Source organism: Staphylococcus sp. 191, from assembly GCF_011174885.1.
In the GTDB taxonomy this organism is placed as follows: Bacteria; Bacillota; Bacilli; order Staphylococcales; family Staphylococcaceae; genus Staphylococcus; species Staphylococcus coagulans.
This window is the reverse complement of record NZ_PNRJ01000004.1, coordinates 1-204,573: the sequence shown is the minus strand read 5'-3', so window position 1 is coordinate 204,573 and position 204,573 is coordinate 1. Positions and strand designations below refer to the sequence as shown.

Here is a 204,573-nt window from a genome sequence, read left to right as displayed (position 1 = left end):
GCATTAAACAACAAAATAACGTTGCTTAATGCGTTATCGTCTCGCCAACCGATGTTGACAAAGAACCATAAATTTGTTTTTTTGATTCGGTGTATGGTTTAATCACCGTTTCTTTTTTTGAATTAAAAACTTTAAAAATAACTTTATTTAATTAAATTTGAATAACAACGTTTCGTAGCTATTTGTTAATACAACGCTTCATTGCGATGGACTTTTACAAAATGATAAAATGGGAATATGTAAGGGTTTTTATAAAGGGGGGCTACAATTGAATTTTCGTCAAATCAGTGAGCAATCGTTCATGATTTATTTTAAATCCGAAATAAGTGAAGATGTCTTTGAAAATGTTAATTTTGTGGTTGATTATCTTCGTTCAAAAAAACATCCATATATACAAGAAGTTGTGCCGTCTTATCGAGCAATTTTAGTTTATTTTGATGGTATCCGTATTACTTTTGAAACATTAATTGAAGAACTTGAACTCAATCAACTGAATTATAATCATGAACATAACGCACAAGGGCAGCGTAGAATTATTAATTTACCTGTGCTATATGGAGGGAAATGGGGACCTGACATAGACGTCGTTGCTGCCCATAACCAATTGTCAATAGAGCAAGTAATTCAATATCATACTGAAGCATTTTATCTCGTTTATATGATTGGCTTTATGCCAGGCTTTCCGTTTTTAGGAGGATTGAACAAGAAGCTCCATACTCCGAGAAAAGAAGAGCCAAGAATTAAAATAAAAGCGGGATCAGTCGGTATTGCAAATAATCAAACAGGTCTGTATCCTTCAGATTCTCCCGGTGGGTGGCAAATTATAGGAAGAACACCTATTGATGTTTTTAATCCCCATAGGGATCCTAAAATATTGTATAAACCTGGAGATAAAATAAAATTTTATTCCATTAATGAGGAAAAATTCCTGCATGTACAAAAAAATGTACAAAAAAATCAGCTAGATTATGATGAATGGGTGATGATTGAAGATGTCGATTAAAATATTAAAGCCCGGATTATTTACCACAGTTCAAGATATGGGACGTTATAGTCATCAGTTTGAAGGGTATTCACCTGCTGGTGTATTAGATCGGCCGAGTTATGAAATATTAAATACTTTATTAGAAACGGAAAACCAACCCGCACTTGAAGTGACAATGATTGGACCTAAAATCAAGTTTTTAAGAAGAAATTTAATGGCATTAACAGGAGCACAATTTTCAGCTACTTTAAATAACGAACCTATTCCTCACCAAACAGTAATTAAGGTAGAAAAGGGCGACGTACTCGATGTAGGAAAAGTAGAAAAAGGAATGCGAGGCTATATCGGGTTTGCTGAAATATTAGATATCCCAAAAGTCGAAGGGAGCTATTCTACACATACTCGGACACGAATTGGTGGCTATAAAGGGCGTCAATTAAAGGAAAATGATATTTTGAAAACCATGCCAGGTCGTATAGATCTCAGTTTAATCGGGCGTTCAAGTGATTACTCTAGTTTTAATAAAGCAAGACACTTACCGATCGGCATCATGGATGGACCACAACTTGAATCTTTTACAAGACGAACAATTAAGGAGATTGAGCAATTTGAATTCAAAATTTCAGAAAGTTCAGACCGAATGGGCTATCGTTTAAAAGGGCAATCGATTCAACCCTTCCAAAGCGCCGATATTATTTCTGAACCTGTTGCATTAGGTAGTGTTCAAGTGCCTAAAGATGGCAATCCAATTATTTTATTAAATGACAGACAGACGGTTGGCGGGTACACAAAAATTGGTACTGTCATTGATTGTGACATCGTTGATATTGCACAAAAACAACCTGGAGAAACAATAAAATTTGAATGGATCACATTTAATGAAGCTAACGAAATTTTAGCAAGAAAGCGACGTAAGCTTGATGACGCAAAAGCTAAAATTCGTAAACAACCGCAACGTTTCTTAAAAAACATTCGACCTACACAGCAAAAAATTAAAACTGTTCTTAAAGGAGATCAATTACCATGGATTTAAAACAAATCGAACAAACATTAAACTTGTTAAATCATTACGGTGCGAAACACTTTAAATATAAAGATGATGATATTGAACTTGAATTGGACTTGTTTACTAATACTAACGGTCAATCAATTGAACAATTTGACGCTTCTCCATTACAAGTAGCTCAAAACACAAATGAGAATGTACAAAAGCAAGAAGAAAATGAATCAAAAGCGATTCGCTCACAAATGATAGGAACATTCTATTTGCAAGATGAAAAAGAATTAACTAAACCCGTTATTAAAGTTGGCGACAAAGTCAATAAAGGAGATATTATCGGCTACATTGAAGCGATGAAAGTTATGAATGAAGTTACTGCTGATGAGGATGGAGAAATCCAAGAAATTTTAATTGGCCACGGTGAGAATGTCGAATTTAATCAAGCAATTGTAACTTTAAAATAATGGGGGGTGAAAGCATGTATCGTGTATTAGTTGCAAATAGAGGAGAAATAGCGGTACGTATTATAAGAGCGCTTAGAGAAATGGGGATGGAGTCTGTCGCGATTTATGCCGTTGGTGATGAAGATAGTTTGCATGTGAAACTCGCTGATGACGCCGTCTGCATCGGGCAGCCTAATCCACTTGATAGTTATTTGCATATTCGTAAAATCTTGTCAGCCGCAGAAGTTACAAATGCAAATGCAATTCATCCGGGCTATGGCTTCTTATCTGAAAGCCCAGTTTTTGCTGAAAAAGTAGAAAGCGAAGGCCTCTATTTTATTGGCCCTACTAAAGAAACAATGAAATTAATGGGAGATAAAATTACTGCGAGACAAACCGTTGACCAAGCAGGCGTGCCAGTCATTCCTGGTTCAAAATCGTCTGTAGAAGATATTGAAGAAATTGAAAAACTTGCAGAAGAAATTGGTTATCCACTTGTTATTAAAGCGGCAAGTGGTGGAGGCGGTAAAGGTATTCGCATTGTTAAAGACGAATCTCAATTAGAACGCGCATTTAAAGAAGCCAAAAGCGAAGGTAATAAATATTTTAACGATGATCGTGTTTATGTTGAGGCATTTATCCCTGTAGCAAAACATGTTGAAGTTCAAGTTTTAGGTGATGGACAAGGACAATATATCCATTTAGGCGAGAGAGATTGCTCTGTACAAAGAAAAAACCAAAAACTGATTGAAGAATCGCCATGTAGCGCTTTAAGTGATGAAAAAAGAGAAAAGATTTGTAATGATGCTGTCAAAGTAGCTCAAGCTGCTCAATATAGAAGTGCAGGAACGATTGAGTTTCTCGTTACGGAGGATGCTTATTACTTTATTGAAATGAATGCACGTATTCAAGTCGAGCATACAGTGACTGAAATGCGTACGGATATTGATCTAGTTCGCCAACAATTATTAATAATGAAGAACGGTCAACTCGATTTAAATCAGGAAGATATTTCGTTTAAAGGCCATGTCATAGAAGCAAGAATTAACGCTGAAGATCCTGAAAAAGGGTTCCGTCCGACACCGGGTACAGTTCAACGCCTTCATTTCCCTCATGGCTTCAATATACGAGTTGACTCGCTTTTATACAGCGGTTATACTGTATCTTCATATTACGATTCACTTGTAGCTAAAGTCATAGTCAAAGGTGAATCTAGACAACATGCGATTGAAAAATTAAAAGTAACATTAGATGAACTCGTTATAGATGGTTTTAGTACGACTGCAGACTTTTTATATGCATTACTTTCGTATCCGCCATATTTTGAAGGAGATGCAAAAGAAGTAGATATTAAATTTTTAGACCGACATAACATATTTAAGGAGGCCACTGAAAATGAAAATTGATTTAAACTGTGATTTAGGTGAAAGCTTTGGTAATTACAAAATTGGTAACGATCAATCTGTCATACCTTTAATTACATCTGCAAATATTGCATGTGGTTTTCATGCGGGTGATGAAAATGTTATGGCTGAAACAGTTAAACTTGCCAAACAAAATCATGTAGGTATCGGTGCACATCCAGGTTTTCCTGACTTGCAGGGTTTTGGTCGTCGAAACTTAGACATGTCATTAAAGGAAATTTTTAATATGGTGGTCTATCAAGTTGGTGCCTTAAAAACTTTTTGCGACATTCAAGGCGTCAAACTTAATCATGTGAAACCACATGGGGCTTTATATCAAATGGCTTCTAGAAATGCAGACATCGCAAAGGCGATTGCTTCTGCAATCCATCAAATAGACCCAAAATTATATTTAATGGGGCTCTCAAATTCTATTTTGATTGAGGAGGGAAGAAAGCAAGGATTAAATGTGGCTTCTGAAGTTTTTGCCGATCGTAGATATGAGAATGACGGCCAATTAGTCAGTCGTAAAAAGGAAGGCGCCGTTATCGAAGATTCACATGAGGCTATTGAACAAGTTTTACAAATGGTTAAAGAAGGTACTGTTAAAACGATTTCAGGTGAAATAATAGATATCAAAGCAGATACTATTTGTGTCCACGGGGATGGTGCTCATGCACTGGATTTCGTTAAACAAATTCGATCGCATCTCTCAGATGAAAATGTTGATATCAATACATTAGGGGGTTAATAAATGAATAAAGATCCAAATCAAATTGAGAATAATGAAAGTTTTCAATTCACAAAAACACATAAGAGACTGTTGTTAGGCTCTGTATTTTTAATGGCTACTTCTGCAATTGGGCCTGCCTTTTTAACGCAAACTGCTGTATTTACACAACAATTTATGGCGAGTTTCGCTTTTGCAATATTGCTCTCTATCATTATAGATATCGGTGCACAAATTAATATTTGGCGTATCCTTGTTGTGACTGGTTATCGTGGCCAAGAAATTGCGAATGAAGTTATTAAAGGATTAGGAACTTTCATCTCAATATTAATTGCTATAGGGGGATTAGCATTTAATATTGGAAACATTGCTGGTGCTGGATTAGGACTTAATGCTATTTTTGGACTCGATGTTAGAGTAGGTTCAGCGGTTACAGCTGCCATCGCGATATTAGTGTTTATCTCAAAAAATGGTCAAAAGATTATGGACGTTGTGACAATGATATTAGGTGTCGTGATGATTGCGACTGTTGCATATGTCATGGTGCAGTCTCATCCGCCTTATCTTGATGCAGCAAAACATATGATTTTACCTGAAAATCCTTCGTCACTCGTATTACCTATCATTACATTGGTCGGGGGTACCGTTGGGGGATATATTACATTTGCTGGTGCGCATCGAATATTAGATGCAGGTATTAAAGGAGAAAATTATTTACCTTTTGTGAACCGTTCGGCAATAACAGGTATCCTCACAACAGGTGTGATGAGAGCGCTCTTGTTTTTAGCTGTTTTAGGTGTCGTGGTTACTGGTGTGACATTGAATCAAGATAATCCACCAGCTTCAGTTTTCGAACATGCAGTAGGACCGATTGGAAAAAATATTTTCGGTGTTGTTCTCTTTGCTGCTGCGATGTCATCTGTTATTGGATCTGCATATACAAGTACAACTTTCATAAAAACATTACATCATAAAATTAAAACTTATGATAACTATGTTGTTGTAGCCTTCATAGTTATTTCTACTTTGATATTCTTATTTATTGGTAAACCTGTAAAATTACTGATTATTGCAGGTGCACTTAATGGATTAATTCTTCCAATTGTATTGGGAACAATTTTGATTGCTTCAAAAAATAAACGAATCGTAGGTGACTATAAACACCCAACTTGGATGCTTATATTTGGGATTGTAGCAGTTGTCGTTACCATTTTTACAGGGTTTTTCTCTTTACAAGGTTTAGCAGCTTTATGGAATCAATAAGATTGGATTTAAAATCTGAGGTTATAAGAAAATGTTTCAAAATTAGGATACGATGATTTTAATACAATCTTTGCAAACAAGTGTTAACAGGATGACAAATGTCACCCTGTTTTTTTATATATTTATGTTCAAACAGTCCTACTCATCTTTGCCGGGGCGGGACGACGAAATCGTTTTGATTTCTGTCCCGCGTGATATGTTTTCAATCATCCATAAAAGCGCAGTAGATGAGTGGACGCTTCTTCGCTTTCAAGCTCGAACAGTCCTACTCATCCTTGCCGGGGCGGGACGACGAAATCGTTTTGATTTCTGTCCCGCTCCCATTTTTTTATTATGAAGTTGTAGGTCTAAGTGTGATAAAATAGCAAAGGTAAGGTATCGGATGTGTGAGGATAGTTAGGGTGTTGCATTTTATAGATGTGTATTTCTTGTTTTGAATTAATGGCACTTTACTAGATACAATGATGAGAATTGTGTAAACTATGCGACATCCTAAATTTATAAGCAACTTAAACTTTTATAATTAAAATTATACCTTTTATCGATTAAATAGTAATAATTCAACATGTGTAACAGGAGGAAATATTATGATTGGCATTATTGGTGCTATGGAAGAAGAAATAGAAATTTTAAAATCTAAGATGGTGGGGTTAGAAGAGATCAAAATCGCACACACTGTTTTCTATAAAGGCTTTTTAAATGACAAAGAGATTATTTTAACACAAAGCGGAATTGGTAAAGTCAATGTTGCTATCTCAACGGCATTATTAATCAACGAATTTAAACCATCGTATATTATAAATACTGGATCAGCAGGTGCACTTCAACCTGGCTTGTCATTAGGGGATGTTGTCATTAGTTCGGAGGTGGCATATCATGATGCTGATGCACGCGCTTTTGGTTATGAAATAGGGCAAATACCTGGCATGCCAGCAACGTACAAAGCGGATCAAGAATTATTTGAAAAAGTAGATAAAGTTTTAAAATCTTTAAGCCAAAATGGTAAAGAAGGCCTTATTGTATCGGGAGATAGCTTTATTGGTACCAACGCGCAACGTCAAACAATTTTAGCTTCATTCCCACATGCTTTAGCAGCTGAAATGGAAGCTGCAGCCATCGCTCAAACGTGTTTCCAATTTAATACGCCATTTATCATTACACGTGCAATATCTGATTTAGCAGATGAAGAAGCAGGAATGACTTTTGAAGCATTTTTAAAAGTAGCCTCACAGTCTTCAAGCAAAATGGTTAGTGAATTAGTCAAAGAATTATAAACAAAGCGCTTTTAAGAAGATATTGTGTTATAATACTACGAATGAAGTATTTTAAAATGGAGGATTATAATGGGTATTATCAAGCGATTATTTTTGCCTAACCAATATGTCAAATCAATTCATGAAATCGACTTTGACGAATTACACGCACTAAATATTAAAGGTGTCATTACAGATTTAGATAATACATTAGTAGGTTGGGATGAAGCAGATCCCACACCTAAAGTTCAGGAATGGTTTAAAGGCCTTGAAGATAGAAACATGAAAGTAACGATTGTTTCTAATAATAATGAAAAAAGAGTGAAATCTTTTTGCCAAAACTTAAATGTAGATTATATTTTTAAAGCTAAAAAACCACGTGGAAAATCTCTAAGACGTGCAACACATCAAATGGGGTTAGAGAAAGATACGGTCGTAGTCATTGGAGATCAAATGTTAACAGATGTATTTGGTGGGAATCGCAGTGGTTTATATACAATTATGGTTGTCCCAGTTAAAAATTCAGATGGATTTATCACTAAGTTTAACCGGCTATTAGAGAGACGCTTATTAAATCATTTCAAGCGAAAAGGTTATATTAAATGGGAGGAATCTTAATTGACTGAAACTTTAAAGTGTATCGGTTGTGGTGCAGTCCTACAATCGACTGACCCTCAAAAACCTGGTTACGTCCCAAAAGCAAGCATGGGAAAAGAAGACGTCATTTGTCGACGTTGTTTCCGCTTAAAGAACTACAATGAGGTTCAAGATGTCGGTATGGATAGTGATGATTTTCTTGAATTATTGAATAGCCTATCGAACAAACCTGGAATTGTAGTTAATTTAGTAGATGTGTTTGATTTTGAAGGTTCGTTTATTAATGCAATTAAAAGAATTGTAGGAAATAAAAAAATTATTTTAGCAGCGAATAAAGTTGATTTATTACCAAAACAAATTAATAAGCGTCGTGTAACGGAGTGGTTACGAAAATCTGCTAAAAATTATGGCTTATATCCTGAAGATGTATGTCTCATTTCTGCACATAAAGGGTTCGGTATTGATGAACTTCTCCAAACGATTGAAAAGCATCGTGACGGGCAAGATGTGTATATTGTTGGCACAACAAATGTCGGGAAATCGACATTGATTAATCGCTTAATAGAACAAAGCGTAGGAGAAAAAGATGTTGTCACAACATCTAAAGTACCAGGTACAACACTTGATATGATAGATATCCCAATTGATGATCAAAGTGACATGTATGATACACCAGGTATTATACAGGCACATCAAATGACACATTTTGTAACAACAAAAGAGCTCAATATCATTATGCCTAAAAAAGAAATTAAACAGCGCGTTTATCAACTCAATGAATTACAAAGCTTGTTTATTGGAGGGTTGGCTCGTGTCGATTATTTAAAAGGAGGAAAACGACCTCTAGTTTGTTATTTTTCTAACGAGCTTCACATCCACAGAACTAAGCTAGAAAAAGCTGATCAATTATGGAAAACTCAACTTGGTTCACTATTAACACCACCGTCCCAACCTCAAGACTTTGATTTTGAACAACTCAATACGATTCATTTGAATACAGGAAATGAGAAAAAAGACATCATGATTTCTGGTTTAGGCTTCGTTACCGTTGACGCTGGTGCAGAGTTAGATGTGACGGTTCCTAAAAATGTTGAAGTGACATTAAGACCTTCCATTATGTAAGGAGTGAGCATGTATGAAATTTGCAGTTATCGGGCATCCAATCGACCATTCTTTATCACCCATCATGCATCAGACAAATTTTAAAAGTTTAAATTTAAACGATCAATATGAAGCGCTTAATATTCCAGAACAGGATTTTCACCATATTAAAGATATCATTTCCGAAAGAGATTTAGATGGTTTTAATGTCACTATTCCTCATAAAGAGCGTATCATCTCTTTTTTAGATTCACTTACTGAAGAGGCGCAAGCAATTGGTGCAGTGAACACTGTTCAAATTATCAATAATCAGTGGATTGGGCACAATACTGATGGCCTCGGCTTTGTTAAAGGATTGCAATCAAAATATGGAGATTTAAGTGACGCACAAATCCTTATCTTAGGTGCAGGTGGGGCGAGTAAGGGAATCGCGTATGCATTAAAAAAAGTATGCAAACTTCCAATTACGGTTGCCAATAGGACAATGGCACGCTTTGACAGTTGGAAATTTGATGTGCTTAAGTATACTTTGAATGAGGTTCATCCTCTATTGGAGACATTTGATATTATTATTAATACAACGCCAGTAGGCATGCATCAATCTACTGATAGTATCATTACTTTTCAAAAATTAAAGCCTAGTGTACTTGTATGTGACATCATTTATAACCCTTTACAAACTTCATTTTTAAAGCAAGCTGCTCAAAAAGGGTATAGGATATACAATGGTTTGGATATGTTTGTTTTTCAAGGCGCAGAAAGTTTTAAGATTTGGACGGGCCTAGAAAGTAACATTTCAGAAATGAGACAAGCTGTACTAAAGAAATTAAATGACACGAATTAATAAGGAGGCTATTATGGCGTTAACAGGAAAACAAAAGAGATATTTAAGGAGTCAAGCACATCATGTTGACCCTACATTTCAAATTGGAAAATCAGGTATAAATGAAAATATGATTGTTCAAATTAAAGATATTCTTGAAAAACGAGAATTAATTAAAATTCATATTTTACAAAATAATTTAGAAGATAAGGCCACACTTGCAGAAACAATAGCAAATGAAACTCAAAGTGAATTGGTTCAACTGATTGGATCTATGATTGTTCTTTATAAGGAATCTAAAGAAAATAAAACGATTGAACTCCCTTAATATGAAAAAAATCGTTATTTATGGAGGACAGTTTAATCCAATTCACAGTGGTCACGAGATGGTTGCGAGCGAGGTGAATGACCAGATTAGACCGGATGCGTTTTATTTTATACCGAGTTACATGTCGCCTTTAAAGACACCGACCGGTTTAATCGATGTCAAACATCGTTTAAAAATGGTCGAACTTGTCATTCAAAATCTGGGATTTGGCACACTTCGTTTAGACGAAATACATCGTAAAGGAAAAAGTTACACTTACGATACATTAGTCGCAATTAAAAATGAAGAGCCAGACGCGCAACTCTATTTTGTAATTGGCACTGACCAATATGAACAATTAGACAAGTGGTATAAAATTGAGGAATTAAAGAAAATCGTTACTTTTATTGTTGTTAATAGAGGCTATCCAATCCAATCACAATCAGAATCTATCCAACCGATTGATATTCCTAATATCGAAATCAGCTCAACTGAAATTCGTGAACGTTGTAAGCAAGACAAAACGATTCATATGTGGGTACCGTTAAATGTCGAACAGTATATTTTTAAGGAGGGGTTATATGGATCAAGCGTTTGCAATTGAATTGGTTAAGCAAAAGTTACCTAAAAAAAGATTCGAACATTCAATGCGTGTTGCAGAAACAGCTGTTAAATTAGCAGATATTTATGAAGGGGATAAAGAAAAAGCGGAATTAGCAGGTATTTTACATGATTTTTGTAAATATGACGACCTCAGCTTTTTATATCAAAAAGTGACGCGCTATCAGTTAGATCACGAGCTTTTAGGTTATGGTTCTGAGATTTTACACGGTCCTGTTTGTGCGGCATTGATGAAACATCAATATGGTCTAAACGATAAAGAAATTTTATTAGCAATCTATAATCATACAACAGGTCGTAAAAAAATGACGAAAACTGAAAAACTAGTGTTTATCGCTGACTATATCGAACCTGGACGTAAAACACCCGGTGTAGATGAAATACGCGATATGGTCTATAATGGTGTAGGCTTAGATAGAACAATATATGAAATATCCAAACGTACAGTATTGTATCTTGTGAACAAAGATGTTAATGTTTTTCAATCAACTATTGATTGTCTTAATTATTACAATTTAAACGACTCTAATTAAAGGATGATTCAATGAACGTAAAAGACTTACTCATGTTAGCTGTTAAAGCTGCAGACGATAAAAAAGGCGAAGATATTATCTCACTTAATATGCATGGCATTTCTGATATTGTAGATTACTTTGTTGTTTGTCATGGAAACAATGAAAGACAAGTTCAAGCTATCGCAAGAGCTGTTAAAGAACAAGCGGAAGAACAAGGCGTTACAGTGAAACGTATAGAAGGTTTCAATGAAGGCCGATGGATTTTAATTGATTTAGCAGATGTTGTTGTTCATGTTTTCCATAAAGATGAACGCAGTTATTACAATTTAGAAAAACTTTATCAAGATGTAGAAATGATGGGATATAAAGAGGTTATGAGTTCATAATGCAATATGAGAATTTAAGTGTATTTTATGATCGATTAACTGATGATCAGCCTTATGATAAATGGCTTGCCATTATAAAGGATACGCTTCATGCCGCTCAAGCTCATTCCATCTTAGATATTGGTTGCGGGACTGGTAATTTAACACAGTTTTTACCACAACTAGCGACCGAGGTAGTAGGAATGGATTTAAGTCCTGAGATGATAGCACGTGCACAGCAAAAATCTGAACATGTAAACTGGATACAAGGAGATATGACAGCATTTAACTTAAATCGCCAATTTGATTTAGTGACGATTCTTTGTGACAGTTTAAATTACGTTGTAGAAGAAGCGGATGTAATGGCAACTTTTAATCATGTCTTCCATCATCTCAAACAACAAGGAAGTTTTATCTTTGATGTGCACAGTATTTATAAAATGGATACACAGTTCAACCAACAAGTTTATTTAGATGATCGTGAAGACTTAACGCTCGTATGGCAAACCGAAACTGGCGAATTACCTCATAGTGTTTGGCATGATTTAACATTTTTCATCCGAACAGAAGACGGTCAATATTTAAGAAGAGATGAATCACAGTTTCAACGGACGTTAGAAAAAGCCCAGTATATAGAAATGCTTAAAGCAGTTGGTTTTAAAGATATTGAAACATTTTATGATTTCGATTATAGTAATAAAAATAGTGAGAGTGATCGACTCTTTTTTATAGCAAAAAAATAGAAGTAAAACCATCCCTCTTTGCGTGTAAATAAACGCAAGGAGGTTTTTTATGCGATCTACACAACATGTTTTTGATTTGCTTAAGCACTATAAGATTCACTTATGTCTATGTATTTCTTCATTAATCATTATTCTTTGTTCTATATTCTTTTTTACGGGATTTGACAGCAAAGAATCAAAAGATGTTATATCTCTGCCACATCAAAGTGATTTGATAGAGTCAAGTGTTGGGAAAGATAAGCAATCCAAGCCAAATGAACAGACGATGCCTTCAACCGTCATAGTCGATATAAAAGGTGCAATAAAGCATGCGGGAACATACGAAATGAAACCTAACGCGCGTATAAAGGATTTATTGGATAAAGCTCAGCCACTTAAGAACGCAGATTTATCAACGGTTAATTTAGCCGAAAAGTTACGTGATCAAAAGATGATTTATATTCCAACTGTTAACGATAAACAACAAGTTGGGGCACATGCTGAATCATTAGGTAAAGAGCATGAGACTTCAGATTCAAATCAACTCATTAATTTAAATACAGCAGAAGAAAAAGACTTGACCCAAGTTCCTGGAATTGGACCTTCGAAAGCCCAAACAATCATTAAATATAGAGAAGAACACAATGGCTTTAATGCTGTTGATGAATTGAAAGAAATTAAAGGTATCGGTGATAAAACGTTTGAATAATGAAAAGACCCCAGCTTTTGACATTTTAGATGTATTTTTCAAGTCAAAGCGCCTCTTTTATTCAGTGTGTAGAGAAATCTGCACATCGTGACAGTACGACTGTCCAACAAAGAAATTGAATTGCTTGAAAACCCTAAAGCCTGCTTGACCACAACGTAGAGATAATCAAACTCAAGCGTGAAGGTTGCGAAACTGCAGAAAAAATAAGCAGGATGACATAAGGTTAAAACCTAAGTGTTTTTACAATGGGCAACTAGCAGCCAAGCCTAGAAATAGGAAGGTTCAACGACTATTCCTCTTGAGGGAAGTACACACAAGCGTGTGGAAGTGGTTTCGCCGTATTGGATAATGCCAACGGAAAAGATATAGTCTGTGCTTGTATGAAAATACAAGATGCACATAAAGGTGCTGACGGTGGTGTAGCGTCTACCGTTGAACAATCCAAACCTAAATAATCTCTCATAAAGTGTATGAGATCGAACCGTATAGAAACCGTTTTTATACTTTATCATTTTTGGTGAATTCATATGTAAAACCTATCTATATGCTGAAATCTCATTCAGATGTGTTATAACGGGTGATTATTGAGGTAAAACCAGAGAATCAAATCTTACTTTTCAGTCTGATTGTAGAATCTAACTAGTGAAATACTATAGAAAAAGTTATAATTTAATAAAGAATCATTGGAAATAACTTCGAGGAGTGGCTTAAATTGAAACGTATTCAATGGCATGACTATTTCATGGCACAATCACATTTACTTGCATTGAGATCAACTTGTACTCGATTATCAGTCGGTGCAACTATTATTAAAGACAATCGGATTATTGCTGGAGGCTATAATGGCTCAGTTTCAGGAGAAGTCCACTGTATTGATGAAGGTTGTTTGTTAGAAGATGGTCATTGTATTAGAACGATTCATGCAGAAATGAATGCAATATTGCAATGCGCCAAGCAAGGTGTCTCAACAGATGGGGCTACAATTTACGTGACGCATTTTCCATGCTTAAATTGCACAAAATCTATAATTCAAGCCGGAATCAAAACCGTTTATTATGCCGAAGATTACCATAATCATCCCTATGCAATCCAGTTATTAAAGCAATCTGGAATTAATTTTGAAAAGATCGACTTTAATGCTCAAACTATTGCTAATTATCTTCTTAATACAAAATGACCTATCTCTTATTATGCTATATTATTGGTCAAATCGCTTATCATCATTTAATGGCTGCGCTTTTTCTATTTTTCATTATATTAATTACTATGTATAGGAAAAGAAAAAACAAATTATTGATGGTGATCAGTTTTTTAATCGTATCGATAGGGTATGGAATTGAAAAAAAGCAACATGCGCCTTTAGAACATATTCAACCTTCCTATACTCAACAACCAAATGAGAAAAAGAACGTATTGATTCATTTTTCTTCTCTTCCTTTAATCAAGGAAGGATTACTTACGGCAAATATATCAGACTTTAATAAACAGTTAGTTTTAAAAGCGCCTTTTAAAACTAAAATCAACGTTCCAAATGCTAATTTCTTTCTGAACCATGCTTGTCCGGTGAAGGGAATATATCGTGATCCTCAACACCTTTCACAATTGGAAGTTCTTTTTGTTAAAAAAATTGATTTTAATAGATGTATAAGCATGCAACCCAAATTTAAAGACTATATCATGTATGCACGTAATAGTTTGATTGAACGCATTAGAGCGCATCATTTTATAGGCCAAGGTGAAATATTAGCAATTGCTACAGGCTCCACAGATGATATGTCTAGTGAAATCAAGGCACGAGCGAGAGACTTGGGTATATCACATTTATATGCGATTAGTGGGACACATGTGAGTATATTAATTGCGCTTTTTTATATGTTCACTAAGCGGTTACCCATTCCCATTTATGTGATTGAATCTCTATTACTTCTCTTTCTACCCTTATTCCTTATATTTGTTAATGCAAGCCCCAGTGCACAAAGAGCTGTATTAATGACAATGTTAATTTTAATACTTTCAAAATACTTTCATTTCACGTCGATACAAGCATTAGCATGTGTGTATATTTTCATGTCGTTTTTGAATATTCAATATCACAATCATCTAGGTTTTATCTATTCGTTTCTCATTAGTAGTGTTCTTATTTTGATGAAAGATCTTTTAAATAAGTATCAGTTCGTCTATTCGCTTATTTTAGCATCTGTGATTTCAATTGTTGCGGTTTTGCCAATCAACTATCTCCAATTTAATGAAATACAATGGCAGGGGATTATCAGCAATATTATCTTTATTCCACTATATAGTTTTGTCATCATCCCTTTCTCATTCATTGTAGGTCTATGTGCATTAATATATCCCTCTTTGTTATTCCTTTTTAAGCCTTTGTCGATGATTATTTTCACGATACAAAATTTCATTTTAAAAGGTTTACAACCGCTTACGCAGTATCATTTTCCCATTGCAGATTTTGGAGAAGTTGGGTTTTTAATGATTACAATCGTTACTTTTATTCTTCTTTACTTCCTTTCTAATGAAAAATATCTCTTGTTCTTTTTGACTGCTGTTTCTTTCCTATTTATAGCGACTCACTTACATCCAAATTATCCTAACCAAATGACGATTTTAGATGTTGGACAAGGCGATGCCATATTCTTCCAAAATAAAAATGGTAAAACACTCCTAATTGATACTGGCGGTTTAGCTGAACATGGGAGCATGAAAAAACAAAACTACAACATCACGGAAAAATCAACTTATCCGTTATTTAAAAAGAGGGGTATTCATCATGTTGATTATTTAATTATCACTCATGATCATAATGATCATTTAGGCGAACTTGCGCATATTTCAAAGTATATCAAAATCAAAAATATTATTATTAATCCTTCTCATTTTAACCAAGAAAAGTTGCAATGGATTCAAAATATTGCGAAAAGCCAACATACAAAATTACTGTCCTATAAAGACATTTCTTTTATCGATTTAGGCGCATTTAAATTTACTCTATTGGATACAAATATTGAAAACAGTGCTGACCCAAATGAACATTCAATCATTACTTTAGCATCGATTGATCAAACCCATATCTTACTAATGGGGGATGCTACAGAAAAAAATGAACTGAAGCTACTCGCTAATTATCGCTTACCGAAAATTCAAATCTTAAAGGTAGGACATCATGGAAGTCAAACGAGTTCATCAACATCCTTTATCAATGAAATACGACCTCAAATCGCACTGATATCAGCAGGTAGAAATAATGTCTATCATTTGCCACATCCAACTACTATTCAAAAGCTAAGGGCCATTCATGCAAAAGTATATAACACCGCTGATAATCATCATATAAATATCGAATTTAATGATAAAGGTAAGACATCGTATCAAATTCATACTGAGAAAGCTTCATAAATAGGAATCACCTTTACTTTTCATGATATAATGTATAAATACGATTGAGAAATAAGAGAGGAAGTATATGTATGTCAAACATTCACGTCATTCATGGGGAAGTCCCTGAGTTAATAGACCGCGAAACATATCAACTCACCGATCATTATCTTGATAATGAACCTAAGGATGATTTTAATTATGTAAAGTATAATTTATATGAGGTCAATATTCATACAATTATCGAAGAAGCTTTGACACTTCCGCTATTTTCAAATAAAAAAGTGATTGTTGTTCAAAATAGTTTCGTTTTTACAGGAGAAAAACCACCTAAAGATTACATTGCTCATACAGATGCGTTACAAGCATTTATAGAAAAATACGATGGGGAAGCTTTACTGATATTTCAAGTCCAATCAGCGAAATTAGATGAGAGAAAGAAGCTTGTAAAAACTTTAAAAAAGCATGCATCAATTAAAAAAATTGAACAAATGTCAGAACAAGAAATGTTGAATTGGATTAAAACGTATCTAAATACATCTTATAAGGAAATTAAACAAGATGCATTAGAGCACTTATTATCATTAACAGGCGTACAATATCGTGTTATAAAACAAGAGCTTGATAAGTTGCTATTATTTGTAGGAGAGCGCCCCGTCATAAATAAAGACGATATACAAATGATTGTTAATAGAAGTCTTGAGCAAAATGTTTTTCTATTAACCGAATATATTCAAAAAGGTCAAAAGGATAAGGCAATTCAACTCATTAAAGATTTAATTCAGCTTAAAGAAGAACCTATTAAATTATTAGCACTTATCACTAGTAATTATCGATTGTATTATCAAACCAAAATTTTGAGTCAAAAAGGTTATTCTGGGCAACAAATTGCTAAAACTGTTGGTGCACACCCTTATCGAGTTAAATTAGCACTCAACCAAGTTAAAAGATATCAATTAGAATCATTATTATCGATTATTGATCGATGCACTGAAACAGATTATAAACTTAAGTCTTCCTATATGGATAAAGTTTTAATTTTAGAATTATTTATACTTAGCTTGTAGCGTATGGCGATTAGTTCCGCGACACTCTCAAATAGTTATGTGCTACGGTGCGTTTTCTTCATTCAACTTTTTATGGCGAACCACATTACATTTTAAGTGTTTATTTAATCAACCGTTAATATTTTTCTAATGGTTGATTAAATGACTAAGATTTTGTTGCAAAAAAATAAGGTTGAGACATTGGTAAGTCTCAACCTATGAAAGTTATTAAATTAATGAAATTAGCAATAAATAACCACATTAATGCTTAATAAAAGCTTTTAATGATTAATGCTAGAGGGAACGAATGTCCCACACTCATAATCTATAACTTTCAAACAAATATTGAATTATTTTGCTGACATCAATTTAGATTTCATTCTATCAGCTTTGTTAGAATGAATTAAATTCTTTTGAGCAGCTTTATCAATACGTTTAATTGCATTGCTTACTAATTCTTGTTTATTATCGGCATTTGTCTCAATAGCTTTTTTAGCATTTTTGACTGCAGAACGCATATCATTCTTTTGAGAAATGTTTTTGCTTTCAGCTGTATGAGTTGTTCTCACACGTTTAATTGCAGATTTAATATTGGGCATGAAAGACACCTCCTATAATCATCTTGGTATCAAAATAATTTGATTACAACAAGATTCATTCTATCAAAACTCAAATCAATGTGCAACGATTAATTCAAGTGTAGCTGTATTTTTTGATAATTCAATAAAAACTCACGAAATATAAGGCCTATTCAGGATTGTTTAAGAAAATAGGTTATAATAGAAATATTAACATTAAACACCTCTAGACTCAGTTGCATTTATAACTTAAAAACGTTATTATAGCAAAGATGTAATCGTTAATTGACGGGTAATTTTATGAAAGTGAGTATGATGATATGGATAATCAAGAACGTTTAAATAGACGTAAATATATCAGGAATTTTTCGATCATAGCACATATAGATCACGGAAAATCCACTTTAGCAGATCGTATACTGGAAAATACGAAAACAGTAGAATCTCGCGAAATGCAAGCACAGCTATTAGATTCAATGGATTTAGAACGCGAACGTGGGATCACAATTAAATTAAATGCAGTTCGCTTAAAATATGAAGCCAATGATGGTGAAACTTATACTTTCCATCTTATTGATACACCAGGTCACGTCGACTTTACTTATGAAGTCTCTCGCTCTCTTGCTGCGTGTGAAGGTGCGATTTTAGTCGTTGACGCTGCTCAAGGAATAGAGGCACAAACATTAGCGAATGTATATTTAGCATTGGATAATGACTTAGAGCTTATTCCTGTTATTAATAAAATAGATTTACCTGCCGCAGAACCTGAACGCGTCAAACAAGAAGTAGAAGACGTCATCGGTTTAGATAAAGACGATGCAGTATTAGCAAGTGCAAAATCAAACATAGGTATAGATGAAATCTTAGAAAAAATTGTTGAAATGGTACCACCACCAGATGGTGACCCTAGTGCACCTTTAAAAGCTTTAATCTTCGACTCAGAGTATGATCCATATAGAGGGGTTATTTCATCTATTAGAGTCGTTGACGGTGTCGTTAAAGCAGGCGACCGCATTCAGATGATGGCGACAGGAAAAACATTCGAAGTGACTGAAGTCGGAATTAATACACCAAAAGAATTGCCTGTAGACGAATTAACAGTAGGCGATGTAGGTTATATTATTGCAAGCATTAAAAATGTAGACGATTCTCGAGTTGGGGATACTATCACACATGCGGAAAACCCTGCTGAGACACCATTAAAAGGGTATAAGAAAATGAATCCGATGGTTTATTGTGGCTTATTCCCAATTGATAATAAAGATTATAATGATTTACGTGAAGCATTAGAAAAATTACAACTTAATGATGCTTCTCTTGAATTTGAGCCCGAATCATCAAAGGCACTCGGTTTCGGTTATCGAACTGGATTTTTAGGTATGTTACACATGGAAATTATTCAAGAACGAATTGAACGAGAATTTGGAATTGAATTGATTGCGACAGCGCCTTCAGTTATTTACACTGTGGTATTGAGAAATGGTGATCAGCTACAAGTCGACAACCCAGCTCAAATGCCAGAGAGAGATCAAATTGATAAAATATATGAACCTTATGTAAGAGCAACAATGATGGTACCAAACGATTACGTAGGTGCAGTTATGGAATTATGTCAACGTAAACGTGGTCAATTTATCAACATGGATTATTTAGATGATATACGTGTAAATATTGTATACGAACTTCCACTATCTGAAGTCGTATTTGATTTCTTCGATCAACTCAAATCAAATACTAAAGGATACGCGTCATTTGATTATGAGTTTATCGAAAATAAAGAAAGTAACCTTGTTAAAATGGATATCCTTTTAAACGGAGATAAAGTTGATGCTTTAAGTTTTATCGTTCACCGTGATTTTGCATATGCACGAGGTAAAGTTTTAGTTGAAAAATTAAAAACGCTTATTCCGCGTCAACAATTTGAAGTGCCTGTTCAAGCTGCAATTGGACATAAAATTGTGGCGCGTACAAATATTAAGTCAATGGGTAAAAACGTGCTATCTAAATGTTATGGTGGCGACATTAGTCGTAAACGTAAATTATTAGAAAAACAAAAAGCAGGAAAAGCGAAAATGAAAGCAGTAGGTAATGTTGAAATACCTCAAGACGCTTTCTTAGCCGTATTAAAAATGGATGAAGAATAAAATTTTGTTATATGCTCCCCATACATTAAGGTGTTTAGGGGGCATATTTTATGGGGTGACATGATGATAGTGAAAAGTGCATATATTCATATTCCTTTTTGCGTTAAAATCTGTACTTATTGTGATTTCAATAAATATTTCATTCAAAATCAACCAGTTGATGCTTATTTACAATGCTTAAGAGAGGAAATAAAGCAATCAAATGCCTCTACATTAGAGACTTTGTTCGTGGGCGGAGGGACCCCTACAGCTTTGTCAGTAGAGCAACTCACATACCTATTAGAAACGATTCAACAACAATTTAAAATTTTAGGAGAATACACTTTTGAGGCTAACCCAGATGAATTAACGGCTGAAAAAGTAGCTTTACTCAAATCATATGGGGTAAATCGTTTGTCACTTGGTGTCCAAACGTTTGATGATGATTTACTCAAAACTTTAGGGCGTAGTCATCAAAAATCCGATATTTATCAAGCGGTTGAAAATGCAAGATATTATGACATTCCATCTATTAGTTTAGATTTGATGTATCATTTGCCGGGTCAAACTTTAAAACAATTTCAAACTAGTCTTGATGAAGCTTTATCTTTGAATATTGATCATTTATCAAGTTATGGACTTATTTTAGAACCTCAGACCCAATTTTATAACCAATATCGAAAAGGAAAGTTAAAGCTTCCTAATGAAGATATTGGTGCTGAAATGTATAATTTCTTGATGAATCGAATCAAAAAAAGTGAATTACACCAATATGAAATCTCTAATTTCGCAAAAGACAATCATGAATCTGCACATAATAAAGTTTATTGGAAAAATGAAAGTTATTATGGGTTTGGTGCTGGCGCAAGTGGCTATATTGACGGGATTAGATATACAAATGTAAATCCCGTTAATCATTATATTAAAAAAGTCAACCAAGGTTTGAAACCAAGGTTATCTGAAACAGAACCTACTGAACAAGAACAGATTGAAGAAGAAATGTTTTTAGGACTTAGAATGAACCAAGGTGTCAATAAAGATACATTCCAAATGAAGTATCAACGACGTTTAGAAGACGTATATTCTAAAGAAATTTTAAAATTGGAAAAACAAGGACTCATTGAAAATTCACCTACGGAAATAAAGCTTACAGATAAAGGTCGAATAGTAGGAAATGAAGTCTTTGAAGCATTTATACAGGTGTAAAATCTTTTTTTGATATTTGATGCTTTAACATTGACTTACTTTGACCAATTTGATAAATTATAGTTAGCACTTGAAACAAAAGAGTGCTAATGAGGTGAAAAACATGATTACACGAAGACAATTAAGCATTTTAAATGCGATTGTTGAAGATTATGTTGAATTAGGACAACCAATCGGTTCTAATACACTAATACGAAGACATAATGTTGATGTTAGTCCTGCGACAATTAGAAACGACATGAAGTCTTTAGAAGAAAATGATTTAATTAAAAAAACACATTTTTCTTCTGGGCGCGTGCCCTCTGAACAAGGGTTTAGGCTATATGCCAATCGATTGTTAGAGGCGTCATTAGATTCAGATGAGCAAAGTCATCTCAGTTTACATGAAATGTTTGTCAATCATCATTATGATATTTCATCTACATTAGATAACTTTGCAAAAGTGTTTTCAATTCAAACACATTACACAACTCTTGTAATAGGACCTGATCATTCAAAGTCCACTATTTTAGATGTACATTTAATGAAGGTAAACCCTCATCATTTAATTGTTGTACTGGTTTATAAAACTGGACATGTTAAACATTTACATGTTTCCACACAGCAAACCATTGATGATCAATCTATTATCAAAGTTTCAAATTATCTTTCTCAAAGTATTCATACATTTCTCAACGATGGCCAAAATCATCATTTTGAAATGTATCGTATGTTAGGCTTTGATGATAAAGAAATCAACTTAATCATGCATATTTATCAGTTAATTGAACAATACAATAAAGACGAATCATCTCATGTCTACTTAGGTGGCAAACATCAATTAATTGAAGGGTTAAATGAATCAAATGTAGCATCCATTCAACCTATCTTGAAGTATATTGAGTCTGAGCAGATTACAGAATTTATTCATAAAGTTTCTAATCATCCAATCAATATACGCATTGGTACTGAAATTGAGAACAATTTGCATGGTGTAGCCATTCTTACTAGCCCATATCAAATCGAAAAAGATTTGAATGGTTATATCGCCGTCATCGGTCCTACAGCAATGCGTTATCAAAACGTGATACAATTGCTTAGTCGAATATCATAAAATAGGCATACACGCATGCTTATACGTAATGGAGGTTTGAAAATGTCAGAGGAAAAAGACATTCGTGATAACGAAGAAAAAATTGAACCGGAACAGAATGGAAATGAAAATTTATCTTCTGAACCTGTAGAAGATGTTCAAACTGAAAATGAAAGTAGTTCAGAAAATAGCGAAGAGACTGAAACAGTAGATCCAAGAGATGAAGAAATTGAATCTTTAAAATCTAAGCTAGATGAAAAAGAAGAACAGTATCTTCGTTTGTATGCTGAATTTGAAAATTATAAACGACGTATTCAAAATGAAGCACAAATTCAAAAGAAATATCAAGCTCAAAGTGTACTTACTGATGTATTGCCTACATTAGATAATTTTGAGCGCGCTTTAAAAATAGAAGGTGATGACGAATCATTCAATTCACTTAAAAAAGGTGTAGAAATGGTTTATGATAGCCTTACTAAAGCACTTGAGGATAACGGATTAGAACGTATCAAAACAGAAGGCGAACAATTTGATCCGAACTATCATCAAGCTGTAATTCAAGATGATCATCCGGATTATGAATCTGGACAAATCACAGAAGAGTTACAACCAGGTTATAAATTGAATGACAGAGTATTACGTGCTTCAATGGTAAAAGTAAATCAATAATTTTGACTGAAAATACCATTTATGTAAAAATAACAATGTTTGAAATTTAGGAGGAATTAGACTATGAGTAAAGTTATTGGAATTGATTTAGGTACTACTAACTCTTGTGTATCAGTTTTAGAGGGAGACGAACCAAAAGTAATTCAAAACCCTGAAGGTGCGCGTACAACACCATCTGTAGTTGCTTTTAAAGGTGGAGAAACACAAGTCGGTGAAGTTGCTAAACGTCAAGCAATTACAAACCCAAATACAATTCAATCTATTAAACGTTACATGGGTACTGATCACAAAGAAAATATCGATGGCAAAGATTATACACCACAAGAAATTTCAGCAATGATTTTGCAAAATCTAAAAAGTACTGCTGAAAGCTATTTAGGCGAAAAAGTAGAAAAAGCTGTTATTACAGTACCTGCTTACTTCAATGATGCTGAACGTCAAGCAACTAAAGATGCTGGTAAAATTGCTGGATTAGAAGTTGAACGTATCATTAACGAGCCTACAGCTGCAGCATTAGCTTATGGTTTAGATAAAACAGAAAAAGATGAAAAAGTTTTAGTATTTGACTTAGGTGGCGGAACATTTGACGTTTCTATCTTAGAATTAGGTGACGGTGTGTTCGAAGTACTTGCTACTGCAGGTGACAATAAACTTGGTGGGGATGACTTTGACCAAGTCATTATTGATTATCTTGTTCAACAATTTAAATCTGAAAACGGTGTAGACTTATCTCAAGATAAAATGGCATTACAACGTTTAAAAGATGCAGCTGAAAAAGCGAAAAAAGATTTATCTGGGGTTTCTTCAACACAAATTTCACTTCCATTTATTTCTGCAGGAGAATCTGGACCATTACACTTAGAAACAACATTAACACGTGCTAAATTTGAAGAATTAGCAGATTCACTTGTTCAAAAAACAATGGGTCCAACACGTCAAGCAATGCAAGATGCTGGTCTTTCAAAAGCTGATATTGATGAAGTTATCTTAGTAGGTGGTTCTACACGTATCCCAGCAGTACAAGAAGCAATCAAAAAAGAAATTGGTAAAGAACCAAACAAAGGTGTTAACCCTGATGAAGTTGTAGCTATGGGTGCTGCAATTCAAGGCGGTGTAATTACTGGTGACGTTAAAGATGTTGTACTTCTAGACGTTACGCCACTTTCACTTGGTATTGAAATCATGGGTGGCCGTATGAACACTTTAATTGAACGTAATACAACAATTCCAACATCAAAATCTCAAGTCTATTCTACTGCCGCTGACAATCAACCCGCTGTAGACATTCATGTGTTACAAGGTGAACGTCCGATGGCATCTGATAATAAAACATTAGGTCGCTTCCAATTAACCGATATTCCACCAGCACCACGTGGCGTACCTCAAATCGAAGTTACTTTTGATATTGATAAAAACGGTATTGTAAACGTAACTGCTAAAGATTTAGGTACAAATAAAGAGCAAAACATTACAATCGAATCTTCTTCAGCGTTATCAGATGAAGAAATCGATCGTATGGTTAAAGATGCTGAACAAAATGCTGAAGCTGACAAAAAACGTCGTGAAGAAGTAGACTTAAGAAATGAAGCAGATCAACTTGTATTCCAAGTAGATAAAACATTAAAAGACTTAGGTGAAAACGTAAGCGAAGATGATAAAAAAGATGCTGAAGCGAAAAAAGACGAGCTTAAAACTGCTTTAGAGGGTAACGATATCGAAGACATTAAAGCGAAAAAAGAAGCTTTAGAACAAGTTGTACAACAACTCTCTATGAAAGTATATGAGCAAGCACAGCAACAAGCTCAAGCTAGTCAAGGCAATGCATCTCAACAAGGAAGCACAGTTGAAGACGGCGAATTTAAAGAAGTAAATGACGACGATCAATCACAAAAATAGGTCATGTCACTAAGTATATATTGACTGTAAAAAGTCGCTCAAAGGGGCTAGGACATTCAATCGTCCCAGCCCCTTTTTAATCATAATTTGCATATAAAGGAGAGATGGCATTGGCAAAAAGAGATTATTATGAAGTTCTTGGTGTAAGCAAAAGCGCAAGCAAGGATGAAATTAAAAAGGCTTACCGCAAATTGTCAAAAAAATATCATCCAGATATTAATAAAGAAGAGGGCGCAGATGCTAAGTTTAAAGAAATAAGTGAAGCTTATGAAGTACTTAGCGATGATAATAAACGCGCAAATTATGATCAATTTGGTCATTCTGGACCTCAAGGTGGATTTGGTCAAGGTTTTGGTGGCCAGGACTTTTCAGGATTTGGTGGCGGATTTGAAGATATATTTAGCTCATTTTTTGGTGGGGCTCAAAGACAGCGTGATCCAAACGCCCCACGTAAAGGTGACGACCTTCAATATACAATGACTATTTCTTTTGAGGAAGCTGTATTCGGTACGAAAAAAGAAATTTCTATCCGTAAAGAAGTTACTTGTCATACGTGTGGTGGGGAAGGTGCCAAACCAGGAACTAAAAAGAAAACTTGTTCATACTGTAAAGGTAAAGGCCATATAACAGTAGAGCAAAACACAATACTTGGACGTGTAAGAACTGAGAAAGTTTGTCCTGAATGTAATGGAACTGGCGAAGAATTTGAAGAACCATGTCCAACTTGTAAAGGTAAAGGAACAGAAATTAAAAACGTCAAACTTGAAGTGACTGTTCCAGAAGGTGTCGATAATGATCAACAAATTCGTTTAGCAGGTCAAGGTTCACCAGGTGAAAATGGTGGTCCTGCTGGTGATTTGTTTGTCGTATTCCGCGTTAAACCATCTGATAAGTTCCAACGTGAAGGCGATGACATTTTATATCACCATGATATTGGATTTGCACAAGCTGCATTAGGTGATGAAGTTAAAATCCCAACATTAAATGGGCATGTCATGTTAACCATTCCAGAAGGTACACAAACTGGTAAACAGTTCAGACTTAAAGGTAAAGGGATTAAAAATGTACATGGCTACGGATACGGTGATTTATTTGTAAATATCCGTGTACAAACGCCTACACGCTTAACTGAAAGACAACGTGAAATTTTAAAAGAATTTGCGAGTGAATCAGGAGGAAATATTACTGAACAGCCATCTAATTTTAAAGATAAAGCACGTCGCTTTTTCAAAGGAGATTAGTCAATGACATGGATTGAACTTTCTGTAACCGTAAACCAAGACGCAGAAGCCGTTGTTACTGAAATTCTTCAAGAAGCCGGTTCAAGTGGTGTTGCGATTGAAGATTCGGGAGAGCTTTTAAAAGAACGCGAAGATCAATTTGGAGAGATTTTTGAACTGAATCCAGAAGACTACCCTGAGAGACACATGATTATTAAAGCCTATTTTAATGATTTTCAATATGATGAAACCTTAAAAGAAAATATTAAATCCCAATTTACGCATGCGCCTTTAATTGATCAATCCATCCTAGCTTTAAGTGAAAAGACTATTCAGGAATCAGATTGGGAGAATGAGTGGAAAAACTATTTTCATCCGTTTCAAGCTTCAAATCGTTTCTATATAGTGCCGAGTTGGGAGTCAGTAGACCGTACATCTGATCATCTCTATATTGAGTTAGACCCAGGTATGGCATTTGGTACAGGTGATCACCCAACGACAAGTATGTGCTTAAGTGCTTTAGAGACAACAATACAACCTGAACATCGCGTTATAGATGTGGGCACAGGGTCTGGTGTTTTAAGTATCGCCTCTTATTTACTTGGTGCTAAAGCAATTAAAGCAATTGATTTAGATGAAATGGCTGTAAAAGTTGCACAAGAAAATTTCGAAAAAAATCATTGTCTTGACGCTATACAAACAGGCACAGGCAACTTATTGGTCAATGAAACAGAACAATATGACGTTATCATTGCTAATATATTGGCACATATTATCGAAAAAATGATTACAGACGCTTATGCGCGATTGAATCCTAACGGTTATTTCATTGCATCTGGTATTATTGAAGAAAAGCGTGATGAAATACAAGCGCAAATGAAAGCAGCTGGTTTTACAATTATTAACACTGAGTTACAAGAAGGTTGGGTTTGCATTATAGCGCGTAAGGAGATTTAATATGCAAAGATACTTTATTCATAAAAACGCTGAACTTCATCAGCGTTTTTTTATCACAGATAAAAATGATATACACCATATTAAAAATGTCATGCGTTTATCAATAGGCGATGAGATTATCGTTAATTTTTTAGATGCTCAAACGTTTCGCTGTAAAATTATAGCAATATCTGATAGCGACATTTCAATCGAATGTCAGGCACAAGTTGATATAGCGAGTGAATTGCCTATTTCTATCACTATTTGTAGTGGTCTTATTAAAGGCGATAAATATGAGTGGTTGTTACAAAAAGCGACTGAGCTTGGTGCAAGTGCATTCATCACAACTCAAATGGACCGATCTATTGTTAAATTAAATAAGCAAAAAGCCGATAAAAAAGTAGAACGTTGGAAAAAAATCGTTAAAGAAGCAGCTGAACAAAGCTATCGTCAAATCATCCCTGAAGTTAACTTTACCTCGAATTTAAAAGACATTTATGGTATGATAAATCAATATGATTGTGTGCTTATGGCTTATGAGGCATCTGCAAAAGAAAATGAACGGGCATTTTTTAAGACTAAGATTCAACAATTAAAGCCAGGTGCTCGTGTCTTAATGCTATTTGGTCCTGAAGGTGGCTTTTCTGATGAAGAGGTGGCAGCTTTTGAAAAAGTTGTAACTTGTATTGGTTTAGGCCCAAGAATTTTACGTGCTGAAACAGCACCATTATATGCATTAAGTGCCATAAGTTATGAAATAGAATTGATGGGGTGAGTATATGAGTACAGTTGCTTTTCACACATTAGGTTGTAAAGTAAATCACTACGAGACAGAAGCAATTTGGCAATTATTCAAAGAAGAAAACTATGAACGTGTTGATTTTGAACAAAATGCAGACGTTTTTGTAATTAATACATGTACTGTAACAAATACAGGCGATAAAAAAAGTAGACAAGTGATTCGTCGTGCCATTCGACGTAATCCAGAAGCTGTCGTGTGTGTGACAGGATGTTATGCACAAACTTCTTCTGCCGAAATTATGGAAATTCCCGGTGTTGACATTGTTGTAGGTACGCAAGACAGACATAAATTACTTGGTTATATAAACGAATATCAAAAAGAACGCCAACCTATTAATGGCGTAAGTAATATTATGAAAAATCGTACTTATGAAGAATTAGATGTCCCATATTTTACAGACCGCACACGTGCGTCTTTAAAAATTCAAGAAGGGTGCAATAATTTCTGTACTTTCTGTATCATACCATGGGCACGTGGCTTAATGCGTTCAAGAGACCCTAAAAAAGTAATTGAACAAGCAACACAGCTTGTTAATTCCGGTTATAAAGAAATTGTTTTAACCGGCATTCATACAGGAGGTTATGGACAAGACTTAAAAGATTATAACCTTGCACAATTGCTTAGAGATCTTGAAACTGTTGATGGCCTTGAACGTATCCGAATCTCATCTATAGAAGCAAGTCAGCTGACTGATGAAGTAATAGAAGTATTAAAACAGTCACATAAAGTGGTGAGACACTTGCACGTGCCACTTCAATCTGGTTCAGACAGTGTATTAAAACGTATGCGTCGTAAATATTCTATGTCTCATTTTTCTGAACGTATTCAAAAATTACACGAAGCACTACCAGGCTTAGCTGTAACAAGTGATGTTATTGTTGGTTTTCCAGGTGAAACGGAAGCAGAGTTTCAAGAAACTTATGATTTTATTGTTAATCATCATTTTTCTGAACTACATGTTTTCCCATATTCACCGAGAATTGGGACACCTGCAGCCCGTATGGACGATCAAATAGATGAAGAAATCAAAAACGAACGTGTTCATAAGTTAATCGAATTGAGTAATCAACTCGCAAAAACGTATGCTTCTCAATTTGAAAATGACGTATTAGAAGTAATCCCTGAAGAAAAAGGATCGCACGACAATGTATTGGTTGGTTATGCTGATAATTATATGAAAGTTGAATTTGAAGGAGATACTTCTTTAATTGGTCAAATTTGTAAGGTTAAAATTACAAAGGCCGGCTATCCTATAAATCAAGGTTCTTTAGTACGTGTGGTTACGCATGCTTCAAACGCTTCCGAACACGAGCATGTACTTATATAATTAAAGTAAGTTGTATCAAACTAACATTAATTTATAGATTTCCACAGATTATTAAAAACTTTAGTATATATCTTGTTCGTTTATACAGTTTTCAATGGACGTTATCCTTATCAAATAGCATGTTTCTATCCTTTTGTCTTCTATATCCTTTGTAATCGTATATTAAAAAAGATTTCGTTTATCTTTAAAAATGTAAATTTGAAGATTGACCGAAATAGAGATTTAATTTATACTATTGTGTATATGGTTCATAGCCATGTACTGATGAATAAAAGTTTTTTTGATATTTGGAGGGAGGGAAATACAGATGTCTAAAACAGTAGTCCGCAAAAACGAATCATTAGAAGATGCTTTACGTCGTTTTAAACGCTCAGTTTCTAAAAGCGGTACAATTCAAGAAGTTCGCAAACGCGAATTCTATGAAAAACCAAGCGTAAAACGTAAAAAGAAATCTGAAGCTGCTCGTAAACGTAAATTCAGATAATTTCATTGTGTTGAACTCCCTCAACGTTCAAATAATGATATATAAAAGCCTAGAACATCGTGTTCTAGGCTTTTTAACATTAAAAAATAAAAATGCATAACTACTACATGTCAGCTGTAATTTCATGTATACTACAAAGAAGAGAGTGAGGTGTATGAACAATTAAATTCGTCATACATAATTTGAATATGATTGATAAGGTAACAAATCAAAGCGGCTTTGAGCATATTGGCTCATGGTTAACCACACAAAGTATTTCGTTAGTACTAACCTGTCTAGTCTTTCTTGGTTTTTTATATCAACTTTATTCTCGAAAAATTAATTTTGCTGGTATTATTGCCTTGTTCGCTTTATTACTTATATTTTTAGGTTTTATCATAGAAGGTAGTTTATCTGTGATTACGATTATGTTATTTACAATTGGAGCAATTTTAGTAATCATAGAACTATTTGTTTTTGGTGCAGTTCTTGGTATCATAGGTATGATTTTAATCATTATCAGCTTGATTACGATGGGTAATGATTTGCCGATGATGCTGCTCAATGTTGTCGTTGCACTAATTTTGACATTAATTGAATGGGTGATTTTAGTGAAATTCTTTAAAAAGAGTATTTCTATCTTTGATAAGGTTGTTTTAAAAGATTCAACGAATAAAGAATCTGGCTATACTTCTCACAATGATCGATCAGACTTAGTGGGGAAGAAAGCCATTACGTATACCGATTTGAGACCTTCAGGAATTATTATATACAATCACGAGCGTATAGATGCTGTTTCAGAGGGCTCTTTTATCAATAAGGATTCTGAAGTCACAATTATTGAAGTCGAAGGTACGCGTGTTGTAGTAAGAGAAAACTAAATATAAAGGAGAGAATGCAATGTTAACAACTGGATTTATATCATTTATTATCATCGCTGCACTTATAATTGTCGCACTTATCATATTATTCTCATTTGTACCAGTAGGATTATGGATATCTGCACTTGCAGCCGGTGTGAAAGTCGGCATTGGAACTTTAGTTGGGATGCGCTTACGTCGTGTATCACCACGCAAAGTCATTGGTCCATTAATCAAAGCACATAAAGCCGGTTTACACCTTACAACGAACCAACTTGAATCACATTATCTAGCTGGAGGTAATGTAGACCGCGTTGTTGATGCCAACATTGCCGCTCAACGTGCTGACATCAATTTACCATTCGAACGTGGTGCTGCTATCGATTTAGCAGGGCGTGACGTTTTACAAGCGGTCCAAATGTCTGTAAACCCTAAAGTTATTGAAACACCATTTATCGCAGGTGTAGCAATGAACGGGATTGAAGTAAAAGCGAAAGCGCGTATTACAGTACGTGCAAATATTTCACGCTTAGTCGGTGGTGCTGGAGAAGACACAATTATTGCACGTGTCGGTGAAGGTATCGTTTCAACGATTGGTTCAAGTGAGCACCATACACAAGTTTTAGAAAATCCTGATAATATTTCTAAAACAGTGCTAAGTAAAGGTCTTGACTCTGGAACAGCATTTGAAATTTTATCAATTGATATCGCTGATGTTGATATTAGTAAAAATATCGGTGCAGACTTACAAACTGAACAAGCAATTGCAGATAAAAACATTGCGCAAGCAAAAGCAGAAGAACGCCGTGCGATGGCTGTTGCTCAAGAACAGGAAATGAAAGCACGCGTACAAGAAATGCATGCAAAAGTGGTAGAAGCGGAAGCAGAAGTTCCACTTGCATTAGCTGAAGCTTTACGTTCAGGAAATTTAGGTGTCAAAGATTATTACAACCTTAAAAATATAGAAGCTGATACAGGTATGAGAGAAGCGATTAATAAAAGCACTCAAAATAATGATAACTCTACATCAGAACATTAATTGAGGTGATTCTATGAGTATAGGAGTGATCATATTTATCATTTCTGTCGTTGTTTCAATCATTAGCGCAGTTAATGATAAAAGTCATGAGAAACGCCAAAATCGTAAGCCTCCTCAACAAAAACATATTAAACCCGAAAACACGAATCAAAAAAGCTTTTTAGATAAAGTACAAGAAAAGCTAGAAGAATTTGAAAAAGAATTTTCAGAACCTGAACACGTCCCTCAGCAAGAAAAGCAATATCAACCTTCACAACAACCTGTACCTAAAATGCAAGTTGAGCCAATAAAACCTAAAGTATCAGAACAAAAAAAGCAAGAAGATACGTCGAAGCAACTCAAAGAACTGTTACAATCTCAAATGGATGAAATCGACGCCCAACTTAATAAAGAGCGTCTTAAACAGTTTGAACGCATGGAACGTAAGGCAAAAGAAATTATTCAAGATGAGTATTTATCTAATCGTACTAAGCGAATGAAATTACAACAACTCACTGAGAGAAGAGAACCAGCCCCAGTTTTAAAAGGGGACTTAACCTTTTCAGAAAATGAGGTAGTAAACGGTTTGATTTGGTCGGAAGTTTTAACCAAACCTAAACAATTAAAATAAACTCACTCTAATAACCAAAGGGATTTTCCCTTTGGTTATTTTTATAAGTTCATTTTCTAATTGATATTATTACATTCATCGTTATTAGTTGGCCTTAATGGCCACAATGATAACAGTAATCTCCTGCTAACAAGCTGACAAGTTTATGTCATTTCATGTTAGATTTACGGTTGAAATAAAGCAAACATGATATAATAAACCTATAGCGATAAAAGAACAATTGCAACATACAATTTAAATTTGATACATTTGTAATAACAATACATGTAAAGGAGCTACTATATGCCTGGAATTATTCAGATTGACGATATCAATCAAGCACAAGCTTTATTAGGGAATAATGATGAACATATTAAACTAATTGAAGACGCGTTTGATGTTGTCATACATGCAAGAGGACAAGAAGTAGCAGTCAAAGGTGAAAAGCTGGATGCTGTTACTGAAGCGGAATCTGTACTCATCAACTTACTAAAAGTGATTGAGCAAGGTGCATCAGTTACAGTTAAAGATGTACAAGCGGCAATCAAAATGGCGAAAAATGGACAAATCGAACATCTTATTGATTTATACGAAGAAGAAATCACTAAAGATGCATTTGGAAAAACCATTCGTGCCAAAACGATGGGGCAACGTATGTATATTCATGCAATGAAAAAGAATGACTTAGTTTTTGGTATTGGTCCAGCCGGTACCGGGAAGACATTTTTAGCAGTTGTTTATGCCGCAAAAGCTTTGCGTGCTGGTCAAGTGAAAAGACTTGTACTTACTCGCCCAGCCGTAGAGGCAGGGGAATCCCTAGGCTTTTTACCCGGCGATTTAAAAGAAAAGGTGGATCCTTACCTTCGTCCTTTATATGATGGTCTGAATACAGTTCTTGGCGTTGAGCAAACCGCACGCTTTATCGAACGAGGTATTATTGAAATTGCACCTTTAGCTTATATGAGAGGGAGAACGTTAGATGATGCATTTGTCATATTAGATGAAGCGCAGAATACAACCCACGCTCAAATGAAGATGTTTTTAACACGACTTGGTTTCGGCTCAAAAATGGTTGTAACTGGAGATAAAACACAAATCGACTTACCTAAAGGCGTGAAAAGTGGCTTAATAGAGGCAGAACAACGACTTAAAAATATTAAAGGACTATCAATTCAACATTTAGATCAAGCTGATGTCGTCCGCCATCCTTTAGTTGGAAGAATAATCAGTCGATACGAGGAGGATTAATCCATGTTTACAATTGATTTTAGTGATCATACAGGACAAGTGAAAGCAGAATGGTATGAACAAATTAATGCGTTGTTAGATTACGCAAGAACTGAAGAAGGTATAAATGAAGAAGCTGAGCTATCAGTGACATTTTCAGATAAAGATGAAATTCAATCTATTAATCGTGATTATAGAGATAAAGACCGTGTCACAGATGTTATATCTTTTGCGTTTGAAGAACAAGAAGACATTTTTGAAGGCATGGATATGCCACGTATTTTAGGAGATATTATCATTTGTACTGATGTGGCACAAGAACAGGCGCAACAGTATAACCATTCATTTGAGCGTGAGTTAGGATTTTTAGCACTACATGGCTTTTTGCATTTATTAGGTTATGATCACATGACTGAAGAAGAGGAAAAAATTATGTTTAGCCGCCAAAAAGAAATACTAGAAGGCTTTGGTTTAACTAGGGATCAATGATGAATCGTTTTAAATACGCATTCCAAGGTGGTCTCACATTGTTGCGTAAAGATAGAAACTTTTTATACCATCTTATATTGGCGGTTTTAATTATAATTCTTGGAAGTTTCTTGTCGTTAAATCGAATCGAATGGATGTTAATCTTACTAGCAATATTTTTAGTTCTCATTACAGAAACGATTAATACAGCAATTGAGTACGCCGTAGATTTGACAACAGGTTCATTTCATATATTTGCAAAAAACGCAAAAGATATTTCAGCATTCAGTGTGTTGCTAGCATCTATTTTTGCTATAATTATTGGTTGTATGATTTTTATACCTAAATTGATATAAGAGGAGCTAAAAAACATGGCTTATACAGAAGAATACTACAAAGAAGTTAGAGCAGCGCAACAAAAAGCATATGCACCTTATAGTAAATTTAAAGTTGGTGCATATCTTATCACGAAAGATGGACATACATTCCATGGTGCAAACGTTGAAAATGCCGCTTATCCATCATCAATTTGTGCTGAGCGTTCAGCTTTAGTTGCTGCAATTTCTCAAGGTTATCGCCCTGGAGATTTTGAATCAATTACGATAACAGTGGATAGTCCTGAACTTGCTTCACCATGTGGTCCTTGCAGACAGGTGATGAAAGAATTATGTGATGATGATATGCCTGTGTATATGACGAATCAAACAGGAGAAGTAAGAACGTCTACTGTTGCTGAACTTTTACCTTATGGATTTTCTGGAAAGGATTTAAATAATGAATGAATATAAATCAGGATTTGTAACTATCATTGGCCGTCCCAATGTTGGTAAATCTACATTTGTTAATCGTGTCATTGGTCATAAAATTGCGATTATGTCAGACAAAGCACAAACGACACGAAATAAAATACAAGGGGTCATGACAGAAAAAGATGCACAAATCGTTTTTCTGGATACACCGGGTATTCACAAACCTAAACATAAGTTAGGGGACTACATGATGAAAGTGGCTAAAAATACACTTTCTGAAATTGATGCAGTAATGTTTATGGTCAATGTCAATGAAGAGATTGGTCGAGGCGATCAATATATCATGGAGATGTTAAAAACGGTAAAAACACCTGTTTTTTTAGTCTTAAATAAAATTGATTTAGTGCATCCTGATGCATTAATGCCAAAAATCGAACAATATCAAACTTATATGGATTTTGCGGAAATCGTACCTATTTCTGCGCTAGAAGGCCATAATGTCAAACATTTTCTAAATGTATTAAAATCTTATTTACCTGAAGGACCACAATATTATCCAGACGGTCAAATTTCAGATCACCCAGAACAATTTGTCGTGAGTGAACTCATTCGTGAAAAAATTCTACAAACAACTTCTGAAGAAATCCCTCATGCTATTGGCGTCAATGTTGAGCGTATGACCAAAGAATCTGAAGATCGTGTTCATATTGAGGCTACGATTTTTGTAGAGCGTGATTCACAGAAAGGGATTGTCATTGGAAAAGGCGGCAAAAAATTAAAGGAAATCGGCAAAAGAGCGCGGCTTGATATTGAACATCTACTCGGCTCAAAAGTATACCTTGATTTATGGGTGAAAGTCCAAAAAGATTGGCGAAACAAGGCTACATTTATTAAGCAAATGGGTTACGTTGAAGACGAATGATTTTGTAAATAGGGTGGTGGCGACATGTTAGTGAAACAAAAAGGCATCATCATTAAATCTGTAGATTATGGTGAATCTGATAAAATTATTACCATTTTAAATGAACATGGCGCTAAAGTTCCCCTTATGGTAAAGCGTGCCAAAAAAGTTAAATCAGGACTTCAAGCTACTACTCAACTTTTTGTACAAGGTTTGTTCATATACAACAAATGGAAAGGTATGGGAACGCTGACATCTATTGATGTAATTGATTTGAATTATGAATTGCGTCAAGATATTTATACTAATAGTTATGCCAGTCTTTGTCTAGAAGCGATTGATCGCTCAATGGAAGTAGATGAAGTCAATCGGAATATGTACGCATTACTTATTTTTGTATTTGAACGAATTCATAAAGGTGTCTCTCCACAGCTTGTAGCAAATATCGTGATGTTAAAATGTATGTCACGTTTTGGTTTTGATGTAAACTTGTCTCAATGTGTGGTAACAAGAGATACCCATCCAGGTCATTTTTCACATTATAGTTTTAAATTTAACGGCGTTTTATCCCAACAGGCTGCCCCTCAAGATGAACATGCATATCCATTATCAAATAAAACAATCTATCTTACTCAAGTCTTAAAAAATTTACCCTTGAATAAAATCAAAGAAATTCATATTCAAGATGCCATTATTGACGAAATGTCTCAATTTATTTTACTCCTGTATAAGGAGTATGCTGGCATGTATTTTAGAAGTCAAAGGCTCATTAATCAACTACATCGGCTTGAAATGAATCAAAATTTTGATCGATGAAAGGTTTGCTTATTCACTAATAAGTGTAGAGGCATAAAGAAAAATTTAACAATATAAAAATGGGAGTGAATCACATCAATGTGATCCACTCCATTTTCTTATTTAAAATTTAACTTTTTCTACTAAAAATGCATTTAATTCACTAATTGGCATACGAACTTGTTCCATTGTATCACGATCACGCACGGTTACTTGTTGATCTTCAAGTGAATCAAAGTCGAATGTAATACAGTAAGGTGTACCAATTTCATCTTGTCGACGATAACGTTTACCAATAGATTGAGATTCATCAAAATCTACTACAAAATCTTCACTAAGTTGTTCATAAACTTTAATTGCATCTGCAGAAAGTTTTTTACTTAATGGTAAAATTGCTGCTTTATATGGTGCAATGGCAGGGTGGAAGTGTAATACTGTACGTGCATCTTTACTTCCTTCAACACCTTCTTCATCATAAGCGTCACATAAAAACGCTAATGTTACACGATCGGCACCTAATGAAGGTTCAATACAGTAAGGGATATACTTTTCATTTGTTTCTGGATCATGATATCTAAAATCATCTCCAGAGTGTTCACTGTGTTGTTTTAAGTCGTAATCCGTACGACTAGCAATACCCCATAATTCGCCCCAACCGAACGGGAAACGATATTCGATATCTGTTGTAGCATTTGAGTAGTGAGATAATTCATCTTCATCGTGGTCACGTAATCGTGTGTTGTCTTTGTTAAGACCTAAATTAGTTAACCAATTCGCAGCAAATTCTTTCCAATAGTTTTGCCATTCGATTTCTGTACCAGGTTTACAGAAAAATTCTAATTCCATTTGTTCAAATTCACGTGTACGGAAAATAAAGTTTCCTGGTGTAATTTCATTACGGAAAGATTTACCAATTTGCCCAATACCAAATGGTAGTTTTTTACGCATTGAACGTTGTACGTTTTTATAGTTTACAAAAATACCTTGAGCTGTTTCAGGTCGTAAGAAGATTTCATTTGTTGAATCTTCAGTAACACCTTGGAATGTTTTAAACATTAAATTAAATTGTCGAATGTCTGTCCAATTCGCAGTACCACTTACAGGACAAGTGATGCCTTCTTCATCAATAATGCGTTTCATCTCATCAAAACTTAAACCATCTGCAATAAAGTTTTCATCACCTTTTTCGTTTAACATATAGTCTTCAATCAATTTGTCAGCACGATATCTTATTTTACTGTCTTTGTTATCGATCATTGGATCATTAAAGTTACCTAAATGTCCTGATGCTTCCCAAGTTTTAGGGTTCATTAAAATAGCAGCATCCAAACCTACATTATAAGGTGATTGCGTAATGAACTTTTTCCACCATGCTCTTTTAATATTGTTTTTCAATTCAACACCTAATGGACCGTAATCCCAAGTATTTGCTAAACCACCATAAATTTCACTACCAGGAAAAACAAATCCTCTGTGTTTGGCTAATTGTACAATAGTATCCATGTTTTTATCCATTTCAGTTTACACTCCTTAACAATAAAAAAGCCCCAAGCCAAAGAATCAACTTTGCCTTGGGACGAATTATAATAATAATCCGCGGTTCCACCCAAATTAGTGTCGCCACTCACTTTTATTCAATTCAAATCATACGCCAAATCAGTGTGTTAAGCTTCCACCATCCTTAACTCGCTTTATTATTAATTTTAAATTATACGAATTAGAAAGGCAAGCAAAATCATAATTGTATCACTTTCGAATACAAGTTATAATGAATATTGTACTAAAAATGCAAAGTCAATCTAATTTTGATTGCATGCCAACTCAAAGTTTATATGAGGGACTATGTTTTACTTCTATAAACTTTCAATATATCGTTTTCCATAATCGATGCAATATTAACAATTTAATGTTACTGGTTTGCCAACAGATAAAAATATAGTGCTAGTATGCAAAAAGGAGGCACTTCTGCTATTTAATTAGCATAACCGTTTTCGGTTTTAAATAGTTAGAGACTCATATAGAACTTAGTCAAAGACAAGCCCATATTGTAGAAATTGTTAAGTCTTCCGGACCAATTACAGGTGAAAAGATAGCAGAACAGTTAAATTTAACTCGTGCTACGCTGAGACCTGACTTAGCTATCTTAACGATGGCTGGATATTTAGAAGCAAGACCTAGAGTCGGTTACTTTTATTCTGGTAAGTCAGGATCACAACTTTTAACTGAACAATTAAAACAATATATCGTTAAAGATTACCAATCACATCCAGTGATTTTAAAAAGCGATGTGACAGTTTATGATGCGATTTGCTCGATATTTATTGAAGATGTAGGAACATTATTCATTGTTAATAATGAAAATGAACTCGTTGGTGTTTGTTCGAGAAAAGATTTACTTAGAGCTTCAATGGCAGGGCAAGACATACACACCATGCCAGTCAATATTATTATGACAAGAATGCCTAATATTGTCTTGCTCAATGAGAATGATTTAGTCTTGTATGCAGCACGACAAATGATAACGAAAGAAATAGACTCAATACCTATAGTACGAGCAAAAGAAAATGGCAAGTTTGAAGTGACAGGTCGTATTTCGAAAACCACAATCACTAAACTATTCGTATCGCTATTTGATCATTAGGAGGATAATCTATGAAAAATGTAAAAGTAATTGTTGCTTCAGATTCAGTGGGAGAGACTGCTGAACTAGTAGCTAAAGCATGTATTTCTCAATTTAAACATAGCGATCACTCATCTGACATATTACGCTATCCTTATATAGAAACAAAAGAAAATATCGACGAAATCATTGCCTTAGCAAGAGAAGTCGATTCTATCATTATATACACACTTGTGCGCCCTGATATCCGCAGTTATATGCAAGAATTAATAGAGCAATACGATCTCAAATCGGTTGATATTATGGGTCCTATGATTCAAGTGATGGAAAAAACATTTAACCAAAAATCATTAAACGAACCCGGAATTGTACATCAGCTTGACGAAGATTATTTCAAAAAAATAGAGGCTATGGAGTTTGCTGTTAAATATGACGATGGCAAAGATCCTAAAGGGTTACCTAAAGCAGATATTGTTTTAATTGGGGTATCACGCACTTCAAAAACACCTATTTCACAGTATTTAGCACATAAACGATACAAAGTGATGAATGTTCCTATCGTCCCTGAAGTGACACCACCTGATGCGTTATTTGAAATAGATCCGCAGAAGTGTATTGCGTTGAAAATAAGTGCTGAAAAATTAAATGCAATTCGTAAAGAAAGACTTAAACAGTTAGGATTATCTGATTCCGCACGTTATGCGACAGATCAACGTATTACAGAAGAACTTGAATACTTTAATCAAATAGTTGAAAAGATAGGCTGTCCAGTTTTAGATGTTTCTAATAAAGCGATTGAGGAAACTGCCAATAATATTATTCAAATCATTGAGCATAATAATTCCTTTTTTAATGGATAAATTGTATAATAATACAACTGTCTTTTAATCATTCACAAAATTATGATGCAGTAAATTGTAATATAAGGTGATGAAATGAGAATTCCACAAAGTACGATTGACGAAATTAAGACACAATCGGACATATTAGACATAGTGAGCGAATATGTCAAACTTGAAAAGAGGGGGCGCAATTATATCGGTTTGTGTCCTTTTCATGACGAAAAAACACCTTCTTTTACCGTTTCAGAGGACAAACAAATTTGCCACTGCTTTGGATGTAAAAAAGGAGGGAACGTGTTTCAATTTATCCAAGAAATTGAAAATGTTTCATTTACAGATGCTGTTAAAAAATTAGGCGCACGGGTCAATATTAAAGTAGATACCGGTGAGTCAAAAGAGTTAGAGCACATTGCATCAGATGATTTAACAATGATTCAAATGCATGAATCATTGCTTGATTATTATCACTATTTATTGAAAAAAACCGTTGAAGGCGAGAAAGCGCTCAAATATTTATATGATCGTGGCTTTACAGATGAAATCATAGACGAGCGTAAGATAGGATTCGCACCAAATTCATCACATTTTGCAACGAACTTTATGGAAAAAAAGGGCTATGATTTACAACTTGCGTATGAAGCAGGTATATTATCACGAAATGAAACAGAATTTAACTATTATGACCGTTTTCGTGATCGTATTATTTTTCCACTTGCCAATGCTCAAGGTCGTATTGTTGGCTATTCGGGTAGAACGTACACGGGTCAAGAACCTAAATATTTAAATAGTCCTGAATCTCCTATATTTCAAAAAAGAAAGATGCTTTATAATTTAGACAAAGCACGTAAAAGCATCCGTCAAAATGATGAAGTTATTTTACTCGAAGGATTTATGGATGTCATCAAGTCTGATAGCGCGGGCTTAAAAAATGTAGTTGCCAGTATGGGTACACAACTATCAAATGAGCATATTACGTTTCTAAAAAAACTGTGTGGTCATATTACAATTATGTATGATGGTGATAATGCTGGGATAAACGCAGCGTTAAAAACGGGTCAAACGCTGCTACAGCAACAATTTAATGTTTATGTCGTTCAATTGCCCACTAAAATGGACCCTGATGAGTATATATGTAAATTTGGTGCAGAAAAGTTCCGTGACTTTGTTAATAAAGAGAAAAAATCATTTGTAAGCTTTAAACTTCATCTTAACCAAAGCGAAATACAAAACAACGATTTATCTTATGAGAAATATTATAAAACTTTTATAGAAGATGCAGCACACATCAATTCAAAAATTTTAAGAAATAAAGTGATACAAGATGCTGCCCAAGTGTTTAAAATAAGTGCTGAGAGTCTAAATAAAGAAGTAGAACGAATAAATCCACAACAAAATGTTGCACCCAGACAAGTTCAGCATGAAACACCACAATACACAACACTTACTAAATATGAAAAAGCCGAGCGTGCACTTTTAAAACATTTTATCAGTGATAAAGAAGTATTTTTAAGCTTTTATCAAGATATTGAAGAAACAGACTTTACAAATCAACATTTTAAACGTATATTTAGTATTTTACGGGAGTTTTATTCAAATAATGATTCCTTTGTGATGAGTGACTTTATCACTTATGTTAATCAGGAAGAATTAAAAGAAGTGTTGATACATTTAGTAGATTATCCACTTAACCATGAACCGTTTGAAAATGAAATCACTGATTATATTAAGTTGATGACTGAACATCGATTTTCAGAATCGATTGAAACACTCCATGAAAAGTTGCGCGAAGCAACCCGAATCGGGGATACAGAATCTCAAAAATACTATTTAGAGATGATTGTCAATAAAAATAGAGCTAGATTGAAGAGTCAAGAATAATTTCGGGAGGCCTTTTTATGTCAGATAACCAGGTAAAAGTAATAAAAAAAGAAACCATTGATCCGACACTCACATTAGAAGATGTAAAAAAACAACTTATTGAAAAAGGTAAAAAAGAAGGTCATCTAAGCCATGAAGAGGTAGCAGATAAATTACAAAACTTTGATATGGATTCTGACCAAATGGATGAATTTTTCGATATGATTAATGATAATGACATCCAACTTGTAAATGAAAAAGATAGTTCAGATACAGATGATAAATTAAATCCTGGCGACCTGAGTGCACCACCAGGGGTTAAAATTAACGACCCTGTAAGAATGTACTTGAAAGAAATTGGTCGTGTGGATCTTTTGAGTGCACAAGAGGAAATAGAATTAGCGAAACGTATTGAGCAAGGTGACGAAGTGGCGAAAGCACGCTTAGCTGAAGCGAATTTGCGTCTTGTTGTAAGTATTGCAAAACGCTACGTCGGACGTGGCATGTTGTTTCTTGACTTAATTCAAGAAGGTAATATGGGTTTAATCAAAGCGGTAGAAAAATTCGATTTTAGTAAAGGATTCAAATTTTCTACGTATGCTACATGGTGGATTAGACAAGCGATTACACGTGCAATTGCCGACCAAGCGCGAACAATTCGTATTCCTGTTCATATGGTAGAGACAATCAATAAATTAATCCGCGTACAACGTCAATTATTACAAGACCTCGGTCGTGATCCAGCACCTGAAGAAATTGGTGAGGAAATGGATTTACCTCCTGAAAAAGTGCGTGAGATTTTAAAAATTGCACAGGAACCTGTGTCTTTAGAGACACCTATTGGTGAAGAAGATGACAGCCATTTAGGTGATTTCATAGAAGATCAAGAAGCTCAAAGCCCTTCTGATCATGCAGCGTATGAATTATTAAAGGAACAATTAGAAGATGTCCTTGATACTTTAACAGACCGTGAAGAAAATGTACTTCGTTTACGTTTTGGTCTTGATGATGGACGAACACGTACATTAGAAGAAGTCGGTAAAGTATTTGGTGTGACACGTGAACGAATTCGTCAAATTGAAGCTAAAGCTTTACGTAAACTTAGACACCCAAGTCGCAGTAAACGTTTGAAAGATTTCATGGACTAAGGCTAAAAGCACATATAACAATGGGATAGATGAATAAAGGCTTTATTTCAAATTCGACTAAAGTGCTTCATACGACTTAAAAAGAATTAATGCTTTAGTCAGCCTTGTTAAGGTGGGACTATGAAATTTAAATTCAGTTTAGATTTCTATCCCACTCTTTTTTTGTATCAACATCTAATTGATACGTCATTTTATTTAGCATTTTACATAGAGGAGGGATTACTATCATTCCAATAAATAAACGACTAAAAAAGGTCAGTGAATATGTTACCGGTGATGTCCTTGCTGATATTGGCTCAGATCACGCTTTTTTACCTATGTTTTGTATTGAAAATGGTTTGATAGATCATGCTATTGCAGGAGAAGTCATTAAAGGGCCATATCAATCTGCTGTTAAAAGTGTACAGCTTCACGGCTATCAATCTAAAATTGATGTACGCCTTGGAGATGGGTTAACTATTCTAACTGAGAACGACAAGATAGATACCGTGGCGATATGTGGCATGGGCGGACCATTGATTGCTCGAATTTTAAAACAAGGTGCCGCATACATTCAAAATCAACCGAGATTAGTTTTGCAGTCTAATATTCAAAGTCAGCCTATACGCGAATTTTTACAAAAAAATGGCTATCAAATTACTACAGAAACATTAATGAAAGAGCGTGCGCATATTTATGAAATCATTGTTGCGGATCCCGGTAAAATGCAGCTGTCTGAACGAGATTTAAAATTTGGTCCATTTTTACACCCATCTCCCAATGATTTATTTATTGAAAAGTGGGAAAGAGAGTTAGAGGCATTATCGGACATTAAGAAAAATCTCAATCCTGAAAAGCATAAACAACGTTGGAACGAGATAAACAATTTAGAAAGTGACATAAAAGAGGTGTTACCACAATGCAACTCAAAAAGCTTTTAGAAATTTTAAATAAAAATGTCCCATTCCATACTGCTGAATCATGGGATAATGTAGGTTTATTAATTGGCAATAAAGAGAGCGAAGTTACAGGTATCTTAACCACGCTTGATTGTACGGGTGAAATTGTCGATGAAGCTATAGAAAAGAATATAAACACCATCATTGCGCATCATCCTCTTATATTTAAAGGCATCAAACAAATTATTGATGATGATGCATATGGGTCAATTATATACCGCTTAATTCAAAATAACATCAATTTAATTGCATTGCATACCAATTTAGACGTTCATCCTGAAGGCGTAAATGCCATGCTTGCTGAAAAGATTGGTCTAAAAGATTTTGAACTTCTTAACAAAGAAAAAGAGCATTATTATAAAATTCAAATATATATTCCTGAAGAAAATGCTGAGGCTTTTAAAGATACTTTATCACAGCATGGTCTTGCCCAAGAGGGAGAATATGCGTACTGTTTCTTTAATACAAATGGAAAGGGGCAATTTAAGCCTTTAGAAAACGCAAATCCTCATATTGGTGAAGTTGGTAGAGTTGAGACGGTGCAAGAACAAAAAATTGAATTTATGGTTCAATCTCATCAACGTTCTCTAGCAGAAGCATTAATTCATCAATACCACCCGTACGAAACACCCGTCTATGATGTCATTCAAATGACACGAACATCTCATCATGGTCTGGGGATGATTGGAAATCTTGAACATAAAATGACGGTCAATTCCTTCGTCAATCAGGTTAAAAATGCTTTACAAATGCCAAGTGTAAGATTTATTGGAGATATTAACGCTTCAATTCAACGCGTTGCAATTATTGGTGGATCTGGAATGGGTAATGAGGTGCAAGCACAGCAATCTGGTGCGGACCTTTTTATAACAGGAGATATTAAACATCATGATGCATTAGATGCAAAAATAGCAGGTATCAATTTATTAGATATTAACCATTATAGTGAATATGTAATGAAAGAAGGGCTCGTTCATTTGTTAAGAAATTGGTTAGAGCCAGAACTGGAACATTCATTCAAAATTGAATCCTCCGCACACAATACCGATCCTTACGATTATTTATAAAAGATAGTGTAAAAATCTTATAAAATTCACAAACAAAAGCTGAAAAGTTAGCTAATGGTCAATTAAAATCTATTTTTACTAAAGCAAAAGTCGAAGCAATTGTATCAAATTGCTTCGACTTTTATATGTTATTCCATAATTTTAACAGGTTTAGCTTTTTTAATTTTAGGTAGAATTTTCTCAACAGGCACATTAGAGTGAGTTGTATGAGTTTCAGGATTCATTGAATCGTAATCTTTCAAGAAGTTAATCACTTCTTTTACAATTGGCGTTGGCGTCGAAGCCCCTGCAGTAACAGCTACAGTCTCAACACCTTCAAGCCATTCAAGTTTAAGTTGTGAAATGTCTGCAATTCGATAAGATTGCGTATGTGCGATATCTTTAGAAACTTGTGCAAGGCGATTAGAATTATTACTTTTTGGATCACCGACAACAATTAGTAGGTCAGCTGCACCAGCTTGCTCAGCAACTGCTTCTTGTCTCACTTGCGTCGCTTGACATATCTCTTTATGTTGTTCAATGTGTGGGAACTTCTCTTGTAAATCCTCCATTAAATGTAAAACATCCCATTGAGACATCGTTGTTTGGTTGGTTACAATCAAAGGATAATCATTGAGTGTATCTGGTAAAGTTTCTACATCTTCTTTCGTTTCAACAAGATAAACAATATCTGGTGCAACACCGACAGCACCTTCTGGCTCAGGATGACCTTTTTTACCAATATATATGACATGATAGCCACTTGCCTTTTTCTCTCTAATCAAAGCGTGTGTATTCTCAACATCTGGGCATGTGGCATCAATGCATGTTAGTCCCTTAGCTTTAGCACGTTTTTTCACTTCTGGTGAAACACCATGTGCAGTGAAAATAACAGTACCTTCTGAAATCTGTTCTAAAATCTCTAATCGATTTGGTCCGTCTAATGTGATAATACCATCCGTTTCAAAAGCATCCGTTACATGCTTGTTATGAACAATCATACCAAGTATATAGATAGGCCGTGGTAAATTAGGGTCAAGCGAAGCATTTCTAGCAATCACCATCGCATCGACAACACCATAACAATAACCACGAGGGGTAATCTTAATAATTTCCATTTTTATACACGAACCTCCTTCGATACATCATTATATCAGTAACACCGTACTTTTAAAATTAAAATACAAATAAAATCTAGATTTAGTCTCACAACTACAAATGTAAAAATCATATTTAAAAACATGCACTTTGCTTATTTTCATTAAACATGATTTCATTTATAATATAGAGACGAATCTTTAAGGAGGCCAAATCATGGCAAATCATCCATTTGACCAATTTCGTTTTGATTCAAACTTAATTGAAGCAATTAAATCATTAAATTTTAAACAACCCACTGAAATACAACAACGTGTGATTCCAAAAATAATGAAACGTGTAAATCTGATTGGTCAATCACAAACGGGTACAGGGAAATCTCATGCATTTCTTTTACCATTATTCCAACAAATTGATCCCACATACGAGGAACCACAAGCCATTATCGTTGCACCAACACGTGAGTTAGCAACGCAACTTTACCAAGCTGCGCAACACCTTAGTCAATTTAAAAAGAATGTAAAAGTAAGCTTATTTATTGGTGGAACTGATTTTGAAAAAGACAAACAAAAGACTACGGTTCAACCCCAATTAGTGATTGGTACACCAACGCGCATAAACGATCTCGCTAAATCGGGTGCGCTACATGTTCATTTAGCAAACTATTTAGTTGTAGATGAAGCTGATTTAATGATTGATTTAGGTCTCATCGAAGACGTGGATCAAATCGCGTCTAAACTTGATGAACAAGCAAAAATGGCTGTTTTTAGTGCAACAATTCCTAAGACATTATATCCATTTTTAAATAAATATTTAGAGCAACCAGAATTTATCGAAGTTAAGAGTGAATCGAAAAATAAAAAGAGTATTGAATTCTTCCTTATTCCTACAAAAGGTGCACAAAAGATAGATAAAACTGTTTCACTAATTGAACTTTTAAATCCATATCTCGCAATTATATTTTGTAATAGTAGAGACAGTGCGGATGCGCTCGCAAATGAGATACAGCAACAGGGTATTCAAGTTGGTATGATTCATGGTGGCTTGTCTCCACGCGAACGTAAACAACAAATGAAGCGAATCCGAAACTTAGATTATCAATATGTGATTGCAAGTGATTTAGCTTCAAGAGGAATCGACATTGAAGGGGTCAGTCACGTCATTAATTTTGATGTACCTAAAGACATTGACTTCTTTACACATCGTGTTGGCAGAACGGGACGTGGTAATTATAAGGGCATTGCAATTACACTTTATACACCTGAAGAAGAAGAACTGATTCATTTAATTGAACAAAAAGGATATCAGTTTGAAAATGTAGATATTAAAAATGGTGAATTAAAACCTATCAAAGCTCACAATACGAGAAAACTACGTCAAAAACAAGATGATCACATTACGCAACAAGTAAAACATAAAGTGAAACGTAATAATAAGAAAAAAGTTAAACCAGGGTATAAGAAAAAATATAAGCAAGAGCTTGAACAGATAAAACGCCAAGAAAAAAGACAGTTTAGCAGAAGTAAAAAACGACAAGCTAGAAAGAATAAAAGATAAAAAAGGACAGGATAATTATGTTAATAGGTTCTCACGTCTCAATGAGTGGTAAAAAAATGTTACAAGCATCCGCTGAAGAGGCACATCAACACGGGGCTTCAACATTTATGATTTATACTGGAGCACCCCAAAATACACGTCGCAAAGCGATAGAAGATCTTAATATCGAAAACGGTAAAGCAACAATGGAAAAATATGGTTTATCAAATATTGTTGTACATGCACCCTATATTATTAATATTGCTAATACGAACAAACCAGAAGTCTTTGAACTAGGTGTAAATTTCTTGCAGAATGAAATTGAGCGTACAGAGGCAATTGGAGCCAAAGATATCGTCTTACATCCAGGTGCGCATGTTGGTGCTGGTCCTGAAGTCGGTATTAAAAAAATTATTGAGGGACTTAATGAAGTCTTAACCAACCAAAACGATGTTAGAATTGCGCTTGAAACAATGGCTGGAAAAGGTTCAGAGGTGGGCCGAACTTTTGAAGAACTCGCTCAAATTATTGATGGTGTTACACACAATGAACGACTTTCTGTTTGCTTAGATACATGCCATATTCACGATGCAGGATATGATGTCGTTCATGATTTTGATGGTGTTTTAGACGAATTTGACCGTATTATAGGGGTAGACCGTATTAAAGTCGTCCATGTGAATGATAGTAAAAACCCAATTTCAGCTCATAAAGATCGACATGAAAACATTGGTTTTGGTCATATCGGATTTGATGCACTCAATTATGTCGTACATCATGATCAATTTAAGGATATTCCTAAAATTTTAGAAACGCCATACGTTGGGGAAGATAAGAAAAATAAAAAACCTCCTTATCGTTATGAAATAGAAGCTTTCAAAAACAACAAATTCGATCCTGAAATGAAAAATAAGATTATGTCAGTTTAATCTATAGCTCAGAATGATTTTTTGAACTGGCATATTGTGTCAGTTATCTAAATTCAAAAGTGCACTTGAGATATACAAGTTGCACAAATAGGGGTGAGCGCTAATTTTTTAGTCTCACTCCTTTAAATTTCGAATGAATTAGTACTAAATTTTTACATTATAAAAATCGCGTATTTAATGTTATAATAAATCGAAGTCGGAAAGATTACTATTTACATTGTATGCTTTAAATCAATATGGTGAAAATTGAGGTGAAAAGATGCCACAACCAGTCTTTGAATTAAAAGGAATAGACTTTTTTTATGACAATAAAAAAGTATTAGAAAATATCAACATTCGTATCAATAAAGGTGAATTTTTAGCAATTGTTGGACCTAATGGCGCGGGTAAGTCTACGTTGCTCAAATTAATTTTAGGTATTTTACCAATTCAAAAGGGCGAAATTCTTATTGATGGAGAGTCATATCACAAAAAATTGACGACCGATAAAATCAGTTATGTCTCACAAAAAGCGTCATCTGTTACATCTGGTTTTCCAGCTACTGTAAAAGAAGTCGTTTTGAGTGGTTTAACTCGTAAAAAGCGTCTTTTCAGATGGTTTAGCAACTCTGATGATCAGAAAGTAGATCAGGTCTTGAATCGATTGAATATATCGCAATTAAAACATAAAAATATTGCACAATTATCTGGAGGGCAACAGCAACGTGTATTAATTGCACGAGCACTTGTCTCTGAACCTTCTGTACTTGTATTAGATGAGCCAACTAATGGTATAGATGCGAAACATGTCGGTGAATTTTATGAGACGTTAGATCACCTCAAAAAAGAAGGCGTTACAATTATTTTAGTAACACACGATATTGGTGTTGTTGTTGATACAGCAACTGAAGTGGCTTGTTTAAATAAACATTTGCACTTCCATGGGGCAACAAGTGAATTCAAATCACTTGATGAAGTTGAAATTTCTAAAATTTATGGCCACCCCATTAAATTTGTAGACCATAAACATGATAGGGATTGTTGTGTATGATTGATGCATTATTGAATTTTGAATTTATCAGGTATTCTTTTATTAGTGGTATATTGATAGGGGTTATTGCTCCATTAATCGGTACGTTTATTGTTGTAAGACGTTTATCATTAATTGCAGATGCTTTAAGTCACGTGACTCTTGGTGGGATATCATTCGGCATGTACTTGTTAACTGTCTCATCAGTATTTGCATTTATAAATCCGATATGGACAGGTATTATTTTTGCAATTATTGGTGCGTTGTTAATTGAAAAACTTAGAACATCTTATAAAAACTATTCTGAAATCGCTATACCTATTATTATGAGTACAGGTATTGGATTAAGTGCGATATTTATATCTTTAGCCAAAGGCTTTAACCAGGAACTTTTAGGCCTTTTATTTGGTTCTATTAGTGCTGTATCGCTGAGTGATTTGTTTACAATTATTACAATTACGGTATTAGTGTTATTATATATCATGTTATTTTATAAAGAGCTATTTATACTCTCTTTTGATACAGAGTACAGCCAAGTTATCGGTATACCAAAGTGGATTCAATTTTTATTTATCGTTATTGTCGCTTTAGTGATATCTGCTTCTATGCGTGTTATTGGTGTATTGCTTGTTAGTGCGCTAATTACACTTCCTGTTGCAATTGCAATGCGTTGGACAAAAGGGTTTAAGCAATTTATATTCTTAAGTATCACGATTGGTGAGTTTTCTGTCATTATTGGGCTGGTTACTGCATTTTATTTAAATATCTCACCTGGTGGTATTATTGTTGTTATTTTAGTCATCATGTTAATGTTAACGCTATTTTATCAGTCCTTTGTAGTCAGAAAATTTAAAGGAGTGAATGTGAATGAAAACAAATGAAGCCATTCGTATATTGAAAAATAATGGGCATAAATATACGAACAAAAGAAGAGATATGATTGAGCTGTTTATTAATGAGGATAAATATATCAATGCTAAGACCATCCAACAACACATGAATGCGCACTATCCAGGTATATCTTTCGATACAATTTATAGAAACTTACACTTATTTAAAACTTTAGGCATCATCGAAGGAACAGAAATGGATGGAGAAATGAAGTTTCGTGCGGCATGCACTTCTCATCATCACCACCATTTTATTTGTAAAGTATGCGGAGATACAAAAGTCATTGATTTTTGTCCAATGTCTGAAATCAAAGCAAAACTACCAAATGTTGACATTGAAATGCATAAATTAGAAGTTTACGGTATGTGTGAAAAATGTAAGCAAAAAGGCTACCATCTTGTTTAATTAGAGAGATCTCTATTTACTTTAGTAAAAAATGAAATGTATTGTAAAAATAGTAAAAACCCGAACGTTTGCTTTCTTTGACGTTCGGGTTTTGATATTTGTTCAGCAAAATAGGGTAAACACGTGATGTCTAGTTTTGATTTGCAGTTGCTTCTTTTTTCTTGTTTTCTTCCCATTCAGCAGCAAGTTTATCAATTTCCATTTTTAATTCATCCACCATTGTTTCTTCAGGTACTTTTCTCACTGTTTTCCCTTTCATAAATAACAAGCCTTCTCCACGAGCGCCGGCAATACCAATATCTGCTTCTCTCGCTTCACCTGGACCGTTTACGGCACAACCCAGTACTGCTACTTTTAAAGGAACTTGAAGTTTCTCAATGTATTCTTCTACTTCATTTGCAATTGAAATTAAATCAATTTCGATACGACCACAAGTTGGACATGCAATCAAAGTTGCCGCATTGCTTGCTAAGCCAAAAGATTTTAATAAAGACTTAGCAACTTTAACTTCTTCAACTGGATCTGCTGAAAGTGAAATTCTCATTGTGTTACCAATACCAAGAGATAAAATTGCGCCTAAACCAGCAGAAGATTTAACTGTACCATTAAACAATGTACCACTTTCTGTAATACCAAGATGTAATGGGTAATCAAATGCTTGTGCAGCCTTTGTATAAGCTTCAATTGCGAGATTAACATCACTCGCTTTCATTGACACGATAATGTCATGAAAATCTAAATCCTCTAAAATTTTAATATGATGTAATGCACTTTCTACCATACCATCAGCAGTAGGGTAACCATATTTTTTTAGAATATGTTTTTCAAGAGAACCCGCATTAACACCAATTCGAATTGGGATTCCTTTTTCTTTACAAGCTTCCACAACAGCTTCTACTTTTTCACGTCTTCCGATATTACCTGGATTAATACGGATTTTGTCCGCACCATTTTCAATCGCAATCAATGCTAATTTATAATTAAAATGGATATCTACTACAAGAGGGATATTAATTTGTGCTTTAATATCTTTAATAGCGTACGCATCTTCTTCGTTTGGACATGCAACACGTACAATTTGACAACCTGCTTCCTCTAAGCGTTTAATTTCAGCCACTGTTGCCTCTACATCGTGAGTTTTCGTCGTTGTCATACTCTGAATAACAACTTCATCTGCACCACCAATTGTTAAATTACCGACTTTAACAGGGCGCGTATTTTTACGATGTGTAATTTCAGCCATAATAGGAACTCCTTTATGAATAGTTTTAACTTGAAAATGCACTTCTAAGAGGCGATTAATTCAACGTTATTTCATATTATACAATAAGCCCACCTGCATATTCAAAACAATTAGATTGAGAATGTCATAAATTTTTCATAAACATTGTAAAGTGAATATTTACCATTAGAGCATTGAAAATATGTTTCATGATAACAATTAATTAGTTCAATAACATTTTACAAATAAAAAGTGTCAAGCAATTTAAAAAACTTTATATATAGATAATTTGATGATTAAAATGTTTAAATCTGCTGAAATTGCGCTATAATAAAGTATGTAGTCAAAATGATATTCATCAATTTGTAAGCATATTAATTGTGACAAGATGATGAATGTTGATACAATTATCATGGAATCAAATTTAGGAGGATGATTAATTATGGCATTTGAACTACCAAAATTACCATATGACTATGATGCATTAGAACCACACATTGACAAAGAAACAATGGTGCTACATCATGACAAACATCATAATACGTATGTAACAAAGTTAAACGCAGCAGTTGAAGGTACAGATTTAGAAAATAAATCTATTGAAGATTTAATTGCTAATTTAGACAGTGTACCTGAAGATAAACGTACTGCAGTTCGTAATAATGGTGGTGGACACTTAAACCACTCATTTTTCTGGCAAATTATTTCACCTAACTCAGAAGAAAAAGGTGAAGTTGTAGATAAAATTAAAGAACAATGGGGTTCTTTAGATGCATTCAAAAAAGAATTTGCTGATAAAGCTGCAGGTCAATTTGGTTCGGGTTGGGCATGGTTAGTAGTGAATAATGGTCAATTAGAAATCGTAACGACTCCTAACCAAGATAGTCCACTTACTAATGGCCAAACTCCAATTTTAAACTTAGATGTATGGGAACATGCATATTACCTTAAATATCAAAATAAACGCCCAGATTATATCAATTCTTTCTGGAATGTTGTTAACTGGGAAAAAGTTGACGAATTATATCAAGCAGCGAAATAATATGCGATATAGAAGGGGGTTGAGGCTCATGGGCCATCAACCTCTTTTTTTTATTTTAGAATGGACCTCGATACATAGATCAGCGTCATTCACATTATATTTCGGCAAATAAGTATAAGGAGATAGGGTTGCTATATTTTTATACTTTTTACCACAAAACATTAGCCAAATGTATTTTTATCATATATTATTTTAAGAAGAACTATGGTGAATAGAGGTCGGTTGTTTTGTTAAAACGATTAAAAGAAAAAACAAATGATGAAAAGATGCGTCTACGAATGAACAAGCGCGTCAATTTTATTTTCGCAGTCATTATTTTTGCTTTCGTACTCATTGTCTTAAGGCTAGGTTATTTACAAATTGTTCAAGGTTCACAATATAATCAAATGATTCGTGAAAGCGAGAATGTGACAGTGAACGAGTCTGTGCCAAGAGGCCGTATTTTAGATCGTAATGGTAATGTCATCGTAGATAATGCGTCAAAAAAATCAATTACATATACTAGAGGTAAAAATACAAATCAAGATGAGATTATGGATACCGCTAAAAAGTTATCTCAATTAATTAAAATGGATACTTCTAAAATCACGGAACGCGATAAAAAAGATTTTTGGATTCAAAAGAATCCTAATCAAGCCAAAAAATTAATGAAAAAAGAACAACAATTATATGAGAACGGTGATATTTCTCAAGATGATTACGATAACACATTGCGCCATAAAATCAGTGATAAAGATTTAGACACTTTATCTAAAAAAGATCTTCAAGTGTTGGCTATTTATAGAGAGATGATGCAGGGCTCAACATTAAGTCCGAGAACAATTAAAAATGATAAGGTCACTGATGAAGAGTATGCCTCTGTATCACAAAAACTTTCAAATTTGCCTGGTATTAATACAGAAATGGATTGGGATCGTAAATATCCTTATGGAAAAACATTAAGAGGTATATTAGGAAGTGTTTCAACTCCTGAAGAAGGTCTGCCAAAAGAATTAACAGATGAATATTTATCTAAAGGTTATTCAAGAAATGACCGTGTTGGTAAAAGTTATTTAGAATTACAATATGAAAATATTTTAAGAGGTAAAAAGAAAGAAATGCGCTATACCACTGATAAATCTGGAGCCATCATTGATTCGGAAGTGGTAAACGAAGGTTCTCGCGGTGATGACTTAGTCTTAACGATAGATATTAAGTTACAACAAAAAGCGGAAGAATATTTAGAACAACAAATTAGAAAATTACGTTCAGAAGGCGCTAAAGATATGGATACGGCAATGATGGTTGTGCAAGACCCTAATAACGGTGATATTTTAGCCATGGTCGGTAAAAAAATTGATAAAGACGGTTCACTTACAGATTTTGATATCGGCACATTCACGACGCAATACGCTGTTGGTTCATCTGTTAAAGGGGCAACTTTATTAGCTGGCTATCAAAACAATGTCATCCATGTTGGTGAACAAATGATTGATGAACCTTTAACTTTTAAAGGCGGCTCTACAAAACGATCTTACTTCAACAAAGATGGTAGAAAATTAATCAATGATAAAGAAGCACTCATGCATTCATCCAACGTTTTTATGTTTAAAACGGCATTAAAACTGGCTGGCCTTGAGTACCAACCTAACATGGCCTTACCAACAGATGTAACAATTCCTGGACAAAAATTACGAAAAGGTTTAAACCAAGTCGGTCTAGGTGTGAAAACTGGTATTGATTTACCCAATGAAGTCACTGGACAAATTGAACCTTTAAAAAATAATCCAGGGAACTATCTTGATCTCGCAATTGGCCAATATGATACTTATTCACCATTACAGCTATCACAATATGTATCAACAATTGCAAATAATGGTTTTAGAATTCAGCCACATATTGGTAAAGAAATTCGAAAAGCAACAAAAAATGATGATTTAGGACCTGTCAAACATAAAATTAATGGTAGAGTTTTAAACCGCGTCAATAACAAGCCGGACGAAATAAAAGAAGTTCAAGACGGATTTGATATGGCCTTTAATAAAGTTGCTGGTACAGGTTACGCGAGTTTCAGCAAAACAAAAGTTCGTTCTGCAGGTAAAACGGGTACAGCCGAAGTTTTCCAAGATGGCGAACCACGCGTTAATTCTACTTATGTTGGTTATGCGCCTGAAGATGATCCGAAACTTGCATTCTCAATCGTTTATACCAACCAACCTGTTCCTGAACCATGGTTGAATGGTGGCGACTTAGGCCGAGATGTTATTAATTACTACTTTAAATAAAGATAAAGACTTGCTTTGTAATCTCAAATACTTTTATATTAGTTACGAAGTCAAAACAGCTCTAAGATGATGAAACAATCATCTTAGAGCTGTTTTATATCCATCATTTTTAGTGATGCGTTGTCTAGATCTCATACTAACAACCTGTATTCAGTGATTAGACATAAATGATTGACTAATAGCGCAAATATGTGAGTACAATCTTAACGACGCGCAATCAAGGATAAAATCAGTGTATGTCATAAAGAAACACTACAAAATTTCATAATTAACATAAACTTTACATTACATTCATTCATAGTTAATAAATGATTTGTATCCTTAAGATGTAAACAATATGATAACCACTAATTCTAGGAGGATGTTTCAATGAAAAAATGGCAAGTATTGGGCACTACAGTTATCAGCGCTTCATTAATTTTAGGTGCGTGTGGCGGAGCTGGACAAAGTAATGATAGCAAAGGGAATGATTCTAAAGGTTCGGATGTTGAGGGCTCTGTAAAAGGTAATGGTTCATCAACTGTAGCACCTATCATTGAAAAATTAAACGAAAACTTTTCTTCAGATCATAAAAACATTACAGTTGAAAACGTGACTTCAGGAACTGGTGATGGATTCAAACAATTTATTGCTGGCAAAACTGATTTTTCAAATGCGTCACGACCAATCAAAGATGAAGAAAAAAATCAATTAAAAGACAAAAACATCGATTATACAGAATTTGAAATTGCAAAAGACGGTTTAACAATTGCAGTTAACAAAGATAATGACTTTGTAAAAGAATTATCTTTAGATGATTTGAAAAAGATTTATTCTGGCCAAGCTAAAAAATGGTCTGATATTAACTCTAAATATCCAAATAAAGAGATTAAAGCTTTTTCACCTGACCAATCTCACGGAACATACGACTTCTTTTCTGAAGAGGTTATGAACAAACAAGATATTAAAGCTGAGAAAAACCAAAATACAGATGTCATTGTTAAATCAGTTCAAGATAATCCAAATGGTATCGGATTCTTCGCATTTAACTTCTATAAAGAAAACGAAAAGAATTTAAAAGCAGTTAAAATTAAAGATAAAAATGGTAAAGCCATTTCACCTGATCACAAAACAATCCAAGATGGTTCATATCCTTTAAGTAGACCGTTATTCATCTATGCTAATAATGAAAAACTTAAGAAAAATGATGCATTTGCAGAATTCTTAAAATACACATTAGAAGATAAAGGTAAAGCAGCAGAATCTAAAGGTGTTGATTATGTCGCATTACCTAAGAATAAATATGAAGAACAGATGAAAAAACTTGATAAATTAACTGGAGATAAAAAGAAATAATCGAAGCAGTCATAATATGATAAGTTTTATATTCTGACAATCATGCATATTCATTTACGGAAGTGATTACAAAAATCCACCTTGAAGTTGTAATCATGATTGACAGTGTCAAAGGGTTGAGTTTCATAATCAAATGATTATGTCTCAGCCCTTTTTAGAAAAGGAGCGCGTAATATGAAATCGCAAAACAATATTAGAGAGATGATCCAAAAGAAGAGTCATTCTGGTTCATCGCTGAGTGATAAAATTGTGCCAATCATATTGGCTACGATTGCAGCAATTTCTATTTTAACAACAATAGGGATTGTCATTACATTATTGACTGAAACGATTACTTTTTTTACACGGGTCCCCATCTCTAAATTCTTTTTAGAAACCGATTGGAATCCATTTAGTTCGACACCAAAATATGGTATTTGGGCACTTATTCTCGGAACACTGAAAATAACATTAATCGCAACAATTTTCGCTGTTCCAGTTGGAATAGGTGCAGCTATTTATTTAAGCGAGTATGCATCAAAACGAGCACGTAAAATCATTAAACCTATATTAGAAGTTCTTGCCGGTATACCGACAATTGTCTATGGTTTCTTCGCATTGACATTCGTAACGCCTGTGATTAGAGCAATTTTTCCTAGCATTAGTAGTTTTAATGCAATTAGTCCAGGTCTCGTTGTCGGTGTAATGATTATTCCGATGATTGCAAGTATGAGTGAAGATGCGATGTCATCAGTGCCTGACAAAATAAGAGAAGGTGCACTTGGCTTAGGTTCAACAAAATTAGAGATGATACTCAAAGTGATTTTACCCGCAGCAACATCAGGAATTATGGCTTCAATTGTATTAGCTATTTCTCGTGCAATTGGTGAAACAATGATCGTATCCCTTGCAGCAGGGTCAAGCCCGTCGTTTGATTTATCTTTAACACATTCTATCCAAACGATGACGGCTTATATTGTCCAAGTCTCACAAGGTGATGCAACAAATGGCTCTGATTTATACTACAGTATTTATGCAGTTGGGTTCACATTATTTATCTTTACATTAATAATGAATTTTATTTCGCAAATGATTACAAAACGTTTCAGAGAGGAGTATTAAAATGAATTTAATCAATCAAGCTGAGGTTGAGAAAAAACTCTCTGGCCGTATGACAAAGAATAAGGTGTTTAAAACGATATTCTTGGTATGTACACTTATCGGTTTAATTGTTTTAGCTATCTTAATTATCGATATTTTAAGAAAAGGCCTTCCAGTCATGACTGGTGACTTTTTCACAAATTTCTCTTCATCATCTGCGCATACAGCGGGGGTTAAAGGTGCTGTCATTGGGACATTATGGCTCATGATGACACTTATTCCTATCGCTTTAGTACTTGGTGTTGGAAGTGCCATTTATTTAGAAGAATATGCTAAAGACAATGCTTTTACTAAATTTATCCGTGTTAACATTTCTAACTTAGCTTCTGTGCCTTCCATTGTATATGGTTTATTGGGAGCAACAATATTTGTGGCTTTGTTGAAACTCGGTAATTCTGTAATTGCTGCTGCACTAACATTAGCATTGCTCATCTTGCCCGTTATTATCGTAGCAAGCCAAGAAGCCTTGAAAGCCGTCCCTAATTCAGTTAAAGAAGCTTCTTATGGTTTAGGAGCAAATAAATGGCAAACGATTAAAAATGTTGTTCTGCCAGCAGCGATTCCTGGTATTGTGACAGGGGTTATTTTAGCAATTTCGAGAGCTATCGGAGAAACAGCACCTTTAGTCGCAATTGGGATTCCGACTATTTTGTTAAGAACACCAAATAGCATTTTAGATTCTTTCCAAACATTACCTTTACAAATTTATGATTGGGCGAGAAAACCAGGGCTTGATTTTCAATCACTTTCATCTGCAGCCATAATTGTCCTATTAGCCATTTTATTAATATTAAACACAATCGCTGTCATTATCAGAAACAAGTATTCTAAAAAATATTAACAAGAAAAATTTTAAAATCGTTTTGAAATGAGGTTTTACTATGACTGAACTTAATACACTAGAGTCAGAAACAAACAAAGTAAACAGTAATAGCAAAGTTAAAAATGAAAATAAAAGATTTATTGCTACAACACAACAACAAGAGGACAATGTACTGAAAGACGCAGATCGTCAAATTGTTTATTCTACTCAGAATTTAGATTTATGGTATGGTGAGCAGCATTCATTAAAAAATATCAACTTAGATATTTTAGAGAAAAATGTTACTGCCATTATCGGGCCTTCTGGATCAGGAAAATCAACTTATGTAAAAGCATTAAATAGAATGGTGGAGTTGGTACCCTCTGTAAAAACATCAGGAAAAGTATTTTATCGAGATCAAAACATTTTTGACAAGCGTTATCCTGTTGAAAAATTGCGTACAAATGTAGGAATGGTATTTCAACAGCCAAATCCGTTCCCGAAATCAATTTATGATAACATCACTTACGGCCCAAGAATTCATGGGATAAAAGAAAAAAAAATACTAGATGAAATTGTTGAAAAATCGTTACGTGGTGCAGCAATTTGGGATGAATTAAAAGACCGCCTTAACCAAAATGCATACGGTCTTTCTGGTGGACAACAACAGCGTGTCTGTATTGCTAGATGCCTTGCTATTGAACCAGATGTTATTTTAATGGATGAGCCAACTTCTGCACTTGATCCGATTTCTACTTTAAGAGTGGAAGAACTCGTACAAGATTTGAAAAAAGATTATTCAATTATTATTGTTACACATAATATGCAACAAGCAGCGCGTGTTTCTGATAAAACGGCATTTTTCTTAAATGGTCATGTGAATGAATACGACGATACAGATAAAATATTCTCAAATCCTTCTGATAAACAAACAGAAGACTACATTTCTGGACGTTTTGGATAATCATGACTGTCATTAGGAAAAGATATGAAGACCAGTTAAGTGACCTATTTAAAGATGTTCGTCGATTAGGTTTAAACGTTTATGATATGATACAACAATCGATAAAAGTTTTATCAGATAAAGATGTTACCCATGCAAGACAGGTTATCAGAAGAGATGAAGACATTAATAAATTGGAGTCTGATATTAATGAGAAAGTTGTCATGCTGATTACACGGCAACAGCCTATTGCTAAAGATTTACGATTTATGATTTCAACACTTAAAATCGCTTCTGAATTTGAAAGAATGGGCGATAATGCTGCAAATATAGCTAAAATACGCACACGGGCACAATTTACAGATCATTATATTATGATGCGGCTCGAAGCTATGGGACATCTTTCTATGTTGATGCTCAAAGACTTAAAAGAGGCCACACGTCATAATGACTTAGAATTAGTTAAAGAAATCATTGAACGTGATATTGATATTGATGATTTATATAAGCAAATTATTAATACAACATACTTGATTGATAACGATCCTTTCGTTGCTGGACAAGCACATTTAGTCGCAAGATATTTAGAAAGAATCGGTGATCATGTCGTCAAAATTGCTGAACATATTTATTATTTTATTACAGGAAATCGATATGAGACTTATGAGAAATAACACTTCCCAATTTCTGCTTTAAATGATATGATAATGAAGTCGTATTTTGAAGAAAGAATAGGAGGGATACCGCTATGCGCGTTAATGTGACATTAGCTTGTACAGAATGTGGAGATCGCAATTACATCTCTACTAAAAACAAAAGAAATAATCCTGAACGAATTGAAATGAATAAGTTCTGTGCACGAGATAATAAAAAAACTTTACATCGTGAAACTAAGTAATCATTTCATGTAAGTGAGTTTGGAACATAAATAATTCAACTCATTTTAATGATTAAATCAGTTTAAATCATGGAGATTTCAAACTTCTAGACAAGATTTTATTACAGGTTTTAGACGTTTGTTTATCCAAGGGGGCAAAAATATCTATTAGTCATAGGTATTTTTGGCCCTTTTTTTATTACTCTCTTTAGGAAACTGTTTCTGGCTCATTATTCTATAATCGGATGTTGGAACGTACCACTATAAATGTAGCTAAAGCACTTATTTTACGACATTAAATCAATTGTTATATACTTTATTCAATTGTCATATAATGATATTTCCATGACACCAGTTAACAAGCACGATATAATAGTGACAAAAGGGGAGTGATGTTAATTGAACAAAAAATCATTGAGGTTAGAAACTTTAAATAAGATGAAATCACTCTCACCCCAGCAAAAATGTGTAGCTGACGAATGGCTATTTCAACAATTAATTGCACATCCAAAGTATCAACATGCCAATCGTATCGGTATTGTAATGTCCATGCCTCACGAAATCAATACAGACCCGATTATTTTACATGCATTACAAAACGATAAATTAGTTTTTGTACCTTCTACTGACTATCAACAAAAAAAGATGGTATTTCAACAGCTGTTTGACTTAAATCAAGTTGATATGGATGAGAGAGGGATCCGATATGTTAAACATCAAACACCTATCAATCATTCATTAGATTTGGTAATTGTACCAGGAGTTGTTTTTAATCAAAATGGTTATCGTATTGGCTATGGCGGGGGTTATTTTGATCGATTTTTGTCAAAATATCAGCCAGTGAATCTAAGTCTCGTTTATGATATACAAATGACAGACTTGATGACCGTTGAGCCTCATGATTACCCAGTATCTGAATTAATCATCGCAGAAACATAAATAACTGGAGGATTTATATGTTTGAAGAAAAGCACTTATGGAAAGCAAGCTTTTTATGGATAAAATACTTAAACTACGAATGTATACACTTTGATCAAGATAAAGGCGAGATTTGGCTTGGCAATAAAAAACAAAATCATATTATTATATTTAAACAAGGTCATTTTACAACCCAAGAATTAGAATTTGATAAAGAGCGCCTCATTTCACATCATGACGATATCACAAATTTCATAGGTTATAATGCCAATCGTTATGATGTATATGTAATGACGGAGAAATCGTTTAATCCCACTCAATTCAATGTACATCAACCTGTTCGGGTTCGCTTTCATTGTGTTGATTCAATCAAAGCATTTGATCAAATGAGTGACCACTTTCTAATCAAAAGAAATTTGAGACATAAAGATAATAAAACAGAAAAAGAGTACAAAAAGCGTGTATTGAATCCAAATATTATCGAACGTGCAATGTATCGTTTTACTCCGGTAACTTACGTTTTGATTTTTATAAATGTACTTATTTGGCTTATCGTAACTTTTTTTACACCTCATCATACAGATTATGAAATTATTAACTTAGGCGCATTAAGCCATTTTAATGTTGTCCATGGAGAATGGTACCGACTGTTGTCTTCGATATTTTTACATATTGATTTTCAACATTTACTCTTTAATATGTTGTCACTATATATATTTGGGAAATTAGTAGAATCCTTTGTCGGATCACTTAAAATGCTTGGTATCTACTTTTTCTCAGGAATTTTTGGCAACTTATTATCGTTATCGTTTATTACAAAGGGATTTTCATTAGGAGCGAGTGGGGTTATTTTTGGATTAATTGGCGCATTACTTGCATTGATGATTATCAGCAAACGTTTTGAACGAAAAATGATGTTACAAATGATTCTTGCTGTACTCATTATGACGGGAATCACATTGCTCATTCAAAATGTTAACGTGGTCGCTCATTTAGGCGGATTAATAGGTGGGGGACTTATTACTTATTTAGGTTATTTATTTGTAGCAATGCGAAAATACTTTTACATTTTAGTCGCATTCACAATTGTGATTACCATTGGTATGCTCGTGAAAATATATACAACACCGGATATCAATATTTATAATCAAATCATTCAAGATGAGATGTATAGCAATCATTTTAGTGAAGCTAAAGATATGGTTAAGCAGACTTACCATAATGGCTATGCAGACGACATGACATATTATTTATCCGGTCTAATTATTGCAACACAAGATTCAAAAGCCGAGGCTATGGCTGAATGGGAACACGGTGTCAAGCTCTTTCCAAATTCAACACCACTCAATTATGAATTAGCCATAGCAAACCGGTCATTAGGTGATAATAAAAAGGCAAAAAAATATTTATCACAAGTACTAAAAAATGATCCTAAAAATAAGGATTATATCAATTTAAAAAAAGAACTGGATGATTAACATGCAGACACAACTTAATACATTTTATGATGTACTTCAATTACTTAAAAAATATGGTTTTATCATTTATTTTGATAATAAAGATGATATGCTAGAAATGATTGAACAAGAAATTCAGACGTTATATCGACACGAATTAATAACTAGAGAAGAATTTCTCCAATCTAAATTATTAATTAACCAAAGAAGGATGAACAGAGATGAGTAAACATTTGATTTTAGCAGCAGATATTGGCGGTACGACTTGTAAACTTGGGATTTTTAATGATAATCTAGAACAACTTTCGAAATGGTCGATTGAAACCGATACGTCTGATCCTACTGGTCGTGTTTTATTACGACAAATATATGATGCTTTTGTAAACCAAATGGATAAATATAACTTTGAAATGAATGACGTTCTTGGATTAGGAATAGGCGTTCCCGGTCCAGTTATGTTTAAATCTGGGATTGTGAATGGTGCAGTCAACCTTAACTGGCCTGACCGTGTCAATGTTTCAGAGATCATGCAAGAGTGGGTTTCATTCCCGGTCTATGTCGACAATGATGCCAATGTTGCAGCATTAGGAGAAAAACATAGTGGTGCGGGCAAAGATGCTGACGATGTTGTTGCGATAACATTAGGTACAGGACTCGGCGGCGGTATTATTTCAAACGGCGAGATTGTACATGGCCATAATGGCTCAGGTGCCGAACTTGGACATATCAGAGTGGATCATGACCAACGTTTCCAGTGCAACTGTGGTAAATCGGGTTGTATCGAAACCGTTGCTTCAGCTACGGGCGTCGTTAATTTAGTCAATTTCTATTATCCTAAATTGACATTTAAATCATCAATTCTACAATTGATTAAAGATAATAAAGTCACCGCTAAAGCAGTTTTTGATGCTGCTAAAGCAGGTGATCAATTTTGTATATTTATTACCGAACGTGTTGCACAATACATTGCTTATTTAGCAAGTATTATCAGTGTTACGACAAATCCGAAATATATTATTCTTGGCGGTGGTATGTCGGATGCAGGAGATATTTTAATTGAAAATATTAAAACAGAATATCATCATCTTGCATTTACACCTTCACAAGAGGGTACAGAAATTGTACGTGCAGAACTCGGCAATGATGCTGGTATTGTCGGTGCAGCTGGTTTAATAAAAACTTATATTATAGAAAAGGAGCGTGTTTAAATGGCTATAGTAGATGTCGTAGTAATCCCTGTTGGAACTGAAGGACCAAGTGTAAGTAAATATATCGCTGAAATCCAAACAAAATTAGAGGCATTCAAACAAGAAGGTAAGATCGACTATCAATTAACACCCATGAACACATTGATTGAAGGCGAGCTATCTGATTTATTTGAAGTTGTTCAAGCCATTCATGAACTACCATTTGATAAAGGTTTAGATCGTGTTTGCACTAATATTAGAATCGATGACCGTCGTGATAAAAATAGAAAGATGAATGATAAATTAGAATCAGTGAGAAAACATTTACAGTAAATGAGAGGGATAAACATGAAAATTTCCAACCTGACTTTAGGGATAGTCAGTACAAATACGTATTTTATTGAAAATGATACCGAATTGATTTTAATCGACCCATCTTCAGAATCCAAAAAAATATTAAATCGTATTCAGCAATCTCAAAAGCAATTGAAAGCAATTTTGCTTACTCATGCACATTTTGATCATATTGCAGCACTAGATGATGTTTTAAAACAATATGACGTGCCAGTATATATGCATCCTGAAGAATTTGATTTTCTTTCTGAACCAGAAAAAAATGGCTCTGTTCAATTCCAAGCATATGGATTACCAATCATCACAAGCCATGCAAATCCTACTGCAATTGAAGAGGGTCATCATCAAATTGGACAATTTCAATTTGATGCATTGCATACACCTGGACATTCACCAGGAAGTTTGACGTATGTTTTTGATGAATTTGCAGTTGTTGGAGATACTTTATTTAATAATGGCATTGGTAGAACAGATTTATACCGCGGTGACTATGAAACACTCGTTGATTCAATTCAAGATAAGATTTTTAATTTAGATGAAACGTTGCCATTATATCCGGGACATGGTCCATTCACGACTGTTGAAAATGAATATATGAATCCTTATCTTCATGGCTAAAAATTTTAAAGTAATTTAAACACCTCTTACGTGTATAGATGTAAGAGGTGATTTTTATGCAATTATTATTTGACCATGTCATTCAATATGCGATTCAAAGTGAAGCAAGTGATATTCATTTTATACCTTCACAATCACAAGTTGAGGTGAAATTAAGAGTTAAAGACCAATTAATCATGTATGACACATTGAATAAAGAAACCTATCAAAAATTGCTCACGCTTTTAAAGTTTCAAGCTGGACTTGATATTACAACACGCCACAAAGCACAAAGCGGTAGATATATTTATGAGTATAAAAATTTATATTATCTCCGCGTATCTACATTACCACTTAATTTAGGTACTGAAAGTTGTGTCATACGCTTAACACCCCAATATTTCCAAACTTCAAATATAGACTCAGTGATAGATATTAAAACAACAATGGAAAAAAAGCAGGGCCTCATATTATTTAGTGGTCCATCCGGTGCAGGTAAAAGTACGCTGATGTATCAAATGGTCGTTTATGCAAAGCAAAAATTAAATCTTAATATTATCACCATTGAGGACCCGGTCGAACAGCTCGTAAACGGGATTACACAAATTTCTGTTAATGAAAAAGCAGATATCACTTATAGTTCTTCCTTGAAAGCCATTTTAAGATGCGATCCAGATGTCATTCTAATTGGCGAAATAAGAGATAAATATATTGCCAGAGACGTCATTCAAGCGAGTTTAAGTGGTCATTTAGTTTTATCCACAATTCATGCAAATGATTGCTCAGGTGTATTATTAAGACTAATAGAAATGGGACTGTCACAGCAAGACTTGTCACAATCTATTAATATGATTATTAACCAACGTTTAATTACAACTAAAAAAGATAACCGACAACTTGTTTATGAAACAATGAATCAATCTGAAATTCAATTTTTCTTGAAAAACAATTTTAAATTACCTGCAGCATTTGAAAGCTTAGTAGATAAGTTACATTCTTTAAACCAAGAAGGCGTGATCGATGAAAAAATATTACGAAAATATTCAACATAGGCGAACATTACGTCATATAAACTCAAATCATCTATTAATAATGGAACGCCTATCACAACTATTAGTGCATGGATTTACTTTCGCTGAAGCGATGAAGTTTATATATGATCAACTCCAAATCAAAAACAAACGATTCCATTCAATATTGATCAACGCCTTGAATCAAGGTGCTTCATGCTATGAAGTTTTCCGTATTTTAGGTTATCCGCAAACCGTATTACTCCAATTATATTTCGCTGAAAAATACGGTTCTCTCCCAGAAACACTGCAATTATGCCACCAATTTTATAGTAAAAACAGAAAGCTTAAAAAACAATTTGTTAAAACAATACAATATCCTATTGTACTTATTTTTATTTTTTTCGCGCTAATCACGACTTTGAACCACACCGTTATGCCTCAATTTAATCAAATGTATGACAATATGCAGTTAGAAGCCTCATTATTACAAAAAATCATAAAAGCTTTCATCCAAAACTTCCCACTCACTTCATTAACTCTACTTCTTTGTTTGACCGCTATTTTCTTTTTAGTTCGCCACTTTTTTAAGCAACTTACTGTTCGTCAGCAAATTCAATGGATTAACCGCTTCCCATTCCTCAGAAAATACTACAAACTTTACAACACCTATCACATTACAAATCATTTCGTTTTATTTTTTAAAAATGGCATCACATTGAATGACATTGTCCAAATTTATATCCATCAACAAGAAAGTTTATTTCTCACATATATTGGTCGTACTTTGCAATATCAACTTCAAAATGGCGTTTCCTTTTCAACTATATTTACCCAGCTCAATTGTTTTGAAAATCAGTTTATTCATTATATTCAACATGGTGAAATGCGAGATAAATTGGATGTCGAACTCCAAATGTATAGCATATTTTTACTTGACCATATTGAATATTTTTTACACCAACACATTAAATGGATTCAGCCCATTATGTTCACCTTAATTGGCTTACTCGTATTATGTGTTTATTTAGTCATGATGCTTCCCATTTTTGAAATGATGCAAACGATAAAAGAATAGGAGATATTGATATGATTAAAAATATAATGACAAAATTATTAGTTAAAAAAGGCTTTACACTCATAGAAATGTTACTCGTGTTATTAATCATTAGTGTATTACTAATTTTAATCATTCCTAACATTGCTAAACAATCTGAGCACATTCAGAAAACAGGCTGTAGCGCACAATTGAAAATGATAGATAGTCAAATCGAAGCTTATGCTTTAAAGTTCAATCACAAACCTGCAACGATCGATGATTTAGTTAGAGAAGGCTATATTAAAGAAAGTCAAAAGCAATGTAAATCCGGAGAAACAATTTCTATAAATGCAGGCGAAGCGATTGCGTCGTGATGGCTATACACTTGTAGAAATGCTAGTTGTGTTATCAATTATCATAGTTTTTCTATCCATTGTGATTACACATCCAAAATTTGATTTCTCTCATCTACAATGTGAATATGAAATTAAAAAGCTTACAAGCGAGATTGATTTCTATCAATCACAGGCGATAAAACATCATCAGTCCATATTGATGCTTTTTCGTAAACAATACAATGACATTAAAATAGTTACTTCATATCCTCAAACAACACGCTTGCTTAAATTAAATCCTCTTAACTTAAAAACGAGTTCTAATCTACCATATCTTAAATTTGATAAAAAAGGACAAATTTCAAAGTTTGGAACGCTATATTTTGAATATCAAGGACAAACGATTGCTCTGATTTTTCATATTGAACAAGGGAGGTACCGTATCAAATATTTAAAATAAAAAAAGGTTACTTATTAATAGAAGCGCTTTTTGCGATTTCTATCTTAGTTGTTTTAACGAATCAAATACTTCCGTTAAATCAACAAATGTTAGCCACTTACCGGAATCAAGTCGAACAATTGGAGCTAAAGCGAGCACTATACCAAATTGTTAGAAAAAATATTCCACATGAAAGGTTAAGAATAGCAAATTATGAAGTCATTCCTCAGAAACAAAGGATTTGTATACAAAATTTACAGTCACATCAAAAATATTGTTATATCAAAAAGGGGATTCACACTCATTGAAAGTTTGATTGCATTACTAGCGCAATGCTTAATCATGATGCTCATGCCATTTTTTATCATGACATTCAGCCAACTTAAACACACACTCTTTGATGATAGAACTTATGATTTAGAAATGATGATTAAAGATATCTCTGACCATTTGAACCGCACTGATATTAAAGATGTATTGATACTAAAAAAGGGGATTGAAATTCAAAACAAACAATCTAAAATTACTTATTATCTTCAAAATCAAAAGATTATTAAAACTGTAAATCATAGAGGAAATATTACGCTATGTAATGAGGTTATGAACGTAGTTTTCACAAAAGTTAGTAACAAATATATTTTAATGCATATAAAGTACCGTGAAAGGAATGGTTTTCACGAAAAAGAAATTCTGTTCTAAAAAAGGGTTCACACTACCTTTATTACTCGTTATATTTACTGCTTATTTTTCATTTAATGCTTTTTATTTAATGATTTATAGTCTAAAATTACAAGCAATAGATGCTATTTCTGATGATTATGAACATCACATTAGGCAAACAATAGAAAAAGGTGAGTAACGATTGAAGACAACTAGTAAAATGCCTATCGTACTAATAGGATTCATGGGCGCAGGTAAATCCACAATTGGCAAAATTTTATCACATGAACTCAATTGCTCATTTACTGATTTAGACAGCTTGATTGAAGCGCAATTGAATCAATCAATTCCAGAAATTTTTGAGTTAGAAGGTGAAAAAGCATTTAGAAAATATGAATATCAATATTTAAAACAGGCACTAGAAAAATATGATATTATAGCCACAGGTGGCGGTATTCTATCAGATGATCAAACATTCAATTTTCTAAAAAAACAGCAAATAACTGTTGTTTGGATAGACGCCCCCTTTGAAATATTATATGAACGCATCAAAAATGATGCGCATCGACCTAATGCAAACAAAAAAAGTCATGAAACCTTAAAAAGCTTGTATTATAGTCGTAATTCAAGATATAATGAAATCGCATTCATTAAGATTTCATCCAAAATATCATTGCGAGAAACACTTAATGAAATTAAAAACATAATATTTGCGAACGATCAATATTAGAGAGCATGGCATGGGCCATCGCCGAAGGAGCAAGTAACTTGGATTACGAATCTCTCAGGCAAAAGGATAATATTGTGACGCATTCCTGAAGGGATTTCAACAGGGGAGTAGTTCAACTACTCTTCTGTTTTTTTATTAAACAATTAGGAGGGTATTTTCATGTCTGAAGGTTTAAAACAAACCCCGTTATATCAACACTATGTTGATGCTGGTGCAAAAATAGTTGAATTCGGTGGTTGGGCAATGCCTGTTCAATTTTCAAGTATTAAAGAAGAGCATAACGCTGTTCGTTCTAATGTAGGGTTATTCGATGTGAGTCATATGGGGGAAATTATCATCGAGGGTCCTGATGCTGCAAAGTTAGTACAGTATGTACTTTCAAACGACACAGAACAACTGACACTTTCAAAAGCGCAATATACAGCATTGTGCAATGAACACGGTGGTGTAATTGATGATTTAGTTATTTATCAATTGAATACGCAACGTTATTTACTTATTGTTAATGCTGCAAATGTAGAAAAAGACTATCAATGGATTGTTGACCATAGTCAAGATTTTGATGCAAAGATTGAAAATGTATCATCAAGCTACGGACAACTCGCTGTACAAGGTCCAAACGCACGTCAATTAATCCAAGCACAGGTTCAAGATGATATCAGCGACATGAAAATGTTTGAATTTAAAAAAGAGGTAGAATTATTTGATAAAAAAGTCATTTTATCTCAATCAGGCTACACAGGAGAAGATGGTTTCGAAATATATTGCGATAGTACAGACGTTGTTACCATTTGGGAAAAGCTCCTTTCTCTTGATGTGGTACCTTGTGGTTTAGGTGCACGTGATACTTTACGTTTAGAAGCTGGCTTACCTCTGCATGGGCAAGACTTAAGTGAAACGATTACACCTTACGAAGGAGGAATTGCATTTGCCGCTAAACCTCTCATTGAAGTCGATTTTATTGGAAAATCAGTACTCAAAGAACAAAAAGAAAATGGTGCGCCAAGACGTACAATTGGCTTACGAATGATTGAAAAAGGGATACCTCGAACAGGTTATACCATTTACAATTTAGAAGGCAAAGAAATAGGTGAAGTCACGTCTGGAACTCAGTCCCCTTCTACAGGACATTCAATTGGCATGGGAATTATTCAACGTGATGAATTTGAAATGGGAAAAGAAATTATTATACAAGTTAGAAAAAAACAAGTAAAAGCGCAAATTGTTAAAAAAAATCAAATTGAAAAATAGGGAGTGAATCGTGTGAGTCATCGTTATATTCCATTAACTGAACAAGATGAGAAGGACATGTTAGAAATGATTGGGGTAAACTCAATTCAAGATTTATATAGTGACGTTCCTGAAAATATACTTCTAAACAGAGATTTAAATCTCGAAGAGGCTGAACCAGAGACCCAATTGCTAAAGCGATTAAATCGAATTGCAAATAAGAATACAACTAAAGAAACACATACAAGTTTCCTTGGCGCGGGTGTTTATGACCATTATGCACCTGCAGTGGTAGATGCCATGATTTCTAGATCAGAATTCTACACTGCTTATACACCTTATCAACCTGAAATTTCACAAGGTGAACTACAAGCTATATTTGAGTTTCAAACGATGATTTGTGAGTTAACAGGTATGGACGTAGCGAACTCATCGATGTACGACGGCATGACAAGCTTTGCTGAAGCGTGTTTGTTAGCTTGGGGAAAAACTAAAAAAAGTAAAATTGTGGTTTCAAAAGGCTTACACTATCAAGCATTACAAGTGTTACACACATATTCTGCAATTCGTGAGCAATATGAAGTTGTGGAAGTCGATTTAGAAGGTACAATCACTGATTTAGAAAAACTTGAAGCAGCAATCGACGATGACACAGCAGCTGTTGCTGTTCAATATCCTAATTTCTATGGTTCAATAGAAGATTTAGAAGCCATTCAAGCGCTTATTAAAGACAAAAAAGCTTTATTTATTGTCTATGCTAATCCACTTTCATTAGGTTTATTAACGCCACCAGGAGAATTTGGTGCAGATATCGTTGTTGGTGATACACAAGTGTTTGGAATCCCTTCTCAATTCGGCGGACCTCACTGTGGATATTTTGCGACAACGAAGCAATTAATGAGAAAGATACCTGGACGTTTAGTAGGTCAAACACAAGATGATGAAGGTAACCGCGGTTTTGTTTTAACATTACAGGCGCGCGAGCAACATATTCGACGTGAAACAGCTACATCTAACATTTGTTCAAATCAAGCTTTAAATGCTCTCGCATCCTCAATAGCGATGTCCGCTTTAGGTAAACAAGGCATTTATGACATAGCTGAACAAAATATTGAAAATGCAAATTATGCTAAAGCTCAGTTTAAAAGCAATGGTTTTAAAGTCAATGAAGACACTTCTTTTAATGAATTTGTCGTTGAATTCAACAAACCTATCGAAGAAGTAAACGCATCATTACTTGAAGAAGGTATTATTGGTGGCTTCGACTTAAGTGTCGTTGATCCCCAATACAAAAATCATATGCTTGTCGCTGTAACTGAACTAAGAACAAAAGCTGAAATTGATACATTTGTTAAGAAAGCGGGTGATTTAAATGGTAAGTAAATCTAGTCCATTAATATTTGAACGTTCAAAAGAAGGGCGTTTTGCCTATGCATTACCTAAAAAAGAGATAAACGAGAATGTCGCGGAAAAGTTACTAGATTCAAAATTCATTCGTAAAAATAAGGCGGAATTTCCAGAAGTATCAGAATTAGATCTTGTTCGCCATTATACAGAACTATCTCATAAAAATTTCGGTGTAGATACAGGCTTTTATCCACTAGGTTCTTGTACAATGAAATACAACCCTAAAGTAAATGAAAAAGCCGCACGCATACCTGGCTTTGCTGAATCACACCCGCTTCAAGATGTGAATCAAGTTCAAGGTTCATTAGAAATTATTTACAATTTGCAAGAAGAGCTTAAAGAAATTACTGGCATGGATGAAATTTCTTTACAACCCGCTGCAGGTGCCCATGGTGAGTGGACTGCTTTAATGATTTTCAAAGCCTACCATTTACAAAATGGTGACACACAGCGTGATGAAGTCATCGTTCCTGACTCCGCTCATGGTACAAATCCAGCTTCAGCCGTATTTGCTGGCTTTAAAGCAGTCACTGTGAAATCTAACGAAAAAGGTGAAGTCGATATAGATCACCTTAAAGAATTAGTCAGCGATAAAACTGCAGCTATTATGTTAACAAACCCTAATACATTAGGAATATTTGAAACTAATATTATGGAGATTCGAGACATCGTACACGAAGCAGGCGGATTGCTTTATTACGATGGCGCTAATTTAAATGCCATAATGGATAAAGTTAGACCTGGTGATATGGGCTTTGATGCTGTACATCTTAATTTACACAAAACATTTACTGGCCCGCATGGCGGCGGTGGACCAGGTTCAGGTCCAATTGGTGTTAAAAAGGCCCTTCGAGAATATTTACCAAAACCACTTGTTGTTAAAAATGGAGATCGTTTTGAATACGATAATGAAATTAAACATTCGATTGGTCGCGTTAAACCGTTTTATGGTAATTTTGGTATCTATTTACGTGCCTACACATATATTCGCTCAATGGGCTACCAAGGTTTGAGAGAAGTGTCAGAAGCAGCTGTGCTTAATGCAAATTATATGAAAGCGAGACTTAAAGATACTTTTGTCATTCCATTTGACCAATATTGTAAGCATGAATTTGTACTGAGCGGTACAAAACAGAAAAAATTGGGTGTGCGTACATTAGATATGGCTAAACGGCTTTTAGATTTTGGTGTTCATCCACCTACTGTTTATTTCCCTCTCATTGTTGATGAAGGTATGATGATAGAACCAACTGAAACAGAATCTAAAGAAACGTTAGATTATTTCTGTGACGCTTTAATTCAAATTGCTAAAGAAGCAGAAGAAGATCCTGATAAGGTTTTAGAAGCGCCACATACAACGATAATCGACCGGTTAGATGAAACAACAGCAGCACGTAAACCTATATTAAAATTTGAGAATTTAAAAGAAGAAAAATAAAAAGATAACCCTAGTACGTGCAAAGCAGCACACGCTAGGGTTCTTTTGATTGAATATAATGATTTGATTAACTGCAATAGGATACGAAGCATACACAGTTTGATTCGCAATCGAACTGAGTTAAAGCGTGCAATTAAAGTAACAGTAACATTTAAACACGATGACATATAACACAAGCTCATAGGGAGGATGAGCCCAACCTATCTGAGCATTAAAATAAAGCTAGAGCCCCCATCGTCAAGTTGGAGCATTCTAGCTTTAAAAATTACTTTTTAGACTTAATTTTGCCAGTCCACTTTTTGTAACCGCCTTTTAGCATGTATAAGTCTTTATATCCTTTTTTCTTTAACGTTCTTGCCGCACGATAACTTGCGATACCATTGGCATCAACCAAATAAATCGGTTGGTCTTTTCGCAAACCTTGATAGCGTTGACGGAACATGGTCATAGGTATGTTTCTTGCACCATTAATATGACCATAGTCATAATCTGCTTTTTCACGAAGGTCAATGACTTGTGCTTTTCGAATGCCTTGCTGAAAAGCTTCTTGATCCAATTCTGTAACAGATTTTTTATTAATCAAATAATTAATTACCATCCAAATAATGACGGCAGCCAACACAATCAAAACAATCCATGTTATGTTACTCATCTTGCATCCTCCCTAAAATACCGATATTATTATTATAAGACTGATAGACTGATTTATCAAAATTTTTATATTGTGACATATGTTAGTATTTTTATATAATCACTACATATGCCAAAGTCGTTCATAGGAGGCTTTAAGTCAAATGACAGAAACTTGGCATTTTATTAATACAGGGAGCCATGACCCATATTATAATATGGCATTAGATGAAGCATTATTAAACTTTGTCTCAAGAGGGGAAATCGACCCCGTCATCAGATTTTACACGTGGAATCCACCGACATTGTCGATTGGTTATTTCCAACGTTTATCAAAAGAAATCGATATCGACAAAGTAAAAGAAAAAGGTTACGGACTTGTAAGACGACAAACTGGAGGTAGAGGTGTCTTACATGATAAAGAGTTAACATATAGTGTGATCGTTCCTGAGTCTCATCCAGATATGCCTAAAACAGTAACTGAAGCGTACCGCGTCATTTCTGAAGGTTTATTGGAAGGCTTCAAGTCACTCGGTTTTGATGCATATTTTGCAGTACCTCGCTCTAAAGAGGAACGTGAGAAACTTAAACAACCACGAAGTTCGGTATGTTTCGATGCGCCAAGCTGGTATGAACTTGTTGTCGAAGGTAAAAAAATCGCCGGAAGTGCGCAAACACGTCAAAAAGGTGTTATCTTACAACACGGTTCAATACTACAAGATGTCGATATCGATGATCTATTTGATATGTTTATTTTTAAAAATGATCGATTAAAAGCCAAAATGAAGGAAGCTTTTGTAGAAAAAGCGGTTGCAATTAATGATTTGTCTGATAGTCATGTATCATTAACCGAAATGGAAGTAGCCTTTAAAGAAGGCTTTAAAAAAGCTTTAGATTTGGAATATCAACCGCTTGAATTGACCGAGGCTCAACAAGAAGAAGTAAAAGCGTTGGAAGAAAAATATCGCTCGGAAGCATTTTTATACAGAAAATAAAATCAATGAATAAAAAGCATGACACGAATTACTGTGCCATGCTTTTTATTGTTCTTAGTTAATATTTCTCGCTTAAAGGATTATCTGCGGCGTCGATAACGATTTTTCCACACTCTCAATTTATAATTTCTTTGATCGGGCGTTAAAAAGAAAAAGAAATAAATCAAATAAATCACAGCAATCATCACAATAAGCATGATAATTGATTTAAATATTCCAAATAAAACAAGATCTAAATTCAACACTAACCCGATTATCGCAATAATAATCACGATACCAAATAGGATTTTTTGCAAAGCACTCATCTCTATTTACACCTCTTTAATTTTGTTTCAAATTATCATTCTTTACTTGAATGTTTGTCAAATTTTGACGTCCTCTTTGAATAGAAGTCAAATCTTTTTTTGCATAACCTTTTTTAATTTCAGTTAAGGCTGTTTTGATGTCTTTTTGTACTTTCAACACTTGTTTATGTTGTTTTTTTACATTATCATCTTTTTTTACAATCGATAAATCATTCACGCTCTCTTTGTATTGATTAATCGCATCATCATGCGCTTCAATAACACCATCAAGTTGATCCATAACATCTTGATCCTTTTTATTCTTCATAATTTGATTATCAATCGCTTGATAGTCATTAATTGTTTTTGTTACTGAGCCATAATATTTTGAAGATATTTGTAAGTAATCTGCAATTTTTTTGTTTGTTTTAGCTTGTCCAGTATTTTCTGAGTCTTTTTTCAACGCATCTAATTGCTTTTGTTTTTTATGATTCTCATTTTTGAGTTCTTGATTTTCTAATTTCAAATCATGATTTTTGTCACTCAAATCCGTACTTTTTTCTTCAAGAGGCAATAAATTTTGACTCCCACACCCCGCTAGTAACAACGTTAGCCCTAAACTCGCAAACATTCTTTTTTTCATAATAAACTCCTAAACATTAATAGTTTTTCATTATACTTGTTTATATTTTAAGGTATCATATAGTTAAGTACAAATATCAAGGAGGAAAATATCATGAAAAATAGAATAAATAAAGTAAGAAGTCTATTACAAGAAAAACATTTAGATGGCCTAGTTGTTCTCACAGATTTCAATAGACGTTATTTATCTGGCTTTACTGGAACAAGCGGCGGCTTATTAATTACACAAGATCAAGCCCGTTTAATTACGGATTTTCGCTATATCGATCAAGCAACTGAACAGGCACCATTATTTGAAATTGTTAAACAAGAAAGTGATCTTTATTCTAGTGTAATCACACAAATTCAAGAATTAAACCTTCAAAATATAGGCTTTGAAGGACACCTTGTTTCTTATGATGCCTTTTTAAAATTAAATCAAGGTCGTCACGATTTAATATCAATAGGAGATGAAATTGAAAAAATTCGTCGCGTAAAAGATGCGGACGAAATTAAATTGATTCAAAAGGCAGCGGATATCGTTGACCAAGCTTACGAACATATTCTGACTGTGGCAAAACCAGGTATGACAGAAAAAGAATTAAAAGCACATTTGGAAAGTAAAATGTTACATCTAGGTGCAGATGATACATCATTTGATACAATCGTTGCTTCTGGTAAAAGAGGCGCACTACCACACGGCGTCGCATCAGATAAAGTAATCGAATCCGGGGATATGGTTACTTTAGATTTTGGAGCTTACTACCAAGGCTACAGTTCTGATATTACGAGAACATTTGCGGTGGGGCAACCTTCTGACGAAATGATCAAAATTTATAACATCGTATTAAAAAGTCAAGAAACAGCAATCCAGGCGATTCAAGCAGGTATGACTGGTAAAGAAATCGACTCAATCGCACGTCAAGTGATTACTGATGCGGGCTACGGCGACAATTTTGGTCATTCATTAGGTCATGGTATTGGATTAGATGTACATGAGCAACCAGCGCTTTCTCAAAAATCTGATACCGTTCTTGAAATCAATCACTGTGTTACGATCGAACCGGGTATATATGTAAATGGTCTTGGTGGTGTTCGTATTGAAGATGACATTTTAATTACAGAAAATGGCGGTCAATGCTTTACTAATTGTCGAAAAGACCTTATTATTTTATAAGAAGAGTGAATCTGAGGAGGAAACTGAATGATTTCTGTAAATGATTTTAAAACAGGTTTAACCATTTCTGTCGATAATGGTATTTGGAAAGTTTTAGAATTCCAACATGTTAAACCTGGTAAAGGGTCTGCTTTTGTGAGATCAAAATTACGTAATTTAAGAACAGGTGCAATTCAAGAAAAAACATTCCGTGCTGGTGAAAAAGTAGAACCTGCTATGATTGAAAACCGTCGTATGCAATATCTATATGCTGATGGAGACAACCATGTATTTATGGACAATGAAACATTTGAACAAACAGAACTTACAACACAATATTTAGAACATGAATTGAAGTTTTTAGTTGCTAACATGGATGTTCAAATTCAAACATATGAAGGCGAAACAATTGGCGTAGAACTTCCAAAAACTGTTGAACTACGCGTAACTGAAACAGAACCAGGTATCAAAGGTGATACTGCGACAGGAGCAACAAAATCAGCTACTGTTGAAACAGGTTATTCATTAAACGTGCCATTATTTGTTAACGAAGGCGACGTCTTAGTGATTAATACAACAGATGGAAGTTACGTTTCACGCGCGTAATTGTATTCATCGTTCAATATCTAACATATACCTAAATAAAAAGGGCTTGCATCATGTTTTATACATCCGATGCAAGTCTTTTTTTGATTTAATGTTTTTCGATATGACAACACATGAATTACGACTTTTCTTGAATTGCCCCTTTCACTCAAGTAAAATAGTAAGGTAGAAATAATCAATCATAAGGGAGTAACCAAAATGAATTTTAAAGAGATTAAAGAATTAATCGATATTCTAGATCACTCTAACTTAACTGAAATTAATATAGAAGATAAAGGGACTATCGTTAATCTAAAAAAAGAAAAAGAAATTGTCACTCAACAAATTGCACCGACGCAACCTATTGGAGCTCCTAATACATTTACTGAACAAGTATCATCAACACCTGATCAAAATATGAACCAAGCAACTTCAAGTGATGATCAACTTCAAACTATCAACGCACCAATGGTTGGTACATTCTATAAATCACCTTCACCAGAAGAAAGCGCATATGTTCAAGTTGGAGATCAAGTATCTAATGATACGACTGTCTGCATTCTTGAAGCGATGAAATTGTTTAATGAAATTCAAGCTGAAGTCTCAGGAGAAATCGTTGAAATTCTCGTTGAAGACGGACAAATGGTTGAGTATGGCCAAGCCTTATTCAAGGTGAAATAACATGAAAAAAATATTAATTGCAAACCGTGGTGAGATTGCAGTACGAATTATTCGTGCGTGCCACGAATTAGGTATCCAAACAGTAGCGATATATTCAGAAGGCGATAAAGATGCATTACATACTCAACTAGCTGACGAAGCCTACTGTGTAGGACCTAAGCAATCAAAAGATTCATATTTGAATATACCTAACATATTATCGATAGCGACATCGACTGGCTGCGATGCAATTCATCCAGGATATGGCTTTTTAGCAGAAAATGGGGATTTTGCTGAATTGTGTGAAGCGGTTCAACTTAAGTTTATTGGGCCAAGTTATGAATCTATTCAAAAAATGGGAATTAAAGATATTGCCAAAGAAGAGATGAAGCGCGCAAATGTACCTGTCGTACCCGGTAGTGAAGGATTAGTCAATACAATAGAAGATGCGATTCAAACTGCAGATAAAATTGGATATCCTGTTATTATTAAAGCCACAGCTGGTGGTGGCGGTAAAGGTATACGTATTGCACGAGACAAAGATGAATTGATTAATGGCTATAAAATGACTCAACAAGAAGCTGAAACTGCATTTGGTAATGGCGGTCTTTATTTAGAAAAATTTATCGAGAACTTCAGACATATTGAAATACAAGTTATTGGGGATGAACATGGCAATGTGATTCATTTAGGAGAACGCGATTGTACTATTCAACGGCGCATGCAGAAGCTAGTCGAAGAATCACCATCACCAATTTTAACTGAAGAAAAAAGGAAAGAAATGGGCGATGCTGCAATAAGGGCAGCAAAAGCCGTTAATTATTTTAATGCAGGTACCATAGAGTTTATTTATGATTTGGATGAAAACCAGTTTTATTTTATGGAAATGAATACGAGAATCCAAGTTGAGCATCCTGTTACAGAAATGGTAACAGGTGTTGATTTAGTGAAACTACAGATAAAAGTTGCCATGGGTGAGCAACTCCCTTATAAACAAGAAGATATCAAGATCAATGGGCATGCGATTGAGTTCCGTATCAATGCAGAAAATCCTTATAAAAACTTTATGCCTTCACCTGGCAAAATCGAACAATATTTGACACCAGGCGGGTTTGGCGTTCGTATCGACTCTGCTTGTTATACAAATTATTTAATACCTCCGTACTATGACTCAATGGTTGCGAAACTTATCGTACATCAACCTACTAGAGCAGAAGCCATTATGTCTGGTTTACGTGCTTTGAACGAATTTGTAGTTTTAGGTATTGACACAACAATTCCATTTCATATCCGATTGTTAAACCATCCTGTTTTTAATGAAGGTTTCTTTAGCACAAAGTTTTTAGAGATATACGATATCATGAATAATGAAGATTAATTTGAATGGAGGTATTTCATATGGTTAAATCAATTGAAAATTTTAACCCAAATCTAGGTACAGTCGAAATCGTTCCCGAAGTTATTTCCTTAATTGCTAGTATTGCTGTTTCAGAAGTAAAAGGGGTACATGGTGTATTTTCTGACTTGAAAAATTCCACATTAGAACGTTTTGGACGCAAAAATTTAAGCAAAGGTATCAAAATTGACACGAAAGACAATGAAATTTTTATCGATGTCTATTGTTCATTACAATATGGCGTTAAAGTGTCAGAAACAGCATTGAAAGTTCAAGAATCCATTCATAGTGCTATTCATACAATGACTGCACTTTCACCACAACAAATTAATGTTCACATTACACATATAGAAATGGCTAAAAAATAGTCACTAATTTTTTAAGAACGGAGCGTAATAAATTGAGTAGAAAACAAGCGAGAAGTCAAGCTTTTCAAACATTATTTCAACTAGAAATGAAAGATACAGAACTAACAATCGATGAAGCCATTAGCTTTATTAAAGATGACTATCCCGATTTAGATTTTGACTTCATTAAATGGCTTGTTTCTGGTGTCAAAGACCACCAAAATGTGTTAGATGAAAAGATTAGCCCACATTTAAATGGTTGGACAATACCACGTTTACTAAAATCAGACCGCATCATTTTAAGAATGGCGACATTTGAAATTGATCATAGTGACACACCAGAAAAAGTTATTATTAACGAGGCTGTTGAATTGGCTAAACAATTTAGTGATGACGACAATTATAAATTTATCAATGGCGTATTAAGTCATATCAAAAGAAATTGAGTGATAACATGGAAAAATATTTAACAATTTCTGCGTTAACAAAATACATTAAATTCAAATTCGACCAAGATCCACATCTCCAATCTGTTCTAATCAAAGGTGAACTTTCAAATTTCAAAAGACATAGCAGTGGCCATCTTTACTTTGCTGTTAAAGATGCAGATAGCGTTGTTGCCGCTATGATGTTCAAAGCCCAAGCGGCACATTTGGATTTTGAACCTAAAGAAGGCGATCAAGTCCTCATTGAAGCACGTGTCTCTGTTTATGAACGTCGTGGTAATTACCAAATCTATGTAAACAAAATGCAACTTGACGGTGTTGGTAACTTATATCAAAAATTCGAACAGTTAAAACTTAAGCTCACAAAAGAAGGCTATTTTGATCAATCACATAAAAAATTAGTGCCAAAATATCCGAAAAAAATTGCAATATTAACCGCAAGCACTGGTGCTGCAATTCGTGATATTCAAAACACACTCAATAGCCGTTATCCTTTGGCAGAACAGATTAAAATCAGTACCCTTGTACAAGGGGGTCAGGCTAAAAATGATATCATCGAAAAATTGCAATATGCAGATAGTTTAGATGTTGATGTCATCATTTTAGGTCGTGGCGGTGGCTCTATAGAGGATTTATGGAACTTTAATGAAGAAGAAGTGGTTAAAGCTATTTTTTCATGCCAAACACCTGTCATTTCTGCTGTAGGTCATGAAACAGATACCACATTAAGTGATTATGTGGCAGATTTACGGGCTGCTACACCGACTCAAGCAGCTATGTTAGCTACACCTGATCAAAAAGAGCTTTTGCAGATATTGGCAAAAAGTCGTCATTACTTAAATCGTTTTATAAAGCAATATTTAAAGCAAGCAACACAGCAATTGAATCAATATCAATCTTATTATAAATTTAAGCAACCTTCGCTTTTGTACGACCAACAAACACAAAAGCGCGACGACTTAGACCGAATGCTTCATCAGTCTATGCAATATCGTTTTCAATATGAAAAACAGCGCCTTCATATCATTCAGCAACGTATTCGCATCAAGTATTTTTATGATTATATTCAGCGTCAAAAACAGCAATCTTTAGATTTTAAAAGCGCATTGAATAAGCAAATGCAGCGTATCATCACACAAAAGAAGCAGCAGTTTGAACAAAAGTTGCTTACGCTTGATAATTTAAGCCCAACGAAAACAATGTTAAGAGGATACTCGATTGTGATGAAGGACGATAATGTAGTCACAAGTAGCCAAGATATTCACGAAGGTGACAATATTGAAGTCACAATGAAAGATGGGAAGCTAGATGCAACAATTAAAAAGGTAAGGTGGAATAATGACAACAGAAAATAATTCATTTGAAGAAATGATGCAAGAACTCGAATCAATTGTGAATCAGTTAGATAATGATACGATTTCTTTAGAAAAATCATTAGAACTGTATCAAAAAGGAATAGCACTATCAAAGTCATGTGAAACAACTTTAAAAAATGCAGAAAAGAAAGTTTCACAACTTATGGACGAAGAGGCAGATGAAAGTGATGAACCAAAATCTGAGTAACTTATTAGACCAATTTAACGAGGTATTGCATCGTTCAGTTAACGATACGAGTCTAAAAACCCGTTTAGAAGAAAGTATGCGTTATTCATTGGAAGCGGGAGGAAAGCGTATTAGACCCTTACTCTTGCTAGCAACCCTTCAAATGTTAAATCCAAAGCAATTAAAAAGTGGCTTTAGTGTCGCCTTAGGACTTGAAATGGTTCATACATATTCGTTAATACACGATGACTTACCTGCTATGGACGATGATGACTTAAGACGTGGTAAACCGACAAATCATACGGTTTATGGTGAATGGCTCGCAATACTCGCTGGTGATGCATTGCTTACCAAGGCATTTGAAATGATTACGAATAATGAAGACATTAGTGCAGAAAAAAAGGTGAAATTGATTCAATCCCTTAGTAAAGCAAGTGGCCATACAGGTATGGTGGGTGGCCAAGTTTTAGATATGCAAAGTGAAAATCAAGCGATTGATCTTAAGCAATTGGAACAAATTCATTCTCATAAAACGGGGGCACTTATTGTATTTGCAATTGAAGCAGCAACAATTATCGCACAACCCCCAGTTGAAGTAACACAGCAGTTAATTCAATTTTCTAAGTATCTTGGCGTCATATTTCAAATTAAAGACGACCTTTTGGACGTTTATGGTGATGCACACCAGTTAGGTAAACCTGTAGGTAGTGATGAAGCCAACCATAAAAGCACATATGTTTCTTTACTAGGTCAAGCTGAGGCTGAAGTACAACTTCAAAACCATATTCAAAATGCGGAAACACTGTTAAATCAGTTGTCCACAAACTATAACACAACCGATTTAATGCAATTATTAACGCTTTTTTATCAGCGACAGAATTAATTTCAATCTATACTATAAAAGTCATGTAATGTTATAATCATAATGACATAAAAATTAAGGGTGATTTCAATGGACGTAAGAAATATACAGGATCCTTCATTTTTAAAAAGTCTTTCTGTAAGTGAGCTTGAATCATTGAGTCACGATATAAGACAGTTTTTAATCCAAACATGTGCTGTAACCGGGGGGCATATCGGCGCTAATCTAGGTGTCGTTGAATTGACGATTGCTTTACACAAGCATTTTAATAGCCCCGAAGATAAAATTATTTGGGACGTAGGCCACCAAAGCTATACGCACAAAATTTTAACGGGTCGTGGACATGATTTTAATACATTAAGACAATATAAAGGATTATGTGGATTTCCAAAATTAAAAGAATCTGAACATGATGTGTGGGAAGCCGGGCATAGCTCCACATCATTATCAGCAGCAATGGGCATGGCTAAAGCACGAGATATACTAGGTAAACATAACCACATTGTCCCTGTAATAGGTGACGGTGCCCTAACTGGAGGAATGGCGCTTGAAGCTTTAAACAATATCGGCCATGATCGTACGAATATGACGATTATATTAAATGATAACGAGATGAGCATTGCGCCTAACGTGGGTGCAATGCATAATATGTTAGGCCGAATTAGAATGAATCAAAGCTACAATCGTCTTAAAATCGATGCAGAAAGCGTGTTAAGTCGATTACCTGGGGGAAGCCGATTACGTGAATCTGCTGACCGTATTAAAGATAGTTTAAAATATTTAGTTGTAGATGGTGCATTTTTCGAGGAATTAGGTATTCGTTATATCGGACCTGTTGATGGCCACAATTTTGAAGAGTTGGAAAATGCGTTGACAGCTGCCGACTCGATTAATAAGCCTGTATTAATTCATGTGGTAACAAAAAAAGGTAAAGGTTATCATCCAGCCGAAAACGATAAGATTGGAACTTGGCATGGCCTTGGACCTTATAAACTTGATACCGGTGAGCAAATAAAAGGGCAACCTGTAGGACCATCATGGAGTCAATTGATGAGCGACGAAATTCTTTCATATGCTAAAAAGGATAGACGCGTTGTTGCGATTACACCTGCGATGCCAGTCGGTTCTAAACTCACTAAATTCCAATCTGAGCTTCCAGAACAGTTTTTTGACGTTGGTATCGCAGAGCAACATGCGGTTACAATGGCTGCTGGCCTTGCAATGGAAGGTATGAAACCATACGTTGCAATCTATTCAACTTTCTTGCAACGTGCATACGATCAAGTATTACATGATGTAGATCGTCAAAACTTAAACGTTATTTTTGGTATTGATCGCTCAGGTTTAGTTGGTGCTGATGGCGAAACACATCAAGGTATCTTTGATGTTGGTTTCTTAACGCAATTTCCAAATATGACCGTTATGATGCCTAAAGATGAAAATGAAGCGAAGGATTTAATTTATACTGCTATGCATTATGAGCAAGGTCCAATCGCAATTCGTTATCCTCGTGGCAATGGATTAGGTGTTAAAATTAATGAAAATCGCAGTCATATCCCTATTGGCTCATGGGAAACTCTAACAGAAGGGGACGACATTGCTCTCATTAGTTACGGCCCTACAGTGTCAACACTCACGGAAGTGGCGGATGAGTTATCAAAACTTGGCATCAAGGCCCGTGTTATTAATGCACGCTACATTAAGCCAATGGATGAGGCTACATTAAAGCAATTAGGTGAAATCAATATTCCAGTACTTACTGTAGAGGAAGGCATGCTTAATGGTGGATTGGGTAGTCAAATTGCTAATTATTTCACTGATCATTCATTTACAAATCGTGTCAAGCGCCTAGGTATTGATAATATTTATATCGAACATGGGAATGTAGACCAAATTCTTGAAGATTTAGGTTTAACATGCCAACCCCTTGTTCATACAGTACAAGAATTTTTAAATAAAAATCAGTAGTCAAATATGTATGGTTTAGCAGGGTTGGGACGCCAAGAAGTCTCAACCCCTTTTTATTATTCTTAGTATGCATAAATGACTATACTTACGCATGTCTTGATTAGGTAAATCATATAAGATTATGGTAAAATCAATGTATAAATATTCGTTATGAGGTGTCAAATATGCCTAAAAAATCTGTGAGACATATAAAAATCAGAGAAATTATTTCTAATGAACAAATTGAAACACAAGACGAACTTGTAAAGCGCTTAAATGATTATGAAATGAATGTAACACAAGCCACTGTGTCTCGTGATATTAAAGAACTTCAACTGATTAAAGTTCCAGCCGCTAGTGGTCAATATATTTATAGCTTACCTAACGACCGACGCTATCATCCTTTAGAAAAGCTGGGTCGTTATCTTATGGATTCATTTGTAAAAATTGATAGTGCAAACAATTTGTTAGTATTAAAAACGTTACCAGGTAATGCGCAATCAATAGGTGCCATTCTCGATCAAATTGATTGGGAAGAAGTTCTAGGGACGATTTGTGGAGATGACACATGCCTTATTATTTGTAAAGACCATTTATCGGCAGATGAAATTAAGGCAAGAATATTCAATATGTTATAAGGGTGGATGTTAGATGTTACAAAGTCTCTCTATAAAACAATTTGCAATAATAGAAACGCTAGATATTCAATTTTCAGACGGACTTACAGTATTAAGTGGTGAAACAGGTGCAGGTAAATCAATTATTATCGATGCTATTGGTCAATTAATTGGTATGCGCGCATCGTCCGATTTTGTCCGACACGGTGAGAAAAAAGCGATTATTGAAGGCATTTTCGATATTGATCACGCTGAAGAGGCAATACAAGAATTAAATGCGCTGGGTATTGATATTAATGAAGACTTCTTAATTGTAAAACGTGAAATATTTAGTTCGGGTAAAAGTATTTGCCGCATCAATAATCAAACCGTAACGCTACAAGATTTGAGGAAAGTGATGCAGGCACTGCTCGATATTCATGGACAACACGAAACTCAAACTTTACTTAAACAAAAATATCATATCGAATTACTTGATCGCTATTCAGACGGACAATATGCAGAAGCATTAAGTCAATATGAAGAGACATTTAATCAACATCACTCAAAAATTAAAGAGCTTGAAGCACTTGAATCTGCAGACCAAGCTTTGTTACAACGTCTGGACTTAATGAAATTTCAATATGACGAATTAAAAGAAGCCCAATTAAAAGAAGGCGAAATCGAACAATTAGAAATTGATATTAAGCGAATTCAAAACTCAGAAAACTTAAGTGTTGCACTTAATGCGGCTTATGAAACGTTGACCGACGAACAAGCAATCCCTGATAGACTTTATACATTAAGCACACATTTGCAGACAATTGATGAGATATTACCAGAAACATTTCAAAAACTGAAAGAAGATGTCGACCAATTCTACTATACTTTAGAAGATGCAAAACATCAGATCTATGATGAAATTAATCGAACTGATTTCGACGAGCAATATTTAAATGAACTTGAATCACGTATGAATTTATTAAACAACTTAAAAAGAAAATACGGAAAGGACATTTCTGAGTTAATCACGTATCAATCTAAAATCGCTGAGGAAATTGATAAGATTGAAAACTACGAAGAAAGCACTTCACAATTACGAAATGAGATAAAGCAGTTATCTGCTCAGTTAATTGAGCATGGTCAGGTTTTGTCCAAAGAAAGAAGACTTGTCGCCCGACAACTGAGAGATCGGATTGTTAATGAAATACAGAATTTACAAATGAAGGACGCAAATCTCGAAATATCATTTAAGCCATACGACCAACCACAAAAAGAAGGCCTTGAACGTGTTGAATTTTTAATTAGTCCAAACAAAGGTGAACCTTTAAAAAGTTTAAATAAAATTGCAAGTGGTGGCGAATTATCACGTATTATGCTGGCATTGAAAAGTATTTTTGTGCGTTCTAGAGGACAAACAGCAATTCTATTCGATGAAGTGGATTCAGGTGTTTCAGGTCAGGCCGCTCAAAAAATGGCTGAAAAAATGAAAGAAATATCTGTTGTGATACAAGTCATCTGTATTTCTCATTTGCCACAAGTTGCGTCCATGAGTGACCATCATTTATATATATCCAAACAAGAAAAAGAGGGGCGTACAACGACAACCGTACAAGAGCTAAACTGGGAATCTCGTATTACTGAAGTTGCTCGAATGATTTCAGGGGCGACTGTAACTGATCTTACAAAACAAAATGCGAAAGAAATGATAGAACAAAATCAAAGGCTTAAAGGATGATGTGATATGAATTTTAAAGCATTACTAAAAGGACATCAAAATTTTAGTGGAACCATTGCAATGATTAATGCAACTGAAGAGCCATTAATCAACGTGATTGTTGAAGTTTTGAATAAAACTAAAGCGGAATTTATATTATACAATTATCAAGATGCTTCAGAGATGATACGTTCATTTGACCTATCGCCAGAGTTATTAACACGCATTCATATTCATACATTTGAATCTCAAGATGAAGCAATAGAACACTGTTTAGACGATCTCTATCATCAAAAAGCACATGTCTTGATGAAAGGGCAAATCCCGACTGCTCAAATTTTATCAGCAGTTTTAAAAAGAAATGCAGTGGATTCAAAACCTTTCCTCAATCATCTTGCAATATGTGAAATACCGACTTATCACAAATTACTCATGATTTCTGATGTAGCCTTAAATATCGACCCTTCAGTTGAAGATACGAAAGCAATGATTAATAATATTGTCCGTTTTGCGAGACAACTAGACTATGACTCATTAAATATTGCACTTTTATCATCCGTTGAAAAAGTCAGTAGCAAAATCCCTTCAACTTTAAAAGCGCAAACATTACAGCAATTTTATGCGTCGCACCCAATCGATGAGGATATCCTAATTGAAGGTCCGTATGCTTTAGATAATGCAATTGATAAGAAAAGTGCAATCCAAAAAGGGATACACACGAAAGTAGCTGGCAATGCTGATGTCTTAATCGTACCTGGTCTTGATGCAGGAAATGTTCTCTATAAATCGCTTACTTACTTTGGCCATGCAAAAGTTGCGAGCTTGATTTTAGGCGCACGCTTTCCTATTGTACTTACATCTAGAGCAGATAGTATAGAAAATAAAGTGAACTCAATATTGGTTGCGCTAAAATTTATTTAGCGTTCTGTTTCGCAACCATTATATAAAATGGAATTTGTTGAAGTTTTGAAAGAAGGTATTCTATGGTAACGACACTCGTTTTAAATCTTGGTAGTACATCGAGTAAATATGCAATCTACCGTAATGATGAATGTATTTTAAATGAAAATATTAAACATTCAAGTTCAGTTATTAATCAAACTTTGTTAGAACAAGAACAAACACGTCAACAATTGATTGAACAAGATTTATTATCTCATCATCAAACACTTGATAATATAGATATTATTGCCTGTCGTGGCGGTTTACTAAAGCCATTGTCAGGCGGAACCTATGAAGTGAATATAGCCATGTATAACGACCTTAAATCATTTAATTATGGTGCTCATGCTGCGAACTTAAGTGCAATGATTGGTTATCGTTTAGGTCAAAAATATCATATTCCTGTATTTACAACTGATCCTGTTGTTGTAGACGAATTAATCGATGAAGTACGTGTGACAGGGATACCGGATATCCAACGACGCAGTGTTTTTCACGCACTCAATCAAAAAGCGATGGCTCGCAAATATGCGAAAAGCATTAATAAAAACTATGAAGATGTCCATGTGATAGTCGCCCACATGGGTGGCGGGATTAGTATTGGTGCCCATCAACAAGGTCGTGTCATCGATGTCAACGAAGCACTATATGGCGAAGGACCAATGGCTATGGATAGAGCAGGAAGTATACCGAATGATTTACTGATAACTTATATGGAGAGGAATCAGTTATCTGCTGAAAAGTTAAATGCAATTCTCAGTCGTGAATCTGGACTGACTGCGTATTTTGGGACTTCAAATTTGAAAGAAATCATGATGTCTTACGATACGGATGAAAAAGTACGACTTTTCATTGGTGCAATGGCAATTCAAATTTCAAAAGTGATTGGAGAACGTGCTGCTATTTTGAAAGGAAAAGTTGATCAAATTATTTTAACAGGTGGAATGAGTTATAATGAGCAACTCGTCGAATTGATCTCAACTTACGTAGATTGGATCGCACCTATTTCTGTTTATGCCGGAGAACATGAAATGACAACGTTGGCCGACCAATCACAACGTGCATTTAACCAAGAAATATCAATCCAAACGTATCGATAGGAGATAAATATTATGACAAAAGAAAAATATGATGTCGTTATTTTAGGTGGTGGCATTGCAGGTTATTCTGCTGCAATAAGGGCGAGTCAATTAGGAAAAAATGTGGCCTTAGTAGAAAAATCAAAAGTTGGAGGCACATGTTTACATAAGGGATGTATCCCAACAAAATCTTTTCTCAAATCAGCTGAAGTCTATCATTTAATGCAAAATGCCGATCAATATGGGATTCAAGCGGAGCCTTCTACATTTCAGTTTAGCCTCCCACAAGTGATGGAACGCAAGAATCGAATTGTAGAAACAATGCATCAAGGCGTTCAAAGTTTAATGAAGCAACATAAAATCGATGTATTTAATGGGGTTGGTCGCTTGTTAGGTGCTTCTATTTTCACACCGCAAAGCGGAACAGTTTCAGTGGAATATGAAAACGGATCTTCTGAATTATTACCTAATGATTATGTTCTGATCGCAACAGGATCAAACCCACTGGCGCTGCCATTTTTACCTTTTGATCACGAACAAATTTTAAGTAGTGATGACATGATGACGTTAACCGCACTACCTCAGTCAATGACGATTATCGGGGGTGGCGTCATAGGGTTAGAATTTGCATCATTTTTGAGTAGCGTTGGTGTCAAAGTCTATGTCATAGAGGCAGGTCCAAGAATCCTTCCTAGTGAAAGTCAACAGAGTAGTCGTCTGATTCAAAAAGAATTAGAGCAACAGGACGTCACTTTCTATACAAATACAGCACTCAATGAGGAAGATATTGAAATTCATACTGATAAAGTAACTTTTAATGTTGAACATCCTTTCTCTACTGAGAAAGTTCTTGTTTCAATCGGTAGAAGTGTAAATACGCAGGACATTGGGCTTAACAATACAAAGGTTGAGCTAAATGAAAAGCAGATGATTTTAACGAATGCATGGATGCAGACAGCGGATCAACATATTTATGCTGCAGGCGATGTGATTGGTCATCTACAATTAGCGCATGTAGCTGCACGGGAAGGCGTTATAGCCGTTGAACATATGTTTAATGAAAATCCATTACCAATAGACTATAATCAAATGCCAAAGTGTGTTTATTCATCACCAGAAATTGCATCTATAGGGGTGAACCAAGAAACAGCGAAACAAAAAGGATTGAACTTTAAAATTGTTAAGGCGCCATTTAGAGCGAACGGAAAAGCGATGATTGAATCGGCCAATCAACCTGAGGGCTTTGCTGAACTTTTATTTGATAAAGATTCAGAAAGTTTTATTGGCGCTACACTCGTGGGTCCACATGTGACTGAATTAATTAATGAACTCAGCGTATTACAATTTATGAATGGTTCAGCTTTAGAATTGGGCTTATCTACACATGCACACCCATCGATTTCAGAATTAATGATGGAACTCGGTCTTAAAATGAATAATCAATCTATCCATATATAGATATAAGGAGGGAAATGAATATGAAAGATTATAAAAGTCTAGGACTAGAAGTTGATGATTTAAAGATAATATATCAAGCAATGGACTTAGGAAGAAAACTTGATGAGCGAATGTGGTTATTAAATCGAGCAGGTAAAATCCCATTCGTAATTAGTTGTCAAGGGCAAGAAGCAACTCAAATTGGGACTGCTTATGCACTTCAAAAAGGAGATGTAACAGCCCCTTATTATCGAGACCTCGCACTCGTTACTTATTTAGGGATGACTCCATTAGAAACAATGCAATCAGCATTCGGTAAAAGAGATGATATTAGCTCTGGCGGAAAACAAATGCCTTCACATTTTAGTAAAAAAGAAGTAGGGATTATGTCTCAAGGTTCATCTGTTGCCACTCAAATATTACATGCTGTAGGTGCGGCATTGACATTTAAAATGGATAACAAACAACAGGTCGCGTTGACAACACTTGGCGAAGGAAGTTCTAACCAAGGCGACTTTCATGAAGGGCTTAATTTTGCAGGCGTTCACGATTTACCATTTATTTGTTTAATAGAAAACAATAAATATGCAATCTCAGTTTCTAAAGAATTGCAGTATGGCGCTGAACAGCTCTCAGACCGTGCTAAAGGTTATGGTATGTTTGGAGAAACAGTTGATGGAAATGATCCTATCGCGGTTTATGGTGCTGTTAAAGCTGCTCGAGAACGCGCGATTAACGGTGAAGGCGCTACACTCATTGAAGCAATGTGTACACGATTAACAGCACACTCCTCCGACGATGATGACCGTTATCGTTCTAATGAAGAAAAAGCGCAAGATAAAGAAAATGATTGTAATTTAAAATTCAAATCTTATCTCATCGATAATGAATTAGTCGATCGTGATTGGTTTGATGAAATCGAGCAAGAGAATCAAGCCATTGTAAATAAAGCAACAAAAGAGGCTGAAGCTTCACCTTATCCTGATGCATCAGAAACTTACCAATATGTCTATGAAGAAGGAGGGCTTTAAACATGGCTAAAATTACTTACTTAGAAGCAATTAAACAAGCGTTGGATCTTTCTTTAGAACAAGACCCTCAAACATTTATATTAGGTGAAGATGTGGGTAAAAAGGGAGGCGTATTTGGCGTTACAGCAGGTTTACAAGAGAAATATGGCAAGTATCGGGTATTAGATACACCATTGGCTGAATCAAATATAGTCGGTTCAGCTATAGGTGCAGCCATGATGGGCAAACGTCCGATTGCTGAAATACAGTTTGCCGAGTATATTCTACCTGCAACAAACCAAATTATGAGTGAAGCTGCAAAATTACGTTACCGTTCTAATAATGATTGGCACGCACCTTTAACAATTCGTGCCCCGTTTGGAGGTGGCATACATGGCGCTTTATACCATTCCCAAAGTATTGAAAGTGTGTTTGCGTCAACACCAGGTTTAACAGTTGTCATTCCTTCAACACCGTATGATGCGAAAGGTTTATTACTTGCTTCTATCGCATCTAATGATCCTGTGCTCTTTTTTGAACATAAAAAGGCATATCGATTATTAAAAGAGGAAGTACCAGAAACGTTTTACACTGTACCGTTAGGCAAAGCAGATGTTAAGCGTGAGGGTAGAGACATTACAGTATTTTCATATGGACTTGCAGTTAATTATTGTTTACAAGCCGCTGATGTATTAAAAGATGAAAATATTGATGTTGAGGTTGTAGATTTACGGACGGTATATCCACTTGATCAAGAAACGATTGTCCGTTGCGCGAAAAAAACAGGTAAATGTTTGTTAGTTACTGAAGATAATAAAGAAGGAAGTATTTTATCTGAAGTGGCAGCAATTATCGCTGAAAATTGCTTATTTGATTTAGATGCGCCAATTATGCGACTTGCTGGTCCTGATGTGCCAGCAATGCCATTTTCGCCTCCACTCGAAGACGAATTTATGATTAATCCAGATAAAATAAAAAATAAAATGCGTGAACTTGCGCGCTTTTAAGGAGGATCATCATGGAAATTAAAATGCCAAAACTTGGAGAAAGTGTCCATGAAGGAACGATTGAGCAATGGTTAGTCAATGAAGGCGATCAAATCGAAGAATATGATCCTTTATGCGAAGTCATTACAGATAAAGTTACAGCCGAAGTGCCTTCTTCATATACTGGTACAATCACTAAAATTATTGCACAAGCAGGCGAAACAATCGAAGTCGGTGCAGTGATATGCGAAATGGAAGTTGTAAATCATGATGCAGATTCATCCGTAAGTACATCTATTGAACAGCAAGAAGAATCAACATCGACTGAAGCCATACATGCAGCTCAATCTGTAGCTTCTAATCAAGATAAAGCGGATACTAAAGTTAAAAATAACGGCCGTTTTTCACCAGTCGTATTTCGTCTAGCATCGGAACATAATATTGATTTAGCAAATGTAGAAGGTACTGGTTTTGAAGGTCGTGTGACAAAGAAAGATATTGAAGCGCATATCGCCGGCCAAGGGATAGCATCTCAAGCAACGCAAACATCCGAAACATCTGGAACACACAACCAGACTGTTGAAGAACCAGTCATTCAGGAGCCAGCTACAAATCATGAAAATACGCATGTTTCTTCACATGACAAGCATTCACAAACCATTCCAATTAACGGTGTACGCAGACAAATTGCTAAAAAAATGGTACAAAGTGTTCAAGAAATTCCACATGCTTGGATGAAAGTAGAAGTGGATGCCACTGAATTAACTAAAACTAGAAATCACTATAAAGTACAGTTTAAAGCACAGGAAGGCTATAATTTAACTTATTTTGCCTTTTTTGTAAAAGCTGTTGCTGAAGCTTTAAAAAAATATCCACTTCTCAATAGTACGTGGCATGAAGATGAAATTATTCTTCATTCAGATGTGAATATTTCAATCGCTGTCGCGCATGAAGACAAACTATTCGTACCTGTTATTCATCATGCGGATGAAAAATCCATCAAAGGTATTGCGCGTGAAATAAATGAATTAGCGCAAAAAGCACGTCGCCATCAATTAACTCATGAAGATATGCAAGGCGGTACTTTTACTGTCAATAATACAGGGACATTCGGCTCTGTAAGCTCTATGGGCATTATTAATCATCCACAAGCTGCAATACTTCAAGTGGAATCGATTGTAAAGCGACCTGTTGTCATTGATGATATGATTGCAATCCGTCAAATGGTCAATCTCTGTCTATCTATAGATCATCGTATACTTGATGGTTTACAAGCAGGGCAATTCCTAAATGAAGTAAAACAACGTATTGAAAGCTACACTGTAGAGCATACGCAAGTATATTAATCTGAAAATAACGATTCAAATCTTATAGTACAAGCTAAATTCTTTCGTTGTACTAGGTCTAGGATAATACAATTTAAGTTATTTAAAAAAGCATCAGCATTTTATATAATAATCATAAAGAAAAGGTTGGGCATGTAGCGCTCAACTTTTTCTTTTTATGAAAAATATACATCTGCTTTTGATGTATTATATAGGGAATCATATCGGTTACCTTATGTATGAATATTTGCTCGACATTAAAAGCGGACATAGAATGATTGCAGTCCACATGAACGTTTAGTAAAATAAAAATAGTTTAAGCCTAATGTATGGAGGAATGTCAAAATGGATTTAAATTTTGATTTATATATGAATAATGTCGTTCAGCAAGCGCGTTCAGAAATGGACCATGCTGGTTATGAACAATTAACGACAGAAGAAGAAGTGGATCAAGTTTTCAAGCAAGAGGGTACAACTTTAGTCATGGTGAATTCTGTATGTGGCTGTGCAGGAGGAATTGCACGTCCAGCTGCAATGCACGCTTTACATTACGATGTGTTGCCTGACCGTCTTGTTACAGTATTTGCCGGTCAAGATAAAGAAGCGACTCAACGTGCAAGAGATTATTTCGAAGGGTATGCACCATCTAGTCCTTCTTTTGCACTGATGAAAGATGGCAAAATTACTGAAATGGTGGAACGTCACCAAATCGAGGGACACGATACAATGGATGTCATCACTCAATTGCAACGTTTGTTTGATCGCTACTGTGTTGAAAAGTAGGGTGACGTCGCATGTTACGTTTAAATCCATACCGTATCGGATTAAGAACGATTAAAACTGCGATAGGCATGGCACTAGGTGTAATCATTGCACAGCTTTTAGGGTTGGATAATTACGCATCTAGTGCTATTTTAGTTGTTTTATGTATCAAAGATACAAAAATGAACTCTGTACATGCCATCGTTTCTCGTTTTATTTCCTGTCTTATCGCTATCGCCTTTGGAGCAACGATTTTCACTTTACTCGGTCAACATGCTTGGGTACTCGGCTTAATTGTTTTATTTTTTATTCCTACAACAGTAATGATTAACATGCAAGAAGGTGTCGTCACAAGTATTGTCATTTTACTTCACTTTTTTAATGCAAAAGTAATCAATTTTGACCTAGTAATCAATGAGATTTTATTGTTAATCGTTGGCTTATCCATCGCTTTTACAATGAATACGATTATGCCAAATCTCGATCACGCATTATCTAAATATAAGCGGGAGATAGAATCTCAAATTAAACGGATTTTCTATGTGTACAGCGATGCCTGCGCTCAACATAACAATCATCCTAATGTTTCATTTGTTTCTCTTTCTAAAACAATACAAGAAGCAAAATCACTCGCTTTTAGAGATGTTAAAAATCACTTTGTTCGTAATGAAAATAGTTACTATCATTATTTCGACATGCGAGAAGACCAAGTTGAAATTTTAAAACGGATTAAGGATCATATCGAACATATTCATGCTGATGATGTCATGAGCGCACGTGTCTCTCATTTATTTAAAGAAATGGCGGAAAATGTGAATGAAAATAACTATACAGCGTTACGCCTTCACACACTTTACCAAATTCGTTTGGAAATCGAACAATTGCCTTTACCCACCACACATGAAGAGCTTCATACACGCTCAAGTATGATACAAATTTTATATGATACTGAAGAATATTTAACGATTAAATCTAAATTTGGATCACTAAAAATGCACCACGAAGTTCAATAGTCGCCTGAAATATTCGATAAAAGAAATATAAAAAGCTGATGTCCCCATGAGACATCAGCTTTTTAACATCCACTACATACTTAACAAAGGTGCGACACCTGTTAAAATAAGTGACGCGACGATTGCTAAAAGCATGACAATTAATAAAACTTTTCTAACCTTTTTATTTAACAAAATCTACGCCTCCAAGTCATCATCTCGAAATTTGACTATACATTCATGGTTTTAAAAATGACATCAACTGTACTTCATCCCTCGATGAAAACCATCGATAACATCACAATAAATAGCCAATTCATTGATACTTACGTTAAATACGTCACTATTAAATGAACTTAATACCGTTGACGCTTATCATCAATGACTAATAACGAAATTATAACATTCATTAATTCAAAACGCCAAAGCAATTTTAACTATGCTTCAAAATTAGATATTTTGCATAATGTGGGTTTTTCGATAAAATGACATTAAAGTTAAAAGGAAGGTGACATAATGGTTAATGAAGAAAGATTGTTAAATACATTTCTTGAATTAGTTCAAATTGATTCTGAAACAGGGCACGAAGAAATCATTCAACCCATCTTAAAACATAAATTCGAGACTTTGGGATTAAAAGTTGTTGAAGACCAAGCACGACAAGAAACAGGATTTGGTGCAAATAATTTAATCTGTACATTACCAGCCACTCATGCAGAGTATGACAAAATTTATTTTACGAGTCACATGGATACTGTTGAGCCAGGTCGAAGTGTGAAGCCTGTTATCAAAGCAGATGGATTTATTTATTCAGATGGAACTACTGTTTTAGGGGCAGATGATAAAGCAGGTTTAGCCGTTATATTTGAAGTTCTTGAAGTGATTCAAGAGAAAAATCTTCAACACGGACAAATTCAATTTGTGATTACAGTCGGAGAAGAATCAGGCTTAGTAGGGGCTAAAGCATTACGAAAAGAGGATCTAGATGCTGATTATGGGTACGCTATTGATTCTTCAGTACCAGTCGGACATGTCACTACTGGGGCACCTTATCAATCAAAAGTTAATGCAACAATTCATGGTAAAAAAGCACATGCGAGCACACCTGATGAAGGCATTAGTGCTATCAATATTGCAGCAAAAGCCATCAGTCAAATGAAATTAGGACAAATTGATCATGAAACAACAGCAAATATTGGAAAGTTCCAAGGGGGAGGTCCCACAAATGTCGTCACTGATCTCGTTAATATATGGGCAGAAGTACGCTCTCATTCAAAAGAAAAATTAGATGCACAAATCGAACATATGGAGAAAACCTTTCAATCGACTGCAGAGCAATTTAATTGTCATGCAGAAGTTGAAACTTCACTCTCTTATCCAGGCTTTCGAATTCAGCCTGAAGACAAAGTGTATCAAATTGCTGAACAAGCTTCCCGTGCGCTTGGCTTTGATATGCAAGCCAATGTCGGTGGCGGCGGTTCAGACGGCAACATCATTAATAAATTAGGTATTCCTTCTGTCATTTTAGGCGTCGGCTATGAAAAAATACACACGACAGAAGAACGTATTTCTAAACAATCTTTAAATGATTTAGCAAATTACGTTCTTAAAATCATTGAAATCGCTAAATAAGATTGCGAAAGTGTTTCATGACTTATTATATGGTACAATAAGTCCGTAATTTATAAATAAGAGAGGTTAGTAAAATGACACAACAAATTGGTGTAGTAGGTTTAGCCGTAATGGGTAAAAACCTAGCTTGGAATATTGAATCCCGTGGCTACAGTGTATCAGTATTTAATCGTTCTTCTGAAAAAACAGATTTAATGGTTGAAGAATCTAAAGGAAAAAACATTGTTCCAACTTATTCAATTGAAGAATTTGTAAATTCTTTAGAAAAACCACGTAAAATATTATTAATGGTTAAAGCTGGTGAAGCTACAGATAAAACAATCGAAAGTTTATTACCTTTACTTGATAATGACGATATTTTAATTGATGGTGGTAATACAAACTATTTAGATACGATTCGTAGAAATAAAGCATTAGCTGAAAGTGGTATTAACTTTATCGGAATGGGTGTTTCCGGTGGTGAAGTAGGTGCCCTAACTGGTCCTTCAATGATGCCTGGTGGACAAAAAGAAGCTTATGAAAAAGTGGCAGACATTTTAGAAGCTATCTCTGCTAAAGCGAAAGACGGAACACCTTGTGTGACTTATATTGGACCAAACGGCGCTGGTCATTACGTTAAAATGGTACATAATGGTATCGAGTATGCAGATATGCAACTTATTGCTGAAAGTTATATCATTATGAAAGATTTACTCGGTATGCAACATGAAGAGATTTCTCAAACATTCAAATCTTGGAATGCTGGCGAGTTAGAAAGTTACCTTATTGAAATCACTGGAGATATCTTTACAAAATTAGATGAAAATGGCGAACCCCTGGTTGAAAAAATCATGGACCAAGCTGGACAAAAAGGTACTGGTAAATGGACATCGATTAACGCTTTAGAATTAGGAGCACCATTAACAATCATTACTGAATCTGTATTTGCACGTTTTATTTCTTCATTAAAAACACAACGTGTCAATGCTTCAAAGCTTTTAAATGGTCCTTCTGCTTCATTTGATGGGGATAAAGAAGCATTTCTTGAAAAAATCCGTCGCGCTTTATACATGAGTAAAATTTGTTCATATGCGCAAGGATTTGACCAAATGAAATCTGCAAGTGAAGACAATAATTGGAATTTACAATTAGGCGAACTTGCGATGATTTGGAGAGAAGGTTGTATCATTCGTGCGCAATTCTTACAAAAAATTAAAGATGCTTACGACAAAGACAATCAATTACAAAATCTTTTATTAGATGATTACTTTAAAAATATTGTTACAGAATATCAATCTGCATTGCGTGATGTCGTGGCAACAAGTGTTCAAAACGGTATTGCAATTCCTGGTTTTGCAGCAAGTATTAACTACTATGATAGTTATCGTTCAGCTGAATTACCTGCTAACTTAATCCAAGCACAACGCGATTACTTTGGTGCGCACACTTACCAACGTAAAGATAAAGAAGGTACATTCCATACACATTGGACAGAGTAATTCATTTTGGATGATATAAATTGATTAAAAAAAGAGACTTCGCAAGCAATAAGTTGCGAGTCTCTTTTTAATATCTTTATTTAAACGCTATCTGTAACTTCAAATATTATTCATCGTCAATATTGACTGGTACGCAAAGTTGTACTTTCGTAAATGGATCCTCAAAAGAAATCTCAAATGGATAAATTTCAACGTAAAGACTATTACGCTCAAAAGGTAAAGTCAGTTGTAAACTAGTTTCTATGTAATGCCAAGCTTCACTTATGACATAATCAATCTCTCCTTGTAAATTAAACAATGCAAATTGACGTTCAGCAAAGAAACGATCTTCTAAATGTGCAGGCAAACGCTCACTTGGCACACCTACAAAAACTTCCAAGCCCTGGTCTAAAGGACAGCTTACAACAAATAATTCGCTAGGACTGCGATCATTATAGCGGATCATCTCTTTCAATCGGCCATCTGCTTTCAAATCCTCAAGAAAGTCAGGCACAATAAAATGATTATCTAATTCATTAGAAGGGATAAAACGAGAATGTCCCACTAAAGTATAGCCTCCCATATTATCAAGACGATAAGGAAGTGGGGGACGTGAAGTTGTTGATAATTTCAAATACAATCTTTCTTGCATTTTCAATTGATCTTGCTTCAATTTAGCTTGTAACGGCGAAACCCCATGATAATCACTAAAATCATGTGCAAAATCATTCACATCTTCATAATGATAGCGTTTAGCCACATTGATTAACCGATTTGCACCTTGAATTAAATCTTTGGCAGCTAACGTTAATCGTCTAGCTCGACAATATTCACGAGGGGTTTGGCCTATAATCATCGTAAAAGATTGTTCTAAATGATAAGGAGAAATTTCAACGTATTCACTTAATGTTTGCAAATCAAACGATTCTAAAAGATGATCTTCCATATAGACTATAGCACGTTGCAACTGTTTGATAACGTCCAAAATTTTCACTCCCTATACTCTTAAAACTCACGACATACGATTTTTCGTATCTAGTTATCAATTATATAACAAAAAACAGCTAAGTGATACTAAAACCGTATCTCTTAGCTCATTTTCTATTAACCTTATGTTTTTAAATTATTGAATGTCATTCCACCATTTAAAACCATCTCTGCTTAGCAATAAATCACTATCTAACGGACCATCTGTTCCAGATTCATAATTAGGAAATTCTGGTTCAAATTTATCCCAAGCTTCTTGAATTGAATCGACAAATTTCCATGTTGATTTCAATTCTTCCCAATGCGTAAAGTTTGTCGCATCACCTTTTAAGCAATCATATAGCAAGTTTTCATATGCATCGACCGTATTCATTTTATCTTGTGCACTCATCGCATAAGACAATTGAACGGGTTCAGTTTCAATTCCTTGTACATATTTTTTACCATTCAGATGAATAGAAACGCCTTCGTTCGGTTGAATATTGATGACAAGTAAATTAGAATCTAAATGTTTATCTTTTTGATAATAAAGGTTCATAGGAACTTCTTTAAATTCAACCACAACTTGAATTGATTTACGTTTTAAACGTTTACCGGTACGGATATAAAATGGAACGCCAGCCCATCTAAAGTTATCAATGAGCACTTTCCCAGAAACAAAAGTAGGGGTCTTAGAATCAGAAGCAACTTTATCTTCTTCACGATACGCTTTCACTTGTTGACCGTCAATCGTTCCACGATCATATTGTCCTCTAACAAACTGTTGACGTACTTCTTCTGGTTTTAACACGTGCATAGATTTTAAAACTTTAACTTTTTCTGCTCGAATGTCGGCACTATTCAAACTAATAGGCGGCTCCATTGCCAATAATGCTACCATTTGTAACATATGGTTTTGCACCATATCTTTTAAAGCACCGCTAGATTCATAATAGCCACCACGATCTTCAACACCTAATATTTCTGATGAAGTGACTTGAATATTTGAAATATATTTATTATTCCATAAAGGTTCAAACATTGCATTACTAAAACGTAAAACTTCAATATTTTGAACCATATCTTTTCCTAAATAGTGGTCAATTCTAAAGATTTCTTCTTCTTTGAAAGAACGTCGTATTTGTTTATTTAATTCTTCCGCGGATTTCAAATCACTACCAAACGGCTTTTCAATGACTAAACGTTTAAAGCCTTCTGTATTTGTTAAGCCAGAAGATTTTAAATAATCTGTTACGATGCCAAAAAATTGGGGCGCCATCGCAAGATAAAAGACACGGTTACCCCCTAAAGAGAATGTACGATCTAAGGATTCACTTAACTCTAATAGTGTTTGATAACTTGCTTCATCATTCACATCATGGGGTTGATAAAAGATATGTTGCATAAATTTGTCTAAATGTTTTGTATCTTGGACATGCGCTTGAATAGATGCTTTTACTTGTGCTCTAAAATCATCGTTAGTCAATTGACGTCTACCGATACCAATAATCGCTACTCTTTCATCTAAATTATCTTGTTGATAGAGATGAAAAAGGGAAGGGAATAATTTACGGTGACTTAAATCACCAGTTGCGCCGAATATGGTAATAAGCGCTGGAATATGATTATTTGTCTTATTCAAGATTCAAAACCTCAATTCTTTTTATATTGAATATGTGTACATTATAAAGCATATCGCACATAATGACATACAATTCTGCTTTCATGCTATACAGTCAGATTTCGTTACCGATTCATTGGCAATTATGGTAATATAACGCTAAGGAGGCACGAAGCATGGAAATCACATTTTTTGGTACCAGTGCAGGGTTACCTACTAAAGAGCGTCATACACAATCTATCGCTTTAAAACTTGAGCCTTATTTAACAGATATTTGGCTTTTTGATGTGGGGGAAGCAACCCAGCACCAAATACTCCACCATTCCATTAAACTCGGAAAAGTCAGTCACATTTTTATCACACATATGCATGGTGATCATGTTTTCGGCTTACCGGGCGTTTTGACCAGTCGTTCATTTCAAGGTGGAGAGTCGAAGCCACTGACTGTAATTGGTCCAAAAGGCATAAAAGATTTTATTGAATACAATTTATCATTAACTTATTCACATTTAAATTATCCGTTACACATTATCGAAATAGACAAGCGTCTTGATTTAAGTATTAATCATTTTGAAGTTAATGCTAGGCCCTTAAACCATGGTATTCCTTGCTATGGATATCGTATTAAGGCACCGAATACCCCAGGAAAATTAGATGTTTCGAAATTGAAAGCGTTAGGTATTCCGCCAGGCCCACTCTATCAAAAGATTAAGTCTCAAGATACATTTGAATATGATGGCAAAACCTATGATGCAAATCAATTCAAAGGTCCTGAAAAAACAGGGAAAACCATTGCTATTTTCGGTGATACAAAACCGAGTGAGCATGCACTCGAACTTGCACATCACGTTGATGTATTAGTTCATGAATCCACATATATTGAAGGCGATAAGTCTTTAGCCAATGCTTATCATCATAGTCATATTGAAGATGTCCTTCAATTAATGGCGGATGGTCAAGTTAAACATGGGTTGTTGACGCACTTAAGTGGACGCTACACTAAAGAAGACATTCAATTGATAGAAGCTCAAATCCAAGCAGAATCTGAACAATCGTTTCAGTTTGTTGAAGATTTTGATAGTTATACATTTTAATAGCGATCTCGCAAACAAAAAGTTGCGTCCGTGACATAAAATTCTTGAAAACCTTGTATTCATGAACTCGCTACATGAGGACTGAAATCTCAACTCAATTTGGCTTATTTGAAGCAGAATGGCGGGAACAAGACATCTGAACTCTACAATCTAAGACAGTCGCCCATGAAAGCGAAGTCATACAATACGAGGTTTTATCATAAAAATGAAGCGCTAAGACGATTTTCAAGTAAAATTCATCTTAGCGCTATTTATGTGAGAATTAATATCCAACTGCAACATTTATATATGAAACCTTTTGTAATTACAATTCATCTTCTTGCGCTGATAGTTCGATGCTACGATTGACAGCTGCATTTAAGCAATCTTCAAATATACCTTCTAAATTATATTCAGACAATGCATTTAATCCAGCTTGTGTCGTACCACCTTTTGAAGTGATATTTTTTCTTAATTGTTCCATACTCAAGTCAGAACGCTCAATCATCTTACTAGTCCCTATAATCAACTCGCGTATAGACTCTTCTACTTGAGCTCTTTCAAGACCTAATTTTGTACCTGCCATCACATATTGTTCGAATACATGATATAAGAATGCAGGACCACTTCCTGTTATCGCAGTGACTTGATGCAAATGTGCTTCTTGAACTTCGATTGCAGATCCAAATGCATTGATGACTTCTAAAACTTCTTCTTTAGAAGTTGGACCAAAATTCGAAGAGAAACTCACACCGGTTACAGAATGGCCAACATGTGCATTTGTATTTGGCATAATACGCGCAATCGGAGCATGCGTATCGAGTTTCTGTTTAATATAAGAAATCGGTAATCCTGCCATGATTGAAATGAATTTATTTTGATTATGAATATTTCCTTTAATGCGTGTAGCAAGTTGATCAAAATCATGTGGTTTTGATCCAAGAAAAACATAATCGGCATCTTTTAATAAAGCTTCATCATCATAACTATATTGAATACCTAAATCTTCTTTATAAGATTGCAACATTTCTTCATTAGTACGGTTCGTTAAATAAATATCCTCAGGCACCAAAATTTTCGAATTAATAATACCCGTAAAAATGGCGTGTGCCATATTGCCGGCACCATAAAAAACGATTTTCATACGACATTTCACTTCCTTATTTAGTACTTTTACATTACAGTTATTCATAGCGCTATGGGAACGATTTAAAAGATAAAGGGTGATTTTATGCAAAAACCACATTTTATTATGACTGGTAGTACCAGTGGTCTCGGATTCGCATTGGCTCAAGCCATGCTTCAAGACCATTGTGAATTAACACTAATTGTACGAGATAAAAATAAAGCACGTGCGTACTTTTCGAATCAAAATGTCCATTTGATTGAATGCGACCTTTCTGATATCCGACAAGTGCGTGAGATCAATCTTCAATTAAATCCAGACATCCAATATGAGGGTCTTATACATTGTGCAGGTTTAGGCTATTTTAAATCATTGCTTCAGCATAAAGATGTAGAAGTGGTAGAGACTTACCAAATCAATATCGTGCATTTTGCGATTTTACTTAAACGATGTGCACCATTCTTTAAAGCCCATGCAACTGTTGTAGGCATCAGTAGCCTCGCTGCATTTGCTACACAACCTTACGCTGCTCATTACGGTGGTAGTAAGGCAGCGCTCAATCATCTGCTTAATGCGTTACGAATGGAACAGCCTAATTGGCACGTTATGACAGTTAACGTAGGGCCGATTCAAACACCTTTTCATGGTAAGGCGGATCCATCAGGACAATACGCACATCAAGTGAAACGAATCATGCGTCAACCCGAATTTGTAGCCGCACAAATCATCAAAGCGCTGAGACAAAAGAAAATTGAAGTCAATCTTCCAAAAGGGCTCCACTTAATGTTGAAATGGTATCAACTTGCTCCCCGATGGATTGAAAAATTTGCTAAACCTCTTTTTCTAGGTAAGAAAAGGAAGGGTCTGTAAGTTACATTTCCCAATGTTCTGCATAATGAAGGCGTTTCACAACATCCATTGCAGCTTGAAGTTGTTCGTTAGTAACCGTTGAATGATACTGTTGAATATTTTCACTCAGTTGCTCAGGTGTGCTCGCGCCAACGATGATCGATCCTAATACTGCGTGAGACTTTAAGAATTCAAAGGCTAGCGCAGTAAGCTGAGGATTCATCTGTTGAAGCAACTGAATTGTTTGTTTCAATTCTTCGTAACTGTAATCAAAAATTCCTTCTTTAAATTTATTATTCAGAGTGACTTCCGCTTTGTTGGTGAGCAATCCTTTAAAAACTGGGCCTCTAGCTAAAAGTTTCACACCTTTTTGATTGATTTCGTCAAGTAAATCGAGCGGGCGATTATCAATTAAATTAAATTGCGACATGATCGTTTCAATTTGACTATGTTTCAAATAATAGCGTATGACATTAGGGCGTATAGATGAAATACCATAAGCTTTGATCAGTCCTTCTTGCTTCAATTCATCGAATGCACTAATCGTTTCATCTAATGGATCCTCAATTGTTCCACCGTGAAGCATGTAGAGGTCAAGCGTTTCTAAGCCAAGTCTTTTTAAAGATTGTTTAACATTGTTTTTAATGTGTTTTTTTGAAGGATCCCAAAAAGTTTCTCCATTATCTTTTAAGTGATTGCCGACTTTTGTGCCAATAACAATATCACTATTTTGTTGATATTTTTTTAAAACTTTCCCAACAATCTTTTCATTTTCACCTTTATCGTAAATATCTGCCGTATCAAAATAGGTAATACCCGCTTCAATGGCTGTCTCTATAATTTTAGAAGCATCATTTTCATCTGTACCTAGACTCATACATCCCAATCCTAATTCTGATAAAGTCAGACCACTTTTCAATGTGTTTTTTTGCATGTTAAAGCTCCTTCCAATAAAATTTATGTATACTAATGATAGCAAACTGTGAGAAAAATTGAAAAGGGGCATATCACTGATGAATTTTGAAGAAAAAACAATATCAAAAGAAACAATTTACGAAGGCAAAATTATAAATGTAGAGAAACATGAAGTTCGCTTACCCAATCAAAAAACAGCCTATAGAGAAGTCGTAAAACATAATGGTGCTGTTGCGATTTGTGCTGTAACACCAGAAAATGAGGTCATTCTAGTGAAGCAATATCGCAAACCTTTAGAACAAACATTATTAGAAATACCTGCTGGTAAGCTTGAACCCGGTGAAGATAGAAAAGAAGCAGCAATGAGAGAACTTGAAGAAGAAACAGGTTATCAAACTGACCGATTAGATTTGATTGGCGAAGTATATGGTACACCCGGTTTTGCAAATGAAAAAATATCTATTTATTTTACGGACTCACTCCAAAAGGGTACTGTTCATTTAGATGAAGATGAGTTTGTTGAGAAAATACATTTTTCAATGGACGATGTTAAAAATGCAGTAGAAACACATGAAATAGAGGATGCTAAAACGCTGATTGCATTCCAATACCTATTATTACATTATAATCATTCTAAATAAATAACCGCTATGAGTTGCTTTTTTTCTCAATTACTGGTAATTTATAACAAGTAAAACAATCAATTTGTAATAATTATAATTTTCAGTAGAGGGGTGAGGCTTCCGTGGAGGAAAGACTTAATCGCGTGAAGCAACAGTTACAGCAGTCTTCATATAAGTTAACACCGCAACGTGAAGCAACGGTGCGTGTTTTAATTGAAAATGAGACTGATCATTTAAGTGCCGAAGATGTTTACTTAAAAGTAAAAGAAAAAGCACCTGAAATTGGTTTAGCCACTGTTTATCGTACACTAGAACTTTTAGCAGATTTAAAAGTTGTGGATAAGGTGAGCTTTGGTGATGGTGTTGCACGTTTTGATTTACGAAAAGAGGGGTCTAAACATTTTCATCACCATCTTGTTTGTATGGAGTGTGGTAGAGTAGATGAAATAGAAGAAGACTTATTACCACAAGTAGAAGAACGTGTTGAAAATGAATTTAATTTTAAGATTTTAGATCACAGACTTACATTTCATGGTATTTGTGAAGCGTGTCAAAAAGAGGGCAAAGGCACAAAAGCGCAAATGTAATGATATTGACAAGAATTGAGGTCAATGCATGGAAGAAATTCGAGATGAATATTTAAGATTTATTCAAATAGAAAAAGGTTTGTCCAACAATACAATCGCTGCGTATCGTCGTGATCTTAACCACTATTTAAGCTATTTGAAAGAGCAAAAAATTACTCATTTAAATTTTGTTAATCGGCAAATCATTCAAGAGTGGTTTGGTTTTTTACATGACGAAGGACGTTCAGCGAAATCCATTGCAAGATTCACTTCGACAATTCGAAGCTTTCATCAATTTGCTTTGAGAGAAGGTTATACGACACATGATCCAACTGTCCTTATCTCGACACCAAAATATGATAGAAAGTTACCTGATGTACTATCTATTGATGAGGTTGACCAATTATTAATGGCACCTGACACTTCAAAAATTAACGGTTATCGTGATAAAACAATGCTTGAACTTTTATATGCGACTGGGATGCGTGTATCTGAACTTATTCATATAGAAGTCCAAGATGTCAATCTTATCATGGGCTTTGCAAAAGTGTTTGGTAAAGGGAGCAAAGAAAGAATTGTGCCTTTAGGTGAAACGGTCATCGATTGTTTAGCGCATTATATACAAGATATAAGACCACAATTGTTAAAACATACGACTACCCATGTTTTATTTTTAAACATGCATGGTAAGCCAATGTCAAGACAAGGCGTTTGGAAGATGATTAAGCAAGTTGGGCTTAAAGCGGGTATTACCAAAAGACTAACACCACATACTTTACGTCATTCATTTGCTACACATTTATTGGAGAATGGCGCTGATTTGCGCGCTGTACAAGACATGCTAGGACATTCAGATATTTCTACAACACAATTGTATACGCATGTGACTAAAAATCAGATTCGTAAAATTTACCAAGACTATCATCCTAGAGCTTAGTCCTTAGTTTGAAGTTAGCGTTTGGTCTTTAGAGATGAAAGAATAAAAGGAATAAAACAGAAGTTCATTTAAGAATCATCTGTTTTATTCCTTTTTTCTTTGTGTTAGTGCGTGGTGACGTGCTGCGATCACTTCTGTCCGATCTCTCAGTTGATGATGATGTAAAATATAAGGCGTACTAACAACATGCTTTGTTACACAATAATTCGGAAACTCCCCTTTAATTTGTAGTTCCATTTCTTTTGTCAGAGGCAGTTGAATTGGAGAAAAAGGGATTTCTAGAGATGTTGCATGTATTAAATGCTTTAATACTTCCTTATATTCTGAAATATTTAAACCTAAATATACCAGTTCATTCAGTTTATAGGATTGAATGATTTGATAAGCCTTATTAAAGGTTTTGTGGGCACCTTTATAGTTACCTCTACGATAGTGATAGCATCCTGTAGCCAATAGGATTAAACTTACAACAGCATCTTGTTTGGTAAACTCAGACTGCAGTTTCCACGCTTCCTCTAAAATATCATGGCACAAAAAATAATGCTGTTCATAATGAAATTGATAATAAAAATGAACTAAATCACTTTCTTTCATTTTATCACTCCAAAAATTTATTGTTATACATAAACATGCTATAATATTTTTTGTTATTATGCACATGACTTGCAATACGAAATGAGGATCACCCATGTATGAAGTAAAACTTGATGCCTTTAACGGGCCGTTGGATTTATTGTTGCACTTGATCAATGAATTCGAAATTGATATCTATGATATACCTATGCGTGAATTAACAGAGCAATATATGCAGTACGTTCATGCAATGAAACAACTTGAAATTAATATCGCAAGTGAATATTTGTTAATGGCTTCTGAACTCTTAATGATTAAAAGTAAAATGTTATTACCTGACACACCTCAAGAGGATTTATTAGAAGAGGATCCACGTGACGAACTTGTAGAAAAATTAATTGAATATCAAAATTACAAAGCCTATTCTGAAATGTTAAACGAGCAACGCGAACTTCGTGAGCATTATTATACAAAAGCGCCAACAGATTTGTCACACTATGAGCAATCTGAGCGCATGTCACACGATACTCAAATCGATTTAACTGAGTTGATTGTTGCATATCAAAAAATGAAAACGCGTGTTGCACTTAAAAAGCCAACGACAGTAGATATAAAAAAAGAAACATATACGATTCAACAATCGACCCAACACATATATGATCAGTTAAAAACATCTACTCGCATTTCTTTTTTTGACTTGTTTACATTTCATGAATCTATTGAACATGTTGTTACGCATTTCTTAGCTTTGTTAGAAATGTCTAAAAATGGCATCATTCAATTACAACAAGTCCAAGCATTTCAGAATATCGAAATCAGTAAAGGGGTTAATTATGACACTTAGTACAATAGAAGCACTTTCCGCAATTTTGTATACAGTCGGTGAAGATGGCATTGACGAAGCACAATTACTCGAAACACTAGCTATTGATTCAGACACGTTAAACACGACAATCTCTCAATTAAATATACCGGGGCTTGAAATCCATCAATATGGTAATCGTTTTGTTTTAACAACGCAAAGAGAAGCTGAACCTTATATAGAGTCGCTGATTATTAATAAAGCATCAACAAAACTTTCACAAGCTGCCATGGAAGTCTTAGCCATCATAGCTTATAATCAACCTGTTACTAGAAATGATATAGAATTAATTAGAGGCGTCAGTTCAGATGGTCCAGTTAAAACGTTGATTGGTAAAGGCCTAATTGAACCTCGAAATAACCCTGAAGCCCGAGGTCAACAATTATATACAACTGAATTGTTTTTAAATGTGTTTGGCTTAGAAAACTTAGAAGCATTGCCTACAACTGATGAGGAAGAAGAGGAAATCGAATCCTTTTTTAGTCAGTTAGTGAATCAAAAAGGAGAATCATAATGAGCAAAGAATTAGAAAGACTACAAAAGCGGATCGCAAATAGCGGCTATACGTCAAGACGTAAAGCAGAAACATTAATCCAAGAAGGTAAGGTCCAAGTGAATGGTGTTACAGTCACTGAACTTGGAACGAAAGTCCGACCTTCCGATGAAGTCAGTGTAGAAGGGATTCCTCTTGAACTGGAAGATAAATTATATATTTTATTTTATAAACCTGCCCAAGTCATTACGAGTGTATCAGACGATCGTGGTCGAAAAGTAGTCACTGATTATTTCGACGACCTTGAAACACGCATATATCCAGTAGGTCGCTTAGATTATGATACTTCTGGTCTGTTATTGTTAACAAATGATGGTGCTTTTACGCATCTAATGACACATCCTCGCTTTAAAATACCAAAAACTTACGTTGCTAAAATAGAAGGTTATATTTTAAGAGATCAGGTTAAAGCATTGGAAAAAGGAATTAAGCTTGAAGATGGACTCACACAACCTGCAAAAGTGAAAGTTAAAAAACAAAATAAAGAGAAAAACAGTTCTTTAGTAGAAATTACAATTACAGAAGGACGTAATAGACAGGTGAGACGTATGTTTGAACATTTTGGTTTTAATGTTCAAAAACTATCTCGCGTTTCATTTGGACCATTGACATTAAAAGGATTAGGTGCAGGAGAGGGTCGAATCCTATCACCGCATGAAGTTAAATCATTGAGACAACTCGCTGAAAGCGGAACGAATCAATAATTGAACGCACTTTGTTTGTGTGAGGCCAACAAGCACATCTTATTAAATCTTTTGTTTTAAAAAATAATACTTTTTTAAGAATAAAATTACAGGCATACTCTTTTTTATGGAATTTTAATTCATATTCATTGTTTTATTATCAAGCAGATATTTCGATATGCTATAATAAGCTTTAGGTTATAAATGTCACCATGTGTGGGAGGTATGTCATGATGACTAATGAAATCTTAGTCGTAGATGATGAACATCGTATTAGAAAATTATTAAAATTGTACTTAGAAAGAGAAGGTTACGAGATAGCTGAAGCGAGTGATGGTCGCGAAGCATTAGAACTAGCAACGAAATACGATTATGCATGTATTTTATTAGACCTGATGTTACCTGAATTAGATGGTCTTGAAGTTGCGATGAAATTACGCGAAACGAAAGATACGCCAATTATTATGCTTACAGCTAAAGGTGAAGAAAATAATCGTGTTGAAGGTTTTGAATCCGGTGCAGATGATTATATTGTTAAACCTTTTTCACCTCGCGAAGTCGTTTTACGTGTCAAAGCACTTTTACGCCGGACACAATCGGCAACAGCTGAACAAAATGAACCTCATGCGCGTGACATGGTTGAGTTTAAACACCTCACAATTGACAATGATGCGCATAAAGTTTTAGCGGATGAAAAACCAGTGAATTTAACACCTAAAGAATATGAGCTACTCATCTTTTTAGCTAAAACGCCAAATAAAGTTTTTGATAGAGAGCAATTATTAAAAGAAGTTTGGCACTATGAATTTTACGGTGATTTAAGAACTGTGGATACACATGTCAAACGCTTGCGTGAAAAACTGAATCGAGTTTCTGCAGATGCAGCTAAAATGATTCAAACTGTATGGGGAGTAGGCTATAAGTTTGAAGTTATTCAGTCGGATGAAACGACTCAATAATGTCGTTATAAAACTGTGGTTAACTATTTTATTAATAGTAACGACAGTTTTAATTTTATTAAGTGCTGCGCTCATCACATTTTTCCAATATTATTTTACGCAAGAAACAGAACGCTCTCTCTATAAAAGTGCTGAAAATGTAAGTAAAGTGATTGAAAATAGTCATAATCGTAAAATTGCGATTGAACATAGTGAAGACCTATTGGAAAATAATAAAGGTCTCATTATCTTACCCGATCGCCTTCATATCAACGAGCACGATATGGTCAAATCTAAAATGTTAAAAGAAATCAATCACCATGCATTATTTGATAAAGTTTTAACACAAAACAAATCGAAACTTCAACATGTCATGTTTAATATTGATGGGAAAAAGCACACTTTTGTATTGCTTGGGTATCCGTCGAAAGATTCAACCGGCAAAGCTTCTGTTATTTTTATTTATCAAGACTTAAAAAGCATTGATGAAACAAATAACATTATTACCATCATTATTTTAATTACTGCTGTCGTCTTTTTAGCAGTTACGACCGTTTTCGCATTTTTCTTATCAACACGTATTACCCATCCTTTACGTCAACTTAAAACGCAGGCAAGAGAGGTCGCACGTGGAAATTATGATAAGCGTGTCCCCGTCCAAACAAAAGATGAAATTGGCGAATTGGCGATGACTTTTAACAAAATGAGTCGAAGCATCCAAAATCATATCGATGCATTAGTCACTTCTAAAAATATTCGAGATACATTAATTAATTCAATGGTTGAAGGTGTGCTAGGGATTAATCACCAACGACAAACTATCATCTCAAATCAGCTCGCGCAACGGATGTTGTCAGAAATGAACGCGCATGATAAAGAGATGTTCGATCAACAGATTGATGATACTTTTAAAAGTCAAAGTACAGAATTCAGAGAATATGAAATGAATCAACGTTTTTATGTGGTCATTATGAGTTACATTCATAATATTCAAACGAATGGTGAAGGTGGTCTTGTGGTGATCATCAGAGATATGACGAATGAACATGAGCTTGAACAAGTGAAGAAAGATTTTATTGCTAGTGTCTCTCATGAACTTAGAACACCTATTTCTTTATTACAAGGCTATACCGAGTCAATTGTTGATGGCGTGGTCACAGAACCTGATGAAATTAATGAATTTTTGTCTATCGTTTTAGATGAATCTAAGCGTCTCAGTCGACTCGTTAATGAACTGTTAAACGTAGCAAAAATGGATGCTGAAGGCCTAAATGTAACGCAAGAAGTCCAGCCTATGAGTGATTTAATTAAAAAAATGGCGATTAAATATAGACAACAAGCTTATGAGCTCGATTTACATCTTGATTTTCAACTTGATGGTGAAATGGCGTCACCTTGGTATTATGACTTTGATCGTATGGAGCAAGTACTAACTAACTTAGTTGATAACGCATCTCGATACACACAACCAGGGGATACAATATCTATTCATGCGAAATCAACTGTAGACCAACAAATTTTGATCGTTAAAGATACAGGTGTGGGTATTCCATCCGAACATTTAGAAAAAGTTTTTGAACGCTTTTATAAAGTTGATGCCGCTCGTAAACGCGGAAAACAAGGTACTGGACTTGGGCTATTTATCACGCGAATGATTATTGAAGCGCATGGTGGCCACATCGATGTTGACAGTCGTATCAACGAGGGAACAATCTTTACCATCACACTGCCTAAAAAGAAGGCATAAAGTTTAAAAAATCATAAAGTGACCGTTTTCTTATCTACTTAATACTTATCACACTTTAGTAGACCAATAAGATTAGGACATCAAATCCAAAATCAATAGTACTCAGATGATTTTTAATAGAAATCGTCTGAGTACTTTCTTTTTATGATAAAACTTCATATTGTATAACTTCACTTTTATAACGAAGTAACTTAGCCTATAGCTTTTGTCCTCTAAGCAAGCGCGTTCAAGAAGGAAAAGTGATTAAATATTGCATTTCCCAAATTCATATTTGATACAAAAAGCGCACAATCCTTTCTACAATTAGAAGTATCCGACAACTTATAATTAAGGAGATAATACGCTTATATCTGTTTTTTACGTCAATCACAATCGGCATTGCATCATAGTATAAATTTCAAATAAAACCATCCTCTCAAAGAAACTCACTGTCAAATGATTGCAAAAACATTGTTTTGGACTGGATTCTCATGTACACTATACTCATTAAAATAGAAAAACGAATTCATCTTCGGGGTAGGGTGCAATTCCCAACCGGCAGTAAATTTAAAGCCTGCGACCTGCAAAAAATCAAAATCTTGATGTTTTGTGGCTGATCTAGTGAGATTCTAGAGCCGACAGTAAAGTCTGGATGGGAGAAGATGGAGGTTTATTTGTGTTGCTTTTTAATCCTCCTATTCAACTAAGATGAATTTAATAGGAGGTTTTTTCATGAAACAAAAGCAAACACGACATTTGATTATTGTGGGAATGTTAAGTGCCATATCGGTTGTCTTAATGTTTATTAAATTCCCTCTTCCATTTTTACCGCCATATTTAACGATTGACTTTAGTGATGTACCATCTTTATTAGCTACTTTTACTTTAGGACCCATTGCTGGCGTTTTAGTAGAATTAATTAAGAATTTACTTAATTTCTTCTTCAATGTGAGTGATCCTGTTGGACCAGTTGCCAACTTCTTAGCTGGAACAACATTGTTATTAGTGAGTTATTGGGTATATCAATCACGCCAAACAACACGTCAATTAATCATTGGCCTCGTCGTTGGGACATTAGCTATGACTATTTTACTAAGCATTTTAAATTATTTCGTACTGCTTCCATTGTTTGGAATGATTATGAATTTAGCCGATGTAGCGAATAATCTAAAGCTTATCATTGCAGCGGGCATCATTCCTTTCAATATCATTAAAGGTGCGTTAGTATCAGTTATCTTTATATTGTTATATCGACGTATTGGCCACATTCTAAAATAAAAACATATCAAAACGAAGCGCATGAGTGGGTAGTCTGACACAAAGCCGAATCAACCTAGATGACTTTGCTTAACGTTGATGTTGTTATCAAACAAAAAAAGAGATGCCTCTTCACAAATTGTAGAAGATACATCTCTTTTTTATGCGGAAATTTTAATGACAAGTGTAGCTGAACGCACCATTTACAACTTTAAAATAAATAAGTTGAGTAGGATGTACAACATGAAAACATCCACTCAACTTCTGTCTATACTTAGACATTCAATTGTTTTATATTTATATTAAAGACATCTTGTCTCTAGCAATCATCTCTGTTTATTGTCTACTCAAATTTGAGTGCATCGCCGTCAAATGATTCCTCTTCAACTTTAATAGAATCAGTAGGGCAACCTTCAAAAGCATCTTCAAGGTCTTCATACAATTCTTCTGGTACTGGCGTTGTACCTTGGTTGTCATCTAAAATCACATATGCGATACCCTCATCGTCGTAGTCATAAATATCTGGAGCCGCTGCACCACATGCGCCACAAGCGATACAAGTATCCATATCAACTATCGTATATTTAGCCAATTTTTTTCGCCTCCCTTTTCAAAGTGCCACACTAACATTATAATTTTATTGTAGTTCTGTGTACTTAAATTTTCAATATATTCGTTTTAGAATGAGGTCTAATGATGAAACACTTAATTAATTATGCATATCATCATGCATCAGCCTACAAAACTAAAAAAAGCATCTTTAATATTATCATAGGAAAAAAATCTCATCAAACTTTTTTTGATGCTGTCTCTTTAAATCTGTTGTCTTTATATGGTTGTGCACCTAAGCTTAAAATGCAAACTTTTGAAGAAATCATTAAAGAAGAACCCGTTACAACCGACCTAAAAATAACAAATCAAATTACTTTTCCATGTTTACAAGCTTCTTTTAATGCAATACAACTACTCATACAAACTTATTCATATGCCAGACACAATCAAATGACTTTTCAACCGATTTCTTCTCAAACTGAAGTCCATCATGTTGTAAAGCAAATTTATCAATCTGATCAAACAGAAAATATTTTATCTCAATTAGAGCAAGAATTGCGTACGCTTTATCAAAAATTAGAAGCACAACGAGAAAAAATTTGTACCCATTATTTATTAACAGGTTTTGATGAGCCGATGTATACTTTTACCCAAATCAGTATGATTGAATCTATCGAGAGCGACGATTTATTCAAAATGTTTTACGAAGAACTTGTTCAAATTTATATAATGATAAACGAAAGCGGTGACTTTCCTATACTTTCACAATGTGCACTGAGACTTGACGTTTCACAACCGGTTCATCGGACAGCGCAACTATTGAATCAAGGCTACACCCTCCAAAAAATTGCTCAAATTGAAGGTGTGAGAGAAAATACAATCGAGGATCATATTTTAGATTTATTTATGAAAAATCAAATGCATAACTATCAGGATTTTCTCCATCACTTTAATCAAGAATTTATTAATCAATATAATGCTGAACCGTATCAGCGTTTAAAACGTTATAAAGAACGATTTGATAACATGTCGTACTTCGAAATTAAACTTGCAATTGTAGGTATTGCTAAAGGAGAATTAGATGCTTAAAGCAGCTTTAAAACAATTTTTCGGCTTCACATCATTTAGACCAGGGCAAGAAGAAATCATTTCCAGTGTGTTACAACATCAGAATACGCTGGGTATTTTACCAACCGGTACAGGTAAAACACTTTGCTATCAATTGCCTACTTATATAAAACAACAGCCAACACTTATTATCTCACCTCTTATTTCTTTAATGGACGATCAAGTGATGCAAATGAAAATGAAAGGGGAGCAAAAGGTTGTTGCCATTCATTCTGGTTTAGAAGATGCTGAAAAAAGAGTAGCGCTTGCACAAATAAAATCTTCGCGTTTTGTTTTTGTGAGCCCAGAGTTCATTTTACAACCGCATAACTTCAACCAATTTAAAAATATTTCCTTTGGCATTGTGGTATTAGATGAAGTCCACTGTCTTTCTGAGTGGGGGTTTGACTTTCGACCGCATTATGCTTTAATCGGAAAGATAACGCAACAGTTTGAACAGGCAACTGTTTTAGCATTGACAGCAACAGCGACAACTCACATACAACAAGATATTGAAAGGGTTATTCAACAACCGATGCACAAGATTCAATTTTCAATGGACCGTCCTAATATTTCTCTATCCGTAGAATTAATGGCTTCTCATGAAGAGAAAGTTACATGGTTAATTAACAAAATTGAGCATTCAGGACCAACCATCGTTTATGTCTCTTCAAAAAAAGTTTGCTTAGCGCTTGCACAGACTATTTATCAAGCTGGGTATTTAACAGGAATTTATCATGGAGATTTATCTTATCAAGAACGATTAACGGTACAACAGCAGTTTTTAAAAAATGATATTCGCATCATTGTAGCGACGAGTGCTTTTGGAATGGGAATTAATAAACCAGATATCCGGACAATCATTCACTTTCATCTTTCTCCAAGTCCTTCTAGCTATATGCAAGAAATTGGACGTGCTGGTAGAGATGGTCAACAAAGCCAAGCGATTGCATTGTTTCAGCCAGATGACCAATATTTAATGGAAACTCTGGCAACAGGAAATATTATAAGAGAAGAAGATATTCAACAATATGAACTCGGACAATTGATAGACTCAGAAATAATAGAGATTTTAGATGTTTTGAGCGAGGCATTTACACTCGCACAATTACGTGCCATTTTCAAACAAAATGAAGAAATAAAATTGCGCGCTTTCCGCCATATGCATCATTATGTTTTAACTCAAAAATGTAGAAGACAGCATCTCCTTTCTTATTTTCAAATGCCTAATGAAACTACGTCACAATGTTGTGATCGTTGTGAATCAATCGAACCTATATATGAAAAAAATAAGAAAAAAGTGAAGCGAAAGTTAGACTACAATGAAAAATTAGAAAATTTATTTCATTAGTTTTCACAATGCTTTACACAGCGTTTTTAAAACCGCTATAATCAATATAAATACTTAATAGCTATTTCAATCATCGGGATATGTAAACGGTTGGTAAATTTTCTTTAATAATTGAGGTTATCATGTTTTAAATTCCTTAAATATAGCTATATATTTAATATAAGTAGAAAGGATGAATGTATGTGTCAAAAGATAATTTTAAGGATGAATTCGAACAGAGTCGTCAAGAAATTAAATCTCACAATCATGATGAACCATCAAGTGAGATTCATGTAGACGATTCAGAACAACAAACTGAAAACAACCAACAATTCCCACCTCGAAATGCATCAAGACGTCATAGAAAGAGAGAACATGGTCCATCACCTGTAAATGACGAAAATCAAGCAGATCAACAAATTGATTCGAGTGAACAAGAAACTAATGAAAAATCTCAAAAAAGACCTGGGAAAGTAGGGGGCTTTGTCAATCATCAGGATGAACATACAAAAGCGAAAAACGATCAACCTATCGCCAAAGATGAGGCAACAGAGCATTCAACGCAAGAGGCTCAACAAAATGACCAAAGTATAAAAGATCATAAAGCAGAGCAAACACATGATCAAAATCATACTGCGCAGACAGGCAATCACAAAAAAAGCAATACTAAAGACAAAGCTGCCTTAACAGGTGCTGCCGCTGTAGGGGGTGGCGCTATCGCTAAACATCATCACAATAAAACAACCTCTCATCATGAGTCTTCAGAAAGTTTCCATTCAAACCAAGATGATGCATCTTCAAGCGATAAAAAAGCGCAGCATGAAAATAAAACAGATAAAGAAAATGCAGTAAGTGGTGCAGCAGTAGGAGCAGGCGCGTCACAAACACATCAATCATCACATACAGGTACTGAAAACAGTCAACCCGCTTATGAGACACATGTTTCAAATGGTAGATCAGGCGGTGGTAGATTCAAGAAATTGTTACCTTTATTAGCAGCGATTATTTTATTAGGTACTTTAGCGATTTTTGGTGGTATTTATCTCGTTAACCATAATCAACAAGGCGACCATGCATCACACGTTGCTCAAAAACATGAAACGAAAGAGCACAGTGAATCAGATAAAGAGAAAGATAAATCGACTAAAGACGATGATAAAGCACAATCAGACAGTCAAGATGACAATAATAGTGCTGATAATGACAATGCCACTGATGACTCAAATGCTTCAGATCAAAATAACAACAGTGCACAAGATCCTACAGATCAAAATCAACAACAATATAATCAAAGTAATCAACAATATGGCCAACAAAATGGTCAAGCGAATAATCAACAAGCACAAAATAATACTGGCCATACCCATACGGTAACAGGTAACCAAAACTTATACCGCATTGCCATTCAATACTATGGAAATGGTTCTCCTGAAAATGTCGAAAAAATTAGACGTGCAAATGGTATCCAAGGTAATAATATTAGAAATGGACAACAATTGATTATTCCATAATTATTATATTTTATATGACTGGGAAGACGCATATACAGTACTATCATCCTCAGCCAATACAGATGATTAAAAATAAGACTAGGAAATCTAAATAAATTAAGATTTTCTAGTCTTATTTATGTTTTAAATTTTGAGGGAGTCAAAATTACAAGTCATATAAAAGAAGGAAAAAACGCATAAACCAGTATTCTAGTCACTTCATTAGCCTGAAAAATTTAACACTTTATACATACATTTCAATTTAGATTCATAAAAAAACTTGTTATAATACTTAAGGAAAATAACAGTTCTTATAATATACTGTGCTAGTATGTGAATTAGGAGGCTATATAGAACATTAAAGTAGCATAATATGTGGTAACTCACCATCATTTTTTAATGTTCTTGTTTAAAAATGAAAACTGTAGAGAGTATCATCATCGGTGGCGGTCCTTGTGGCTTAAGTGCTGCTATAGAACAAAAGAAAAAAGGGATTGAAACGCTTATTATTGAGAAAGGTAATGTAGTAGATGCCATTTATCATTACCCTACACACCAAACATTTTTCTCTTCAAGTGATAAACTCAGCATTGGTGATGTTCCTTTTATTGTTGAGGAGCTTAAACCTAGAAGAAATCAAGCACTTGTTTATTATAGAGAAGTCGTAAAGTATCATCAGTTAAATATTAATGCTTTTGAAGAAGTTTTAACAGTGAAGAAAATGGACGATCATTTCACTTTAACTACTACGAAAGATGTTTATCAATGTCGTTTTTTAACTGTTGCAACGGGTTATTATGGTCAACATAACACATTAGAGGTTGAAGGCGCTGAACTTTCAAAAGTCATGCATTATTTCAAAGAACCCCATCCTTTTTTTGACCAAGATGTCGTTGTTATTGGTGGGAAAAATTCAGCAGTCGATGCTGCAATTGAATTAGAAAAAGCGGGAGCACGAGTAACCGTAATCTATCGTGGTGCAGCTTATTCACCTTCTATTAAGCCATGGATTTTACCTAATTTTGAATCATTGGTCCGTAGAGGAAACGTAAAAATGCATTTTAATAGTGTTGTCACTCAAATTACTGACAGTCATGTTACTTTTGAAAAAGAGGGTGAACGTATCACCATTCCAAACGATTATGTATTTGCAATGATTGGCTATCATCCAGATTATGAATTTTTGAAATCTATCGGTATCGAAGTGCATACAAACGATTTTGGAACAGCGCCAGTATACCATCACGATACGTATGAAACAAATATCGAAAATTGCTATATTGCAGGTGTTATTGCGGCAGGAAATGATGCGAACACAATTTTTATAGAAAATGGCAAATATCATGGCGATGCAATTGCGCAAGATATTTTAACTAAAAAGCAAGCGCCGCTAGAATCATAAATGATACGCTGCCTTTAGCGTATCTAAACAGAGCAGTAGTTGTCTATGTCATGTTTGCCATAGACAACTACTGCTCTGTTGTTTATTTATAATCTTCTCATAAATTCAGTTTTACGTATATTAACCCCAATTTTTGCTTATTTTAAATTAATCAGTCCGCATATAAAACGCATTAAAGAACAAACTTATGTTCCTCAATGCGTGCGCGCATAACACCAGTTAGACTCATCCACAATCACTTTTATCCTATCTTAAAAAATCCAATTTATATGGTTTTATTCATTAAAATAGTTTTGTATTTGTGGATGAGTCAATTGATTACTTAATGCCACTAACAATTTAAGTCTAGCTTTTTGACCATTTAACCCATTAGAAAAGATAACACCTTTTTCATACAGTTGATGACCGCCACCTTCATACGCATACACAGCACTTACAATACCGTTAAAAGAACGTGAAACTAACACAATGGGTATACCTTGTGCTAAACATGCATTCAGCCCTTGCATTGCAGTATGCGGAAGATTACCTTGCCCTAATGCTTCGACGATTAATCCATCTACTTGTGTATCTGCATAAAATTGCAACATTTCACTTCCCATTCCCATATACGCTTTAACAAGTGGAATGTTCAGTGTAGAGTCAATCAAATGAAAATTTTGGCTTTCATAAGGTTTATGATGAAAGTAAATGCCTGCTTTCGTTATCACACCAAGCGGCCCGTGATTGGGACTTTGAAATGTATTCGTATTTGATGTATGTGTTTTAGTCACATTACGTGCCGTGTGAATTTCATCATTAAATACAACCATTACACCTTTATTTTCAGAGTCATTCGATATCGCAACACGAATTGCAGCGATAAAATTGTATAGACCATCGGAACCAATTTCATTTGAAGACCGCATGGCACCCGTGATAACAATCGGTTTAGAAGTAGCAACTGTTAAATCTAATAAAAAAGCAGTTTCTTCTAATGTATCTGTACCGTGAGTAATGACAAAGCCATCATAATAATTCAAGTTTTCTGGTGTTTCAATCATATTTTTTAAAATCTTCACATGCTCTATTGTCATATGTGGCGAAGGCACGTTAAAAGGCATAATTTCATCAATTTTTGCATATTTCGCAATGACATCCTGATGATGTGAGATAGGGTTGTCAGCAGTCGTACTGACTTTATTCGATTCATCTTCCGACATACTTATGGTGCCCCCTGTATGTATGACTAATAATTTTTTCATATAAGTTCCTCCTCGTAAAGCCATCCATTCTTATGATAAAATAATGTTAAACAAACGACAAGGAAGGTAACAAATGACAGCGATAAACATTGCATTAGATGGACCAGCGGCTGCTGGTAAAAGTACTATAGCGAAAAGAGTTGCAGGACAACTCGGAATGGTCTACGTCGATACAGGGGCTATGTATCGTGCGATCACTTATTATTACTTACAACATAAGGACCGCATTGTGCATTTTGACAAAATGATGGATCAAATTGATTTACATCTTGCATATGATCCAGAAAAAGGTCAGCGTGTCTATTTAAATGATGAAGATGTCACTGATTTTCTACGAGAAAACGATGTCACGCAAGAAGTATCCTATGTTGCTTCAATCAAAGAGGTACGTGCGTTTTTAGTACAAGCACAACAAAAATTAGCGGCTAAAAAAGGCATCGTTATGGATGGCCGAGATATTGGCACAACTGTTCTTCCTGATGCCGAAGTGAAAGTATATATGATTGCATCTGTTGAAGAGCGTGCTGAGCGCCGCTTCAAAGATAACCAAGAACGCGGAATTGTATCCTCAATCGAACAATTAAAAAAAGATATTGCCGAAAGAGATGCCTATGATATGAATCGTGAAATTTCACCATTAAAAAAAGCAGATGACGCTGTAGAAATTGATACAACAGGATTATCGATTGAAGAGGTCACAAATAGAATTATAGCGCTAGTAAATAAAGTTTGAATTATTTTATTCAAACTTATCTAAATTTCTTGACAATTCAACGCTTTTATAAGAAGTTATTATTATGTAGTAGTATAAGGAGGCATTCATGATGACTGAAGAATTCAATGAATCAATGATTAATGACATTAAGGAAGGCGATAAGATTACAGGTGAAGTACAGCAAATTGAAGATAAACACGTTGTTGTACATGTAAATGGTGGGAAATTTAACGGCATTATTCCTATCAGCCAACTATCAACTTATCACGTGGACAACGCGAATGAAGTTGTTAAAGTTGGAGATGAAATCGGTGCATATGTTACTAAAATTGAAATCGATGAGGAAAATGAAACAGGAAGTTACATCCTTTCTAAACGCAAGTTAGAAGAAGAGAAATCTTATGCGTACTTACAAGAAAAATTAGATAACAACGAAACAATTGAGGCTAAAGTAACAGAAGTTGTTAAAGGTGGCTTAGTAGTGGATGTTGGTCAAAGAGGATTCATTCCTGCATCGTTAATTTCAACTGATTACATTGAAGATTTCTCAGATTATGAAGGTAAGGTGCTTGAACTTAAAGTTGAAGAACTTGAACCTGAAAAAAATCGTGTCATCTTAAGCCGCAAAGCAGTAGAAGCAGAAGAAAATGAGAAGAAAAAAGCAGAACTTTTAAAATCTATTAAAGCTGGCGACATTATCGAAGGAAAAGTAGCACGATTAACTAACTTTGGTGCTTTCATCGATCTTGGTGGCGTAGATGGTTTAGTCCATGTATCTGAGTTATCTCACGAGCATGTAAAAACACCTGAAGAAGTCGTTACAATTGGCGATACTGTAAAAGTGAAAGTTCGTTCTGTAGAACAAGATTCTGAGCGTGTTTCACTTTCAATTAAAGATACTTTACCTAGTCCTTTCGAAACGATTCAAGAAAAATATAGTGAAGGTGACGTTGTAGAAGGTAAAGTTATGCGTTTAGCTTCTTTCGGTGCATTTGTTGAAATCGATCATGGTTTACAAGGCCTTGTTCATATCTCTGAAATCAGCCATAAGCACATTGGTACACCTGGTGAAGTACTTGAGCCTGGACAAACAGTTCAAGTTAAAATTTTAGGTATCAATCCTGAAGAAGAACGTATTTCATTATCAATCAAAGCGGCTTTACCTAAAGAGGAAACTGAAGAAGCTTCAGAGGAAACAACACAACAATACACGCAACAATCAACTGATGAAAATGAAAACAATCCTACATTAGGAGATGTTTTTGGAGATAAACTTAAAGACTTAAATTTATAATATAAATTTATTGAGATTACAATGCGTCAACATAGATCATTAATCAGATATGTGTTGATGCATTCGTCTATATTTCTGGAGTAAAGTATGAGTCTAAGCAATTACAATTGACTTGTACTTTACTCTTTTTCTTTGAATGCATTAATGAAGAGAAAAAGACTGTTATACGTTCCATTTATATCCATTACTTCACATGATATAATACGATTGTTGTATTTAGCATAGTGCTTGTAGTCGATGCGCTTACACGGATATGTTAAAATAATAAAGATATTAATAGAGAGGAAGAACAATCATGACGAAACCTGTAGTTGCTATCGTTGGTCGTCCTAACGTTGGAAAATCTACTATTTTTAACCGCATCGTCGGCGAGCGTGTGTCCATAGTGGAAGATACACCTGGTGTAACACGTGACCGTATTTATGCAAGTGGCGATTGGTTAACACACGAATTTAATATTATTGATACTGGCGGTATCGAAATTGGGGATGCACCTTTTCAAACACAAATTCGCGCACAAGCCGAAATTGCGATTGATGAAGCGGATGTCATTATATTTATGGTCAATGTGCGGGAAGGTATCACTCAAAGTGATGAGATGGTTGCACAGATGCTATATAAATCAAAAAAGCCAGTCGTATTGGCTGTCAATAAAGTAGATAATCATGAAATGCGCAATGATATTTATGACTTTTACTCACTTGGATTTGGAGAACCTTTCCCACTTTCAGGCTCACACGGACTTGGACTTGGAGACTTATTAGAAGAGGTCGCAAAACATTTTAAACCTGAAGAAGAAGATCCATATGATGAAGACACAATACGATTATCATTAATTGGAAGACCCAATGTTGGTAAATCTAGTTTAATCAATGCGATTCTTGGTGAAGATCGTGTTATCGTCTCTAATGTAGCAGGAACAACACGTGACGCCATTGATACTGTATACAGCTATGAAGACCAAGATTATGTATTAATTGATACGGCGGGTATGCGTAAAAAAGGTAAAGTCTACGAATCTACTGAAAAATATTCAGTGTTACGCGCATTGAAAGCCATTGAACGTTCTAATGTCGTCCTTGTCGTACTCGATGCAGAACAAGGTATTATCGAACAAGACAAGCGTGTTGCGGGCTATGCACACGAAGAAGGAAAAGCTATCGTTATCGTAGTCAATAAATGGGACACATTAGAAAAAGACAGTAAAACAATGAAAAAATTTATGGATGATGTTAGACAAAACTTCCAATTTTTAGACTATGCACAAATCGCTTTTGTATCTGCTAAAGAAGGTACGCGTTTACGCACGTTATTCCCGTTAATTAACGAAGCAAGTGAAAACCATAAAAAACGTGTACAAAGTTCAACGCTGAACGAAGTCATTACAGATGCCATTGCCATGAATCCAACACCTACGGATAAAGGCCGCAGATTGAACGTATTTTATGCTACACAGGTCGCTATTGAGCCACCAACGTTTGTGGTGTTTGTTAATGATGTAGAACTATTACACTTCTCATACAAACGTTACCTTGAAAATCAAATTAGACAAGCGTTCGGTTTTGAAGGTACGCCTGTTCACATTATTGCTCGAAAACGAAACTAAATCGGAGGGGTTTATATGACAAGCATTACCGTGTTTGGTACAGGCAGTTTTGGTACTGCATTAGCAAATGTTCTAGCAGAGAATGGCCATAACACACTCATGTGGGGGAAAACTTTATCAACTGTTGAAGAGATTAACACGCATCATACCAATCATAATTATTTGAAGAACGTAGAATTAAATCACCATATTAATGCGACAACAAATATCGAAGCGGCAATTGACCATGCAGATATTTTCCTTGTTGCCTTACCAACAAAAGCTATCCGAGAGGTGATGACACAAGTCAATGGATTGTTAACGACTCGCAAATCGTTTATCCATGTTACAAAAGGGATTGAAAACGGAACATTTAAACGTGTATCTGAAATGTTAGCAGACACAATTTCTCCTGAATATAATGCTGGTATTGGCGTTCTATCTGGTCCGAGTCATGCTGAAGAAGTTGTCATTAAACAACCTACAACTGTCGCAGCTGCTTCAAGTGATCCTGAATTACGTAAATGTATCCAAGACCTTTTTATGACAGATTATTTACGTGTTTATACGAATGATGATTTAGTTGGCGTAGAACTCGGGGGCGCTTTGAAAAATATTATTGCTATTGCGAGTGGCGTATTAGTCGGTATGGGCTTTGGTGATAATGCAAAAGCTGCTTTAATGACACGAGGGCTTGCTGAAATAACAAGACTTGGCGTCAAACTGGGAGCTGACCCTCTTACTTTCCAAGGTTTAGGAGGCATTGGAGATTTAATCGTGACTTGTACTTCAACGCATTCTCGTAACTTCACTTTAGGTTATCAGCTCGGTAAGGGGAAAAAGTTGAAAGAAATTATGAGTGAAATGAATATGGTTGCTGAAGGTGTCTATACAACTGAATCTGTTTATCATTTATCCAATGCGGTACAAGTCGAGATGCCAATCACTGAAGCGTTATACCGTGTACTGTTCGAGGATGAGCCTGTTGAACGCGCAGTAAAAGCATTAATGGGAAGAACTAAAAAATCAGAATAACTTTCCTTGAAGGGTGTCATTTTAGTCATAAATCTCTAAAATTTAACAAAATGCGATTAAATCAACGTTTTTCGCATATAAATCGTTGCAGTCTTGTATGGGCTTGTGTTAAAGTCATACCATAATGATAATTGAATTATCATTACATAACCTTTGAGGAGGTGAATTGACATGAACAAAACTGACTTAATCAACGCTGTTGCTGATCAAGCTGAACTTACTAAAAAAGAAGCTGGTCAAGCAGTTGATGCTGTTTTTGAATCAATTCAAAAAACACTAGCTAAAGGTGAAAAAGTACAATTAATCGGTTTCGGTAACTTTGAGGTACGTGAACGTGCTGCACGTAAAGGACGTAACCCTCAAACTGGTAAAGAAATTGATATTCCTGCAAGTAAAGTTCCAGCTTTCAAAGCAGGTAAAGCATTGAAAGATGCAGTAAAATAATTCAATTATTTACAAGTAAAAAAGCCCTTTATAGGGCTTTTTGCTTTAATTAAGTCATTTTCCATATCTTTTCACAATACAACCATCTCAAAACCTCAATATCTCTTATAGAAAAGTAATTCAGATTTAAATTTTTGAATGATAGTGTTAAGATAGAGAGTGATTAAAAATAGAGGTGGGGCATATGGAAAATACTTTAACGTATTTACAACGACAAATTGATAATCGACTGAATCAATTGAATCAACCAGATAATATACATATTAATAAACCATTAAGTCATTTGTTAGATCAGTTATCAGTCCCTTTAAATGCGAAACTTGCATGCCTTTCAATTGATACATCAATGAAGCATCTAGATCGGATTAGCTTCTATCATTATGAACGGGATGCAATTTTAATAGGTGATTTAATGAGTGCCCACTATTATCAATTAATAGCGGATTTAAAAGATGTTCATTTTCAACTTAAAATGAGTCAGGCGATTGTTAAAATAAATGAACTGAAATCATTCATACAACATCAAGGCAAAGCGCTAAGCCAAAAAGAATTTTTGGAGACAATCATTACGATTGAAACCCTCTTAATTAAAGTTCTAATTGACCGATTCAGCAAAGAAACTGAATTTAATACTCTTCGTGCCTACCTGATTAATCATCTTGAAATTCAACATTTAACCTATCTCATCGATTTTGATACGACTGAAATTGAAGAGACGATTAACCAACTCCAAAATTATATTAAAGAATAAATGAGGTTTCTAAAATGGCTAAAAACAATGTAAACAAAGCCCATGTTCATGAGGTATTTCAAAATATATCCGGTAAATATGACCGATTAAACAACATTATTAGCTTTGAACAACATAAAGTATGGCGTAAAAAAGTGATGAAAGAAATGAACGTTAAGCCTGGTTCAAAAGCACTAGATGTATGTTGTGGTACTGCTGATTGGACAATTGCGTTGAGCAAAGCTGTAGGTCCAGAAGGCGAAGTCACAGGACTTGATTTCAGTGAAAACATGTTAAAGGTAGGCGAAGAAAAGACTGCACATATGGATAATATTCGTCTTGTACAAGGCGATGCGATGGCACTCCCTTTTGATGATAATGTTTTTGATTATGTCACAATCGGATTTGGATTAAGAAACGTTCCAGATTATTCAAAAGCTTTATCTGAAATGCATCGTGTCCTAAAACCAGGGGGCATGGTCGTATGTTTAGAAACAAGTCAACCAACTATTCCAGTATTTAAACAAGTTTATAAAATGTATTTTAAATTTGTAATGCCATTATTCGGTAAAATTTTCGCTAAATCAAAACAAGAGTATGAATGGTTACAGCAATCTGCATTTGATTTTCCAGACCGTAATAAATTAAAAGGTCTTTTCGAATCAGTGCATTTCCAAAATGTTAAAGTACGTAGTTTTACCGGTGGTGTATCAGCTATGCACTTAGCATACAAACCGAAATCGAAATAATTAAAAGGTGATTATGCATGTCGAAAATAAATTTGAATCAAGAAATTAAAAAAATTGAAAACTCGTTAAAGCAGTTGGTTCAATCGGATGATTCAACACTTGAAAATGCTGCTAATCACCTCTTATCATCTGGTGGCAAGCGTATTCGACCTCTTTTTGTCATTTTAAGCAGTTATGTTGGTCAAAACCCTGCAAATACAGCTGCTTATCAAGTAGCTACATCGCTCGAACTTATTCATATGGCGACACTTGTACATGATGATGTGATTGATTTAAGCGACAAAAGAAGAGGGAAGTTGACGATTGAAAAAAAGTGGGATCAACCTACAGCCATATTGACTGGAAATTTTTTGCTTGCCCGGGCATTAGAACACTTATCTCAAATTGAAGATTATCGCATCCATCAAACGCTTTCACAAGCTATTATTGAAGTTTGTCGAGGTGAATTGTTTCAATTTCAAGATCAATTTAGAGCTACACAATCGATGACCAATTATTTGAGACGTATTAATCGTAAAACAGCATTATTAATCCAATTAGCAACTGAAGTTGGCGCAATGACAGCTGAAGCTGATACCGAAACTGTAAGAAAAATGCGCAACATTGGCCATAATATTGGAATGAGCTTTCAAATTATTGACGATGTGCTTGACTTTACGAGTACAGAGAAAAAATTAGGGAAGCCTGTCGGAAGTGATTTACGCAATGGACATATGACACTTCCTGTCTTATTGGAAATGAGAAACAATCCGACGTTTAAAGAGAAAGTTGTGGCTTTAAATCGACAGTCAGATACTGCTGATTTTGAGTGGTGCATAAATCAGATTAGAAATTCTGATGTCATTCAACAATCGCTAGATATTAGTCAAAAATATTTGGATAAAGCGACAAGCTTACTTAATACTTTACCTAAAAGTGATATTACACCGCATTTTAAAAAATTAATTAAACGATTACAAAACAGAATGCATTAGATGAGTTTGTTGTTGAAAGCGCTTCAAACTAATGATAGGATATTCTTGTACTATAAATACACAGGGGGATATCTCAACATGGAAAAAAGTTTTGTAATGATTAAGCCAGATGCTGTTCAACGTAAATTAATAGGTGAAATTGTACAGCGTATCGAGCAAAAAGGTTTAAAACTTGTAGGTGCAAAATTGATGACAGTTTCTAAATCACTTGCAGAAACTCATTATCAAGAACATGAAGGGAAACCATTTTATTCTTCATTAGTTTCTTTCATTACTTCAGCACCTGTATTCGCAATGGTTGTAGAAGGTGAAAATGCTGTTGCAGTCGCAAGACATATTATCGGTAGCACAAATCCATCTGAAGCTACACCAGGCTCAATTCGAGGAGACTTAGGCTTGACTGTTGGTCGTAATGTCATCCACGGCTCAGACTCTATCGCATCTGCTGAGCGAGAAATTGCCTTATGGTTTAACGAAGAAGAAATCAGTACATATCATACACCTGATGAAACTTGGTTGTATGAAGGTTAATTATTAAGAACCCGAGACTTTCGTGAAAACAACGGAATCATCTCGGGTTTCTCTTTTTGATTTGTGCCTCATTTGTATCAACCCACAGCCTTTTTATGTCTTTCAAATGAATATATAGTCATTGATACATCTTTCTACTATAATAAGCATTTGTTCGAGCAAAAGCAGTTGTCTTTGAGCGACACATCATTCTAACTATTTCCATCAAATCAATTCATTTAACCTATGTATAGAGCGCTTAATACAGAGCCGCTTCAAAGAATACGATTAAAAAGCGTTATACTAATATATACTTTAGCCATTAAAAGCGATAAACAAAAAAGACTGAATTGTATTAATTTATCTTTTATTTTATGCTATGATATGAGGCATACGAATTTTAAATTAGATCTATTAATCGCAAATTGATTAGGAATATTAATCTAAGGGGGCGTGTCAGTCATGTTAAGGTTTTTAACTTCTGGAGAATCACATGGACCGCAATTAACAGTTATTATTGAGGGATTGCCTTCAAATATGAAAATCGATATCAATCAAATCAATGAAGAAATGTTTAAACGTCAAGGTGGATACGGCCGAGGTCGCCGTATGCAAATTGAAAAAGACACAGTTGAAATAGTTTCTGGTGTGCGTCACGGCTATACTTTAGGAAGTCCTATCACCGTTGTCATAAAGAACGATGATTTTACACATTGGCGTAACATTATGGGTGCTGAACCTATCTCAGAAGAAGCGCAAGACAATATGAAACGTGTCATTACTAAACCGCGACCAGGACACGCTGATTTAGTTGGCGGGATGAAATACAACCATCGTGATTTACGCAATATCTTAGAGCGTTCATCTGCACGAGAGACTGCGTCAAGAGTGGCTGTGGGGGCACTTTGCAAGCAAATGCTTAAACAATTGGGTATAGACGTTTATAGTCGTGTTGTTGAAATTGGTGGCATTAAAGATCAAGGTATTTATGATATTGAAACAATTATAGAAAATGTAGAACAAAATGATGTCCGCGTAATTGATTCTCAAATTGCTCAAGCTATCCGTGATAAAATCGATCAAGCTAAAAAAGACGGTGACTCAATCGGTGGTGTGGTGCAAGTGATTGTAAATCATATGCCAATCGGTATAGGAAGTTATGTGCATTATGATAGAAAATTAGATGGTCGCATTGCACAAAGCGTCGTTGGTATTAATGCATTTAAAGGTGTTAGTTTTGGCGAAGGTTTTAAAGCTGGTGAAAAGTTAGGCAGTGAAATACAAGACCCAATTTTATTTTCAGAGGAAAAAGGTTACTACAGAGCCTCCAATCATCTTGGTGGTTTAGAAGGCGGAATGTCAAATGGGATGCCAATCATTGTGAATGGTGTTATGAAGCCGATTCCTACCTTGTACAAACCACTTGATTCAGTTGATATTGATACGAAAGCGCCATTTAAAGCAACGATTGAACGTTCAGATAGTTGTGCTGTACCTGCTGCGAGTGTCGTTTGCGAACACGCGGTATCTTTTGAAATCTCGAAAGCAATTTTAGAAGAATTTGGTTCACATGATTTCGCACGTTTAGTTCAACTTGTAACAGAGAGACGCGAACTTAACAAAACATTTTAAAAGAATAGGTGATTGACATTGGAATTGACAACCACATACGCACAAAATAATTATCCTATTATTGTCGCACATTCATCCTTAAACAAGCTAACCGAATTCACTTCGAGTTATCAGCACACTTTCGTCTTCGTAGATGCATCAGTTTATCAACTTTGGAAAAGTAAAATCGATCAACTTGTGACCACTCAAGCGATGACATGCATCACGATTCCTTCAGGAGAGCAAGTCAAATATTTCTCATATTATGAAGAGTACTTAGAGTTATTATTATCTTATCATCCCACTCGAAATACCTGTCTTGTCGCAATTGGAGGTGGCGCTACAGGAGATTTTGTAGGCTTTTTAGCTGCTACACTTTTGAGAGGCGTAGATTTTATACAAGTTCCTACGACACTTTTGGCACACGATTCAAGTATCGGAGGTAAGGTCGGCATTAATACAAAGCAAGGTAAAAATTTAGTAGGCGCATTTCATCGGCCAAAAGCGGTACTATATGATTTAGACTTTTTAGACACGTTACCTGAAAGCGAAATATTAAGTGGCTTCGCTGAAATATACAAACATGCTTTATTGAGAAATGAAAATGCAACAAAAGCTTTAGAAAATCAATACCCGAGTCAAATAGAGCTCAAATCTTTAAAACAAATCGAAACATACTTAATTCAAGGTATCCAAACAAAATTACAAATTGTCGTTGAAGATGAAAAAGAAAAGGGACAACGCCAGTTTTTAAATTTAGGTCATACTTTTGGTCATGCTGTAGAATATCATCATCGATTACCACATGGTTATGCTGTTATGATTGGCATATTATATCAATTTATTGTATCAAATATTTTATTCAACACTTCGTTTAATCTTCAACACTATTATCGTTACTTCGAATCATTAGGTTATCCGTTGGAAATCGTCACATCGTTCCAATTTGAACCGTTATATGCGCTGATGTTACACGATAAAAAAAATGACGCTGATGGTGTACGCATGGTTTTATTAAAAGGCATCGGTAGTCCTATTGCAGTCCACGTGAATCGTAACATTTTACATCAAGCATTTATGCAACTTAAGCAACTCCACAAAGAGGTGAATTAAATGGAAACCATAACATTAAAAGGTCCTCTAAAAGGGGAAATCACGGTTCCCGGAGACAAATCAATGACACACCGTGCAATCATTTTTGCTTCTTTAGCGAAAGGAACATCAGTCATCTATCAACCTCTGTTAGGTGAAGATTGTTTACGTACAGCCGAAATATTTGAAAAACTAGGGGTCAAGATGACCATCACATCAGAAAAAATAGTGATTGATTCACCAGGGTATCAAGATTTTAAAACACCCCATCAATGTTTATATACAGGAAATTCAGGTACAACAACAAGATTATTAGCAGGACTATCTGGCGGAATGGGGTTAAGAAGTGTGCTTTCAGGCGATGCATCTATTGCAAAAAGGCCAATGAATCGTATCTTACAACCACTTCAAAAGATGAATATCAATATTAGTGGCGTTGATGAAAACTATACACCACTCATTGTAATGCCAAGTCAAGTTCGAGGCATAGATTATCAAATGCCCGTTGCAAGTGCGCAAGTAAAAAGTGCTATTTTATTAGCGGGTTTGTTTGCCAATGAAGAAACTGTCATACATGAAATTGAAGTGTCTCGTAATCACACAGAAACGATGTTTGCCCATTATCAGATACCTGTTGAAACAAATCAATTAACAGTGACATTGCCACCGAGAGGGATTGACAACATTGTTGCACGAGATTTTTATGTTCCAGGCGACATCTCTTCAGCCGCTTTTCTTATTGTTGCTGCCTTAATAACACCGAATAGTGATATCACGATAAACAATGTAGGAATCAACCCCACACGTGATGGCATCATTGAAATTGTACAGAAAATGGGAGGCCGCCTTACATTAACTCAACAAACCGACGGACCCGAGCCTACAGCGACGCTTCGTGTACAATATACACCTCATTTACAAGGTATTGAAATTGGAGGTTCACTCATCCCACGTTGTATTGATGAGTTACCAGTGATTGCATTACTCTGTACACAAGCTACGAGTTCAAGTATCATAAAAGATGCTGAAGAATTAAAGGTAAAAGAAACCAATCGAATTGATACGACAGCAAACGAACTGAGTAAACTTGGCTTAAAATTAAAACCGACAGAAGATGGGCTTATCATTGAGCCTTCAACAGTTTCCAAACTTTCAGATCTCGATAGCCATACGGATCATAGAATTGGCATGATGCTAGCAGTTGCTTCATTACTCACTGAACAACCTGTACGTATTCATCAATTTGAAAGTGTAAACGTATCTTTCCCGGGGTTCTTACCTATGTTAAAACAATTAGAAAATGAGGGATAATATGCAAGACATCTATAAATTAATCGATGATATCAATCTACAAAAATTAAGCCAGCTTGATTCTCGAGTACAACAAGCATTGGAGTCTGACGATGATGATGCGTTGTTCGTTTTAGGTGAGACACTATACAATTTTGGTCTAACACCTCAAGGTCTTGAAGTTTTTAGAACTCTTTATATGAAGTATCCCGATGAAGATGAAATACTAATTTATTTTATTGATGGATTGATTTCCGAAAATCATACAGACGAAGCTTTAGAATATTTAAACGAAGTCCCCCTTACTCCTGAACGTTTAATGTTAGAAGCAGATTTGTATCAACAAATCAGTATGGTGGATATCGCAATAGAAAAAGTACAACAAGCGATTGATATGCAACCTGCGGATCCGATTATACATTTTGCACTTGCGGAGCTTCTTTATTTCGATGGACAATATTTACGTGCTTCGCGAGAATATGACACTGTTCTTGAAAGCGGTGAATATGAAATCAATGGTATCAATTTGTTTTCTAGATTAGCCGACAGTAGCCTTCAAAGCGGTAATTATACGGATGCATTACGTTGGTTTGATGAAATCAACGAAAAAGAACTTCATTCTGAAGACTACTTGAAAAAAGCAATTGCTTATGAAAAAAATGATTTAACGCATGAAGCGATTAAACTCATGAAAACTTTATTACAAAAAGATCCGGATTTCATCCAAGGGTATTATTATTTACAACAACTATATGAAAATGAAAAAAGTTTTCCAGATGCCATTGAGATTGGACAAGAGGGGTTGCGACTCAACCAATTTTATAAAGAATTAATGTATAGTACAGGCGCATTACAAATTGAACATGGCGACCAAAACGAGGGTGTCGAATTGTTAAAACAAGCCCTTGAAGTTGATCCAAGTTATCAAGAACCTTTATTGATGCTTGCGGACCTATTTAGAAAAGAAGAAGAATATGAAGCCATTATTGAGTTGGTGCAATTTGTCAATGAAGAAGATATGGATCCTCAATTTGTATGGCAATTGGCATATGCATTTGGAGAAGAAGAACGCGATAAGGAAGCGCAACATTTTTATGAACTCGCTTTTGATACGTATAAAGCAAATATCGATTTCTTAAAAGATTACTATTATTACCTCATCGAAGTCGGTCAGACAGGTCAAGCAAAAGGTATACTCGAAACGCTTATTGAAAAAGATAAAGGTAATGCAACATGGATTGAAGAACAAGAACGTTTAATTTAAGGTGATGATTCATGTATGAAGTGCATTTAAATTACGAAAAAAGAAACTTTATTGATTATCTACTATTTCATTATCAATTTAAATCAAGAATTAGCGTTTGGATCTTAAACCTAATCAGATCAAATAGCAAAAGGCTCGAACGTATTCATTTTGTTGATCATATTGTACAGGGGCATCCCACACTTGAAATTGCAACTGAAGATGCCCCGTTTGTTGCAATTAAGTATCATGATACACATACGAATTTAATGAATTCAAACGAGATTTTTCACAATATCGTAAAGCACGATGACATTATTGATATAAAAATCCATTTTGGACATACATCTCAACGCGATAAGAGAATGGATCGCCTATTATTACATCAAATTATTACTTCTTACAATAACCATGATTACTTAAAAGATATGTATACTATTGAATTATCTAAAAATATTGAGCATCAGTTAATTCTCACCATTCAATCACAAATTGATTTAAGTCTTAACATGAACGATGTAGAGGCTTTTCATCATTATTCAAACGTTTTGAACTTATTAAAACTACGTCACATGAATGATTAATACGGTTAAATTCAATTTAATTACGAGAGGTTCCACCATGCTATGGACACAAATCCAAAACATATTATTTTACAATCGAACGCCATTTTTACTTCTTATTTTATTTAATATTTTAGGTACAATTTACGGCTATATTTGGTATCAATCCAGATTGGCCACGACACCTTGGTATTTTTGGCCATTTGTTCCGGATAGTCCAACTGCAACACTCTTTTTAGTAGTGTCACTTGTCCTACTGTATTTTAATAAAAAGAGTGCGCTTATCGATGCGCTAGCTTTTGTAACTTTAATTAAATACGGTGTTTGGGCCGTCTTGATGAATATCATTCTATTTGTGCATGACGAAACGATTTATGGGATGGGAGTTTTGTTGCTATTGATGCATGCTATCATGGCCATTCAAGCCTTTTTATTTTTACCCCTCTTTAAATTTACCGAAAGTAGTATTATTGTCAGTATCCTATGGGTCTTTCATAATGATGTCATTGATTATGTGTTCCATCAATATCCTGTATATGGAGGACTCTCACAATTTGAAACACAAATAGGTTACATGTCGTTTTGGCTTTCAGTCATTTCCATTTTGTTTTTGATTTATTTTACAAGACAAGGTAAAAAGATTGACCCTATTTGAAGTACCACGTAAAATATAGTCTAAAGGAGTGAGCATAATGTCTTTAATGTCTTTAATTATTTATTTTGTAATACTTATGATCCTCCCAATGTATGCACAACACAAAGTTAAATCTAACTATGAAAAATATTCTCAAGTTAGATCGACAAGTGGCAAGACGGGAAGAGAAGTCGCATTAGAAATTTTACATGCGAATGGTATTTATGATGTGGAAGTAAAAGAAGGTCAAGGTTTTCTAACTGACCATTATGACCCTAAAAATAAGGTAGTCGTTTTGTCACCCGCCAACTATAGTCGACCTAGCGTAGCCGGAACTGCAATTGCTGCACACGAAGTCGGACACGCGATTCAAGACTATGAAGGTTACTTCTTTTTACGATTCCGTTCTGCATTAGTACCAGTTGCGAACCTAGGAAGCTCATTGTCATATATTTTCATTATGGCTGGAATTGTGTTAACCGGATTACAAATGGCAATTGGTTCAACTGCTTTATGGATTGGGATTTTCTTAATGGCTTTTGCTGTATTATTTTCAATAGTGACATTACCAGTTGAATTTGATGCGAGTAAACGTGCCATGAATCAGATTCAAAAGTTAAGCATTGTAAATGAAAAAGAATATAAACACGCTGGACGCGTTTTAAGAGCCGCAGCAATGACTTATGTGGCAGCAACAGCAGTCGCAGTCGCTGAGCTATTACGATTTATTTTAATCGCGCGTTCATCGGATCAATAAAAATAGAATGCAAAAAGAGTTGGAGAAATTGCTCCAACTCTTTTTTGTTATGCTCTAAAAGCAGTGTTATGCCATGGTTGGAGGTGGAATAACATCAATCTCAAATTACCTATTTTTAAATCATGATGTATTGTGTATACGCATTCACTCATTTTTATTTCATTTAAATCGTATTGAGTTGTATCTTAAAATAGAATGAGTTTGATAGATTGCCCAAATCGATTCATTTCATGTAAGATAAAAGAGAATGAATTTAGAAAGGAAGTCATAAAATGACCAAGTCACTCTCTGAAATGCAAAAAGAAGTTGATACATATATATCACAATTTAAAACAGGTTATTTTTCTCCGCTTGCGAATTTGGCACGCTTAACTGAAGAAGTAGGGGAGCTAGCACGTGAAATCAATCATTTTCACGGTGAAAAGAAGAAAAAAGAGAGTGAAGCTGATAATACGATTGAAGCAGAGCTAGGCGATAATTTATTTGTATTACTTTGTTTAGCTAATTCTTTAAATATTGATATGACGGATAGTTTTAATCAAACGATGCGAAAATTTAATACGCGTGATAAAACCCGTTTTGAAAGAAAATCATAAAGGAGATTATTGACGATGAAAATTGGAATTACTTGTTATCCATCTGTAGGTGGCTCAGGTGTGATTGCAACGGAATTAGGTATATTAATGGCCGAGCGTGGCCACGAGGTTCATTTTATTACTTCAAATATGCCTTTTCGACTTACAAAACCGATTCCTAACATTACCTTTCACCAGGTTGATGTCAATCAGTATTCTGTTTTTCAATACCCGCCTTATGATATTTCGTTAAGTACAAAAATTGCGAACGTCATTAATGAGTATGATTTAGATGTATTACATATGCATTATGCAATCCCTCATGCCATTTGTGGTATTTTAGCAAGACAAATGTCGGGTAAAGATATTAAAATCATGACCACTCTACATGGAACAGATATCACTGTTTTAGGATACGATCATTCGTTAAGAAATGCGATAAAATTCGGAATTGAACAAAGTGATGTCGTGACAAGTGTAAGTCAATCACTTAAAGCACAAACAAATGAGATTATTGCGCCGAATAAAGAAATTATTCCTATCTATAATTTTGTGAGAGAATCAGAATTTCCGACAAGATATAATCCATCCTTTAAAGAAAGCTATCATATTGAGCAAGATGAAAAAGTATTAATCCATGTTTCAAACTTTAGACAAGTGAAGCGTATTGACACTATCATCGACACATTTAGTAAAGTTAGAAAACAAATGAAAGCTAAATTATTATTAATCGGAGACGGTCCAGAATTATTAGATATGCGAATGAAAGTACGTGAACTTGGCTTATCCGATGAAGTGCTATTTTTAGGCAAGCAAGATTGTATGAGTAATTTCTATCAAATTGCAGATATTGTTTTATTAATGAGTGAAAAAGAAAGTTTTGGTTTAACTTTATTAGAAGCAATGAAAACGGGTGTTATTCCAATAGGAACCTATGCAGGTGGTATTCAAGAAGTGATTCAACACGAAAAAACAGGTTATCTTGTAGACATAGGAGATAGTGATACAGCTGCGCAATATGCATTAAAATTATTAAAAGATCCAGTTCTTTATCAAACGATGCAACAACACATGCTAAAAGATGTTGAGACACGCTTTCATTCTCAGAATATCGCAGATCAGTATGAATATTATTATAAACAAATGTTAGGAGAGCTTTAATTCATGAATCGTTTTCAATTTGAAGTCGCTCAACCCATTATAAATCGTCTCACAGACAATGGTTATGAAGCTTATTTCGTTGGTGGCTCAGTACGAGATTACATTATGAATCGCTCTATACATGACGTTGACATTACAACAAGTGCGACACCTGATGAAATCGAATCACTTTTTGAACACACGATTCCTATAGGTAAAGATCACGGCACAATCAATATTGTATGGAATAAAGAAAATTATGAAGTGACGACTTTTAGAGCTGAAGGTACTTATGTTGAACATAGACGGCCTTCTGAGGTTTATTTTGTACGTGATTTATATCGAGATGTTGAAAGACGTGACTTCACAATGAACGCTATTGCTATGGATACTTCTTTTCAACGTTATGATTACTTTGACGGGGAACAAGATATTCAGCAGCGATTGATTCGAACTGTTGGCGACGCTGAGACACGATTTAATGAAGATGCTTTAAGAATCTTGCGTGCAGTCCGTTTCAAGTCGCAATTAGGATTTCATATCGAATCACAAACGTATGATGCGATGCAAAAACGGTTATCAGATATACAATTTTTATCAATTGAACGCATCACGGCTGAACTTACAAAATTACTTAATGGTACTTTTGTTGCTGAGACTTTCCCTTTATTACAAGCGTTGAACATTTGGCAATATATCCCTTTTTTCAAAGATATGAATATGTCTTCCTTGAAAATCGTCACACCACTTACGTTGGAAGCATTTTTAGCACTGATCCTGTTAAATAATGGGGAAGCCTCTCTAAAATCGTTGAAGCTTAGTAAAGCCCAAAACCAGTTGGTCTCAACAATGATCAAAGCGATAAACACAAGTCAATCGATTGAAACCAAAAATGCATTAAAATTATTTGTTTATGACTTTGGTTTGGATTTATCACTTGAACTTCTGCGTTTAATGGAAATATGGCAAGCAAACCAAATCTCATTACCCTCACCTTTAATTTATAATGAAGGCACACTTCGAACAGTATGGGATGAACTTCCAATAAAGGATCGTCAGTCTATGGCTATTAATGGCGCTATTTTAATGAATGCACTTCATTTAAAAGGTGGACCTTGGCTTAAAAAAGCCTTGCGGGAAGTTGAATGTGCTATCATTAAAGGCCAACTAGGGAATCAACAAGAAGAAATTATTGAATGGGTGAAAGAACATGTCGAAATATCGTGAAATAATATTAGAACTACTTACCGAAGCAAGACCTGACTATATCTCTGGCCAAAGCATTGCGGAAAAACTGAGCATTTCGAGAATGACTGTAAAAAAAACAATTGATCAACTTAAATTAGAAGGAATTTCAATAGATTCTGTCCATAATCGTGGGCATAAATTAAATGAGCTTCCAACCCAATGGCACGAAGGCGTCTTAAATGGGCTTTTTAAAGATTCTACATTTATAGAGAAATTCGAGTGTTATTCGACGGTTGATTCCACACAACAAATTGCTAAAAAACCGATTGTTGATTTTGATGGGACTATGTTGATTTTGAGCGATGCGCAAACTGCGGGAAAAGGGCGATTCAAACGCGTTTGGCAATCCCCAAAAGAGAAAGGGTTATGGATGTCTGTCGTTTTACGCCCAGAAATTTCTTTTTCAATGCTTACGACCTTTAATTTATTTATTTCACTGGCCATCTGTGAAACGATACAAACTTATCTCACAGAGCAAGTTCAAATCAAATGGCCTAATGACATCTATATTGGAAATCAAAAAGTCTGCGGTTTTTTAACTGAAATGATTGCCAATGCAGATGGTATAGAAGCAGTTATTTGTGGTATAGGTATTAATATTAATCATGAAGCTTCAGACTTTGACCCAAGTTTAAATCATATAGCAACAAGCCTTAAAATACATAACGGCAAAGACACTAATCGTTATGACTTTTTGAAAGTGTTAATGCGTAATATTGAGCAACGTTATTTACAATTTTTAAATGAGCCATTCACTGCAATTAAAGATGAATACATTGCACATTCAAATATATGGAATAAACAACTGCGTTTTACAGAAGGTTCACAGCAATTTTATGGTAAAGTCGTTGAAATTGATGACCAAGGCTTTTTACATGTCGTTGATCGTCAAGGTGATCTTCACAGATTAATGAGTGCTGACATCGAATTATAAACGACAAACAGAGAAAGGAGGCACCTTTTATATGGCGCAATCGCCTTGTTATGCCGTCATCGATCTTGAAACGACTGGCAATCAAACAAATTATGATGAAATCATACAAATTGGTATTACATTTGTACAAGATAAACAAATTATTGATAGTTATCATTCAATGATAAAAACAGATATTCAAATACCGACATTTATTCAAGCTCTAACCTCAATTGAAGAAGAAATGTTACAACAAGCGCCTTATTTTCATGAAGTGGCAAAAGAAATTTATTCAAAAATAAAAGATTGTATATTTGTAGCACATAATGTGAATTTTGATTTGAATTTTTTGAAACGTTCTTTTAAAAAGTGTCATATTCATTATCAACCAAAGAAAGTGATTGATACTTTAGAGCTATTTAAAGTTGCTTTTCCTACCGAAAAAAGCTATCAATTAACAGAGCTGTCAGAATCTTTAGGTGTGCCTCTAACGAATGCACATCGTGCGGATGAAGATGCCCGGACGACAGCGCGTGTTATGATTTTAGCCTTTGATAAATTTGAAACACTCCCGCTCAATACTAAAAAGCAGCTTTACTATTTAAGTAAACAACTCAAATATAACCTGGATGACTATTTTTTCGAATTGGTTCGATTACACCAACCTTCATTAGAACAAAAGCAGTTACAACAATTTGAGCAGATTTTTTATAAGCCGCAACCCGAATTTCATGAAGCGACATTAAAGTTTGAAGGTGACTTAAATGACCTATATCAATTGATTATCGATCATTGTGGTTATCAATATAGAGAAGAGCAACTTTATATGGCACAAGTTGTTTTTGAGCAATTGATGCACAATGATAAAGCCTTGATTGAAGCAAACACAGGAAGCGGTAAATCTTTAGCTTATTTGATCGCTGCATTAATGTATTATATCGAAACAGGCGAACATGTGATGATTTCGACTAATACTAAAATGTTACAAAATCAACTTTTATCTCATGATATTCCGATGTTGAATGATGCTTTAAATAGTACGATTAACGCAACACTTATCAAAAGTAAGCAAGACTATATTTCACTGGGACTCATCAGTCAAGTGTTAAAAGATGAAACATCGAATTATGATGTGAATTTACTTAAGATGCAGTTATTAATTTGGATTTTAGAGACACATACGGGTGATATAGAAGAACTCAATCTACGTGGTGGACAAAAAATGTATTTTGAGCAAAAGGTTGAAACTTATGTGCCTATCCGTAAAGATATTCATTATTATAACCATATACGGACAAATGCTTCGAAAATTCAAATTGGTATTACAAATCACGCACATTTATTATATTCTTCACCTGACCATACGATCTATCAATTGTTTAATCATTGTATTATCGATGAGGCCCATCGATTGCCTGATTATGCGATTGATTGTGCCATGCGTGCTTTTGGCTATTCAGACATTAAATATCAACTGGGGCTCATTGGGAAAACAGAAAACGAAAAGTTACTCAAACAAATTGATCAGCTGGAGCAACAACGAATACTCGAAAAGTTAGATATTCCGCCTATAGATGTCTTTAACGTTAAACAAGATATTAATGCAATACATGATATGAACGAACAGTTTTTTGAAACCTTGTTTGAGATGGTCCATAATGCACACATATTTGACGATGAAACGTCAAAACTGTTTTATGTTTATGATATTGATGTCAATGTACTAATACCATCACTACATCACTTTATTTCACAGATTAATTTAACACTCGAAAACTTTAACAGTATGAAACATAAAGTAATTAAGACCATGCGTAAACATTTACTTTATATTGTCGATCAATTACGACACATTGAGAATGGTTTGAAAGAGGGACATATGGCTTATCTGTCGCTCAAAAATTTACAACAAAAGTCAACCATCAAAATTCATATTAAAGACCACTCTGTGAAACATCTATTATCAGAGAAAATTCTGAATAAATTTGACTCTATTTCGTTTGTATCTGGAACATTAACTTTTAATCAATCATTTAAAACTTTTAAAAAGTGGTTTGAAGATGAAACATCTTTTCAAACCTATCAAATCCAATCCCAACAAGCATTTCAACCGAATGGTCATATCTTTATTCCAAAAGACATCAAGCGTTACAACTATCAAAACCAAGATGAATATATCCAAACCATTGTCGATTATATCGCGCGATACGTGACAACAGTTGAAGGGAAATGCTTAATATTATTTACAAGTTATAAAATGTTGTATGCCGTTATGGATTATTTAAATCAAATGGTTGAATTTGAAGATTATGTGATTTTAACGCAACAACAAAACCAAAATTATAAAATTGCTCAACAGTTTAATCATTTTGATAAAGCGATTTTATTGGGAACAAGCACATTTTTTGAAGGGTTTGACTATCAAGCAGAAGGGATTAAATGTGTAATGATTGCTAAATTGCCATTTATGAATCAACATGCAACGAAGCCTATGCTACTTGCGAATGAGTTTGATAATGTCTTTAAGGATTATGTGTTGCCAGAAGCTGTTTTACGATTTAGACAAGGGCTAGGACGTCTTTTACGAAACGAAAAAGATAAAGGCGTCATCGTATCTTTCGACAATCGCCTCGTTCATAGTCAATATAAACAATTTTTCCAAAACACATTAACACATTACAAACAACATCAAGGTAATATTCAACAATTTGAACGATTACTCAATCGAATGCAATCGAATGATTCGGCAGATTAGTCATTAGGTAGAAGTTCGTAATTACTTTTGTTAAAATAGTAACAGTATTAATAAATAGGAGAATGGTTATGAAAACAACGATTAAAGAAGCAAAAAATAAGATTGGCCAAGAAGTAACTATAGGCGCTTGGTTAGCAAACAAACGTTCAAGCGGTAAAATTGCATTTCTTCAGTTACGTGATGGCACAGGCTTTATGCAAGGTGTTGTAGTAAAAGCAGAAGTGGATGAAGAAACATTTCAACTTGCAAAATCTATAACACAAGAGTCTTCACTTTATGTAACAGGTGAAATCACTGAAGATCAACGTTCAGATTTAGGTTATGAAATGCAAGTAAAAAAAATTGAAGTTATCCATGATGCTCATGATTATCCTATTACACCTAAAAATCACGGCACAGAATTTTTAATGGATCACCGTCATTTATGGTTACGTTCAAAAAAACAACACGCTGTGATGAAAATTCGTAATGAAATTATTCGAGCAACATATGAATTTTTCAATAATAATGGCTTTACAAAAATTGACCCACCGATTTTAACTGCTAGTGCACCAGAAGGGACAAGTGAATTATTCCACACAAAATACTTTGATGAAGATGCGTTTTTATCTCAAAGTGGTCAACTTTATATGGAAGCTGCAGCGATGGCGCATGGTAAAGTTTTCTCATTTGGTCCAACATTTAGAGCCGAGAAATCTAAAACAAGAAGACATTTAATTGAGTTTTGGATGATTGAACCTGAAATGGCATTTACAACACACCAAGAGAGTTTAGAAGTGCAAGAAGCTTATGTTGCTTTTATCGTCAAATCAGTACTTGAAAATTGTAAAATTGAATTAAAAGCACTAGGTCGTGATACTTCTAAATTAGAAAAAGTTCAAACGCCATTCCCACGTATTTCTTATGATGATGCGATTAAATTTTTACATGAAGAAGGCTTTAACGATATTGAGTGGGGCGATGATTTCGGTGCACCACACGAAACAGCTATCGCAAATCATTATGATTTACCAGTATTTATCATTAACTATCCAACTAAAATCAAACCATTTTATATGCAACCGAACCCTGAAAATGAAGAGACTGTCCTTTGTGCTGATTTAATCGCTCCAGAAGGCTACGGTGAAATCATTGGTGGATCTGAACGTATCAATGATATTGATTTATTAGAAGAACGCATTGAAGCACACCATCTCGATGCCGAAAGCTATCAATATTATCTTGATTTACGTAAATATGGTAGTGTGCCACATAGTGGTTTTGGTCTTGGTCTGGAACGTACTGTGGCATGGATTTCAGGAGTAGAACATGTTCGTGAAACTTCACCATTCCCACGTTTATTAAACCGTTTATATCCTTAATTAACAATCGAATTGAAGTTGGGCTCACATGGATAAATTCACTTATCAATTTTCTTGCATGATAAGTCAGTTCGTTATTTTCATTTATCGTCTCCATGTGATAAAGGTCTCAACCTCGTTCGGGGGTGAGATGATGAAACCTGTTTTTGAGAGGTTTCTCACTCACTCTTTTTTTATCGCTCATGTTTAATAGATCAGCGCGGACTTCATTTAAATATAGTGAGGGGGAAATGGTATGAATGCCCGTGAACTTCAAATTAGACCGGTTGTAATTCGATATGAACTCCTTGAGCATTATCAAAATTTAGGTTTGAATGAGAATGACTTAGTGATACTCCTTAAAATTTTGCATGCTTACGAGCGCTCGAATGAACAACCTTCTATAGATATATTAAAAAAAGGGACAACTATGAAAGCATTCGAAGTGACAACCATCATTCAAAAGCTCATTCAGCTGGGTTTGTTAGAAATGAGAGTTGAAAAAAATACAGAAGGTAAATTCACTGAATATATCAACTTAGAAGGTTTCTATGAACAATTTTCGCAAGTATTATCACAAGTTGAACAAACAACACAGTCTACATCTCAAGAAGAGGCTTTTAAACAATTGTTTCGTCGCATAGAAACTGAATTTGGGCGTCCTTTATCGCCTTTAGAAATAGAACATATTAATCAATGGCTAGATGTTGACCATTATGACATCAAAATTATTGATGCTGCACTGAACGAGGCACTTGCACATCAAAAAACATCATTAAAATATGTGGATAGAATATTATTAAATTGGCAAAAAAATAATGTGACATCAGTAGAAGATACTCAACCAATCCGTGCAAAATTTAAAAAGCAGTCTCAATCTCAACAACCTATTAAAAAAATAGAAAACCTTCCAAAATTTAATTGGTTGAAAGGAGAGAATCCTTTTGATAAGTAAAAAGAAAGCACTTGAAATGATCGATGTGATTGATCAAATGTTTCCCAATGCAGAATGCGAATTAGTTCATGATAATCCTTTCGAGTTGACCATTGCAGTTTTATTATCAGCGCAATGTACAGATAATACCGTTAATAAAGTTACGCATTCATTATTTCAAAAATATCATACGCCTGAAGATTATTTAGCTGTTGATTTGGAGGAATTACAACAAGATATTCGTTCGATAGGACTTTATCGTAACAAAGCTAAAAATATACAAAAATTAAGTCAATCTTTACTTGATCAATTCAATGGAGAAGTTCCACATACACATGCTGAACTAGAAAGTCTTGCTGGTGTTGGTCGCAAAACGGCAAACGTAGTTATGAGTGTCGCATTCGGCGAACCTGCACTTGCAGTAGATACACATGTTGAGCGCGTATCTAAACGTTTAGGCATTTGTAGATGGAAGGATAATGTAACTGAAGTTGAACGCCGATTAACGTCAATCATTCCAAAAGAACGCTGGACAAAGAGCCACCACCAACTTATCTTCTTCGGCCGCTATCATTGTCTAGCTAAAAAACCGAAATGTGGTGTTTGTCCTTTATTTGATGATTGTCGAGAAGGTCAAAAGCGTTATCGTGCATCGCTTAAAGCAGCAGGAGGGGAATAGGTGATGGAACAGTTAAATCAAATGACTAGTTTAGAAAAAGAATTAGATCAGTTCGCAAAAACTCGTCAAATAGGAAGCGAACAGGCCAAGCCATTACTTGATCATTATTATGCATTATTAATGGACTATTTTTACGTAATTAACCAAGTCGAACCCACTTCATTAGCACAACTTGATTTGGATTCGCTCACAATCGTTCCATTTAATATTTTTGATCGACTTGCATATATCGAAGAAAGAAAGCATCACTATATGGGTTACCAACAAATGAAAACACTCAAATCAGAACTGATTAAAATGCATGCCGCTTATCGTGCTCGACATCACATTGAGTAATCCTCCTTCTTCAAATAATGATTTCAAACATAAATAAAAGACAAAAAATATCCCAGTTTCCTCGCATTGAGTAAACTGGGATATTTGTATGATTTATCGGTTAAAAAGATGACCGAAAAAACCACCATTATTATTTGAGTTATTGTTACCTTGTTGTTGTGGACGGTTACCATTATTCAAATTCTGGCTTTGATTGTTGCTATCACTTGATCCAGATGTTGAATTGGAGTTAGAACCTCCACTTGATTCTGTAAAGTTACTTGTTGTATGGCCATCCGGTGATTTTGATACATATAAACTTTTACCGCTACCACTGACTGAATCAGGACGTTTGAAATCCTCACCATCGTGTGGACTAATTTCACTCATGACATCTTTAAATAGAAGTTGAGGATATTTTTGTTCACTACTGCCGACGAATGAGTTTTCACCATATTGCTTAACTTTGTCAAAGCCCATCCATACTGACATTGTGTATTTAGGTGAGAAACCTGTAATCCAGACGTCTTTAGCAGCTGAGTCAGGTAAGTTATATTGTTGATAGGCTTCTTGACCATATGTGCCTGTACCTGTTTTAGCTGCCATGTGGACACCTGAAACACTGTTACCATAGGCTGAACCATAAGCTTCAAACGTACCTTTTAAAATTTCAGTAATCATATAAGCCGTATAATCACTCATTGCTTTATGGCTTGTATGATCAAATTCAACTGTATCGCCATTTGCCTCTACAACTTTCTTAATAGAGTGTGCTTTATTATAAGTTCCTCCATTAGCAAATGAAGCATAGGCCGAAGCGAGTTGGGTAGGTGAGAATTCAGAAGATGAACCACCTAGAACTTCAGAAGGACCAATATTTGAATTTTCATATTCAAGTCCTACTTTCTCCGCAAAATCAGTTGGTGCTTTACTTCCTGCTTGCTCTTTTACTTGTTGCCAAGTTTTTAAAGCTGGAATGTTAAAACTTTGACGTAATGCATCATAAATCGAAACTGTACCGTGACTCTTCTGGTCATAGTTTCGGAATGTACCACCGTCGATATTGTACGACTGCTCATCTTGGATAGAATGGTTTGTCGCCCATTGTAATTTTTCGATAGCTGGACCATAAGCTAAGAATGGTTTCAACGTAGAGCCTGTAGGATGTGCGTCAGTCGCTTGGTTACGCTGAACAACATCTTTATAGTCTCTACCACCAGAAATAGCTGCAAGGGCACCTGTTTTACTGTCTACAATTGTTGAACCGACGAGCTGATCATCATTTTTATAATAGCCGCCATTATCAATATGACTTTGTAAAGAATTTTGAGCATCTTTATCCATATACGTATAAATCTTAATACCGCTATTTAATAAATCAGCCAAATTTTCATTTTTAAATTCAGGATTACCCATTAATTCCTGCTTCACAAAATTGACGTAAGAATTGTATTGTTGTGAATCATCATCCGGTTTAACTTGACGCTCTTCAGCTGAACGTTGAACTAAGTTCGCTGTAATCGGCGTATCTTGTGCTTCTTTCTTTTGCTTTTCAGTAATACGGTGGTGATAAGCCATCAAATAAAGCACTGTGTCTTTACGCTTTTCAGCTTCTTTAGGATGATCGTATACATTGTATGTGTTTGGAACTTGTGGCAAACCAGCAAGATAAGCAGATTCTGCTAAATTAAGATCTTTCAAGTCTTTATTGAAATAGTATTTTGCTGCGGCTTTAACGCCATAAACACCATCAGAATAATAAATTTTATTCAAGTACATTTGAAAGATCTCATCTTTAGAGTACTCTTGCTCAAGACGATAAGATAAATATGCTTCTTGCGCTTTACGTTCAATGGATTTTTGGTCAGTCAAGAATGTCCGTTTAACAACTTGTTGCGTTAAAGTTGAAGCACCTTGTGAACCAAAACCACCCGATACATTTTTAAGTACAGCGCCGAATAGACGTTTATAGTCTATCGCACCATGGTCATAAAAACGGTTATCTTCAGTAGCAAGTACAGCATCTTTCATCGTATCTGGAACATCCTTTAAATCAACATGCTCACGTCTTGCACCATTATCAAGCGTCTTGACTAAATCGCCATCTTTATCATAAATTTTTGCCGGACTCGGATCTTGTAATTTTGATTCGTTAAAAGCAGGGGCTTTCCACGCATAGTAAGCGAAAAGCAAAACGGCTAATAACGCTAAAATGACAAATGCCAGAACTAAAAAGCTCAGCACCTTAATAATCGTACGCTTAATATTTTTATTCTTTTTTTGACCGGACTTCTTGTTGGCGTGACTAGAAGTCCCTTTCTTTTCCGTCATAAGCGGTCCTCACTTTCATCTAATATCAACTTATCAACTGCATTGAGGTAATCTAATCTGGGTTGATACTGATAAGGAATATAGTAACCATTTTCTTGAATTTCTTCAACCTTAATTGATTTTTTTCCATTTTTTATGTAACGCTCCCAAAATGGAATAAATTGCTTAAACGATAAAAGATAGACTTCATCGATTCCTTTAAAACGAAATAACAAAAATGCAATACCGCCATGCGCCACAACTTGCTCCATATGTTTCACTTGATGTTCATGAATATTTTGTAATGGAAATGACGTTTTATTTTTTGTTTCTTTCGCTTCAAAATCGATATAAAAGCCTTTGTAAACACCATTATAGTCAGTGGTTGAAGGCGTTCTAAAATAAGCCTCTTTTATTACAGCTTGACTCCGCTTAGGATAATCGACTTGAACAATTTGCACAGGTGTCGGTTTCTTGTGTATCACAGCTTTATTCATTCTCAAATAGAACTGATTAGAACGTTCAATGTCATTTTCTAATGTCATCCCACGGCCACCGTATTTTATTTTACTAGAACTATGACGCACAGGGCTTCCGTCTTGAGTCCGACTTGGCTTGAAAGGCTTACCATTTGGATAATTCATTTTTTCACCTACAGTCCATGCTTGCTGTCCTATTAAACATGATAGGATAGGCGTTTTATAAATCAAAAAACGATTCATAAACTGTCATTATTGTAACATAGATAGGTCTTGACCGTTACCCCTAAACATATCTGGTTAAAACTTTGAATTTGAATATGATAAAATCGAGGTAATCTAACATGAGGTGATACCACTTATGCAATCTGCAATCGAAAAACTTCTTGATGACTTGAACCATATCTCATTACGTTATCAACAGGCTAGAAGAGGGCACCAATTTGAATTTTACGAAGACATTGCACCATTTGTTGCTCAAGTTGATCAAGATGTAGAATCTTTAAATTTGTATCAGAATCAAATTCAAAATCTTCCATATTTTAATCGTCAAAAATTTGTGCGTATGCAATCACTTATTTCAGAGCTTGCTGTCGGCTGTCACCAATCCACAACCAGTAAAAAAATATTTATAGATCGATTTAAAGCGGTTCAACACGACTTGAATTATCTCATTCAAAATGGTGGTCATAAACATGTATAAAACGATGTATATTACAGGTTATAAATCATATGAACTTCAGATCTTTGATTCTCAAGCAAAAGAAGTGACCTATTTGAAAAAATTTATTACTCAAAAGCTCATTCAATACATTGAAGAGGGACTTAAGTGGGTATTAATACAAGGACAGTTGGGAATTGAAATGTGGGCTGCAGAATGTGTCATTGAACTTAAAAAGGAATATCCAGAATTAAAACTCGGTGTCATTACGCCTTTTTTAGAACATAGCTCTAAATGGAATGAGGCTAACCAATTACAGTACCAACAAATCATAACACAAAGCGACTATGTTAATAGTATTTACCAGTCTGCTTATCAAGGTCCTTATCAATTTCAAGCTGCAGATCAATTTATGTTGGACCATACGGATGTCACAGTCTTAATTTATGATGATGAACAAGAGGCAAGCCCTAAGTTCTTCAAGCAGAAGTTAGTTGATTTTGTTAAAAAAACAAACTATACTTGTGATATTGTGACGTTTGACGAAATTATGAGCTTTATCAATGATTTACAATGGTCAGAAGAAATTTAAATCAAATGAGGTGGAACAAATGTCAGATGTTTCGTTAAAGCTTTCAGCAAAAGACATTTATGAAAAAGATTTTGAAAAAACGATGGTACGTGGGTACAGACCAGAAGAGGTTGATGCATTTTTAGACGATATCATCGCTGATTATCAAAAAATGGCAGACCTAAATAATGAAGTGATTAAATTATCAGAAGAAAATCACAAACTTAAAAAAGAAATTGAAGATCTACGTATTCGTGTTGCTTCAAGTAGACCTCAAGATAATAAGAGTTTCGCTAACCAAAGTTCAACTCAAAACAATAACGTAGACATATTAAAACGTATTTCTAATTTAGAAAAAGCGGTCTTTGGAAAATAGTCATTGCTTTTAAGATTAAAAATGCTATAATTTTTAAGGATATTTCGTGTAATCGCTATATGGTTAACATATAGAGGAAAGTCCATGCTCACACAGTCTGAGATGACTGTAGTGTTCGTGCTTGATGAAACAATAAGTCAAGGCAATATCAATGATATTGACGGCAATGAACTAACCTAAGTCATTAGATAAGGTTATATTAGTTTGAAAGTGCCACAGTGACGTAGCTTTATTAGAAATAATAAAGGTGGAACGCGGTAAACCCCTCGAGTGAGCAATCCAAATTTGGTAGGAGCACTTGTCTAACGAAATTCAACGTATAGACGAGGAAAGGTAATGTCCCTTTCAGACAGATGATTACAACTGGCGTACCAGTGCTACTAGTGCACGTAATGAGTACAATAGTACAGAACATGGCTTATAGAAATATCTCAACTAGTTCGGGCTGGGACATCGAGTTCCAGCCCTTCATTTATGTAAAGAATAAATGAAGTAGCTTAATCGTATGTTAAAATAAAGTCGTGTTAAAAATTCACTAAAAAATTTTAATAGATTACAAAATAATAGTTAAAAATAAATCGCATACTTAAAAATAACGATTAAATTTTTAACTTGCTATGTTGTAGAAGGAAAACATAGGAAAATAAAGGTTTATAGGACGCGCCTTTCTTTTGAATCATAATATTATTTCAGAAATTAAGGGCCGTTGACTTAATCACGTATACATTTAAGTCAATCTCTTCAAAACTCTAGTCTTCCTTACATGCCGGGGGAGGACTTGATATTTTATAGGCAGTTTAATTCCAATTATGTATGTTAGGAGAATGATTGTGTATCAATTATTAGCAGTATGTCCAATGGGGCTTGAATCGATTGTTGCCAAAGAAGTACAAGAGTTAGGATACGAAACGCGCGTTGAAAATGGACGCATCTACTTTCAAGGTGATGCATCTGCGCTAGTTAAAGCCAATCTATGGTTGCGTACAGCAGATCGTGTCAAATTAATTATCGGTCAGTTTGAAGCAAAAACTTTCGACGATTTATTTGAACAAACTAAAAATCTTCCGTGGGAAAACTATATTTCTGAAAATGGACAGTTTCCAGTGCAAGGTCGTAGCTTAAAATCGACGTTACATAGTGTTCCAAACGTCCAAGCCATTACTAAAAAAGCAATTGTTGAAAGACTTAAAAAAGCGTATCAAGTGTCGGGCTGGTTAGACGAAAGCGGTGCGAAATATCCTGTAGAAGTTAATATTTTAAAAGACCGCGTTCTTTTAACAATTGATACATCAGGTTCAGGGCTTAACAAACGCGGTTATCGACTCGCTCAAGGTGAAGCACCGATTAAAGAAACGTTAGCCGCTAGCTTAGTCAAGCTTGCAAACTGGAAAGGTGATACACCATTAATTGACCCATTTTGTGGTTCTGGCACTATCGCAATAGAAGCTTGTTTAATCGCCCAAAATATTGCACCTGGCTTTAATCGCTCTTTTGTATCAGAACAGTGGGATATGATTCCTGAAGGGCTCTTTGATCAACTGAGAGATGAAGCAGATCAACAGGCTGACTATGATAAAGAAATAGAAATCTACGCTTCAGACATTGACCCTAAAATGGTTGAAATCGCAAAACGAAATGCTGATGAAGTAGGGATTGGCGATATCATTCAATTCGAAGTTAAAGACGTCAATACTTTAACAATAGCGCATGAAGGGCCAATTGGACTAATAGGAAACCCGCCTTATGGTGAACGTATTGGTGATCGCGATGAAGTAGAAGCTATGTATCGCTATTTAGGTACATTACTGCATCAAAATCCTCAACTTTCACTGTATATTATGACAAGTCATAAAGCATTCGAACATTTAGTTAATCGTAAAGCAACAAAACGACGTAAACTTTTTAATGGCTATATCGAAACGACTTATTATCAATATTGGGCAAATAAAAGTGAATAAGCAATTCATGAAAACTTTTTTAGAAAAGAGGGACTGATTTGTATCAAGATCAGGCGTTTAAACGTGGAATTTTTTATTCAGTAATATCTTATGTCATGTGGGGGACACTCCCACTCTATTGGACATTAATTCGTGGGATAGATGCGACTGAAACGTTAATGTTTCGTATTGTATTATCACTCATATTTATGGTTATTTTAATTCCGTTAATAGGCCAACAAAAGCAAGTCTATCAAGATTTTTCAAATTTAATAGCTAAACCACTCAAACTTTTTATCATTATACTAGCGGGATATGTTGTAGCAGTGAACTGGGGGACATTTATCTTTGCAGTTAACTCTGGTTATGTGCTACAAACAAGTTTAGGTTATTACATTAATCCGCTAGTCAGTATTTTACTCGCAATGATCTTTTTTAAAGAACGTTTTAATCGTTTAGAGCGGCTTGCAATTCTCTTTGCTGCTTTAGGTGTCGTTTATATGACAATCAAAGTAGGAGAATTCCCAGTCATTTCTTTACTTTTAGCTTTTTCATTCGGCATATACGGCCTACTCAAAAAATTAGTACCTATGCCTGCAGTAAGTAGTATTACGATTGAGTCATTAGCAACTGCACCGATGGCGTTAATCTATCTTATTTATCTTGGACAAACATCAGGGTTAAGTGTCGGAATCAATACGTCATCATTTTGGCTCCTTTTTTCAGGCGCAGTAACGGCGATACCCCTTCTTGCTTTTTCAGAAGGCGCTATTCGTATTCCGTTGTCGCTCATGGGCTTTATTCAATATATCGGGCCGACGCTTATCTTTATACTTGGTATTTTTGTGTTTAAAGAGCCATTTAATATGGATCAGTTTATTACATTCTGTTTTATTTGGACCGGCATTCTGATTTATGTCATTTCCCAATTACTCAAAATGAAACGTCGTCCAAAGCCGCTTGAATTCCAAGAATAGATACTATTTGATGCTGTATATTAACTCATTAGCATATTCAATACGCTGCAACGTTACATTCATGTGACGTTGTTTTTTTAATCTGCATTTTAATACAAATTAAGCGTTAACGAGATTGGGGTTAATAGGATAAATAAAAACCTTTCACAATGTTTTGACTTCATCATAATGTGTTCCTATCGTTATGCAGAACGCTTTAGGTGATAAAATAAGTATGACTGTACAATGTTACAATTAAATTCATATAATAGAACTAAAGAGTGCTTTATAAACAAGGGGAGTCAGTTTACATGCAGAACCAAGAAGAACTAGATATTTTATATAAATTAAAAAAAGAAGTAGAAAAATCAGATCATCATACGTTTGTTCAAACGATCAATCAAATGATTAAAAAAGTTTACTTAAATCAATATACCGTGACCTTTGTAGGCCACTTTTCATCTGGAAAATCAACAGTCATTAATCGCCTTATTGGTCAGGAGATATTACCCAGCGCACCGGTTCCAACCACTAGTAATACCGCACGAGTGACTGTTGCTGAGCAATCAGGTATGACCGCGAATATTGAAGGTCAAAAATACACCCTCCTTCAAAATTATGACGAAGTTAAAGCGATGAATCGAGAAAATTATCAAGTTGAATCCATTGATATTCAAATACAAAGTTCAAAGTTCAATAATGGCTTCACTTTTCAAGATACGCCAGGTGTAGATTCCAATGTACAATCACATAGTGCGCAGACCGAGCAATTTTTATATACAAGCAACATTGTCTTTTACACGGTTGATTATAATCACGTTCAATCTGCTTTAAACTTCAAATTTATGAAAAGATTAAATTATGCAGGTATTCCGGTTGTCTTTGTTGTTAACCAGATTGATAAACATAATCATCAAGAAATCGACTTTGAAGCTTTTCAACGTCGCGTACAACAGTCGATTCAAGAATGGGATATTCAACTTTTGAAAACATTTTATATTACTAAATTTGAGCATCCTTATAATGAATTTGATGCCCTTTCATTATTTATACGAGAACAAGATCAACATAGAGAACCCGTCAAAGATTATGTTGCTCGAATGAAAGACTTTATTCAACAGCATCAAACAGATTATTTACAGCAAGAAATGCAGTTGCTTCTAGAACGTTTGAATATCACGCCTGAACAATTTGATCAAGCATATCAAACACATCAGAAAAATGAAATGATAAGTGAAGAAGCCCAACTTTTAAACACGCCTTCAGCCCTCAAGCAATATCTAAAAGATAAACGCAGATCTATTATCGATAATGCTTATATTATGACGCATGACATGCGTGAAACCATTCGTTTTTATTTAGAAAGTATGACTAAAAACTTTAAAGTAGGGGGACTTTTTAATAAAAAAAGAAAAACAGAGGAAATTCGCTCTACACGCCTTAACGACGTCATGCAACAGCTGCAGAAGCAGATTGCGCATCAAATTGAAAAGCCTATGCAAGATGACTTGTCATTTTTGACACGCTTTATCAATAATACACAATTGAATCAGCAAATTTTAAAGCAACACTTTGAAATTCCTGAAAGCCTCATCACTGAACTTTATCAAACACAAATAGAAATTACGAATCAGTATGTGCTTACTTTCTCAGAACACTTAATGAAAGAAATCAAGCAATATATTTTGAAAATGTCTGAGCCTTTAGATGAAGAAATTATTGCAAATGTTCACGCGGAAGAACATTTAGTTGAAGATTCAACTGATATTCAAGACTATAAGCGCTATATAGATTTGCGGAAATTAAAGCAATCACTAGAAACAGAAAACTATCGCCATTACTATATTCATATGTCAGACTCTCTTGACCAACTGATTGATCGGACACGCATTCATTTCCAACCGCAAAAGAACGTATCTGGCTTAACAAATGAAACCGATAATTATCAAGATGCGATCACAAATGAGCGAACTTTGCATACAACTCAAATCCAACAAGGTTTAGACGTCGTTCGCAACATCCCACTCTTTAAATCGAGTGTCAAAAACATTGAAGATACATTAACAAGAATGACTCAACAAAAAATTAAAATAGGCGTTTTCGGTACATTCAGCGCTGGAAAAAGTAGCTTAATTAACGCGCTACTAGGTAAAGCTTATTTAACAAGTTCGCCTAATCCTACCACTGCTGCTACGACAGAAATATCATATGGGTCCCACCACAGTGTTACCTTTAAAACACCTGATGCCTTATTAGCAGACATTAATGATATGACCCAACTGATGGACAATCATTTTGATTCCATCGCTTCATTTTTAAATACAAATCTTGAACAATTAAAAACAAAGATTGATAAAAATAGTCTTGCTTTTATTAACGCAGTAGAAAAAAATTATGATTTATATCAATCCTATATCGAAAAGTGCATAGAACATCCCATAGATGCTTCAGAAATTTCAAAATGGAGTGCGGAAGATGAATTTGCTACCTTTGTACAAATGGTGCACCTACGTCTACCCATACCTTGGCTAAAAGACAAAGTGATAATTGACTCACTAGGTTTACATTCTAATAACCAGCGACACACGAATGAAACTGAAAAGATTTTGACAACATCAGATCTTATTTTATATGTGAGTTATTTTAACCATGCGTTTACACAAAATGATCAAGCTTTCATACAACATATGAAAGATATGAATCAATTGAAAGCCAATCAGTCCTTTAAAATGGTCATTAATGCTGTTGATTTAGCTGAAAACAATGTTGATCAACAAGCAGTATATGCATATGTCAAAGATGCGTTGTCTAAAGTCCAAATGAACCCTGATATCTTTATGGTATCGAGTCGCACCGCTTTAGAGACGGGTGATAAAGGGATTCACACGTTAAAAGAAAGTATCACACATTTTGCTGAAGTCGATTCTAAATCACTATTAGAACAGAAAATGTATGATCAATTTGCTTATATTAAGGAAGCTTACGAAACAATCATCAGTGATTTTGAAACCAATACGCAACAAATGCATCAGACTAAACAACAACTTGAACACATGCGCCGAGAAAAACTATTTAAAACTGAATTAATTCAATCAATTGCACAAAAGACCTTTAATGAAATAGAAGATCAAATTTATCATTTAAATGAGCGCTTAAAAATCCAATTAGCAGATGATGTTAAAGCGATTTATAATGGCCAAATGACAAATACCAATCATTTTAATGAAGAAAAAAGACGAAGCACAAAATCATACCTTGACCAAATACACCAAAAACTCTTTTTAGAACAAACATTGTTAATAGAAAGAATTAAGCATTTCTTTAATCAAGCATTACAACAAGAAATGGCACCTAAAATTAAAATACTTCAACAGTATCGAATTATTATACCTGATTACGAAACGATCCAGATTGAACCGTATGAAAAGTCCATTTTAACGCTAGAATTACAACAAATGGTTAATCAATTACCTAAGCAGCTGACAAAGCGAAACCTTTTACAGCCTAAAGTACAAAAACAAATCCAATCAGAAATCAAAGTACACACGATTAACTTACTTCAGCCAAAGTTGACTGAACTACGAAAAGTGTTAGAATCGCTGTTAGACCAACTCACTTCAAAAGCAATTGAAGCGATTGAAACGGCAGAATTAGAAGCACAAAATGAAATCAATGCTATCCTTGATTTCAAAGTTGATGATGCACTTATCAATCAATTAAAAATAAACACGCCAAAATTAGCACAAATTTTAAACTTAAAGGACTGAAACGATGACTCAAAAACTTTTACTTATAGACGGCATGGCCTTATTATTTCGTCACTTTTATGCGACGAGTATCCATAAAAATTTTATGCGAAATTCAGCAGGTGTCCCTACAAATGGGACACAAGGCTTTGTCAGACATGTTTATAGCGCGATTCGTGATATCCAACCTACACATGTCGCAATTTGCTGGGATATGGGGAAGGCGACATTTAGAAACGAAATGTATAAGAATTACAAACAAAACCGCCCAGAACCACCAGAAGAATTAATCCCTCAATTTAATCATGTCAAACATATTTCACAATCACTCGGCTTTTTAAATATAGGCGTTGAAAACTTTGAAGCCGATGACATTATCGGTACACTCGCACGTTCTTTTTCAGAGTCTGAAGAGTATCACGAAGTTTATATTGTGACAGGTGACCGCGATTTACTTCAATGTATTAATGAAAATGTCAATGTTTGGCTGATTAAAAAAGGATTTAATGAATATCACAAATATAATCAAGCCCGCTTTGAAGCGGAATATGGTTTAAAACCGCAACAGCTTATTGATGTTAAAGCTTTTATGGGAGACACAGCTGATGGATATCCTGGTGTCAAAGGAATCGGAGAAAAAACAGCTATTAAATTGATTCAACAATATGATTCAGTTGAAAATGTTATCGAAAACCTTGCAAAGTTAACACCGGGGCAGCAGAAAAAAATCCATGAACATTTATCTGAACTTCAACTGTCTAAACAATTGGCAACGATAGAGTGTTACGTTCCTATCGAATGGACTTCATTACTTGAATCTATGGCACATCAAGTCGAAATTAACCACGTCCTTTCAATTTGTGATCAACATGAGCTTTTTGTCTCGAAACGATTTATTCAGCATTTATAGCATATCTTCAGAATGAGGCATAGATGTCAATATTACAAAAAAGTACCGAGATTAACTTATGAAAAACAGTTAATCTCGGTACTTTTTCATTTGGATTAATCAGACTGTTGCTTAATTGTTTGGTATAACTTAACTTGCGCTAATTGATTTGCTGCTTTATTTTGCTTTCTTGGGACCCATTTCACAAAGCAAAGTGCAAAATGGTTTGATTCATTTAAGTAACGCTCAAGATAAGCTTTAAAGCGTTTATTTTTAACATATTCTCGATTCACAGCATCTTCGATAAGTTGTGAATCCGTATAGATTAGTGCAGTCTCGATATTTAACACTTTGGCCTGTTCCATTGCAAACAGGAGTGCTTCCCATTCTGCAGTATGATTGTCCATCATCCCTAACACTTTAGTGGCTGTATAACGCTCATGTTCATCTACAATCACGACGCCACATGTGCTTAGACCCGGATTGCCTTTCGTTGCTGCATCAAAATGTATTTTCGCCAATAGAGCTCACCACACTTCAACTTCTTTAAGATTAAATACGATATCGTATTACATTATTACAGAAATATTCACCCGCAAGATTAATGACCAATTCAAAGTCATTTTCAATTTTAAATTAACACGATTGCTGATCAATAGCCATCATCTTTAATTTTACCTTTACGATAAAGTGATTTTGCCCAATAACCAAATGGCACATTCAAAATTGTAGAAAGCAATTTTAATAAATACGTTGTTATAAATATTTCAAATATAACAGGATTAGGTAGACTGCCATAAAAAGCGATGAGCACAAATAACGCAGTATCAAATATCGAACTAAACGTTGTACTTCCATAAGCACGTATAAAAAATGTGCGATCCGATTTAAATAATCTCTTAATCACATTAAATACGAACACATCAATGTGTTGGCCGATGATATAAGCAATGATTGAGGCAAATGCAATACGAGGTACGACATCAAAAATAGATTTCAATGCATTTTGTGCCATATCCGCATCACTTGGTTGAAATGCTAGGGAGATTTGCATGACGATAATCATCACTAAAGTGGATGAAAAACCTAACCAAACTGCTCTTTTAGCAACTTTACGGCCATAAATATCATTCAATACATCAGTTGCAAGATAAATAGAAGCAAACATAATGTTACCTAAAGTGGCTGAAATCATAAATATATCCACCGTTTTCAATACTTGGATATTCGCAATAATAGTTCCTATCGCGACCCACGCATATAATCCGGCCTTACCAAATAAACGAAACATTAAAACCATTAATATAAATGTAACTAAAAACGCGACTAAACCTAGCCATTCGTTATACAATGAGAATCCCTCCTAAATTTTGTTAAAGCGGGTGTTTAGAAACCGCTCAACGATATAACTTTACTATTATAAGCAAACCCTGTTGTATTTTCAAGATAGGTTTTTCTGAAAGGATTGAGGGAATCGATAAGTTTAAACACTTCAATGTACCTATCAATCATGTTAACATAGTGAATATTGTATGCATTATATTTTAAAGAGGTGAATTTTGTGCTCACTGAATCTAAGAGAAATGCTATTGCCGAGATTGACCAACTCTCTCAGCAATATTGTGAGCAATGTCTTGTTAAATCATACATTCGAAAAGTAAAAGGGAAGACACAAGCACATCACTTCTGCATCAATGAATGTTCAATTGGAAAGCAAATTCGACAACTTGGAAACGAGTTGCAATAAATGTCATGATTTGATGAGGAGGTTTTTTATGGAAATTGTTAAGGTAGAGCCTACGCCTAGTCCCAATACCATGAAAATTGTTTTATCTGAAACAAGGGAAGGTCGTCATTCTTCGACTTATACGAAAGTTAAAGAAGGACAACCTCCCTTTATCAATGCTATTTTGAAAATAGAAGAAGTTAAATCTGTTTTTTATGTGTTAGATTTTATAGCGGTTGATAAAACACCTAAAGCAGATTGGGAGAATGTTTTGCCTAAAGTCACTGCGGCGCTCAATCATGATCAGCAGGATTCTCTTTCTGAAATTCAACCGGACTCACATTTTGGGGAAATTAAAGTAGAAGTACTAAAGTTTAAAGGAATCCCATATCAGGTCAAATTAACTACAGGGGAAAAAGAGTATAGAGCGCAATTAGAGGAGCGCTTTGTCAATGCGATGCTTTCTACACAATTACCTGAAGATAACGTCGTATTTTTACGCAAATGGGCATCACTAGGTGTAAGATATGGTGATATCGAAGACGTTATGGCAGAAGTCATTGAAGAAATGCACGCAGTCTATCCTCAACATGTTTTAGACCAATTGGTTGAAGAAGCTAAAAATACTAATATCACCGTTCCTGAAAAGCATTATACTCATGTTTCTTTAGAGACATATCAGCAAACAGCGGATTGGAAAACACGTCTACGGATGCTTAAATCTTTTCCAACGCCAACCGCAGACGACTATCCTTTACTCGATGTGGCATTAACTGAAAGTAAAGTACCATTAAGAAGAGAAGCTGTTGTCTTACTGAGTATGATTGAAGACAAAGCCACACTTCCATACTTATATAAAGGTTTAAGAGATCAAAGCCCAGCAGTTAGAAGAACAGCAGGAGACAGTATTAGCGATTTAGGCTTTAAGGAAGCTTTACCAGAAATGGAACGCGCGCTCGACGATCCACAAAAAATAGTGAGATGGCGTGCTGCAATGTTTCTTTTTGATGAGGGTGGTCCTGCACAATTGGATAGTTTAAAAGCGCATCAAGACGATTCGGCGTATGAAGTAAAGCTCCAAATTGAAATGGCGATTACGCGTATTGAAAATGGAGAAGACGCGCTTGGATCTGTTTGGAAGCAAATTGCAAATCGAAATCAATAAATGATTAAATAGAGGGAGTGTATTTATAATGAATGCATATGACGCTTATATGAAAGAACTTGCTGCACAAATGAGAGGCGAGTTAACAGAAAATGGATTTGAAAGTTTAGAGAGTGAAGCGGATGTTAGTGAATATATGGCAAATGTGGAAGACGATTCAACGACATTTGTTGTCATCAACTCAACTTGTGGTTGCGCAGCAGGACTTGCGCGTCCAGCAGCAGTGGCTGTCGCTGAACAAAATGAAAACAAACCTAATCATAAAGTAACAGTATTTGCCGGTCAAGACAAAGAAGCAACAGCTAAAATGAGAGAATATATTCAACAAGTACCATCAAGTCCATCATTTGCACTATTTAGAGGAACACAACTTGTGCACTTTATGCCACGTGAACATATCGAAGGTCGAGATATTAATGATATCGCCATGGATATTAAAGACGCTTTCGATACACATTGCCAAGCATAATTTTTTAACAAGGATTGAAACATGCCAAACAAATGCTGTTTCAATCCTTTTTGACGTTCAATAGTAGCGACAGGATATTATCATCTAATAACTCATTGCGACAAAAGGAAGGTAAGGTTTCATTAATTAGAAGTAAGTAAAGGTGTCAGACAGGCAAGTAAGAGTATACATTTATCTAGAAACCAATCACTGGCCAGTAAGCATCTCTTGTCAACAACGTTGTTTTTATTTTTCAAATAGTTAAAAATCGTCTATTATATATACTAAGAGAAAGAGGTGAATGTCATGAATCCATTTGATCAAGCGTATCACAGCTTATGTGAAGAAGTATTAAAAATTGGAAATCAACGTGATGATAGAACAGCCACAGGCACCATTTCTAAGTTTGGTCATCAACTTCGATTCGATCTTTCGAAAGGGTTCCCGTTACTCACTACTAAAAAAGTTTCGTTTAAGTTGATTGCTACTGAATTAATATGGTTTATTCGAGGCGATACAAATTTAAGATATCTTTTAAACTATAATAACAACATATGGAATGAATGGGCATTTGAAAAGTATGTCCAAAGTTCAGACTACCACGGTCCAGATATGACTAATTTTGGTCATCGTGTCCAACGTGACTCAGAATTTGCAAAAATATACCAACAAGAGATGAACAACTTTAAACATCAAATATTGAACGACGATGCTTTCATGGAAAAACACGGAGATTTAGGTAATGTCTACGGTAAACAATGGCGTGATTGGATTGGTGCCGATGGGCAGCATTATGATCAACTTAAAACAGTTATTGAACAAATTAAGACGCAGCCTAATTCGAGACGTCATATTGTGAGTGCTTGGAATCCATCAGAAATTGAAACAATGGCTCTTCCGCCATGTCATACGCTATTTCAATTCTATGTAGAGAACAATCGATTGAGTTGCCAACTCTATCAAAGAAGTGCTGACATCTTTTTAGGTGTTCCATTTAATATTGCAAGCTATAGTCTGTTGACGCATCTTATCGCAAAAGAATGTCAATTAGAAGTAGGTGAATTTGTTCATACTTTTGGAGATGCGCACATTTATAGCAATCATATAGAAGCGATTCAAACACAGCTTGAACGAACAAGCTACGCACCACCTCAGTTAAAAATTAATTCTGATTGCTCGATATTTGATATAGAATATGAAGATTTAGAGATTGTTAATTATCAATCACATCCAGCAATAAAAGCACCGATTGCTGTATAAATAAAGGAGCAAACAAATGACACTATCTATTTTAGTCGCACATGATCAACATCGTGGTATTGGATTCCAAGGGCAATTACCTTGGCATTTACCTAATGATTTGAAGCATGTCAAAAAATTAACCACAGGGCATACACTTGTTATGGGACGCGCCACTTTTGAGTCAATTGGCAAGCCACTACCTCAACGTAGAAATGTTGTGTTGACTCGAAATAAGGACTTCCATCATGATGGCGTTGATGTGATACATGACATTGATGAGATACAATCCATTAAAGACGAACATGTTTTTATATTTGGCGGACAATCTTTATTCGAAACATACATCGACAAAGTTGACGACATGTATATCACAGTGATAGATGATGAATTTCAAGCAGATACTTTTTTTCCACCTTATACATTTGAAGAGTGGAAAGTCGTTTCTGCAGAAGAAGGTACAGTAGACGAGAAAAACAAGTACCCACATACATTTTTACATTTGACTCGAAAGTAAATCTTGGAGGTTTCATACTATGCAACAAATTATTGTTACTGATTCAACATCAGACTTAGAACTATCATTTTTAAAACAACATAATATTCACGTCGTTCCATTAAGCGTTACAATTAATGGCGATTCTTACGAAGATCAAACTGAAATTACAAATGAATCTTTTTCTCAATACTTGGGCCATGATGAAAATGATCTTAAAACAAGTCAACCTCCAATCGGAAAATTTGTAGAGAAATATGAGGAACTTGCTCAAACTGGTGCTGAAATTATTAGTATCCATCTATCTTCAGGTTTAAGTGGCACTTATCAAACGGCTGTCCAAGCAAGTGAAATGGTTGATGCTAAAATTACTGTCATTGATTCAAAATCAATTTCGTTTGGTTTGGGCTATCAATTGAAATGTTTAACACAATGGGTTGAAGCTGGCTTTTCAACAGAAGAAATCCTTAATAAACTAAAAAAATTACAAGAAAATATCAAGTTATATGTCATTATCGGTCAATTAGACCAACTGATTAAAGGTGGACGCATTAGTAAGGCAAAAGGCCTGATTGGTAACTTTATGAAAATCAAGCCAATTGGTGAACTTGTAGATGGTAATTTAGAAATGATTCATAATGCACGTACACAAAATGCATGTATTAAATTTATCCTGAAAGATTTAAAATCATTTATCGGTGATAATGCTATTGAATCCATTGGTATATCGCATGCAAAAGCACAAGATTTTATGGATAAATTTAAAGAAAAATTAGACGAAACATTTAATATACAAAAATTTGAATTTGGACATACGACGCCCGTGGTTTCTACGCATACAGGTGCGGGTGCAATTGGTTTAGTTGTCTTGAAAAATTCTAAAGACTTATAAAACACGGAGGTGTCAGAAATGGCGATAGCAACATTAGCAGGCGGATGTTTTTGGTGCCTCGTAAAACCATTTACATCATATGACGGTGTTAAGAGCATCACTTCTGGTTATAGTGGTGGCACTGTTGAATATCCAACTTATGAAGAAGTGTGTACGAATACAACCGGACATGTTGAAGCTGTTCAAATTGTATTTGATGAACAAGTGATATCTTTTAGTGATATATTAGATATTTATTTTAAAACATTTGATCCTACTGACAAAAATGGACAATTTTTTGATAGAGGGGAAAGTTATCGACCTGTCATTTTTTATCATGATGAGGTACAGAAAGAAAGTGCACTGAAGAAAATTGATGCGCTAAATGAGGCAAAAATATTCGATAAACCTGTCGTCACACCGGTAGAACCTTATAAAAATTTCTATCCAGCAGAAGACTATCATCAAGATTATTATAAAAAACATCCCGTTCATTATTACCAATATCAACGTGGATCTGGTAGAAAAGCATTCATCAAAAAACATTGGGGTGATCAAGCATGATTAAAAAAGATAAAAAGGATTTAACTGACTTAGAATATCTCGTAACACAACAAGATGGGACAGAACCTCCATTCCGAAATGAATATTGGAATCATTATGAAAAAGGCATTTATGTGGATAAAATTTCAGGGAAACCACTGTTTACATCCGATGATAAATTTGAATCAGATTGTGGTTGGCCTAGTTTTTCAAAAGCCATTGATGATCAAGATATTATAGAACTTGTCGATAAATCTTTCGGAATGATTCGAACAGAAGTCCGTTCTGAAGATAGCAACAGTCATCTTGGTCATGTCTTTAATGACGGTCCAAAAGAACGTGGTGGATTACGTTATTGCATTAATTCAGCAGCAATTCAGTTTATTCCTTATGAAAAACTTGAAGCACTCGGTTATGGTGATCTCGTAAAACTTTTTGATAAATAAAGGAGTTAACAAGATGTTCAAAAAACTTTTCGGTAAGAATAATGAAGCAAGCAAAGATATTACGGTTTATGCACCTATTAGTGGAGAACTTGTAAAAATCGAAGACATTCCAGATCCAGTTTTTGCTCAGAAAATGATGGGAGAAGGGTTTGGCGTGCAACCTATTGAGGGTACAGTTGTTTCACCTATAGATGGTGTTGTAGATAATGTTTTCCCTACTAAACATGCAATTAGTTTAAAAGCTGATAATGGCCTTGAAGTGTTAGTTCACATTGGCTTAGATACTGTTCAACTTAATGGTGAAGGATTTGAAGTTTCAGTTGAAAGTGGTGATCGAGTGAAAATGGGTGATGCGCTCGTATCGTTTGATTTAGAATTTATTAAACAGAACGCTAAATCTACTGTTTCTCCAATTATCATTACCAATACTGCTAGCACGGAATCAATTCAATTTGAAGAGCCATCACATCTGAGCAAAGGTGAAACTTCAGTGATAGAAGTGAAAATGAAATAATGAAAGATGCATCATTTTATCAATTCGCATTAACTGTACGTGGCCGCAAAGATGCACAAGGAACACTCGCAGAAATGATTTTTGAAGATTTATCATTTCCTAAATATGAGAAAAGTTTCGATGTATTGTCCGAATATATTGAAACGGAAGGTAATTATACTTTACCTATGTCTGTCTTTGATGATTTATATGAAGAATATCAAGAATGGCTACAATTTTAATGTGATGTATATCTTTCCACATATGCGTTTTAAGGGTGCGGACGAGCAATGTCTCACCCTTTTTCCTTTTAGTAATCAGAAAATCAAATAAGAAGGTGAATTACGATTGAGTACGTCTAACAACAATAAAAAGCCGAAACGTTACATATCTTTTAGAACCTTTATTATAAGTATCCTACTCACTTTTGTTTTAACCGTGTTAGTCATCGCAGGGGGATTTTTTTACTATAACCATTCATCTCAAAACCAAAAAGTGACTGCGAATGCCCAGAAACTAAGTGACGTATACGAATTAATTGCGAATGACTATTATAAAAAGCAAGATAAAGATCAACTTCTCGATCACGCAATTAAAGGCATGACAAAAAGCTTAAACGATCCATACACTGAATATTTATCGCAAGATGAAACTAAATCTTTTCAAGAGGATGTTTCTGGAGATTTTGTCGGAATCGGTGCCGAAATGCAACAAAAAGGAAAACAAATTATTATTACAAGTCCAATGAAAGATTCACCTGCCGAAAAAGCTGGGATAAAACCTAAAGATGAATTATTAGCAATAAATGGTCATTCGACTAAAGACAAAGCACTCAATGCAATAATTCCTGAAATACGCGGTAAAAAGGGAACTGAAGTCAAACTGACGATTAAAAGAGGCAATGAAACGAGAGATATTACGGTTAAAAGAGATAAGATTCATGTAAAAAGTGTCGAATACAAAAAACATGGACACATAGGTGTGTTTAAAATCAATAAATTCCAAGAAGGCACTGCAGGGGAACTTAAATCTGCCATTCAACAATCACAAAAAGAAGGTGTCACACAAGTATTATTGGATTTAAGAAATAACCCTGGTGGCTTGTTGGACGAAGCTGTAAAAATGGCAAATATTTTCCTTGATAAAGGAGAAACTGTCGTCAAACTCGAAAAAGGCAATCAAAAAGATGCTGTTAAAACAGCAAACCAACCGTTAGATCATATTAAAGATATGAAGATTTCAATTTTATTAAATGAAGGTTCAGCGAGTGCTTCTGAAGTATTCTCAGGTGCGCTACACGACCATCATATTGCCAAAATTTATGGTACAAAATCATTTGGTAAGGGTATCGTACAAACGACACGTGAATTTAAAGATGGATCTTTATTGAAATTTACTGAAATGAAATGGTTAACGCCTGATGGTCATTACATTCACGGTAAAGGCATTAAGCCAGACGTTCCAGTTAAAGGTGCAGACTATGAAAATATTAAACCAATTCCGACAGATAAAACTTATCAACAAGGCGACCACGATAAAAATATACGCTCCATTAAAATTGGAATAAAAGCCTTAGGTTATTCAATAGATACAGTTGACGAATCATACGATGCGCAATTATCAACTGCAATTAAAGCATTTCAACAAAAAAATCACATAGAGGCAAATGGGATGTTTAACGAAGAAACAAATCGTCTATTTACAGAAAAGCTAGTAGAAAAAGCAACGAGTGAAGATCCTATGCTTGAACAAACGCTAAAGAAACTTGAGGAGTGATTTCATTGATTAGAAAAGCAACATTACAAGACCTTAATCAAATCGAAGCTTTAACAGAAGAAGCAAAACAATTAATGATTGAGGATAACAATCCACAATGGGATCATCGTTACCCACTTAAAAACCATTTTAAAACAGATATTGAAATGGGAGGCCTATACGTTTATGACGATTCAGAAATAAAAGGTTTTATCGTTATTGACCAAAACGCACCGGATTGGTATGATGCGCTTGAATGGCCAATTGATAAATCGAATGCTTATGTCATTCATCGCCTTGTCGCATCGCCACAATATCGTGGCATTGCACAACAACTGATGCAATTCGCAATGGACTTGGCAGAATCACATCACGTTCAAATTTTGTTGACAGATACATTTTCACAAAATAAACGTGCACAAGGATTGTTCAAAAAATATGATTTTGTCAAAACTGGTGAAATGACAAGTACTGAGTTTCCTTTTGATAAGGGAAAACCATTTTATGCATATTATAAAAATTTAACAGAATAGAGGGTTAATATGGTTAAAATTGCATTTACAGGTGGCGGAACTGTTGGACATGTGTCGGTCAACTTGAGCTTAATTCCGACTGCAATAGAGAAAGGGCACGAGGCATTTTATATTGGTTCAAAAAAGGGAATAGAACGTGAAATGATTGAATCGCAATTGCCTCAAACACCTTATTATGTCATTTCTAGTGGTAAATTACGTCGCTACTTTTCTTTTGAAAACTTGAAAGATGTCTTTAAAGTGCTAAAAGGTATTTTAGATGCACGTAAAGTTTTAAAACGCGAAATGCCAGATATCGTATTTTCAAAAGGGGGCTTTGTCTCCGTGCCAGTTGTATTAGCTGCAAAATCATTGAAAATACCTACAATTGTTCATGAATCTGATTTAACACCGGGTCTAGCCAATAAAATTGCAATAAAGTTTGCCAAAAAACTTTATACGACATTTGAAGATACGCTAAAGCATGTTCCGAAAGATAAAGCAGATTTTGTCGGTGCTACCATTCGAGAAGATTTGAAGCACGGCAATAAAACACGTGGTTATCAATTAACTGGATTTAATCCAAACAAAAAAGTGTTACTTGTGATGGGCGGCAGTATGGGAAGCCTTAAAATAAACGAGGCCATTCGTCGTCATCTTGATACATTGCTTGAAACTTATCAGATTATTCATTTGACTGGTAAAGGTTTAGTCGCGCCACATGTCCAAACTGAAGGTTATGTACAATTTGAATTTGTTAAAGATGATTTAACGGATTTACTCGCGATTACAGATACCGTCGTTTCAAGAGCGGGTTCAAATGCGATTTATGAATTTCTAGCATTACGTTTGCCAATGCTTTTAATCCCATTAGGACTAGACCAATCACGAGGGGATCAAATTGATAATGCGCGATATTTCGAAAAGCAAGGTTACGCTACCATGTTAGATGAGTCTGAACTCTCTAGTGAAACATTGATGGCAGCGCTCAATGAAATTGAAAAAAATAGAGCTCAATATATTAATAATATGGAAAATTTCAATGAAAGTTATACAAAAGATGATTTACTTGAAAAAATTATTCATGATGCACTTGGTTAAGGAGGTTAATCCATGTCTCATTGGAAACGAATTTCACTTTTACTCATTTTCACACTGATATTTTCAGTGATTGCCATGTTTCATGAATCTCGCATAGGCAAGTGGATTGATAATGAAGTTTATTCATTTATTTATTCTTCAGAGAGTTTTATATCCACTTCTATCTTTTTCGGTGCAACTCAAATCGGTGAAGTTTGGGCAATGATTACACTATCACTCATTGTTGTGACATTACTTATGCTTTATAAATATAAAATTGAAGCGCTCTTTTTTGCACTGACTATGATAATGTCGGGCGTAACTAATCCGATACTTAAAAATATATTCGATAGAGAACGACCAACTTTGTTACGACTCATTGATATATCAGGTTTTAGTTTTCCAAGCGGACATGCCATGGGTGCAACAGCATTTTTTGGAAGTTTAATGTTTGTTGCACACCGCATTTTAAAAGGGAAATCAAAAGCTTTTGTTATAAGTGCAAGTGCACTATTTATCATTTTGATTTCTAGTTCTCGTGTCTATCTCGGGGTTCATTATCCAACTGACATCATTGCAGGAATTGTAGGCGGTGTGATTTGTATTTTACTGTCTCAACTCATCCTACGTAAACAATTGAATTTATAAAAGCAACAAAGCCGCCGCAAATGAATGCGACGGCTTTTATTTAACGTTTAATATCAACGAATTTTTATACGGGCATATAAAAGGGGATATTATTGAAAATGACTCAATCTTAAGAACGAATTGTAGTGGGGGGTCGTTGTGATTGATAATCATTTTCAATTACATTATAACTCATTGAGAATGATTGTCAATTAAAAATGCAAAATTTTTAAAAAAACTTTCCCGTTTTATAGTTTTAGCATATGATTATGGAAGAGGTGACAAACATGAAAAAAGTACTCATTGTAGAAGATGAAAAAAACTTAGCTCGCTTTATTGAATTAGAACTTAAACATGAAAATTATGATGTAGAAATTAGAAATGATGGCGCTTCAGGATTGAATCGCGCTTTACAACATGATTTTGATCTTATTTTATTAGATTTAATGTTACCTGAAATGGATGGTTTAGAAGTTTGTAAAAGATTGCGTACGCAAAAAGATACGCCTATCATTATGATTACTGCTAAAGGTGAAATAGAAGATAAAGTCACTGGGTTAGATTATGGCGCTGATGATTATATTGTCAAACCTTTTGAAATTGAAGAATTATTAGCTAGGAGTCGTGCATTGATACGACGGTACACAGATGAGCATGCAGCTAAATCAAATGTGATAGAAATAGATGGCATCAAAATAGATAAAAATGCTTTCAAAGTATGGTATGAAAATGAAACTCTCGAACTCACTAAAACCGAGTTTGATTTATTATTACTCCTTGCAGAAAACAAAAATCGTGTCTTGCATCGAGAACAAATTCTTGATCATGTTTGGGGTTATGAATCTGAAGTCGAAACAAATGTAGTAGATGTTTATATAAGGTATTTAAGAAATAAATTGAAAAAAATCGATAAACAAAAGCTAATTGAAACGGTTAGAGGTGTAGGATACGTGATTAGACAATGAAACAATCGACACTAAAAACCAAATGGACATTTGTGACGACACTCATTACATTTCTTATTATTTTCATATTTTGCTTACTCATTATTTATGCAATTAGTAGTTTACTCAAGCAAAATGAATTTCAAAAAGCAGAAAGAAGTGCTGATGATCTTTACAATCTTTTAGAGACAAAACCGGTAAAAAATATTACAGCTTTAGAGTATAGTTCCGTCACAGATAGCTCTCAAAAAGTCATTCTTTATGATGAACATGGACATAAATTATTAGAAAACTCAAATACAACGAATATCCAGTTCTCACCACCTTTTCACCCTCACGAAACACGAAATATTAAAATTATACGAAATGATAAAGGCTCATATATTACTGTTTCTAATCCTGTAGATACGAGTCACTTTAAAGGGTATGCTACGATTGTTCATTCTCTTGATGTTTACGATGATTTGCTCAATTTTATTACCTACTTAGCACTTATATTTGGTTTTATCGCATTATTTGTAACCGCATGTATTAGTTATTTCTTTTCATCGCAAATCACACAGCCGATTAATATTATTACTGAAAAGATGACTCAAATTAGACGTAATGGGTTTCAAGAGAAACTCGAAGTGCCTACGAATTACGAAGAAACAGATGCGCTGATTGACACATTTAACAGTATGATGGTCAAACTTGAAAATTCGTTTAATCAACAAAAGCAATTTGTTGAAGATGCTTCACATGAATTGCGCACACCGTTACAAATCATACAGGGCCATCTCAATTTAATACAACGTTGGGGTAAAAAAGACCCTGACATATTAGAAGAATCATTGAATATTTCATTAGAAGAAATGAATCGAATTACAAAACTTGTCGAAGAATTATTATTGTTAACTAAAGATGACTCACGCTTAACTGACAATCAAACAGAAAAAGTAGATGTAAACGAAGAAATTAAAAATCGTATACATTCTTTACAACAAATTCACCCAGACTATCAATTTGACTTTTCATCTAATTTAGATTTTATCTATTTAGATATTAATTCTTTCCATCTAGAACAAATACTTTTAATCTTTCTCGACAACGCAATTAAATATGATACGAAAAATAAACATGTATCAATATCAACAAAACTGATTAACAACCAAGTCTTAATTAAAATTACAGATAAGGGGATGGGCATACCTCAAGCAGACCAAGCACATATATTTGATCGTTTCTATCGTGTTGATAAATCTCGTTCTCGCCAACAAGGTGGAAACGGACTTGGTTTATCAATTGCACATAAAATGGTGAAACTATATAACGGTCGTATTTCAGTCAAAAGTGAAGTGGGTCAATTTACAACATTTATCATCAGCTTCGATTCATTGTAATAACTATAATTATCCAATTTTTTGCCTTTAAATGTTCACATTTTAATGCTATTATTGACCTGTAAGCGTTTTTATTTTTTTAAATGTGGAGGGTGGATTATGAAGAACGATAAACAGGTGACAGAGGCACCTGTAAACTTTGGAACAAATTTAGGATTAATTTTAGAACTTTATGATCAATATTTAGATGATCCTAGTTCTGTTACTGAAGATTTACAAGTTCTCTTTAGTACAATTAAAGACGGTGAAGCAACAGTTTCATCAAAACATCAATCAAGCTCAGGGGATAGCACGATAAAACGTGTCATGCGATTAATTGATAATATTAGACAATATGGTCATTTAGAGGCTGATATTTATCCTGTAAACGCGCCTCAACGTACGAATATTCCTAAATTAAATCCAGAAGACTTTAATTTAGACAAACAAACACTTGAGGGTATCTCAGCAGAAATCGTTTCTGACCATTTTAAGGATATTTATGATAATGCGTATGAAGCCATAGTGAGAATGGAAAAACGGTACAAAGGTCCTATCGCTTTTGAATATACACATATTAATAATAATAAAGAACGTGTATGGCTGAAACGTAGAATTGAGACACCTTATAAAGCAAGCCTCAACAAGGAAGAAAAAATTAAACTATTTAAACTTCTCGCGCACGTAGAGGGGTTTGAGAAATACCTTCACAAAAACTTCGTAGGTTCAAAAAGATTTTCAATCCAAGGTGTAAATACCCTCGTGCCTATGATTACTCAAACAATTAAACGTGCAGCAGAAGAACAAATTACAAATATTCAAATTGGTATGGCACATCGCGGGCGTTTAAATGTGCTAACCCATGTACTTAAAAAGCCTTACGAAATGATGCTTTCTGAATTTATGCATACAGATCCGATGAAGTTTTTACCTGAAGATGGCAGTTTAAAAATCACTTCAGGTTGGACAGGAGACGTTAAGTATCATTTAGGTGGCATTAAAACAATTAAAGACCATGGCTTTGAACAACGTATCACATTAGCAAATAACCCTAGCCATCTTGAAGTTGTGGCACCTGTTGTCACTGGACGTACAAGAGCTGCACAAGATCGCACTGACGCCTCAAGTCAAATTGAGACAGATTACAATAGTGCAATGCCAATCATCGTTCATGGTGATGCCGCTTATCCCGGTCAAGGTGTTAATTTTGAAACAATGAACTTGGGTAACTTGAATGGTTTCTCCACTGGAGGTACTTTGCATATTATTACGAATAACCGTATTGGTTTTACAACAGATCCAGAAGATGGCCGTTCAACAACTTATGCAACAGATGTCGCTAAAGGTTATGACGTTCCAATACTACATGTGAATGCAGATAATGTAGAAGCTACAATCGAAGCTATCGATATTGCTATGGAATTTAGAAAAACATTCAACAAAGATGTCGTTATTGATTTAGTTGGCTATCGTCGTTTCGGTCACAATGAAATGGATGAGCCAACTCTTACCAATCCATTACCATATAAAGAAATTAAAAAGCATGACACTTCAGAGGTCATCTACGGTCAACAATTGGTAGATGAAGGCGTGATTAGTAAAGACGAGATGGATGAAGTGATTGAAGGCGTACAAAAAGAAATGCGTCAAGCACACGACAAAATTGATAAGAAAGATACAAATAACAATACTGATATGGCAATGCCTGAAAGTATCACAAAACCGTTAGCAAATAATGATTCTGAATTATCGCTTGAAAGATTAAAAGAAATTAATGAAGCAATGCTCAATTATCCTGAAACATTTAATGTATTTAAAAAGTTAAATCGTATCCTCGAACAACGTAGAGAACCTTTTGAAAAAGAAGGCGGTCTCGTAGACTGGGCACATGCTGAGCAATTGGCATTTGCTACAGTGATGCAAGAAGGAATCCCAATTCGTATGACAGGTCAAGACTGTGAGCGTGGTACATTTAGTCATCGTCATGCAGTCCTACATGATCAAGAAAATGGAGAAACGTACATTCCGTTACAACATGTACCTGATCAAAAAGCAACTTTTGATATTCATAATTCACCATTATCAGAAGCTGCTGTTGTTGGCTTTGAATATGGATACAATGTAGAAAATCCATCATCGTTCAATATTTGGGAAGCACAATTCGGTGATTTTTCGAATATGGCACAAATGTATTATGATAACTTTATTTTCTCAAGTAATGCAAAATGGGGAGAACGTTCAGGATTGACATTCTTCTTACCACACGCGTTTGAAGGACAAGGTCCCGAACACTCATCAGCACGTTTAGAACGCTTCTTGCAACTGGCAGCAGAAAACAATATGACAGTATGTAACTTATCAAGTTCAAGTAACTATTTCCATTTGCTACGTGCACAAGCAGCAAGTTTAGCCACAGATGCGATGAGACCTTTAGTCTTAATGTCACCAAAAGGCTTATTACGTAATAAAACTGTTGCACAGCCTATTGATGCATTTACAAGCGGTGGATTTGAACCTATTCTTACTGAAAATCACGACGCAAATAAGATTAAAAAGGTCATTTTAGCATCAGGAAAAATGTTTATTGATTTGAAAGAACGTCTAAAAGAATCACCAAACGATGAAATTTTAATTGTAGCTGTTGAAAGACTTTATCCATTTCCAAAAGAAGAAATTGAGTCGCTATTAAAAACATTACCAAAACTTGAAACCATTGCATGGGTTCAAGAAGAACCGCAAAACCAAGGTGCATGGTACTTTGTTCACCCTATTTTAAATGAACTTGCAGGGGATCAATATCAACTCATTTATCACGGCAGAAAACATCGTGCTGCACCTTCTGAGGGTGATGGAGAGATTCACAAACTTGTTCAAAATATCATTATTGAAAATACTTTAAATATTTAGGGGGCATATTTAAAATGGCAGAGGTAAAAGTTCCAGAGTTAGCAGAATCAATTACAGAAGGTACCATTGCAGAATGGTTAAAACAAGTAGGTGACACTGTTGAAAAAGGTGAAGCCATACTTGAACTAGAAACGGATAAAGTAAACGTTGAAGTCGTTTCTGAAGAAGAAGGTACAATTCAAGAATTACTTGTAGAAGAAGGCGATACAGTTGAGGTCGGTCAAGCAATCGCTGTTGTAGGTGAAGGTGGCGCAAAAGCATCAAATACAGATGATTCTAAAAAAGAAGCATCATCAAAAGAAAAAGATGATAAACAAGAAAGCCAGTCTGATCAAAAAGCAGTAGCAAAATCAGATAAACAAAATGAAGTCGCACAAACTGCTTCAAATGAACGAATCAATGCCACACCGTCAGCTAGACGTGCTGCACGTGAAAAAGGCATCAGTTTGAGTGAAGTGAGTAGCAAAGCGAACGATGTTATTCGTAAAGAAGATGTTGCTCGTGGCCCTCAAGAACAACAAGCAACAAAATCATCAGATAAGCAAAATGAATCAAAATCACAAGCACCACAAAATCCGAACAAACCAGTGATTCGTGAAAAAATAAGCCGTAGAAAGAAAACTGCAGCTAAAAAATTATTAGAAGTGAGCAACAATACAGCAATGCTGACAACTTTCAATGAAGTTGATATGACAAATGTTATGGAATTGCGTAAACGTAAAAAAGAAAAATTTATGGAAGACCATAATGGTACAAAGTTAGGCTTTATGTCATTCTTCACAAAAGCTGTAGTTGCCGCTCTTAAAAAATATCCAGAAGTTAACGCAGAAATTGATGGCGACTATATGGTAACGAAACAGTTTTATGATATCGGTGTGGCCGTTTCGACACCAGGTGGATTATTAGTTCCAAACGTTCGTGATTGTGATAAAAAGAACTTTGCAGAGATTGAAGAAGAAATTGCACGCTTAGCTGCTAAAGCACGTGACAATAAACTCTCTCTCGATGATATGGTCAATGGTTCATTTACAATTACTAATGGTGGTATCTTCGGTTCAATGATGTCAACACCAATTATTAATGGTAACCAAGCTGCAATACTAGGTATGCATTCTATTATGACAAGACCGATTGCAATTGATAAAGATACGATTGAAAATCGACCAATGATGTACATTGCTTTAAGTTACGACCATCGAATTATCGACGGAAAAGAAGCAGTAGGTTTCTTAAAAACGATTAAAGAACTGATTGAAAATCCTGAAGATTTATTATTAGAATCATAAAAAGAAACTACTTTACACATTAAAATACAACGGTGTCATGCACCGTTGTATTTTTACATTCGACCAACTTAATAAGCTTTATTTTATCTCTATGTCGCTATGCTATTCATTACATTGAATAGTGAAAAATGATAAGTATTTATTTTTAAATGAATAATCATTATATATTCAATTGTCAATACATATTCAAACTTTGCTATATACGTTACAATAAAAGATAAGTGCATTAAGAAAGGATTTGACAAATGAATCGTAAATTAATAGTGCCTGTATTAACAGGGGGCATTTTCCTAATTTTAATCAATATAGGGTTGATGATAGCAAGCGTAGTTGGTTCTATTCATTACTATCCTATTTTCCAAACGATAGGCTTAGCATTACTCGTACTATATGGTTTTGATATGATGAAATACAGTCATGCGAAGTCCATATATTTATGGGCAGGAATTCTTTTTATTGTGTTTGGTATTTTCTTTAAATAATAATAGCGATAACGTAACTTTAAGATGAAATCTAAAACGGATTTAAGAAAGAAGGAGAATCATTTATGTCTCATATTCGAAGTATTACACTTGCGACTGAAAATATAGACAAAACGATTGATTTATTTCATAATGTGTTAGGAATGACTTATCAAAAAAAGAATCACACTGTTCAATTTGGTGATGCAGCAATTAATCCAGGAACAAGAATACAATTTGTTGAAGTGAATCAACCTATTCACCCAGAGCATCAGCATTTTCAACTGATTGGATTGCGTACACCTTCAGATGAAGGAATTCGGGAATATGAAGATATTTTTCATCAACATCGTCTTGATTTTCAAAAACCCACATTCATGAATGGTCATTCACACCTCGCTTTTTATGATTCCAATGAACAACGATTTGACATTTTTTCAAACGAAAACAATACGGGTGTGGGTCTAGGTATACCAAATGAAGAGAGTACCGTTAATCCACTTCATCAACTTCAAGGCGTGGGCCCAGTGATTATTAAAACAAATGAGTTGATGATTACGATTGCTTTATTAACGCAAATATTCAATTTTGAAGTTTTTGCAGAATACGTGACACCACAAACACAAATACGCACAGTTGTATTACAATCTCAAAATGGTGGCTTAGGCGCTGAAATTCACGTGTTTGAATCAGAAGAAACCGTAATACTCCCAGAATATGGCATTGTAGAGCAAGTCGAATTTACTGCACAAAATATTTCTGAATTTAATGATGCAATTAATAAATTAAAAGCGCATCAAATGCCTTACGAAAATTTAAAAAATGATCAACAACATACACGTTCTATTCGCATTAATGATGCGAACGGTATTTCATATATCTTAACTTTAGAACAACAAGAGGAAGGATGAAATTAGATGTTACACGAAACTTGGAAAGAACAAACACCTCAAAAGCAAGTTAAAGTCATTCATACAGATGCAAAGAAATTTACAGTAAGTGATATGCTAACTATTGGTAATACATATCCAGTCGTTAATGAAACAGAAGAGTATTATCAAATTATTGATAATTCTGGTCATGTCGGTGGATACTATAAAACTTATTTTGAAGAAGTTTAATACAAACGGACATAGAAAATAGATGTGACAAAAAGCGGGGGTATCTTTTTACTCACGTCTTTTTTCATGCACTGAATTAGAAAGGATTTTGGGAATGATGAAAGAACAATTTACAAGTTATATAAACTCAGATGAAACAGTATTAGGAGATGCTGAAAAATTATTTGCTTTAAATAAAAACATTTTACTTAAAGGGCCAACAGGATCTGGTAAAACTAAATTAGCCGAAACATTAAGTCATATCACTCAATTGCCTATGCATCAAATTAACTGTTCTGTGGATTTAGATGCTGAAAGTTTACTCGGCTTCAAAACAATTAAAACTTCAGAAGAAGGGCATCAAGAAATTGTCTTTATTGATGGGCCAGTCATTAAAGCGATGCGTGAAGGACATATTTTGTATATTGACGAGATTAATATGGCCAAACCTGAAACACTACCGATTTTAAACGGTGTTCTTGATTATCGAAGACAACTTACGAATCCTTTTACTGGTGAGGTCATCAAAGCCGCACCCGGATTTAAAGTGATTGCTGCAATTAATGAAGGGTACGTCGGTACATTACCCATGAATGAAGCTTTAAAAAACCGCTTTGTGGTCATTAATGTGGATTATATCGATGGCGATACATTGCATGATGTCATTAAAGCACAAAGTCTTTTGCAAGACGACCGATTAATCCATCAAATTATTAAATTTAATGAAGATCTGCGCACGATGACACAACAAGGTCAGCTTTCTGAAGAGGCAGCCAGTATACGTGCTTTAATTGATATGAGTGATTTAGCAACAGTGATGCCAATTGAAAGAGCCATACAACGTACCATTATTGATAAATTAGAAGATGAACGTGAGCAACAAGCGATAATGAATGCAGTAGAACTTAACTTTTAGAGGGTGATTTGATGAGCGATCGTTTTATCATGTTTAATGATGAACAACTTGATGCAATGAAAGTGATGATGCTCCAAGACCTTGCAAGGTTGTTACTGAAAAATGAAGACACGCAAGTAAAAATTCATAAATTTCCATATTATGACGCTATCCAAAATGAAGTAATCTGTAGTTCTTTTTGGGCACATCGACCTAAAACCATCGAACATACAGGCCTGAAAACTGATATTTTACTTGCAACGTATAGTTATTTTCATATGGATCCGCAAGTGGTCAATGAAGTTTTAAATAATGAAGAAGATTTTAAACATCCTAAACTGTATCGTCAATTATTTAAAATGATTGAGGAAATGCGTATTTTAAACTTAATTATCAAACAACGACCGATGACACAACGGATGATACAAGTCAGAAAGCAGATTCGCAAACAGTATTGTGAGTCACAAATCAATGTATACCGCACTAAAACATTATTCACTGACTTACTGTTTCTCAATTTAGAATTATCATTTTTACAAGATGATTTCTACACTGTACCGGATATTCATATTGAGTTAGAAGGCATATTAAATAGAATGTATCAATATCTGCCTGATGCTTTTCAACTTCGTTCTAGTGAAGAGACAATGTACCTTGTACAACGGATTATGTTTCAAGTGGACGACTGGCTCAGTGAAGATATGCTCAATGAATATTATCATATTCCTCGCCATATTTATGAAGCTTTATCAAATCTTACACTTGAAGATTTAAAGCGGACAGATGCTGCACAAACAGATGGCCATCGAGATGAAGAAGAGGAAGTTGAAGCAGAGCAGATCGAGTCTAAACATGCAGATAGCAACACTGCTGGTGGTGCCTATCTCGAAATGGAATTACACGAAGGTGAAAACAGTGAGGTGTTAAGTGATAATGACACCGCAAGAGAAGGCGATAGTACAGACGATATGACTGATATGATCAGTAAAAAGGGACGCGGCTCTAAAGATACGAAGGAAAATGAAGAAGGCGGCGAACAAGGTCCATCAAATCACTTACTCAGTTTATCGGGTATCAATCAATATGTTGATATTAAGTGGAATGTACCGGAGATACAACCTGAATATTTCGAGGCTTATCTTCAAGTTCAGAGTGAAGTGCAATATGAGATAAAAGATTTAATTCAAATTATTAAAAAAACTATCGATCGTGAGTATCAAGATGTTCGCACGCATCTCACTAAAGGCCGTTTACAACGCAATTTAGTGAATTGGTTTATTGATGATCAATATAAACTTTTTTATAAAAAAGCTGATCAGAGTCGAACATTCGATGCGACTTTTACATTACTCATCGATGCCTCAGCGAGTATGCACGACAAAATGGAAGAAACGATTAAAGGGGTCGTACTTTTTCATGAAACTTTGAAATCTCTTAATGTTAAACATGAAATTTTAGCGTTTAATGAAGATGCTTTTGAAGCAGATGCTGAATATCAGCCTAATATTATTGATGAAATTATTCATTATCACCAATCTACGTTTAATACAGAAGCGCCAAGAATTATGTCATTAACACCTCAAGATGATAATCGTGATGGAGTAGCTATTCGAATTGCGAGTCAACGCTTATTAACACGTTCAGAGCAACAACGATTCTTAATTGTATTTTCTGATGGTGAGCCTTCTGCCTTCAATTATAGTCAAGATGGAATTTTAGACACGTATGAAGCTGTAGAAATAGCACGTAAACTGGGGATTGAAGTTTTCAACGTTTTCCTTAGCCAAGAACCTATTACTGAATCTATTGAACAAACCATTCATAACATTTATGGTCAATATGCGATATTTGTGGAAGGGGTTCAACATTTACCGAGTATGTTGTCTCCATTATTAAAAAAATTATTATTGAAATCATTTTAATACAAAACTTGAAGTTACATTTGTAATTTTCAGAAATTTTATAGACGATGGCAAATTCTTGTGATAGAATGAATCATATTTATTTAAAGGAATTTGAAGGAGTAGCAATATGAATAAAAACACTTTAATCATTGGCTTTATGTTATTTGCCATCTTTTTTGGCGCAGGAAATCTTATATTTCCACCAAACTTAGGCCTCGATAGCGGCCAATATTTTTGGCCATCTATTCTTGCTTTTGTACTAACAGGAATTGGTTTGCCATTACTCGGCGTTGTCGTTGGTGCATTAGATAAACAAGGTTATATCGGATCAATTAATAAAATACATCCTGCATTTTCAGTCGTATTTTTAGTTTCTATCTATTTAACAATAGGGCCTTTATTTGCAATACCTCGAACAGCTTCAACATCTTTTGAGATGACAGTAACACCAGTTATCCATTCGAGTAATCCTTTGTGGCTATTCATCTTTTCAGTTATATATTTTCTAATTGTTTTATATTTATGTTTGAATCCAGGTAAAATCGTTGACCGTATTGGTGCCATTTTAACACCTTTACTTTTAGTGACAATTATCGCAATGATTGTTAAAGGTTTTATCGATTTTGGAGGCAAACCGCAAAGTAGTGCAAATCCTGAAACTTACACTTCTGCTTTAGGTGGTTTTTCAAAAGGATTTACAGAAGGGTATTTAACAATGGATGCAATTGCAGCGATTGCATTTTCAATGATAGTGGTGAATGCAGTTAAAGCAACAGGTCTTAAACATGCAAATGCTATTTTCAAACAAACAGCAATGGCAGGTATCATTGCAGCAATTGCCTTAGCCGTTATTTATATCTCACTTGGCTTTATCGGTAATCACATGATTATCCCTGAAGATACAATGAAACGATTAGTAGATAACGATCAAAATATTGGGGCTTATTTATTAATTACAATGGCAGATGCGGGTTATGGTGCATTTGGTAAATATTTACTAGGTATTATCGTTGCACTCGCATGTTTAACAACAGCTTGTGGATTGGTTGTCTCTGTCAGTGAGTATTTCAATAGCATTTTACCTAAAATCTCTTATAAAGCATATGTTTACATTTTTACTTTAATTAGTTTTGTATTATCAAACTTAGGTTTAAATGCTGTAATCAAAATGTCTATACCGGTTTTACTCATTTTATACCCAATCGCGATTACGACAGTATTGTTAATTTTAATCGCACGTTTTATTCCAACACGACGAATTACGCAACAAATCACTGTGGCTGTTGTCACAATTGAATCTGCTTTAAGTGTTATGAATACAAACGGATGGTTAAAATTAAGCTTTATTAATCAACTTCCTTTACATCAACATTCACTTGAATGGTTCCCAATTGCTGTAGTTGCACTAATCATCAGCTATGTCATTGGTGCATTTGTAAAAAGGTCTAATATTATCGTTTACGAAAAAGAATAATCGCGAGTCATAATGAAACCACCGCATTCCTATTATGGATGCGGTGGTTTATTAAATGTTTTCATGCTGATTATTGCTGGTTTCTTTGAACTTTAGCTGTCGTCAGTCTTTCTTTTAAGTCACTTTCTAATAGCTTCAAGTCCGCTTCAGCTTGTTGTCTTTTTTGTCTACCTTCTTCTTGAATTTGCAGTGTTTCTTCAATCGTTTGAATAATGTTATCTTGAGTTGTCTTTAACGTTTCAATATCAACAATGCCACGCTCATTTTCTTGCGCAGCAATATTAGCGTTTTGACGCAACATTTCAGAGTTACGTAAAAGCATTTCGTTAGTTGTATCTGTTACTTGCTTTTGTGCAATAGCGGCTTTATGTTGACGTTGTAAAGTAAGCGCGATCGCCATCTGATTTTTCCATAAAGGAATACTTGTTAAAATTGAACTTTGAATTTTTTCAGCGAGCGCACGACTCACATTCTGAATCATTCGAATTTGTGGCGCCGATTGTAAAGAAATCTGTCTTGATAATTTCAAGTCATAAATTCGCTTATCTAAGCGATCTAAAAATTGTTCCATATCTGCAACTTCTTGAACTTTCATTTGATCAGATGTGCCTTTAGCTTCTTCACGCATTTGAGGCAATAGCTCTTGCTCAATCTCTTTCTTTTTCTGTTCACCAGCTTGAATGTATAAGTTTAAAATATCAAAATAATCTTTATTTTGTTGATACAAGCCATCTAACATTTGGATATCTTTTACTAATAGTGATTTGTTTTTATCGAGTTCTATCGAAATACGATCTACTTGAGCACTTACCGATTGCATTCGTGAAAATAGTTGTTGCATTGAATTTTTTGAACGCTTAAAAATTTTCTTTAAAAATGAATCGTCTTTTTGAGATAACGACTCAGGGTCGACTTCTTTAAGTTTTTTCATCAATTGCTCTAGTGTATCACCTATAGGGCCTACATCTTTAGATTGTATTTCATTCAACATTTGATGCGAAAAAGTTGAAAGCTGTGTTTGCGCATTAGCTCCAAATTTCAATAAACTTTCATGATTTAAAGGCTCAATTTGTGCAGATAAACTATTAATCTTTTGACGATCTTGTTCTGATAAATGTTTATCTAACTCTGATGATGTTTCTAAAGCTTGTACCTGACTTTGAGACGTCATTTCTTGGTCAAAAGATTTGAAATAATCATCTAAAGGATGAGCTGTCATTTCTTTAGAAAGGTCATTTTGTGTCATCAATCATTCTCCATTTCTTTCATATTTCTTTTCTGATATAGCTGATTAAGTTTTATTTCAGTGTCTAGTTGATTATAATCTTGTTCATTAATTTGTTTTAGATCAGCGATCAGCGTTCGTTTGACTTCTTCTAATGTAATACGCGTTTGTTGTAATTTTTGTTGTTCTTCTGCCGATTTTAAAGGCATTTTCGCAAGACGCGTGTAACTTTCAACAAGATTAAGCGCATTATCAATATGTGAATAATAAAAACTCTCTATTTTATAAAATTTAAAAGGCCGTTGCTTAACGAGCGCGTTAATCGTACGACTCAAGCGAAAGATGTCATTAATCAACTTGAAATCTTGTACAGACCGCACACTTATAAATGTTTTTAAAATTCTTTTGATTTTACTTTGCGCTTGGTGAATTTGATGCACGATATAACGATAGTCTTTGCGCGACAAATTCATTTCTTGTAAATATGCACGTGACGTGAGTCTTTGTGTTGGAACATAACCTACAACAAATCCTGTAAAGCCTATCAACGTGTCTAAAATAAAATTCAAATCTAAGGCAAAAATACTTGTCAGCAGTGCGATAATAGAAACCGGAATACCGACAAAAACACCCCAAATACGAGAAAATATATACTTCATATTCATCTTCCTTTAAGATATCACTTTAAAATCTCTAAAATCTTTTTCTATTTCTAGTTCGTCAACAGAATAGTGTGTAACCCTTGAAGCAGGGGAGGCACCCTTTGATACAGCCTTAGTAAAGCTTTCAAGTTGTGTTTCATTCCCTTGAGCATGAACTTCTACATAATCATCTTTATTTTTTACATTGCCAACGATTTCATATTGCATCGCAAGTCGTTCAGTAAAATATCTAAACCCTACACCTTGCACCCGACCATATACACGGATTAAATAGTGCTTCATTTAACATCACCTCTTACATTTAATTATAAGGATTTTCAGCCTAAAACTCTAATAATAAAGCTACATCACATGCCTAAGCTTTAAGTGCTTTAACTTGATTTTTAAATTTAAAAATATTATTTTTGATGAAAGGCATTTCTTGTATTTAGGGGGATAATTTCATGTGGGAAGTTGCTAAGATTCGTGCAGACTACGAAGGTTGGTGGTTATTCGATGACTGGCCAGAACACATCGTAGATACACAGAAGTTTGATTCGTATGACGCATTTATACAAGCATACCAACAGTTGATACAACAAGCGAAAGGCTATTATGACAATTACATCGTTGGCAAGCATAATATTTACGCATTTTATAATAATTGTGACATGAACTATTGCGAAGACTGTGAGGAAGATCTTCAAATCTTTTATAGCTATATTACATTAAAAAACGAAAAAATTTATTTAAATTTACCAATAATAGACTAATCGATAAATTTTAAATTCTATATTGCAAATCATGCACAATTGCCTTATAATAAGGTATAAGCAATAGCATTATTCCATATTGCAAAAAATATTTTTTTAGATTATATAAATTAAAAATTAGTATTTTTTGTAATATGCGAATAGCGCATATTGAATTTTAGTCTTGGAGGTTTCACACATTATGAAACAAGGTACAGTTAAATGGTTTAACGCTGAAAAAGGATTTGGTTTTATCGAAGTTGAAGGAGAAAATGACGTATTCGTACACTTCTCAGCTATTAACCAAGAAGGTTACAAATCATTAGATGAAGGTCAATCAGTTGAATTTGAAGTAGTTGAAGGCGATCGCGGTCCTCAAGCTGCAAACGTTGTAAAACTATAATAAATAGATGCAATATTGACTTAGAAAAACAGTGAAGCATACTTCACTGTTTTTTTGTATGCTCAGCGATTCATACAGCAACAGCATGAGACTAGGTCACAATCACAAATCCAATAGCGCTAAGTTGACCTTTAATAGAAAATCATCTTAGCGCTTCCTTTTTATAATAAAACTTCATGTAATATGGCTTCGTTTACCGAGGGAACAGCCTCAGCTTGTAGTCTTAGGCTAGTCCCGTCTCTCATGTGAAGGTTATTAAAAATATGATGTCCCAACTTCGCTAATTAACAAATCAACGTTATGGATACTATTTAACATCATTAATAATCAGTTGTCTTAAAGATTGGCGTTTAATGACTTCTCTCGCTTTTCCATCTTTCACAAAAAATACAGAAGGCTTTTGAATTTGGTTATAATTCGACGTCATACTATAATGATAAGCGCCTGTTGTTAAAACCGCTAAATAATCGCCACGTTTGACACTAGAAGGTAAGTTAGCCTCATGAATGAGAATATCACCGGATTCACAAAGTTTACCTGCTAATGTTACCGTCTCATCTGCTTCTTCTTGACGATTCACTAATAACACTTGATACTGTGCATCATATAAAGCTGTACGAATATGATCACTCATCCCCCCATCAATGGATACATATTTATTCACATTTGGAATCTCTTTAATCGATCCTACCTCATATAAAGTGACACCTGCTTCTGCCACAATTGAACGACCCGGTTCAATACTTAAAGTTGGAATAGGGTAGTCAAGTTGATGACATGTTGCTTTAATGGCTTGAACAATTTCAGTAATGCCTTCCTCGATGTTGAAAGGACGATCACTTTCAACATACTTCACGCTAAAACCGCCCCCTAAATTAAGCAATTCAACCGAAATATCATTTTCTTTTAACCAATGTAATACCATTTTCGCTGTTTCTATCATGCCCGTTGTTTCTTCAATTTGAGAACCAATATGAAAATGGATACCTTTAAAGTGAAGTTGTTGAGAAGCTTGTATTTTTTTGATAGCTTGTAAAGCAAGGTCATGTTTTAATGATAATCCAAATTTACTTTTTTCTTGACCCGTTTGTATAAATTCATGTGTGTGGGCTTCAACCCCAGGATTCACTCTAACTAAAACCTCGACTGTATCAGTAGCATAGCGCTCAATCAAATCAATTTCATCTAACGCATCAACAACAAAATAACCAATACCACTTTCAATAGCATAGCGAATCTCTTGTTTTGTTTTATTGTTACCATGAAAATGAATACGCTTCGGATCAAAACCCGCTTCTAAAGCTGTGTAGAGTTCTCCTTCAGACACCACATCTAAATCAAAATCTTCTGACTGTGCCAATTTGACCATTTGAATACAAGTGAACGCTTTTGAGGCATATGATAATACATAACCAATATCATTCTGTTGAAATGCGCTGTGATAGCGTCTCATTTGATTTCTTATTTGCGCCTCATCATATACGATAGTAGGGGTCCCAAAGCTTTGGGCCAAAGTTTTTAAACTTGTTCCTGCCAAAGTGAGTTCTCCACTTTTATTATAACTTACTGTCATTTATCTATACTCCTTTATCAGTGAATCCAAATTTAATGCGCTTAACTGCTCCGAATTCGCACCTACACCTTTAAATGTATAGTCATCGATGCGTAAATCTTCGTTATACAAAATGACTTTGTCTTTGGCTTGTACGTGTTCATCAACTTCAACAAACATATGACTCATCATTAAGGCACGAATAGGGTAAATACGTTGATTTATCATAACTTCATGTTGCGCACGTGTACGTAATATTCCATCTCCATAACCAATATCAACTACGGCTAAACGTGTATTATTTTCCTCCGCGGTATAAGCAAAGCTATAACCACAGTGATCTCCTTGTTGAACCTGTCTCACTTGGATGACGTTTGCGCTTACTGTCAATGCTTGCGGAAATGCCTCCCGAGAAAGTGAAGCATATGGGCGAGATCCATATAAAGCAATGCCAATACGTGCATGTGTATGATGTTCAAAAACATGGCCTTCTCTAAAATAACTGGCGCTATTTTGTGCGTGTATCAAGTCAAACGACATATCCATTTTATTGACTAGAACATCTACAACATTGAACCAAGCATCTCTTTCCTGTTGGTACATCGTAACGTCAAATTCATCTGCATAGCCAAAATGAGTCCAAAGCCCAGTTATTGTCATTTTAGGGCTATGCGTTTGACGATGATCTTCAATAACTTGTATCATTTCATCAATCGTTTTAAAACCAGAACGATGTAATAAGTTTTCGTATTCTAAATGCACTTTAACATCAAACAATGCTTCTTTATATTGTTCATAAAACGCCAAAGAGGGCAATGTCATATGAATATCATATGTACGTAATAACTCAAACTCATCCGTTGCATTCATTAAAAAAATCGTCGCATCAGCATCTATTTTGCGAATCGCAATAGCTTCGTGTAATGACGTTGTGCTAAACGTATCAATCCCCATTTCTTTGAATGTATTGATAGCAAAATCTAATCCGTAATTATATGCATTATTTTTAACAACAGCCATAATCGATTGATTGTCTTTGACTCGTTTTACATTTTCTTTAAAACGCGCTTCATTGATTTGCCAAACTGCAGTCATGCTTCCACCTCGTTATAATTAAATAACAACCTCTCATAATAATCTGCAATGCGAATTAATACATGTTCATCAAAATTTAATTGTGTCGTGTGAAGACCACTTACAAAGTGTTTTTCATCATTTCTAGTCCCCACAAACACAAAGTAAGCAGGGGCAATTTGACGATAAAAACTAAAATCTTCACCAAACAAGTAAGGACGTTCATTCTCAATAACCGTCATTTGATGATAATTGAGACTTTCAACCACATATTTTTTTAATGCTGGATCGTTCACAGTAGGGGGATATCCTTCAGCAAACTTCACTTCGCAAGAGACATCAAATAGTGTATGGGCACTTTGCACAATTTTTTGCATTTGCTTTTGTATTGCGCTCAGATCATCCATATCATAAGTCCGAATTGTACCTTCTAAATAGCCTTTACTCGGTACCGTATTAATCGCTTCACCGGCATGGAAATGCCCGATGTGTACAATATTGCGTTGTAATCCGTTAAGGTGGTATTGTTGGATTTGTGAAACTTGCGTTAAGATATGCTGTAAAGCTTCACCGGCGGATTTTCCTTGTTCTTTATTAGCGACATGACTAGATTCGCCCTCAATAAAAAATCGATATTCTGTCGCACTTGCTGTAATCTCATGATCTCTTATAACAACCGCACCTTCTTCAACAAAAGGCATGACATGTACACCATAAATCGCATCGATCTGAAACTTATCTAAAGCATGAGACTTGATTAATAAATTCGCACCGCCCCCTGATTCTTCAGCAGGTTGAAAAATAAACACAACATGATGGGGTAATTTACCTTCATCAAATAACTTTTTACATCTTTTTACGAATAACATTAAAGCGGTTGTATGCCCATCATGCCCGCAAGCATGCATTTTATTATCCGTCTCACTTCGATAGGCGACATCGTTCTCTTCGTGTATTGGAAGGGCATCGATATCAGCACGATAAGCAATCGTATGTGCACTATTGCCTTCTAAATAGGCGATGATACCCGTTTCTAAAGGCTTTTCGTAGGGGACCTCTAAGTCTATCAAAAATTGTTCTAAATAACGTGTTGTCTCAAACTCTTCTAAACTCAATTCAGGATGTTGATGTAAGTATCGACGATGTTGTGTGACAAATTCTATTTCGCTCATAAAAAACTCCTTCCTTTGTGCTATGTATAAAAAGAGGGCCGAGTTGTTTGCTCCGCCCACTCATAGATTACTCGTCTAATTTACGTAATGCTGCGACAATCTCACGTTTTGAATCTTCAACTTCATGTGCTTGTTTAATGACTTTTGCTGGCGTACCAGCAACTACTGCGCCTGCAGGAACATCTTGTGTGACAATAGCTCCAGCTGCGACAATGGCGCCTTCACCTACACGTACACCTTCTAGAATCACAGCATTAGCACCGATCAAAACGTTATCTTCAATGATAACAGGGGAGGCGCTTGGGGGTTCAATTACACCCGCTAATACAGCACCTGCACCGACATGAACATTTTTACCTGTCGTTGCTCGTCCACCTAATGTTGCATTCATATCAATCATTGTACCTTCACCAACGACTGCACCAATATTAATTGTTGCACCCATCATTACGACCGCACCGTCACCAATGACTGCATGCTCTCTAATAAAAGCACCTGGCTCAATACGGGCATTCGTATTTGTTAAGTCTTTGAGTGGTATGGCTGAGTTACGACGGTCCATTTCAATTTCTAAGTCTTCAATTCTCATTTGGTTTTCTTCATAGAACGTTGCCCAGTCAGCAGCCTCACAAAAAATCACTTTTGAATTTTCAGAGCCGAAAACTTTAAATTGTTCTGGAAATGCGATGTCACTTAACTCACCATTAATATAGACCTTTAACGGCGTAGATTTTTTTGCATCACTAATATATTGAATAATCTCTTCTGCTGTAAAATTTTTAACCATATTGTAAAAACGCTCCTTTATAAGTTATCAAATGTATAATACCCGGGTTGTTGATGAACTAACTTTTCTGCTGCACCCAATGCGCCATTCGCAAAAATATCTTTTGACTGAGCTCGATGTGTCAATGTAATTGTTTCATCGACGCCCGCAAACAATACATCATGTTCACCCACAATCGTGCCACCCCGTACTGTATGGATACCAATTTCATTATTAGTTCTTTTCGCATCTTTTTGACTACGATCATAAACAGGGGAAACATCAGATCTTAGCGATGCAATGACATCATACAATTTTTCTAACGTTCCACTTGGTGCATCTACTTTTTGATTATGATGCGCTTCCGTTAATTCAATATCATAGTCATTTAATAAAGGCACTGCTGCTTCTAATATTTTTGTCAAAGCATGTACACCATAGCTCATATTTGCACTGAAAAATACAGGCATTGTATTGCTGAGTGTTTTTAATTTCTGAGTAATACGTTCTTTTTCTCCTGTTGTCGCAATCACAAGGGGTAATTTAAAATGATCCTCAAGTAATGGCAATAACAAATTAGGATGAGAAAAGTCTATAGCAACATCAGCTTCTGTGACATCACTTATTTTTTCATATAATGGGTACGGTATATTCTCTTTTTTTCGATTGACAACGACACCCACAATTTCATGTCCATTTTCTTCAGCTAATCTTGCGACACGTTGGTTCATTGTCCCATAACCAATAAGTAAAATTTTCATTATTGAACACCTGCTTTAAATTGTTCGTATGCTTCTTTCAATGATTGTTGCTCTTGTTCATTTAATGTAACTAGAGGTAATCTCACTTCATATTGCCCAAATCCTTCTAAAGCACAAAGGTACTTGATCGGAATAGGGTTGATGTCAATGCTCATCGCGTCCAAAAGGGCACGAATCGGTTGGAATAGAGATTCACGCTGTGGCACCTCTGTGTAAACTTGTTGGAACTGCTTCGGAATCACATTTGCTACAACCGAAATCACACCGTGACCGCCTTGTTGATAATACGATAGAATATTGTCATCATTGCCACTATACAATGCAAATGAATCTGTATCAACCCGAGCTTGAATCTCTGCTAAGTAATCAAAGTCATTTGTAGCATCTTTTAATGCAACAATATATGGATTCTGACTTAGACGTTCAATCGTTTCAGGTTCAATTGTAGCGTTCGTACGTGAAGGAACATTATAAAGGACAACTGGCAAAGCTGTTGCATTTGCAATGGCTTCAAAATGAGCAATCAAACCACGTTGACTCGTTTTTAAATAATACGGCGTGATTAACATAATTGCATCAGCACCAAGCTCTTTTGCACGTAAAGAAGCTGCTATTGATTTTTTCGTATTATTTGTACCCGTTCCAACGATAATAGGTACACGTTTATCATTAACCTCAATAACTGTTTGAAGTATTTGGTCTTTTTCTTCCTCAGTTAATGTTGGATTTTCGGCTGTTGTCCCATTAACGACAATCGATTGAATACCATTATCGATAAGAAAATTGACATGATTACGAATTGCATTATAATCAACTTCATCGTTTGTAAAAGGGGTAATTAAAGCAACACCTGTTCCTTCAAAAATATGTCCCATTATAATTCTCCTTTCAATTTTAGTACTTGTTCTAATATTTGAACCGCATTCAGTGCCGCACCTTTTAATAAATTATCTGAAGTTACCCATAAGTGAAATGTATTATCTAAAGAATCATCTTTTCGAATTCGACCAACAAACACTTCATCACGTCCTGTGGAATGAATGGCTAAAGGGTACACATTATTTTCTGGATCATCGACCAAAACAACACGCGGATCTTTTTCAAGTACATCTTGAATTTCTTTCACCGTTGTAGGTTGGTCTAAAGTGACGTTGATGTGAACACTGTGACTATCTTGAACTGGCACACGAACACAAGTCGCTGTTACATTTAATTCTGGCTCAGTTAAAATTTTTCTTGTTTCATCAATCATTTTTTGCTCTTCTTTTGTGTACCCATCTTCAAGAAACACATCAATATGTGGTAGTACATTATTATAAATTGGATGTGGGTAAGCTTCAGGCGATAAACCTTTGGCCCCATTTTCTAAATCTTGTTTACCTTTCATACCTGAACCTGAAACAGCTTGATATGTTGTATAAGCAACTCGTTTTAAACCAAACTGTTCTTGCAACGGTTTCAAAGGAACTACCGATTGGATTGTAGAACAGTTCGGATTAGCAATAATACCTCTCTTGAACGTTGGGGCATTCACTTCAGGAACAATCAAATCAACATCTTCTGTCATACGCCATTGACTTGAATTATCGATGACTGTAGCACCGTTAGATTCAAAAAGTGGGGCAAATTGAGCACTTGTTCCGCCCCCTGCGCTCATAAGCACATAATCAAAGCGATCTTCAGTGGCTTGCTCCGTTAATTCCTGAACAGTATATGTTTGTCCTTGAAAATCTACTTTTTGACCTGCAGAACGTCGTGACGAAAAAAGTACGAGTTCATCAAAAGGAATACTTTTTCGGTCAATTGTTTCTAAAATTTTTGTACCTACTAATCCTGTTGCGCCTACAACTGCTAATTTTGTCATCTTATCTCACTCCAATTTTAAATTCAAAATCATTTTTCATTAAAGCCTGATTTAGCATTATCTTCACACAATTCAGATAATAATTGATGTTTTTAATCTTTACTTTACAACGCATCCACTGAATTGACAACTTAAATCAAATAATTAAGTCGAGACTATACAAAAATGGGGACACATATAAACAAAAAAGCAAGTTCGGCGTGCGAACTTGCTCAATCTATATACAAGTGATGCACTCCATTATTGTAATAATAATGACAGACTCTCAGCTCTTAACCAAAGAATCCAACAAACAAGTAACTGCAATACTGTTTGTTTCGGCATCTCACCCTTTTGATATATGTGCTTGCAGGCACGCTTAAAATATATCTACTTATGATTGATGCGCCTCATCAGTGATATTCAATTATTATGAACTTCATTATACATATAAACGTTTAATGTGTAAACCTTTATGTGAAAGCTTTTCATTATAAACACATTGAAAGGGAATTAGGCTTTTGATTTAAGTACACCTTTTTCTTGCAAGTATAACTCATAACTTATTTCCTTAGAAAGGCCACCTTCATGATCTAAATCAATCACACGATTGGCAATAGTATTGATAAACTCAAAGTCATGTGAAGTAAAGATCAATGAGCCTTTAAATGTTTTCAATCCTTCGTTTACTGAAGTAATACTTTCTAAATCTAGATGGTTAGTTGGCTCATCTAATAATAAGACGTTCGCACTTGATAGCATCATTTTGCTAAGCATACAGCGTACTTTTTCTCCACCAGATAAAACGTTCGCTTTTTTCTTCACTTCTTCACCGCTAAATAGCATACGACCTAAAAATCCGCGTAAAAAAGTCTCCGTTTGTTCATCCTCTGGGGCATATTGACGTAACCAATCGACTAAGTTCATTTCCACACCTTCAAAATATGCAGAGTTATCTTTAGGGAAGTAACTTTGAGAAGTTGTCACACCCCATTTAACTGTACCCTCATCTGGTTCCATTTCACCAGCAAGTATTTTTAACAATGTCGTTTTTGCGATTTCACTTTCACCAATTAACACAGCTTTATCACTAGGGTTCATTGTGAAAGAGATGCCATCTAATACTTTTTCGCCTTCAATCGTTTTAGAAACATTTTCAACAAATAGTAGGTCATTTCCGATTTCACGTTCTGGCGTGAATTTAACAAACGGATAACGACGAGATGAAGGTTGAATATCATCTAATTCTATTTTCTCTAATTGCTTCTTACGACTTGTTGCTTGTTTCGATTTCGACGCATTCGCAGAGAAGCGCGCAATAAAGTCTTGTAATTCTTTGATTTTTTCTTCTTTTTTCTTATTTTGTTCTTGTGCCATCTTCTGAGCCAATTGGCTAGATTGATACCAAAAATCATAATTCCCTACATATATTTTAATCTTACCAAAGTCGAGATCAGCGATGTGTGTACAAACATTATTTAAGAAATGTCTATCGTGGGAAACAACAATCACTGTATTTTCAAAATTAATTAAAAAGTCTTCTAACCAACTAATGGCTTGTATATCTAATCCGTTGGTCGGCTCATCGAGTAATAATACATCAGGTTGTCCAAATAAACTTTGCGCTAACAATACTTTAACTTTTTGATTGTTTTCAAGTTCAGACATTTTTTTATCATGTAACTCTGCCGCAATACCAAGTCCTGAAAGTAATGTTGCCGCATCCGCTTCAGCATTCCAACCGTTCATTTCAGCAAATTCGCCTTCAAGTTCAGCTGCGCGTATACCATCTTCATCACTGAAGTCAGGTTTCATATAGATTGCGTCTTTCTCTTGCATCACTTCGTATAAACGCTCATGCCCTTTAATGACGACATCTAATACACGTTCATCTTCATACGCAAAGTGATCTTGTTTTAATACTGCTAAACGTTCATCTTTGCCTAACGAAACATGACCCGTTTGAGAATCTAACTCTCCTGATAAAATTTTTAAAAACGTAGACTTTCCTGCACCGTTTGCACCGATAAGTCCATAACAATTTCCCGGTGTGAATTTGATATTCACATCTTCAAATAATTTACGATCACCGAAACGTAAACTCACATCTGTAACTTGTAACATGGATTTTCTCCTTTATTTCATTTTCATCTAATGGATGAATTATATCATGAGAAAGGGCTATAAATCTAATTTCTTTAAAAATTAATCGAATAGCACCGCATGACTTTTAAATGTAACTAACCCTTAATGCTTATACCACTATAAGATGCTATAATAGAAATAACTTAATTATAGAGGAGTACGTTATGTCATTTAAAGAAAATGAAATTATAGGGACGATTGAATTTTTAGAAGTAAAAGCCCTTGAAGGTTCTACATATCATTTGGAAGGGCCGAATCAAGAATTTGTGAAATTGAATGCGTCAGAAGTCAATACTGATGATGAATTAGAAATAGGGGAGTCATATAGCTTTTTCATTTATCCAAACCGATCTGGTGATTTATTTGCAACTCAAAATATGCCCGATATTACCGTGGGGCGTTATGACTTTGTTCGTGTACTGAGCACTGATCGTGATGGTGCACGCTTAGACGTGGGGTTACCAAGAGAAGTTTTAGTACCATGGGAAGATTTACCAAAGCTTAAATCGTTATGGCCTGTAAAAGGAGACTACATTTTATGTACATTGAGAATTGACCGTGAAAGACAAATGTTTGCACGACTTGCATCGGAAACAACTGTCCAACAAATGTACACACCTGTTCATGATGACGCACTTAAAAATAAAATGATTCAAGCACGCCCTTATCGTTTATTACGTGTAGGTACATTTCTTTTATCAGAAGAAGGCTACAAAATTTTTGTGCATGAGTCAGAACGTAAGGAAGAACCACGTCTAGGACAGCAGTTAGATGTGCGCATTATTGGCTACAATGATAAAGGCGAATTAAATGGTTCATTTTTACCTTTTGCGCATGAACGTTTGGATGAAGATGGCGAACGTATATTTAATCTACTTGTTGAATACGAAGGCGAATTACCATTCTGGGACAAATCTAGCCCAGAAGCTATAAAAGAAGTTTTTAACATGAGTAAAGGCGCTTTTAAACGCGCTATCGGTCATTTATATAAAAAGCGCATTATCAATATTGAAACTGGTAAAATCACATTAACGAAAAAAGGTTGGTCTCGCTTAGAAGATTAACTCACGTAAATTTTTTAACATAAAGTCATTTCAAATAAAGCCTTGTCGTCATAATATCACATGATGATAGGGCTTTTTTTCATATATTTATTTAATGTCAATGTATCCTTATTTATGTTTCGTCATATTAAATTTATATTGACATTTAAATTGAACAGCTTTATTATTATCATAAAGAACAAAAACGGACATTTTAAAACATTTCCATGGATCGTGACTATTGAATTAGGCGAAACCACAAATCAATTTTGTATCAGACGAATTGATTTGTGGTTTTTTTATTTGAGTTTTGGGAGGTTTATAAATGATTATTCAACAGGTTTTGAACAATAATTGTGCAATTGTCAAATCACACGAGCAAGAAGAACTGATTGTCACTGGCAAAGGTATCGCATTTAAAAAGAAAAAAGGGGACACCTTAGAACGTCAAAGGGTTGAGAAAATTTTTCGTCTAGAAAACGAAAATATGAAGCAGAATCTGACTTTTTTAATTAAAGATGTTCCGATTAAATACATCTTAACTAGCTTTGAAGTTGTTTCAACTGTACAAAAACATTTTAATCTGACGTTTCAAGACTATCTTTATGTAACATTAGCTGATCATTTATATGCAGCACAACATCGTATTGAAAATAACCTTTGGCAAGAAACCGTTATACCAGATATGCAGTCACATTATCCACTTGAAATAGAGGCCGCAGAACTAGGGTTAAAAATCATTAATCAAAACTTAGCGCCATCGTTTCCACAATCTGAAATCGTCAGTTTAGCATTACATTTTCTCAATGCCAAGTTGGATGTAAACACGGCTCAAATAGAAGATAATGCACGATTCATTCGTATCATTAACTTTGTAAATCAGTTTTTAAATGACCGCCAAATTGTTCGAACTCAACGTAACCATTATCACTACGACCGCTTTTTCACACACATGAGTTACTTTTATGAGTCTCAAAATGCAAATAAAGATGAAAATCAATTAAGTTCGATTGATGTTGCTATTTTTTCTGGATTAAAACAATCTCATCCAGTCTCGTATAAACTTGCAAACGAGCTGGCAGAAGCTTTAGAAAATCAATTTCAGCTCACCGTTCTAGAAACTGATAAATATCATTTTCAATTGCATTTAGAGCGACTCATTTAAGTCGATAAGGGAGGAAAATTTATGTCTAAGGAAGATAACATGATGATTGGATTTACCATTGTTGCTATAGCAGGTGATGCACGCGCAGAAATTATGCGTGCATTCGAGGCGGCCAAAAGTAAAAACTTTCAAGAGGCACAAGCACACATTGAAAATGCGAACCGATTTATTAATGAAGCACATGTGGAACAAACACAGCTCTTAGCAAAAGAGTCGCGTGGCGAAGTCGGAGAAATGAGTTTTGTCATGGTTCATGGACAAGATCATCTCATGACGACAATGGCTTTACGAGATATTGCAAAATACTTTATTGATGTCTATCAGCAATTAGAGCGTTTTGAAAGGTAGGTGGATATATATGAAATCCATTATCAAGTATATAGAACGTATGAAACCTTTTTTTGAAAAAGTTGCAGCTAACCCGTATTTAACTGCAATTCGTGACGGATTTGTCGCAGTTATGCCTGTTATTTTATTTTCTTCATTGTTTATTTTAGTTGCGTATGTGCCTAATATATGGGGATTTCACTGGCCAAAACATATTGAAGAAATCATTATGAAAGTTTACACATTTACAATGGGAATGATCGCCGTTTATATTTCAGGGACTGTCACCAAATCACTGACTGATAATAAAAATATCAAGTTACCTAAAACAAACCAAATCAATGTTATCTCCACATTTATCGCTGCCGAATCAGCACTATTAATTTTAGCGATGAATCCTGTAAAAGATGGTATTAATATTGATATGTTAGGTACCAAAGGATTGATTGCTTCTTTCTTAGTCGCATTTATCGTTCCTAACATTTATTACGTTTGTATAAAAAATAATATTACGATTAAGATGCCTCCCCAAGTTCCAGGGAATATTGCACAAGCGTTTAAGGATATGATTCCTTTCGCCTTATCGGTCTCTTTTTTCTGGATCATTGATATTTTAGTGAGACATTTAACAGAAGGAAATTTAGCTGAGCTTGTGACAATCTTACTTTCACCATTATTTACGGCTGCCAATGGTTACTTAGGCTTTGCCATTATTTTTGGGTTCATTGCTTTCTTTTGGTTTATTGGTGTACATGGCCCATCCGTTGTGGGTCCTGCTGTAGTTGCGATTATGTATAATAACCAAGCTGAAAATTTACGTCTTTTTAGAGAAGGGCAGCATGCAAGTTTTGCACTAACACAATCTACACAGGATTTCGTTGCACTGATGGGCGGTACTGGCGCGACCTACAATGTGCTAAACCATACATGTTAAAAATGCAAATCTATATTTTTTATTTTTAGCGTATTAGGCGTTTTATTCACTTTACTTTTAGGAATAAAATCGAAATCTATTTTTTTGATAGACTGTCGAACAAACTCTTCTTTATCCTCACGAGACACACTAGGGCTGTCCCAAATATGTCTAAACAAATTTTGAATAGCTTGTACTTGTTCTTTTGTAATGTGATCGTCCACATCTTTTTCGTTTTCCATTTCCTCGTATTCATCAATCAGTTTTTGCGTTTCAAACATCTTTTGCTTAAATTCTTCTTTCGTCATCAATCCATCGCCATATGCTTCTTGAAATCTAGACCGTTTACGCATTATTTTATTAATGTCTATTTTGACAACTTCATTTTTAGGTTCTACTTCGATGCCGTAATTATCACTCAATCTTATGTTGCTCATATACTCAATAAATTCACGTTCAATTTCAGAAAAAGTTATCGCAATATTACGTGCCGTTTTATCTGTGCGACAGTAATCACAACGATAGCCCTCACTATAATAAGTCTTGCTTTTATTTTTGAGTTTTGATTTGAAATAATGCAACTTATGACCACACTGTGGGCATTCAAGTACACCTCTAAAAACAGAAGTGTGTGTTTGCTTTTTATAATTAACACGTGATGATAGTCGTTCTGAAATTCTTTTATAATCGTGTTCTGTAATAATCGGCTCGTGTGTATTTTCTATAAACAAATCACCGTGCTTTGTATGTCCACGCATTACAGGATTGTTCACAAGTCTGATAACTGTTGTTTTACTCCAGTTTTTTATAGTTGGCGGATAGTTATTGGCGTTATTAAGTCGTCTAGCGATTTCTGTCGCTGTCACGCCCTCTAATAATTTTTTGACAATATATTCGATAACTTTTTTATGCTCATTTGGCACAAGTTTGCCATCTATATTATCGTAACAAAAAGGAGCTACCCTAATATAATTACCCTCACGCACTGCAGCATGACTACCGAATAAACTACGTTCACGTATTGTAGAGCGTTCCCATTCTGCCATAGCGCCCACAATCGTGATAAATAGTTTACCGATAGCAGAGGTAGTGTCAAAAACTTCTGTAGCACTTCTGAAAGATACACCATGCTCTTCAAAAGTCTCTAATAAAGACAGTAAATCTCTAACCGATCGTGTTAATCTATCTAATTTGTAAACTAACACTAAATCAAATTTATCTAAATTAGCTAGTAAGTTATTAAAAGCAGGGCGATTTATAGTACCACCTGATACACCTGCGTCCACAAAAACTTTATAATTTTTCCAGTTATTCACTTCACAAAATGATTTTAATTTACGCTCTTGCTCATGAATTGAATAACCCTCATTTGCCTGCTCTTGCGAACTAACACGGCAATATATGGCTACATTCATTGTAATCCTCCTCAAAAAAGTAAAAAATAATAAGGGTACGTGGGAGGTACCCTTAGATAAAGTGAAGTATAACCGGAACTAAAACACCTATAACAGTAACAATCGCACTGATAACAGATATAGTAACTGTTGTTTGATGTTTCATATCATCTTTTAACTCTCGTCTGTTTTCATCTACTTTATCTATAAGTCTGTCAAATTTGCTATCTAAATGTGTTTTGAAGTTTTCGAATTCATCTCTCTTAATAAAGTCGTTCATATTCCCACCTCCGGAATCATTTGTTCTTGACTCCATTGTATCATGTGCGTCTGGAATAGTTTTATTAAATTCATTTAAATGTTCCTTATATTCAATTATTTCTCCCATTTTATTCCTCCGACTCTGGAATCATTGGTATTTTAGCGCATAATAGTTCGTTATGTTGTGACCAAGTCATCCAGTGTGATAAGGTTTCTTCGTCTAATTCTTCAAAATCAAACTTGCCAGGTAAAGTGATTATCTTAATTAGAGGATAGTTTAAATACATATCATATTTTCTTTTGACTAGATCTAAATATACTTTTGTAAGCGAGATTTTAAAGGTTTTATAAGAATCTTTCATATCTTTATCATTCAGTTCTACTGACCATAAATTATTCAGTTTAAAACCTATTTGTCCAACTCTCTCGTAATATAATACAACCAGAGATATAGCGTTACTTTCATCATTTATATATATTCTATTCAATCCACTAATTGTAAACTCTATGCCCAGTTCAGAACCGTCTCTCAGCCTATTAAAATCTAGTAATGGATTATCTTCTTTATGGCCAGTTTGGCCAATATAAAATTTAAAGTGACTAAGACAAGGTCTAATTTCTCCATCACTATTCGTCGCTTTTATATGCTTTTCTTCCATACCTCAACCTCCAATACCTCCAATGTTTTCAATATCATCTTTAGTAACTATTTATTGTTATTTAGTTTTTGCTCTTTACACATCTTAATAAAGGATTTCAATTCACTTTCAGTCATTTGTTTGGCTAATTTTATAATTTGCTCTTCTTTCTTTGACATTTAAACTCCTCCTAATTTTTATAGTCAAGCGTCATGAGAGGCGATAAAATAATAAGGGTAGGCGTGCTACCCCGGAAAATTAAGCTAATAACAGTGGAGAAGAGAATAACAATAAAGCTAGTAAATTAACAATAATATAAACAAATGCGATTCGACTTCTTGCGCTTATGAAAAAGAATAGATTTAATACTGTATTAATAGAAATAATAATTGCACCTGGTATATACCATAAGAAATCAGCGTTAACAAACGCAAATGTAATAACGAGAATTATTAACGATAAAATCGTAGTTAGCGTCGAAATAATACTTGCTGACTTTGTCATAATTAATCACCTCCTTAAAACGTCTACAATAGTAGGCGTTATTTTAATTTTTACAATACAACCTCACACTTTCGTTTCTGTAGAAGTGGAGCTCGATAATAATTTCAAGAAATCCATTTCGCTTAAAATTTCAATATCTTGTCCTTCGCTTGATAATTTTTCTGCTTTTTTAATCTTACTCGATTTGATATAATTATGAGTTTTTTCTAGGTTTTCTAAATTACCGACAACAAGGTAGTTAGTTGACTTTTTCACAGAGGCGTCATAGAAAGAACCAATATCAGTTACGGTTTGGGCTATTTCGTTCCTTGTAAAACCTTTTAATGCGCCTGTAAAACAAATATGTTTACCATATAATATATGATTTTTATCATTTAACTCTTCATTGTATACTATCTCAATTTTCTTATTAGTTTTAGTCGATTTTTTTATAAATCCATTCTGACCAAATACACCGTACTTGAAATTTTGTTTTTCGATTAAATCTTTTAAATTAACACCTTGGTCTTTTAATATACTATATGCAATTTTTGCACACACTTTAGCGTCATAAAAAGCGTTGTGATATTCTTCGTTTTTGATACCAAAGTATTCAGCTAAATCTTGAAGTCTATATGAAGGCAAGTCATATAAATCTTTGCTTAATCTATATGTACAAAAATATGAATTTTTTGGTAAAGGAAGATTATATTTTTTAAAAGAGTCGCATAGAGCATACATATCAAAAGATGTGTTATGCGCCACCACAACATGGTTGCCCATGAATCTAATAATAGCATCGTACATTTGGTACATTTTAGGTGAATCTACGACATCTTCTTCAGATATTCCATGTATTGAAGTGTTTATAGAAGAAAAATAAGTTTCAGGGTTTATGTGGGTATAAAGACCATCACAAATTTTATTGTTTTCGAACTTTAATAAGGCTATAGAACAGATAGAACCACGTTCTTCATTAGCTGTTTCAATATCAATTGCTACAAAATCCATAATAGTACCCCTTTTTTATTTAAATATTTTTTGGCTTGCCACAACGCGACCCACTATTTTCACTTCATCATTTTTACCGTAAACTTGCGGATAGTGTTGTGGATTGTTTGATTCAGGTATTAATACGATTTGATCATTATTGTATCTAATGCGCTTTACAGTTGCGTTATATCCATTAATCATTACAACGCCAAGTTGACCATTTTCTACAACAGCGTCTTTTTCCACTACGACTATATCGCCGTCTTGAAAAATCTTATCCATACTATCTCCAGATACGCAAAGGCCGAATTCTTCTTTATTATGATTGAGATTTTTAGTAGCAAAGTATATGTAATCAATTAAATTTTCCTCTGTATAAATAGGCATTCCTGCTGATATTTTAGAGAGAACAGGAATTTTTTTGACTGGTAGGGTTTCTAAGACTTGTTTTTCTTTATCTTCTACTAAATCAGCTTTAGTAACATTAAAGTAATCAGCAAGTAATTCTATTTTATCGATACGTGGATATGTTTTCGCGTTTATCCAATCTGATAAAGTTGTATATTTCACTTTTAAATCATTTGATAATTTCTTTCTGTCGATATTATTTTCTTTCATAAGACGAGAAATATTTTTAGCCATTACTTGTTTATTACCTAGCATTTATTTTCAATCCCTTCATCTAATAACTTAAACTCATTATACGATTAATCCGTAAATAATACAAGTTTAAAATAAAAAATACGGTTTAAGTGTTGACATTACGTTTTAACCGTAATATACTTAAATCAGTTCTTACAGCAGGAGGTGACAAAATGGTTGAAACACATGTAAGAAAAGAGTCTTACACCTTAAAAATGTTGCGCGCTAAATATGATTTAACGCAAGCGCAGGCAGGAAAGAAAGTAGGTGTCTCTGCTGATGTATGGCACAATTGGGAAAAAGCGAAAACGTTTCCTAACATTCCACAACTCCAAAAAATAGAAAGAGAGTTTAACGTCACTTACAATGACATTATTTTTTTAACTAACAATAACGGTTAAACCGTAATTAAGGAGTGAGTGATTTGTTCGAAATAGAACATATGAATAAAACATTTGATTATTCATTAGTCGATAAAGAAACAGCAGAGTTTCTTAAGGAACGTGAATACACAATTAATGGTATAGCTGAAGATGCTCGAATCAAGATAGGAAAAGAATTAAAAAAAGCACAAGATAAACTAGCTAATCATCATGAAGGTGTTTTCGTTAAATGGTACGAAAGTGGTGGTTTAGACAGAAATCAAGTTTATTACTATATCAACTTGAATAAGTTTTCTACAAATCTAGAAAACACTCAAAAGGACAATTTCCTTAACGCACCCAAATCATTACAAAAAGAAGTGATGAAGAAAAATGCGCCAGACGACTTAAAACAAAAAGTCTTGGACGGAGATATCACAACGCGCAAAGAATATAAGCAACTTCAGAAAGAAAAAGAACAATTAGAGAAACAAAACGCCCAACTCCAATCACAAATACAACAGGCTCAACGTTCGGAAGAGATAGCGCTGAAACAATTGGAAGAGGCGGAGAATAGGGAGTCAGAGGTGATTGAGAGAGAAGTTGTTAAAGAGGTTGTGCCAGATGATGTTAAACGGCAGCTCGAACAATTCAAACAAAAGTTTGAGCGAGAAAGTAACAACGCTAACGAACTTAGAGACGAATTACAACGTTATAGAAACAGTTTTAGTGACCCTAACCAAGCGTATGAAGAAAAAGAATTGACTAGGTTAGAGCGTGAATCAAGTATCAATGCACACAAGATAGCGATTAGTATTCAAAACTTCATCAAAGAGAATTCTGTTGAAACATACAGACTCGATACAGTCATCAAAGCAAATCCAAAGTCAAAAGAGCGATTGCAAGAAAATGTAGCGCTATTAAAAGAGTTCACTAGTAACTTAGAAGCAATGTTAAACGGAAGAATCGTCGTAAATTAGGAGGAAAACAAAATGGCAAAACGCAAAGATGAATTAATCTTTTTACAAAATCATATTAGACAAACAAATGAGCAAGGGCAACAGTTAGAACAAATTATCGAAAGAATGTTAGACATGGAAGATCGTGTTGAAAACAGAGTGTCTTACGTTGAAGAAATGGTTGAAGAAATAAAAAAAGAAGTGCCTATCACTTATGAACAACAAAAAGAACTACAATCAATTGTTCAATCAAAAGCAAATGAGTTTACACGTGAGTATTACAAAAATGGTATTCCAGTAGAAAAGCGTTACCAGAGTGAATTGTTTAAGAAAAAGAAAGGTCAATTCATTCGTGCAATGTGGACACGTCTGAAAGAGTATTTCAACGTACCACGCTACACAGCAATTCAAAAAGTAGATTATGACCGCACAAAACAATTTTTAACTATGATTGCATTCAAAGATTTCAAGCAACATGAACTTGAAGATAAAGCGAGCTGGAACATTCCGGGATTAGTAGAAGAATAACCCACAATCGAACAACCAAATTAAGGAGGACGCTATGAAAAAAATATACAAAATAACGCTCCTCATCACAATGGCAGTTGTGACGTGGAAGGTCGTAAAGATTGAAGCAAATACTAGAAAAACGACAATTAATTTTACAAATAAAAATATGAAAACTAATCGCCGTTTTGGTTCTTCTCAACAAAAGCTCTAGCATGTTCAAACGCCATTAAATAAATAGCAAATGCATCTTCAATCATATCTTGTTCAGAATCATAATCCTTAGGTTCGAAAGTTTGAGCGCTCAAATATGCATTCGCAAACTGTTGAGGGTCGAAATAAATTTTACTCATTAATATCACCTCCTTTCATAAGGAGACAAGAAAAGTATAGCACAACAAAAATAAGAGGAGGAATTACCATGACACAAGAGCAAATCGATGAATTGACACAACGTATTGTTAATCTTGGTTTAAAAACTGAAGCTTTGAAAGACATCATTGAAAAGGAGGGGATTAAATGAAAACTATTACAGCATGGTTTATGGCACTATCGGTAGCATTTATCTTAGGTACAATCTTAGCATTCAGTGGCGTGTACTTTACCACAATTTTGTTCACTGTGACGGTGGCCGAAATCGTCACATACTACGGTACAACGTATGTGATTGAAGCATTAAAAAAGACTGAAACTTGCGCCAACAAGTAACAGTCGAGGATAGTAATTTTACGAAAGTTAACTATCCTCAATATACAACTTATTGGGAGGATTTTCAAATGTATTTTTCAAACGAAGAAGAACACACTGGAATTTTCGAGGTAGACGGATTCAAATTTAGAAAAGCAGTCACAAGAGAAGATGACAGAATCGTTGTTGAAGTCATGGATATGCAATGGCAAACAATAAAACTTGTTACTGTCTATGATTTATCAGAAGTCGAGTATATGGAAGAAGTTTTATCTGCAGCTATTTACGATTTTATCGAGTACCAAACAGATGAGCTAGACAAAGTTATGGCTCATTTTACAAAAGTAT

At 34.8% G+C, this 204,573-nt stretch carries 213 protein-coding genes, 1 other RNA gene, 1 pseudogene and 3 riboswitches; of the genes and pseudogenes, 178 read left to right on the top strand and 37 right to left on the bottom strand.

From position 1 onward, the window contains the following. Positions 1–268: 268 nt before the first annotated feature. The 19 genes and pseudogenes from pxpB to holA all read left to right on the top strand — a co-directional run bounded on the left by pxpB (position 269) and on the right by holA (position 17,291). Positions 269–1,003 carry a 5-oxoprolinase subunit PxpB gene (gene pxpB / locus C1H58_RS05090; RefSeq protein WP_165545538.1) on the top strand — a complete coding sequence of 245 codons (735 nt, stop codon included), beginning with the start codon at positions 269–271 and terminating at the stop codon, positions 1,001–1,003. Continuing rightward, positions 993–2,018 carry a 5-oxoprolinase subunit C family protein gene (locus tag C1H58_RS05085; RefSeq protein ID WP_165545537.1) on the top strand — a complete coding sequence of 342 codons (1,026 nt, stop codon included), beginning with the start codon at positions 993–995 and terminating at the stop codon, positions 2,016–2,018. The genes pxpB and C1H58_RS05085 overlap by 11 nt, the downstream gene beginning before the upstream one ends. Next, entirely contained in the window at positions 2,009–2,449 is a 441-nt protein-coding gene (locus C1H58_RS05080; protein ID WP_165545536.1) for a biotin/lipoyl-containing protein, read from the top strand. The genes C1H58_RS05085 and C1H58_RS05080 overlap by 10 nt, the downstream gene beginning before the upstream one ends. A 14-nt stretch (positions 2,450–2,463) precedes the next feature. Further along, complete coding sequence (locus C1H58_RS05075) at positions 2,464–3,834, top strand: acetyl-CoA carboxylase biotin carboxylase subunit (RefSeq protein WP_165545535.1); 1,371 nt, start codon at positions 2,464–2,466, stop codon at positions 3,832–3,834. Beyond that, positions 3,824–4,582, top strand: a complete 759-nt coding sequence (pxpA, locus tag C1H58_RS05070) for a 5-oxoprolinase subunit PxpA (protein ID WP_165545534.1) — start codon at positions 3,824–3,826, stop codon at positions 4,580–4,582. Before C1H58_RS05075 ends, pxpA begins: the two co-directional genes overlap by 11 nt. 3 nt (positions 4,583–4,585) lie before the next feature. Beyond that, positions 4,586–5,824 (top strand): NRAMP family divalent metal transporter, encoded by a 1,239-nt coding sequence (locus C1H58_RS05065; protein ID WP_165545533.1) that lies wholly within the window; start codon positions 4,586–4,588, stop codon positions 5,822–5,824. A gap of 587 nt (positions 5,825–6,411) precedes the next feature. After that, on the top strand, positions 6,412–7,098 hold the full coding sequence (locus C1H58_RS05060; protein ID WP_165545532.1) for a 5'-methylthioadenosine/adenosylhomocysteine nucleosidase: 687 nt from the start codon (positions 6,412–6,414) through the stop codon (positions 7,096–7,098). Positions 7,099–7,167: 69 nt separating this feature from the next. Then, positions 7,168–7,695, top strand: a complete 528-nt coding sequence (locus C1H58_RS05055) for a YqeG family HAD IIIA-type phosphatase (RefSeq protein ID WP_165545531.1) — start codon at positions 7,168–7,170, stop codon at positions 7,693–7,695. Beyond that, positions 7,696–8,796, top strand: coding sequence for a ribosome biogenesis GTPase YqeH (yqeH, locus tag C1H58_RS05050; RefSeq protein WP_050330766.1), 1,101 nt, complete (start codon positions 7,696–7,698; stop codon positions 8,794–8,796). It begins immediately after the preceding gene. A gap of 13 nt (positions 8,797–8,809) precedes the next feature. Beyond that, entirely contained in the window at positions 8,810–9,619 is an 810-nt protein-coding gene (gene aroE / locus C1H58_RS05045; protein ID WP_165545530.1) for a shikimate dehydrogenase, read from the top strand. Between the two features lie 13 nt (positions 9,620–9,632). Further along, on the top strand, positions 9,633–9,926 hold the full coding sequence (gene yhbY, locus C1H58_RS05040; protein ID WP_050330768.1) for a ribosome assembly RNA-binding protein YhbY: 294 nt from the start codon (positions 9,633–9,635) through the stop codon (positions 9,924–9,926). A 1-nt stretch (position 9,927) separates the two neighbouring features. Further along, a complete protein-coding gene (gene nadD / locus C1H58_RS05035; RefSeq protein WP_165545529.1) occupies positions 9,928–10,509 on the top strand; it encodes a nicotinate (nicotinamide) nucleotide adenylyltransferase in 582 nt (193 codons plus the stop codon). Then, positions 10,487–11,067, top strand: a pseudogene (yqeK, locus tag C1H58_RS05030) (bis(5'-nucleosyl)-tetraphosphatase (symmetrical) YqeK); the annotation flags it as partial. The gene nadD and the pseudogene yqeK, both read left to right, overlap by 23 nt. A 3-nt stretch (positions 11,068–11,070) precedes the next feature. Beyond that, the gene (gene rsfS, locus C1H58_RS05025; RefSeq protein WP_016425228.1) at positions 11,071–11,427 is read left to right on the top strand and encodes a ribosome silencing factor; all 357 of its coding nucleotides are present in this window, start codon (positions 11,071–11,073) and stop codon (positions 11,425–11,427) included. Next, positions 11,424–12,149: a class I SAM-dependent DNA methyltransferase gene (locus tag C1H58_RS05020; protein WP_241415585.1), complete on the top strand. Its 726-nt coding sequence runs from the start codon at positions 11,424–11,426 to the stop codon at positions 12,147–12,149. The genes rsfS and C1H58_RS05020 overlap by 4 nt, the downstream gene beginning before the upstream one ends. A 49-nt stretch (positions 12,150–12,198) precedes the next feature. Continuing rightward, positions 12,199–12,837, top strand: a complete 639-nt coding sequence (locus C1H58_RS05015; protein WP_165545526.1) for a helix-hairpin-helix domain-containing protein — start codon at positions 12,199–12,201, stop codon at positions 12,835–12,837. A 712-nt stretch (positions 12,838–13,549) separates the two neighbouring features. Beyond that, entirely contained in the window at positions 13,550–14,014 is a 465-nt protein-coding gene (locus tag C1H58_RS05010) for a ComE operon protein 2 (protein WP_165545525.1), read from the top strand. Positions 14,015–14,103: 89 nt separating this feature from the next. Continuing rightward, a complete protein-coding gene (locus C1H58_RS05005; protein ID WP_242681001.1) occupies positions 14,104–16,245 on the top strand; it encodes a DNA internalization-related competence protein ComEC/Rec2 in 2,142 nt (713 codons plus the stop codon). Between the two features lie 71 nt (positions 16,246–16,316). After that, the gene (gene holA / locus C1H58_RS05000; RefSeq protein WP_165545523.1) at positions 16,317–17,291 is read left to right on the top strand and encodes a DNA polymerase III subunit delta; all 975 of its coding nucleotides are present in this window, start codon (positions 16,317–16,319) and stop codon (positions 17,289–17,291) included. A 329-nt stretch (positions 17,292–17,620) separates the two neighbouring features. On the opposite strand, the gene rpsT is transcribed toward holA, so the two are convergent. Further along, a complete protein-coding gene (gene rpsT, locus C1H58_RS04995) occupies positions 17,621–17,869 on the bottom strand; it encodes a 30S ribosomal protein S20 (RefSeq protein ID WP_016425221.1) in 249 nt (82 codons plus the stop codon). Between the two features lie 299 nt (positions 17,870–18,168). Between rpsT and lepA the strand changes: the two genes are divergently transcribed. The 19 genes from lepA to recO all read left to right on the top strand — a co-directional run bounded on the left by lepA (position 18,169) and on the right by recO (position 36,211). After that, a complete protein-coding gene (gene lepA / locus C1H58_RS04990) occupies positions 18,169–19,992 on the top strand; it encodes a translation elongation factor 4 (protein ID WP_050330776.1) in 1,824 nt (607 codons plus the stop codon). Positions 19,993–20,055: 63 nt separating this feature from the next. Further along, complete coding sequence (gene hemW, locus C1H58_RS04985) at positions 20,056–21,177, top strand: radical SAM family heme chaperone HemW (RefSeq protein WP_060829833.1); 1,122 nt, start codon at positions 20,056–20,058, stop codon at positions 21,175–21,177. Positions 21,178–21,280: 103 nt separating this feature from the next. Beyond that, positions 21,281–22,270, top strand: a complete 990-nt coding sequence (gene hrcA / locus C1H58_RS04980; RefSeq protein WP_165545522.1) for a heat-inducible transcriptional repressor HrcA — start codon at positions 21,281–21,283, stop codon at positions 22,268–22,270. Positions 22,271–22,312: 42 nt separating this feature from the next. Continuing rightward, the gene (gene grpE, locus C1H58_RS04975) at positions 22,313–22,918 is read left to right on the top strand and encodes a nucleotide exchange factor GrpE (protein ID WP_165545521.1); all 606 of its coding nucleotides are present in this window, start codon (positions 22,313–22,315) and stop codon (positions 22,916–22,918) included. 63 nt (positions 22,919–22,981) lie between these two features. Continuing rightward, positions 22,982–24,814 (top strand): molecular chaperone DnaK, encoded by a 1,833-nt coding sequence (dnaK, locus tag C1H58_RS04970; protein ID WP_016425216.1) that lies wholly within the window; start codon positions 22,982–22,984, stop codon positions 24,812–24,814. A 110-nt stretch (positions 24,815–24,924) separates the two neighbouring features. Then, positions 24,925–26,055, top strand: coding sequence for a molecular chaperone DnaJ (gene dnaJ, locus C1H58_RS04965; RefSeq protein WP_165545520.1), 1,131 nt, complete (start codon positions 24,925–24,927; stop codon positions 26,053–26,055). 3 nt (positions 26,056–26,058) lie between these two features. Next, positions 26,059–26,991 (top strand): 50S ribosomal protein L11 methyltransferase, encoded by a 933-nt coding sequence (gene prmA / locus C1H58_RS04960; protein ID WP_165545519.1) that lies wholly within the window; start codon positions 26,059–26,061, stop codon positions 26,989–26,991. 1 nt (position 26,992) lies between these two features. Beyond that, a complete protein-coding gene (locus tag C1H58_RS04955) occupies positions 26,993–27,745 on the top strand; it encodes a 16S rRNA (uracil(1498)-N(3))-methyltransferase (protein WP_165545518.1) in 753 nt (250 codons plus the stop codon). 4 nt (positions 27,746–27,749) lie between these two features. After that, a complete protein-coding gene (gene mtaB, locus C1H58_RS04950; protein ID WP_165545517.1) occupies positions 27,750–29,099 on the top strand; it encodes a tRNA (N(6)-L-threonylcarbamoyladenosine(37)-C(2))-methylthiotransferase MtaB in 1,350 nt (449 codons plus the stop codon). A 307-nt stretch (positions 29,100–29,406) separates the two neighbouring features. Continuing rightward, a complete protein-coding gene (gene rpsU, locus C1H58_RS04945) occupies positions 29,407–29,583 on the top strand; it encodes a 30S ribosomal protein S21 (protein WP_002471046.1) in 177 nt (58 codons plus the stop codon). 188 nt (positions 29,584–29,771) lie between these two features. Further along, positions 29,772–30,443 carry an NfeD family protein gene (locus C1H58_RS04940; protein ID WP_050330784.1) on the top strand — a complete coding sequence of 224 codons (672 nt, stop codon included), beginning with the start codon at positions 29,772–29,774 and terminating at the stop codon, positions 30,441–30,443. Positions 30,444–30,462: 19 nt separating this feature from the next. Next, positions 30,463–31,461 carry a flotillin-like protein FloA gene (gene floA, locus C1H58_RS04935; protein ID WP_016425210.1) on the top strand — a complete coding sequence of 333 codons (999 nt, stop codon included), beginning with the start codon at positions 30,463–30,465 and terminating at the stop codon, positions 31,459–31,461. A gap of 13 nt (positions 31,462–31,474) precedes the next feature. Then, a complete protein-coding gene (locus tag C1H58_RS04930; protein WP_165545516.1) occupies positions 31,475–32,071 on the top strand; it encodes a hypothetical protein in 597 nt (198 codons plus the stop codon). Between the two features lie 282 nt (positions 32,072–32,353). After that, a complete protein-coding gene (locus tag C1H58_RS04925; RefSeq protein WP_060829839.1) occupies positions 32,354–33,298 on the top strand; it encodes a PhoH family protein in 945 nt (314 codons plus the stop codon). 3 nt (positions 33,299–33,301) lie between these two features. Beyond that, positions 33,302–33,766, top strand: a complete 465-nt coding sequence (gene ybeY / locus C1H58_RS04920) for an rRNA maturation RNase YbeY (protein ID WP_060829840.1) — start codon at positions 33,302–33,304, stop codon at positions 33,764–33,766. Then, positions 33,763–34,101 carry a diacylglycerol kinase family protein gene (locus tag C1H58_RS04915; protein WP_082704412.1) on the top strand — a complete coding sequence of 113 codons (339 nt, stop codon included), beginning with the start codon at positions 33,763–33,765 and terminating at the stop codon, positions 34,099–34,101. The genes ybeY and C1H58_RS04915 overlap by 4 nt, the downstream gene beginning before the upstream one ends. Before the next feature lie 15 nt (positions 34,102–34,116). After that, positions 34,117–34,527 (top strand): cytidine deaminase, encoded by a 411-nt coding sequence (gene cdd, locus C1H58_RS04910; protein ID WP_165545515.1) that lies wholly within the window; start codon positions 34,117–34,119, stop codon positions 34,525–34,527. Further along, a complete protein-coding gene (gene era / locus C1H58_RS04905; RefSeq protein ID WP_165545514.1) occupies positions 34,520–35,416 on the top strand; it encodes a GTPase Era in 897 nt (298 codons plus the stop codon). The genes cdd and era overlap by 8 nt, the downstream gene beginning before the upstream one ends. Positions 35,417–35,440: 24 nt before the next feature. Beyond that, the gene (gene recO, locus C1H58_RS04900) at positions 35,441–36,211 is read left to right on the top strand and encodes a DNA repair protein RecO (protein ID WP_165545513.1); all 771 of its coding nucleotides are present in this window, start codon (positions 35,441–35,443) and stop codon (positions 36,209–36,211) included. A 102-nt stretch (positions 36,212–36,313) separates the two neighbouring features. Here the strand turns inward: recO and C1H58_RS04895 are convergent, their stop codons facing one another. Continuing rightward, complete coding sequence (locus tag C1H58_RS04895; protein ID WP_165545512.1) at positions 36,314–37,705, bottom strand: glycine--tRNA ligase; 1,392 nt, start codon at positions 37,703–37,705, stop codon at positions 36,314–36,316. 502 nt (positions 37,706–38,207) lie between these two features. On the opposite strand from C1H58_RS04895, the gene ccpN reads away from it, so the two are divergent. From ccpN to C1H58_RS04865, 6 genes are all read left to right on the top strand, one after another. After that, positions 38,208–38,831 (top strand): transcriptional regulator CcpN, encoded by a 624-nt coding sequence (gene ccpN / locus C1H58_RS04890; RefSeq protein ID WP_081635142.1) that lies wholly within the window; start codon positions 38,208–38,210, stop codon positions 38,829–38,831. 11 nt (positions 38,832–38,842) lie between these two features. After that, complete coding sequence (locus tag C1H58_RS04885) at positions 38,843–39,670, top strand: pyruvate, water dikinase regulatory protein (RefSeq protein WP_050330791.1); 828 nt, start codon at positions 38,843–38,845, stop codon at positions 39,668–39,670. Between the two features lie 75 nt (positions 39,671–39,745). Next, positions 39,746–41,530 carry a DNA primase gene (gene dnaG, locus C1H58_RS04880; RefSeq protein ID WP_165545511.1) on the top strand — a complete coding sequence of 595 codons (1,785 nt, stop codon included), beginning with the start codon at positions 39,746–39,748 and terminating at the stop codon, positions 41,528–41,530. A 17-nt stretch (positions 41,531–41,547) separates the two neighbouring features. Continuing rightward, on the top strand, positions 41,548–42,657 hold the full coding sequence (gene rpoD / locus C1H58_RS04875; protein ID WP_016425197.1) for an RNA polymerase sigma factor RpoD: 1,110 nt from the start codon (positions 41,548–41,550) through the stop codon (positions 42,655–42,657). Between the two features lie 224 nt (positions 42,658–42,881). Next, the gene (locus C1H58_RS04870; RefSeq protein WP_165545541.1) at positions 42,882–43,577 is read left to right on the top strand and encodes a tRNA (adenine(22)-N(1))-methyltransferase; all 696 of its coding nucleotides are present in this window, start codon (positions 42,882–42,884) and stop codon (positions 43,575–43,577) included. Further along, the gene (locus C1H58_RS04865; RefSeq protein WP_165545510.1) at positions 43,556–44,662 is read left to right on the top strand and encodes a Nif3-like dinuclear metal center hexameric protein; all 1,107 of its coding nucleotides are present in this window, start codon (positions 43,556–43,558) and stop codon (positions 44,660–44,662) included. Before C1H58_RS04870 ends, C1H58_RS04865 begins: the two co-directional genes overlap by 22 nt. A gap of 128 nt (positions 44,663–44,790) precedes the next feature. On the opposite strand, the gene C1H58_RS04860 is transcribed toward C1H58_RS04865, so the two are convergent. After that, positions 44,791–45,759 carry a 4-hydroxy-3-methylbut-2-enyl diphosphate reductase gene (locus tag C1H58_RS04860; RefSeq protein ID WP_165545509.1) on the bottom strand — a complete coding sequence of 323 codons (969 nt, stop codon included), beginning with the start codon at positions 45,757–45,759 and terminating at the stop codon, positions 44,791–44,793. 196 nt (positions 45,760–45,955) lie between these two features. Between C1H58_RS04860 and C1H58_RS04855 the strand changes: the two genes are divergently transcribed. The 5 genes from C1H58_RS04855 (at position 45,956) to C1H58_RS04835 (ending at position 50,509) form a co-directional block, all read left to right on the top strand. Next, positions 45,956–47,296, top strand: a complete 1,341-nt coding sequence (locus C1H58_RS04855) for a DEAD/DEAH box helicase (protein ID WP_050345573.1) — start codon at positions 45,956–45,958, stop codon at positions 47,294–47,296. Positions 47,297–47,313: 17 nt separating this feature from the next. Further along, a complete protein-coding gene (locus tag C1H58_RS04850) occupies positions 47,314–48,204 on the top strand; it encodes a deoxyribonuclease IV (RefSeq protein WP_165545508.1) in 891 nt (296 codons plus the stop codon). Between the two features lie 259 nt (positions 48,205–48,463). Then, on the top strand, positions 48,464–49,234 hold the full coding sequence (locus C1H58_RS04845) for a metal ABC transporter ATP-binding protein (protein WP_050330798.1): 771 nt from the start codon (positions 48,464–48,466) through the stop codon (positions 49,232–49,234). Further along, positions 49,231–50,094: a metal ABC transporter permease gene (locus tag C1H58_RS04840; protein WP_050330799.1), complete on the top strand. Its 864-nt coding sequence runs from the start codon at positions 49,231–49,233 to the stop codon at positions 50,092–50,094. The genes C1H58_RS04845 and C1H58_RS04840 overlap by 4 nt, the downstream gene beginning before the upstream one ends. Next, positions 50,081–50,509, top strand: coding sequence for a Fur family transcriptional regulator (locus C1H58_RS04835; protein WP_050330800.1), 429 nt, complete (start codon positions 50,081–50,083; stop codon positions 50,507–50,509). Before C1H58_RS04840 ends, C1H58_RS04835 begins: the two co-directional genes overlap by 14 nt. 130 nt (positions 50,510–50,639) lie before the next feature. Here C1H58_RS04835 and ispG read toward each other — a convergent pair whose 3' ends face one another. Continuing rightward, positions 50,640–51,743, bottom strand: coding sequence for a flavodoxin-dependent (E)-4-hydroxy-3-methylbut-2-enyl-diphosphate synthase (ispG, locus tag C1H58_RS04830; RefSeq protein WP_171839466.1), 1,104 nt, complete (start codon positions 51,741–51,743; stop codon positions 50,640–50,642). Positions 51,744–52,173: 430 nt separating this feature from the next. On the opposite strand from ispG, the gene C1H58_RS04825 reads away from it, so the two are divergent. From C1H58_RS04825 to gcvPB, 23 genes are all read left to right on the top strand, one after another. Next, complete coding sequence (locus C1H58_RS04825; protein ID WP_050330802.1) at positions 52,174–52,773, top strand: superoxide dismutase; 600 nt, start codon at positions 52,174–52,176, stop codon at positions 52,771–52,773. A 227-nt stretch (positions 52,774–53,000) separates the two neighbouring features. Beyond that, positions 53,001–55,037: a peptidoglycan D,D-transpeptidase FtsI family protein gene (locus C1H58_RS04820; RefSeq protein WP_165545507.1), complete on the top strand. Its 2,037-nt coding sequence runs from the start codon at positions 53,001–53,003 to the stop codon at positions 55,035–55,037. A 369-nt stretch (positions 55,038–55,406) separates the two neighbouring features. Then, entirely contained in the window at positions 55,407–56,372 is a 966-nt protein-coding gene (locus C1H58_RS04815) for a PstS family phosphate ABC transporter substrate-binding protein (RefSeq protein WP_050330803.1), read from the top strand. A gap of 201 nt (positions 56,373–56,573) precedes the next feature. After that, on the top strand, positions 56,574–57,473 hold the full coding sequence (pstC, locus tag C1H58_RS04810; protein ID WP_371317744.1) for a phosphate ABC transporter permease subunit PstC: 900 nt from the start codon (positions 56,574–56,576) through the stop codon (positions 57,471–57,473). A gap of 1 nt (position 57,474) precedes the next feature. Then, positions 57,475–58,353 (top strand): phosphate ABC transporter permease PstA, encoded by an 879-nt coding sequence (pstA, locus tag C1H58_RS04805; protein ID WP_165545506.1) that lies wholly within the window; start codon positions 57,475–57,477, stop codon positions 58,351–58,353. 40 nt (positions 58,354–58,393) lie between these two features. Next, positions 58,394–59,278 carry a phosphate ABC transporter ATP-binding protein PstB gene (gene pstB / locus C1H58_RS04800; protein WP_165545505.1) on the top strand — a complete coding sequence of 295 codons (885 nt, stop codon included), beginning with the start codon at positions 58,394–58,396 and terminating at the stop codon, positions 59,276–59,278. A 2-nt stretch (positions 59,279–59,280) separates the two neighbouring features. Then, positions 59,281–59,931, top strand: a complete 651-nt coding sequence (gene phoU, locus C1H58_RS04795; protein ID WP_050330807.1) for a phosphate signaling complex protein PhoU — start codon at positions 59,281–59,283, stop codon at positions 59,929–59,931. A gap of 74 nt (positions 59,932–60,005) precedes the next feature. Next, entirely contained in the window at positions 60,006–60,155 is a 150-nt protein-coding gene (gene rpmG, locus C1H58_RS04790) for a 50S ribosomal protein L33 (protein ID WP_016425180.1), read from the top strand. Between the two features lie 378 nt (positions 60,156–60,533). Further along, positions 60,534–61,073 carry a 5-formyltetrahydrofolate cyclo-ligase gene (locus tag C1H58_RS04785; RefSeq protein ID WP_165545504.1) on the top strand — a complete coding sequence of 180 codons (540 nt, stop codon included), beginning with the start codon at positions 60,534–60,536 and terminating at the stop codon, positions 61,071–61,073. Positions 61,074–61,090: 17 nt separating this feature from the next. Further along, positions 61,091–62,530, top strand: coding sequence for a rhomboid family intramembrane serine protease (locus C1H58_RS04780; protein WP_165545503.1), 1,440 nt, complete (start codon positions 61,091–61,093; stop codon positions 62,528–62,530). Between the two features lies 1 nt (position 62,531). After that, positions 62,532–62,738: a YqgQ family protein gene (locus C1H58_RS04775; protein ID WP_016425177.1), complete on the top strand. Its 207-nt coding sequence runs from the start codon at positions 62,532–62,534 to the stop codon at positions 62,736–62,738. Next, positions 62,731–63,717: an ROK family glucokinase gene (locus tag C1H58_RS04770; protein ID WP_050330810.1), complete on the top strand. Its 987-nt coding sequence runs from the start codon at positions 62,731–62,733 to the stop codon at positions 63,715–63,717. Before C1H58_RS04775 ends, C1H58_RS04770 begins: the two co-directional genes overlap by 8 nt. Next, a complete protein-coding gene (locus C1H58_RS04765; RefSeq protein ID WP_050330811.1) occupies positions 63,718–64,029 on the top strand; it encodes an MTH1187 family thiamine-binding protein in 312 nt (103 codons plus the stop codon). A 15-nt stretch (positions 64,030–64,044) separates the two neighbouring features. Further along, a complete protein-coding gene (locus C1H58_RS04760) occupies positions 64,045–64,668 on the top strand; it encodes an MBL fold metallo-hydrolase (RefSeq protein WP_165545502.1) in 624 nt (207 codons plus the stop codon). Positions 64,669–64,724: 56 nt separating this feature from the next. Continuing rightward, on the top strand, positions 64,725–65,699 hold the full coding sequence (gene comGA / locus C1H58_RS04755) for a competence type IV pilus ATPase ComGA (protein WP_165545501.1): 975 nt from the start codon (positions 64,725–64,727) through the stop codon (positions 65,697–65,699). Further along, positions 65,668–66,735 (top strand): competence type IV pilus assembly protein ComGB, encoded by a 1,068-nt coding sequence (comGB, locus tag C1H58_RS04750; protein WP_165545500.1) that lies wholly within the window; start codon positions 65,668–65,670, stop codon positions 66,733–66,735. The genes comGA and comGB overlap by 32 nt, the downstream gene beginning before the upstream one ends. Before the next feature lie 11 nt (positions 66,736–66,746). Next, the gene (gene comGC / locus C1H58_RS04745) at positions 66,747–67,070 is read left to right on the top strand and encodes a competence type IV pilus major pilin ComGC (RefSeq protein ID WP_050330815.1); all 324 of its coding nucleotides are present in this window, start codon (positions 66,747–66,749) and stop codon (positions 67,068–67,070) included. After that, positions 67,045–67,491 (top strand): competence type IV pilus minor pilin ComGD, encoded by a 447-nt coding sequence (gene comGD / locus C1H58_RS04740; protein ID WP_103356232.1) that lies wholly within the window; start codon positions 67,045–67,047, stop codon positions 67,489–67,491. The genes comGC and comGD overlap by 26 nt, the downstream gene beginning before the upstream one ends. Positions 67,492–67,821: 330 nt before the next feature. After that, on the top strand, positions 67,822–68,169 hold the full coding sequence (locus C1H58_RS04735) for a hypothetical protein (RefSeq protein WP_235433140.1): 348 nt from the start codon (positions 67,822–67,824) through the stop codon (positions 68,167–68,169). A gap of 163 nt (positions 68,170–68,332) precedes the next feature. Further along, positions 68,333–68,860, top strand: a complete 528-nt coding sequence (locus C1H58_RS04730; protein WP_231909480.1) for a shikimate kinase — start codon at positions 68,333–68,335, stop codon at positions 68,858–68,860. Further along, positions 68,847–68,940: riboswitch (glycine riboswitch) on the top strand. Its footprint overlaps the gene before it by 14 nt. Before the next feature lie 79 nt (positions 68,941–69,019). Then, positions 69,020–70,111, top strand: coding sequence for a glycine cleavage system aminomethyltransferase GcvT (gcvT, locus tag C1H58_RS04725; protein WP_165545499.1), 1,092 nt, complete (start codon positions 69,020–69,022; stop codon positions 70,109–70,111). A gap of 12 nt (positions 70,112–70,123) precedes the next feature. Beyond that, on the top strand, positions 70,124–71,473 hold the full coding sequence (gene gcvPA, locus C1H58_RS04720; RefSeq protein WP_060829863.1) for an aminomethyl-transferring glycine dehydrogenase subunit GcvPA: 1,350 nt from the start codon (positions 70,124–70,126) through the stop codon (positions 71,471–71,473). Continuing rightward, entirely contained in the window at positions 71,463–72,935 is a 1,473-nt protein-coding gene (gene gcvPB / locus C1H58_RS04715) for an aminomethyl-transferring glycine dehydrogenase subunit GcvPB (RefSeq protein WP_050330819.1), read from the top strand. Before gcvPA ends, gcvPB begins: the two co-directional genes overlap by 11 nt. A gap of 265 nt (positions 72,936–73,200) precedes the next feature. Here gcvPB and C1H58_RS04710 read toward each other — a convergent pair whose 3' ends face one another. Beyond that, a complete protein-coding gene (locus C1H58_RS04710) occupies positions 73,201–73,533 on the bottom strand; it encodes a rhodanese-like domain-containing protein (protein WP_371317743.1) in 333 nt (110 codons plus the stop codon). 196 nt (positions 73,534–73,729) lie between these two features. Here C1H58_RS04710 and C1H58_RS04705 point away from each other — a divergent pair, with 196 nt between their 5' ends. Beyond that, on the top strand, positions 73,730–74,560 hold the full coding sequence (locus tag C1H58_RS04705; protein WP_060829864.1) for a lipoate--protein ligase family protein: 831 nt from the start codon (positions 73,730–73,732) through the stop codon (positions 74,558–74,560). A gap of 80 nt (positions 74,561–74,640) precedes the next feature. Here C1H58_RS04705 and C1H58_RS04700 read toward each other — a convergent pair whose 3' ends face one another. Then, on the bottom strand, positions 74,641–74,856 hold the full coding sequence (locus tag C1H58_RS04700; protein ID WP_037559273.1) for an SA1362 family protein: 216 nt from the start codon (positions 74,854–74,856) through the stop codon (positions 74,641–74,643). A gap of 25 nt (positions 74,857–74,881) precedes the next feature. Next, on the bottom strand, positions 74,882–75,487 hold the full coding sequence (locus tag C1H58_RS04695; protein WP_165545498.1) for a hypothetical protein: 606 nt from the start codon (positions 75,485–75,487) through the stop codon (positions 74,882–74,884). Positions 75,488–75,580: 93 nt separating this feature from the next. Between C1H58_RS04695 and C1H58_RS04690 the strand changes: the two genes are divergently transcribed. From C1H58_RS04690 to C1H58_RS04595, 20 genes are all read left to right on the top strand, one after another. Next, complete coding sequence (locus tag C1H58_RS04690) at positions 75,581–76,642, top strand: M24 family metallopeptidase (protein WP_060829866.1); 1,062 nt, start codon at positions 75,581–75,583, stop codon at positions 76,640–76,642. 27 nt (positions 76,643–76,669) lie between these two features. Further along, positions 76,670–77,227 carry an elongation factor P gene (gene efp / locus C1H58_RS04685; RefSeq protein ID WP_016425158.1) on the top strand — a complete coding sequence of 186 codons (558 nt, stop codon included), beginning with the start codon at positions 76,670–76,672 and terminating at the stop codon, positions 77,225–77,227. Between the two features lie 198 nt (positions 77,228–77,425). Then, entirely contained in the window at positions 77,426–77,887 is a 462-nt protein-coding gene (gene accB / locus C1H58_RS04680) for an acetyl-CoA carboxylase biotin carboxyl carrier protein (protein ID WP_165545497.1), read from the top strand. A gap of 1 nt (position 77,888) precedes the next feature. Continuing rightward, the gene (gene accC, locus C1H58_RS04675; protein ID WP_050345583.1) at positions 77,889–79,244 is read left to right on the top strand and encodes an acetyl-CoA carboxylase biotin carboxylase subunit; all 1,356 of its coding nucleotides are present in this window, start codon (positions 77,889–77,891) and stop codon (positions 79,242–79,244) included. A 20-nt stretch (positions 79,245–79,264) separates the two neighbouring features. After that, positions 79,265–79,630 (top strand): Asp23/Gls24 family envelope stress response protein, encoded by a 366-nt coding sequence (locus C1H58_RS04670; protein WP_050330825.1) that lies wholly within the window; start codon positions 79,265–79,267, stop codon positions 79,628–79,630. A gap of 32 nt (positions 79,631–79,662) precedes the next feature. After that, a complete protein-coding gene (gene nusB, locus C1H58_RS04665) occupies positions 79,663–80,055 on the top strand; it encodes a transcription antitermination factor NusB (protein ID WP_050330826.1) in 393 nt (130 codons plus the stop codon). A gap of 8 nt (positions 80,056–80,063) precedes the next feature. Then, positions 80,064–81,410, top strand: coding sequence for an exodeoxyribonuclease VII large subunit (gene xseA / locus C1H58_RS04660; RefSeq protein WP_165545496.1), 1,347 nt, complete (start codon positions 80,064–80,066; stop codon positions 81,408–81,410). Beyond that, positions 81,394–81,618 carry an exodeoxyribonuclease VII small subunit gene (locus C1H58_RS04655; protein ID WP_016425152.1) on the top strand — a complete coding sequence of 75 codons (225 nt, stop codon included), beginning with the start codon at positions 81,394–81,396 and terminating at the stop codon, positions 81,616–81,618. The genes xseA and C1H58_RS04655 overlap by 17 nt, the downstream gene beginning before the upstream one ends. Continuing rightward, positions 81,599–82,480: a polyprenyl synthetase family protein gene (locus tag C1H58_RS04650; RefSeq protein WP_165545540.1), complete on the top strand. Its 882-nt coding sequence runs from the start codon at positions 81,599–81,601 to the stop codon at positions 82,478–82,480. The genes C1H58_RS04655 and C1H58_RS04650 overlap by 20 nt, the downstream gene beginning before the upstream one ends. 69 nt (positions 82,481–82,549) lie before the next feature. Further along, positions 82,550–84,427, top strand: coding sequence for a 1-deoxy-D-xylulose-5-phosphate synthase (dxs, locus tag C1H58_RS04645; protein WP_050330829.1), 1,878 nt, complete (start codon positions 82,550–82,552; stop codon positions 84,425–84,427). 164 nt (positions 84,428–84,591) lie between these two features. Continuing rightward, positions 84,592–85,044 carry a transcriptional regulator AhrC/ArgR gene (gene ahrC / locus C1H58_RS04640; protein ID WP_050330830.1) on the top strand — a complete coding sequence of 151 codons (453 nt, stop codon included), beginning with the start codon at positions 84,592–84,594 and terminating at the stop codon, positions 85,042–85,044. 13 nt (positions 85,045–85,057) lie between these two features. Continuing rightward, positions 85,058–86,740, top strand: coding sequence for a DNA repair protein RecN (gene recN / locus C1H58_RS04635; RefSeq protein WP_165545495.1), 1,683 nt, complete (start codon positions 85,058–85,060; stop codon positions 86,738–86,740). Between the two features lie 6 nt (positions 86,741–86,746). Next, positions 86,747–87,640: a phosphate acyltransferase gene (locus C1H58_RS04630; RefSeq protein ID WP_165545494.1), complete on the top strand. Its 894-nt coding sequence runs from the start codon at positions 86,747–86,749 to the stop codon at positions 87,638–87,640. A gap of 62 nt (positions 87,641–87,702) precedes the next feature. Next, positions 87,703–88,761: a butyrate kinase gene (gene buk / locus C1H58_RS04625; RefSeq protein ID WP_165545493.1), complete on the top strand. Its 1,059-nt coding sequence runs from the start codon at positions 87,703–87,705 to the stop codon at positions 88,759–88,761. 12 nt (positions 88,762–88,773) lie between these two features. Beyond that, positions 88,774–90,198, top strand: coding sequence for a dihydrolipoyl dehydrogenase (gene lpdA, locus C1H58_RS04620; protein ID WP_165545492.1), 1,425 nt, complete (start codon positions 88,774–88,776; stop codon positions 90,196–90,198). 20 nt (positions 90,199–90,218) lie between these two features. Further along, complete coding sequence (locus tag C1H58_RS04615; RefSeq protein WP_165545491.1) at positions 90,219–91,208, top strand: thiamine pyrophosphate-dependent dehydrogenase E1 component subunit alpha; 990 nt, start codon at positions 90,219–90,221, stop codon at positions 91,206–91,208. 2 nt (positions 91,209–91,210) lie between these two features. Further along, positions 91,211–92,194 carry an alpha-ketoacid dehydrogenase subunit beta gene (locus C1H58_RS04610; RefSeq protein WP_050330836.1) on the top strand — a complete coding sequence of 328 codons (984 nt, stop codon included), beginning with the start codon at positions 91,211–91,213 and terminating at the stop codon, positions 92,192–92,194. A gap of 11 nt (positions 92,195–92,205) precedes the next feature. Beyond that, positions 92,206–93,519 carry a dihydrolipoamide acetyltransferase family protein gene (locus tag C1H58_RS04605; RefSeq protein WP_165545490.1) on the top strand — a complete coding sequence of 438 codons (1,314 nt, stop codon included), beginning with the start codon at positions 92,206–92,208 and terminating at the stop codon, positions 93,517–93,519. A gap of 324 nt (positions 93,520–93,843) precedes the next feature. Beyond that, positions 93,844–94,281 (top strand): bacilliredoxin BrxB, encoded by a 438-nt coding sequence (brxB, locus tag C1H58_RS04600; protein ID WP_016425141.1) that lies wholly within the window; start codon positions 93,844–93,846, stop codon positions 94,279–94,281. Positions 94,282–94,292: 11 nt separating this feature from the next. Next, on the top strand, positions 94,293–95,273 hold the full coding sequence (locus tag C1H58_RS04595) for an aromatic acid exporter family protein (RefSeq protein ID WP_103356223.1): 981 nt from the start codon (positions 94,293–94,295) through the stop codon (positions 95,271–95,273). A 72-nt stretch (positions 95,274–95,345) separates the two neighbouring features. On the opposite strand, the gene prli42 is transcribed toward C1H58_RS04595, so the two are convergent. Next, positions 95,346–95,447, bottom strand: coding sequence for a stressosome-associated protein Prli42 (gene prli42 / locus C1H58_RS04590; protein ID WP_155976431.1), 102 nt, complete (start codon positions 95,445–95,447; stop codon positions 95,346–95,348). A gap of 321 nt (positions 95,448–95,768) precedes the next feature. On the opposite strand from prli42, the gene C1H58_RS04585 reads away from it, so the two are divergent. After that, a complete protein-coding gene (locus tag C1H58_RS04585; protein WP_165545489.1) occupies positions 95,769–96,884 on the top strand; it encodes a tripeptidase T in 1,116 nt (371 codons plus the stop codon). 74 nt (positions 96,885–96,958) lie between these two features. After that, the gene (gene gndA / locus C1H58_RS04580) at positions 96,959–98,362 is read left to right on the top strand and encodes an NADP-dependent phosphogluconate dehydrogenase (protein WP_165545488.1); all 1,404 of its coding nucleotides are present in this window, start codon (positions 96,959–96,961) and stop codon (positions 98,360–98,362) included. Positions 98,363–98,468: 106 nt separating this feature from the next. Here gndA and C1H58_RS04575 read toward each other — a convergent pair whose 3' ends face one another. Beyond that, on the bottom strand, positions 98,469–99,326 hold the full coding sequence (locus C1H58_RS04575; RefSeq protein WP_165545487.1) for an AraC family transcriptional regulator: 858 nt from the start codon (positions 99,324–99,326) through the stop codon (positions 98,469–98,471). A 138-nt stretch (positions 99,327–99,464) separates the two neighbouring features. After that, positions 99,465–100,949, bottom strand: a complete 1,485-nt coding sequence (gene zwf / locus C1H58_RS04570) for a glucose-6-phosphate dehydrogenase (RefSeq protein WP_050330843.1) — start codon at positions 100,947–100,949, stop codon at positions 99,465–99,467. A gap of 155 nt (positions 100,950–101,104) precedes the next feature. Here zwf and rnz point away from each other — a divergent pair, with 155 nt between their 5' ends. After that, positions 101,105–102,022 carry a ribonuclease Z gene (rnz, locus tag C1H58_RS04565; RefSeq protein WP_050330844.1) on the top strand — a complete coding sequence of 306 codons (918 nt, stop codon included), beginning with the start codon at positions 101,105–101,107 and terminating at the stop codon, positions 102,020–102,022. A gap of 304 nt (positions 102,023–102,326) precedes the next feature. Here rnz and proC read toward each other — a convergent pair whose 3' ends face one another. After that, positions 102,327–103,145: a pyrroline-5-carboxylate reductase gene (gene proC, locus C1H58_RS04560; protein ID WP_165545486.1), complete on the bottom strand. Its 819-nt coding sequence runs from the start codon at positions 103,143–103,145 to the stop codon at positions 102,327–102,329. A gap of 87 nt (positions 103,146–103,232) precedes the next feature. Between proC and C1H58_RS04555 the strand changes: the two genes are divergently transcribed. Further along, positions 103,233–103,997, top strand: a complete 765-nt coding sequence (locus tag C1H58_RS04555; RefSeq protein ID WP_165545485.1) for an SDR family NAD(P)-dependent oxidoreductase — start codon at positions 103,233–103,235, stop codon at positions 103,995–103,997. Between the two features lies 1 nt (position 103,998). On the opposite strand, the gene C1H58_RS04550 is transcribed toward C1H58_RS04555, so the two are convergent. Next, positions 103,999–104,910, bottom strand: coding sequence for an aldo/keto reductase (locus C1H58_RS04550; protein WP_165545484.1), 912 nt, complete (start codon positions 104,908–104,910; stop codon positions 103,999–104,001). A 79-nt stretch (positions 104,911–104,989) separates the two neighbouring features. Between C1H58_RS04550 and C1H58_RS04545 the strand changes: the two genes are divergently transcribed. The 3 genes from C1H58_RS04545 (at position 104,990) to xerD (ending at position 107,017) form a co-directional block, all read left to right on the top strand. After that, on the top strand, positions 104,990–105,532 hold the full coding sequence (locus C1H58_RS04545) for an NUDIX hydrolase (RefSeq protein WP_165545483.1): 543 nt from the start codon (positions 104,990–104,992) through the stop codon (positions 105,530–105,532). A gap of 104 nt (positions 105,533–105,636) precedes the next feature. Then, positions 105,637–106,101, top strand: a complete 465-nt coding sequence (gene fur / locus C1H58_RS04540) for a ferric iron uptake transcriptional regulator (protein ID WP_016425130.1) — start codon at positions 105,637–105,639, stop codon at positions 106,099–106,101. 28 nt (positions 106,102–106,129) lie between these two features. Beyond that, positions 106,130–107,017 (top strand): site-specific tyrosine recombinase XerD, encoded by an 888-nt coding sequence (xerD, locus tag C1H58_RS04535; RefSeq protein WP_165545482.1) that lies wholly within the window; start codon positions 106,130–106,132, stop codon positions 107,015–107,017. 84 nt (positions 107,018–107,101) lie between these two features. Here xerD and C1H58_RS04530 read toward each other — a convergent pair whose 3' ends face one another. After that, positions 107,102–107,611: a DUF309 domain-containing protein gene (locus C1H58_RS04530; RefSeq protein WP_165545481.1), complete on the bottom strand. Its 510-nt coding sequence runs from the start codon at positions 107,609–107,611 to the stop codon at positions 107,102–107,104. A 94-nt stretch (positions 107,612–107,705) separates the two neighbouring features. Between C1H58_RS04530 and C1H58_RS04525 the strand changes: the two genes are divergently transcribed. The 6 genes from C1H58_RS04525 to C1H58_RS04500 all read left to right on the top strand — a co-directional run bounded on the left by C1H58_RS04525 (position 107,706) and on the right by C1H58_RS04500 (position 113,630). Continuing rightward, complete coding sequence (locus C1H58_RS04525; RefSeq protein ID WP_165545480.1) at positions 107,706–108,434, top strand: segregation and condensation protein A; 729 nt, start codon at positions 107,706–107,708, stop codon at positions 108,432–108,434. After that, positions 108,424–108,966: an SMC-Scp complex subunit ScpB gene (gene scpB / locus C1H58_RS04520; protein WP_165545479.1), complete on the top strand. Its 543-nt coding sequence runs from the start codon at positions 108,424–108,426 to the stop codon at positions 108,964–108,966. The genes C1H58_RS04525 and scpB overlap by 11 nt, the downstream gene beginning before the upstream one ends. Next, on the top strand, positions 108,966–109,709 hold the full coding sequence (locus C1H58_RS04515; RefSeq protein ID WP_165545478.1) for a pseudouridine synthase: 744 nt from the start codon (positions 108,966–108,968) through the stop codon (positions 109,707–109,709). The genes scpB and C1H58_RS04515 overlap by 1 nt, the downstream gene beginning before the upstream one ends. A gap of 212 nt (positions 109,710–109,921) precedes the next feature. Then, the gene (locus C1H58_RS04510) at positions 109,922–110,647 is read left to right on the top strand and encodes a response regulator transcription factor (RefSeq protein WP_165545477.1); all 726 of its coding nucleotides are present in this window, start codon (positions 109,922–109,924) and stop codon (positions 110,645–110,647) included. Next, positions 110,631–112,373, top strand: a complete 1,743-nt coding sequence (locus C1H58_RS04505; protein ID WP_060829884.1) for an ATP-binding protein — start codon at positions 110,631–110,633, stop codon at positions 112,371–112,373. The genes C1H58_RS04510 and C1H58_RS04505 overlap by 17 nt, the downstream gene beginning before the upstream one ends. Before the next feature lie 503 nt (positions 112,374–112,876). Further along, positions 112,877–113,020, top strand: a riboswitch (FMN riboswitch). Between the two features lie 64 nt (positions 113,021–113,084). Next, positions 113,085–113,630: an ECF transporter S component gene (locus C1H58_RS04500; RefSeq protein ID WP_050345599.1), complete on the top strand. Its 546-nt coding sequence runs from the start codon at positions 113,085–113,087 to the stop codon at positions 113,628–113,630. A 322-nt stretch (positions 113,631–113,952) separates the two neighbouring features. Here the strand turns inward: C1H58_RS04500 and C1H58_RS04495 are convergent, their stop codons facing one another. Next, positions 113,953–114,201, bottom strand: coding sequence for a ferredoxin (locus C1H58_RS04495; protein ID WP_014613875.1), 249 nt, complete (start codon positions 114,199–114,201; stop codon positions 113,953–113,955). Positions 114,202–114,305: 104 nt separating this feature from the next. Here C1H58_RS04495 and C1H58_RS04490 point away from each other — a divergent pair, with 104 nt between their 5' ends. The 4 genes from C1H58_RS04490 to ypdA all read left to right on the top strand — a co-directional run bounded on the left by C1H58_RS04490 (position 114,306) and on the right by ypdA (position 119,490). Next, positions 114,306–115,250: a helix-turn-helix domain-containing protein gene (locus tag C1H58_RS04490; RefSeq protein ID WP_165545476.1), complete on the top strand. Its 945-nt coding sequence runs from the start codon at positions 114,306–114,308 to the stop codon at positions 115,248–115,250. Then, positions 115,243–116,619 (top strand): RecQ family ATP-dependent DNA helicase, encoded by a 1,377-nt coding sequence (locus C1H58_RS04485; RefSeq protein ID WP_165545475.1) that lies wholly within the window; start codon positions 115,243–115,245, stop codon positions 116,617–116,619. Before C1H58_RS04490 ends, C1H58_RS04485 begins: the two co-directional genes overlap by 8 nt. Before the next feature lie 182 nt (positions 116,620–116,801). Further along, positions 116,802–118,109, top strand: a complete 1,308-nt coding sequence (gene ebpS / locus C1H58_RS04480) for an elastin-binding protein EbpS (protein WP_165545474.1) — start codon at positions 116,802–116,804, stop codon at positions 118,107–118,109. A 394-nt stretch (positions 118,110–118,503) separates the two neighbouring features. After that, positions 118,504–119,490 carry a bacillithiol disulfide reductase YpdA gene (ypdA, locus tag C1H58_RS04475; protein WP_165545473.1) on the top strand — a complete coding sequence of 329 codons (987 nt, stop codon included), beginning with the start codon at positions 118,504–118,506 and terminating at the stop codon, positions 119,488–119,490. A gap of 275 nt (positions 119,491–119,765) precedes the next feature. On the opposite strand, the gene C1H58_RS04470 is transcribed toward ypdA, so the two are convergent. Continuing rightward, positions 119,766–120,734 (bottom strand): asparaginase, encoded by a 969-nt coding sequence (locus C1H58_RS04470; protein ID WP_165545472.1) that lies wholly within the window; start codon positions 120,732–120,734, stop codon positions 119,766–119,768. Between the two features lie 73 nt (positions 120,735–120,807). On the opposite strand from C1H58_RS04470, the gene cmk reads away from it, so the two are divergent. The 25 genes from cmk (at position 120,808) to C1H58_RS04345 (ending at position 145,880) form a co-directional block, all read left to right on the top strand. Further along, a complete protein-coding gene (gene cmk, locus C1H58_RS04465; RefSeq protein ID WP_165545471.1) occupies positions 120,808–121,467 on the top strand; it encodes a (d)CMP kinase in 660 nt (219 codons plus the stop codon). A 91-nt stretch (positions 121,468–121,558) separates the two neighbouring features. Continuing rightward, the gene (rpsA, locus tag C1H58_RS04460) at positions 121,559–122,743 is read left to right on the top strand and encodes a 30S ribosomal protein S1 (RefSeq protein ID WP_037559132.1); all 1,185 of its coding nucleotides are present in this window, start codon (positions 121,559–121,561) and stop codon (positions 122,741–122,743) included. 295 nt (positions 122,744–123,038) lie between these two features. Next, positions 123,039–124,349 (top strand): ribosome biogenesis GTPase Der, encoded by a 1,311-nt coding sequence (gene der, locus C1H58_RS04455; RefSeq protein WP_060829892.1) that lies wholly within the window; start codon positions 123,039–123,041, stop codon positions 124,347–124,349. 15 nt (positions 124,350–124,364) lie between these two features. Beyond that, entirely contained in the window at positions 124,365–125,363 is a 999-nt protein-coding gene (locus tag C1H58_RS04450; RefSeq protein ID WP_165545470.1) for an NAD(P)H-dependent glycerol-3-phosphate dehydrogenase, read from the top strand. Positions 125,364–125,534: 171 nt separating this feature from the next. Further along, complete coding sequence (locus C1H58_RS04445) at positions 125,535–125,807, top strand: HU family DNA-binding protein (protein ID WP_016425112.1); 273 nt, start codon at positions 125,535–125,537, stop codon at positions 125,805–125,807. 184 nt (positions 125,808–125,991) lie between these two features. Further along, the gene (locus C1H58_RS04440) at positions 125,992–126,558 is read left to right on the top strand and encodes a heptaprenyl diphosphate synthase component 1 (RefSeq protein ID WP_016425111.1); all 567 of its coding nucleotides are present in this window, start codon (positions 125,992–125,994) and stop codon (positions 126,556–126,558) included. 14 nt (positions 126,559–126,572) lie between these two features. Then, on the top strand, positions 126,573–127,286 hold the full coding sequence (locus C1H58_RS04435) for a demethylmenaquinone methyltransferase (RefSeq protein WP_165545469.1): 714 nt from the start codon (positions 126,573–126,575) through the stop codon (positions 127,284–127,286). Positions 127,287–127,303: 17 nt separating this feature from the next. After that, positions 127,304–128,260 carry a polyprenyl synthetase family protein gene (locus tag C1H58_RS04430; protein ID WP_165545468.1) on the top strand — a complete coding sequence of 319 codons (957 nt, stop codon included), beginning with the start codon at positions 127,304–127,306 and terminating at the stop codon, positions 128,258–128,260. A gap of 78 nt (positions 128,261–128,338) precedes the next feature. Continuing rightward, positions 128,339–128,791, top strand: coding sequence for a nucleoside-diphosphate kinase (gene ndk, locus C1H58_RS04425; RefSeq protein WP_165545467.1), 453 nt, complete (start codon positions 128,339–128,341; stop codon positions 128,789–128,791). A 441-nt stretch (positions 128,792–129,232) separates the two neighbouring features. Continuing rightward, positions 129,233–130,402 carry a chorismate synthase gene (gene aroC, locus C1H58_RS04420; RefSeq protein WP_165545466.1) on the top strand — a complete coding sequence of 390 codons (1,170 nt, stop codon included), beginning with the start codon at positions 129,233–129,235 and terminating at the stop codon, positions 130,400–130,402. 18 nt (positions 130,403–130,420) lie between these two features. Continuing rightward, positions 130,421–131,494, top strand: a complete 1,074-nt coding sequence (gene aroB, locus C1H58_RS04415; protein ID WP_165545465.1) for a 3-dehydroquinate synthase — start codon at positions 130,421–130,423, stop codon at positions 131,492–131,494. Next, positions 131,495–132,784: a 3-phosphoshikimate 1-carboxyvinyltransferase gene (gene aroA / locus C1H58_RS04410; RefSeq protein ID WP_165545464.1), complete on the top strand. Its 1,290-nt coding sequence runs from the start codon at positions 131,495–131,497 to the stop codon at positions 132,782–132,784. Between the two features lies 1 nt (position 132,785). Continuing rightward, the gene (locus C1H58_RS04405; RefSeq protein ID WP_165545463.1) at positions 132,786–134,027 is read left to right on the top strand and encodes a tetratricopeptide repeat protein; all 1,242 of its coding nucleotides are present in this window, start codon (positions 132,786–132,788) and stop codon (positions 134,025–134,027) included. 11 nt (positions 134,028–134,038) lie between these two features. Next, positions 134,039–134,590, top strand: a complete 552-nt coding sequence (locus C1H58_RS04400; RefSeq protein ID WP_165545462.1) for a YpiB family protein — start codon at positions 134,039–134,041, stop codon at positions 134,588–134,590. Positions 134,591–134,627: 37 nt separating this feature from the next. Beyond that, positions 134,628–135,224, top strand: coding sequence for a DUF1405 domain-containing protein (locus tag C1H58_RS04395; RefSeq protein ID WP_165545461.1), 597 nt, complete (start codon positions 134,628–134,630; stop codon positions 135,222–135,224). A gap of 37 nt (positions 135,225–135,261) precedes the next feature. Further along, entirely contained in the window at positions 135,262–135,960 is a 699-nt protein-coding gene (locus C1H58_RS04390) for a zinc metallopeptidase (RefSeq protein WP_060829901.1), read from the top strand. A gap of 272 nt (positions 135,961–136,232) precedes the next feature. After that, entirely contained in the window at positions 136,233–136,556 is a 324-nt protein-coding gene (locus C1H58_RS04385) for a nucleotide pyrophosphohydrolase (RefSeq protein WP_165545460.1), read from the top strand. Positions 136,557–136,571: 15 nt separating this feature from the next. Continuing rightward, the gene (bshA, locus tag C1H58_RS04380) at positions 136,572–137,696 is read left to right on the top strand and encodes an N-acetyl-alpha-D-glucosaminyl L-malate synthase BshA (protein ID WP_060829903.1); all 1,125 of its coding nucleotides are present in this window, start codon (positions 136,572–136,574) and stop codon (positions 137,694–137,696) included. Positions 137,697–137,699: 3 nt separating this feature from the next. After that, the gene (locus C1H58_RS04375) at positions 137,700–138,902 is read left to right on the top strand and encodes a CCA tRNA nucleotidyltransferase (protein ID WP_165545459.1); all 1,203 of its coding nucleotides are present in this window, start codon (positions 137,700–137,702) and stop codon (positions 138,900–138,902) included. After that, positions 138,886–139,857, top strand: coding sequence for a biotin--[acetyl-CoA-carboxylase] ligase (locus tag C1H58_RS04370; RefSeq protein WP_165545458.1), 972 nt, complete (start codon positions 138,886–138,888; stop codon positions 139,855–139,857). Before C1H58_RS04375 ends, C1H58_RS04370 begins: the two co-directional genes overlap by 17 nt. Positions 139,858–139,888: 31 nt before the next feature. Further along, positions 139,889–142,591, top strand: a complete 2,703-nt coding sequence (locus C1H58_RS04365; protein ID WP_165545457.1) for a helicase C-terminal domain-containing protein — start codon at positions 139,889–139,891, stop codon at positions 142,589–142,591. 68 nt (positions 142,592–142,659) lie between these two features. Further along, complete coding sequence (gene asnS / locus C1H58_RS04360) at positions 142,660–143,952, top strand: asparagine--tRNA ligase (RefSeq protein WP_060829907.1); 1,293 nt, start codon at positions 142,660–142,662, stop codon at positions 143,950–143,952. A 235-nt stretch (positions 143,953–144,187) separates the two neighbouring features. Next, positions 144,188–144,886, top strand: coding sequence for a DnaD domain-containing protein (locus C1H58_RS04355; RefSeq protein WP_050345617.1), 699 nt, complete (start codon positions 144,188–144,190; stop codon positions 144,884–144,886). Beyond that, positions 144,876–145,544, top strand: coding sequence for an endonuclease III (gene nth, locus C1H58_RS04350; RefSeq protein WP_050330885.1), 669 nt, complete (start codon positions 144,876–144,878; stop codon positions 145,542–145,544). Before C1H58_RS04355 ends, nth begins: the two co-directional genes overlap by 11 nt. Before the next feature lie 3 nt (positions 145,545–145,547). Next, positions 145,548–145,880 carry a YpoC family protein gene (locus C1H58_RS04345; protein ID WP_165545456.1) on the top strand — a complete coding sequence of 111 codons (333 nt, stop codon included), beginning with the start codon at positions 145,548–145,550 and terminating at the stop codon, positions 145,878–145,880. 93 nt (positions 145,881–145,973) lie between these two features. On the opposite strand, the gene C1H58_RS04340 is transcribed toward C1H58_RS04345, so the two are convergent. Both C1H58_RS04340 and recU read right to left on the bottom strand, forming a co-directional pair. Further along, the gene (locus tag C1H58_RS04340; protein ID WP_165545455.1) at positions 145,974–148,190 is read right to left on the bottom strand and encodes a transglycosylase domain-containing protein; all 2,217 of its coding nucleotides are present in this window, start codon (positions 148,188–148,190) and stop codon (positions 145,974–145,976) included. After that, positions 148,187–148,813 carry a Holliday junction resolvase RecU gene (gene recU / locus C1H58_RS04335; RefSeq protein WP_165545539.1) on the bottom strand — a complete coding sequence of 209 codons (627 nt, stop codon included), beginning with the start codon at positions 148,811–148,813 and terminating at the stop codon, positions 148,187–148,189. The genes C1H58_RS04340 and recU overlap by 4 nt, the downstream gene beginning before the upstream one ends. Before the next feature lie 196 nt (positions 148,814–149,009). Between recU and C1H58_RS04330 the strand changes: the two genes are divergently transcribed. The 8 genes from C1H58_RS04330 to C1H58_RS04295 all read left to right on the top strand — a co-directional run bounded on the left by C1H58_RS04330 (position 149,010) and on the right by C1H58_RS04295 (position 157,805). After that, positions 149,010–149,351, top strand: coding sequence for a DUF1798 family protein (locus C1H58_RS04330; RefSeq protein WP_165545454.1), 342 nt, complete (start codon positions 149,010–149,012; stop codon positions 149,349–149,351). Then, the gene (locus C1H58_RS04325; RefSeq protein ID WP_165545453.1) at positions 149,344–149,901 is read left to right on the top strand and encodes an SLOG family protein; all 558 of its coding nucleotides are present in this window, start codon (positions 149,344–149,346) and stop codon (positions 149,899–149,901) included. Before C1H58_RS04330 ends, C1H58_RS04325 begins: the two co-directional genes overlap by 8 nt. 19 nt (positions 149,902–149,920) lie before the next feature. Next, positions 149,921–150,256 carry a cell division regulator GpsB gene (gpsB, locus tag C1H58_RS04320; protein ID WP_050331966.1) on the top strand — a complete coding sequence of 112 codons (336 nt, stop codon included), beginning with the start codon at positions 149,921–149,923 and terminating at the stop codon, positions 150,254–150,256. Between the two features lie 40 nt (positions 150,257–150,296). Next, positions 150,297–150,682, top strand: an RNA gene (gene rnpB / locus C1H58_RS04315) — RNase P RNA component class B. 404 nt (positions 150,683–151,086) lie between these two features. Beyond that, positions 151,087–152,214: a THUMP domain-containing protein gene (locus C1H58_RS04310; protein WP_165545452.1), complete on the top strand. Its 1,128-nt coding sequence runs from the start codon at positions 151,087–151,089 to the stop codon at positions 152,212–152,214. A 38-nt stretch (positions 152,215–152,252) separates the two neighbouring features. Continuing rightward, positions 152,253–153,170, top strand: coding sequence for an EamA family transporter RarD (gene rarD, locus C1H58_RS04305; RefSeq protein WP_165545451.1), 918 nt, complete (start codon positions 152,253–152,255; stop codon positions 153,168–153,170). 290 nt (positions 153,171–153,460) lie between these two features. Continuing rightward, positions 153,461–156,916, top strand: coding sequence for a dynamin family protein (locus C1H58_RS04300; RefSeq protein ID WP_165545450.1), 3,456 nt, complete (start codon positions 153,461–153,463; stop codon positions 156,914–156,916). A gap of 4 nt (positions 156,917–156,920) precedes the next feature. Beyond that, positions 156,921–157,805, top strand: coding sequence for a 5'-3' exonuclease (locus C1H58_RS04295; protein WP_165545449.1), 885 nt, complete (start codon positions 156,921–156,923; stop codon positions 157,803–157,805). Between the two features lie 95 nt (positions 157,806–157,900). On the opposite strand, the gene C1H58_RS04290 is transcribed toward C1H58_RS04295, so the two are convergent. Next, on the bottom strand, positions 157,901–158,305 hold the full coding sequence (locus tag C1H58_RS04290) for a ribonuclease HI family protein (RefSeq protein WP_165545448.1): 405 nt from the start codon (positions 158,303–158,305) through the stop codon (positions 157,901–157,903). A gap of 131 nt (positions 158,306–158,436) precedes the next feature. Continuing rightward, positions 158,437–159,135 carry a queuosine precursor transporter gene (locus tag C1H58_RS04285; RefSeq protein WP_165545447.1) on the bottom strand — a complete coding sequence of 233 codons (699 nt, stop codon included), beginning with the start codon at positions 159,133–159,135 and terminating at the stop codon, positions 158,437–158,439. Between the two features lie 210 nt (positions 159,136–159,345). Here C1H58_RS04285 and C1H58_RS04280 point away from each other — a divergent pair, with 210 nt between their 5' ends. From C1H58_RS04280 to brnQ3, 24 genes are all read left to right on the top strand, one after another. Beyond that, positions 159,346–159,531 (top strand): zinc-finger domain-containing protein, encoded by a 186-nt coding sequence (locus C1H58_RS04280; RefSeq protein ID WP_050330897.1) that lies wholly within the window; start codon positions 159,346–159,348, stop codon positions 159,529–159,531. 28 nt (positions 159,532–159,559) lie between these two features. Next, complete coding sequence (locus C1H58_RS04275; protein ID WP_165545446.1) at positions 159,560–160,675, top strand: virulence factor; 1,116 nt, start codon at positions 159,560–159,562, stop codon at positions 160,673–160,675. Positions 160,676–160,703: 28 nt separating this feature from the next. Continuing rightward, entirely contained in the window at positions 160,704–161,144 is a 441-nt protein-coding gene (gene brxA, locus C1H58_RS04270) for a bacilliredoxin BrxA (RefSeq protein ID WP_050330899.1), read from the top strand. A gap of 285 nt (positions 161,145–161,429) precedes the next feature. Then, positions 161,430–162,383, top strand: a complete 954-nt coding sequence (locus C1H58_RS04265) for a thymidylate synthase (protein ID WP_165545445.1) — start codon at positions 161,430–161,432, stop codon at positions 162,381–162,383. Positions 162,384–162,399: 16 nt separating this feature from the next. Then, a complete protein-coding gene (locus C1H58_RS04260) occupies positions 162,400–162,879 on the top strand; it encodes a dihydrofolate reductase (RefSeq protein ID WP_060829918.1) in 480 nt (159 codons plus the stop codon). A gap of 19 nt (positions 162,880–162,898) precedes the next feature. Next, positions 162,899–163,750 (top strand): DegV family protein, encoded by an 852-nt coding sequence (locus tag C1H58_RS04255; protein ID WP_165545444.1) that lies wholly within the window; start codon positions 162,899–162,901, stop codon positions 163,748–163,750. Positions 163,751–163,768: 18 nt separating this feature from the next. Next, entirely contained in the window at positions 163,769–164,293 is a 525-nt protein-coding gene (gene msrA / locus C1H58_RS04250; RefSeq protein ID WP_050330903.1) for a peptide-methionine (S)-S-oxide reductase MsrA, read from the top strand. Further along, positions 164,290–164,718 (top strand): peptide-methionine (R)-S-oxide reductase MsrB, encoded by a 429-nt coding sequence (gene msrB, locus C1H58_RS04245; protein ID WP_050330904.1) that lies wholly within the window; start codon positions 164,290–164,292, stop codon positions 164,716–164,718. The genes msrA and msrB overlap by 4 nt, the downstream gene beginning before the upstream one ends. Positions 164,719–164,731: 13 nt before the next feature. After that, on the top strand, positions 164,732–165,232 hold the full coding sequence (locus tag C1H58_RS04240) for a PTS sugar transporter subunit IIA (protein ID WP_050330905.1): 501 nt from the start codon (positions 164,732–164,734) through the stop codon (positions 165,230–165,232). Further along, entirely contained in the window at positions 165,232–165,453 is a 222-nt protein-coding gene (locus C1H58_RS04235) for a YozE family protein (RefSeq protein ID WP_060829920.1), read from the top strand. The genes C1H58_RS04240 and C1H58_RS04235 overlap by 1 nt, the downstream gene beginning before the upstream one ends. 106 nt (positions 165,454–165,559) lie before the next feature. Continuing rightward, complete coding sequence (locus C1H58_RS04230; protein ID WP_165545443.1) at positions 165,560–166,987, top strand: S41 family peptidase; 1,428 nt, start codon at positions 165,560–165,562, stop codon at positions 166,985–166,987. 5 nt (positions 166,988–166,992) lie between these two features. After that, positions 166,993–167,499, top strand: coding sequence for a GNAT family N-acetyltransferase (locus C1H58_RS04225; protein ID WP_165545442.1), 507 nt, complete (start codon positions 166,993–166,995; stop codon positions 167,497–167,499). Positions 167,500–167,508: 9 nt separating this feature from the next. Further along, on the top strand, positions 167,509–168,579 hold the full coding sequence (locus C1H58_RS04220; protein ID WP_165545441.1) for an undecaprenyldiphospho-muramoylpentapeptide beta-N-acetylglucosaminyltransferase: 1,071 nt from the start codon (positions 167,509–167,511) through the stop codon (positions 168,577–168,579). A 12-nt stretch (positions 168,580–168,591) separates the two neighbouring features. Beyond that, positions 168,592–169,206 carry a phosphatase PAP2 family protein gene (locus C1H58_RS04215; protein WP_165545440.1) on the top strand — a complete coding sequence of 205 codons (615 nt, stop codon included), beginning with the start codon at positions 168,592–168,594 and terminating at the stop codon, positions 169,204–169,206. 266 nt (positions 169,207–169,472) lie between these two features. Continuing rightward, positions 169,473–170,150, top strand: a complete 678-nt coding sequence (locus C1H58_RS04210; RefSeq protein ID WP_050332182.1) for a response regulator transcription factor — start codon at positions 169,473–169,475, stop codon at positions 170,148–170,150. After that, positions 170,147–171,511 (top strand): HAMP domain-containing sensor histidine kinase, encoded by a 1,365-nt coding sequence (locus tag C1H58_RS04205; protein ID WP_050330910.1) that lies wholly within the window; start codon positions 170,147–170,149, stop codon positions 171,509–171,511. The genes C1H58_RS04210 and C1H58_RS04205 overlap by 4 nt, the downstream gene beginning before the upstream one ends. A gap of 99 nt (positions 171,512–171,610) precedes the next feature. Continuing rightward, complete coding sequence (locus tag C1H58_RS04200) at positions 171,611–174,397, top strand: 2-oxoglutarate dehydrogenase E1 component (protein WP_165545439.1); 2,787 nt, start codon at positions 171,611–171,613, stop codon at positions 174,395–174,397. A 14-nt stretch (positions 174,398–174,411) separates the two neighbouring features. Beyond that, entirely contained in the window at positions 174,412–175,683 is a 1,272-nt protein-coding gene (sucB, locus tag C1H58_RS04195; RefSeq protein WP_165545438.1) for a dihydrolipoyllysine-residue succinyltransferase, read from the top strand. Between the two features lie 245 nt (positions 175,684–175,928). Continuing rightward, entirely contained in the window at positions 175,929–176,165 is a 237-nt protein-coding gene (locus C1H58_RS04190) for a hypothetical protein (RefSeq protein ID WP_165545437.1), read from the top strand. A gap of 65 nt (positions 176,166–176,230) precedes the next feature. Beyond that, a complete protein-coding gene (locus C1H58_RS04185; RefSeq protein WP_165545436.1) occupies positions 176,231–177,055 on the top strand; it encodes a VOC family protein in 825 nt (274 codons plus the stop codon). 6 nt (positions 177,056–177,061) lie between these two features. Beyond that, on the top strand, positions 177,062–177,265 hold the full coding sequence (locus C1H58_RS04180; RefSeq protein ID WP_016425060.1) for a DUF6501 family protein: 204 nt from the start codon (positions 177,062–177,064) through the stop codon (positions 177,263–177,265). Positions 177,266–177,362: 97 nt separating this feature from the next. Further along, positions 177,363–178,160: an ATP-binding protein gene (locus C1H58_RS04175; protein WP_371317742.1), complete on the top strand. Its 798-nt coding sequence runs from the start codon at positions 177,363–177,365 to the stop codon at positions 178,158–178,160. An 11-nt stretch (positions 178,161–178,171) separates the two neighbouring features. Continuing rightward, a complete protein-coding gene (locus C1H58_RS04170; protein ID WP_165545435.1) occupies positions 178,172–180,061 on the top strand; it encodes a vWA domain-containing protein in 1,890 nt (629 codons plus the stop codon). A 109-nt stretch (positions 180,062–180,170) separates the two neighbouring features. Next, the gene (gene brnQ3, locus C1H58_RS04165; RefSeq protein ID WP_050330918.1) at positions 180,171–181,517 is read left to right on the top strand and encodes a branched-chain amino acid-like transporter carrier protein BrnQ3; all 1,347 of its coding nucleotides are present in this window, start codon (positions 180,171–180,173) and stop codon (positions 181,515–181,517) included. A gap of 70 nt (positions 181,518–181,587) precedes the next feature. On the opposite strand, the gene C1H58_RS04160 is transcribed toward brnQ3, so the two are convergent. The 3 genes from C1H58_RS04160 to C1H58_RS04150 are packed head-to-tail and all read right to left on the bottom strand — an operon-like array spanning position 181,588 to position 183,686. Next, entirely contained in the window at positions 181,588–182,763 is a 1,176-nt protein-coding gene (locus tag C1H58_RS04160; RefSeq protein ID WP_050330919.1) for a toxic anion resistance protein, read from the bottom strand. After that, entirely contained in the window at positions 182,763–183,401 is a 639-nt protein-coding gene (locus C1H58_RS04155; protein ID WP_165545434.1) for a 5-bromo-4-chloroindolyl phosphate hydrolysis family protein, read from the bottom strand. Before C1H58_RS04155 ends, C1H58_RS04160 begins: the two co-directional genes overlap by 1 nt. 12 nt (positions 183,402–183,413) lie before the next feature. After that, a complete protein-coding gene (locus C1H58_RS04150) occupies positions 183,414–183,686 on the bottom strand; it encodes an acylphosphatase (protein ID WP_050330921.1) in 273 nt (90 codons plus the stop codon). 161 nt (positions 183,687–183,847) lie between these two features. Between C1H58_RS04150 and msaA the strand changes: the two genes are divergently transcribed. After that, on the top strand, positions 183,848–184,156 hold the full coding sequence (gene msaA, locus C1H58_RS04145) for a regulatory protein MsaA (protein WP_050330923.1): 309 nt from the start codon (positions 183,848–183,850) through the stop codon (positions 184,154–184,156). Between the two features lie 181 nt (positions 184,157–184,337). After that, on the top strand, positions 184,338–184,538 hold the full coding sequence (gene cspA, locus C1H58_RS04140; RefSeq protein ID WP_014613945.1) for a cold shock protein CspA: 201 nt from the start codon (positions 184,338–184,340) through the stop codon (positions 184,536–184,538). A gap of 307 nt (positions 184,539–184,845) precedes the next feature. Here cspA and lysA read toward each other — a convergent pair whose 3' ends face one another. The 8 genes from lysA to C1H58_RS04100 all read right to left on the bottom strand — a co-directional run bounded on the left by lysA (position 184,846) and on the right by C1H58_RS04100 (position 193,830). Next, positions 184,846–186,111 carry a diaminopimelate decarboxylase gene (lysA, locus tag C1H58_RS04135; protein WP_165545433.1) on the bottom strand — a complete coding sequence of 422 codons (1,266 nt, stop codon included), beginning with the start codon at positions 186,109–186,111 and terminating at the stop codon, positions 184,846–184,848. Next, the gene (gene alr, locus C1H58_RS04130; protein ID WP_050345637.1) at positions 186,112–187,185 is read right to left on the bottom strand and encodes an alanine racemase; all 1,074 of its coding nucleotides are present in this window, start codon (positions 187,183–187,185) and stop codon (positions 186,112–186,114) included. After that, on the bottom strand, positions 187,182–188,336 hold the full coding sequence (locus C1H58_RS04125; RefSeq protein ID WP_165545432.1) for a M20 metallopeptidase family protein: 1,155 nt from the start codon (positions 188,334–188,336) through the stop codon (positions 187,182–187,184). The genes alr and C1H58_RS04125 overlap by 4 nt, the downstream gene beginning before the upstream one ends. A 67-nt stretch (positions 188,337–188,403) precedes the next feature. Then, entirely contained in the window at positions 188,404–189,123 is a 720-nt protein-coding gene (dapD, locus tag C1H58_RS04120) for a 2,3,4,5-tetrahydropyridine-2,6-dicarboxylate N-acetyltransferase (protein ID WP_016425048.1), read from the bottom strand. Between the two features lie 17 nt (positions 189,124–189,140). Beyond that, positions 189,141–189,863 (bottom strand): 4-hydroxy-tetrahydrodipicolinate reductase, encoded by a 723-nt coding sequence (gene dapB / locus C1H58_RS04115; protein ID WP_165545431.1) that lies wholly within the window; start codon positions 189,861–189,863, stop codon positions 189,141–189,143. Then, positions 189,863–190,738: a 4-hydroxy-tetrahydrodipicolinate synthase gene (gene dapA, locus C1H58_RS04110; RefSeq protein WP_165545430.1), complete on the bottom strand. Its 876-nt coding sequence runs from the start codon at positions 190,736–190,738 to the stop codon at positions 189,863–189,865. The genes dapB and dapA overlap by 1 nt, the downstream gene beginning before the upstream one ends. Continuing rightward, on the bottom strand, positions 190,738–191,727 hold the full coding sequence (locus C1H58_RS04105) for an aspartate-semialdehyde dehydrogenase (RefSeq protein WP_165545429.1): 990 nt from the start codon (positions 191,725–191,727) through the stop codon (positions 190,738–190,740). Before C1H58_RS04105 ends, dapA begins: the two co-directional genes overlap by 1 nt. A gap of 222 nt (positions 191,728–191,949) precedes the next feature. Further along, positions 191,950–192,128: riboswitch (Lysine riboswitch) on the bottom strand. Between the two features lie 91 nt (positions 192,129–192,219). Then, positions 192,220–193,830 carry an ABC-F family ATP-binding cassette domain-containing protein gene (locus C1H58_RS04100; RefSeq protein WP_050345643.1) on the bottom strand — a complete coding sequence of 537 codons (1,611 nt, stop codon included), beginning with the start codon at positions 193,828–193,830 and terminating at the stop codon, positions 192,220–192,222. A 185-nt stretch (positions 193,831–194,015) separates the two neighbouring features. Here C1H58_RS04100 and C1H58_RS04095 point away from each other — a divergent pair, with 185 nt between their 5' ends. From C1H58_RS04095 to C1H58_RS04080, 4 genes are all read left to right on the top strand, one after another. Continuing rightward, the gene (locus C1H58_RS04095) at positions 194,016–194,915 is read left to right on the top strand and encodes a CvfB family protein (RefSeq protein ID WP_165545428.1); all 900 of its coding nucleotides are present in this window, start codon (positions 194,016–194,018) and stop codon (positions 194,913–194,915) included. A 304-nt stretch (positions 194,916–195,219) separates the two neighbouring features. Beyond that, a complete protein-coding gene (locus C1H58_RS04090; RefSeq protein WP_165545427.1) occupies positions 195,220–196,059 on the top strand; it encodes a CAT RNA binding domain-containing protein in 840 nt (279 codons plus the stop codon). 21 nt (positions 196,060–196,080) lie between these two features. Next, the gene (locus C1H58_RS04085; RefSeq protein WP_060829940.1) at positions 196,081–196,407 is read left to right on the top strand and encodes a PTS sugar transporter subunit IIA; all 327 of its coding nucleotides are present in this window, start codon (positions 196,081–196,083) and stop codon (positions 196,405–196,407) included. Positions 196,408–196,417: 10 nt separating this feature from the next. Further along, positions 196,418–197,320 carry a PTS transporter subunit EIIC gene (locus C1H58_RS04080; protein WP_241415213.1) on the top strand — a complete coding sequence of 301 codons (903 nt, stop codon included), beginning with the start codon at positions 196,418–196,420 and terminating at the stop codon, positions 197,318–197,320. Here C1H58_RS04080 and C1H58_RS04075 read toward each other — a convergent pair. From C1H58_RS04075 to C1H58_RS04050, 6 genes are all read right to left on the bottom strand, one after another. Next, the gene (locus C1H58_RS04075) at positions 197,317–198,714 is read right to left on the bottom strand and encodes a recombinase family protein (RefSeq protein ID WP_165545426.1); all 1,398 of its coding nucleotides are present in this window, start codon (positions 198,712–198,714) and stop codon (positions 197,317–197,319) included. The two genes, C1H58_RS04080 and C1H58_RS04075, sit on opposite strands and share 4 nt — an antisense overlap. A gap of 52 nt (positions 198,715–198,766) precedes the next feature. Then, the gene (locus tag C1H58_RS04070; protein ID WP_228480272.1) at positions 198,767–199,081 is read right to left on the bottom strand and encodes a hypothetical protein; all 315 of its coding nucleotides are present in this window, start codon (positions 199,079–199,081) and stop codon (positions 198,767–198,769) included. A gap of 1 nt (position 199,082) precedes the next feature. Then, positions 199,083–199,613, bottom strand: coding sequence for a hypothetical protein (locus C1H58_RS04065; protein WP_207554647.1), 531 nt, complete (start codon positions 199,611–199,613; stop codon positions 199,083–199,085). Between the two features lie 237 nt (positions 199,614–199,850). Beyond that, the gene (locus C1H58_RS04060) at positions 199,851–200,096 is read right to left on the bottom strand and encodes a hypothetical protein (protein WP_126496567.1); all 246 of its coding nucleotides are present in this window, start codon (positions 200,094–200,096) and stop codon (positions 199,851–199,853) included. A 63-nt stretch (positions 200,097–200,159) separates the two neighbouring features. Then, complete coding sequence (locus C1H58_RS04055) at positions 200,160–201,086, bottom strand: exonuclease domain-containing protein (RefSeq protein WP_165545425.1); 927 nt, start codon at positions 201,084–201,086, stop codon at positions 200,160–200,162. Positions 201,087–201,101: 15 nt separating this feature from the next. After that, positions 201,102–201,731, bottom strand: a complete 630-nt coding sequence (locus C1H58_RS04050) for a LexA family transcriptional regulator (protein WP_165545424.1) — start codon at positions 201,729–201,731, stop codon at positions 201,102–201,104. Between the two features lie 152 nt (positions 201,732–201,883). On the opposite strand from C1H58_RS04050, the gene C1H58_RS04045 reads away from it, so the two are divergent. The 3 genes from C1H58_RS04045 to C1H58_RS04035 are packed head-to-tail and all read left to right on the top strand — an operon-like array spanning position 201,884 to position 203,559. Further along, positions 201,884–202,111 (top strand): helix-turn-helix transcriptional regulator, encoded by a 228-nt coding sequence (locus C1H58_RS04045; RefSeq protein WP_165545423.1) that lies wholly within the window; start codon positions 201,884–201,886, stop codon positions 202,109–202,111. A gap of 23 nt (positions 202,112–202,134) precedes the next feature. Further along, positions 202,135–203,052, top strand: coding sequence for a hypothetical protein (locus tag C1H58_RS04040; protein WP_165545422.1), 918 nt, complete (start codon positions 202,135–202,137; stop codon positions 203,050–203,052). A 12-nt stretch (positions 203,053–203,064) separates the two neighbouring features. Beyond that, entirely contained in the window at positions 203,065–203,559 is a 495-nt protein-coding gene (locus C1H58_RS04035) for an ORF6C domain-containing protein (protein ID WP_165545421.1), read from the top strand. A gap of 155 nt (positions 203,560–203,714) precedes the next feature. Here C1H58_RS04035 and C1H58_RS04030 read toward each other — a convergent pair whose 3' ends face one another. Beyond that, a complete protein-coding gene (locus tag C1H58_RS04030; protein ID WP_165545420.1) occupies positions 203,715–203,891 on the bottom strand; it encodes a hypothetical protein in 177 nt (58 codons plus the stop codon). A gap of 166 nt (positions 203,892–204,057) precedes the next feature. On the opposite strand from C1H58_RS04030, the gene C1H58_RS04025 reads away from it, so the two are divergent. Further along, complete coding sequence (locus C1H58_RS04025) at positions 204,058–204,246, top strand: hypothetical protein (protein ID WP_165545419.1); 189 nt, start codon at positions 204,058–204,060, stop codon at positions 204,244–204,246. A gap of 68 nt (positions 204,247–204,314) precedes the next feature. Further along, the coding region (locus tag C1H58_RS04020; protein WP_165545418.1) for a DUF1108 family protein at positions 204,315–204,573 on the top strand (259 nt) is incomplete at its 3' end.

What these genes read in the sequence shown, in the direction of transcription:
- C1H58_RS05085 (WP_165545537.1), top strand. Translation starts at nt 993, where the DNA reads ATGTCGATTAAAATATTAAAGCCCGGATTATTTACCACAGTTCAAGAT.
- C1H58_RS05080 (WP_165545536.1), top strand. Translation starts at nt 2,009, where the DNA reads ATGGATTTAAAACAAATCGAACAAACATTAAACTTGTTAAATCATTAC.
- C1H58_RS05075 (WP_165545535.1), top strand. Translation starts at nt 2,464, where the DNA reads ATGTATCGTGTATTAGTTGCAAATAGAGGAGAAATAGCGGTACGTATT.
- pxpA (WP_165545534.1), top strand. Translation starts at nt 3,824, where the DNA reads ATGAAAATTGATTTAAACTGTGATTTAGGTGAAAGCTTTGGTAATTAC.
- C1H58_RS05065 (WP_165545533.1), top strand. Translation starts at nt 4,586, where the DNA reads ATGAATAAAGATCCAAATCAAATTGAGAATAATGAAAGTTTTCAATTC.
- C1H58_RS05060 (WP_165545532.1), top strand. Translation starts at nt 6,412, where the DNA reads ATGATTGGCATTATTGGTGCTATGGAAGAAGAAATAGAAATTTTAAAA.
- C1H58_RS05055 (WP_165545531.1), top strand. Translation starts at nt 7,168, where the DNA reads ATGGGTATTATCAAGCGATTATTTTTGCCTAACCAATATGTCAAATCA.
- aroE (WP_165545530.1), top strand. Translation starts at nt 8,810, where the DNA reads ATGAAATTTGCAGTTATCGGGCATCCAATCGACCATTCTTTATCACCC.
- yhbY (WP_050330768.1), top strand. Translation starts at nt 9,633, where the DNA reads ATGGCGTTAACAGGAAAACAAAAGAGATATTTAAGGAGTCAAGCACAT.
- nadD (WP_165545529.1), top strand. Translation starts at nt 9,928, where the DNA reads ATGAAAAAAATCGTTATTTATGGAGGACAGTTTAATCCAATTCACAGT.
- rsfS (WP_016425228.1), top strand. Translation starts at nt 11,071, where the DNA reads ATGAACGTAAAAGACTTACTCATGTTAGCTGTTAAAGCTGCAGACGAT.
- C1H58_RS05015 (WP_165545526.1), top strand. Translation starts at nt 12,199, where the DNA reads ATGCGATCTACACAACATGTTTTTGATTTGCTTAAGCACTATAAGATT.
- C1H58_RS05005 (WP_242681001.1), top strand. Translation starts at nt 14,104, where the DNA reads ATGTATAGGAAAAGAAAAAACAAATTATTGATGGTGATCAGTTTTTTA.
- holA (WP_165545523.1), top strand. Translation starts at nt 16,317, where the DNA reads ATGTCAAACATTCACGTCATTCATGGGGAAGTCCCTGAGTTAATAGAC.
- rpsT (WP_016425221.1), bottom strand. Translation starts at nt 17,869, where the DNA reads ATGCCCAATATTAAATCTGCAATTAAACGTGTGAGAACAACTCATACA.
- lepA (WP_050330776.1), top strand. Translation starts at nt 18,169, where the DNA reads ATGGATAATCAAGAACGTTTAAATAGACGTAAATATATCAGGAATTTT.
- hemW (WP_060829833.1), top strand. Translation starts at nt 20,056, where the DNA reads ATGATAGTGAAAAGTGCATATATTCATATTCCTTTTTGCGTTAAAATC.
- hrcA (WP_165545522.1), top strand. Translation starts at nt 21,281, where the DNA reads ATGATTACACGAAGACAATTAAGCATTTTAAATGCGATTGTTGAAGAT.
- grpE (WP_165545521.1), top strand. Translation starts at nt 22,313, where the DNA reads ATGTCAGAGGAAAAAGACATTCGTGATAACGAAGAAAAAATTGAACCG.
- dnaK (WP_016425216.1), top strand. Translation starts at nt 22,982, where the DNA reads ATGAGTAAAGTTATTGGAATTGATTTAGGTACTACTAACTCTTGTGTA.
- prmA (WP_165545519.1), top strand. Translation starts at nt 26,059, where the DNA reads ATGACATGGATTGAACTTTCTGTAACCGTAAACCAAGACGCAGAAGCC.
- C1H58_RS04955 (WP_165545518.1), top strand. Translation starts at nt 26,993, where the DNA reads ATGCAAAGATACTTTATTCATAAAAACGCTGAACTTCATCAGCGTTTT.
- mtaB (WP_165545517.1), top strand. Translation starts at nt 27,750, where the DNA reads ATGAGTACAGTTGCTTTTCACACATTAGGTTGTAAAGTAAATCACTAC.
- rpsU (WP_002471046.1), top strand. Translation starts at nt 29,407, where the DNA reads ATGTCTAAAACAGTAGTCCGCAAAAACGAATCATTAGAAGATGCTTTA.
- C1H58_RS04940 (WP_050330784.1), top strand. Translation starts at nt 29,772, where the DNA reads ATGATTGATAAGGTAACAAATCAAAGCGGCTTTGAGCATATTGGCTCA.
- floA (WP_016425210.1), top strand. Translation starts at nt 30,463, where the DNA reads ATGTTAACAACTGGATTTATATCATTTATTATCATCGCTGCACTTATA.
- C1H58_RS04930 (WP_165545516.1), top strand. Translation starts at nt 31,475, where the DNA reads ATGAGTATAGGAGTGATCATATTTATCATTTCTGTCGTTGTTTCAATC.
- C1H58_RS04925 (WP_060829839.1), top strand. Translation starts at nt 32,354, where the DNA reads ATGCCTGGAATTATTCAGATTGACGATATCAATCAAGCACAAGCTTTA.
- ybeY (WP_060829840.1), top strand. Translation starts at nt 33,302, where the DNA reads ATGTTTACAATTGATTTTAGTGATCATACAGGACAAGTGAAAGCAGAA.
- C1H58_RS04915 (WP_082704412.1), top strand. Translation starts at nt 33,763, where the DNA reads ATGATGAATCGTTTTAAATACGCATTCCAAGGTGGTCTCACATTGTTG.
- cdd (WP_165545515.1), top strand. Translation starts at nt 34,117, where the DNA reads ATGGCTTATACAGAAGAATACTACAAAGAAGTTAGAGCAGCGCAACAA.
- era (WP_165545514.1), top strand. Translation starts at nt 34,520, where the DNA reads ATGAATGAATATAAATCAGGATTTGTAACTATCATTGGCCGTCCCAAT.
- recO (WP_165545513.1), top strand. Translation starts at nt 35,441, where the DNA reads ATGTTAGTGAAACAAAAAGGCATCATCATTAAATCTGTAGATTATGGT.
- C1H58_RS04895 (WP_165545512.1), bottom strand. Translation starts at nt 37,705, where the DNA reads ATGGATAAAAACATGGATACTATTGTACAATTAGCCAAACACAGAGGA.
- C1H58_RS04885 (WP_050330791.1), top strand. Translation starts at nt 38,843, where the DNA reads ATGAAAAATGTAAAAGTAATTGTTGCTTCAGATTCAGTGGGAGAGACT.
- dnaG (WP_165545511.1), top strand. Translation starts at nt 39,746, where the DNA reads ATGAGAATTCCACAAAGTACGATTGACGAAATTAAGACACAATCGGAC.
- rpoD (WP_016425197.1), top strand. Translation starts at nt 41,548, where the DNA reads ATGTCAGATAACCAGGTAAAAGTAATAAAAAAAGAAACCATTGATCCG.
- C1H58_RS04865 (WP_165545510.1), top strand. Translation starts at nt 43,556, where the DNA reads ATGCAACTCAAAAAGCTTTTAGAAATTTTAAATAAAAATGTCCCATTC.
- C1H58_RS04860 (WP_165545509.1), bottom strand. Translation starts at nt 45,759, where the DNA reads ATGGAAATTATTAAGATTACCCCTCGTGGTTATTGTTATGGTGTTGTC.
- C1H58_RS04855 (WP_050345573.1), top strand. Translation starts at nt 45,956, where the DNA reads ATGGCAAATCATCCATTTGACCAATTTCGTTTTGATTCAAACTTAATT.
- C1H58_RS04850 (WP_165545508.1), top strand. Translation starts at nt 47,314, where the DNA reads ATGTTAATAGGTTCTCACGTCTCAATGAGTGGTAAAAAAATGTTACAA.
- C1H58_RS04845 (WP_050330798.1), top strand. Translation starts at nt 48,464, where the DNA reads ATGCCACAACCAGTCTTTGAATTAAAAGGAATAGACTTTTTTTATGAC.
- C1H58_RS04840 (WP_050330799.1), top strand. Translation starts at nt 49,231, where the DNA reads ATGATTGATGCATTATTGAATTTTGAATTTATCAGGTATTCTTTTATT.
- C1H58_RS04835 (WP_050330800.1), top strand. Translation starts at nt 50,081, where the DNA reads ATGAAAACAAATGAAGCCATTCGTATATTGAAAAATAATGGGCATAAA.
- C1H58_RS04825 (WP_050330802.1), top strand. Translation starts at nt 52,174, where the DNA reads ATGGCATTTGAACTACCAAAATTACCATATGACTATGATGCATTAGAA.
- C1H58_RS04815 (WP_050330803.1), top strand. Translation starts at nt 55,407, where the DNA reads ATGAAAAAATGGCAAGTATTGGGCACTACAGTTATCAGCGCTTCATTA.
- pstC (WP_371317744.1), top strand. Translation starts at nt 56,574, where the DNA reads ATGATCCAAAAGAAGAGTCATTCTGGTTCATCGCTGAGTGATAAAATT.
- pstA (WP_165545506.1), top strand. Translation starts at nt 57,475, where the DNA reads ATGAATTTAATCAATCAAGCTGAGGTTGAGAAAAAACTCTCTGGCCGT.
- pstB (WP_165545505.1), top strand. Translation starts at nt 58,394, where the DNA reads ATGACTGAACTTAATACACTAGAGTCAGAAACAAACAAAGTAAACAGT.
- phoU (WP_050330807.1), top strand. Translation starts at nt 59,281, where the DNA reads ATGACTGTCATTAGGAAAAGATATGAAGACCAGTTAAGTGACCTATTT.
- rpmG (WP_016425180.1), top strand. Translation starts at nt 60,006, where the DNA reads ATGCGCGTTAATGTGACATTAGCTTGTACAGAATGTGGAGATCGCAAT.
- C1H58_RS04780 (WP_165545503.1), top strand. Translation starts at nt 61,091, where the DNA reads ATGTTTGAAGAAAAGCACTTATGGAAAGCAAGCTTTTTATGGATAAAA.
- C1H58_RS04775 (WP_016425177.1), top strand. Translation starts at nt 62,532, where the DNA reads ATGCAGACACAACTTAATACATTTTATGATGTACTTCAATTACTTAAA.
- C1H58_RS04770 (WP_050330810.1), top strand. Translation starts at nt 62,731, where the DNA reads ATGAGTAAACATTTGATTTTAGCAGCAGATATTGGCGGTACGACTTGT.
- C1H58_RS04765 (WP_050330811.1), top strand. Translation starts at nt 63,718, where the DNA reads ATGGCTATAGTAGATGTCGTAGTAATCCCTGTTGGAACTGAAGGACCA.
- C1H58_RS04760 (WP_165545502.1), top strand. Translation starts at nt 64,045, where the DNA reads ATGAAAATTTCCAACCTGACTTTAGGGATAGTCAGTACAAATACGTAT.
- comGA (WP_165545501.1), top strand. Translation starts at nt 64,725, where the DNA reads ATGCAATTATTATTTGACCATGTCATTCAATATGCGATTCAAAGTGAA.
- comGB (WP_165545500.1), top strand. Translation starts at nt 65,668, where the DNA reads ATGAAAAAATATTACGAAAATATTCAACATAGGCGAACATTACGTCAT.
- comGC (WP_050330815.1), top strand. Translation starts at nt 66,747, where the DNA reads ATGATTAAAAATATAATGACAAAATTATTAGTTAAAAAAGGCTTTACA.
- comGD (WP_103356232.1), top strand. Translation starts at nt 67,045, where the DNA reads ATGCAGGCGAAGCGATTGCGTCGTGATGGCTATACACTTGTAGAAATG.
- C1H58_RS04735 (WP_235433140.1), top strand. Translation starts at nt 67,822, where the DNA reads ATGCCATTTTTTATCATGACATTCAGCCAACTTAAACACACACTCTTT.
- gcvT (WP_165545499.1), top strand. Translation starts at nt 69,020, where the DNA reads ATGTCTGAAGGTTTAAAACAAACCCCGTTATATCAACACTATGTTGAT.
- gcvPB (WP_050330819.1), top strand. Translation starts at nt 71,463, where the DNA reads ATGGTAAGTAAATCTAGTCCATTAATATTTGAACGTTCAAAAGAAGGG.
- C1H58_RS04710 (WP_371317743.1), bottom strand. Translation starts at nt 73,533, where the DNA reads ATGGTAATTAATTATTTGATTAATAAAAAATCTGTTACAGAATTGGAT.
- C1H58_RS04705 (WP_060829864.1), top strand. Translation starts at nt 73,730, where the DNA reads ATGACAGAAACTTGGCATTTTATTAATACAGGGAGCCATGACCCATAT.
- C1H58_RS04695 (WP_165545498.1), bottom strand. Translation starts at nt 75,487, where the DNA reads ATGAAAAAAAGAATGTTTGCGAGTTTAGGGCTAACGTTGTTACTAGCG.
- C1H58_RS04690 (WP_060829866.1), top strand. Translation starts at nt 75,581, where the DNA reads ATGAAAAATAGAATAAATAAAGTAAGAAGTCTATTACAAGAAAAACAT.
- efp (WP_016425158.1), top strand. Translation starts at nt 76,670, where the DNA reads ATGATTTCTGTAAATGATTTTAAAACAGGTTTAACCATTTCTGTCGAT.
- accB (WP_165545497.1), top strand. Translation starts at nt 77,426, where the DNA reads ATGAATTTTAAAGAGATTAAAGAATTAATCGATATTCTAGATCACTCT.
- accC (WP_050345583.1), top strand. Translation starts at nt 77,889, where the DNA reads ATGAAAAAAATATTAATTGCAAACCGTGGTGAGATTGCAGTACGAATT.
- C1H58_RS04670 (WP_050330825.1), top strand. Translation starts at nt 79,265, where the DNA reads ATGGTTAAATCAATTGAAAATTTTAACCCAAATCTAGGTACAGTCGAA.
- xseA (WP_165545496.1), top strand. Translation starts at nt 80,064, where the DNA reads ATGGAAAAATATTTAACAATTTCTGCGTTAACAAAATACATTAAATTC.
- C1H58_RS04655 (WP_016425152.1), top strand. Translation starts at nt 81,394, where the DNA reads ATGACAACAGAAAATAATTCATTTGAAGAAATGATGCAAGAACTCGAA.
- C1H58_RS04650 (WP_165545540.1), top strand. Translation starts at nt 81,599, where the DNA reads ATGAACCAAAATCTGAGTAACTTATTAGACCAATTTAACGAGGTATTG.
- dxs (WP_050330829.1), top strand. Translation starts at nt 82,550, where the DNA reads ATGGACGTAAGAAATATACAGGATCCTTCATTTTTAAAAAGTCTTTCT.
- ahrC (WP_050330830.1), top strand. Translation starts at nt 84,592, where the DNA reads ATGCCTAAAAAATCTGTGAGACATATAAAAATCAGAGAAATTATTTCT.
- recN (WP_165545495.1), top strand. Translation starts at nt 85,058, where the DNA reads ATGTTACAAAGTCTCTCTATAAAACAATTTGCAATAATAGAAACGCTA.
- C1H58_RS04630 (WP_165545494.1), top strand. Translation starts at nt 86,747, where the DNA reads ATGAATTTTAAAGCATTACTAAAAGGACATCAAAATTTTAGTGGAACC.
- buk (WP_165545493.1), top strand. Translation starts at nt 87,703, where the DNA reads ATGGTAACGACACTCGTTTTAAATCTTGGTAGTACATCGAGTAAATAT.
- lpdA (WP_165545492.1), top strand. Translation starts at nt 88,774, where the DNA reads ATGACAAAAGAAAAATATGATGTCGTTATTTTAGGTGGTGGCATTGCA.
- C1H58_RS04615 (WP_165545491.1), top strand. Translation starts at nt 90,219, where the DNA reads ATGAAAGATTATAAAAGTCTAGGACTAGAAGTTGATGATTTAAAGATA.
- C1H58_RS04610 (WP_050330836.1), top strand. Translation starts at nt 91,211, where the DNA reads ATGGCTAAAATTACTTACTTAGAAGCAATTAAACAAGCGTTGGATCTT.
- C1H58_RS04605 (WP_165545490.1), top strand. Translation starts at nt 92,206, where the DNA reads ATGGAAATTAAAATGCCAAAACTTGGAGAAAGTGTCCATGAAGGAACG.
- brxB (WP_016425141.1), top strand. Translation starts at nt 93,844, where the DNA reads ATGGATTTAAATTTTGATTTATATATGAATAATGTCGTTCAGCAAGCG.
- C1H58_RS04595 (WP_103356223.1), top strand. Translation starts at nt 94,293, where the DNA reads ATGTTACGTTTAAATCCATACCGTATCGGATTAAGAACGATTAAAACT.
- C1H58_RS04585 (WP_165545489.1), top strand. Translation starts at nt 95,769, where the DNA reads ATGGTTAATGAAGAAAGATTGTTAAATACATTTCTTGAATTAGTTCAA.
- gndA (WP_165545488.1), top strand. Translation starts at nt 96,959, where the DNA reads ATGACACAACAAATTGGTGTAGTAGGTTTAGCCGTAATGGGTAAAAAC.
- rnz (WP_050330844.1), top strand. Translation starts at nt 101,105, where the DNA reads ATGGAAATCACATTTTTTGGTACCAGTGCAGGGTTACCTACTAAAGAG.
- proC (WP_165545486.1), bottom strand. Translation starts at nt 103,145, where the DNA reads ATGAAAATCGTTTTTTATGGTGCCGGCAATATGGCACACGCCATTTTT.
- C1H58_RS04555 (WP_165545485.1), top strand. Translation starts at nt 103,233, where the DNA reads ATGCAAAAACCACATTTTATTATGACTGGTAGTACCAGTGGTCTCGGA.
- C1H58_RS04550 (WP_165545484.1), bottom strand. Translation starts at nt 104,910, where the DNA reads ATGCAAAAAAACACATTGAAAAGTGGTCTGACTTTATCAGAATTAGGA.
- C1H58_RS04545 (WP_165545483.1), top strand. Translation starts at nt 104,990, where the DNA reads ATGAATTTTGAAGAAAAAACAATATCAAAAGAAACAATTTACGAAGGC.
- xerD (WP_165545482.1), top strand. Translation starts at nt 106,130, where the DNA reads ATGGAAGAAATTCGAGATGAATATTTAAGATTTATTCAAATAGAAAAA.
- C1H58_RS04530 (WP_165545481.1), bottom strand. Translation starts at nt 107,611, where the DNA reads ATGAAAGAAAGTGATTTAGTTCATTTTTATTATCAATTTCATTATGAA.
- C1H58_RS04525 (WP_165545480.1), top strand. Translation starts at nt 107,706, where the DNA reads ATGTATGAAGTAAAACTTGATGCCTTTAACGGGCCGTTGGATTTATTG.
- scpB (WP_165545479.1), top strand. Translation starts at nt 108,424, where the DNA reads ATGACACTTAGTACAATAGAAGCACTTTCCGCAATTTTGTATACAGTC.
- C1H58_RS04515 (WP_165545478.1), top strand. Translation starts at nt 108,966, where the DNA reads ATGAGCAAAGAATTAGAAAGACTACAAAAGCGGATCGCAAATAGCGGC.
- C1H58_RS04510 (WP_165545477.1), top strand. Translation starts at nt 109,922, where the DNA reads ATGACTAATGAAATCTTAGTCGTAGATGATGAACATCGTATTAGAAAA.
- C1H58_RS04505 (WP_060829884.1), top strand. Translation starts at nt 110,631, where the DNA reads ATGAAACGACTCAATAATGTCGTTATAAAACTGTGGTTAACTATTTTA.
- C1H58_RS04500 (WP_050345599.1), top strand. Translation starts at nt 113,085, where the DNA reads ATGAAACAAAAGCAAACACGACATTTGATTATTGTGGGAATGTTAAGT.
- C1H58_RS04490 (WP_165545476.1), top strand. Translation starts at nt 114,306, where the DNA reads ATGAAACACTTAATTAATTATGCATATCATCATGCATCAGCCTACAAA.
- C1H58_RS04485 (WP_165545475.1), top strand. Translation starts at nt 115,243, where the DNA reads ATGCTTAAAGCAGCTTTAAAACAATTTTTCGGCTTCACATCATTTAGA.
- ypdA (WP_165545473.1), top strand. Translation starts at nt 118,504, where the DNA reads ATGAAAACTGTAGAGAGTATCATCATCGGTGGCGGTCCTTGTGGCTTA.
- C1H58_RS04470 (WP_165545472.1), bottom strand. Translation starts at nt 120,734, where the DNA reads ATGAAAAAATTATTAGTCATACATACAGGGGGCACCATAAGTATGTCG.
- cmk (WP_165545471.1), top strand. Translation starts at nt 120,808, where the DNA reads ATGACAGCGATAAACATTGCATTAGATGGACCAGCGGCTGCTGGTAAA.
- rpsA (WP_037559132.1), top strand. Translation starts at nt 121,559, where the DNA reads ATGACTGAAGAATTCAATGAATCAATGATTAATGACATTAAGGAAGGC.
- der (WP_060829892.1), top strand. Translation starts at nt 123,039, where the DNA reads ATGACGAAACCTGTAGTTGCTATCGTTGGTCGTCCTAACGTTGGAAAA.
- C1H58_RS04450 (WP_165545470.1), top strand. Translation starts at nt 124,365, where the DNA reads ATGACAAGCATTACCGTGTTTGGTACAGGCAGTTTTGGTACTGCATTA.
- C1H58_RS04445 (WP_016425112.1), top strand. Translation starts at nt 125,535, where the DNA reads ATGAACAAAACTGACTTAATCAACGCTGTTGCTGATCAAGCTGAACTT.
- C1H58_RS04440 (WP_016425111.1), top strand. Translation starts at nt 125,992, where the DNA reads ATGGAAAATACTTTAACGTATTTACAACGACAAATTGATAATCGACTG.
- C1H58_RS04435 (WP_165545469.1), top strand. Translation starts at nt 126,573, where the DNA reads ATGGCTAAAAACAATGTAAACAAAGCCCATGTTCATGAGGTATTTCAA.
- C1H58_RS04430 (WP_165545468.1), top strand. Translation starts at nt 127,304, where the DNA reads ATGTCGAAAATAAATTTGAATCAAGAAATTAAAAAAATTGAAAACTCG.
- ndk (WP_165545467.1), top strand. Translation starts at nt 128,339, where the DNA reads ATGGAAAAAAGTTTTGTAATGATTAAGCCAGATGCTGTTCAACGTAAA.
- aroC (WP_165545466.1), top strand. Translation starts at nt 129,233, where the DNA reads ATGTTAAGGTTTTTAACTTCTGGAGAATCACATGGACCGCAATTAACA.
- aroA (WP_165545464.1), top strand. Translation starts at nt 131,495, where the DNA reads ATGGAAACCATAACATTAAAAGGTCCTCTAAAAGGGGAAATCACGGTT.
- C1H58_RS04405 (WP_165545463.1), top strand. Translation starts at nt 132,786, where the DNA reads ATGCAAGACATCTATAAATTAATCGATGATATCAATCTACAAAAATTA.
- C1H58_RS04400 (WP_165545462.1), top strand. Translation starts at nt 134,039, where the DNA reads ATGTATGAAGTGCATTTAAATTACGAAAAAAGAAACTTTATTGATTAT.
- C1H58_RS04395 (WP_165545461.1), top strand. Translation starts at nt 134,628, where the DNA reads ATGCTATGGACACAAATCCAAAACATATTATTTTACAATCGAACGCCA.
- C1H58_RS04390 (WP_060829901.1), top strand. Translation starts at nt 135,262, where the DNA reads ATGTCTTTAATGTCTTTAATTATTTATTTTGTAATACTTATGATCCTC.
- C1H58_RS04385 (WP_165545460.1), top strand. Translation starts at nt 136,233, where the DNA reads ATGACCAAGTCACTCTCTGAAATGCAAAAAGAAGTTGATACATATATA.
- bshA (WP_060829903.1), top strand. Translation starts at nt 136,572, where the DNA reads ATGAAAATTGGAATTACTTGTTATCCATCTGTAGGTGGCTCAGGTGTG.
- C1H58_RS04375 (WP_165545459.1), top strand. Translation starts at nt 137,700, where the DNA reads ATGAATCGTTTTCAATTTGAAGTCGCTCAACCCATTATAAATCGTCTC.
- C1H58_RS04370 (WP_165545458.1), top strand. Translation starts at nt 138,886, where the DNA reads ATGTCGAAATATCGTGAAATAATATTAGAACTACTTACCGAAGCAAGA.
- C1H58_RS04365 (WP_165545457.1), top strand. Translation starts at nt 139,889, where the DNA reads ATGGCGCAATCGCCTTGTTATGCCGTCATCGATCTTGAAACGACTGGC.
- asnS (WP_060829907.1), top strand. Translation starts at nt 142,660, where the DNA reads ATGAAAACAACGATTAAAGAAGCAAAAAATAAGATTGGCCAAGAAGTA.
- C1H58_RS04355 (WP_050345617.1), top strand. Translation starts at nt 144,188, where the DNA reads ATGAATGCCCGTGAACTTCAAATTAGACCGGTTGTAATTCGATATGAA.
- C1H58_RS04345 (WP_165545456.1), top strand. Translation starts at nt 145,548, where the DNA reads ATGGAACAGTTAAATCAAATGACTAGTTTAGAAAAAGAATTAGATCAG.
- C1H58_RS04340 (WP_165545455.1), bottom strand. Translation starts at nt 148,190, where the DNA reads ATGACGGAAAAGAAAGGGACTTCTAGTCACGCCAACAAGAAGTCCGGT.
- recU (WP_165545539.1), bottom strand. Translation starts at nt 148,813, where the DNA reads ATGAATTATCCAAATGGTAAGCCTTTCAAGCCAAGTCGGACTCAAGAC.
- C1H58_RS04330 (WP_165545454.1), top strand. Translation starts at nt 149,010, where the DNA reads ATGCAATCTGCAATCGAAAAACTTCTTGATGACTTGAACCATATCTCA.
- C1H58_RS04325 (WP_165545453.1), top strand. Translation starts at nt 149,344, where the DNA reads ATGTATAAAACGATGTATATTACAGGTTATAAATCATATGAACTTCAG.
- gpsB (WP_050331966.1), top strand. Translation starts at nt 149,921, where the DNA reads ATGTCAGATGTTTCGTTAAAGCTTTCAGCAAAAGACATTTATGAAAAA.
- C1H58_RS04300 (WP_165545450.1), top strand. Translation starts at nt 153,461, where the DNA reads ATGCAGAACCAAGAAGAACTAGATATTTTATATAAATTAAAAAAAGAA.
- C1H58_RS04295 (WP_165545449.1), top strand. Translation starts at nt 156,921, where the DNA reads ATGACTCAAAAACTTTTACTTATAGACGGCATGGCCTTATTATTTCGT.
- C1H58_RS04275 (WP_165545446.1), top strand. Translation starts at nt 159,560, where the DNA reads ATGGAAATTGTTAAGGTAGAGCCTACGCCTAGTCCCAATACCATGAAA.
- brxA (WP_050330899.1), top strand. Translation starts at nt 160,704, where the DNA reads ATGAATGCATATGACGCTTATATGAAAGAACTTGCTGCACAAATGAGA.
- C1H58_RS04265 (WP_165545445.1), top strand. Translation starts at nt 161,430, where the DNA reads ATGAATCCATTTGATCAAGCGTATCACAGCTTATGTGAAGAAGTATTA.
- C1H58_RS04260 (WP_060829918.1), top strand. Translation starts at nt 162,400, where the DNA reads ATGACACTATCTATTTTAGTCGCACATGATCAACATCGTGGTATTGGA.
- C1H58_RS04255 (WP_165545444.1), top strand. Translation starts at nt 162,899, where the DNA reads ATGCAACAAATTATTGTTACTGATTCAACATCAGACTTAGAACTATCA.
- msrA (WP_050330903.1), top strand. Translation starts at nt 163,769, where the DNA reads ATGGCGATAGCAACATTAGCAGGCGGATGTTTTTGGTGCCTCGTAAAA.
- msrB (WP_050330904.1), top strand. Translation starts at nt 164,290, where the DNA reads ATGATTAAAAAAGATAAAAAGGATTTAACTGACTTAGAATATCTCGTA.
- C1H58_RS04240 (WP_050330905.1), top strand. Translation starts at nt 164,732, where the DNA reads ATGTTCAAAAAACTTTTCGGTAAGAATAATGAAGCAAGCAAAGATATT.
- C1H58_RS04235 (WP_060829920.1), top strand. Translation starts at nt 165,232, where the DNA reads ATGAAAGATGCATCATTTTATCAATTCGCATTAACTGTACGTGGCCGC.
- C1H58_RS04220 (WP_165545441.1), top strand. Translation starts at nt 167,509, where the DNA reads ATGGTTAAAATTGCATTTACAGGTGGCGGAACTGTTGGACATGTGTCG.
- C1H58_RS04215 (WP_165545440.1), top strand. Translation starts at nt 168,592, where the DNA reads ATGTCTCATTGGAAACGAATTTCACTTTTACTCATTTTCACACTGATA.
- C1H58_RS04210 (WP_050332182.1), top strand. Translation starts at nt 169,473, where the DNA reads ATGAAAAAAGTACTCATTGTAGAAGATGAAAAAAACTTAGCTCGCTTT.
- C1H58_RS04205 (WP_050330910.1), top strand. Translation starts at nt 170,147, where the DNA reads ATGAAACAATCGACACTAAAAACCAAATGGACATTTGTGACGACACTC.
- C1H58_RS04200 (WP_165545439.1), top strand. Translation starts at nt 171,611, where the DNA reads ATGAAGAACGATAAACAGGTGACAGAGGCACCTGTAAACTTTGGAACA.
- sucB (WP_165545438.1), top strand. Translation starts at nt 174,412, where the DNA reads ATGGCAGAGGTAAAAGTTCCAGAGTTAGCAGAATCAATTACAGAAGGT.
- C1H58_RS04190 (WP_165545437.1), top strand. Translation starts at nt 175,929, where the DNA reads ATGAATCGTAAATTAATAGTGCCTGTATTAACAGGGGGCATTTTCCTA.
- C1H58_RS04185 (WP_165545436.1), top strand. Translation starts at nt 176,231, where the DNA reads ATGTCTCATATTCGAAGTATTACACTTGCGACTGAAAATATAGACAAA.
- C1H58_RS04180 (WP_016425060.1), top strand. Translation starts at nt 177,062, where the DNA reads ATGTTACACGAAACTTGGAAAGAACAAACACCTCAAAAGCAAGTTAAA.
- C1H58_RS04175 (WP_371317742.1), top strand. Translation starts at nt 177,363, where the DNA reads ATGAAAGAACAATTTACAAGTTATATAAACTCAGATGAAACAGTATTA.
- C1H58_RS04170 (WP_165545435.1), top strand. Translation starts at nt 178,172, where the DNA reads ATGAGCGATCGTTTTATCATGTTTAATGATGAACAACTTGATGCAATG.
- brnQ3 (WP_050330918.1), top strand. Translation starts at nt 180,171, where the DNA reads ATGAATAAAAACACTTTAATCATTGGCTTTATGTTATTTGCCATCTTT.
- C1H58_RS04160 (WP_050330919.1), bottom strand. Translation starts at nt 182,763, where the DNA reads ATGACACAAAATGACCTTTCTAAAGAAATGACAGCTCATCCTTTAGAT.
- C1H58_RS04155 (WP_165545434.1), bottom strand. Translation starts at nt 183,401, where the DNA reads ATGAAGTATATATTTTCTCGTATTTGGGGTGTTTTTGTCGGTATTCCG.
- C1H58_RS04150 (WP_050330921.1), bottom strand. Translation starts at nt 183,686, where the DNA reads ATGAAGCACTATTTAATCCGTGTATATGGTCGGGTGCAAGGTGTAGGG.
- msaA (WP_050330923.1), top strand. Translation starts at nt 183,848, where the DNA reads ATGTGGGAAGTTGCTAAGATTCGTGCAGACTACGAAGGTTGGTGGTTA.
- cspA (WP_014613945.1), top strand. Translation starts at nt 184,338, where the DNA reads ATGAAACAAGGTACAGTTAAATGGTTTAACGCTGAAAAAGGATTTGGT.
- lysA (WP_165545433.1), bottom strand. Translation starts at nt 186,111, where the DNA reads ATGACAGTAAGTTATAATAAAAGTGGAGAACTCACTTTGGCAGGAACA.
- alr (WP_050345637.1), bottom strand. Translation starts at nt 187,185, where the DNA reads ATGACTGCAGTTTGGCAAATCAATGAAGCGCGTTTTAAAGAAAATGTA.
- C1H58_RS04125 (WP_165545432.1), bottom strand. Translation starts at nt 188,336, where the DNA reads ATGAGCGAAATAGAATTTGTCACACAACATCGTCGATACTTACATCAA.
- dapD (WP_016425048.1), bottom strand. Translation starts at nt 189,123, where the DNA reads ATGGTTAAAAATTTTACAGCAGAAGAGATTATTCAATATATTAGTGAT.
- dapB (WP_165545431.1), bottom strand. Translation starts at nt 189,863, where the DNA reads ATGAAAATTTTACTTATTGGTTATGGGACAATGAACCAACGTGTCGCA.
- dapA (WP_165545430.1), bottom strand. Translation starts at nt 190,738, where the DNA reads ATGGGACATATTTTTGAAGGAACAGGTGTTGCTTTAATTACCCCTTTT.
- C1H58_RS04105 (WP_165545429.1), bottom strand. Translation starts at nt 191,727, where the DNA reads ATGACAAAATTAGCAGTTGTAGGCGCAACAGGATTAGTAGGTACAAAA.
- C1H58_RS04100 (WP_050345643.1), bottom strand. Translation starts at nt 193,830, where the DNA reads ATGTTACAAGTTACAGATGTGAGTTTACGTTTCGGTGATCGTAAATTA.
- C1H58_RS04095 (WP_165545428.1), top strand. Translation starts at nt 194,016, where the DNA reads ATGTCATTTAAAGAAAATGAAATTATAGGGACGATTGAATTTTTAGAA.
- C1H58_RS04090 (WP_165545427.1), top strand. Translation starts at nt 195,220, where the DNA reads ATGATTATTCAACAGGTTTTGAACAATAATTGTGCAATTGTCAAATCA.
- C1H58_RS04085 (WP_060829940.1), top strand. Translation starts at nt 196,081, where the DNA reads ATGTCTAAGGAAGATAACATGATGATTGGATTTACCATTGTTGCTATA.
- C1H58_RS04080 (WP_241415213.1), top strand. Translation starts at nt 196,418, where the DNA reads ATGAAATCCATTATCAAGTATATAGAACGTATGAAACCTTTTTTTGAA.
- C1H58_RS04075 (WP_165545426.1), bottom strand. Translation starts at nt 198,714, where the DNA reads ATGAATGTAGCCATATATTGCCGTGTTAGTTCGCAAGAGCAGGCAAAT.
- C1H58_RS04070 (WP_228480272.1), bottom strand. Translation starts at nt 199,081, where the DNA reads ATGGGAGAAATAATTGAATATAAGGAACATTTAAATGAATTTAATAAA.
- C1H58_RS04065 (WP_207554647.1), bottom strand. Translation starts at nt 199,613, where the DNA reads ATGGAAGAAAAGCATATAAAAGCGACGAATAGTGATGGAGAAATTAGA.
- C1H58_RS04060 (WP_126496567.1), bottom strand. Translation starts at nt 200,096, where the DNA reads ATGACAAAGTCAGCAAGTATTATTTCGACGCTAACTACGATTTTATCG.
- C1H58_RS04055 (WP_165545425.1), bottom strand. Translation starts at nt 201,086, where the DNA reads ATGGATTTTGTAGCAATTGATATTGAAACAGCTAATGAAGAACGTGGT.
- C1H58_RS04050 (WP_165545424.1), bottom strand. Translation starts at nt 201,731, where the DNA reads ATGCTAGGTAATAAACAAGTAATGGCTAAAAATATTTCTCGTCTTATG.
- C1H58_RS04045 (WP_165545423.1), top strand. Translation starts at nt 201,884, where the DNA reads ATGGTTGAAACACATGTAAGAAAAGAGTCTTACACCTTAAAAATGTTG.
- C1H58_RS04035 (WP_165545421.1), top strand. Translation starts at nt 203,065, where the DNA reads ATGGCAAAACGCAAAGATGAATTAATCTTTTTACAAAATCATATTAGA.
- C1H58_RS04030 (WP_165545420.1), bottom strand. Translation starts at nt 203,891, where the DNA reads ATGAGTAAAATTTATTTCGACCCTCAACAGTTTGCGAATGCATATTTG.
- C1H58_RS04025 (WP_165545419.1), top strand. Translation starts at nt 204,058, where the DNA reads ATGAAAACTATTACAGCATGGTTTATGGCACTATCGGTAGCATTTATC.